185 protein-coding genes and 4 tRNA genes (2 of these 189 only partly in view) are annotated in these 230,686 nt (G+C 36.2%); 86 read left to right on the top strand and 103 right to left on the bottom strand.

The window, feature by feature from the left end; translation table 11 throughout:
* From A3EM_RS0140765 to A3EM_RS0140745, 5 genes are all read left to right on the top strand, one after another.
* A protein-coding gene (locus A3EM_RS0140765; RefSeq protein WP_020534011.1) for a thymidylate synthase crosses the window boundary here: on the top strand, positions 1–371 show its 3' portion. It extends 424 nt beyond the left edge of the window; 371 of the gene's 795 nt are visible here — the last part of the coding sequence; its start codon lies off the left edge, out of view; its stop codon occupies positions 369–371.
* A 20-nt stretch (positions 372–391) separates the two neighbouring features.
* Entirely contained in the window at positions 392–1,060 is a 669-nt protein-coding gene (locus A3EM_RS0140760) for a heme exporter protein CcmB (RefSeq protein WP_020534010.1), read from the top strand.
* 46 nt (positions 1,061–1,106) lie between these two features.
* Positions 1,107–1,790 (top strand): cytochrome c biogenesis protein CcsA, encoded by a 684-nt coding sequence (ccsA, locus tag A3EM_RS0140755; protein ID WP_020534009.1) that lies wholly within the window; start codon positions 1,107–1,109, stop codon positions 1,788–1,790.
* Positions 1,791–1,879: 89 nt separating this feature from the next.
* Complete coding sequence (locus A3EM_RS0140750) at positions 1,880–2,209, top strand: CcmD family protein (RefSeq protein WP_020534008.1); 330 nt, start codon at positions 1,880–1,882, stop codon at positions 2,207–2,209.
* A gap of 42 nt (positions 2,210–2,251) precedes the next feature.
* On the top strand, positions 2,252–2,680 hold the full coding sequence (locus A3EM_RS0140745) for a cytochrome c maturation protein CcmE domain-containing protein (protein ID WP_020534007.1): 429 nt from the start codon (positions 2,252–2,254) through the stop codon (positions 2,678–2,680).
* 48 nt (positions 2,681–2,728) lie between these two features.
* On the opposite strand, the gene A3EM_RS0140740 is transcribed toward A3EM_RS0140745, so the two are convergent.
* Positions 2,729–3,691, bottom strand: coding sequence for a tryptophan 2,3-dioxygenase family protein (locus tag A3EM_RS0140740; RefSeq protein ID WP_020534006.1), 963 nt, complete (start codon positions 3,689–3,691; stop codon positions 2,729–2,731).
* Between the two features lie 368 nt (positions 3,692–4,059).
* On the opposite strand from A3EM_RS0140740, the gene A3EM_RS0140730 reads away from it, so the two are divergent.
* A complete protein-coding gene (locus tag A3EM_RS0140730; RefSeq protein ID WP_020534004.1) occupies positions 4,060–5,376 on the top strand; it encodes a type IX secretion system plug protein in 1,317 nt (438 codons plus the stop codon).
* Between the two features lie 44 nt (positions 5,377–5,420).
* Here the strand turns inward: A3EM_RS0140730 and A3EM_RS0140725 are convergent, their stop codons facing one another.
* From A3EM_RS0140725 to A3EM_RS0140710, 4 genes are all read right to left on the bottom strand, one after another.
* The gene (locus A3EM_RS0140725) at positions 5,421–6,887 is read right to left on the bottom strand and encodes a sulfatase family protein (RefSeq protein WP_245576604.1); all 1,467 of its coding nucleotides are present in this window, start codon (positions 6,885–6,887) and stop codon (positions 5,421–5,423) included.
* Between the two features lie 37 nt (positions 6,888–6,924).
* Positions 6,925–8,484, bottom strand: a complete 1,560-nt coding sequence (locus A3EM_RS46830; RefSeq protein WP_020534002.1) for a sensor histidine kinase — start codon at positions 8,482–8,484, stop codon at positions 6,925–6,927.
* A gap of 74 nt (positions 8,485–8,558) precedes the next feature.
* On the bottom strand, positions 8,559–9,641 hold the full coding sequence (locus A3EM_RS0140715; RefSeq protein WP_020534001.1) for a BamA/TamA family outer membrane protein: 1,083 nt from the start codon (positions 9,639–9,641) through the stop codon (positions 8,559–8,561).
* Between the two features lie 38 nt (positions 9,642–9,679).
* A complete protein-coding gene (locus tag A3EM_RS0140710; RefSeq protein ID WP_020534000.1) occupies positions 9,680–10,690 on the bottom strand; it encodes an NADP-dependent oxidoreductase in 1,011 nt (336 codons plus the stop codon).
* A gap of 173 nt (positions 10,691–10,863) precedes the next feature.
* On the opposite strand from A3EM_RS0140710, the gene mgrA reads away from it, so the two are divergent.
* Positions 10,864–11,853 (top strand): L-glyceraldehyde 3-phosphate reductase, encoded by a 990-nt coding sequence (gene mgrA, locus A3EM_RS0140705; protein ID WP_020533999.1) that lies wholly within the window; start codon positions 10,864–10,866, stop codon positions 11,851–11,853.
* Positions 11,854–11,965: 112 nt separating this feature from the next.
* Here mgrA and A3EM_RS0140700 read toward each other — a convergent pair whose 3' ends face one another.
* Positions 11,966–12,778 carry a DUF3108 domain-containing protein gene (locus tag A3EM_RS0140700; protein WP_020533998.1) on the bottom strand — a complete coding sequence of 271 codons (813 nt, stop codon included), beginning with the start codon at positions 12,776–12,778 and terminating at the stop codon, positions 11,966–11,968.
* A 257-nt stretch (positions 12,779–13,035) separates the two neighbouring features.
* Here A3EM_RS0140700 and A3EM_RS0140695 point away from each other — a divergent pair, with 257 nt between their 5' ends.
* Positions 13,036–13,860 (top strand): hypothetical protein, encoded by an 825-nt coding sequence (locus A3EM_RS0140695; protein ID WP_020533997.1) that lies wholly within the window; start codon positions 13,036–13,038, stop codon positions 13,858–13,860.
* A 22-nt stretch (positions 13,861–13,882) separates the two neighbouring features.
* On the opposite strand, the gene A3EM_RS0140690 is transcribed toward A3EM_RS0140695, so the two are convergent.
* Positions 13,883–14,479 carry a hypothetical protein gene (locus tag A3EM_RS0140690; RefSeq protein WP_020533996.1) on the bottom strand — a complete coding sequence of 199 codons (597 nt, stop codon included), beginning with the start codon at positions 14,477–14,479 and terminating at the stop codon, positions 13,883–13,885.
* 428 nt (positions 14,480–14,907) lie between these two features.
* Here A3EM_RS0140690 and A3EM_RS0140685 point away from each other — a divergent pair, with 428 nt between their 5' ends.
* The 4 genes from A3EM_RS0140685 (at position 14,908) to A3EM_RS47940 (ending at position 19,036) form a co-directional block, all read left to right on the top strand.
* On the top strand, positions 14,908–16,836 hold the full coding sequence (locus A3EM_RS0140685) for an OmpA family protein (protein ID WP_020533995.1): 1,929 nt from the start codon (positions 14,908–14,910) through the stop codon (positions 16,834–16,836).
* Positions 16,836–17,315, top strand: a complete 480-nt coding sequence (locus A3EM_RS0140680) for a regulatory protein RecX (protein ID WP_020533994.1) — start codon at positions 16,836–16,838, stop codon at positions 17,313–17,315. The genes A3EM_RS0140685 and A3EM_RS0140680 overlap by 1 nt, the downstream gene beginning before the upstream one ends.
* Before the next feature lie 269 nt (positions 17,316–17,584).
* On the top strand, positions 17,585–18,688 hold the full coding sequence (locus A3EM_RS0140670) for a tetratricopeptide repeat protein (RefSeq protein WP_211212049.1): 1,104 nt from the start codon (positions 17,585–17,587) through the stop codon (positions 18,686–18,688).
* Between the two features lie 198 nt (positions 18,689–18,886).
* Positions 18,887–19,036 (top strand): hypothetical protein, encoded by a 150-nt coding sequence (locus A3EM_RS47940; protein ID WP_020533991.1) that lies wholly within the window; start codon positions 18,887–18,889, stop codon positions 19,034–19,036.
* A 258-nt stretch (positions 19,037–19,294) separates the two neighbouring features.
* Here the strand turns inward: A3EM_RS47940 and A3EM_RS45265 are convergent, their stop codons facing one another.
* A complete protein-coding gene (locus A3EM_RS45265) occupies positions 19,295–20,599 on the bottom strand; it encodes a DEAD/DEAH box helicase (RefSeq protein WP_020533989.1) in 1,305 nt (434 codons plus the stop codon).
* Positions 20,600–20,762: 163 nt separating this feature from the next.
* Entirely contained in the window at positions 20,763–23,888 is a 3,126-nt protein-coding gene (locus A3EM_RS0140650; protein ID WP_020533988.1) for an ATP-binding protein, read from the bottom strand.
* A gap of 384 nt (positions 23,889–24,272) precedes the next feature.
* Here A3EM_RS0140650 and A3EM_RS0140645 point away from each other — a divergent pair, with 384 nt between their 5' ends.
* Positions 24,273–25,262: a carbohydrate-binding domain-containing protein gene (locus A3EM_RS0140645; protein WP_020533987.1), complete on the top strand. Its 990-nt coding sequence runs from the start codon at positions 24,273–24,275 to the stop codon at positions 25,260–25,262.
* Between the two features lie 53 nt (positions 25,263–25,315).
* On the top strand, positions 25,316–26,854 hold the full coding sequence (locus tag A3EM_RS45260; protein ID WP_020533986.1) for an amidohydrolase family protein: 1,539 nt from the start codon (positions 25,316–25,318) through the stop codon (positions 26,852–26,854).
* 155 nt (positions 26,855–27,009) lie between these two features.
* Here A3EM_RS45260 and A3EM_RS0140630 read toward each other — a convergent pair whose 3' ends face one another.
* Together A3EM_RS0140630 and A3EM_RS45255 are read right to left on the bottom strand one after the other, a co-directional pair.
* The gene (locus tag A3EM_RS0140630) at positions 27,010–27,426 is read right to left on the bottom strand and encodes a transporter substrate-binding domain-containing protein (RefSeq protein ID WP_157638320.1); all 417 of its coding nucleotides are present in this window, start codon (positions 27,424–27,426) and stop codon (positions 27,010–27,012) included.
* 245 nt (positions 27,427–27,671) lie between these two features.
* Positions 27,672–28,997 (bottom strand): serine hydrolase domain-containing protein, encoded by a 1,326-nt coding sequence (locus A3EM_RS45255; RefSeq protein WP_157638319.1) that lies wholly within the window; start codon positions 28,995–28,997, stop codon positions 27,672–27,674.
* Between the two features lie 683 nt (positions 28,998–29,680).
* Between A3EM_RS45255 and A3EM_RS47935 the strand changes: the two genes are divergently transcribed.
* Positions 29,681–29,824, top strand: coding sequence for a hypothetical protein (locus tag A3EM_RS47935; RefSeq protein ID WP_020533982.1), 144 nt, complete (start codon positions 29,681–29,683; stop codon positions 29,822–29,824).
* Positions 29,825–29,977: 153 nt separating this feature from the next.
* On the opposite strand, the gene A3EM_RS0140615 is transcribed toward A3EM_RS47935, so the two are convergent.
* The gene (locus A3EM_RS0140615) at positions 29,978–30,256 is read right to left on the bottom strand and encodes a hypothetical protein (RefSeq protein WP_020533981.1); all 279 of its coding nucleotides are present in this window, start codon (positions 30,254–30,256) and stop codon (positions 29,978–29,980) included.
* Between the two features lie 317 nt (positions 30,257–30,573).
* On the opposite strand from A3EM_RS0140615, the gene mog reads away from it, so the two are divergent.
* The 4 genes from mog to A3EM_RS0140590 all read left to right on the top strand — a co-directional run bounded on the left by mog (position 30,574) and on the right by A3EM_RS0140590 (position 35,025).
* Positions 30,574–31,104 carry a molybdopterin adenylyltransferase gene (mog, locus tag A3EM_RS0140610; RefSeq protein ID WP_020533980.1) on the top strand — a complete coding sequence of 177 codons (531 nt, stop codon included), beginning with the start codon at positions 30,574–30,576 and terminating at the stop codon, positions 31,102–31,104.
* Positions 31,105–31,249: 145 nt separating this feature from the next.
* Positions 31,250–31,867 carry a GTP cyclohydrolase II gene (ribA, locus tag A3EM_RS45250; RefSeq protein ID WP_020533979.1) on the top strand — a complete coding sequence of 206 codons (618 nt, stop codon included), beginning with the start codon at positions 31,250–31,252 and terminating at the stop codon, positions 31,865–31,867.
* Positions 31,868–32,229: 362 nt separating this feature from the next.
* The gene (locus tag A3EM_RS0140600) at positions 32,230–32,859 is read left to right on the top strand and encodes a 2OG-Fe(II) oxygenase (RefSeq protein ID WP_020533978.1); all 630 of its coding nucleotides are present in this window, start codon (positions 32,230–32,232) and stop codon (positions 32,857–32,859) included.
* Between the two features lie 345 nt (positions 32,860–33,204).
* Complete coding sequence (locus tag A3EM_RS0140590; protein WP_020533976.1) at positions 33,205–35,025, top strand: hypothetical protein; 1,821 nt, start codon at positions 33,205–33,207, stop codon at positions 35,023–35,025.
* Between the two features lie 116 nt (positions 35,026–35,141).
* Here the strand turns inward: A3EM_RS0140590 and A3EM_RS0140585 are convergent, their stop codons facing one another.
* Positions 35,142–37,088, bottom strand: a complete 1,947-nt coding sequence (locus A3EM_RS0140585; protein WP_157638318.1) for a BamA/TamA family outer membrane protein — start codon at positions 37,086–37,088, stop codon at positions 35,142–35,144.
* A gap of 136 nt (positions 37,089–37,224) precedes the next feature.
* On the opposite strand from A3EM_RS0140585, the gene A3EM_RS0140575 reads away from it, so the two are divergent.
* Positions 37,225–37,884 carry a class I SAM-dependent methyltransferase gene (locus A3EM_RS0140575; protein WP_020533974.1) on the top strand — a complete coding sequence of 220 codons (660 nt, stop codon included), beginning with the start codon at positions 37,225–37,227 and terminating at the stop codon, positions 37,882–37,884.
* A 54-nt stretch (positions 37,885–37,938) separates the two neighbouring features.
* Here the strand turns inward: A3EM_RS0140575 and A3EM_RS0140570 are convergent, their stop codons facing one another.
* From A3EM_RS0140570 to A3EM_RS0140470, 19 genes are all read right to left on the bottom strand, one after another.
* A complete protein-coding gene (locus A3EM_RS0140570) occupies positions 37,939–38,367 on the bottom strand; it encodes an SRPBCC family protein (protein WP_026210902.1) in 429 nt (142 codons plus the stop codon).
* A gap of 129 nt (positions 38,368–38,496) precedes the next feature.
* Entirely contained in the window at positions 38,497–39,477 is a 981-nt protein-coding gene (locus tag A3EM_RS45245; RefSeq protein ID WP_020533972.1) for a helix-turn-helix domain-containing protein, read from the bottom strand.
* A gap of 39 nt (positions 39,478–39,516) precedes the next feature.
* Entirely contained in the window at positions 39,517–40,773 is a 1,257-nt protein-coding gene (locus A3EM_RS0140560; protein ID WP_020533971.1) for a hypothetical protein, read from the bottom strand.
* 63 nt (positions 40,774–40,836) lie between these two features.
* A complete protein-coding gene (locus tag A3EM_RS0140555; protein ID WP_020533970.1) occupies positions 40,837–42,192 on the bottom strand; it encodes a T9SS type A sorting domain-containing protein in 1,356 nt (451 codons plus the stop codon).
* 277 nt (positions 42,193–42,469) lie between these two features.
* Positions 42,470–45,562, bottom strand: coding sequence for an efflux RND transporter permease subunit (locus A3EM_RS0140550; protein WP_020533969.1), 3,093 nt, complete (start codon positions 45,560–45,562; stop codon positions 42,470–42,472).
* A gap of 192 nt (positions 45,563–45,754) precedes the next feature.
* Positions 45,755–46,846, bottom strand: coding sequence for an efflux RND transporter periplasmic adaptor subunit (locus tag A3EM_RS45240; RefSeq protein ID WP_020533967.1), 1,092 nt, complete (start codon positions 46,844–46,846; stop codon positions 45,755–45,757).
* A 56-nt stretch (positions 46,847–46,902) separates the two neighbouring features.
* Entirely contained in the window at positions 46,903–48,261 is a 1,359-nt protein-coding gene (locus A3EM_RS0140535) for a TolC family protein (protein ID WP_020533966.1), read from the bottom strand.
* Between the two features lie 116 nt (positions 48,262–48,377).
* Entirely contained in the window at positions 48,378–49,013 is a 636-nt protein-coding gene (locus A3EM_RS45235) for a TetR/AcrR family transcriptional regulator (RefSeq protein ID WP_020533965.1), read from the bottom strand.
* Between the two features lie 384 nt (positions 49,014–49,397).
* Complete coding sequence (locus A3EM_RS0140525) at positions 49,398–50,300, bottom strand: DUF1295 domain-containing protein (protein WP_020533964.1); 903 nt, start codon at positions 50,298–50,300, stop codon at positions 49,398–49,400.
* 10 nt (positions 50,301–50,310) lie between these two features.
* Positions 50,311–50,934: a DUF1684 domain-containing protein gene (locus A3EM_RS0140520; protein ID WP_020533963.1), complete on the bottom strand. Its 624-nt coding sequence runs from the start codon at positions 50,932–50,934 to the stop codon at positions 50,311–50,313.
* Between the two features lie 131 nt (positions 50,935–51,065).
* Positions 51,066–51,305, bottom strand: coding sequence for a hypothetical protein (locus A3EM_RS45230; protein WP_020533962.1), 240 nt, complete (start codon positions 51,303–51,305; stop codon positions 51,066–51,068).
* Positions 51,306–51,360: 55 nt separating this feature from the next.
* Positions 51,361–51,813 (bottom strand): Hsp20/alpha crystallin family protein, encoded by a 453-nt coding sequence (locus A3EM_RS0140510; RefSeq protein WP_026210900.1) that lies wholly within the window; start codon positions 51,811–51,813, stop codon positions 51,361–51,363.
* 399 nt (positions 51,814–52,212) lie between these two features.
* On the bottom strand, positions 52,213–53,319 hold the full coding sequence (locus A3EM_RS0140500; protein ID WP_020533959.1) for a Gfo/Idh/MocA family protein: 1,107 nt from the start codon (positions 53,317–53,319) through the stop codon (positions 52,213–52,215).
* Positions 53,320–53,364: 45 nt separating this feature from the next.
* Positions 53,365–54,327 carry a Smr/MutS family protein gene (locus tag A3EM_RS0140495; protein WP_020533958.1) on the bottom strand — a complete coding sequence of 321 codons (963 nt, stop codon included), beginning with the start codon at positions 54,325–54,327 and terminating at the stop codon, positions 53,365–53,367.
* Positions 54,328–54,553: 226 nt separating this feature from the next.
* Entirely contained in the window at positions 54,554–55,447 is an 894-nt protein-coding gene (locus A3EM_RS0140490) for a patatin-like phospholipase family protein (protein ID WP_020533957.1), read from the bottom strand.
* The gene (locus A3EM_RS0140485; protein ID WP_020533956.1) at positions 55,444–56,049 is read right to left on the bottom strand and encodes a ribonuclease HII; all 606 of its coding nucleotides are present in this window, start codon (positions 56,047–56,049) and stop codon (positions 55,444–55,446) included. Before A3EM_RS0140485 ends, A3EM_RS0140490 begins: the two co-directional genes overlap by 4 nt.
* A 368-nt stretch (positions 56,050–56,417) precedes the next feature.
* Positions 56,418–56,918, bottom strand: coding sequence for an acyl-CoA carboxylase biotin carboxyl carrier protein subunit (locus A3EM_RS0140480; protein WP_020533955.1), 501 nt, complete (start codon positions 56,916–56,918; stop codon positions 56,418–56,420).
* Positions 56,893–58,140: a glycosyltransferase family 4 protein gene (locus tag A3EM_RS0140475; RefSeq protein ID WP_020533954.1), complete on the bottom strand. Its 1,248-nt coding sequence runs from the start codon at positions 58,138–58,140 to the stop codon at positions 56,893–56,895. The genes A3EM_RS0140480 and A3EM_RS0140475 overlap by 26 nt, the downstream gene beginning before the upstream one ends.
* 156 nt (positions 58,141–58,296) lie before the next feature.
* Positions 58,297–59,514 carry an NADH-quinone oxidoreductase subunit D gene (locus A3EM_RS0140470; protein WP_020533953.1) on the bottom strand — a complete coding sequence of 406 codons (1,218 nt, stop codon included), beginning with the start codon at positions 59,512–59,514 and terminating at the stop codon, positions 58,297–58,299.
* A 352-nt stretch (positions 59,515–59,866) separates the two neighbouring features.
* Between A3EM_RS0140470 and A3EM_RS0140465 the strand changes: the two genes are divergently transcribed.
* From A3EM_RS0140465 to A3EM_RS46825, 4 genes are all read left to right on the top strand, one after another.
* Entirely contained in the window at positions 59,867–60,388 is a 522-nt protein-coding gene (locus A3EM_RS0140465) for a DUF7935 family protein (protein ID WP_020533952.1), read from the top strand.
* A 53-nt stretch (positions 60,389–60,441) separates the two neighbouring features.
* Positions 60,442–61,170, top strand: coding sequence for an acyl-[acyl-carrier-protein] thioesterase (locus A3EM_RS0140460; protein WP_020533951.1), 729 nt, complete (start codon positions 60,442–60,444; stop codon positions 61,168–61,170).
* 126 nt (positions 61,171–61,296) lie between these two features.
* Positions 61,297–62,217: a bile acid:sodium symporter family protein gene (locus A3EM_RS0140455; RefSeq protein WP_026210898.1), complete on the top strand. Its 921-nt coding sequence runs from the start codon at positions 61,297–61,299 to the stop codon at positions 62,215–62,217.
* A 28-nt stretch (positions 62,218–62,245) separates the two neighbouring features.
* Positions 62,246–63,355 carry a 1-acyl-sn-glycerol-3-phosphate acyltransferase gene (locus A3EM_RS46825; protein WP_020533949.1) on the top strand — a complete coding sequence of 370 codons (1,110 nt, stop codon included), beginning with the start codon at positions 62,246–62,248 and terminating at the stop codon, positions 63,353–63,355.
* A 382-nt stretch (positions 63,356–63,737) separates the two neighbouring features.
* On the opposite strand, the gene A3EM_RS0140445 is transcribed toward A3EM_RS46825, so the two are convergent.
* The 7 genes from A3EM_RS0140445 to A3EM_RS0140415 all read right to left on the bottom strand — a co-directional run bounded on the left by A3EM_RS0140445 (position 63,738) and on the right by A3EM_RS0140415 (position 72,303).
* Positions 63,738–64,445 carry a DNA alkylation repair protein gene (locus A3EM_RS0140445; protein ID WP_020533948.1) on the bottom strand — a complete coding sequence of 236 codons (708 nt, stop codon included), beginning with the start codon at positions 64,443–64,445 and terminating at the stop codon, positions 63,738–63,740.
* Positions 64,446–64,558: 113 nt separating this feature from the next.
* Positions 64,559–65,695: a hypothetical protein gene (locus A3EM_RS0140440; RefSeq protein ID WP_020533947.1), complete on the bottom strand. Its 1,137-nt coding sequence runs from the start codon at positions 65,693–65,695 to the stop codon at positions 64,559–64,561.
* 130 nt (positions 65,696–65,825) lie between these two features.
* Complete coding sequence (locus tag A3EM_RS0140435) at positions 65,826–67,880, bottom strand: carboxy terminal-processing peptidase (RefSeq protein WP_020533946.1); 2,055 nt, start codon at positions 67,878–67,880, stop codon at positions 65,826–65,828.
* A gap of 249 nt (positions 67,881–68,129) precedes the next feature.
* A complete protein-coding gene (locus A3EM_RS0140430; protein ID WP_020533945.1) occupies positions 68,130–68,552 on the bottom strand; it encodes a hypothetical protein in 423 nt (140 codons plus the stop codon).
* A gap of 37 nt (positions 68,553–68,589) precedes the next feature.
* Positions 68,590–70,329: a SulP family inorganic anion transporter gene (locus A3EM_RS0140425; protein WP_020533944.1), complete on the bottom strand. Its 1,740-nt coding sequence runs from the start codon at positions 70,327–70,329 to the stop codon at positions 68,590–68,592.
* 170 nt (positions 70,330–70,499) lie between these two features.
* Entirely contained in the window at positions 70,500–71,036 is a 537-nt protein-coding gene (locus A3EM_RS0140420; protein ID WP_020533943.1) for a GNAT family N-acetyltransferase, read from the bottom strand.
* A gap of 58 nt (positions 71,037–71,094) precedes the next feature.
* Entirely contained in the window at positions 71,095–72,303 is a 1,209-nt protein-coding gene (locus tag A3EM_RS0140415) for a GAF domain-containing sensor histidine kinase (RefSeq protein ID WP_020533942.1), read from the bottom strand.
* A gap of 249 nt (positions 72,304–72,552) precedes the next feature.
* On the opposite strand from A3EM_RS0140415, the gene A3EM_RS0140410 reads away from it, so the two are divergent.
* The 7 genes from A3EM_RS0140410 (at position 72,553) to A3EM_RS0140380 (ending at position 86,306) form a co-directional block, all read left to right on the top strand.
* The gene (locus tag A3EM_RS0140410; protein WP_020533941.1) at positions 72,553–74,934 is read left to right on the top strand and encodes an ABC transporter permease; all 2,382 of its coding nucleotides are present in this window, start codon (positions 72,553–72,555) and stop codon (positions 74,932–74,934) included.
* A gap of 40 nt (positions 74,935–74,974) precedes the next feature.
* Positions 74,975–77,482 (top strand): ABC transporter permease, encoded by a 2,508-nt coding sequence (locus A3EM_RS0140405; protein WP_020533940.1) that lies wholly within the window; start codon positions 74,975–74,977, stop codon positions 77,480–77,482.
* A 122-nt stretch (positions 77,483–77,604) separates the two neighbouring features.
* Positions 77,605–80,031 (top strand): ABC transporter permease, encoded by a 2,427-nt coding sequence (locus A3EM_RS0140400; RefSeq protein WP_020533939.1) that lies wholly within the window; start codon positions 77,605–77,607, stop codon positions 80,029–80,031.
* Positions 80,032–80,067: 36 nt separating this feature from the next.
* Positions 80,068–82,485, top strand: coding sequence for an ABC transporter permease (locus A3EM_RS0140395; protein ID WP_020533938.1), 2,418 nt, complete (start codon positions 80,068–80,070; stop codon positions 82,483–82,485).
* A 37-nt stretch (positions 82,486–82,522) separates the two neighbouring features.
* A complete protein-coding gene (locus A3EM_RS0140390) occupies positions 82,523–84,952 on the top strand; it encodes an ABC transporter permease (RefSeq protein WP_020533937.1) in 2,430 nt (809 codons plus the stop codon).
* Between the two features lie 187 nt (positions 84,953–85,139).
* A complete protein-coding gene (locus A3EM_RS0140385) occupies positions 85,140–85,715 on the top strand; it encodes a hypothetical protein (RefSeq protein ID WP_157638317.1) in 576 nt (191 codons plus the stop codon).
* Positions 85,716–85,820: 105 nt separating this feature from the next.
* On the top strand, positions 85,821–86,306 hold the full coding sequence (locus tag A3EM_RS0140380) for a hypothetical protein (protein WP_020533935.1): 486 nt from the start codon (positions 85,821–85,823) through the stop codon (positions 86,304–86,306).
* A gap of 222 nt (positions 86,307–86,528) precedes the next feature.
* Here A3EM_RS0140380 and A3EM_RS0140375 read toward each other — a convergent pair whose 3' ends face one another.
* The 4 genes from A3EM_RS0140375 to nirB form a co-directional block, all read right to left on the bottom strand.
* Entirely contained in the window at positions 86,529–87,218 is a 690-nt protein-coding gene (locus A3EM_RS0140375; protein WP_020533934.1) for a response regulator transcription factor, read from the bottom strand.
* Between the two features lie 11 nt (positions 87,219–87,229).
* Complete coding sequence (locus tag A3EM_RS0140370) at positions 87,230–89,035, bottom strand: sensor histidine kinase (protein WP_020533933.1); 1,806 nt, start codon at positions 89,033–89,035, stop codon at positions 87,230–87,232.
* 168 nt (positions 89,036–89,203) lie between these two features.
* Positions 89,204–89,578: a nitrite reductase small subunit NirD gene (gene nirD / locus A3EM_RS0140360; protein WP_020533931.1), complete on the bottom strand. Its 375-nt coding sequence runs from the start codon at positions 89,576–89,578 to the stop codon at positions 89,204–89,206.
* Between the two features lie 46 nt (positions 89,579–89,624).
* Positions 89,625–92,123 (bottom strand): nitrite reductase large subunit NirB, encoded by a 2,499-nt coding sequence (nirB, locus tag A3EM_RS0140355; protein ID WP_020533930.1) that lies wholly within the window; start codon positions 92,121–92,123, stop codon positions 89,625–89,627.
* A gap of 194 nt (positions 92,124–92,317) precedes the next feature.
* Here nirB and cobA point away from each other — a divergent pair, with 194 nt between their 5' ends.
* Positions 92,318–93,076 carry a uroporphyrinogen-III C-methyltransferase gene (gene cobA, locus A3EM_RS0140350; protein ID WP_020533929.1) on the top strand — a complete coding sequence of 253 codons (759 nt, stop codon included), beginning with the start codon at positions 92,318–92,320 and terminating at the stop codon, positions 93,074–93,076.
* A gap of 18 nt (positions 93,077–93,094) precedes the next feature.
* On the opposite strand, the gene A3EM_RS0140345 is transcribed toward cobA, so the two are convergent.
* Positions 93,095–93,991, bottom strand: coding sequence for a lysophospholipid acyltransferase family protein (locus tag A3EM_RS0140345; protein ID WP_020533928.1), 897 nt, complete (start codon positions 93,989–93,991; stop codon positions 93,095–93,097).
* Positions 93,992–94,090: 99 nt separating this feature from the next.
* A complete protein-coding gene (locus tag A3EM_RS0140340) occupies positions 94,091–94,666 on the bottom strand; it encodes an HPP family protein (RefSeq protein WP_020533927.1) in 576 nt (191 codons plus the stop codon).
* Positions 94,667–94,808: 142 nt separating this feature from the next.
* Between A3EM_RS0140340 and A3EM_RS0140335 the strand changes: the two genes are divergently transcribed.
* Positions 94,809–95,714 carry a LysR family transcriptional regulator gene (locus A3EM_RS0140335; RefSeq protein ID WP_020533926.1) on the top strand — a complete coding sequence of 302 codons (906 nt, stop codon included), beginning with the start codon at positions 94,809–94,811 and terminating at the stop codon, positions 95,712–95,714.
* Between the two features lie 153 nt (positions 95,715–95,867).
* A complete protein-coding gene (yiaK, locus tag A3EM_RS0140330; RefSeq protein WP_020533925.1) occupies positions 95,868–96,866 on the top strand; it encodes a 3-dehydro-L-gulonate 2-dehydrogenase in 999 nt (332 codons plus the stop codon).
* Between the two features lie 25 nt (positions 96,867–96,891).
* Here yiaK and A3EM_RS0140325 read toward each other — a convergent pair whose 3' ends face one another.
* A complete protein-coding gene (locus tag A3EM_RS0140325) occupies positions 96,892–99,117 on the bottom strand; it encodes a RelA/SpoT family protein (RefSeq protein ID WP_020533924.1) in 2,226 nt (741 codons plus the stop codon).
* 353 nt (positions 99,118–99,470) lie between these two features.
* Here A3EM_RS0140325 and A3EM_RS0140315 point away from each other — a divergent pair.
* Both A3EM_RS0140315 and tig read left to right on the top strand, forming a co-directional pair.
* Positions 99,471–99,552, top strand: a tRNA-Leu gene (locus tag A3EM_RS0140315).
* Positions 99,553–99,635: 83 nt separating this feature from the next.
* On the top strand, positions 99,636–100,979 hold the full coding sequence (gene tig, locus A3EM_RS0140310) for a trigger factor (RefSeq protein WP_020533922.1): 1,344 nt from the start codon (positions 99,636–99,638) through the stop codon (positions 100,977–100,979).
* Positions 100,980–101,090: 111 nt separating this feature from the next.
* Here the strand turns inward: tig and A3EM_RS0140305 are convergent, their stop codons facing one another.
* Positions 101,091–101,552: a hemerythrin domain-containing protein gene (locus tag A3EM_RS0140305; RefSeq protein ID WP_020533921.1), complete on the bottom strand. Its 462-nt coding sequence runs from the start codon at positions 101,550–101,552 to the stop codon at positions 101,091–101,093.
* A gap of 494 nt (positions 101,553–102,046) precedes the next feature.
* On the opposite strand from A3EM_RS0140305, the gene A3EM_RS0140295 reads away from it, so the two are divergent.
* The 6 genes from A3EM_RS0140295 to A3EM_RS0140265 all read left to right on the top strand — a co-directional run bounded on the left by A3EM_RS0140295 (position 102,047) and on the right by A3EM_RS0140265 (position 109,230).
* A complete protein-coding gene (locus tag A3EM_RS0140295; RefSeq protein WP_020533919.1) occupies positions 102,047–102,970 on the top strand; it encodes a DM13 domain-containing protein in 924 nt (307 codons plus the stop codon).
* Between the two features lie 52 nt (positions 102,971–103,022).
* Positions 103,023–103,874: a hypothetical protein gene (locus tag A3EM_RS0140290; RefSeq protein ID WP_020533918.1), complete on the top strand. Its 852-nt coding sequence runs from the start codon at positions 103,023–103,025 to the stop codon at positions 103,872–103,874.
* 101 nt (positions 103,875–103,975) lie between these two features.
* Positions 103,976–104,548 carry a DUF4136 domain-containing protein gene (locus tag A3EM_RS0140285; protein ID WP_020533917.1) on the top strand — a complete coding sequence of 191 codons (573 nt, stop codon included), beginning with the start codon at positions 103,976–103,978 and terminating at the stop codon, positions 104,546–104,548.
* A 220-nt stretch (positions 104,549–104,768) separates the two neighbouring features.
* The gene (locus tag A3EM_RS0140280) at positions 104,769–106,154 is read left to right on the top strand and encodes a sugar porter family MFS transporter (protein ID WP_020533916.1); all 1,386 of its coding nucleotides are present in this window, start codon (positions 104,769–104,771) and stop codon (positions 106,152–106,154) included.
* 99 nt (positions 106,155–106,253) lie between these two features.
* Positions 106,254–106,997, top strand: coding sequence for a YebC/PmpR family DNA-binding transcriptional regulator (locus A3EM_RS0140270; RefSeq protein WP_020533915.1), 744 nt, complete (start codon positions 106,254–106,256; stop codon positions 106,995–106,997).
* 142 nt (positions 106,998–107,139) lie between these two features.
* The gene (locus A3EM_RS0140265; RefSeq protein WP_020533914.1) at positions 107,140–109,230 is read left to right on the top strand and encodes a thioredoxin domain-containing protein; all 2,091 of its coding nucleotides are present in this window, start codon (positions 107,140–107,142) and stop codon (positions 109,228–109,230) included.
* A 284-nt stretch (positions 109,231–109,514) separates the two neighbouring features.
* Here A3EM_RS0140265 and A3EM_RS0140260 read toward each other — a convergent pair whose 3' ends face one another.
* The 5 genes from A3EM_RS0140260 to A3EM_RS46820 form a co-directional block, all read right to left on the bottom strand.
* The gene (locus A3EM_RS0140260; protein WP_020533913.1) at positions 109,515–109,850 is read right to left on the bottom strand and encodes a LytTR family transcriptional regulator DNA-binding domain-containing protein; all 336 of its coding nucleotides are present in this window, start codon (positions 109,848–109,850) and stop codon (positions 109,515–109,517) included.
* 159 nt (positions 109,851–110,009) lie between these two features.
* A complete protein-coding gene (locus A3EM_RS0140255) occupies positions 110,010–110,378 on the bottom strand; it encodes a carboxypeptidase-like regulatory domain-containing protein (RefSeq protein ID WP_020533912.1) in 369 nt (122 codons plus the stop codon).
* A gap of 464 nt (positions 110,379–110,842) precedes the next feature.
* Complete coding sequence (locus tag A3EM_RS0140250) at positions 110,843–111,607, bottom strand: LytR/AlgR family response regulator transcription factor (RefSeq protein WP_157638316.1); 765 nt, start codon at positions 111,605–111,607, stop codon at positions 110,843–110,845.
* Between the two features lie 86 nt (positions 111,608–111,693).
* Complete coding sequence (locus A3EM_RS0140245; protein WP_169513479.1) at positions 111,694–113,949, bottom strand: tetratricopeptide repeat protein; 2,256 nt, start codon at positions 113,947–113,949, stop codon at positions 111,694–111,696.
* Positions 113,950–114,074: 125 nt separating this feature from the next.
* Complete coding sequence (locus A3EM_RS46820) at positions 114,075–116,405, bottom strand: sensor histidine kinase (RefSeq protein WP_020533909.1); 2,331 nt, start codon at positions 116,403–116,405, stop codon at positions 114,075–114,077.
* 193 nt (positions 116,406–116,598) lie between these two features.
* On the opposite strand from A3EM_RS46820, the gene A3EM_RS45215 reads away from it, so the two are divergent.
* Positions 116,599–117,270, top strand: coding sequence for a hypothetical protein (locus A3EM_RS45215; RefSeq protein ID WP_020533908.1), 672 nt, complete (start codon positions 116,599–116,601; stop codon positions 117,268–117,270).
* On the opposite strand, the gene bshC is transcribed toward A3EM_RS45215, so the two are convergent.
* On the bottom strand, positions 117,265–118,824 hold the full coding sequence (gene bshC, locus A3EM_RS0140230) for a bacillithiol biosynthesis cysteine-adding enzyme BshC (RefSeq protein ID WP_020533907.1): 1,560 nt from the start codon (positions 118,822–118,824) through the stop codon (positions 117,265–117,267). The two genes, A3EM_RS45215 and bshC, sit on opposite strands and share 6 nt — an antisense overlap.
* Positions 118,825–118,969: 145 nt before the next feature.
* On the opposite strand from bshC, the gene A3EM_RS0140225 reads away from it, so the two are divergent.
* The gene (locus A3EM_RS0140225; RefSeq protein WP_157638315.1) at positions 118,970–119,452 is read left to right on the top strand and encodes a hypothetical protein; all 483 of its coding nucleotides are present in this window, start codon (positions 118,970–118,972) and stop codon (positions 119,450–119,452) included.
* Positions 119,453–119,501: 49 nt separating this feature from the next.
* Here A3EM_RS0140225 and A3EM_RS0140220 read toward each other — a convergent pair whose 3' ends face one another.
* The 4 genes from A3EM_RS0140220 to serA form a co-directional block, all read right to left on the bottom strand.
* Positions 119,502–120,050, bottom strand: coding sequence for a TOL_0243 family YfiR-like periplasmic protein (locus tag A3EM_RS0140220; RefSeq protein ID WP_020533905.1), 549 nt, complete (start codon positions 120,048–120,050; stop codon positions 119,502–119,504).
* A gap of 540 nt (positions 120,051–120,590) precedes the next feature.
* Complete coding sequence (locus A3EM_RS46815; RefSeq protein ID WP_020533903.1) at positions 120,591–125,537, bottom strand: fibronectin type III domain-containing protein; 4,947 nt, start codon at positions 125,535–125,537, stop codon at positions 120,591–120,593.
* Positions 125,538–126,136: 599 nt separating this feature from the next.
* A complete protein-coding gene (locus tag A3EM_RS0140200; protein WP_020533901.1) occupies positions 126,137–126,748 on the bottom strand; it encodes a pseudouridine synthase in 612 nt (203 codons plus the stop codon).
* Between the two features lie 185 nt (positions 126,749–126,933).
* Positions 126,934–128,826, bottom strand: a complete 1,893-nt coding sequence (serA, locus tag A3EM_RS0140195; RefSeq protein WP_020533900.1) for a phosphoglycerate dehydrogenase — start codon at positions 128,824–128,826, stop codon at positions 126,934–126,936.
* A gap of 314 nt (positions 128,827–129,140) precedes the next feature.
* Between serA and A3EM_RS0140190 the strand changes: the two genes are divergently transcribed.
* Positions 129,141–129,389 (top strand): hypothetical protein, encoded by a 249-nt coding sequence (locus tag A3EM_RS0140190; protein WP_157638314.1) that lies wholly within the window; start codon positions 129,141–129,143, stop codon positions 129,387–129,389.
* A gap of 183 nt (positions 129,390–129,572) precedes the next feature.
* Here A3EM_RS0140190 and A3EM_RS0140185 read toward each other — a convergent pair whose 3' ends face one another.
* The 4 genes from A3EM_RS0140185 to pdxH form a co-directional block, all read right to left on the bottom strand.
* Entirely contained in the window at positions 129,573–131,318 is a 1,746-nt protein-coding gene (locus tag A3EM_RS0140185; RefSeq protein ID WP_020533898.1) for a hypothetical protein, read from the bottom strand.
* Positions 131,319–131,549: 231 nt separating this feature from the next.
* Positions 131,550–131,623 (bottom strand) — tRNA-Pro (locus A3EM_RS0140180).
* Between the two features lie 105 nt (positions 131,624–131,728).
* A complete protein-coding gene (locus tag A3EM_RS0140175; protein ID WP_020533897.1) occupies positions 131,729–132,979 on the bottom strand; it encodes a dipeptidase in 1,251 nt (416 codons plus the stop codon).
* Between the two features lie 220 nt (positions 132,980–133,199).
* The gene (pdxH, locus tag A3EM_RS0140170) at positions 133,200–133,838 is read right to left on the bottom strand and encodes a pyridoxamine 5'-phosphate oxidase (protein ID WP_020533896.1); all 639 of its coding nucleotides are present in this window, start codon (positions 133,836–133,838) and stop codon (positions 133,200–133,202) included.
* Between the two features lie 357 nt (positions 133,839–134,195).
* Here pdxH and A3EM_RS0140165 point away from each other — a divergent pair, with 357 nt between their 5' ends.
* From A3EM_RS0140165 to A3EM_RS0140155, 3 genes are all read left to right on the top strand, one after another.
* Positions 134,196–137,477, top strand: a complete 3,282-nt coding sequence (locus A3EM_RS0140165) for a two-component regulator propeller domain-containing protein (RefSeq protein WP_020533895.1) — start codon at positions 134,196–134,198, stop codon at positions 137,475–137,477.
* A 332-nt stretch (positions 137,478–137,809) separates the two neighbouring features.
* On the top strand, positions 137,810–138,463 hold the full coding sequence (locus tag A3EM_RS0140160; RefSeq protein WP_026210893.1) for an ABC transporter ATP-binding protein: 654 nt from the start codon (positions 137,810–137,812) through the stop codon (positions 138,461–138,463).
* 35 nt (positions 138,464–138,498) lie between these two features.
* Positions 138,499–139,410, top strand: coding sequence for a lysylphosphatidylglycerol synthase domain-containing protein (locus tag A3EM_RS0140155; RefSeq protein ID WP_157638313.1), 912 nt, complete (start codon positions 138,499–138,501; stop codon positions 139,408–139,410).
* Positions 139,411–139,489: 79 nt separating this feature from the next.
* Here A3EM_RS0140155 and A3EM_RS0140150 read toward each other — a convergent pair whose 3' ends face one another.
* Entirely contained in the window at positions 139,490–141,064 is a 1,575-nt protein-coding gene (locus A3EM_RS0140150; protein WP_026210892.1) for an ArnT family glycosyltransferase, read from the bottom strand.
* A 242-nt stretch (positions 141,065–141,306) separates the two neighbouring features.
* Between A3EM_RS0140150 and A3EM_RS0140145 the strand changes: the two genes are divergently transcribed.
* A complete protein-coding gene (locus tag A3EM_RS0140145) occupies positions 141,307–142,269 on the top strand; it encodes a glycosyltransferase family 2 protein (RefSeq protein ID WP_020533891.1) in 963 nt (320 codons plus the stop codon).
* A gap of 63 nt (positions 142,270–142,332) precedes the next feature.
* Here A3EM_RS0140145 and lolA1 read toward each other — a convergent pair whose 3' ends face one another.
* The 3 genes from lolA1 to A3EM_RS0140125 all read right to left on the bottom strand — a co-directional run bounded on the left by lolA1 (position 142,333) and on the right by A3EM_RS0140125 (position 147,476).
* Positions 142,333–142,983, bottom strand: a complete 651-nt coding sequence (gene lolA1, locus A3EM_RS0140140; RefSeq protein ID WP_020533890.1) for an outer membrane lipoprotein periplasmic chaperone LolA1 — start codon at positions 142,981–142,983, stop codon at positions 142,333–142,335.
* Positions 142,984–143,045: 62 nt separating this feature from the next.
* Complete coding sequence (locus A3EM_RS0140135; protein ID WP_020533889.1) at positions 143,046–145,505, bottom strand: FtsK/SpoIIIE family DNA translocase; 2,460 nt, start codon at positions 145,503–145,505, stop codon at positions 143,046–143,048.
* Positions 145,506–146,003: 498 nt separating this feature from the next.
* Entirely contained in the window at positions 146,004–147,476 is a 1,473-nt protein-coding gene (locus tag A3EM_RS0140125; protein WP_020533887.1) for a nicotinate phosphoribosyltransferase, read from the bottom strand.
* Between the two features lie 416 nt (positions 147,477–147,892).
* Between A3EM_RS0140125 and A3EM_RS0140120 the strand changes: the two genes are divergently transcribed.
* Positions 147,893–148,357, top strand: coding sequence for a hypothetical protein (locus tag A3EM_RS0140120; protein ID WP_020533886.1), 465 nt, complete (start codon positions 147,893–147,895; stop codon positions 148,355–148,357).
* An 8-nt stretch (positions 148,358–148,365) separates the two neighbouring features.
* Here A3EM_RS0140120 and A3EM_RS0140115 read toward each other — a convergent pair whose 3' ends face one another.
* The 3 genes from A3EM_RS0140115 to A3EM_RS0140100 form a co-directional block, all read right to left on the bottom strand.
* Complete coding sequence (locus tag A3EM_RS0140115; protein ID WP_020533885.1) at positions 148,366–149,400, bottom strand: LacI family DNA-binding transcriptional regulator; 1,035 nt, start codon at positions 149,398–149,400, stop codon at positions 148,366–148,368.
* 75 nt (positions 149,401–149,475) lie between these two features.
* Complete coding sequence (locus A3EM_RS0140110) at positions 149,476–150,657, bottom strand: MFS transporter (RefSeq protein ID WP_020533884.1); 1,182 nt, start codon at positions 150,655–150,657, stop codon at positions 149,476–149,478.
* Between the two features lie 229 nt (positions 150,658–150,886).
* On the bottom strand, positions 150,887–151,234 hold the full coding sequence (locus tag A3EM_RS0140100) for a 4Fe-4S dicluster domain-containing protein (protein ID WP_026210891.1): 348 nt from the start codon (positions 151,232–151,234) through the stop codon (positions 150,887–150,889).
* Between the two features lie 104 nt (positions 151,235–151,338).
* On the opposite strand from A3EM_RS0140100, the gene A3EM_RS0140095 reads away from it, so the two are divergent.
* The 4 genes from A3EM_RS0140095 (at position 151,339) to A3EM_RS0140080 (ending at position 154,765) form a co-directional block, all read left to right on the top strand.
* Positions 151,339–152,355 (top strand): acyl-CoA reductase, encoded by a 1,017-nt coding sequence (locus A3EM_RS0140095; RefSeq protein ID WP_020533880.1) that lies wholly within the window; start codon positions 151,339–151,341, stop codon positions 152,353–152,355.
* 76 nt (positions 152,356–152,431) lie between these two features.
* The gene (locus tag A3EM_RS0140090) at positions 152,432–152,668 is read left to right on the top strand and encodes a CDGSH iron-sulfur domain-containing protein (RefSeq protein ID WP_026210890.1); all 237 of its coding nucleotides are present in this window, start codon (positions 152,432–152,434) and stop codon (positions 152,666–152,668) included.
* A gap of 132 nt (positions 152,669–152,800) precedes the next feature.
* Complete coding sequence (locus tag A3EM_RS0140085; RefSeq protein WP_020533878.1) at positions 152,801–154,363, top strand: ExbD/TolR family protein; 1,563 nt, start codon at positions 152,801–152,803, stop codon at positions 154,361–154,363.
* Between the two features lie 81 nt (positions 154,364–154,444).
* A complete protein-coding gene (locus tag A3EM_RS0140080; RefSeq protein WP_020533877.1) occupies positions 154,445–154,765 on the top strand; it encodes a DUF3467 domain-containing protein in 321 nt (106 codons plus the stop codon).
* Positions 154,766–154,821: 56 nt separating this feature from the next.
* On the opposite strand, the gene A3EM_RS0140075 is transcribed toward A3EM_RS0140080, so the two are convergent.
* The 6 genes from A3EM_RS0140075 to A3EM_RS0140050 all read right to left on the bottom strand — a co-directional run bounded on the left by A3EM_RS0140075 (position 154,822) and on the right by A3EM_RS0140050 (position 158,568).
* Entirely contained in the window at positions 154,822–155,286 is a 465-nt protein-coding gene (locus A3EM_RS0140075; RefSeq protein WP_020533876.1) for an ExbD/TolR family protein, read from the bottom strand.
* 27 nt (positions 155,287–155,313) lie between these two features.
* Positions 155,314–155,871 carry an ExbD/TolR family protein gene (locus tag A3EM_RS0140070; protein WP_020533875.1) on the bottom strand — a complete coding sequence of 186 codons (558 nt, stop codon included), beginning with the start codon at positions 155,869–155,871 and terminating at the stop codon, positions 155,314–155,316.
* 11 nt (positions 155,872–155,882) lie between these two features.
* Entirely contained in the window at positions 155,883–156,212 is a 330-nt protein-coding gene (locus A3EM_RS0140065) for a hypothetical protein (RefSeq protein WP_020533874.1), read from the bottom strand.
* Between the two features lie 53 nt (positions 156,213–156,265).
* Positions 156,266–157,096 carry a MotA/TolQ/ExbB proton channel family protein gene (locus tag A3EM_RS0140060; RefSeq protein WP_020533873.1) on the bottom strand — a complete coding sequence of 277 codons (831 nt, stop codon included), beginning with the start codon at positions 157,094–157,096 and terminating at the stop codon, positions 156,266–156,268.
* An 84-nt stretch (positions 157,097–157,180) separates the two neighbouring features.
* Positions 157,181–157,270, bottom strand: a tRNA-Ser gene (locus A3EM_RS0140055).
* 230 nt (positions 157,271–157,500) lie between these two features.
* Complete coding sequence (locus A3EM_RS0140050) at positions 157,501–158,568, bottom strand: asparaginase (protein WP_020533872.1); 1,068 nt, start codon at positions 158,566–158,568, stop codon at positions 157,501–157,503.
* A gap of 311 nt (positions 158,569–158,879) precedes the next feature.
* On the opposite strand from A3EM_RS0140050, the gene A3EM_RS0140035 reads away from it, so the two are divergent.
* Together A3EM_RS0140035 and A3EM_RS0140030 are read left to right on the top strand one after the other, a co-directional pair.
* Positions 158,880–160,049 carry an SGNH/GDSL hydrolase family protein gene (locus A3EM_RS0140035; protein ID WP_020533869.1) on the top strand — a complete coding sequence of 390 codons (1,170 nt, stop codon included), beginning with the start codon at positions 158,880–158,882 and terminating at the stop codon, positions 160,047–160,049.
* A 119-nt stretch (positions 160,050–160,168) separates the two neighbouring features.
* Positions 160,169–161,014: a zinc-dependent peptidase gene (locus tag A3EM_RS0140030; RefSeq protein ID WP_020533868.1), complete on the top strand. Its 846-nt coding sequence runs from the start codon at positions 160,169–160,171 to the stop codon at positions 161,012–161,014.
* 12 nt (positions 161,015–161,026) lie between these two features.
* Here the strand turns inward: A3EM_RS0140030 and A3EM_RS0140025 are convergent, their stop codons facing one another.
* Both A3EM_RS0140025 and lptB read right to left on the bottom strand, forming a co-directional pair.
* Positions 161,027–162,550 (bottom strand): GH3 auxin-responsive promoter family protein, encoded by a 1,524-nt coding sequence (locus A3EM_RS0140025; RefSeq protein WP_026210889.1) that lies wholly within the window; start codon positions 162,548–162,550, stop codon positions 161,027–161,029.
* A 134-nt stretch (positions 162,551–162,684) separates the two neighbouring features.
* Positions 162,685–163,425: an LPS export ABC transporter ATP-binding protein gene (gene lptB, locus A3EM_RS0140020; protein WP_020533866.1), complete on the bottom strand. Its 741-nt coding sequence runs from the start codon at positions 163,423–163,425 to the stop codon at positions 162,685–162,687.
* 743 nt (positions 163,426–164,168) lie between these two features.
* Between lptB and A3EM_RS45205 the strand changes: the two genes are divergently transcribed.
* A complete protein-coding gene (locus A3EM_RS45205; protein WP_020533865.1) occupies positions 164,169–167,621 on the top strand; it encodes a two-component regulator propeller domain-containing protein in 3,453 nt (1,150 codons plus the stop codon).
* A 20-nt stretch (positions 167,622–167,641) separates the two neighbouring features.
* On the opposite strand, the gene A3EM_RS0140010 is transcribed toward A3EM_RS45205, so the two are convergent.
* Together A3EM_RS0140010 and sppA are read right to left on the bottom strand one after the other, a co-directional pair.
* Positions 167,642–170,593, bottom strand: a complete 2,952-nt coding sequence (locus A3EM_RS0140010; RefSeq protein ID WP_020533864.1) for a tetratricopeptide repeat protein — start codon at positions 170,591–170,593, stop codon at positions 167,642–167,644.
* Between the two features lie 182 nt (positions 170,594–170,775).
* Complete coding sequence (sppA, locus tag A3EM_RS0140005; RefSeq protein ID WP_020533863.1) at positions 170,776–172,548, bottom strand: signal peptide peptidase SppA; 1,773 nt, start codon at positions 172,546–172,548, stop codon at positions 170,776–170,778.
* 582 nt (positions 172,549–173,130) lie between these two features.
* Between sppA and A3EM_RS0139995 the strand changes: the two genes are divergently transcribed.
* The 7 genes from A3EM_RS0139995 to A3EM_RS0139965 all read left to right on the top strand — a co-directional run bounded on the left by A3EM_RS0139995 (position 173,131) and on the right by A3EM_RS0139965 (position 182,531).
* Positions 173,131–174,732, top strand: coding sequence for a DUF4384 domain-containing protein (locus A3EM_RS0139995; protein ID WP_020533861.1), 1,602 nt, complete (start codon positions 173,131–173,133; stop codon positions 174,730–174,732).
* A gap of 111 nt (positions 174,733–174,843) precedes the next feature.
* Complete coding sequence (locus tag A3EM_RS0139990; RefSeq protein WP_083925388.1) at positions 174,844–176,175, top strand: CsgG/HfaB family protein; 1,332 nt, start codon at positions 174,844–174,846, stop codon at positions 176,173–176,175.
* Between the two features lie 73 nt (positions 176,176–176,248).
* The gene (locus A3EM_RS0139985) at positions 176,249–178,048 is read left to right on the top strand and encodes a hypothetical protein (protein WP_020533859.1); all 1,800 of its coding nucleotides are present in this window, start codon (positions 176,249–176,251) and stop codon (positions 178,046–178,048) included.
* A 264-nt stretch (positions 178,049–178,312) separates the two neighbouring features.
* Positions 178,313–178,954: a hypothetical protein gene (locus A3EM_RS0139980; RefSeq protein ID WP_020533858.1), complete on the top strand. Its 642-nt coding sequence runs from the start codon at positions 178,313–178,315 to the stop codon at positions 178,952–178,954.
* 151 nt (positions 178,955–179,105) lie between these two features.
* Positions 179,106–180,041: a hypothetical protein gene (locus A3EM_RS0139975; RefSeq protein ID WP_157638312.1), complete on the top strand. Its 936-nt coding sequence runs from the start codon at positions 179,106–179,108 to the stop codon at positions 180,039–180,041.
* Positions 180,042–180,354: 313 nt separating this feature from the next.
* Positions 180,355–181,044, top strand: a complete 690-nt coding sequence (locus A3EM_RS0139970; RefSeq protein WP_020533856.1) for an NUDIX hydrolase — start codon at positions 180,355–180,357, stop codon at positions 181,042–181,044.
* A gap of 41 nt (positions 181,045–181,085) precedes the next feature.
* The gene (locus A3EM_RS0139965) at positions 181,086–182,531 is read left to right on the top strand and encodes an arginine deiminase family protein (protein ID WP_020533855.1); all 1,446 of its coding nucleotides are present in this window, start codon (positions 181,086–181,088) and stop codon (positions 182,529–182,531) included.
* A 74-nt stretch (positions 182,532–182,605) separates the two neighbouring features.
* Here A3EM_RS0139965 and trpA read toward each other — a convergent pair whose 3' ends face one another.
* The 3 genes from trpA to A3EM_RS0139950 all read right to left on the bottom strand — a co-directional run bounded on the left by trpA (position 182,606) and on the right by A3EM_RS0139950 (position 185,550).
* A complete protein-coding gene (gene trpA, locus A3EM_RS0139960; protein WP_026210888.1) occupies positions 182,606–183,376 on the bottom strand; it encodes a tryptophan synthase subunit alpha in 771 nt (256 codons plus the stop codon).
* Between the two features lie 174 nt (positions 183,377–183,550).
* A complete protein-coding gene (locus A3EM_RS0139955) occupies positions 183,551–184,825 on the bottom strand; it encodes an aspartate aminotransferase type Ic (RefSeq protein ID WP_020533853.1) in 1,275 nt (424 codons plus the stop codon).
* A gap of 83 nt (positions 184,826–184,908) precedes the next feature.
* Positions 184,909–185,550 carry a c-type cytochrome gene (locus A3EM_RS0139950; RefSeq protein WP_020533852.1) on the bottom strand — a complete coding sequence of 214 codons (642 nt, stop codon included), beginning with the start codon at positions 185,548–185,550 and terminating at the stop codon, positions 184,909–184,911.
* 412 nt (positions 185,551–185,962) lie between these two features.
* On the opposite strand from A3EM_RS0139950, the gene A3EM_RS0139945 reads away from it, so the two are divergent.
* A complete protein-coding gene (locus A3EM_RS0139945) occupies positions 185,963–186,511 on the top strand; it encodes a DUF2911 domain-containing protein (protein WP_020533851.1) in 549 nt (182 codons plus the stop codon).
* Positions 186,512–186,552: 41 nt separating this feature from the next.
* Here the strand turns inward: A3EM_RS0139945 and A3EM_RS0139940 are convergent, their stop codons facing one another.
* A complete protein-coding gene (locus A3EM_RS0139940) occupies positions 186,553–186,993 on the bottom strand; it encodes a CBS domain-containing protein (protein WP_020533850.1) in 441 nt (146 codons plus the stop codon).
* A gap of 272 nt (positions 186,994–187,265) precedes the next feature.
* Here A3EM_RS0139940 and A3EM_RS0139935 point away from each other — a divergent pair, with 272 nt between their 5' ends.
* Together A3EM_RS0139935 and A3EM_RS0139925 are read left to right on the top strand one after the other, a co-directional pair.
* Positions 187,266–188,807 (top strand): bifunctional 3-(3-hydroxy-phenyl)propionate/3-hydroxycinnamic acid hydroxylase, encoded by a 1,542-nt coding sequence (locus A3EM_RS0139935; RefSeq protein WP_020533849.1) that lies wholly within the window; start codon positions 187,266–187,268, stop codon positions 188,805–188,807.
* 525 nt (positions 188,808–189,332) lie between these two features.
* A complete protein-coding gene (locus tag A3EM_RS0139925; protein ID WP_020533847.1) occupies positions 189,333–189,842 on the top strand; it encodes a hypothetical protein in 510 nt (169 codons plus the stop codon).
* Positions 189,843–189,909: 67 nt separating this feature from the next.
* On the opposite strand, the gene A3EM_RS0139920 is transcribed toward A3EM_RS0139925, so the two are convergent.
* The 4 genes from A3EM_RS0139920 to A3EM_RS0139900 all read right to left on the bottom strand — a co-directional run bounded on the left by A3EM_RS0139920 (position 189,910) and on the right by A3EM_RS0139900 (position 192,811).
* Positions 189,910–189,985: transfer RNA gene (locus A3EM_RS0139920), tRNA-Phe, on the bottom strand.
* A 162-nt stretch (positions 189,986–190,147) separates the two neighbouring features.
* On the bottom strand, positions 190,148–191,224 hold the full coding sequence (gene lpxK, locus A3EM_RS0139910; RefSeq protein ID WP_020533845.1) for a tetraacyldisaccharide 4'-kinase: 1,077 nt from the start codon (positions 191,222–191,224) through the stop codon (positions 190,148–190,150).
* A gap of 97 nt (positions 191,225–191,321) precedes the next feature.
* The gene (locus A3EM_RS0139905) at positions 191,322–191,600 is read right to left on the bottom strand and encodes a hypothetical protein (protein ID WP_020533844.1); all 279 of its coding nucleotides are present in this window, start codon (positions 191,598–191,600) and stop codon (positions 191,322–191,324) included.
* 140 nt (positions 191,601–191,740) lie between these two features.
* On the bottom strand, positions 191,741–192,811 hold the full coding sequence (locus A3EM_RS0139900; protein ID WP_020533843.1) for a substrate-binding domain-containing protein: 1,071 nt from the start codon (positions 192,809–192,811) through the stop codon (positions 191,741–191,743).
* A gap of 233 nt (positions 192,812–193,044) precedes the next feature.
* On the opposite strand from A3EM_RS0139900, the gene nagB reads away from it, so the two are divergent.
* Positions 193,045–195,045, top strand: a complete 2,001-nt coding sequence (nagB, locus tag A3EM_RS0139895) for a glucosamine-6-phosphate deaminase (protein WP_020533842.1) — start codon at positions 193,045–193,047, stop codon at positions 195,043–195,045.
* Positions 195,046–195,176: 131 nt separating this feature from the next.
* Here the strand turns inward: nagB and lgt are convergent, their stop codons facing one another.
* Complete coding sequence (gene lgt / locus A3EM_RS0139890; RefSeq protein WP_020533841.1) at positions 195,177–196,046, bottom strand: prolipoprotein diacylglyceryl transferase; 870 nt, start codon at positions 196,044–196,046, stop codon at positions 195,177–195,179.
* A 722-nt stretch (positions 196,047–196,768) separates the two neighbouring features.
* Here lgt and A3EM_RS0139880 point away from each other — a divergent pair.
* On the top strand, positions 196,769–197,983 hold the full coding sequence (locus A3EM_RS0139880; protein ID WP_020533839.1) for an acyl-CoA dehydrogenase family protein: 1,215 nt from the start codon (positions 196,769–196,771) through the stop codon (positions 197,981–197,983).
* 118 nt (positions 197,984–198,101) lie between these two features.
* Here the strand turns inward: A3EM_RS0139880 and A3EM_RS0139875 are convergent, their stop codons facing one another.
* The 4 genes from A3EM_RS0139875 to A3EM_RS0139855 all read right to left on the bottom strand — a co-directional run bounded on the left by A3EM_RS0139875 (position 198,102) and on the right by A3EM_RS0139855 (position 201,389).
* Complete coding sequence (locus A3EM_RS0139875) at positions 198,102–199,439, bottom strand: GntP family permease (RefSeq protein WP_020533838.1); 1,338 nt, start codon at positions 199,437–199,439, stop codon at positions 198,102–198,104.
* 131 nt (positions 199,440–199,570) lie between these two features.
* Complete coding sequence (locus A3EM_RS0139870) at positions 199,571–200,137, bottom strand: anthranilate synthase component II (RefSeq protein ID WP_020533837.1); 567 nt, start codon at positions 200,135–200,137, stop codon at positions 199,571–199,573.
* Positions 200,134–200,727, bottom strand: coding sequence for a CvpA family protein (locus A3EM_RS0139865; RefSeq protein ID WP_020533836.1), 594 nt, complete (start codon positions 200,725–200,727; stop codon positions 200,134–200,136). The genes A3EM_RS0139870 and A3EM_RS0139865 overlap by 4 nt, the downstream gene beginning before the upstream one ends.
* Before the next feature lie 203 nt (positions 200,728–200,930).
* On the bottom strand, positions 200,931–201,389 hold the full coding sequence (locus A3EM_RS0139855) for a GatB/YqeY domain-containing protein (RefSeq protein WP_020533835.1): 459 nt from the start codon (positions 201,387–201,389) through the stop codon (positions 200,931–200,933).
* A 216-nt stretch (positions 201,390–201,605) separates the two neighbouring features.
* Between A3EM_RS0139855 and A3EM_RS0139840 the strand changes: the two genes are divergently transcribed.
* Positions 201,606–202,319, top strand: coding sequence for a pyridoxine 5'-phosphate synthase (locus A3EM_RS0139840; RefSeq protein WP_020533832.1), 714 nt, complete (start codon positions 201,606–201,608; stop codon positions 202,317–202,319).
* Positions 202,320–202,481: 162 nt separating this feature from the next.
* On the opposite strand, the gene A3EM_RS0139835 is transcribed toward A3EM_RS0139840, so the two are convergent.
* Entirely contained in the window at positions 202,482–203,297 is an 816-nt protein-coding gene (locus A3EM_RS0139835; protein ID WP_020533831.1) for an enoyl-ACP reductase FabI, read from the bottom strand.
* A 333-nt stretch (positions 203,298–203,630) separates the two neighbouring features.
* On the opposite strand from A3EM_RS0139835, the gene A3EM_RS0139825 reads away from it, so the two are divergent.
* From A3EM_RS0139825 to A3EM_RS0139815, 3 genes are read left to right on the top strand one after another with little or no spacing between them, the layout of a single operon-like run.
* A complete protein-coding gene (locus A3EM_RS0139825; RefSeq protein ID WP_020533829.1) occupies positions 203,631–204,563 on the top strand; it encodes a nucleoside hydrolase in 933 nt (310 codons plus the stop codon).
* A gap of 33 nt (positions 204,564–204,596) precedes the next feature.
* Entirely contained in the window at positions 204,597–205,499 is a 903-nt protein-coding gene (gene rbsK, locus A3EM_RS0139820) for a ribokinase (protein ID WP_020533828.1), read from the top strand.
* Between the two features lie 51 nt (positions 205,500–205,550).
* Entirely contained in the window at positions 205,551–206,555 is a 1,005-nt protein-coding gene (locus tag A3EM_RS0139815) for a hypothetical protein (RefSeq protein WP_020533827.1), read from the top strand.
* 56 nt (positions 206,556–206,611) lie between these two features.
* On the opposite strand, the gene A3EM_RS0139810 is transcribed toward A3EM_RS0139815, so the two are convergent.
* Positions 206,612–208,165, bottom strand: a complete 1,554-nt coding sequence (locus tag A3EM_RS0139810; RefSeq protein ID WP_020533826.1) for an N-acyl-D-amino-acid deacylase family protein — start codon at positions 208,163–208,165, stop codon at positions 206,612–206,614.
* Positions 208,166–208,331: 166 nt separating this feature from the next.
* On the opposite strand from A3EM_RS0139810, the gene A3EM_RS0139805 reads away from it, so the two are divergent.
* From A3EM_RS0139805 to A3EM_RS0139790, 3 genes are all read left to right on the top strand, one after another.
* Positions 208,332–210,563, top strand: a complete 2,232-nt coding sequence (locus tag A3EM_RS0139805) for an APC family permease (protein ID WP_020533825.1) — start codon at positions 208,332–208,334, stop codon at positions 210,561–210,563.
* A 105-nt stretch (positions 210,564–210,668) separates the two neighbouring features.
* On the top strand, positions 210,669–211,886 hold the full coding sequence (locus A3EM_RS0139800; RefSeq protein WP_020533824.1) for a sterol desaturase family protein: 1,218 nt from the start codon (positions 210,669–210,671) through the stop codon (positions 211,884–211,886).
* A 240-nt stretch (positions 211,887–212,126) separates the two neighbouring features.
* Entirely contained in the window at positions 212,127–212,579 is a 453-nt protein-coding gene (locus A3EM_RS0139790; protein WP_020533823.1) for a Fur family transcriptional regulator, read from the top strand.
* 52 nt (positions 212,580–212,631) lie between these two features.
* On the opposite strand, the gene A3EM_RS0139785 is transcribed toward A3EM_RS0139790, so the two are convergent.
* Positions 212,632–213,597, bottom strand: coding sequence for a sugar phosphate isomerase/epimerase family protein (locus tag A3EM_RS0139785; RefSeq protein WP_020533822.1), 966 nt, complete (start codon positions 213,595–213,597; stop codon positions 212,632–212,634).
* Between the two features lie 127 nt (positions 213,598–213,724).
* Between A3EM_RS0139785 and A3EM_RS0139780 the strand changes: the two genes are divergently transcribed.
* The gene (locus A3EM_RS0139780; protein WP_020533821.1) at positions 213,725–214,906 is read left to right on the top strand and encodes a PQQ-dependent sugar dehydrogenase; all 1,182 of its coding nucleotides are present in this window, start codon (positions 213,725–213,727) and stop codon (positions 214,904–214,906) included.
* A gap of 28 nt (positions 214,907–214,934) precedes the next feature.
* Here the strand turns inward: A3EM_RS0139780 and A3EM_RS0139775 are convergent, their stop codons facing one another.
* A complete protein-coding gene (locus tag A3EM_RS0139775) occupies positions 214,935–215,735 on the bottom strand; it encodes a metallophosphoesterase family protein (RefSeq protein ID WP_020533820.1) in 801 nt (266 codons plus the stop codon).
* Positions 215,736–216,027: 292 nt separating this feature from the next.
* Here A3EM_RS0139775 and A3EM_RS0139770 point away from each other — a divergent pair, with 292 nt between their 5' ends.
* From A3EM_RS0139770 to A3EM_RS0139755, 4 genes are all read left to right on the top strand, one after another.
* Entirely contained in the window at positions 216,028–217,311 is a 1,284-nt protein-coding gene (locus A3EM_RS0139770) for a DUF5690 family protein (RefSeq protein ID WP_026210886.1), read from the top strand.
* A gap of 25 nt (positions 217,312–217,336) precedes the next feature.
* Positions 217,337–218,497, top strand: coding sequence for a TIGR03364 family FAD-dependent oxidoreductase (locus tag A3EM_RS0139765; RefSeq protein WP_020533818.1), 1,161 nt, complete (start codon positions 217,337–217,339; stop codon positions 218,495–218,497).
* Entirely contained in the window at positions 218,494–219,168 is a 675-nt protein-coding gene (locus A3EM_RS0139760; RefSeq protein ID WP_020533817.1) for an HAD-IA family hydrolase, read from the top strand. The genes A3EM_RS0139765 and A3EM_RS0139760 overlap by 4 nt, the downstream gene beginning before the upstream one ends.
* 157 nt (positions 219,169–219,325) lie before the next feature.
* Positions 219,326–219,937, top strand: coding sequence for a thioredoxin family protein (locus A3EM_RS0139755; protein ID WP_020533816.1), 612 nt, complete (start codon positions 219,326–219,328; stop codon positions 219,935–219,937).
* Between the two features lie 57 nt (positions 219,938–219,994).
* Here A3EM_RS0139755 and A3EM_RS0139750 read toward each other — a convergent pair whose 3' ends face one another.
* From A3EM_RS0139750 to bla, 3 genes are all read right to left on the bottom strand, one after another.
* Positions 219,995–220,702 (bottom strand): YebC/PmpR family DNA-binding transcriptional regulator, encoded by a 708-nt coding sequence (locus tag A3EM_RS0139750; RefSeq protein ID WP_020533815.1) that lies wholly within the window; start codon positions 220,700–220,702, stop codon positions 219,995–219,997.
* A gap of 121 nt (positions 220,703–220,823) precedes the next feature.
* Positions 220,824–221,081, bottom strand: a complete 258-nt coding sequence (locus A3EM_RS0139745; protein WP_020533814.1) for a hypothetical protein — start codon at positions 221,079–221,081, stop codon at positions 220,824–220,826.
* Between the two features lie 130 nt (positions 221,082–221,211).
* The gene (gene bla / locus A3EM_RS0139735; protein ID WP_020533813.1) at positions 221,212–221,949 is read right to left on the bottom strand and encodes a subclass B1 metallo-beta-lactamase; all 738 of its coding nucleotides are present in this window, start codon (positions 221,947–221,949) and stop codon (positions 221,212–221,214) included.
* A gap of 103 nt (positions 221,950–222,052) precedes the next feature.
* Here bla and A3EM_RS0139730 point away from each other — a divergent pair, with 103 nt between their 5' ends.
* Positions 222,053–222,769 (top strand): hypothetical protein, encoded by a 717-nt coding sequence (locus tag A3EM_RS0139730; protein ID WP_020533812.1) that lies wholly within the window; start codon positions 222,053–222,055, stop codon positions 222,767–222,769.
* Positions 222,770–222,909: 140 nt separating this feature from the next.
* Here A3EM_RS0139730 and A3EM_RS45200 read toward each other — a convergent pair whose 3' ends face one another.
* Positions 222,910–223,845 (bottom strand): alkaline phosphatase family protein, encoded by a 936-nt coding sequence (locus A3EM_RS45200; protein WP_020533811.1) that lies wholly within the window; start codon positions 223,843–223,845, stop codon positions 222,910–222,912.
* 289 nt (positions 223,846–224,134) lie between these two features.
* On the opposite strand from A3EM_RS45200, the gene A3EM_RS0139720 reads away from it, so the two are divergent.
* Complete coding sequence (locus A3EM_RS0139720) at positions 224,135–224,374, top strand: hypothetical protein (protein WP_020533810.1); 240 nt, start codon at positions 224,135–224,137, stop codon at positions 224,372–224,374.
* Here A3EM_RS0139720 and A3EM_RS45195 read toward each other — a convergent pair whose 3' ends face one another.
* Both A3EM_RS45195 and bamJ read right to left on the bottom strand, forming a co-directional pair.
* Positions 224,375–224,872 (bottom strand): GNAT family N-acetyltransferase, encoded by a 498-nt coding sequence (locus tag A3EM_RS45195; protein WP_020533809.1) that lies wholly within the window; start codon positions 224,870–224,872, stop codon positions 224,375–224,377.
* 91 nt (positions 224,873–224,963) lie between these two features.
* Positions 224,964–225,743 (bottom strand): BamJ family beta-barrel-assembly machinery protein, encoded by a 780-nt coding sequence (gene bamJ, locus A3EM_RS0139710; RefSeq protein WP_020533808.1) that lies wholly within the window; start codon positions 225,741–225,743, stop codon positions 224,964–224,966.
* 432 nt (positions 225,744–226,175) lie between these two features.
* Between bamJ and A3EM_RS46810 the strand changes: the two genes are divergently transcribed.
* From A3EM_RS46810 to A3EM_RS46805, 3 genes are all read left to right on the top strand, one after another.
* Positions 226,176–227,930 carry a sensor histidine kinase gene (locus A3EM_RS46810; protein ID WP_020533807.1) on the top strand — a complete coding sequence of 585 codons (1,755 nt, stop codon included), beginning with the start codon at positions 226,176–226,178 and terminating at the stop codon, positions 227,928–227,930.
* A 1-nt stretch (position 227,931) separates the two neighbouring features.
* A complete protein-coding gene (locus A3EM_RS0139700) occupies positions 227,932–228,564 on the top strand; it encodes a response regulator (protein WP_020533806.1) in 633 nt (210 codons plus the stop codon).
* 152 nt (positions 228,565–228,716) lie between these two features.
* Positions 228,717–229,166 carry a hypothetical protein gene (locus A3EM_RS46805; RefSeq protein WP_157638311.1) on the top strand — a complete coding sequence of 150 codons (450 nt, stop codon included), beginning with the start codon at positions 228,717–228,719 and terminating at the stop codon, positions 229,164–229,166.
* Positions 229,167–229,235: 69 nt separating this feature from the next.
* Here A3EM_RS46805 and A3EM_RS46800 read toward each other — a convergent pair whose 3' ends face one another.
* The gene (locus A3EM_RS46800; RefSeq protein WP_020533804.1) at positions 229,236–229,874 is read right to left on the bottom strand and encodes a hypothetical protein; all 639 of its coding nucleotides are present in this window, start codon (positions 229,872–229,874) and stop codon (positions 229,236–229,238) included.
* A 276-nt stretch (positions 229,875–230,150) separates the two neighbouring features.
* On the bottom strand, positions 230,151–230,686 hold the 3' portion of the coding sequence (locus A3EM_RS0139685) for a LytR/AlgR family response regulator transcription factor (RefSeq protein ID WP_020533803.1). 160 nt of this gene lie beyond the right edge of the window; only the last 536 of its 696 coding nucleotides appear in the window; its start codon lies beyond the right edge, outside the window — the gene reads right to left on this strand; it ends in the stop codon at positions 230,151–230,153.

Here is a 230,686-nt window from a genome sequence, read left to right as displayed (position 1 = left end):
CACTTCCACCCTGCCATGCTCTTTTTCAGTTTTATGTAGCTAATGGTAAACTTTCCTGCCAGTTGTACCAGCGAAGTGCGGATGTATTCCTGGGGGTTCCTTTCAATATTGCCTCCTATGCCCTGCTTACGATGATGGTGGCTCAGGTGTGTGAATTAAAACCGGGAGAATTTATCCATACCTTTGGAGATGCACACTTGTATAACAATCACTTTGAACAGGCTGAATTGCAACTTACCAGAGATTTCCGACCGTTGCCTAAAATGGAAATAAATCCTGACATAAAGGATATATTTAGCTTTAAATATGAAGATTTTAAACTAGTTGGATACGATCCTCATCCGCATATCAAAGCTGAAGTTTCTGTTTGATCATAAGGGAAAAAGAAATAATGTCGAGTTTTTTTTCGGAGGTAACTACACTGGTAAGAAAAGAGTTTGTACTGGAATGGCGGCAAAAATATGCCATTAACGGAATCATCCTATATGTGGTCAGTACAGTATTCGTCTGCTATCTGAGTTTTAATTTAAGAATTCCTGATGGAATTACCTGGAATGCCCTTTTCTGGATTATTCTCCTTTTTGGAGCACTCAATGCTGTTTCTAAAAGTTTTCAACAGGAAAGGGATGGAAGGCATTTTTTTTATTACCAACTGGTAAGCCCAGAAGCCATTATTGTTTCCAAAATTATTTACAACAGCCTTTTAATGTTGTTCATTTCTTTTGCAGGTTTATTTGTTTTCTCTCTGGTTTTGGGTAATCCGGTTCAGGATCATTTTTTATTTATAGTCAATTTGTTTTTAGGGGCTTTAGGATTTTCCTCTACCTTCACTATGATATCGGGAATTGCCTCAAAATCCACCAACAGTTCCACATTGATGTCAGTACTTGGGCTGCCTGTAATTATTCCAATGCTGTTGATGCTGATAAAGGTGTCAAAAAATGCCATGGACGGCCTGCAAAGAAATGTGAGCTATGATGAAATCATTACAATTTTTGCCATAAATACTATTATCCTGACAGTTTCAATAATATTATTTCCTTACCTTTGGAGGAGTTAATAGATTATCAAAAAGGCAGATAAGAGGGCTAAAAAAATAAAGAAGAATGAAACAGATAAAAGGGTTTTACTGGAAGCTAATTACGGTAATTTTACTGCTTTTCACCGTTATTGGAGGCTTGTTATTCGAGGTTCCCCGATTGAATATCCTGAATGAAACGGTTAGAAATCTTTATTTCCATGTTCCAATGTGGTTTGGAATGACCGTAATTCTTGGCGCTTCAGTTTTTTACTCTGTAAAATACCTTCAAAATCCACTTTCCAAATATGACATTCTTGCTGTAGAGTGTGCCAATGTAGGTATTTTATTTGGCATATTAGGTATGATTTCGGGCATGGTTTGGGCGCAATTTACCTGGGGTTCATACTGGAGTGGAGACCCTAAACAGAATGCAGCCGCTGTAGGGTTATTAATATACTTTGCCTATTCCATACTAAGAGGGCTTTTTCAGGATGAATCCCAACGCAACAGAATAAGCGCAATTTACAATATTTTTGCCTATGCTACTTTTATTCCCTTAATTTTCATTCTTCCAAGGCTTACAGATTCTTTACATCCGGGGAATGGAGGAAATCCGGGTTTTAATGCTTACGATTTGGATTCTAAATTAAGACTAGTCTTTTATCCTGCAGTTATTGCCTGGATTATGCTGGGTGGCTGGATTGTAAATGTTAGAGCCAGATTAAGGATGGCACAGCAGAAACTGGAAGACTTAGATATTTATCTATAATTGGAACTTTTAAGTAATTAGACAAAATTAAATATATTCAAATGTGCCACGACAAATTAATACTGAGATAAATTTACTCAATATTGAAAATGGCCTGGTACTTACCTCATAATTTAAGTGAAATGTTTATAAAAAAGTTATTAACCATTATACTGATAGGGATTTCGATTTCCCTGACTAATTCATTTGATGTTGTAGCCCAGGAAAAATATAAAGTATCAGAAAAGGATTATGCCAACAGTGATGTGGATATGGCTGATGAAATGAGAGCCAATGGGAAAATTTATATTGTAGTAGCAACCATAGTTTCTATTATTTCAGGAATTTTGGTGTACCTGATTATGTTAGATAAAAAGGTAAAAAAGCTGGAGGACCTAACCGAATCAATTGCAAAAGAAAAAGAATTACAAAAAAGCTGATTTTTGGGCAATCAGTTTAATTCAAAAAAAGAATAAAACAACATGAAGAAAATACACCTATTCGGAATTGGAGTTATTGCCATTGCAATCGCCATTATAATATCTACCGCTGGTGATGCCAGCCAGTATGTCAATTTTGAACAAGCCAGAGAAATGGCAGAATCCGGGAATTCCAATAAAATCCATGTGATTGGAGAACTAAAGAAAGATCAAAACCAAAATGTAATTGGGGTAAATTACCAGCCTCAGATTGATGCAAATTATTTATCTTTTTTATTAATTGATGATAATAATGAGGAACAGGAAGTGGTTTGCTATCAGCCTCCTGCGTCCATGAAAGACTTTGAAAAATCTGAAAAAGTAGTAGTGATTGGCCGTTATCTGGATGGAAAGTTTGTGGCCAGTGAAATTCTGATGAAATGCCCATCCAAGTATGAAGAAAATACTATACAGGTGAGTGAAGTAAAATAATTTTTGCCCTCTAAAAAAAAATAAAAAAGCCGCTCAATGCGGCTTTTTTCAATTTAGATCCTCCATAACTACAAATTTTTTTCCCCAATTTTTCAATTCTTCCTTGGACCACAATTCAGGGTAAAAAATCCTCAACTGAAATCTTGGCGGCAGGTATTTTTGCCAATTAGTTCCACCAGTAGCCGAAATTACCTCAGGATCTTTCTGTAAATACCTGACTGCCGACTTGAAGTGAGAAAGTGGCCAGTTTACATTCACCAGAATATCGAATTTTCTCAATTCTTTAATTATTTCTTCTTTCCGGTCGGAATGAAAAAAATGGTTTTTGTAGATGGCCCATAAATTACATCCCCTGTATTTAGCTGCTAATTCAATTAATTCCTTAGAATATTTCTCCTCAAACTTTTTAAGTGTAAGCGTTTTCTTTCCTGTAGCTAATTCAGTAGCTCCCTGTTTCCAGTAAATGTTTTTGTACATTTCTTCCACTGGAGTGGCCGGAGTTAGTTCATCTCTAAATTCTTTTGAAACCAGATTTTTAAAATCGGTAGCACAAATTTCGATCATTCTGTATTGAGCGGACTGAAAACCACTTGAGGGCAATAGAGACATCCGAAATTTCAAAAACTGATCTTTATCCATCCCATCCACCATGATATCAAATGAATTAGTCAGCATTTGGAAATATCTGTTGACTCTTTGCAACCTTGCCACAAAAAATTCTTCCTTAATCTGAGGTTTATTGGCAATTTGCTCCATTTCCAGAAGTACCAGCTTAAAATTAAGCTCCGTCATCTGATGATAAATAATGAAAATATTTTCATCGGGAAAATCTGTTTTGGGATTTTGCAAGCTCAAAAGTGTATCCAGATGAATGTAATCCCAATAATTTAAATAATTGGCATAAAGCAATCCATCCAGATAGGACGAAAGATCCTGCCCCATCACATCATACTTCTGCCTAAGCTTTTCTAATTGATCCAGAATTTTTGGATCGATCTCCGACTTGTCCATTTTTGCTGTTATTGATTAAGTTGTTTATTTTTCGAGTTAAGTACAGGTATAATTCAGTATTCTCCAATGAACCATAAAAACCACTTTTTCTCAGCAAGATCTTCAGTAGAAACCTTGGATAAATCGCGATTCAGGGTTGCAAAAATGAAGCTCCTGTTGGAACAGCTTTTTTATCATATTGGGAATTACTGGGTATAATTGAATTTTGAGGAATATCATCTCATTCCCAATTAGTTGTGTCAAATTTGAATATATTTATTTTTTTTCAAATCATTGAATAAATTTCATTAAGTTTCCAATTAAATATTCAAAACACTATAAACATCATTCCCTTAATAATAAATGGTGTTTTTGCTAAAAACAAATTAATGATTCTTCGCTTTAATCTTCTGCTGTTTACTTTATTTATTACAATACAATTTTCACAAGGTCAGGATTTATATGATGTATTGGAAAAACCAGTTGAAAAAACGCTGATTTATGATGACTTTGTTTATGAGAATTACATCAGGTCGGTTGTTTTATATCCCAGAATTGCCCTGTCGGGAGACAAATTGATTCCGGCCATTGTACCCATAAGTAATATTTCTTCATTGGTTTTGGAATTTGATGATATTACAGATGATACTGATGATTATAAAGTAAAACTCATCCATTGTAATTTCGACTGGTCGCCCTCTCAGTACAATTCAGCTGAATATTTATTTCAATATAATGAGTTCAATATCTTAAATTTTGAGTATTCCTTAAATACCAAATTACCTTATGTCCACTATATGTTTCAGTTACCACAGGTAAAAAAATCCGGAAATTATTTGCTGGTCGTTTACCGGGGAACAGATGATAAAGACCTCATTCTTTCCAAAAGGTTTATTGTATATGAAGATTTTGTGGGTGTAGGAATTACTGTAGAAGAGTACGTAGGAGGAGCCGAAGCCAGACGGTTTCAGCAGGTAAAATTTAATGTAAGTTATGGAAATTTCCCATTGGAAATGCCGCAGGAAAATGTAAAGGTAGTACTTAGACAAAACTATCGTTGGGACAATGCCATTACCGATTTAAAACCCCTGTTTGTGAAAGAATTTCAAAAAGTACTTGATTATCAATATTTTAATGAAGAAAATACTTTTGAAGGTTTAAATGAATTCAGGTTTTTCGATTTTAGTTTTAACTTTTCAGGTTTTGGGGTAAAAACTGTTTTGAGAAACCCACAAATAAATAAAGTCCAGTTATATCCGGAAAAAACCAGAAAAGGATTTGTATACAATTCACAAAATGTGAATCCGGACTATAACGGACGTTTTTTTACCATTAACAGAGAAACTGGCCGTGGAGGAACTGAAGGGGATTATGCTTTTGTCAATTTCACCATGCTGTCGGATGAAGTACCCGGCAAACAGGTTTATGTAATTGGTGGATTTAACAACTACCAACTCACTGATGAAAACAGGCTGGAATATTCAAGAGGGCTGGGAGGATATACCGGAAACATACTGCTTAAACAGGGAAGGTATGATTATATGTACACCTTACTGGACCCTAAAAGTAAGGCAAGAAATGAGGTTTATTTTGAAGGAAGCCATTCCCAAACGGAAAATGAATATGATGTAATTGTTTATTACAGAGGATATGGCAGCCGTGGCGACAGGGTAGTTGGTTACCATTCTTATAATTTTATGAGATAATAAAAAAACGGGTGTTAAATCATTCAACACCCATTTTCAAAATCTTAAAACCCCGGTTTGGCATTAGACTCCAATCCTCCTGATTTTACCCCGGGCATTTCCCCCCTGGGCACTTCATTAAATTTAGGAACATTTTCGAGCAATCGTCCAGTTTCCCTGTCAAACCCATCTTTGGTTAATTCCCCGGGAGTATTGTCTTTTGTCAACACCCTCCATTCATTGAGAATAAACCTGTAATCTTTCAGCACTTCCTGATATTCTTCCAATGAGGCAATATTATTGAATTGGTTCGGGTCCCGGTTTACATCAAATAATTCTTCAAATGGCCTAGGTGTAATAAAAACATCAGCCTGAGCCGGGGACAATAATCCTTTGTCCCTCAAGTCATTTAATGCATGTTGGGCAGGACTGGATTTAGAATCTGCAGGTCCTCCATTGGGAAATTGAGGTCGGGAATTTAAAACATATAAAAAATCCTTCGATCTTACCATCCTTTCATGGGATTCGTAATCGTGCCAATTGTGTTCAGAGAAAACAAATCGCCTGAATTCTTTATCAGGTTTTTTAAGAACTTCTGCAAAACTTTTTCCCTGAAATGAATCGGGAGATTTCAATCCAGCAAGTTCTACAAATGTCGGAGCAATATCAATTACACTTATTAAGGAATTGGATTTTACACCTTTAGGGCTAATTCCCTTGGGCCAGAAAACCACAAATGGCGTTTTCATTCCACTGTCGTAAACCCTGGTTTTACTTCTTGGAAATGGCATGCCATTATCGGCCATTACAATTATTATGGTGTTGTCTAATACACCCTGTTTTTCCAATTCCTTTTTCACTTCCCCTACATAGAAATCCATCCTGGAAACTTCATTGTAATAAGAGGCCAAATCCTGGCGGGTTTCAGGAGTATCAGCAAGGTATCCCGGAACAATGACATTTTCAGGTTTGTGAGGTTCTCCCCAATCATCGGCATGCCATATTCTATGCGCATCCAAAGATGCCAGCCACATAAAAAATGGTTTATCTTTTGGTCTTTCCTGTAAAACCGGCAACCAGGTGCCTTCTCCTCCAGAATTCCCTGGGCCTTCAATTCTGTCGAAATCAGGTTTAATATTTTCTCCCATATGCCATTTTCCGGCAGCAGCCGTATAATATCCACCTTTTTTCAATTCTCCGGCAATTGTAGGCATACCTTCAGGTAAAGGTGTATGTAATTCTGCCGCTCCGGTATTATGGGGGTATCGCCCTGACATGATACTGCATCTACTGGGACTACATGAACTTGCTGTAAGAAAGGTATTGGTGAAGGCAATTCCACCACTTGCCAGTTGATCAACTTCGGGGGTTCTTATTGCAGTATTTCCGTAACATCCGTAATCATTCCAGCTAATGTCATCTCCAATGATGATTACAAAGTTAGGCTGCTGTGCAAAAGTAAGTGAGGGGAAAAAAAAACAAAAAATAAGGTAAAAAATTGGGAAGCCCATTTTCCGTGGGGAGATCATCATTTTCATTTATCAATTTAGTAAAAATAAGTAGTACACTTTAAGTCTTTGGAATTGACTCTTCCCCAAAGTAAATAAAAAATTTAGTACCTTCCTCCACTTTACTTTCAACTTTTATTTCTCCGCCAAAAGATTCAATTTGATTTCTGGTAATGAATAACCCCACCCCTCTCGCATCTTTATTCCCATGGAAAGTTTTATGAAGCTGGAAAATTTTATCCCCGTATTTCTCCAGGTCAATTCCTAACCCATTATCCTGGCAAGTAAGCATAACGCCTTTAGAAGTAGCTTTGGTGGTTAATTTAATTACAGGGTTTCTATCATTTGGCCGGTATTTTATAGCATTAGTAATTAAATTCTGAAGGATACTTTCCAAATAAGCTTTGGGATAATAAATAGATGAACATTTGCTAAAATCAGCTATAATTTCTGCATTACTTTCTTTCAACTGTACCGAAAGTAAATCTCTTAAATTGAGTAAGACATGTTCAAAATTATTGACTTCCTTCTTTACATCCTGTTCCAGATTAATTTTAATAATTTCTGTAAGATCAGATACAGTTTGAGATAATTTGGCAATGAGCTCCTCTGATTTTTGTTGATAGAGTTTTTGCTCTTCCTCTGAGGTGGAAATTTTCCTTAATTCAGCAATTGCTTCAAGGGTGGCCAAAGGAGACCTCAGGTTATGAGAAACGATATAAGCAAAACTTTCCAGCCGATTTTTTTTGTTTTCTATGTTCCTTGAAAGCACCTCCAACTGACTTATTTTTTCTTTCAGTTGAAATTCGGCAATTTTCAGAGGGGTAATATTTCTGGCCACAGTAAGAACATCTTTCACCTCCTGTTCTCCATTAATAATAGGAACAATCGAAATCTTAAAGTATTCTCTTCCCTGATCAGGAGACCAGTCTTCGGATTCATAAGTTTCAATGGATTTATTCCTGATGGCCATTTCCACTACATTGCTATAATTTACCTTCATTTTCGTGGGATATTCCAAATCCATCAACGATTTTCCAATATAGTGCTTGGAATCTTTCCCAGATATTTTTTTTACCGAATCATTAATAAACTTTAGTTTAAGATCACTTCCCAAATGCCCAATGATATCAGGATTATTATTGACAAGCGCCTTAAACTGTCTTTCTCTTTCTTCCAGCTTTTTGTATGCTTCCTTTAATTCTTCAGTTTTCTCAAGCACTACCCTTTCCAGCTCCGTTGGAGTTTTAAGGGCAAAGGCTTTAGGCATCACTTTATACAGGTAAAAGGCAGTGGCCCATGAAACAATTGCCGTACCCGACAAAAACAGTGCATTAAAACGGTAAACAGGCACCCAAAAAATTAAGGCATCGATAAAATGAGTAGTTCCACAAAAGAGGATAAAGGCAACAAACAGTAAGAATATTTTTCGAAAAGGCAAATCCTTTCGCTGAGCGATCACTTTTACCATCAGCAAGGGTATGGCAAAATATGAAGCCCAAATTGCCAGGTTACTGCCTATATAAAGCCATCCATGAAAATCACTCCATTTTCCACAATGCCACCTTGCAGGAAAATCAGAGGTATCAAAAAGTTTTTGAAAAAACTCTGTTACTTCCATTTATAGTTAAAAAAAACTTGGTTCTGAAATTCAAAAAAACTGGTATAACACACACAACTAACAGAAAAAAAACATTAAAAAGCTTCTCCAACTCTAAAATAAAACCCCCAATCATCCTTTCCTTTTGCAATATCAATCCCGGCATTCATTTTATTTTTTGGAAAGACAAGGTATCTCAGTCCGCAACCAAATCCGGGTAAAATTGTTTCATTATCCACTTCATTTATTCCATCAAAAACACTTGCCAACCCGAAAAAGCCTACAGCACCAAGTTTTTCATGAAAATTAAATCTGTATTCTCCTTGTAAAGCTATCATGCCATTTCCTCTAAATTTACCCTGGGAATATCCTCTAATATCTTCTCTGCCCACTATAAATTGTTGCTCAAATACCAAATCCCCAATACCAAACCCTGTATAAAACCGAGCCGCCAGTACATCCCTCCTATCCTTTATTTTCCAATATTGATTATGAGAAATTTCTACTTTATTAGCATGAGAATCGTTACTTAAAAAGCTGGGATAAGAATTCCAGTCTATTTCTGAAATCATTCCGGAGGTGGGGTAATAAACATCATTTCTTTTATCAAACGAAAACTTGAAACCCACCCCATTTTGAGTAGTCTTTTTGGAGCCTTCTGGCCCCTCCTTCAAAGCAGAATTAAATTTGGTGTAAACATAATGGACTCCCCCATATAATTTCCCTTTAATTTTTCTTTGAACCTCCAGGAAAACAAAGTCTGCCTGAGTATTGTAATCGATATAACCTCCAATGGGTGCGTCAAGGAAAAACTGAAAATTAATTGATCCTAAACCTCCGGCTGCGGTTACCCTCCATGTATCCTCTTTAAGGTAAAACCGATTGAAACCCATTAAAAACCAGGAATCATTTGTGGTATACATACCAATTAAACCAGATATTGAGGAGGGTGAAATGGTATCCTTTTTACTGAGATTGTACATAGCCATAGGGATGGCTCCCATAGAAAACCCCACAGACCGACTATAATTGATATATGGAATAGGAACAAAACTAAAATCCCTATCTGATTTTACTCCTCCACTTCCGGAAGGTAAGCCCTGTGCATTTGTAAAATGTTGAAATCCGAATACAAAAAACAACAAAAAAAGCAGGATGGGACTCCTGAATTTTAACATTTGAAGTAGCATTAATAACTGATTGTAAAAGGTAATTTTTATTTAATTTTCACGAGTTGTTTTCCAATATTTTCACCCTTGAATAATCCCAGAAATGCATCAGGAGTTTGCTCAATTCCCTCCACAATATTTTCCTTATTTTTTAATTTCCCTTCCTTCAGCCAGGCAGCCAATTGCTTTATGCCTTCCCCATATTTATCGGAAAACTGACCGACTAAAAATCCCTGTAAAAGCGCCATTCTGGTTAACAAGTAACTTTGCCACCTGGGTCCTACAGGCATTTCCGTTGAATTATAATCCGCAATCTGCCCACATAAAGGAATTCGCGCATGATTGTTAATCAGTGTAATAACCGCATCAGATATTTCTCCACCTACATTTTCAAAATAAACATCAACTCCATTGGGACATGCTGCCTTAAGGTCAGCTCTTAGGTTCTGAGAAGTTTTGTAATTGATTCCTTCATCGAATCCAAGTTCATTTTTCAGGTAATCAATTTTTTCATCAGATCCGGCTATTCCTACTACCCTGCAACCTTTAATTTTGGCAATCTGGCCTACAATAGTCCCTACCGCTCCAGCAGCACCGGAAACAACCACCGTTTCCTTTTCCTTAGGTTTTCCAATTTCTAAAAGTCCAAAATATGCGGTAAGGCCGGGCATTCCCAAAATCCCCAAAGAAGTGCTTATTGGAGCAAGGTCAGGGTTTACTTTGGTTAAACCTTTAGCAGCAACCGCAGCAAAGTTTTCCCATCCCATCATTCCCATTACATAATCTCCTTCCTTCAATGCCTGGTCTTTTGATGCAACGATTTTTCCTACTGCACCACCTGTTAAAACCTCTCCTACCTGAAATGGGGCTATATAAGATTTACGATCATTCATCCTTCCCCTCATATATGGATCAACCGATAAATAATGGACTTCAACTAAAACCTGTCCTTCCAAAAGTTCGGGAATGTCTGTTTCTTCAATTCTAAAACAATCTTTATCCGGCACACCGACTGGTCGCTTATTGAAAATAATTTGAGTGTTCTTTTTTGATGTCATGGTTAAGTATATTTAATTCACCCAAATATAAGAATCCAATTGAATCGAAAGGTATAATAGCTGATTTATTCTATGAACAGTTTATTAAGAATTATTCATCCACACTAAATTTTGTATTATCATTGCTGATGCATTAAATTGAACATTCATTTTTCACTCACAAAAAACTATTGATGAATTACAAAGCAGCCTCCTCCAGATATGATAAAATGGAATATAAAAGATGTGGGAAAAGTGGTTTATTATTACCTGGTGTTTCCCTCGGTCTTTGGCATAACTTCGGAGGAGTAGATACTTATGAAAATGGAAGATCCATAATAACCAGAGCTTTCGATCTGGGCGTTACACATTTTGATTTGGCCAATAATTACGGTCCACCTCCGGGTTCTGCAGAAGAAAACTTTGGAAAAATGCTAAAACAAGACCTGCACCCATACCGAGATGAACTAATTATTTCGAGTAAAGCCGGCTACAGAATGTGGGATGGACCTTATGGAGAATGGGGATCTAAAAAATATCTGATTTCCAGCCTTGACCAAAGCCTGAAAAGGATGGGACTTGATTATGTAGACATTTTTTATTCCCACCGGCCAGATCCAAATACTCCTTTGGAAGAAACTATGGGAGCCCTTGATCAGATTGTAAGACAGGGAAAAGCACTTTATGTAGGTCTTTCCAATTATACTGCTGAACAAACCCAAAAGGCCATTGACATATTAAACGACCTTGGTACAAGTTGTTTAATTCATCAGCCAAGATACAATATGATGGACAGGTGGGTGGAAGACGGTTTACTTGATGTATTGGAAAAGAATGGAGTAGGTTGTATTCCCTTTTCTCCGCTGGAACAAGGCTTACTCACGAACCGATACCTTAAAGGAATTCCGGAGGGATCAAGAGCCACAAGATCAGTATTTTTACAAGAAAATGACATTACCGAGGAAAAAATCCAGGCGGTTTCCAAACTTAATGATATAGCCCAAAACAGAGGACAGTCTATGGCTCAAATGGCTTTAAGCTGGATTTTGAAAGACAAAAGAATTACCACAGTTTTAATTGGGGCAAGTTCTGTAAGTCAATTAGAAAACAGTCTTGCATGTCTGGAAAATACTTCATTCACAAGCGATGAGCTTTCAAAAATAGAGAAAATTCTTGCTTCCTGATGATTTCAGGTAAAACCTCAATTAAGAGTTAAAGAGGTTGTTCAAAAATTAGTAGTTAACATTGAGCCACAAGTAATTGAAAAAATTTTGTGGCTCATTTTTTTTACCAGAATTATTTCTTTTGGTTTAAATCTCCATTTAATCCCCGGAAATTATCTAAAGTGAGTGTAACTTCGCCAACAATCAAATCTGCCTCAGCTTTCACTAACACATGATTGATATCATTTGAAATCCATGCTTTAATTGGATTATTACCCTCGAATAGCGGATTTGATGGAATAACCGGGGAAATAATATAAGTCTTTACTTTTCCAAATTTAGTTTCTATGGTTTCCTTTCCCAGGAATTGAATTTTTACCGGGTAAACCTTATCCTTCACAAAAATATTCTGATCGAAGGTGGAATTCTTTTTCAACTTTCCAAAGTCGATACTTCTGATCTGGTAAAAGCTGCTTATGATATCCTGAATATTTCCCGGAATCTCATAATTCTCCACGGCATATTTATTTTCACCTTCTTTTGTAGAAACAGCTACTTCAAGCGTCTCATAATTAAACTCTGAGACTTCATCTTTTCTGTAACTATTTTCCTGAATATTTCTAACAAACTTTTTAGGTTTTAATTCAAGGGTATCCATATAGGAAATCCAGGAATTGTTAATGGTCGTGATAAAAGCTGAGGCTCCTGTAGTCTGAGCCTTAATACTCACCTTAAAACAAGGTTCTTCATGAACACTTGAAACATTTTTCTCAAAATCCAGCACAGCCACACCGGCATCAAAAAAGCCATATCTTGCTTTATAAACTAATTTTTCCCCTTGTTTGTAATAGGAAAAGGGTTTGCTGGAATTTACTGGTGAAAAGTGCTGACTTCCGGATAAAAATAATGCGATGAAAATAAAAAAAACAGCTCCTCTAAAGTGCATAAATTAAATGATTTGAAAACTTATACCAATACGAATACAAGATGAATTTAGGTACATCTACATTCAGATTTTTATATCTGATTTATTTCAGCAAAGTTATTCTTTGATAATATTTTGAGTACTCAAAAACTTCCATTAATTTCATCAAGAAAACCAACAAAATTGGGTCCAGGGACGATTCAATTTACTTACAATCATTCGATTGTGGTGAAATCTGGAGAATAATTTCCACCCAACTTTAATAAAATAAACCAGACATGGACGATTCATTTGCTGAACTAATTTCTTCATACTTGTGGGACAAAGCTAAATTGGCTGTTCTATTTTCTCTGCTAAGTTTAATAATAGCCCTTCTCACTTTCATTTACATACTCATTCTAAAAAAGAAAATTAAAAAGCTGCCTTCCAGGGTGGATTTTGAGCAAATAAATGGAGGAATGGAAGGTATAAAACTGAACTTCACAAAACAGTTGGATAAATTTAAATCCGAACTTGTGGAGGAGACTAATGCCTCCAAAAAAGACCACATCAGGGAAATGCAGGATTTAAAAGCCCACCTTTCCAACTATAATAAAAACCTGTTCACCAGGAATACCTTTATTCTGGATGGTTTGCTGGAATTGAATACTTCCTATTCGAAATGGATAAATTACCTGAAAAACATCTACCTGCCTTCTATTTCTGCTGAAGGCAAGTATTTTGAGGAAATCAAAAAAAATTGCAACAAATACAGATCTGATTTTAATGCCACTCTTGACAACCTAAGTGTGGTAATCCTGGATAAAGAATTAATTGAAACAGGAAAATTACTTAGGAAAGAAACCCAGGTGATGGAAAGACTGACCATGTATAAATTGCTAAAGCTGGAAAACCTTAAAACTAAATATGCACTTTTAAACGATACCGACAAACAATCAGGGGTTTTAAGAGAGGAAGAACGGAAAAGGTTATTATTGGAAGAGGCAGAGGTACGAAAAGAAAAAAAGGAAGAAATAGTAAACCAGTACAAAACTGTTTACCATGTTTACACACAATTCAGCTCCATGCTTGGCCAACAGGTAAACAAAAGTATTCAGTCCTGATTTACCTTTTCAAAATTGAATCTTAGCGTATTTTATGAAACTTTTTCCCCGAGCCTTTCCAACATTCTACTTTATGGTGCCGGGCAAATTGAAGGGCATCTTTATCGTATCCTAAATAGGAGACAAAGACCAATCGGTAACTTTTTTTTATGCCTTTTTTATGAACAATGTCTTTTACATTATTGATAAACTTGTTCATATGGTCGCGTTTTACTTTGGTACTCAGGTTTTTGGACTCTATAAAAATTAAAGTTGGATAATATTTTCTGAGCAGAAAAGGAATTAATGAAATGATCACCAGGCAAAGAATTGTCCCGGTGAAAGAAATTTCGGGAATAACTTTAGAAAAGATTACTCCGGCCGAACCAAAAAGGTCAATAAAACTGAGAGAATGCAATAGAAGCAAAATAGCCAAAAGGGAAAGATAAATAACATAAAACCGCTTAATTTTAAAAAGGTAATTTTCTGCTACAATGTCAATTTCATAATTTCTTTTGGCAATCGTACCTTTAAAAAACTGCCTTCTTCCCAAAACTTTATAACCTGGAAGCGCATTCATAAATCTGGCAAAATCTTTTTCTAATTGTTCTCCTTTTATCTGCTTTGCATTATCTTTCATAGGTCGTTTTATATTGGCAATTGTTAGAATGTTTATATTCAAAAAACACTATATCAGCTAGTTATATTCATTAAAACAGAAAACTATAGCATGTATTTATGTAGTTAACTATCTCATTTCTTTATAATTTTATAAGTGGGAATTGATTTTATACTTTTTCAAATTTAAGTAACAGTACTATTTTAATATTGAGTAACTTCACTTCAATATCAATTTTTAGAAAGCAACATCGGGTGGCAAATTAAAAGGAAATTATTTTCTCGTACCACTTAAAAAGAAAGGATACTTACTTAATTATAGCTTTATTTTTGCGTTAATTCCCTTAAACAGTTATTAAAATGACCCTGAGATTATTCATCTCATTGTCAATTAGTTGCGACTGGGTTTCCATTTTTTTCCAGTCTCTTTCACAAGTTCCTAACATATAAATGATGATTAAAAGATTTATTTTTTTTGCACTACTGATAAATTTCACATTCCAATCACAGGTATTTGCCCAAACTACTAAATCAAAAAAAGCCCTTAAACTTTACAAAAGCTCTCAGGAACTAAAGAAGTCCAGGGATTTTGAAAAATCTATTTCTGCCTTAAAAAAAGCTGTAGAAATAGATCCAAAGTTTGCTGAAGCCCATCTGGATCTTGGATACAATTACTTTATCTTAAGAGACTTGAGAAATGCCAGGGTCCATCTTCAAAAAGCTGCTGAACTTAAACCTGATGACCAAAAATTTAAATACTCTTATATAAGGGTAGCCGAATTTGAATTAAGAGAAGGGAATTATAAAGTGGCAGTGGACTATGCAAAAAAATACCTCACTTATAATTCCAGTGCCAGATACCAAAGAGATGTGGATGAAGCCAACAGGATTATAGAAATAGGGGAATTTGCCATTGAAGGCATGAAAAATCCACACGATTTTAAACCGGTTTCTCTGGGGGATGTAGTCAATAAATTCCCATATCAATATTTCCCTGTACTTACCGCAGATAATTCCTCGATGGTTTTCATTGGAAGACAAAACAAAATCGAAAACTTATACATCAGCACCAATGAAAATGGAAAATGGGGTGAACCTAAACCCATTAAAGAAATCAACACCAACGCCCAGGAAGGAACCTGTACCATTTCCGGAGATGGGAAAACACTGATTTTCACCGCATGTGGAGAAACAAAAGAGAGAAAAGTATATGGTTTATGCGATCTTTTTATAAGTCATAAATCCGGAGATGAGTGGTCTACCCCCAAAAATATGGGTGGAAAAATAAATAGAAGATCTTGGGAATCTCAACCTGCTCTTTCTGCAGATGGCAGAACCCTCTATTTCGTATCAGACAGGCCAGGTGGAATAGGAGGAAATGATATTTGGATGACTAAATTGAATGAAAAAAATGAATGGACTGAACCTGAAAACCTGGGTCCCACTGTAAATACCAAAAGAGATGAAATAGCTCCCTTTATTCATGCCAATGGCAAAACACTTTTCTTTTCTTCTGAAGGCTATTTGGGCTATGGAGGATATGATTTCTACAAAACCGAACTCAAAAATGAAAAAGAATGGGAAACACCTGAAAACCTGGGCTACCCGATAAATGATTTCAGAGATCAGGTGGGATTATTTATCACTGCGGATGGTACCAAAGCTTTTTATAGCAATGAAGACTATGAAAGTGGTGTGATTATTTCCAGTGTTTTAACGTCCTTTGATTTTCCGGAGGAAATCAGACCTTCCAAAATCAGTGATGTTGTGGCAGGAAAAGTATTTGATGCCGTAACTAAAAAGCCACTAAACGCACAAATTAAACTCACAAATGTTGATTCTGACCACCTCATTTCCGCAGTAGAATCCGATGAAAAATATGGCAACTACCTTATTGCACTTACTGAAGGATCAAAATATGCACTTCACGTAGACCGATCAGGATATTTATACAAAAGTTTATCCTTTGATTATAAAAAAGGTTCAGAAAGTAAAGTCATTGAATTAGACATTTATCTTGACCCTATTGATGAAGGCTCAATTGTTACCCTAAATAATATCTTCTTTGAATCCGGTTCATATGCTTTATTACCCGAATCCAAAACCGAGCTGGATAAATTAGTGAAATTCATGAGTGACAATGATGAACTGAAAATTGAAATAGGCGGACATACCGACAATGTAGGTTCAGATGATAAAAACAAAACCCTTTCTCTAAACCGAGCCAATTCTGTAAAGGAATACCTGACTAAAGCCGGTATTTCTGATGAAAGAATAGCCACAGAAGGTTATGGGGAATCGAAGCCTGTGGAAGAAAATACATCTGAAACTAACAAGGCAAAAAATAGAAGGATTGAATTTAAAGTAGTGAAAAATTAATGAAAAAAAGTACTGAATTATCTTTTGCCGAAGCTTTCCAGAAAGCCGCCTCTTTTTGTGCTTATCAGGAGAGGTGTAAAGCTGAGGTAAGACAAAAACTAAACAAGTTCGTACTGCAGGATGATTTTACTGAATCCATAATCAGCAAATTGGAGGAGGAAAACTATTTAAATGAAGAAAGGTTTTGTAAAGAATTTGTGAGGGGAAAATTATACGGCAAAAGTTGGGGAAAAATAAAAATAAAAGCAGCTTTACAACAAAAACAAGTTTCGCAGTATCTGATTAGTACTGTTTTAGAAGAAATTGATGAAGAAGAATATCATAGAATTCTTCTTCAGGTAATTGAAAAAAAACGGAAATCGCTTGAGCCTATAGATTCTCCAGCAAAAAAAAGTAAGTTAATTCATTTTGCAGTTTCAAGAGGTTTTGAATACGGAATTATTTTAGATAATATCAAAGATGACTATAATGTTTATTGATTCATAAAATTTCAGCCATTCAAACTCAATCAGAAGAACATTTTTTTATTTTTTTAGGTTGGTATGTGGAATCAGTTTTTTTAATCATAATTTAAAGTTTATTTTTTCGTCTTTCAGGTAAAAATTTACCGATGGTTTTACAAGTGGGTTGATAATCAGTTTTATTAATGAAAATAAAAGTAGTATTTTTTCTTCTTATTCTTTTTTCATACCAAGCTCATGCTCAGCGATTACCAAGTCTGGATAGTGTCAAAATTCTATTAACCAATATGACGATCCAGATAGAATGTACTTCTGGTGTAAATGATCTTTATAATTTCAAGTTTGACAGAGCTGCAAGTCAGTTTAACTGGCTGAGGAAACACTATCCCCGGCACCCACTCCCCTACTTTCTTCTTGGCCTTATAGAATGGTGGAAAATCCAGCCAAATACCAGCAATACCCAGTATGATGATAAATTTCTGGCCTATATGGACACCGCTATTTACTTTGCCGAGGAAATTTTTGAGAAGGATGAAAACAACCCTGAAGCACCTTTTTTCCTTGCCGGAGCTTACGGATTTAAAGGCCGGCTCTACTCCGACAGAAAATCCTGGACGAAAGCAGCTTTTGCAGGAAAAAAATCGCTCAACTACCTGGAGTATAGTAAACAGCATTCCGATCTTAGCCCGGAAATATTATTTGGTGATGGAATTTTCAACTATTATTCTGTATGGATAAGGGACAATTATCCCATGCTAAAACCCATCCTGTTGTTTTTTGACAAAGGGGATAAGGAGCTAGGACTGGAACAACTTGAAACGGTGGTAAAAGAAGCATTCTACACCAAAGTGGAGGCACAAAACTTCCTGATGCGCATTTATTCCTTTGAAGAAAATCAACCACATAAGGGATTCAGAATAGCGGAATACCTGCATACATCTTTTCCCGACAACCCCTACTTCCATCGATATTATGCCCGGATGTTATATTCTATGGGAAGGTACAATGATTTGCAGGTAGTTTCTGAAGACATTCTAAATAAGATAGAAAAAAAAATGGTGGGTTATGAAGAGAAAAGTGGCAGATATGCCTCCTATTATCTGGGCCATATTTATCGGGTAAAATATAAAGATGAGGATAAAGCTGCAGTATTTTTTGAAAAAGCGGTTGCCTATTCGGAAACCATAGGAGAAGAAGAATCGGGTTATTATTTATACTCTTTAGGCCATTTAGGAAAAATAGCATATGCCAATGAAAAAATGGATCTTGCCATGGGATATTATGATAAAATCCTGGATAATGCAGATAAAAAACATCCTACCTATAAAGAAGCTAAGAGTTTTAAAAAGACCTACCGAAAATACCTTAAATCTGAAAACAGAAAATCCTAGAATACCCCTATTTCAATCTTAGGGGCTATTAAAACATGTCCGAAAATGTACAATAGTGTGTCATACCGTACAATTTTTCATTTCAACAAAAAGCAAATCACCGCTGTAAACAACTGAAAAACAACAACTTGTGTCCATTGGTATATGGTTTGGTAAAATCAAATCAAACATTTGATCAATACATTTAAACTACGTATCATGAACTTTTTAAGAAATAAATTAAATACTATAGTTAAAGCTGCTTTTGTACTTATTTTGTTATCCTTTTTAGGATTAAAAAGCAAAGCTATGACAAATGATCAACTGGTGGAAACTACTGCTCATCATACTGAAATAGTTAAAAAATAAAAAGGAGTTTTAATTCAGTTTTTCTAATTGAAAAATTGGCCGGAAAACAGTTTTTAATTAAGCATGCGAATGCTGCTATGCGCTTCAAAACGCATCTTCTTGGGCAAAAAAAAGGCGTGTAGAAGCGGATATTATTTTTTCAGCTTTAAAACAAATAATGCTGAGGAATAATTTGCTGAGAATAATTGCTGGCAAGTTGCCAATCCATCAAATACTTCTGGAGTGATACTCTGTTTGTATTTAGAATAGTAAGAAAAATCATCCTTGATGTTCTCTTAAAAAAGTGGCGAGAATTTTCTCCAGCAATTCATCTTTGGATAAATGTCTCAGTTCGTTTTTAAAGTCCTCACGGCTCAAATCGTCCAACCTGTCACTGGCTACAGGCTTATTTTTAGCAATTTTTCGTGCCCACAAAATAGCTTTGTTTATTAACTGATCTTTTGGACTGGGTACAGGAACTTTCTTTACCATCAGCTTAAGGTTACTCTTGATCTTTTCCCAATTTTCCCTTTCTTCGGGGAATACGAAAGTGAGACTGATTCCGGTTTTTCCGGCTCTCGATGTCCGTCCACTTCTGTGGGTATAAGCATCAACTGTATCCGGCAGATGATACTGAATCACAAAACCTATATCCTGCACATCCATACCCCTAGAAGCCACATCAGTAGCCAACAGTAAAGGAATCTGGTCATTTTTATATTGCTCCATTACCTTATTTCTCAGGCCCTGGGGCAAATCCCCATGAATGGCACCACAGGTAAATTTATTAGCGGATAATTGTTTGTATAATTTCTGCACACCAGATTTGGTCCGGCAAAAAATAATTCCCTTTTGATTTCCAAACCTTGTTAAAAAATGGAGAAGAACATTTAATTTCTCTTCGGCTGCAAGTTCAATTACCCAATGGTCAATTCCCGCATTTGTTTCTTTTGATTTCCCTATACCAACCTTTACCAACTCCTTCTTCAGGTATTTATTTACAATTCCATTTATTTCATCCGGCATAGTAGCAGAAAACAACCAGCTGGAATACGAGCGATTGGCACTCGATAGGATTTTATCAATATCAGTTTGGAAGCCTTTCAAAAGCATTTCATCTGCTTCATCAAAAACTATGAATTTTACGGTAGACAAATAGACCACTTTTCTTTGAATGAGATCCATTAATCGTCCTGGAGTAGCCACTACAATATGTACTCCATTACTTAATTCCTGAATTTGCGTTTTGAGCGACATCCCTCCATAAATTCCTTCTATTTTTAAACCTGGAATATATTTCCCTAAAGCAATGAGTTCATTTCCTACTTGCTCACAAAGTTCTCTGGTTGGTACCAAAACAACTGCCTGTATTTTTCCTGAAGCCGTATCCATTCTGGATAAAAGAGGAATCCCAAAAGCAAAAGTTTTTCCGGTTCCCGTGGCGGACCTGCCTACAAAATCTCCCTTATGTGCTAACAACACGGGAATTGTTTTAGATTGAATGGCCGTAGGGTTTGAAATTCCCTTTTCTTCTAATGCCTTTAAAATTCCTTGATGAATATTTGTTGAAGAAAAGCTTTTCATTGATGTTCGAAAATTGGCTATTTATTGGTAAAAACTGCAAACTGGTACAAAACTAGAATCTTTATATTAAAATCTTATGAGTATTTGGATTGTATCTATCAATCACAAAAAAAAGACTAACCATTATAGGTTAGCCTTAACTATTGCGCTTTTTTTGAAAAACCTAAAATTCGTAAACCTCCGCCTTCGACTTATTGAATTCAACTACGAATTCAGCTCCTGCACCAAGATTACTTTCACACCACACATTTCCATTCATCAGTTCCACATACTTTTTAACTATGGATAGGCCCAGCCCAGTGGACATCTCCCCCCCTGTGGGTTTGGCAGAAAGTTTTTGATATTTCCCAAAAAGCTTTTTTCTGTCCTCTTTATTAATTCCCGGTCCCTCATCAATGATGGATACCCTTAATTTATCCCTTACATCATAAACTCTTATCACTATCTTTTTACCAAAAGGCGAGAACTTAATTGCGTTCGATATTAGATTTTCAAAAATTTGGGTGATGTAATTATGGTCAACCTCAGAATAGGGATCATCCGTCTGTATATTAAAAGAAAGCTCAATTTGTTTTTTACTTAAAGCTTCCTCAAATGTACTATTGACATGATTAATGACATCCAGGACATTAACTCTCTGCAATTGAATATTTATCTTCTTGGACTCAATTGATTTGAGATCAAGAATTTTTGTAATCATATCAAACATTCGGTTCAGAGACTTACTGGTAATTTTTATTCCTTCCAATTGTTCTTTTTTCAAATTACCGGTATTGTGTTGTAAGAAATTGGTAAGACTAATGGCAATGGCCAGCGGATTTCTTAAGTCGTGGGCTACAATCCCAATAAGATGATTCTTTTCCTTATTGAGTTCCACAAGCTCCTTATTCTTGTTTTCAATTAATCTCTTTTGCTCATTAATATTCTGATACGCAATTTGAAGCGTTTTTTTCTGATCGCCAATTTTCTTATAGGCATTGGCATTTTCAAGAGCAATTTTAGCATATAAGGCTATATTCCTTAAAATATTGATATGGTAATCGGAATAGGCATTTTTCTTAAAACTTTGCACTGTAAGCACACCTATAGACTTTGACTGCACTACCAGGGGAACGTAAATTAAAGAGCTGGCATGGTGAATCCCCGCTTTTTCTGTGAAATACCCTCCTGAAATATAATTAGAAGCTTCCCTTTCAAAGTCTTTCAGAATCACCTCCTGCTGATGATTAAAACAATAAACTGCCAGATTATCCTCTTCTGTTAATTTAAATTTAACCTCCTTCTGAGTGACACCATTCTCAAAAATAGCAGGGAAATCCAGCGTGCTTCTTTCCGGATTATAGATTCCTACACCAAAAACCGAAACATCCATTAAAGTGTTTACATTTTCATAAATCAATTCAATGATATTTTCAATCGATAAGGAAGCTGTTATACTTTGACCCATTTCGCTAAGCAACTCAAGGTTCTTATAGGCTTCCTCCAAATAATTTGATTGGGTTTCAATTTGCTTATTTTTGAGGGAAAGTTTCGAATTGGCCTTTCGGGTTTGTAAATAAGTAAAGAAAATCAAACAGAGAATGACGGTAATCAGAACGATTCCCGTAATGGTATATCGGTTAATGGATTCCTGTTTACTCAATTCCAGTTCCTTCAGCTCTTTGTCCTTTTCCAGCATGGCAAAAGCAGCCTTCCTTTCCTGCTTTTCCATTTCCTGCTGTTTCAGTGCATAGGCTTGTATTTCCCTGTTTTTCTCTAATAGGGCAATTTGTTTTTCCTGCTTTTCCGTTTGATATTGCCTTTTCAATAATAAAATATCCTGCTTGGCTTTTTCATTTTTTAAATGTTCATTTTTTAACTCAAACTCCTTCAATTCCTTATCAATTAAAAGCAATGCCAACTCCTGATCCCTTTTTTCTGCCTGAAGTTGGAGTTTTTTCACCTCCAGGGTATCCAGTTCCTGCCCCACAATCATCTGCTCACGTTTATTGATAATGAATTGCTTTCTATTTTCGGCTTCTTCCTTTTCCAACAATTTCTTCTGTTCATCCAGCTTATCTAACAATAAGCTATCTTTGATTTGGGAATATAGCTGATGATAAGCCAGTGATTTTTTGTACTTTTTCTTGAAGGTATAGGCATTATACAAATAGTAATAGCTATGGTATAAAATTTCCTTGTTTTCCAATTCCTTAGCTATTTCCTGAGCCTTATTGGCATATTCAATTGCCGCTGTAAAATTATCGAGTTTAATATAAATCAGGGCAATTTGGTTATATGTTCGGGCAATCCCTTCCTGATCTTCAACTTCCTGACTGATTCTAAGTTTTTTATCATAAGAATTGAGGGCATGTTTATAATTAGTGGGACCTCCTCCTTCATCACCCAGGTATTGGTAAATCTGGCCAATGGTTAACAGAGTTTCGGTATATTCTGGAAAATGCGCATTATCCATATCAAGATCTTTACAAACAATTCTGAAATCCATAAAGGCTCCTAAAGATTTGTTGTAATTTTTTAAATCCTTATATACATAACCTATATCATGAAGTGAATGGGCGATTCCTACAGAATCTTTAATGGTTTTGTTGATATTCAGAATTTTCAGATTGTAATTCAGAGAAGCATTGTAATCCTGAATTTTGTTGCTGCTGTTGGCCAGTTTTTCAAGGGTTCTTAAAATTTTGGTGGTATCTTTTCTGGCAGAGTACAATCCCATTAAATGGCTATAATTAACTATGGCTTTTTCATAGCTTCCCATCTCGCAATAGATTTTCCCTGTATTTTCCAGAATGTTAATCTGGCCTAAGTCATCCCCTAACTTTTCTTTATGACTTTCTGCTACAAGAAAATATTCCAAAGCCTTATTAGGGGATTCCCATTTTTTATAGAGATAGGCCAATTCCAGATAAACATCAGACAAACCTTTATCATCCGATAATCTTTCATATTCTTTAGAGGCCCTCAAAAAGTATTTTAAAGCAGAGCCCGTTTGATCTTTTTTCAAATAACTTCTGGCAATGGTTAATAAATTACGGGCATTGAACTCAGAGGGGTCAGGGCCTTCGTTCATCAATAGAGCCTCTTCAGCAAATTGAATGGCATTTTCAGAAAATCCCCTTTCAAGAAAATCCTCAGCTTCCCGGGTGAGTTTTTCCACATTGGCTGAGGTAATTACTCGTTTTTTATCCAGGGAGAAAGAAACTTCCGTTTTCACCTGGGCATGTATTTTTGCGGAAATAATACTTAAACAAGCAATTACTAAGTATAATTTTTTAGTAATTTTCACCTTTTGGGTAATTTAATGTGTAATTGTTTTCCTTATATTATATGGTTATTGGTTATTTATTTGGTAATTATTTTTCCCGATCTCATCAAAAACTTGTGTTATTCCTTTAGACACAACTAATTGATAATGAGATGGAATGCTTTTTTAACAATTAATTAATGTAATATAATTCAATTTAAAATAGCAATTTACAAAAAGCAGATAATTATGGCTAATTTTTTATTATAGATGGCAGATTTTATTTTTGAACAACAAAAAGTAAATATAGTGTCATATTTATATTTACCCGGCCTGAAATGTATCCCTAAAGTATTTCACTTCACCAATAAATAAACATTAGTAATCAATTAACAATCTGAATTAAACTCTAACTCACTAAAATTAATGAGCCTAATTAAAAAAAAAAGAGTCTGGTTATCGAGTGTCATAATCCTATTACTTGGACTTTACATTTCTACCATTCATGGCTTTCTCTCTGTTTCAAATCCTATTAAAGCCAAAATTCTGGTAGTGGAAGGTTGGCTGCCCAATTATGCCCTTGAAGAAGCAGCCAAAGAATTTACAGAAAATGATTATGATTTTATTATTACCACAGGAATGCCTCTCGATCCGGAATACAGGATGGTCACCAATGGCAATTTAATATTTGTCCCCCCAAAAGCAGATACATTCCCTTACCCTGGCAATATGGATCAACCAGAATTAATTATCGGGGCAAAAAGTACACCTTTGCTGGGCGGATATGCAAAATTCAAATTATTTGTCAACAGCAAAGAAATCGATGATATAAAAACTACAGGGGAATTTAAAAACTACAACTTTAATCTCAATATGCCATTATCCGCTATCGACACCATCCGCATCCGATACTATAACGATGCTTTTAAAAATGGAGAAGACAGAGATTTGTTTGTGGATTCAGTGAAACTGGCCGGAAAATCTTTTTCTGCCCGAACAGACTACTTTATTTATGACAGAGGTACTTATGGTGGAACCGACATTTTCAAAACTAATTCTATAGCGGAGTACTCAGCTAATTACCTTAAGTACCTTGAAATTGAAGAAGATAAAATATTAGCAATAGCTGCAGAGGAAAAGGAACTCAACAGAACAAAATCCAGCGTGATGGCAGTAAAAAAATGGCTTGAAGAAAACACCAATGAAACTACTTCTATAAATGTGATTACATTGGGAACACATTCCAGAAGAAGCTGGATGATTTATGAAAAACAATTAAGTGAACTGGCCAATGTAGGAATAATTACTCTGGACGATATTCAATATGACAAAAATAGTTGGTATCTTTCTCCAAAAGGCTGGTTTGTAGTTTTGAAAGAATCAGCAAAATATATTTACACCATGATATTCTTGTGATAATACTGAATTCTACCAACCTAATTTAACCTGAAAAACTACTGTAAACCATCATGAGAATTCCCCTTACAATTATTTCATGTTCTCTGTTTTTCCATGCACTTTCTGCCAATGGACAGATGAAAAAAAACCAAAGCCTGGACAAGAAAAAAGCAACTTATCTGAATGCCAGGAAAGCCTTAGAACAACAAGATAGTCTAATGGCTTTTGATGCCTCTATTGTGCTTACTCAGGAAGAGCAAAATGCAGAAGAAAAATTAGGCCGACTCAGGAATAAAATGCTTAAAGATTACCGGGAGAATCACTATTTCCCTCCTGCAAGTTATTTTTACAGATGGGAAAAACACATGGAGGAAAGTCAGCTTTTTGATTTGCTCAAAAAAATGCCCAAAGGGGGAATTCATCATTTGCATCCTGTAACCATGCAGGATTATGATTGGATTGTGGAAAGAGCTGCAAGGGAAGAAAACTGTTATGTGTATTGGGAGGTAGATAATAATAGTTTCGTAAAAGGGCAATTGGGCTTTTTCAAACATGGACAACAACCCACAGGTTTTTACCCCACCAAAGAATTAGCCACTAAAAATCCTCAGTTTAAAACCGAATTATTAGACCTGCTTACTTTTGATAATAGTATTAGCAATGATTCTACAGACATCTGGATGGAATTTGAGAAAACCTTTCAGCGTACTGGAAAATTCTATAAATACCAGCCTATTTTTAAAGAATATTTTAGAGTGGCCATCAAAAATATGATAAAAGATGGTCTTCAGCACCTGGAATTAAGGGAAGGGTTGTCTTTCACACTTTATGACCTAGAACACCCTGAAGGATATTACACTCCGGATACCACTATACAATACTGGAAAGATCTGGAAAACGAATTCAAACAAGAAATCCCGGAGTTTTCTATTAAAATCATCCATACATTTCTGCGATTTTTTGAAAAAGAAAAAGTATGGCAAGATATGGAACTGGCCTTTCAACTAAGGAAGAAATACCCCGAAATGATAAAGGGTTACGATCTTGTAGCCGAGGAAGATGCCGGAAATACCTCCATTTATTTCCTAGACAACTGGCTGAAAATGGATTCATTACAGATGGTTTATGGTGTAGATCTTCCACTTTACCTCCACGATGGAGAAAGCAATTGGATATCAAATGATAACCTCTACGATGCAGTTTTACTGAACAGTAAAAGAATAGGCCACGGTTTCAATTTATTCAGGTATCCCGCTCTTATCCAGAAAGTGAAAGAAAATAACATTTGTGTAGAAGTAAACCCTTTGAGTAATCAGATATTAGGTTATATCTCGGACCTGAGAATGCACCCGGCCACTTATTTTATGAATCAGGGCGTGCAAATTAGTATCAGCCCGGATGATCCGGGGGTTTTTAGTTACACTGGAGTTACTCCCGACTATTGGGCTATTTACCTGGCCTGGGAACTCGATTTCCAGGCACTGAAAAAACTAGTTTGGAACTCAATAATTTACAGCAGCCTCAATGAAAAGGAAAAGGAAATGTCTTTAAAAGCACTGGAAAAAAAATGGGCAGAATGGATTGATTATGTCAATTCTGAATTGAATTAAGTTTCCATTTTTTCACAAAAAAAAGACCTGCAAAAAAATTAGCAGGTCTTTTTTTGAAGTAAAGTTGTCCAAATGGAATTACCATGACCAAAATCTACTCCTTCTTGTCTTGAAATCCCTTACTTTAGACTACTTCAGGAATTAAAAATTTTCCATTAACTTCCAATCCATTTATTTTTCAATTTTTCCAATTCCCCCTTATTTTCCATTTCAGAAATGAAAGCATTCAAATAATCCAGAAAATCCTTTTCAAATGAGGGAAGAAGAATCGCAATTTCCTCCTTATCATCATACACATAACCTCTTGACATCCCGCTAATTAAAGTATGAGATATAGTTCTTTTTATCCCAGACATCGCAATATTAAACTCCCCAGTGGCCACCCCACTTATCAGGGCCCTTTCTCTCACCTTTACAAAGTTTATTTTCACCCCGATTTTTTCCCCTAATAAATGAGCCAGATCAATATCAAAACCTTCCCATTTTTCATTAATCGCATCATAATGGGTAAAGGGTAAATTTTCCCCTGTCGATCCAATCGTGAGTACTCCTTTATCCAGTACATATTCCATTAATGAGGAATATTTATTTTTAGATTGTGCCTTTACTTCAGAAAAATTTATCAAAAAAATCAATCCTATAAAAAAAATTAGTAGTGATTTAGTGTTTACCACACTCCGTCTCATAGCTGTTTAAATTTGTTCAAAAAAGTTTAATTCATGATAGTTTAGGTAGAATATAAGGTGCCACTGGTGTTAAAAAAGCGATATCAGTTTAGTATTGACAATCAGTGTATTATCTCACTGAATTTCCTCACTTATTTCGTGTTGTTCGCACCGCGTAGATGAATCAAAATGTCTTCAACCATTTCACCAAAATTCCATCTTTCGTAGTCAAAAGTTAGCCCTAGTCTTACAATAACGGTTTTTTTGGAAGGAATTATAATTATGTTTTGGCCCTGGTATCCCGAAGCATAAAAAAGATCATTAGGAAGGTTGGGCCAATGTCTGGTTTTTCCAGGAACTGGCATTTTGGCATTTTTCCAAAAGTGTGCCCCATACTGCCCATATTTGTCCAATTGAGAAGGCGATCTGGAATATTCTACCCAGCCCTCTGGCAATATCTGTTCGCCATTCCATTTTCCATCATTTAAATACAATAAACCAAATTTTGCATAATCCATCGGAGAAGCATATACAAAGGAAGAGCCTACAAAATTTCCACCAGGATCTACTTCAAGGTACGTATTATCCATCCCCAACTTACGAAAAAGCATTTGATAGGGAAATGCCAGATAGTCTTCCAAAGAGGAGAAATAACTCTTTATAACCCCTGATAAAATATTGGAGTGAACACTTGAATATCTCCAGGAAAAATTTTCTAATGGTTTTTGAATTAATTTTTGTCCAAATTCAAATACATCAGGCTGATTGAATAGCATTTCGGCCAATTTTAATTTATCGTGAAAATCGGCAAATTGAAGCCCGGTTTCCATTCGGAGCAACTGGTGAATTGAATACCGGTGCTGTTTATTTAATAGTTTCTCTTTTGGAATTTCCTCATAAATATTTATTGCTTTTTCCTTCACCAGAATTCCTGTGACCGCATTGGTAATACTTTTGGCTAAAGACCAGCCAGCCTGAGGAATATCCCTTCCATATCCCGCAGCATAATTTTCAGCAATAATTTTATCCTGATGAATCACCATTATTGCCCTCGTATTCAGCGGATTTTTTATATCCTTTTCCACAAATGCTTTCCTTACTATTTTCTGGATATCTGAATCATATTCTGCTTGAAGGTCGTCACATGGTTTGACACTAACATGAGGAAAGGAAAAGCCATCTGAATTTTCCCCAAGGTGGCATCCTGTTGCAGGATGATACCAGCATTTTTTCGAAAAAAAACCTAAAACAGAGGCTTTTACATAACCCTGTTTTTCATTTATCCTCAGTTTTACAAACCAGGCCTTTTTAAGTTCATTTTTCTTTACATCAACAGGTTCACGAAGGCCTATAAAAAAAGCAGAAGCCATCAATTTTGCTGCAAATCCTGTAGCAATTGGTAGAAACCTTTGGCATAATAAATATAAGGACAGGGCAATAAGAGAAAATGCAATGACTATTAAAAAAAATTCCAACATTTCAATCATTCAAACTCACGACTATTATAAGCCTTCATCATTTATTTTTTCAGAAAACTAATAGATTTCAATGAGAAAAAGGAAATTTAATAATCAGGCTATGTATTTTTTTATTTTTTTTCTACTTTAGCTGAAATACAAAAACACCACACTACATTTTATCCAGGATATTTAAAAAAATGCTTTATTTTTTTAAATGATACTTTTCCAATAAGCAAAACTCAACCAAAAACTAATTTTTCTGTCTGTATGGGAGATTTACTGGAAAAATATGATCTTCGGCAGTTTTTTTCCGTATACTAAATAACCAATCGTTTATTCTCTGAATGTTCATTTTACAGAGAGTAACTTCTTTAAAAATAAAATTCAGGGGATTAAAATAATTTAGGATTAGACAATAATCAGTCAAAAATTATCTTCTTAAATTAAAATGATGCTGTAAAAATACTTACAAACTACACTAATGCATCTTCAGATCCTGATCAACCACTATTTATCAATTGCCTATTCAGGTATATAATTTTACCGGCAATAATTATTTGGTAAAATTTGGTTTACTATTTCCAAAAAACACCGACACTAATAACTAAAAAACTTAAGGGGAATTCATTTTTAAATCAGGAATATTTTCCCTGAAAGTATTCACTTATTTTATTTTTTCATCCAATCAATCTCTTAATAACATGGTACAACAATATGATGAACTTGAAAAAGAGAAAAAACCATCATTAGTATTGGTGGGCTTTCTCATCGTGGCTATCTGTTCTGGTATTTCCGGATTTATTATCGGCTTCTTTTTGGAGCAAATCCTGAGTTTTTTCAAATAGGAAACCCTTAGCCCTCAATTATGTGGGAAATCACCCATGAATACGTCATAATTGATGGATAACTCAAAAAACTAATGAAAACTCCTAGCTTTCCTTTTGGGGAAATTCCTGACTGTTTTCCATTCTAAAACTGAAGAAAAACCTTTAATAGTGTCAGGCTAAAGATTCAAGCTTTTTTTCCTTCTTTTGAAAAGTTATGGGGATAAATTCTTCAGTAGGCATTCCGATATGAGCTAAGGCCCACTCTTCATCATATCGGGTCACCATTTGCTTTATACATTCTACTCTGTTTTCTCTCGGCTCTTCGCAATCCTCCCATCTAAAAATTTCCACTTTATAATAATAGCTTGTTTTCTTTCCATTAATCTTCACATCCACTTCAATTTCGTGTTCCCCTGCAATGTTGGGTAATTCTATGGCAATTGATTTCATATCTAATTTTTAAAAGTTAAGGGTAAAATTTTAGTTCAAAATACATTTATTGGATTTATAATTAATTGAAATTGATTGATGCACTTCTAAATTAGTCAATAAAAAAGGGAAAACAAATCCAATACCATACAATAATTCATTGAAAATCAATAAATTAAAAGGCACGCAAAAAATCAAAAGCAAAAATTATGTTCGCTCACGGGCATAATTGTTCGTAGGAGAACATTAAAGTCTTTATTCGGAAAGTGAATTTCAAAGCAAAAATCAATTGTTTTATTTAGATTTACCTTCAGAAAAAGCACTAAATTCAATTTGTTTTGAAAGTAAAAATAGGTATCATAAACGTTTCAGACAGGGCCAGTAAAGGCATTTATGAAGATATTCCGGGAAAAGCAATAGTTTCCACCTTAGAAGAATATTTAACCACAAGTTTTGAAAAAGTCTATAAGGTAATTCCCGATGAACAGGATCAGATTTCAGCGGCTATGGTAAAAATGGCTGATGAGGAAGGGTGTTGCCTGATTGTTACTTCAGGAGGTACAGGACCTGCCAAAAGAGATGTAACTCCTGAAGCCACTGAGGCTGTCTGTCAAAAAATGTTGCCTGGTTTCGGTGAACTTATGCGTCAGGAAAGTCTGAAGTATGTCCCCACTGCAATTCTATCCAGGCAAACTGCAGGAATTCGCAACCATACCCTAATTATTAACCTTCCTGGAAAACCCAAAGCTATAAGGCAATGCCTGGATGCTGTATTTCCAGCAGTACCCTACTGCATAGATCTTATTGAAGGCCCTTATCTGGAATGTGATGAAAAGGTAATAAAACCATTCAGACCCAAACAATCTTAAGCGCTTCACTGGCAAAAAATTGAATTATATTCAGGCATAAGTGTTTAAGACTTTGAGGATTGGAAATTGGGTTTCACGTATAATTTAATTCTTTACAAATCTAATTTATTATTTTTGCTTAAATTCGAGTGCTTAGATATAAAAAATGATTAAAAGACAGGCAGAAGCAAATATCCCAAACAGATGGGGAAACTTTAGGATGATCGGATATGCAGAAAATGAAAACGATTATGCACCTCATTTTGCTATGGTTCATGAAAAAACTGATTTTTCAAAACCTGTGACCGTAAGAGTTCATTCTGAATGTATTACAGGAGATTTATTCGGGTCGTTCAGATGTGATTGTGGAGAACAACTTGAAGAATCCAGCAGGATTATCAGTAAAAATGGTGGCATTATTCTGTATTTGCGTCAGGAAGGAAGAGGTATTGGTATTTTGAATAAATTGAGGGCTTACGTTCTGCAGGACAAGCATAAATTAGATACCGTAGAAGCCAACGAGAAATTGGGGTTGCATGTAGATTTGAGGGATTATTCAATTGCCATTCTGATGTTGGAGGATTTAGGAATAAAAGAAATAAATTTACTTACCAACAATCCCGATAAGATTGCCTCATTTGATGGTTCCTCTATAAAGGTGGTAAGCAGGCTTCCCATTATTATTCCACACCACGATATAAATCTCAAATACCTCAAAACTAAACAGGAAGTTTTAGGTCATATGTTCAAGTATCCATCTGAAAACGGGAATTCCGAACACTAAAAAAAACCGAATTTTCTAAAAATTAAAAGCAGACCGTAAATAGTTTACGGTCTGCTTTTTCATTTTTGGTGTATCAGTGATGGACTACTGATTGGTTTAATTGTTAAACGTTAAAGCTCGATTGTTTTTCAGTCGGGCTTTTTTATTTTACTTAATATAGGAAAAAAATGTTAAAGTGTCTAGCAATCACAATTTTATCAGCTGAATCATTTCCAAAAAATCAATTCTATCTTCACTAAAAATCCCCTTTAAAAATATGGAATTATCCCGACTATTTTTTAGCTTCGCAGGCTTTTTTTAAGAGTTGGGGAACTCCTCCCCATCTCTATTGAAAATTTCGGAATTAAGCCATCCGAAAAAAAATGGAAACGGCATTACAAGACGATTGGGTTAACCGGGTTGACCGATTGTCAAATGATAATTACCTCATTGTAGATGATTTTCTTAGTGAGGAAAACCTTTGGGGAATTAAATCTTACTTCAAAGGTATGAGGGAGGAAAATGAACTCCAAAAGGCAGGCATTGGTACCCTTTCAGCGCACCAGTTTAACAGTGAAATTCGTGGAGATTCTATTTTCTGGCTATCAAAAGGGGAAAATCCTTTTATTGATTACTTCCTTCAGCGGATGGATGAACTTAAAGAAAACCTTAACCAGTTATGTTTTTTAAGCTTATCTGGCTATGAATTCCACCTAGCTTTATATCCCAGAGGTTCTTTCTACCTAAAACACCTTGACCAGTTCAAGGGAAGAAACAACCGCCTTGTTTCGGTTATTCTTTATCTTAATGAAAACTGGATGAAGGGTGACGGAGGAGAATTAAAAATGTATTTAGAAGATGGTGAAAAGCTAATTGAACCTATTGCCAATAGATTAGTTATTTTCAAAAGCGATTTGGTAGAACATGAAGTGCTTCCCACCTTAAAAGAACGCTATAGCCTCACCGGCTGGATGTTATACCAACCCCCGGGATTAGGCTTTTTACTAGGTTGAACCGGATTTGGATTTCCGGTTCAATTCCTTATTATTCCAAGGAATTAATCTTAAAATTAGGAAATAAATCTGGTTTTTATTTCCTTTAAACAACTAAAAACAGGTATTGGAAGGATAGGCCTTGCCAACCTTAAATTCACCATAAATTAATTCACCTTAACTTTTCTTCTAAAACCTTATTTAAATGGAGAAAACTGGCAATTCTCCTAACTGTAAATGACAATTGTTCAAACTATGCGAAGTGGTTGAACAAAAATTACAACATTTAAATATTGCCACATCTAATTGATATTGAGGTGAAGTGGCTCAATATTAATATAGTACTGGTACTTACTTCAAAATTCTATGAAGATTAATTTAGTTGTTTCTGAAATTTTTCTGCTGCTGTTTATTTCTTTAAATGTTTGGGCACAGGAAACTAATCTAACCCCCGATTTCATCACTAAGGAAGAGCCTTTTGCTTCCTTTGATTTCCGCTGGAACAATAGGAACAATCTGGATATTTTAATTGCCCTTAATGTACAAAACGATCCCGCAATCTATGACGAAATGATCTACCACGATCCGGAAAAGTTGGTGGTAGAAGAAATCCAGGGTGAATTTTATTGGCTAAACAGCAGTGGTACTGAGCGTTCAGCAACAATTAAAGCAGAAAATATTTTTAAAGATTCTACGGGCTACGTTTGGGTCGGGCATTTTAGAAACCGACCTTATGGTCTGGGGAATACCCTCAAAGGTAGCGACCGGTGGACCAGAGGTTATTTTAATATCCACTATTCCATCGATAGTATTTTTTATACCACCCCAAAAATTCCAGTTTATTACGATAAAACAAAAATTTCTAACCCTGAAGAATCTTCAGTTTCCATGGGAATCATTTCCCTTACTAAAAATAAAACAGAGGATGAGGCTACTTTAAACTTATTTGCCAGTGAGGAAAAAACGAAAATTAAAAAAGCTTTCATTCTGAATATAGCAGATAGTACAGTAATAGGAGAAAGTATAGACTGGCCGCAGCAGATGATGACTGGAAACAATCCTAAGATAAGGATAAAGCTAAAAGAAAATGTATGGCCGGAATTAAATTACATTGTAAAGCTGGATTATGAAGTAGATACCATGAGGAATTTGCCCTATTGGCAAAGGCTCATGCAATTTGATGTGATTCCTACATTTGAGGTAACCAAAATTGAACTGGTAGAAACAGGAGAAGAAATTATCAGAAACAGGGTAAATCTCAACTATAATAAAAACCTTAAATTAAGAATTTACACCAATGCTTCCGCAGAACAGGGTTATATAACCAATAGCATGGAGGTAAAGTTTAAGATTCTGGAAGAAACCCGAAACCTGCTGGGCTATCAGGAACCTATCCCTGTAGCTTTTGATAAGCGGGGAATTGGAATTTTGGATATTAACCTAACCGATGCGCAGGATGGAGCTTATACACTGGTAGTAGATGAAGGGAATGTGAAAAGCAAAACCAGTCTTTCCAGTGAAGAAATTATTGATCTAAGCCCGTTAGACCCTATTCTAATTGTAAGAGACACCAGAAATATGATTAAATCTTTAAGGTTTGATTATACTGAAAAAAACTATGAAATTAGTTTTGGTTTGGTAAAACCCATTTCCGCCAATCAGGTATTTGCCATTTCCAATACAAATGTAAAAAAGGAGGCCATTTTTGATGAGAATAGTCAACGATATCAAATAGAATATAAACTGGAGGAATTTCCCAAAAATGCATTGTCCAATTTCATTTTAAATGTTTCCGGTCATGAGCTTCTGGAATACGAATTTTACATTATGGATAAAACCCAAATTTCTCAGGGAATTCAAAATGAAATTGATATAATGGTAGGTTCTATTCCCAATAAAAAAAGACCATCCCATTTAAGAGATGATAATAACACCACAATTTTAAAAGAAGCTTTTCAAAAGGTAATTAATGAAAAATTTGCTTCGATTCTGGAAAAGTCAACTCCTAAAGAAATAGCCGATTTTAATGACAATCTGAATGATATTTTGAGCTTTTATGTGGAATACCTGGCTAATATTCCCAAAGACAGGGCTGATGATCCGGCTTTCTGGAATTCTTCAGGAGATAAACTGGTAGATACAATTGGTGGGGTTGCCTTGCGGTATTTGGGAGTAGTATTAGGCTAGTGCGACTAGCAGAAAGTCTGTCCTAACGAAATCTGTAAGGTTTATCAATGGATCAACAAGTTGGCTATTCATTCCCAAACTCCAGATACTTTTTTAATGCCTGTGGCACTAGCCAGCTATTTCACTTCAATTAGAGCAGGTTTATCCGAAACATTATTCCCAAATAGTTTTGGGTCAGAAAAGGAAAAATCGTAAAAAAACTTTCCGTTTCCGGAAAAAGTTTTGGGGACATATCCCAGTTTTAATTGGATAGTTTGAAAAACCAAGCCTTCATTTCTTATCCTTGCCCCAATCCCAAATGAACTATAGAGACCCTCAAATAGTGATTTGGAATCAAAACCAATTAATCCAACATCGACAAAATTGAAAAGGGCTACACGAAAACCATAAAAGTAAATTGGAGTAAAAAATACACTTTCATAATTAAGGATTAATTTCCGGTCACCATCCGGTTTTAAACCTGAATACCCATTCAGGTTTTCGCTTAAATTCAGGTTTTGGATTTTTGTCAGTCTGTTTTTAGAAAGGGCAAATTGAAAATCCACAAAATGTCTTACTTTCCAAATACCCAGATTTTTTAAGTTACTGAACATTCCCCCCTGAATTAAGAATGTAAGATCTTCGAATCCATTGTTTCGGTAAAAACTCCCGATTTTATTGGAGGCCGAAAAATAACCGAATGGATCAATTTTAATCCCATAGGTAATTTCTAATCCGCCATAAGGCCGTTTTAAAAATTCTCCATAATCATATCCGAATGTCACCCCGGCTTTAAACCCTACCGGCACGTTTTCAGTCCGATTAAAACCCAAAAGCATTCTTGTATTTAAATAATCCCTTCTGGAATAACTAATACTACCGATATATCCGCTTCTGTCATGAAAAAAAAAGTTACTGTCCTGACTGACTTCCGGTCTCGCCAGAAAATCCGTCTTATATACCCTGTTAGCCACAATCAACCGTTTCCTTTCATCAGAATTAGAAACTTTAAAAGAACGTCCGAGCCAGACATCATAAACATTGGTTTTAAAAGGCACCCTAATGATAGAATCGGAAGGCTCTGATTCTATCCTGAAGTCTTCCACCTGATTTACTGCTAACCCTCCCCCATATTTCAGGTTTGGATATAAAAACTCCCTCTGAAAATCAATTCCCGTTTTTGAATATTCAAAATCCCGGATATATTCGAATGTTCCGGTAATTAAAGTCCCTGCCAGGTTGGGATTGGTAAGACGACCCCGGTAGGCAAAAGTTGGGTTTTCATTGGCTTTATAAAAAAAGGAATTATTAAACTCAATCCCCATTCCCAAAAAATTCCTGTCATAAAGATCGATTCTAAAATCTGTAGGGCTACTTCCCGACCCTCCCAGTCCAATCGAAAATACATCTTTCACAATAATAACCAATTCTACTTCTTCCGGGTTATTTTCCTGAATCACAGGTAAAATCCTGACATCCTCAATAAAACTCAAATCACGAATAATCCGCTCATTATCTGCCAAAAGATAAGGATTTACAGTCTCTCCCTCTTTTACAATCAGGTAATCAAACAAAACGTGTTCCCTGGTATAGAAATGACCATCATCAAGAAGTTCCGTTAACCTGTTCCTGTGCGTGGCGGTTGTATCGTAAACCGATCCATCCAGTATTTCCACATGCTTAATTCTGATGGAAGAAATGGTCTTTCCTTCAAACTCCCTGAATTTTTCTTCACTCCGAATAAAATCGGTGGTATCCAATGGGTTTATGTATGCAGAAAAATTAATTAAAACATCATAGAGTTCTTTAGTAGTTTTCCTTTTATAGGCAAGAAGTTTCAGCTTTTCATAAAATCTTGTGGTTTTTGTTTTATCCTGAATAACATACTCTTTGTTACTGGGAATAATGACAACAGTATCTTTGGGAATATCAAAAATACTATCCTCATAAAACAGAAAATTATTGGCTTTTATAGATATAGTATCGAAAGAAACGATTTTATCCCCTCTCTTTTGCCCCTTGGCAGAAAGTCCACAAAACATTGCGGGAATGAAAAAGAAAAGAATAATTCTTAACCTGATCACTAATGAATTTTTGATATCTTTAAAGCAAAAGTTTCCGGACAAATTTATCTTAAAATTCCCTGAATTTTACAGTCCGCGATGGAATCCTTAAATCTAAAATAAATTAAATTTTTACACCAATTAAACCTGTAAAATAATGGACGAAAAAACCCTGAAAGCAATAGCCCAACAACTCAGAAAACCGGAAGGTGAATACGCTACAGCTGTTGGAAATAAAATGAATGAAGGGAATAAAATCATAAACCTTCAATCCATCGAAGCCATGGATATTCAGGATAATGACGAGATTCTGGAAATAGGAATGGGCAATGGTTTTTTCGTAAAAGAATTATTCAATATAAATAAGACTATAACCTATTCTGGCTGCGATTATTCAGAGGAAATGGTAGCTGAGGCAGCAAAACTTAATGATAACCTGATAAAGCAAAATAAAGCTGAATTTATACTCGCTAATGGGAAAGAACTACCTTTTAATGATCATCTTTTTGACAAAATATTAACCATAAATACTTTATATTTTTGGGAAGACCCGGAAAATTATTTCAATGAAATAAAACGGGTCTTAAAAAAAGATGGGAAATTAACTATAGGGATTCGCCCCAGATCTGTCATGAAGAGTTATCCTTTCGTAAAATATGGCTTCAACATGTTCTCCAAAGAAGAATTAATTACCCTCCTGACCCAAAATAAATTTGAAATAGAAAAAGTGGAAGAAAACATGGAACCCGATCAGGAAAATGAAGGCATTAAATTTAAGGTAGAAAATCTAATTGCGGTGGCAAAGATCATCAATTAGCAGAGATTCAGGTTTGGCTTTTCATCTTCTACCAAACCTGAATTATTTCCTTTTTTATCCTTCTACCATTTCCTTTATTTTTTTAAAAACAGCATCCCAATTAGCATCTGAATGTTCGTATTGCATTTTGGTAACCGAGTTTTCCTGGGTAAAAATTAACTGACAACCATTACCCTTTTCCTCCAATCTGAAGGTAAGAATGATATAATTTTCCGGTACATCCGGCAATCCGGAAAAGTTACTCCAATAGTCATACTGAAAGACTTTTTCTGGTTCAAATTTTAATATAGTTCCTTTATCCCTGTAATCCTTTCCTTCCCAGCTTCCAGTGAAAACAATGGAACTTCCAGCCTTCCATTCGGAGATAACAGTTGTACCAAAAAGGTATTCTTTAATTTTTTCGGGTTGGGTCAATGCTTCCCAAACTTTTGATTTTGAAACATTAAAAGTTATTTCTTTTTTAATTACAGGTAAGTTTTCCATGGTCATTTTTTTATACCAAAAGTAGAAAAGGGCATAAGGAACCACTTACAAAAAAAGGAGCAAAACTTATAAATTATGGAAACCATAGTAAAGATAAAATAATAACATCCGTTTTCAACTTTACTAAATTTACTTTTTCGCCTGACTTGGAGGCACACCAAATTTCTTTTTAAAAGCCGCACTAAAGTGCTGGGGAGAAGCATAACCCAATTGATAAGCTATTTCAGAAATAGTTTTTTGGGTATCCAGAAGGGATTTTAAAGCCAATTCCAAACGAAAATTTGAAAGAAAACCAAAAGCAGTTGTTTGAAACATTTCCTTAAACCCTCTTTTCAATTTGTATTCATTCATGCCTACATGCCTGGCTAGTTCCGACAAACCCGGAGGATTTTCCACATTAGCCATTAAAAAATCCCGGGCTTCCAGCAATCTTTCCTGATCTGCTTTTCTTTTGCAATAAACATTTTTATCTCTTTCCGCCTGATCAAATGCTTCAGCCTGCAAAACCAAAATCTCAAGACTTTTGGAAAGTAAATACATTTTGCGCAGCCCACCCCTGTATTTACAATTTAAAAGATCATTTATCGCCTTATTCAAATCTGGTGAAAGCATTAAAGAATTCGGAGCTAAAACGACCGGACCTCCTTTTAGCATGTTTTCGGCAAACCTGTTTAAAATGTCATTTCCATCTTCAATCATCCTCAGAAAGACTTCCGGCCTGAACTGAATGGCAAGACTTTCAGCCACCAATGCTCCATTCTGAAAAGTATTCTTAAAGCCCGGTGAATAAACAATATTGTGTTTTCTACCTTTCACATTATATTCCCTGCCCTGCTGATGAATGACATAAGTGCCCTGCAGGTTAAATTCCAGGTTTACTACATCAAGTGGATTTTCCTTTTCAAAATAATAATGATCCTTATATCGATGCCTGGACCAGGCAATTCGGATGCCATCAAACCACCAATGTTTAACCTCTGTAGTCCCATAAGTCCTTTCCTCCAGAATCGCCTCTTCCTTCAATTGATCAGTAAGCAAATCAGCAACGGTGATGCTGGGCTGGAAAAAATTTTTAACTAGGGAGAGCGATTTTGATTTCAGGGATTTCATGAATTAAAATTAAGCAGGACTGCTCATTCCTGCAAGAACTCAGGAATCCGGAGTTTTGGAAAAGTGAAGATATTTATAAAATTTTGGTGCCAGTTTTTCATTTTCATAAATGTAAATATTTTGTTCCGTACTCAGTGCATTTAGTTTAAAATCCCGAATCAAAAAATCATGTGTTAGTCCTGTTTTTTTATAATCAAATTTTTTGGACACACCCTGAGGGAAAATATTCATATTCACTGTTTTACCAGAACGGTTTAATTTCCAACCACCTTCCTGAATGACTTCGCCTCCTCTTTTTACCTGAAAAGAACTGTCTTCATTAAATTCATAAGTAATCAATTTATTTTTCCAATCCTCCTCCTTTATTACAAACTCCATCAATTCCTCATCAATACCAACCTCCTCAAACGCAATAATCATTGAATCGGGAATTACTTCCCTATCAATAGAATCCACTTTGAATTCAGGTATTTCCACCGATTCTAGAAGCCATTTCCCAATTAATTCATTTCGCTTTCTTTCTAATTCAATTTTGTCAATAAGTGGGCTGGAAATCAATAACACTTCATATTTATCTCCCCTTTTCCAGGCATTTGCCCAAATCGTATCATTTTGAATTTTTGTAATAAAAAATTCAGACGGATAAAATGACCTGAAAGCTTTATCTAAAAGTAATACAGGTTGCCCCTTTACCTCTCCAAGCATCCAAAAATACATTTCATTTTTAGCTGTATTCATGAAAAAATTGTCTCCGAAGTGTTCTACCACACATTTTTTGGCATTTGGGAAATCCCTATTTTCATCCAGGAAAACCACCCCTAAGGTTTGGTTCCCAAAAGGATCATGTTCAGCTTTAAGAGTCCAATAGTGATTCTTAAGCATTTCAGCAACTTCTTTAATACTTTCAGAAATAGGGGCCGGTTGGAAGGACAAGAGTTTTATGATAGACTTTTCACTATCACTTTTAAAGTTTTTATGAAAAGTTGAATCGAATTCTAATATTAGTGTATCCTTTATGAACTGAAAAGGAATATCTGGTAAACTATTAGTCTGGATAATTCCACCTTTAGCGGATTTGATAAAATGACTCTCGTTTTCCCAGCCTCCATAATCGATAATCAGGCTATCATCTTTAAAAGAATAAATGGTAGCATAAGCTCCACAATAATCCATAGGACGGTCTACATCTACCGCAAACCAACTTCCCTGTAACTTATCAGTTTGGCAACTGGTTATGGTTAAAAGGAATAAAAAATAGTTAAATATCTGAAGGAGGAAATTATTTTTAATGACCATTGTAGTTCTAACTGATTTTATGGTTAGTAACCCCAATGGTCAAATTTATTACAAATCTAAAAATCAATATCGCACAAACCTTTTGATTGCAGAATGATTACCGATATCAAATTTTAAAATATATGCACCTTCGGAAATATCTAAATGATCAAGGCGATAGGTAGATATAATATCTTCTTTTTCCAACTTGACATTTTGCAACATCCTACCCTGCATATCGAATACAGAAATGAGCAAATCTCCAGTTAAAGGATTTTCCATGGCTATATTCAATTCTTCTCTGGCAGGGTTGGGGTAAACGGTGATTGATTCTTCCAAATTTGTCAACTCCCCCCAATTGTAGAAATAATACTTCTTTTCTTTAATTACCCAGTCATTTTGATCATTATCCCAGTCAAAGTTTTCCTCTATCAATTTATAACCACCAGGGCCGTATTTAAACAATTTTCTATTTCCATACTTTTCCTGATTATAATTTGTACTTAGCCTTTCAAAACGCACATTTTTCCCTGCCTCGTTCAACTCAGTAATGGTTACGGAATTATTTTTCCAGGAATTATTTTCACTTTCCCATAAAAATTCCTGTTCTATACTTTCAAATTCTTTTTTTTGAGTCTCCCTTTTTCTAAAAGGTTGCCATGATAAACTTGTAGTATCCCAGTCATAAAAAATAAAATTCGGTCTGTCCTCGCTTAAGTTAACATCATAATCTTCCTTGTACCGTCTGTGTTGGATTTCTCCATCTGGCAGTTGATGCCACTGATCCATTATCATAGAATCCAGTTCCTGATTTTGATGATAATGATAACTTGCATTTGACCGCAAATTCCATGAATTCTGCCCTGAATCAAACCTGAAATTTTTAAGAGATTCTATTTTGCCATTTGGGGTATAGGTAAATTCAGCCTTTCGCATATAATTAAGTTCTCCATTTTCATAAGAGTAACTATTAAAATTAGAAAGTACTAACTTTTCATCCTTATTGAATTGCTGTTTAGCTTTTGAAACTAAAATCCATTTTCCAGTTTCCTCATTGAAAGTATAATCTTCATAAATTTGTGTCTTTTCTTTTTCAAGGTAAGTTCCAGTGTACTTTTCCGTTTCAATCCAATCATTATTCTTCCAGATATATCCTATGATTGAATTATTTCCATAATAGGTATTAATAATATCAAATTCCCCAATATTTCTACTTTCTAACTTCCCTGAATCTTTATTCCACTTAATTCCCTCATAATTGGTAATTTCTCCGGATTTCTCAAATTTGTAATACTCCTTTACAAGCAAGCTAGAATCGGTTTCCGAGATAAAGTGATAAGTCATAACAGAATCTAACCTTAATCTTCCAGAATCCACAAAAACCTCTGGATATGGATATTGCTGAAAGTTTTTCATTGCCCAAACATTAATTTGGCTCATGGAAAAAACAAATATTAAGACTAGCAAAGTTCTCATTATATTATTCCGGGATTATACAAATAAAAAATCTATTTATAATTATAATCTAATAATATCATAATTATTAATCCAAAACCAAAATTTAACCTATTTTTAATCTAATGTTTAAAAAATGTTATTTCATAAATAGAAAAACCAGCACTAAAAGCACTGGTTTTTATCTACTATCACAACATATAATTAAATTATTATACTCATTTTCATAACCTGCTTTATGAAAATCCACCAAGTTATTACACTATATGGCAGGATTTAATTGCACCGAATCGTTTATTTCTTCGATGTCCCCATCTTCAAGTTTTTCCCTTGAAAATAACTTATAGAGTACCGGAACTACCAAAAGGGTCAGAAAAGTAGAAGATACCATTCCCCCGATAATTGTCCAGCCAAGTGGCGGCCATAAATCCCCTTTCGATAAAGTCAATGGCAGTAACCCGAAAATGGTGGTACAAGTAGTAAGCACAATCGGTAAAAACCTGGTTTCACAAGCTTTGATAATGGCTTCTGTTTTGTCCATCCCTCCTATTCTCAATTGGTTGGTATAATCAATTAATATAATGGAGGTATTAATCACTATTCCCACCAAACTGGTAAATCCTACGAAGGCAAAGAAAGAGAAAGTCCACCCGGTGATGAATAGGGCTACTATCGATCCGGTAAAAGCCAAAGGAATGGCAGAAAAAACAATCAGTGGTTGTCTGAACGATTTGAATTGCAAAACAAGAACTGCAAAAATGGCGATGAGTGCCATAATTAGTTTTTGCCCCAAATCCCCAAATGATTCCTGTTGCTTTTCATATTCCCCGGCAAAATGGAATTTATAACCTTCAGGCAACTCGTAATTTTCTAACTTGGCAATAATAGCTTCGGTTACCTTAATGACATTATGGTCATCCAGCACTGAAGCGGTGATCGTAGCGGTCCTTTCCAGGTTATAATGATCTATTTGCGAGGCACTTTTGGCAAATTCTATATTGGCGGTCTGGCTCAATGGCACAGATTTACCCGACATGGTAGTAGTATAAATTCTATTGAAATCATCGAGTGTAGGCTTGTCTCCGAAAGGCATTCTCACCACAATATCAAAGTTTTCCCCATTGTCCATGGTCATTTCATCCACTTTAATTCCGGTTAAACCAGCCCGAACCGCCAAATCAATATTTTGCAAGGGCAAACCAATTAATCCGGCTTTGTCCTTATTGATATTCACTTTGATATCCACTTTGTCAATAGCCAAAGGATTGTAAGTATTGATGACACCTTCAGTTTCTTCCACTGTTGATTCTATATCATAGGCAATTGCCTTGAGCTTATTTAAATCATCCCCATATACTTTCACGACAATTGGCGCATCCACTGGAACACCCTGTTTCAGTTCGGAAAGGGTAATCCTGGCTCCGGGATAATTTTCAAAATCCTTTCTTAATTGTTTGATGGTTGGATAGAAAGTATCTTCTTCCCATTCGGTAAGATTCACCAGCACCTGAGCATAATTCTTTTTAATACTTTTAGGAAATCGGTTATAATATATTCTCGGATTTCCATGGCCTACATTCATGCCATAATCGGTTACCATTGGCATGGTGTCCAGCACACTTTCCACAAATTGAGCAGCCTTATCTGTATTGTCAAGACTGGAACCTTCGGGAGTTTCAATATCAATTAATAAAAGTGGTTTATCTGCCACTGGGAATAAACTTACGCCAACTAAAGGGAACAATGCTATTCCACCCAAGAAAGTCAGCACAGCCAATACCAATACAATTGCTGGCCTTTTTAGGCCAAACTTGAGTGTGCTTCGGTAAAATTTTTCGATCACAAAGTTCAACCCTTTTTGTACCGTTTTTTCCTTTTTCTGCGGTTTGAGTTTAATAAATTTTCCAGCCAGAATTGGAGTAAATGTAAGTGCCAAAATCAGGGAAAGTACTAGGCAATAAACCACAATTAACGGCATAGACCGGATAAATTCTCCCACATCATTATTGATTAAAGCCAGTGGTAAAAAAGAAAGTACTGTAGTGGCTGTAGAACCGATTAATGCCCATCCCACTTCATTTGTTCCTTTAATGGCTGCCTGAATCAAAGTATGCCCTTCATTCAGGTATCTGGTGATATTTTCCACTACCACAATCGCATTATCCACCAAAAGGCCCAATGCGATTACCAAACCGATAATTGAGATTTGATGTAATCCATAATCACTCATATCCAGCATACTGATGGCAATAAATATGGTTGCAGGAATAACCGTCATCACCACTAATGCCGATCTGAAACCCAGAAATACAATTACAATAATCCCGATTAATATAATACCCTGCCCAAGATTCACCATAAACCCATCAATCCGCTGAGCAACTGCAGGGGCCTGTTCAAAAACTTTTGCCACCTCAATATCTCCCTTCAGGCTTTGTTGAAAAGTGGTAATTTCTTTATTCAGATTCTCTGAGATGCTCAGGATATTGTCATTTTCCTTTTGGGTAACCGTAAGAAAAACAGCTTTTTTCTGATTAAAACGCCCCTTGTAAGTCACATCTTCATATTCATAATGGATATGGGCAATATCTTTTAGATATACAATTTTTTCTCCATTGGCAGCAATCACAGTATTATTCAGTTCCTCAATGGTTTTGTAGCTTCCGCTGGTTTTGACGGTAAAGGATTTATTCCCGGAATCAATGGAACCACCAGGTAAATTTCTGTTGTTGCTACTCAGAATATTGATCACCTGATTAAGGGCCACATGCTGTTGTGACATTTTCTGGAAATCCAGGGCAATCCTTACTTCTTCTTCGGGAAATGCATCAATTTCCACAGTTCTCACTCCGGCTACCTTTTCCAGGGCATCTTCTAAATCCTCTGCTTTTTCTTTGAGTTTATGGTAAGAAGCATCATCAGAAGTAATGGCCAATTGCAAAATTTTCACCTCAGCCGGATGCAAATGTTTGACTTCAATTTTGTAAATATCTTCCGGCAAATCTCCCCGAATCGCGCTTACTTCCGATTTTATTTCATCCAGTTTGTCTTCCGTATCTATCCCGAAAGTCCCTTCAATTCTCATAACCACCAGACCTTCCTGCACTGTAGTTTTTATTTCCACAATATCCTCCAGCTCATTGATGGCTTCTTCAATGGGGTCCACTACCAACTCCTCCATATCTTTAGGACTCGTTCCGGGATAAATGGCTGTAATGGAATAATACGCCCCTTTTACCATAGGGTCTTCCGACCTTTTCATGTTCAGGTAGGAAAGTACCCCAGAAAAAATGGCCAGTAAAACAGCCACAATCACAAACTGAAAATTATTGAGTGAAAACTTAGGTAATTGCATTTTTTGATTCCTTTAAAATTTGGGAATAATGTTTTAATCCAAAGAATTTTATCCTTAGCAAAAAACCTCCCCCTAGCCCCCTCTAGAGGGGGAAATTTGATTTTTCCCCTCTGGAGAAGTTAGGTATTCCGAGAATTAAGGGGAAGTTTTGAACTTTTCGGAAATAAGCTAAGGTTAACTAAAGAGTAAAATCTAATTAACGGCCAGGTTTTCGCCCTTTTTTTCAGCCACCTTTATTCTCATTCCATCTTTTAGGTAAGCTGCCCCAGCAGTCACTACATAATCCAGGTCCACATTTTCTTTTTGGGAAACCAGAATGTATTGGTCACTGATGAATAAAGGTTTCACAAAAACTTCATTAGCCTTTTGTTTGTTGACATCTGGTTGGAAAATCAGAGCCGCCTTGTTATCGGCTTCTACAATGGCATCAATAGGAATTTTCAGGAAAGAAGCCTCCTGTGAAGGGAAAATTTTCACTTTCCCAATAAACCCATTTCTAAGGGCTTTGCCTTTATTTAATACCACTAATTCTACCTCAAAAACTCCCGTTTGCGGGTCGGCAGCTTCTGCAATTTCTGCCACCTTGGCTTCAAAAGTTTTTTCAGGATAGGCATCAAATGTAACTTCCGCTTTATCATTCAATTCCAACTGAACCACCTGTCGGTCAGCCACCCCAATCCTGATGATCTGATCTGTTTTCGTGGAGGCAAAATGAATCACAGGAATTCCTACTCCTGTTAATTCATTGGTTTCAGCATATTTCCTCAGAATTTTTCCATTTTCAGGAGCATAAATTTGAGAATGCTTTTCATTAAATACCGCCACATTCCAGTCAGACTTGGCCAGATCGTAAGCAGTTTCAGCATCTTGTAAATTTTCTAAAGTCACCACACTGTCTGCATAAAGATTTTTGATTCTAAGCAGGTCTCTTTCAGCCTTTTCCAGAGCAGCTTTGGCTTTTGAAACTGTAGATTTTATTTCCAATTGATTCAGGCTTGCAAGCAACTGTCCCTTTCTTACCGTTTGCCCTTCTTTTACTCCGATAAACTCAATTATTCCTGGCGTTTTAAAAGACAAATCAATTTCCGCATTGGAAGCTAAAATCCCGGTCGATTCAATGGGAAGTGGTTCATTGGAAGTTTCTACTTTTTCGATTTCAACCGCTACTTCTTTTTCCTTCACCACTTCTTTTTGGACCTTTTCTGTCTCTTCATTTTGGCAGGAAGCAAACCCGATTCCTGTAATTAAGAATATACCAATATACCGTTTCATTTGATTTTTCATGAGGTAAAATATTGAAGTTTTTTAGGCTGTTTTTTTAAATTGATCAATAAATTTTTTCACAGTTCTCCGGCAATGTTTCTCTCCAAAATGGCTTTTTTGGTGAGGTAGTTATATTTGGCCAGACTTACATTAATTTGTGCATTGGTAAATCTATATTGGGAATCCTGATACTCCAGTAAACTCACCAATTGCTGGTCGTACTTTTTCCTGATTATTCTGAAAGATTGAGAAGCACTTTCCAACCCGGATTCATTGGCTTTTACATAGGCTAAAGCAGCTCTCAAATCGTTGTACGCATTTAGGGTTTCCAGTTTTATCTGGTTTTGTACTTCTTCTTTTTGCTTACCCAGAATATCATGCTGAATTTTTGCTTTTTGCACCCTGGCTTTATTTAAATTTCCACTGAATAAATTCCAGGTAAGTCCGGCCTGGAGTAAGGCAAAGTCCTGATCACTGCCAAAATCATAACCAAAACCCTGGTAACCCACATCTGCTATCACACCCAATTTTGGTAAATTCCCGGCCTGATTAAGCTTCACCCTTTGCTCGGTGGCCCTTAAACCACTTTCAATTTTTTGCAATTCCTTTCTGTTTTGTAAAGCCTGATCTTCCAAAGCTTCATAAGATAATTCTTCCCAACTGACCTTCGCAATGGCAGAATCCACTGCTATTTCTTCAGCCAGATTCCTGTTTAAAAGGAAATTGAAATAAGCTTTGGAAGCAGCCAGATTTTTCATGGACTGTACTATGTTATTTTCCAGTAAATCCAATTCATGCTGAGAATTGTAAATGACATCCCTGGTAGCTTTGTTATTTGCTACAAGTTTTTCATTCACCCTTAAATTCTCCTCAAGAATATTTTTAGAGCTTTCATAAACCCTTAATACATCGAGTGATTGCAGGTAATTAAAATAAGCTATCTTGATTTCCCCTGTCAGAAAATTTTCATAGGCCTGCTTTTGAGCCAACTGACCATTATACTGTTCCTCCTGAATTTTTAAATTGTAATATATTTGGGGATCAAGGATTGGCTGAGTTACCCGGAATTTCGTTTCCTGAAAGTTATTGGGCAAGAAGCTTTCATTTACATTTTCCAAATTAGCTGGGTAGCTGTCTGAACCTTTTAGTACGTTCAAATCCTGATAAATTGGATTAAGCATATCTCCTATGGGTAATCCAATAGATCGTCCTCCTCTCGCAACCGTGTAGTTGGCCATAAAATCTACTTTAGGGAAAAACATTCCCTTGGCTTCTTTTATACCTTCCACTTGTTGCTGAAGAGAAAAGTTTTCCCTGTTCATAGCCGGATTATTTTCCAGGCCTTCATTTATATAAGCAGATAGAATTTCTTGTCCGAAGCTATTGGTGCCAATAAAGGCAATAATTAAAAAGACAACTAGATTTTTTTGATTCATGGTAAATTTACTTTGCGCTAATATAAATTATGACTAACAGTCAGTTTTTCACAAAAAAATATATTACTCAAATTCATTTACTGACTACCAGTCAATAAACCTTAAAAAAAAACCAATTATGGTTTTAATGATTTTTCAAGCATGCCCAGGTAATCTTCATACATCTCATCCACATCAATTTCAAAAACCTCACATAACTGGTCGGTCTTAAATGAAATAACCTGCACCATTCCAAAAGAGTTACCCCACATAATAAAAGCCATTTTTTTACTGTCTAAATCACGCCTTATACTTCCATCATGCTGGCCTTTTTCAATCAATTTCATCAATAAGGAAAGTGACGTATTCTGGTCATTTGCCCTTAAATTATCATAGAAATCTCTAAATTTCTGATTCAAATCTTTTGATTCTCTATAATGCAAAGCTTCAAAATAGTTCGGGTGATCTTTGTAAAATTTATAATAAGATCTCCCGATAGTCAATAATCCACTTAAGCCATTTTCCATTCCCTCAAGTGCTCCAAGGATGATTTTTCCAAGAATCTCCTCCGCTTTCATCCCAATGGCCAGGTACAATTCCTCCTTAGTTTTGTAGTAAAGATACAATGTCCCTTTACTCAATTCTGCCTCTTTTGCCACATCATCCATAGTGGCTATGGCATACCCTTTTGAAAAAAAAACTTTTTCTGCTGCGTTTAAAATGTCATTGGCCCGTTTGGCTTTTTCCCGCTGTTTCCTTTCTGAAATCCCCATAGCTAATTTGTTGTAGTAATTCAATGACCATCAGTCATTTTATTAATGCAAGTATAATTTTTATTCTTACGTCTGTCAATAATTTGATGAAAAATTTTTCTTAAATGTAATAAAATTAGATTAAAGAGTAGAAAAATGTGGTAATTATAGGGTTTCCGCACCAAAAAGTAAAAGCTTAATTTTGGAAGTTTTAGTCCCTTTTTTAGATTTTATAACTGGCCTTTCACTAAAAACCTTAATAATAAAATATTAGCAAAGCAAGATGAATGAGCTTTTGTCTATTTTTCCAGTCGATGAAAAATAGACGGCAGCGGCCGACCATGAAAAAATCTTTACCCTTTTTGGGATTACATTAGCAAATTTTGGCGTGGAAACCCTAGGAAATTATCTGTGCTTTTTAGGTTCAGGTTTGGGAAACCATGGAAAAAGGACTGCCACCCTTTTTGAATAGGACAAGTAATCCTGTCTTCTGGTCATCATTCGTTTTTCAATCATGGGAATACTGATAAATTGAAAAAGGAAAGTGATGGAAACCGCACCCACAATTGGCCACCATTGGGGGTTTGCGGCAAATGAAAAGGCAAACAAACCCCACCAGAAAAGAATTTCCCCAAAATAGTTAGGGTGCCTGGAATAGGCCCAAATACCAGATTGCAATGTCTTGCCTTTCACCTGATTGGTTTTCTTAAACCTTGTTAACTGTTCATCAGCCACTGTTTCAACAATAATGGCGATTGTGGTTAATACCAGAGCAAGGAAATCTACCAGGTTAAAGGGACGGGCCTCCTCTCCAAAAATAAAATAAAAACTCAGGCAGCCCAAAAAGACCAATATGGTAGGAAAAAGATGGATACCCAGGAAGCTGACCAACCAGTAAAACCTGCCTGTTTTGGCTTGTAAATCATCATATCGCCAGTCCTGGTGTGCAATATTTTTAAAAGTTCTGAGGAAATTAAAGGTCAAACGAACAGCCCAAAACATCACAAGTGAAAACACAATGATTTGCCTTAAGGAAAGGGCATCCCCAGTATTAAAGGCAAAAAAACCAACGGCTATAAATGGTGGTGCAACACTCCAATAAGGATCATAGAAACTGGAATTATTAAATATTCTGCTAAAAATGAATATAACCACAGTGCCCACCACATCAGCAATGGCCATAGCCGTAATGGCTCCCATAGGTTTTAAAAGATTGAAAACAGGCAAAACGATTATTAGGCCTATCACATAAGCTAGGGTCATCCATAACACTCCATTTTTAAAAGTGGGCTTTTGTACATTATTCATGTTTATCCTATCAGAATTTTTTGAATGCTTTTACCCCCGCTTCCACCGTTATATCTAGAAAATTTTCGCTCGGAGGAATGGGGCAGGAATATTTTGGATTATAGGCACAATAGGGGTTATAAGCATGATTGAAATCCAGGATAATTTCATCTGTTTCGGGAATTTCCAGATCAATGTAGCGTCCTCCCCCATAGCTTCCATCACCAGAAGTTAAATCGGTAAAGGGTATAAACAGGTATTTTTTATAGGCGGCCATTTTTCTTAAATCATGACTTTGATACACATTCAGTTTGTAGGCATTGCCTTCAATTTCAAAATGCACTTCTGCATATTTTTCGTAAACAGGTCTTCTGGAGGTGGTTGTTTTCATTTGAAAGGGTTTTTCATTTTCAGTTCTTACAAACCTGGCCTTTACATTAAATTTTTCATTGGCAGGATAAAACTCAAGTTTTTTAAATTGCTCCAAATCTTCCTTGGTTAAAGGAGAACTCTCCTTATCGGCATATTCGGCATTGAGTTCTTTTTGAAAGGCCAGCACTCCTTTTAGAAAATCTGCATGGTTTTCCTGAGCCACTACACTTGAAACAAAAATTAAACTGAGTAGAAGCTGGACGGAGAAAATTTTAATTTGCATAGACAAAATACTGTTGGGTGGATTGTCCAAAAATATGGTTTAAAAAGCTAATACTGAAAAAATAAAGCAGACATTACGAATTTTCCTATAATGTCTGCTTCTTTAAATTTATGAAAAAAAACTCCTAATCATTACATCACGCCCTGCGCAATATCATTATGTTTTTTATAATTGAAATCAGGAATTTTATTTCTTAAAAATACATTTTCTATTGTTCTTTGGTAAGGATTTCTGAATTTGGTTAAACACCATTTTTCAAGGTTAGCATTTTCATTTGGAGATAGCATTTTTACCGCCTTATTCAACTCCTTTTCAAATAGTTCTTTGTTAAAACTAACTTTAGTTAATATTAATTTATAATACTCCAACATAGGGCAAAACAGGGTTAGTTAGGCCCCGGCAAAAAGCACCGGGGACAAAAAAATATTATTGAATTTTGATAGTTCTGGCTGGTTTTACTTTCGCTTCTTCTCTTAGCGGGATAGTGATCACCAACACTCCATTATTGTAGGAAGCCTTAATTTTATCTCCATCTACCAGGTTTTCTGCCAGGGTAAATGACCGTTCAAAAGCCTGATAACTGAACTCTCTTTTCACATACATACTTTCTTCGTTTTCTTTCATTTGATTTTCCCTTTCCGAAGAAATTGTCAACCGATTTCCATTCAGTTCAATTTTAAAATCTTTCTTTTCCATTCCCGGAGCAGCCATTTCCACTTCGTAATAATCATTGGTTTTCTTAATATTAACTGCAGGAATGGTGGTGCCAGTGGCCGAAGAATTATTATGGCCCCAATCGTAGAATTCGTTTTTCAAAAAATCGTCAAAAAATCTTGAAAAGGTTGGAGAAAGGGTGTTCTCCTTTTTCATTAGTGTCATAATTACCTCCTTTGTTTAAGTTAAAAAATAATTACCTAACAAAAATTGGTTTTTGAGGATGTTAGTCATGTGCCGAGAAGCCTTACAATACACAAAACTAAAACTCCATATAAACCAATCTTGGTCCTTTAATTGAACCCTGGTTGTAAAAAGAACAATGTTGAAGAGCACTTTGAAGAGTACTTTCTCAGGAAAAATATAGGGAAAAGCTTGTCCGTTGACCATTATTAAATTAAAAGCTCTTCCTATTTGAAACAGCCCGATTTCCTAAGAGAAGAAATCTAAAAATGCTCAAAAACAATAAGACGTAATCAAGTGTTATACCAATATTTTCTTTGGGAAAAATTGTCACTTTTTTGCCAAATTGACTTTGAAAAAATGGCAGAAAATCATCCTCAACTACTCCAAATCCACTCTTTTCCCTTCTTTAGCAGAAATTTTAGCAGCTTCCAAAATCTCCATCACTATCAAATTGGTTTTCAGGGAAGATAAGTCATTTTCAGGTGAAATAGTTTTGCGAACAACACTGGCAAAATAAGCAAAGGGATCATTGGCATTTTCGGGAAGCTTATTCACTTCTAAAACTTCTTCCTTTGTTTTTTCATTGGCTCTATAAAGAATTTCATCTTTCTTATCAGTATAAAGAAATCCGGTTTTCCCATAAATCTCCATATCCTTACGGCTATAAGGCCAGTTCCAGGAAGCCTGAATAATTGCCTGTGCAGTAGGGTAAGTGATTACAATGGTAGCTTCATCGTCCACATTTGGATACATTTCCGGTTTGATTTGCTGGGTAACAGCCATCACCGAGGTGGGTCGTTGTCCTTTCATTAACCAGGTCATTAAATCGGCTCCATAGCAACCAAAATCGGTAAGTGCCCCAGCCCCATTTAGTTTTGGGTCTAACAACCAGTTTAAAAATTCCTGGTTGCATCCAATCTCGATTGGTCCCTGATGACCGTCATGGATTACTACCTTTCTGATTTCACCAATAGCATTTTCATCATGAATCATTTCGTATGCCTTATAATTACTGGCATACCAGGTAGTTTCATAATTGGTCAGTAAATGGATTTTGTGTTTTTTGGCCAATGCTGCCATTTTTTCGGCATGTTCAAGGCTTACAGCCAAAGGTTTTTCCACCATCACATGGATGCCTTTTGGGGCACAAAATTCTACCGTTTCCAGATGTTCGTATATACTATTAAAAGCACAAACAGCCTCAGGTTTTGTTTGGGCTACCATTTCTTCCATGGTAGGATACCATAATGACATGGGCAGATTATGTTGCTTCAAAAACCTGGTAGCCAACTCTTTATTTGGTTCAGCAATTCCTACCAACTCCACATCTCCTTTATCCGGCCGACCTAAAATCCAGTGCACATGAGCATGAGTCAAACCTACTACTCCGAGTTTTAATCTGGCAGTAGAATTTTCCTGAGCGAATCCAGTTAAAGCGTAAATAAAAAAAAGGATAAAGCACAAAATCTGTCTGTAATTGGTCATTGGTTTGGATTCAAATAAAAATGAGACAAAAAATAAAAGTACAATCTATTTAATTTTTACCAGAGTTGCTCCATAACCAAACTTCTCTTTTTTGGCATCTTTAAAATAAGCCACATGCTGATGTTTACTTAATCTTTTCTGGATTTCTGTTCTAAGTGTACCAGCACCTACTCCATGAATAAATGTAATTTCATCCATGCCATTATAAATTGCATCGTCCAGACGGGCTTCAAATTCTTCCAACTGTACTTCCAGAATATTTTCAGGTGCAATTCCATGTTTGCCTTTACCCAGTTTTTCCCAATGCAAATCCACTTCCTTATGCACCACCCCCCGGGCCTGTGATTTTTCCTTTTCTGAAGTTTCCGAAGGTTGATTAAAAAAACTTGATTTCAGTTCTTCGGGCACAATCTCCTTATAATTTTCATCCACCTGAAACAAAAAAGCCTCTTTATTTAAAACGGGAGCAGCTTTCTTACTTTTAAAAAATGTAGCTGCCTTAAATTTCATTTTCTTAACCAAAGGGGCTTTAAAGGAAAATTTACCTTTCTTGAAAAACATGGCCTGAACATGGAAATACGGCCACCTTTCAAACTTATCAAGATTTACTTCATTTACTTTCTTATAAGATTTAGGAGATAATCCACCTGCAGTAATTCCAGTATAGTTTCCTTCATTTTCCTCACCAAAAATGAATGGAATATGGAGGTCGGTATTATTCACTAAATTCACCTCCAGCAACTTATCATTGAAATGGGTAAAAGCAAGATACAATCCTTTCTCCGCAATGATTTCAGTGGCCATTCCTGGTCTTTTTTCCATCACTGGTGCAGGTTTATCTCCAAAAACTTTTGTTTCCTGTGTGGAAACTAATACCAAATCCGTACGGGAGAAGGGAATTCTGAAACCGTCTTCAATCTCCACTTCCACATTATTTCCGGGTAAAAATGCAGTAATCACCCCTTCTTCAATTCCATCAATGCTTCTCACCTTATCGCCTATATTCATTGCTTTATCCTTTCTAATTCAAAATCAAAAAAGCAAAGTTAGAACAAACGGGAAAAACAGAGGAGGTTTGGGGAAAGATTTGTAGAAAATTAAATCAGAAATGGGAATTCAGTAGTAATTCAAAATTAACCCTGTATTATTTTTCCATTAAAGACTGATAGAGAGATTACTGTTTCTCGGAAATAATAGTGCCCGGTATGGAGTACCCGGTGTGGAGCACGGGTGCTTAATGTTTCTTTATGATTCGGTTGGCAAAAGCTTCTTTACCAATTTCTATCAGTTCTTTGGTCCTATAAAACTCAAAAGACCCGGAAGATTCTCTGGAAATATTAATTAAAATATCGGGTTGATGTTTTTCAATAATTAAGTCGGAAAGTTTGTCCTGGGTAAGATCGAAAGAACGCATTAAAAGATCAAAATAGCCCATTTTTTTGTCTTTAGCCTTTCCATTCCCATTGCTGCCAAACCAGCCATTTCTTTCATTTTTAACTATTTTTTTCATAATGGGTTTAGGCAAAGGTCCATTGTGATTTACATTTACCACTACCAGTAAATCTCCCGGAGTTCTGTGTACCAAATCCATGGGTAAGGGATTTAGAATTCCCCCGTCAACCAATTCCTTTCCATCTACAATATTGGGCGTAAAAACAGTGGGAATTGCCATGGAGGAACGAATGGCCTCATAAAGGTCCCCTTTTCTAAAGATTACTTCTTCCTGTTCTTTAATATCCGTGGCAACCGTAACATAAGGAATATCTAAATCTTCAATATGAATATGCCCCACCATTTTTTTAATTTCATTAAGCACTCTGTCTCCCCGAATAAAGCCTTGTGAACTAAAGGTAAAATCCACAAGCCTCAGCAACTTCACTTTATCCACAGAGGATGCCCATTCTTTAAATTCCTGCAATTTTCCGGCAGCATAAATTCCCCCAATTACTGCACCCATGGAAGTCCCGGCAATGGAGGTTATCTGATAGTTATTTCTTAATAATTCTTCAATTACACCAATATGGGCTAAACCTCTGGCGCCACCACTGGAAAGGACAAGGGCTATTGACCTCGATTTGTTTAATCTGGATTTAATGAAAGAAGGAAGGCGATCTAACAGGTTAATCATTTAGTGAATTTTAATTCGAGTTGTTCTGGTAACAACTTGAACGACTTTCTGTGCAAAGGAGTTTCCCCAAGGGCCCTGATTGCCTCTCTGTGAGCTTTTGTGGGATAGCCTACATTTGTTTCCCAGCCATATCCGGGATATGTTTTGGCCATTTCTTCCATTAGCTCATCCCTGTAGGTTTTGGCCAAAATTGAAGCAGCCGCAATGGAAGCGTATTTGCCATCCCCTTTTATAATACATTCGAAGGGAATATCCTTGTACGGATTAAAGCGATTGCCATCCACCAATAACAAATCATAGGGAATTTTGATCTGATCCAAAGCCAGATGCATGGCCAGAAAAGACGCATTCAGGATATTGATTTTGTCAATTTCAGTATGGGAAACCTCAGCTACATGGTAAGCTAAAGCCTTTTCCTGAATTTCCAATCTGAGTAAATCTCTATTCGACCTGGTTACTTTTTTGGAATCATCCAGAATATCACTTTTAAAATCTTTGGGAAGAATAACAGCTGCCGCTACAACAGGCCCGGCGAGGCAACCACGCCCCACTTCATCCAATCCAACTTCCACTTTCTCTTTGTCAAAATAAGGTGCTAACATATTAAATTACTGAGCTTTATTACGAAATTTGATTTTAAAAAAATTGTAAAGTAAAAATGCCATCAAAAATAGTGTGGGAAAATGTTGTCGATACTTAATTTAAAGTTTACAAGCTTACTTGGGCCTTGCTCAAATAGCGTGAAGCATTTCTGGAAATGAAGCGTTAAGAAATCTTCCCTGTTTGAGATCAGCTTTGTAAAAGTTGATTGAGTTTGGAAGATTTTAGCACAATGGACTGAAATGTAGCTATTTGAGCACAGCCTTGAATTTTTGGTTCTTTTGTTTCAAGACAAAAGAACAATGAACTATCTGTCAAGCACTTAACTAATCATTATCCCACTATTTTTTCGTATAAAGAAAAAGTTGCATTACTCAAACTTTACCAAAACCTGATTTTTCTCCACATTCTCTCCCACTTTCACTTCAATGGATTTCAACACACCATCTCCGGGAGATTTCAGCATATTCTCCATTTTCATGGCTTCCAAAATCAGAATTTTGTCTCCCTTTGCCACTGAGTTTCCGGGCTTCACTAAAATATCCAGAATTAATCCGGGCATTGGGGCTTTTATTTCATTTACTTTCTGCTCCGAACCATTGTTCATTCCCAATTTTTCCAGAAGCAGATCCAACTGATTTTTGGCTTTTAATTCATAAATATTCCCATTTACCTTGATGGTAAAATTCTTAGATTTAAAGTCCGAAGCAATGATTTCAACATTAAAAGATTGATGATCTTTAATGATATGGTAGCGGTTTTCAGCTACTTTTTGCACATCAGCAGGGAATAATTCTCCATCAATTTTCAGGAGATCATTTTCTTTTTCTAATTCAAAAGAGGATTCATTCTTGTAAAAAACCTTCAACATATTGATCAGGATCTGTTAATTCTCCTTTCAAGTCTAAGGTATTTAAGGCTTTTATCAAACTTTCAATTTGCTTTTTTCGATCAAATTCCTCTTCAGCAGTTTTCCTGCCCCGGTTTCCCATTGCCGAAAGACTGGCAGGTTTTGCGGCAATCATCTTTTTAAGGTTGGAGATAAGCTCTTCCGGCCTTACCGGATTGGAAATAAGCCCGGCTCCGGCTGCTTCCACAATTTTGCCGCCTTCTCCACCTCCATTAAATAGAATGGGCAAACCCACAGAAAGCGCTTCATAAACTTTGGATGGAACTGTTCCATGAATCCTTTTTTTCTGTGAGATCAAAGCAGCATCATATTCCTGCATAATTTCAGCAAGCTTTTTTTGCGGAACTGCTTTAAACAATTTGATTCCTTTCTCGGGAAATTTTTTCAGGTAGGTTTTTACTTTTTCGAACTCAAAACCATCTCCATAAATATGCAATTCGGCTCCATACCATTTAAAATTCACGTCCTTGCATAATTGCAAAATACCATGTGCTACCCCCATTACCCCGGCATAAATCACCTTAAATTTTTTCCCTTGAACCTCATAGTTTTCTTTTTGTTGAAAAAGTCTGGTATCTACTCCGGTTCTGAAAAGTAAAACAGGTTTGGAAGATTTAGTTTGAATATGCGCTTTGATCTCATTGGACTGTACCAACGCAAAATCGCATTTATTGTAAAGTAGCTTTTCTAATTTTTCAAGGCTTTTATACAACTTCCCCTTTTTGATCAGGTCCAGTTCATGGATGGCAATAGGCCATAAATCGGAAACATTAAGTATGAGCTTTGCTCTGGTAATGGCTGCTATAAAAAGGGCAAAAATAGGTACCATTACAGGAGGATATTGTACAATGATATAATCAGGTCTTTTTCTTAGCAAATGAGGAAGTGAAAGCAACATGGAAAAAGCCAGGGAAGTCATATTTAAAAACCGACTGATGTACTTATCACTATGGGAAGCATACATCCAATGTCTTCTAACAGCCACCCCCCCTATACTTTCCTTACAAAATATCTTTCCCTGATAAGCCTTGTAAACACTTGGTGTAGGATAATTTGGCATCCCGGTAAGCACTTCCACTTCATAACCAGCCTCCTTTAAACCCTTAGCCATATCGAAGATTCTCGATGGGGCAGCCCCAAGTTCTGGAGGAAATGTATTGGTAATGATGCTGATTCTGGCCAAGTTCTTTTAATTAGTGTTGATATTTAAGCTGGGATAATGCAGAAATTAAAGTCTAAAAAATCATCCTGTTTATAACCTTAACTTAAAGCCTTTTTATTTATTCTTAAAGTTGCCGGAAAGCCTTTCACTTTTCTTATTTTTCTGGTAGATAAATTATTACCGATCTACCTCTCCCATTACAAAATCGAAGGAACCAATTATGGCCACTAAATCGGCAAACATAGTTCCCTTCGCTATTTCAGGAAGTATGGAAAGGTTTACAAAACAACAGGAACGCACTTTTACCCGGTATGGGATCTCCTTATTGGCCTGTGTTCTGAAATAATATCCCAGTTCTCCTTTAGGGCTTTCCCCTCTGAAATATAAATCCATTTGCTTGGGCCGCACTTTCCTTGGAACAGCAGCCTGGGGATCAAAATCTCTGGTTCGTTTCAAATCGGTTGTCAGTCTTTCTATACACTGTTCGATAATTTTTGCCGATTCCCAACATTCCTGCATTCTCACATAGGTTCTATCCCAGCAATCTCCTGTAGTACCCATTTCTCCTTTACCTATAGGAACATCAAATTCGAGTTCGGGATAAACCGAATAAGCATCCACTTTCCGCAAATCATATTTTAATCCACTTCCCCTCAACATTGGCCCTGAAATACCATAATTAATGGCCAGGTTTAAGGGCAGCACACCCACATTTGCAGTTCTTTCCACAAATATTTTGTTTTCTACGATCAGGTCCTGAAGTTCCCTCAATTTTGGTTTCAGGTAATCAATAAATTCTTTGCACCGCTCTTCAAAACCGACTGGCAAATCGTAATATAATCCCCCCACCCAAATGTAATTATACAACATTCTTGAGCCACTCACCCATTCTAACAATCTGAGAATGTGTTCTCTGTCCCGCATCATCCATAGAAATGGTGTAAAGGCCCCAATATCAATGGCATAAGTTCCGATGGCTACAAAATGAGAGGCGAGTCGATTAAGCTCTGCCACCAGGACTCTGATATACTCAACCCTTTTGGGAATATCATCGGTAATCCCCAGCATTTTTTCCACACCCATGGCATAAATATGCTCGGAATTCATAGCCGCCACATAATCCATTCTGTCCACATAAGGAATAGTCTGGTTATAGGCCATTGATTCGGCATGTTTCTCAAAACAGCGGTGAAGGTAACCCAAATGCGGAACCACATCTACTATGATTTCCCCATCCGTGACAACTTCCAACCTCAGAACTCCGTGGGTGGAAGGATGCTGCGGACCAATATTGATCAACATTTCCTGGGTTTTTAAGTCACTTTCTTTGTAAACATTTGCCTCGGATTTGGCAAGGTTATCTTCCTTATATATGTATTGAACACTTTTACTCATCTCACAGAAAAAAAATTCTACGGTAAATTTAGGGATTTAAATTTAAGAGCCTGTTTAAAATTTTTCTTTTCGGCTGAAAATGACCATTTCCAGAACCGAATAACAACAATTCATCCCAACCAAACTCTAATTACTACCCCTTAATCCCCAACTACTATTCATTAATTCTCCAAATAAGTAAAAAGAAAGTTTTTTAACTGGAAACCAATAGTGGTTCTCCATAAAATAATTATAATTGTAAAGCAGTTGATTATACTAGTGCGACTGGTCCGAAATTAGTATAATTTTAAAATACCAGATCCGTCATTAATTCAGGACATTTTTTTAACAATTAAATATTTTTTAAGCTTTTATGGAAAGCATCATCGACATTGCCAAAGCAACAATCCCTTCATTAATCGTTATTTATGGCGCTTATCTTATCGTTAAGTCATTTTTGGATAAATCTATAGAGGAGAACAAAATCAGCAAATCTGTAGAACAAACAAAGGAAATTTTACCACTTCGTTTGCAGGCCTATGAGCGAATTGTAATTTTCCTGGAAAGACTGGCCCCTAACAACCTCATTATCAGACTTAATGACAGCTCTTATTCCGCAGTGCAATTCCAGAATATACTGGTACATGAGATCAGAGAGGAGTTCAATCATAACCTGTCCCAGCAGATCTATATGAGTGATCAGTCCTGGGGATTGGTAAAAAAATGTATGGAAGAGGTGATTGCTTTAATCAATAATTCTGGCCAAGAACTGAAACCGGATGCGACTTCCCTGGATTTAGCTAAAAAAATATTTGAGAACCTATTGGCTGAAGATTCCGATATTATCGGACAGGCCCAATCCATCATAAAAAATGAAATAAGGGCAATTTTTTAGATTTTAAAACCTACAGGAAATTAAAGAAAGATCTCCTCATAATACTTTAAAAAATGCTGGTTACTACAGAAACATTTAAAGTAAAAACCAATGAAATTGGGGTAAACCAAAAAGTCACTATACCTGCACTTGCTAATTTTATGCAGGAAGCGGCCAGAACCAATGTAATGGAAATGGGCATTCCTACATCCAGGCTGGCAGAAAAAGGTCTCGCCTGGGTACTTTCCAGATTGCAATTGGAAGTTTTCGATTACGTAGGTCAGGGAGAAAAACTAAAAATCAAAACCTGGCCTTCTGGAAGTGACAAATACTATTTCTACAGAGACTTTAGGATTTATAATGCCAATGAGGAATTAATCGGAAGGGCCTCCAGCAACTGGATTGCCATAGATTTGGTAAAAAGGCAATTGGTAAAAGTACCGGAATTCCTAAAAGACCTGACCGTGAATGCCGGAGAAGAGCCCTTACCCAGAATTTCGGGGAAAATAAAACCACTTTCAGAAATCCATGGAGAGCATGCCATAAAGGTAAAATGGCATTACCTGGACGAAGCCCGACACACCAACAATAGCTATTATTTCCTATGGATTTTGGATGCACTTCCTAGAGAAATGCTGGATAATCAATTGCCAAAAAAACTGGATATGATGTTTAAAGCTGAAAGTGTTTATGACGATCAGCTCCTTTCCAAATATCAAAAAAAGGCTGAATTGGAAACCCTCCATTCTATCGAAAATTCAGAGGGAAAAGAGCTAATTAGGGCTTCTGTGGAGTGGGTATAAATTCTAGGTTTCAAAAATTAATACATTAATAAGCTTTCAACAAATTTCTAACTAGAAATCAATTCCCCGATTTTACCTATTTTTGCCGAAACTTATCCCTGGAGGATATCACTAACAAACAAGCAAATGCACAGTCCATTACAAGACATTCACCTAAACTTCAATGCCGGAAGTCTTACTCTTTTGAACCTTTGCCTGGCCTTTATCATGTTTGGCATTGCACTTTCCCTAAAAGTGGAGAATTTCAGGGAAGTAGCCCAAAACCTTAAATCCACCATTACTGGAATTACCTCTCAATTTGTTTTACTTCCCTTGCTCACTTTTTTGTTGGTTTGGTTTGCCAATCCATTGCCCGGTCTGGCTGCCGGGATGATTTTGGTAGCGGCCTGTCCCGGAGGAAACATTTCCAACTTTTTCACTATGCTCAGTAAAGGCAATCTGGCATTGTCCATTAGTCTTTCAGCAATTTCTACCATTCTGTCTACTTTTATGACCCCAATGAACTTTGGGTTTTGGTCAGGATTGTTACCCTTTACCGATCAGTTTCTGGCTGCCATCAATCTTGATTTGGGGGAGATGATAAAAATAGTTTTTCTGATTATGGGTTTTCCACTTTTGGTAGGAATTGCTGTAGCCAAATGGCTGCCAAAATTTGCCAAAATAATTAGCCAACCCATAAAAATCCTCTCTGTGATCATTCTTTTCGGATTTATCATTATCGCCTTTTACAACAATTTTGATTTGTTCCTCCAATATTTTGATTATGTAATTTACCTGGTATTAATCCACAATGCTTTGGCGCTTTCAGGTGGGTATTTGTTTGGAAAACTCATGAAGCTGCCCGAAAATGATATTAAAACAATATCCATTGAAACAGGTATACAAAACTCCGGGTTGGGTTTGGTAATTATCTTCAATTTTTTTGAGGGAAATGGGGGAATGGCTATAATTACTGCATGGTGGGGTATCTGGCATATAGTTTCCGGATTTGCCATTTCCCAATTCTACTCCTACAAAAATGCCCGACTTGCCAGAGAACATGCTTAAATTATTGCAACTGATGATTCCTTAGTCAATGATAAAATTGCTTATATATGAATCCTTAAAAAGGTATGTCCGGCTGGCTTTAAGATTTTATTTCAAAAAGATTGAAGTTAATTTTGAAATGCCTTTACCCCACAACCGGCCCATTATTTTTGCGGTAAATCACCAAAATGCCTTTCTTGATGCCATTATTGTGGCTGTTTCCTCTCATCGTTCCCCCCATTTCCTTACCAGAGCCAGCGTATTCAATTCCAGTGTAGCCAGGTTTTTTCTGGACATTTTAAAAATGATGCCCATTTACCGGTTCAGGGACGGAATTGGAAATGTAAAAAAGAATGATCAAATCATTGAGAATTGTGTAAAGCTGTTGAATAAGAACCAGTCCGTTTTAATTTTCCCGGAAGGCAACCACGATTTAAAATGGGGATTACGCCCTCTTCAAAAAGGAGCTGCAAGAATTGCATTTGAAGCAGAAAAAAAAGCAGGTTATAAACTTTCCGGATTAATCGTTCCGGTAGGCTTACAATACAGTCATCATACCCGGTCGAGGGGAAATGTTTTGGTCAATTTTGGAAGTCCCATTGAGGTAAAAGACTTTGTACCTGCGTTTCAGGAAGACACAAAAAAAGGCATTCTTCAACTAACCAGGGCTATTTCAAAAGGACTGACGAAATTAATTGTAAATATTCAGCCGCTCAGTCATTATGAAGAGATCAAAGAGAAATGGCTAAAAAGCCGGTCTCAACAGGGCAATTTAAAAAACCAGCTTTTACACGATCAGGAACTTGTGAAGGCATTATCTGGAAAGGCACAAAAAGGAGAAAATGGAAATAGCTCCATCACCCTAAATAAAGAAAATCGCAATAGAAATTGGTATTTGTGGCCTATTGCCATTTACGGTTGGATCAACCATTTAATCCCCAACTTTTTCATGCGGTTAATTATAAAAAAATTTGTCAAAGACCCGCATTTCCATGGCTCTATCAAACTGGCAGGAGGGATATTTATGTATCCTGTCTTCTACCTGATACAAGCAGCTTTTTTTTGGTATTTTACAGGAAACTGGCTTTGGGGAATAATTTACCTTTTTTCCCTACCCATCACCGGGGCAATCAGTTTGGACTTTTTTCAGCGGAAATAGCTTAAATAAGCGAATCTAAAATTAGGATTTATCACTTGCCTTCCTTTCCAATCTTTTGAGCTACCAGGAAAATAATCGGATTTCAAATTTTACGATAAACATTCAGGATTTGAAATCCTGAATAGCGGTTGTTCCTTTCTATTCTATAGACTAAATCTCTCTTTTTCAAGACCTTTCAATATCTGATTGAGATTTCGCAGCTGTTCGTTTTTTATCAAGAAAAAATGAACATTTCCCTACCATCCATGTATTAGTAGAAAATTCAATTTATTGCAAAATCTCGAAATAAAATTTTCAAACATACTCTCATAGGATTTTTATTCCGGTTACACTTACTTCCTGTTTAACCAACTTTCCCTACATATTTTTTCAAGATAACTTTTCAACACCTTGCCATTTTTTTCTTTTTACCAACTCTGCCTTTATCGATCACTTTTTGAATGTAATCGGATGCCAACGGCACTTTGCAGGCTGTCCCTCCCATTTCTACATTCACCTTGCCTATTTTCTTTGCAATTGCCTTCGATTTATCTGTCAATTCCGAAATGTAAGATCCAATGGCTATCACAAAACCATTCATGGCATAACGGACTCTGTTCTGTGCCTGATGGACTTCTTCCCCTACCCTGTCCAGTAATTCACTGTAAGCCTCAATATCCAAATCCTTATCTTCATTCACTGCCGCATAATTAGCCAAGGTAGCCCATCCTGCAGCAGCAATGGTTTCCCTTTCCGATTCAATCCATTGTTGGCCTAAACCAAAACCAAAAGGAGTTTCTGCAGCTACCCAGGGGACTGTATATTCACTTAAATAATACCAATATGCCTTCTCCACCCAATCCTCCAGTTGCGCTTTTGTGATTTGTTTTTCATCTGCCATTAATCCTGCAAGATACATGGCATCCGAATTTCCGGTATCATACAGGGCTAGGGACAACTCATGATTCTTTTTTGTCTTCTTTAATATCTTCTTCAAGTCAGCCACTTTCACTCCAAAAAAAGGTTCTTTGGCACCATGCTTTAGCAAAGTGTTTTTGGTATTCTCATCGGCATAACTTTCCAGTTCTGAAAGAACTTCCTGTGTGGTCATGGTTTTATAGTTTGTAAATTTTCAAAATCAAATACTTACTTAAGTTACCACTTTTCCCTAATTTCTGGCAAATTTGACCTTCAATAAATAATTCATTTGAAGCCATTTTATTTTCAACCTTCCCTTCCTGCTAAATCACTGGCAATATTCATAAAGTTAATATAAGCATCAAATGGGGATGGATAGGGATTCGGAAGGATACTTATTTTGGGACTTCCGGTTTCGAAATAGGTAAAATGATTTTTGGACAGCAGCTTTCTCCAGATTTCCTTTACATCAGGATTTGTTTTTCCAATACTTTTGAGCTTGTATATGGTTGATATTGCATCCCGCTGCATGTTGTTTAATTCTGGTTCATAAAAGGAATTAATAGGAAATGATTCCACTATTTTTACAAGGCCCTCCTTCACTTTTCTTTCCAACAATTCAGCGATGGTGGCAAATTCAATCCTTTTTCCTTCCAAATCTTCCCAAAGCATTTTTTGAAATAAATCTGAAATTCCATTGAGTTTGGCCTTTTCATTCCCAAATATTTCAAAGGGCGCATGCTCCAAAACCGCATTTTTAGGAGAGGCAATCTGTAAAAAATGAGCTAAAGTTTCCTTCCCTATTACTTCCTGGGGCTTATCCGAAAAAAGAAGATCATCCACTAATAAATCTTTTTTCTTACCCCCTGCTACCAAAAATGAAACTGGCGATTCGGAAAATTGATGAACAAGTTCTGTTTTAAAATCTTCTTCAATAAAATTTTGGAGAAAGACAACCTGTTCTATTTTGGTATCTGAAAAAGCCTTTTGGTATTTTTCAAGGTTGATGCCTTCATAAACCAAAAGTGTATTTCCCGGAGTAATGCCAAAATCCAGCATTTTCTTTTTTTGTAATACCACCTGAGCTTTCAACTCTTTTTTTGAGATGCGATCTGTCAGGCAATCGTAGAAGGGTTGCAGTGGCCATTCCACCACTCCCGATTTCAAAATGTCTTCAAGCGGTGAAATGAGTTCCGGAGCATATTTTTCCCATAATTCAACCACATATCCCGGCAAGGCAAAACTACATTTAAAACTTCCCTGAGATTTTTCAATTAAATCCAGAATTAAGGCAAGTCCGGGTTTATAACAACTTAGTGCCTGTTTTTTCACAAATTCCTCCTGCTTTTCTTCATCAAAATAAGGATTGGACTTTCCTATTTCAAGAAAGTGGTAATTCCTGAGTATGATAGGAAGGTGAAAAGAAAAAAGTAAATTGACCATTAAATATACTTTTGTTTTGGTTAGTCACAATGGTAGTAAATATAGCCTCCCGGACTTAAAAAAATATCCTGAAACTTTAAGTGAAACGTACTCAAAACTTCAGGATACTATTTTTTAATTTTTGCAAAAATCAACCTACTCCTGAAATTAACTCGGCAATTAAATAAATACTTTGTTTTAGGTAAACATCATTAATTTCATCTGGTTTTTCAGGTTCGGGAATTTCTTCACTTTCGATTTCGGCTGATAGATCTGAACTACTTCCTTCTTCTCCTACGCCCTCCATTTCTTTTCTTCTTTCTTCCTCATTCAATGAAATACTGTTTACCTCCCGCTCATTTTTGATTTCCTCAATATTCTTGATCAATTCTACCAAACCCTCATCAGTTTCTGTCCTTTTTTGGTAAGATTTATTTAAGGCATTTATCTGATTTTCAGAAACATAATTTGAGGCAATATAATCCGTGGGTGCGATCTGGTCCCATGGCAAAGCATTTGGCTGGGAGCTTTCTCCATACTCTTCGGCACTAAAAGGAGATGGCATTTGAATATCGGGTGAAACTCCCAGGTGCTGAGTACTGCTGCCGTTTACCCGGTAGAATTTGGCAAGGGTAAGCTTCAACTGGCCTAACTTGGCTTTCTCTTCAGGTAAAAAGCGCTTAAGATCAATCAAACTCTGTACAGTACCTTTTCCATAAGTTTGTTCACCCACTACAATTCCCCTTTTATAATCCTGAATAGCTGCAGCAAAAATTTCAGAAGCAGAAGCACTGAATCGATTGATCACCACAGCTAATGGACCATCGTATCGAATATCGGAATCCGGGTCTGTTAAAATTTCCACAGAATTGTCAGCATTTCTTACCTGAACTACAGGGCCTTCAGGAATAAACAACCCGGTTAATTCAACTGCTTCCTGCAATGATCCTCCTCCATTTCTTCTTAAGTCTACAATTACACCATCTACCCCGGCAACATTGAAATCCTCCAATATTTTAAGCACATCTTTTTTAGTACTTTTAAAATCTTCTTCTCCATTCCTTACCGCCTCAAAATTCCGGTAAAATGAAGGAATGGTAATGACGCCTATTTTGTAGTTTTTATTTTTAAACTCAAAAGGGATGATTTCCTGAGAAGCCGCCTGATCTTCCAGTTTAATTTTATCCCTCACCATTTTTACCTCAATTGGTTTGGAAGTAAGACTAGCCTCTGCCGGCAATACCTGAAGCCTCACAGTAGTGCCTTTAGCACCTCTTATCAGTTGTACTGCATCATCCGTTCTCCATCCCACAATATTCACAAAAGTAGTGTCATTTTCCTGAGCCACCGCTACTATTCTATCCCCGGCATTTAATTTTTTACTTTTAAAAGCCGGTCCTCCCGGAAGAATTTCGGAGAATGTGACATAATCATTTTGAGAAAATAACCTGGCTCCAATCCCCTCCAGAGAAAGACTCATTCCAATTTCAAAGTTCTCCGCACTAATAGGGGAAAAATAACTGGTGTGCGGATCGAATGAAGAGGCCAGTGAATTCATATAAAGCTGAAAAATATCCTCGCTTTTATATTGGGAAATCACCTTCTTATATCTTTCATACCGTTTTTCCACTGTTTCAATAATGGAAGCGGAATCCTTTCCTGCTAATTTTAAATTTAAAGCCTGGCTTTTTAATAATAACCTCCACTCTTCTTCTATTTCCTCCTCCGTAGCCAGCCATTTATCTGGCGGAGATAAATCCATGATTTCTTTTTTCCCAAAATCAAAACCAACTGCCAGCATGGGGTTTATCCTCTCCATACGCTCCATAAACCGGCTTCTGAAGACCTTATACACTTCATAAGCAAAATCTACATTTCCCTCTTTTAGGTGATCATCCAGCTGATAGCGGTAGCCCTCAAAGGAATTAATATCTGACTCAAGAAAATAAATATGGAAATTATCAAAGGAGTTGATGAAATTATCGAATATTTCTGCCGAAAGAGAATCATCCAGTTTTATTTTACTATAGTGATGTTGATTTAAAATAGCAGAAACCAGGGCTGCTTCACTATAATGTTCCGGGGAAGGCGCAAGGATTTTCGTTGTATCTCCAGCCGACAACATACTCCCAAGAGTAGAAGGTTTTACCGCCACAAATCCCAAAACCACTAAAACCGGCAATACTAATAAAATAATTTTCTTCATTCTTCCTGATTATGTATTATAATTTTCACTGAATAAGCATGATTTAAACCTTAATCACGCACTTCATAAGTGGACTGAAAAGTTTAAATCTCAGTACCTAAACCAACATTTTCTGATGATATAACTGTTCCAATTTAAGTGATGCAATTTAATCATTATAATATAAATTTATGAAGGCAATTACATATATTGATTAGTTTCCTGATTAAAAGGTGATTATCAATGATTAAAATTATATTTCCGCAGGATTTAGTTGTATTTTTCCGAATAAAGCTTTGCCCCGATGATATAACAAGCCCCAATAAGTAGTGCTATCAGAGAATAAGAGGCTGCCAAATAGAATGGGATGGTTTCTAACTTCATAAATAAAAAACCACCAATTCCCCTTCCCAAATAAATAATTCCAATTATCCAAAGTGCCAGTTTTATTAAGGGCAGTTTTTTAAATTGGTTGATGGCAGAAAAAGCATAACAGCCGAAAAGCGTAAAAAATACCGCCACAACCACCGTGATAAAATAGGGATAAAGCGGATGAATCATTTCCGCAGCCCTGTCCATTTCTGGTTTTATGCCAGTTACTTCAAACATTTTATCTGCCCAAAACAGTCCCAATATATGTAAAAAGGCAATGATAAAGTTAGCCGTTCCTCCGATTCTTAAAGTAGTTTTCATTTTAAAAGTTTATGGTGTTAGTATTAAATATTTTAGTTTAAATATCCTTTCCATTCCCCACATTGGTCTGGATGGCATTTTCATCAATTGTGTTTTGCTCTTTGGCCTTGTGTTTTTCAAAAAACTTTACCGCTTCCTCTACATCCATAAAAAACTTTTCCCGACCAAATTCATCAATCAGGTTATTTTGGAAAAAGGTATCGCGAACCGGGCCAATTACTCCCGAAAAGTAAAAATCTATTCCCGCTTTTTGGTAATTGATTACCATCTGGTGCAATTCCTGAAAGGCTGTAGTATCTATAGAATTGATGGCATCTGCATTTAAGATTATCACTTTTAGTTTATCCCCTTTTTCTTTTACCAGTTCTTCTATTTTATCTTTAAAATAATTGATATTGGCAAAATAAAGCTGGGCATCAAACCTGATAATGAGCATTTCTTCCGGCTGTCTGGCTTTGGGAAACCTTTGAACATTTCTATAAAAATTTGTGCCTTCAATTTTCCCCAGGGAGGCCATGTGCGGATAAACACTGTGGTAAATCACCAATCCCAGAGATAAAAAGATTCCCAAAACAATTCCCTCCTGTATGCCAAATCCCAAAGTGGAAATGAAAGTAATAAGCATTAAAATAAAATCCCTTTTGTCTGTTCGCCATAAGTTTTTGATATAACCTACATCAATCAACCCCACTACAGCGACCATGATAATTGCGGCCAAAATGGCTTTGGGCAGATAATAAAAATAGGGTGTTAACACAAAAAGGGTAAGTGCAATTAAGGAGGCACTAAATAATGCGGCCACACTGGTTTTGGCTCCAGCCTGAATATTTACAGCTGTTCTGGCAAATCCCGAAGACACCGGAAAACTCTGAAATAAAGACCCAATAAAATTCGCTGAGCCCAAAGCGATTAATTCCTGGTTGGCCCGGACCTTATTTTTGTTGGTAGCCATAGCTTTTCCAATGGCCGTGGCCTCCATAAATCCAATTAGAGCCAGTCCGAATGCAGTGGGCAATAATTCGGTTACGTTATGAAAGCTAAAATTCGGGAAGGAAAAATCGGGAAGGCCTTTGGGAATAGAACCCACTATTTGAACGCCCTGCTGATCAAAATCGAAAAAGCTTACCACCAAAATGCTTAAAATCACCACCATCAGAGAAGCTGGAATGTCCTTATTCCACCAGCCTAAGATTTTGATGAGTAAAATAGCCGAAATGCCCAGCAACAAAGTTGGAAAATGAATGAGCTGAATGGATAGGTAAAAATCAATTAAGATGTGATGTAAATAAGAATCCCTGGCCAGTTTAATCCCCGTGATATTTCCCAGTTGGTTTAGCCCAATGATAAAAGCCGCAGCAAAAGTAAATCCACTAATCACTGGTTTAGAAAGGAAATTCACCAAAAAGCCCAGTCTAAATACTCCAAAAAGAAACTGGATTAAACCAATTAATCCGGCAAGCAAAATAGCCAGCTCGATATATTCAGCTGTTCCGGCTACCGCAAAAGCTGAAACTCCGGCAGCCACCAAAAGAGAATCCATGGCTACCGCCCCTATGGCCAGTTGACCGGAAGTACCTAAAATGGCATAAATGAGTTGGGGAAACAATGCCGCATATAAGCCATAAACCGGAGGTAATCCGGCCACTATGGCGTAAGCCATTCCCTGTGGGATTAGCATCACCCCAACCGTTAAACCAGCTGAAATATCACCGGGCAAATCTTGTTTTTTATACCCCGGAAGCCACTCTAAAATGGGAATATATTTTTTGATTCTCATCCTTCCCAAATTTACCGGAGATATTGAAAAAAGGAAGTAATTTTCAGATTAAAATAAGGAAAAATTACAGGATGAATACAGCCCTTACTCATTGCTCTTTACTTATCGATATTTTTTTTCTGGATCTCCAAAAAGTGTTATAATTCTAAAATTTTATCTTTTGAAAAGTCTTATTTATGGAAACTTTTTTTCATCATCCAATCGATCTGGTCCTCATCCCCAATTCGGAAAATATGTTCCCCAAATTTTTTAAATCCCATTTTTTCATAAAACCTAATTGCTTTAGGATTCTTCTCCCAAACTCCCAACCAAAGAAAATCGAAATTATTTGTTATTCCGAACTCCAAAATAAAATCAATCATTTTCTGACCGAATCCTTTTCCTTGATGGTTTTTTAATACATATATCCGCTCCAACTCCAGGGCATTTCCGGAAAGAGACTCCGTCTGTGCATCGCCCCAGTTTAATTTAAAATATCCTACCTTTTTATCTCCTTCCTTTAAAAAGAAAAAGACTGATGACGGATTCTCCAGTTCCCTGCTCAATTGCGTTTCATTAAATTGACGCTCCAGATAATTGCGGAAATTCCCGGGCTCATTGAGATGGGCATAGGTGGCTTTAAATGTTTCTAATGCGATTTCCTGAAGTTGGGGGAGTTGGGGAATTTTTACCTGTAAAATCTGGTATTTGGTAGTTTTGAATTCCATTGGCTGAAAAAAGAAATTTGATACTAATTTTTAGGAGAAGAAGATAAAATTAAAAAAATCACCTGCCAATTGAAAACTCAAACCTGGAACCCTCACCTACTGTGGATGAAACCGAAATCTGCCCGTTTTGTCTTTCCACCAGTTTTTTTACGGTAGATAGGCCAACCCCTGTGCCCAGATTTCCAAACCGGTCTTTTTTCGAAAGGTGTTTAAATAACTCAAAAATTTCTTCCTGATCCTCCTTACTAATGCCCATACCATTATCTGCCACCGAAAAATAATAAAACTTTTCATCCTGCCTGAAGGCTAATTTTATCTGAATATTTTCCTTTTCATTATACTTAATGCCATTCCCAATCAGGTTCATTAAGATTTGTTCTAAAGCCGTTTTATTAATTTTCAGCTGATGCTTTTCAGGAGTAAACTCAAACTGACAGGATTCACCATTTTCATTTTTAAAAAACTCAATAATTTCCATGAAAAAATCAGGTAATTCAATATCATCTTTGTGGTCTATTAAAATTTTATCTCCACTATAATAATTTAAAATACCATCTACCAGCGCTTTTAGTTTGAGAGAAGATCGGTTAATCAAATCAATAACCTGGTTTCCTTTTGCATCCAATATTTTACCATAATCCATCTTGGCAACATTGGTAAGTCCTATAATCTGGGAAAGCGGAGACTTAATGTCATGGGAAACCACGTAGGCAAAATCCAACAAGTTATTATTCCTTTGTTCAAGTTCCTTTTTAGTTGTTTCAAGTGCCAGATTAGATTTTCTCAGTTCCAGCAAATTCACTACCTGATCAGCCAAAGCCTTCAAAGCTTCCAGCTGATCCTGGTTCACTTCCCTGGGATTATTATCAATAATACAAAGGGTACCTAATGGAAATCCCTCTGGGGTAATTAAAGGGACTCCGGCATAAAATATCACATGGGGTTCTCCGGTTACAAGCGGGTTTTCCGCAAATCTTTTATCCTTTCTGGAATCCGGGACAACTAAAATTTCATCGGGTTTGAGGATGGCATGGGCGCAAAAAGCCTGTTCTCTGGGAGTTTCAGAAGCCCCCAACCCATGATGAGACTTAAACCATTGACGCTTAGGGTCAATAAAACTAACCAGGGAAATAGGAGTCTGGCAGATATAAGAGGCCAGTTTTGTAATATCATCAAATTCCTTCTCAGGTAAAGTATCCAGAATATTGTATTTGTTTAAAGCCTTTAGTCTTTCTTCCTCATTCCTGGGTTTTGCTGGTTTTTTCATTAGACTGGATATTCGATTTAAAAAATCAGGATTGTTGGTTTTTTATTAAAATTAATACTTTATTTCTGTAATTCTATTTGGCCTTGTCTATTTCCAATTAAATTGTGTATCATATCCAAACAAATGACTGTATCATTTTCGATACACTTTTTGGTATTTAAAACCATTAAAGCACTCGCAAAATACTGATTTACAAAAAGTTATAATTCTGGTATTCTAATTGAAAACTATTTTTGAAAAATCATTGATATGCTAAAAAATTTATTAAAAATAGCTTTACGGAATATCTTGCGAAATAAAAGCCATACGGCCATAAATCTGGCCGGTCTGGCACTTGGAATTACCGCCTGTATTATAATTTTTTTATTAACCAGTTTTTTATTGAGCTACAACACTCACCACGAAAATTATGACAGAATTTATCGGGTGCTGAACGAATCCAAAAAAGGAGGTAACCCTGATTATACCCCCGGAGTTCCCCTCCCTCTTCCGGCTGCCATGGAATTGGAATTTCCCGAAATCGAGGAAGTTAATTTTATTTCCTACAAGAGATCTGGAAAAATTAGTATCATAGAAGACGGAGAGGAAAAGTTAATAGAGGAAAGAGGAAGAATGGCCTATACCCTACCCAATTACTTTAAAGTTTTTACCAGAAAAATTCTTTATGGAAACACTGAAAACTTACTAGGAGAACCTAATTCTATCGTACTTTCTAAAAAAAGTGCATTGAAATATTTTGGGAAGGAAAATGCTGTTGGGGAAATCTTAAAATTGGATAAAAAATATGATTTGAAAGTTACAGGAGTAATGGAAGACTTCCCGAATAACAGTGATTTTCCATTCGATTTGTTGATTTCCTTTTCCACTGTGAGGCAGGATAGAGAGATGGAAGAATGGGGAAGTGTATGGAGTGGTGACCAATGCTATATTTTATTGCCAGAAAATTATGATCCGGTAAACATCAACAACCGATTTCCGCAGTTCGTAAAAAAGTATTATAAAGATCACCAGTATAAGGAGGAAACTCATTACCTGCAACCTTTGAGCGAATTGCATTTTAATGAAAATTTTTCAAATTTCAATTATAATACAGTCAGTAAGGGTAGCATTTATGGCCTTATTATCATAGGCCTTTTCCTGCTGATTACCTCTTCCATCAACTTTATCAACCTAAATACCGCACTTGCCGCAAGGCGATCTAAAGAAGTTGGGGTAAGGAAAGTATTGGGAAGTTCCCGATTGTTATTGCGTTTTCAATTTTTAGCTGAAACAGGGATTATCACTTTCATCGCCCTGGTATTTTCCATGGGTTTTGCCGAATTGTTATTAATTCAGCTCAATGATTTTCTGGGACTTTCACTTTCCATAAGTACCGCCTTCAGTTTTGAATTGTTCTTCTTTTTAACCCTGCTCTGGTTGGGAATTACTTTGCTTTCTGGTTTATATCCTGCTCAGATCATTTCCGGCTTCAATCCTTCTGCAGCCCTGAAAAATGGCATTACTTCTACCCAGATCGGAGGACTTTCTGTAAGGCAATCTCTGGTAATTTTCCAATTCATTATTTCCCAGTTTTTTATCATGGGAACACTGATTGTAAGGGAGCAAATGCAACTGCTCAAGGAAACTCATATTGGTTTTGATCAAGAAGCGCTTGTAAAGGTTAGTCTCCCTGAAAAAGATATTGAAAAAGCTAAAATTCTGAAAAGTAATCTCTTGCAATATCAGGATATTCAGAAAGCTACACTTGCTTATACCCAACCCGCTTCAGGCACTCAATCTGCCAATAGCTTCGAATTTAAAGAAAACCAGATTAAGGGAATGGTAGAAGCAAAATTTGGTGATATCGATTACCTGGCCACCTATAATATTCCTCTTATAGCCGGTGAAAATTTACTTCCCAGCGATACCGTTTCCAGTTGTCTGGTAAATGAAAAATTTGTCAGGCTGATTGGATTAAAAAGCCCTGAAGAAGCTATTGGTAAATTTGTAGATTTTGGAGGAGAAATACCCATTAGAGGTGTAGTGAAAGATTTCCATACCACTTCCCTTCTGGAAGCCAAGGAGCCTCTTCTCATTACTTCAGAGGGTTCACAATACCAAATGATTGGCATAAAACTGAAAAGCAGGGATATGCTGGGGACAATGGAATCCATAGAAAAAGAATGGAAAAAGCTATATCCCGGGGAAACTTTTCACTATTCATTTCTGGATGATGATATTGCCGGATTTTATGAAGGAGAGGAAAAGATGATGGCGATTTTAAATGTGGTTGCTTTTATTGCCATTTTTATTGGAATGCTGGGACTTTTTGGGTTGATATCCTACCTTACCGAACTAAAAACTAAGGAGATAGGCATTCGGAAAGTTTTAGGAGCATCCCTGATGGGAATTCTTATTTTACTCACAAAGGGCTATTCTAAACTGATAATAATTGCCTTTTGTATTTCCATACCGCTGGCTTACTTCGGATTTTCCAAATGGCTGGACAATTATCCATACAAAATTGATTTGAGTATTGGTATTTTTCTCCTCGGGGGTTTAATTACTTTTCTGATTGCAGGTTTAACTTCAGGTTTTAAAACCATAAAAGCTGCAATTGTCAATCCAGTAGATTCCCTCAGATCTGAGTAATGCATTCTATTAAAATATTGACTAAAAAACTAGAAATAATATGCTGAAAAATCTTTGGAAAATTGCCATTAGAAATATCATTAAGCAAAAGTTTTATTCCATAATCAACATTGTGGGACTGGCCATAGGAATAGCCTGCACCTTAATTGTAATGATTTATGTAAGTGATGAATTAAGTTATGACCGATTTCATCAGGATGCAGAACGCATTTACCGAATAGATCAAACCAATATTTGGGGAAATAATGAGGATCATCTAGGCTCTACCGGACCGGCAGTGGCCGAAGGATTAATTGCCGAAATCCCGGAATTTGAGGAAGTCACCAGAATTTATACTCCTTTCAATGCTCTGGTTGTCAGCTACACGGATGGGGAAGATCACACAAAATCTTTTAATGAAGCTTATTTACTGGGAGGGGATCCAAATTTTTTCAATGTATTTTCTTTTGAATTTATGGAAGGTAACCCGGCCACAGCACTACAGGAACAAAACACGGTAGTACTTACCAAAGAAGCCGCTGAAAAATATTTTGGCAAGGCCACTTCCCCAATGGGCAGGGTACTTCAGGTCAATTCCGGTAGTGAGAAAATAAACCTGAAAGTCACCGGAGTAATTGAAAATATTCCCAAAACTTCCCATTTTAAGTTTAATTTACTGGCTTCCAGCTATTCATTCCCCCATTTTCGGGAAATGGAATGGAGCTGGATCTGGACACAGGTAGTGACTTACGTGAAAGTTAAGCCAAATACCAATATTGCTGCCATTGAAGCCAAACTTCCAGAGGTTCCGAGAAAGTATGCAGGAGGAACTATGGAACGGGTTTACGGCTATTCTTATGAAGATTATGAAAAGAAAGGCAAGAAATGGGAATTATTCCTGCTTCCAATTACAGATATTCATCTATTTTCCAATGGGGTCTATAATCGCTTAGGCCCCATAAGCGATATCAAATATGTCTATGTTTTTTCTTCCATCGGGATATTTATTTTGATGCTGGCCTCTATAAACTTCATGAATTTATCTACAGCCAAATCTTCAGGAAGGGCTAAGGAAGTAGGTGTAAGGAAAGTTTTAGGATCTGGAAAAAAATTATTGATTTATCAGTTTTTAATTGAATCCACTTTGCTTTGTTTGCTTTCCTTGATCCTTGCCCTTGGACTGGCAGAAATATTCAGGCTTCCTTTTAATCAGGTTACCGGAAAGCAAATTGACCTGGAAATTATTTTTAATCCAGTATGGCTGATTGGGATTTTCATTTTTACGATTATTCTGGGAATCATTTCCGGAAGTTATCCGGCATTTTTCCTTACCAGATTTAAGCCGGTAGAAGTAATGAAAAATAAAATCGGGAAAGAGCCAAAAAATTCTTTTGGCGGACTAAGAAACCTGTTGGTAATATTTCAATTTTCCATTTCCATTACCCTGATTATCTGCACCTTGTTTGTGTACAACCAATTGGAATACACCCGAAATAAGGATTTGGGATTTAATAAGGAAAACCTTCTCATTATTTCCAACCTGGACAAACTTGGCGCAAATCAGGAATATTATAAACAAGCCATTCTAAAACAATCAAGAGTTGAAAACTGCGCTTTTTCCAATGCTACTCCCCCATTTATTTACTTTGAAGATCACTACAAAGCATACGGAGTAGAAATGGCCGAAATTCCAATCAACGGGCTTCTAACCGATGAGGATTATATTTCCACACTTGGGCTGGAATTACTTGCGGGCAATACTTTTGGGAATGGAAATGAGAGCGATTTTGGCAAGGTAATTCTAAACGAAACTGCAGTGAAGGAACTGGGCTGGAGCATTGATCCTGACAGTCCTGACTTTGCAATTGGTCAGATTTTACATTATCCGGGAGGAGAAAATTCAACTTATGAAGTCTGTGGTATCCTGAAAAATTTCAACTTTCAATCCCTGCATAATAATGTGAGTGCCCTGGTTGTATTTCACAAGAACAACCCACATTGGAACCAGTATAATTTCGGAGGCTATTTATCTATCCGTTTGGATGACACCGAAATTACCACCAATGATATTGCTGAAACCATTGCTTATGCCAAATCAGAATGGAATAAATTGAGCCCGGGAATGCCTTTTGAATACCGTTTTCTGGATGATGCCTTTGATACCACCTTCAAATCGGAAGAGCAATTGGGAAAAGGATTTGGCCTGCTCACCTTTCTGGCTATTTTTATTGCCTGTCTTGGTTTGTTTGGACTGGCAGCATTCACCGCAGAACAAAGGACAAAGGAAATTGGCATCCGAAAAGTATTAGGAGCATCCGTTCCCAATCTGGTTTTTCTAATTTCCAATGAATTTACCAAACTCATCGGAATCGCTTTATTCATAGCCATTCCCGTTTCGTGGTGGATGGTAGATGGCTGGTTGGGAAACTTTGCCTATAGAATTGCCATATCATGGGAAGTATTTTTGGTTTCCGGTATTATTTCAATATTAGTTGCCTGGTTCACTGTAAGTTACCAATCCATAAAAGCCGCCATCATGAACCCGACAAAATCTTTAAGATCGGAATAAAAATTTAAATTCAATATTTGGACAAAATCAAATTCATTCAATTGTACTATAACTAATTGACAATCAGATGATATTTCTAATTAAAAATTATTACTGATACTCACTTTCAAAAAGAAGATAAAATGCTAAGCTATTTCTTTAAAATTTCGGTAAGAAACATTTTACGTAACAAGGTACATTCTATAATCAACATTCTGGGATTAGCATTGGGAATTACCTGTTCACTTGTCATATTTTTGGTTGTCAATCATGAATTTAGTTATGATCAGTTTCACACCAAAAAAGACCGAATTTTCAGGGTAACTACCCTCCCGGTTTTTGGGGAAGAAACATTCTATAATCCCGGGACTCCCTTTCCTGTAACAGAAGCTTTAAGAAACAATTTCCCGGAAATTGAGCAGATAAGTCCCGTAGTGATGGGCAGAGAGGAAATCAGAATTAAGCAAATCGATAAAATTAGCGGAGTAGAGGATGAAGAAATTTTCTATAGGGATAATGATATTCTTGGGGTTGATTCAACTTTTTTCAAAATATTCGACTGGAAATGGATTTCCGGATCACCCGGAACTGCATTTAAGAATAAGCATGCAATAGTTTTATCCGAAAAACTGGCAGACAAGTTTTTTAGAGGAGATGCTTTGGGCAAGACCCTCACACTAAACGGTACAGACCTTTCTGTGGTAGGAATTGTTGAAAATCCTCATCCACATACAAGTGTAAGTGCACTGGCTTTTGTTCCTTCAGAAATTTATAGTTTTGACGTTTCCAAGAATCCCGACTGGGGTAGCGTATCCAGTGGTTATCAAAATTTTATACTCCTTAAAGAAAGCAGCCTCTCAGAACAATCAATTGCTAAAATTGAAAAGCAGCTTACCGGTTTACTCAAAGCAAATACGGATAAAGACTATATTGACAATTGGTCTTTGGAATTACAATCCCTAACCAGTTTTCATTTTGATAAAAATTATTTCCCAATTAATAGCAATAAGGGAGATTTGAATACCCTTTGGGCTTTATTTTTTGTAGGTATTTTTATCTTGCTTATCGCCAGCATAAATTATATTAACCTATCCACTGCTTTGGTAGTGAACAGATCAAAAGAAGTGGGAGTAAGGAAAGTTTTAGGCAGCTCCAGAAAAAAGCTTATTTTATTTTTTCTAATGGAAACCTCCATAATTGTCAGTTTTTCCCTGCTCTTTGCCCTTGGACTTACTGAACTTTCATTGATCAAATTAAAAGATTTTATAAATATTGATTTTGAAGGCAGTTTATTAAGAGAAGCCATTACGGGTGATTGGAGATTGTATCTGTTTATTTTTGGAATCTTAGGAACGACCACCTTACTATCAGGATTTTACCCGGCTTTTGTACTATCCGGCTACGCTCCGGTTATGGCATTAAAAAACAAGTTTTCCAATAATACTTCCGGCCTGAAACTAAGACGCTCCTTAGTCATTTTCCAGTTCCTGATTACCCAGGTTTTAATTATAGCCACTTTAGTGGTAATGGAACAATTATCATTTTTCAAATCCAAAGATTTAGGATTTAATACGAATGCTATCATTACTTTCAGACAACCCTTTGGAGAGGAACTTAAAAGTGAGGCTATTCAGCAGGAAATGCTAAAAATTCCAGGAATCAAAAAAGTTGGTTTTTCAGCCTCCCCTCCTATTTCCGGCTCTAGGTCAACCAGAGATATCAGTTATGGAAATGACAGTTTAAAAGCTGAAAATATGATCGACATCAAATATGTGGATAAAGATTATTTTGAGGTCTTTCATTTCAATCTTTTGGGGGGAAAGTTCCCGGAACGGAATGATACAACCAAAGCTGTTGTCAATGAAAGTTTTATAAAAAAATACGGATTTACCTCTTCCATTGATATCATTGGGGAATCTTTTAATTATAGTGATGAACAAGCTGTCCAAATTGTTGGAGTGATTGAAAATTTTCACATGCAATCCTTCCATACCCAGATCAATCCTTTAATGATGGTGTTTGATCCGGAAATTCGGTATACCGTAAATGCTCAGGTGGAGATGGCGGGGATAGAAAAAACCTTAGCAGAAATAGAAAAAATCTTTAGAGATACTTATCCCGGCAAGGAATTTAAATACAGTTTCCTTGATGAAGACATCAGGAATTTTTATAACAATGAAGAACGCGTACTAAGGTTACTCAACCTCTTTGCCGGCATTGCCATTTTCATTGGCTGTCTTGGGCTTTATGGACTGGTTTCTTTTATGGCTATCCAGAAAACCAAGGAAGTGGGCATTCGAAAAGTGCTGGGCGCTTCCATTTCAGGAATTGTATTGCTTTTCTCCAAAGAATTTGTGCGGCTGGTTTTAATTGCCACTATCCTTGCTGCACCAATCGGCTATTTTATGATGAATGAATGGCTGGCTACTTTTAATTATAAAATTGAATTAGGTCCGAAGATTTTCCTCCTTTCAGGACTAATGGCGGTGGTTATCGCCCTTATTACCATTAGCTACCAGGCGATAAAAACTGCTGTGCGTAATCCGGTGAATTCTTTAAGATCGGAATAGGAAAATTGAAAATTAATTTTTAAAAAGTTAATTAAAATGTTACGCTATTTAATTAAAATTTCCATCAGAAATCTATTGCGCAATAAGGTGCATGCTATCATTAATATTCTTGGTTTAGCGCTGGGAATCACCTGTGCTTTGCTCATTTTCCTGGTAATCAACCATGAGTTTAGTTACGATCAGTTTCATACTCATAAAGACCGAATCTTCCGGGTAACTACTATTCATGAGGATTCCTATAATTCTGGGACTCCATTTCCTGTAACAGAAGCTTTAAAGACAAACTTTTCTGAAATTGAAAAGATCAGTCCGGTAATAGAGTGTCCGGGTGAAATCACTATAAATAAAACAGACAAGGCAACCGGAGCCACCAATATAAAAAGATTCCATAGGGATAATAATATACTCTGCGTGGAGCCTTCATTTTTCGAAATTATTGATTGGGAATGGGTTTCAGGGTCACCATTACAGTCTCTAAAAAACAAAAACTCCATAGTACTATCCGAAAAGCTTGCTGCTAAATTCTTCGAAGGGGAAGCTTTGGGTAAGGAACTTACATTGGATAAAAGAGATGTCCTTACGGTTACAGGAATTGTAAAAGACCCTCCACAGCGTTCCAGCATCAAAGCCTTGGCTTTTGTACCTGTAGCATTGAAATTGAAAAATTATGAAGGAAATGGAGAATGGAACCATGTAACCAGTTTTTACCAAAATTTCATTTTAATTAATAAAAACAACCGCTCGGAAAAGACAATTGCCAAAATCGAGAAACAGCTAACAAACTCACTCATTGAAAATACAAAGGATGAGGAAGCAAAAAAATGGAGGTTTGAATTGCAATCAATTAACGATTTCCATCTGGGGGACCATTATTATCCTTTATTCAGCAGAAAAGGTGAAAGGAAAACCCTTTATTCCATATTATGCATCGGCATTTTTATCCTTTTGATTGCCTGCATTAACTACATTAATCTTTCTACCGCTTTGGTGGTGAAGCGTTCAAGAGAGGTAGGAATAAGAAAAGTTTTAGGAAGTTCAAGACAAAAATTAATTGGATTTTTCTTAATTGAAACTGCCATACTGGTAGGAAGTGCTTTTGTTGTAGCCCTTGGCCTTACTGAACTCGCACTAATCAAAATAAATGATTTCATTTACCTTGAGTTTGAAGGGAGTTTATTAAGAGAGGCATTAAAAAATGATCATTTAATTTATACCTTTATTATTGGAGTCTTAAGCATCATAACCCTTTTATCAGGACTTTATCCCTCTTTGGTGTTATCCGGGTATTCTCCGGTTTTAGCACTAAAAAACAAGTTTACAAACAATGATTCTGGCCTAAAGTTAAGAAGAGCACTGGTAGTTTTTCAATTCCTCATTACGCAGGTGCTTATCATAGGAACACTTGTGGTAATGGAACAACTCTCCTTCTTCAAAGAAAAGGAACTGGGATTTAATCGAGAGGCTATATTTACCTTCACTCAACCCTATGGTGAAGATTTCAAAAATGATTATCTCAAAGAAAAAATCGGGCAAATGCCAGAGGTAGCTCAGATCAGTTTTTCTTCAGCCCCTCCATTATCTGGAATACTAATAAGCGATAAAATCAACTTAGCGATTGACGACCAAATCATTGACAAGGAAGTGGTAAAAATTTTTGCCAATGGAGACTATTTCCAAACCTACGATTTCAAGGTTTTGGCAGGAAAAGTTTATCAGGGGAATGACACCACAAAAGCAGTAGTTAATGAGACTTTTATCAGGGAGTTAGGAATAGAAAACCCCAATGAAATAATTGGTAAGACCTTCAATTACAGAAAGAAAAAAAACATAGAAATTTGTGGAGTTTTAGCCGATTTTCATCACCTTTCTTTCTATTCTAAAATTAATCCCGTGATAGTAATGCCGGATCAAAATCGACAACGGGTTTTTAATTCAAAAATAGCCTTCGCAGATATTGAACAAAATATCGCTACCATTGAAAAAATTTTTAATGAAACCTATCCGGGAAAAGAGTTCAGGTATGGTTTTCTGGATGAAAATATCCAAATGTTTTACCGCTCGGAAGAACGCCTTTTCCGACTTTTCAACTTGTTCGCAGGTATTGCCATTTTCATTGGCTGTCTTGGGCTTTATGGACTGGTTTCTTTTATGGCTATCCAGAAAACCAAGGAAGTGGGCATTCGAAAAGTGCTGGGCGCTTCCATTTCAGGAATTGTATTGCTTTTCTCCAAAGAATTTGTGCGGCTGGTTTTAATTGCCACTATTCTTGCCGCTCCAATTGGCTATTTTATGATGAAGGAATGGCTGGCTACTTTTAATTATAAAATTGAATTAGGTCCGAAGATTTTCCTCCTTTCAGGACTAATGGCGGTGGTTATCGCCCTTATTACCATTAGCTACCAGGCGATAAAAGCTGCTGTGCGTAATCCGGTGAATTCTTTAAGATCGGAATAGGGGAAAACATTTTCATTAATCCAATAAACCTCATAAAATGTTCAGATATTTTTTTAGATCGGCCATAAGAAACTTAGTAAAAAACAAAGCCACCTCAATTATTAATTGCCTTGGATTGAGCCTTGGCATCGCATGTTGCCTGATCATTTTTTTGGTGATAAAAAATGAAAGCAATTTCGATAAATTCCATTCTGACAGTGAAAGAATTTACAGGATAACCCGGGTGACCACAAATGTAAATCAAAGTCCTGAACCAGAATACAGAACAGGAATTTCCTTCCCTTTTCCCAATATTTTGGAAAAAGAATTACCACAGGCGGAAAAAGTTACGGCACTTTATAACAGAGGTGAGATACTTTTAAAATCTTTCCCTGAAGAAAGTGAACCCAGATTATTTAAGCAAAATGGGTTTACTTTTCTTGAACCAGATTTTTTTGAAGTGCTGGATTTTGCCCATCCTGATTTTAGGTGGTTAAGTGGAAATCCTAAGTTGGCCCTTGCTGAGCCAAATTCGGTAATCATTACCCAATCCCTGGCTGAGAAAACCTATTCTTCTATTGATGTGTTAGGGAAATCCATTCTCATCAATAACGACTGGCAATGTAAAATCACAGGAGTTATTTCAGACTTTCCAGCCAATTCAGATTTCCAGTTTCATATTATGGCTTCACTTTCCACATTAAGAGATGGGAAAAATAGCTGGATGGATGAATGGTATGCATTAAGCGGAAATTACCAGTGCTTTTTAAAACTTCATGAAGAAGCTGATGTACAGACCACCGAAGAGAAAATCAAACAAATTCATTCCAGATTTGTGTCTAAAAAAATAGCTGAAGAAAGAATATATCATTTGCAACCCTTATCAGAAATGCACCATGATACCAGATTTAGCAATTTCAATAAAGTAGTGAGTAAAGAAACGCTTATGGGATTAAGCCTTATTGGTTTATTATTACTCATTACTTCAGGAATAAATTTCAGCAACCTTTCCACAGCCCAATCACTTATTCGTTCGAAGGAAATTGGCATCAGAAAAGTATTGGGAAGTTCCCGGATAAACTTAATTCTGCAATTTCTGGGTGAAACTTATATGCTCACCATCATTGCAGCAATAATTGGAGTAGGTTTGGCCGAACTATCCCTGCTCAAATTTCATGATTTGTTATCCATCAACAACTCTGCTATTTTCCCCTTAAACCTTGAATTGGCTTCATTTCTTTTGGTGCTTTGCCTAAGCATTGGGCTAATTGCCGGAATTTACCCCGCTTTTGTAATTTCCGGATTTCATCCCATTAATGCCATAAAGCAAAAACTGGCAAGTGGAAATACCGGAAAAATCCGTTTCAGCAAAGGCCTGGTTTTATTACAATTTGTAATTACCCAGCTCATGATTATTGGTACTATTGTCATTTTTTCACAATTACAATACCTGCAAACCAAGGATTTAGGATTTCAGAAAGAGGCCATCATTACAGTGGGTATCCCGGAAACGGAAGCCAGACTCAGAAATGATTTTTTGGGTAAAATATCCAATCTTGCCCCTATAGAAAAAATCACATTTAGCTCTCACAATCCCATGTCCGGAAGAAATAATTGGATTGATATTATTGATCCGCTCAGCGAAAAAGAATCAATTGTAACGCTTGACAAAAGTGTAGATGAAAATTATTTTGAAACATTTGATCTGGAAATCATCAGGGGAAGGTCATTCAACGCTACAGATTCTTCCTTTTATATTATTTTAAATGAGGAATTGGTCAAAAAATTAGCGTTGGATATAGATGAAGCCATCGGAAAGGAAATGGAAATTGCCGGGAACAAAAAAATTATTATTGGTGTCGTCAGAGACTTCAATACTTTTCCCCTCCACGAAAACCTTGATCCGGTTGTTTTTTCCAAAAGACCAGCAGATTATAACATCGTAAATTTAAAAATTAACCCCGGTTTATTTTCTGATAAAAATGGAATTTCCCATACCATGGAAAAGGTTGAAAAGGCCTGGAAGGAAAACTATCCCGATTATTTTTTCGAGTATAAATTTTATGATGATGCCATTGCCCAATTCTATGAGGAAGAGAAAAGAATCAGTACCCTTTTTAATCTTTTCTCCTTTATTACCGTTTTTATTTCCTGCCTTGGTTTGTATGGATTAACCATTTTTATTTCTATTCAGAGAACAAAAGAAGTTGGAATAAGAAAAGTATTGGGCGCCTCTATTTCTGACTTGATCCTGTTGCTGTCAAAAAACTTCACCTTATTAGTAGTGATGGCTTTTTTAATAGCCGCACCAATAGGCTGGTTTTTCTCAGAAAGATGGCTGGAAAACTTTGCCTATAGCATTAACCTGAATTTATGGATTTTCATGGTGGCCATTTCAGCAGCACTTTTCATTGCCTGTTCCACAGTAGCTTACCAGGCCATCAAAACAGCCCTAATCAATCCGGTTAATTCTTTGCGCTCTGAGTGAGAAATGAGTTTTGGTATAATGACGGATTGTATTTAACCTAGGCTATTCACCATTTGCAATGGCGAACTACTATCGTAGGATTTTTAATCCATCAAAAACGTTAAATCCTTTTGGCTTAAGTTTGCAGGTCAAACCTAAGAATTATCCCCGTTTATTAAACTGGGATTGAACCAAATGGATATTTAAAGTGACACGATTTCTGACCATTGTCATTCTTGTTTTTACCTTTTTCCCCAGGGAATCCATCGCCCAAAACACTAAAGATTGCGTAATAAGTTTACCTTCTGAGTCTACAGAAATGCAAGCTAAAAATTACCTTAGGAGCCGATACCAATTAATTAGCTTAAGGCTTTATGTGGACTACTCTTATATGGAAAATGAAATTTACCGGAAATGGGTGGAAAACGACTCTCTGGCTAACCATGAGAAAACCTTAATCCAAACGATAGATAGCATCATTGTCAGGTTGAGCAATGGACTTACATGGAATATCATGGAAGGCCCACCAGAAAAACCCACAGGGTTTATTTTCAAATTATTTACCAAGAAAGGTAAAGCCGACCAAAAGTTTATTGATTATAGAAAATACCTGGAATTTTGCAGTCGATGGGAAGAAACCAAAAAACCTTGCGAAATAATTGCCGAATACACGGCCTATACAAGTATTCATTTCGATGAGGAAAGGATTTTTAGAGCAAAGTATGATGTCGTTTATCATCCAAGGTCTGAAGCAATTTGCAGAGAAGTCATATTAGTTGACTAAACTAATGAGCAGGATTTCCCACATCGGTGTTTTATTTTCTTAAAAACACTATTGCTTGAAAAAATCATTGGCTTTTTCTAACTTGAGTGCAATTAAAAAGTCATAATGAGATTTAAAACATTCTTTCATTACCTCAGCTATTTGCAGTATCCACTTTTACTGATTGGGTTATATTTTGTCCTGCGCCCTTACTTTTCAGGGTTTGAGTATTTAAGAGAAAATCCTAAACTGCTTTTTCAAAGCCTAAATTCAGTTTTAATTTTTATGGGGCTTGCCATCAGTTTTTCTTCCCTACAGGACACCACTAAAACACAAAATAAGTTCTCAAGGAAAATCTGGGAAGATCCGGTAAAGGGAAAGGTTGCCCTGATTCTGATGTGTTTTTTGATTTTGTTCACCCTCCTTTTTGGACTAACCGGGTATTACATTACCCCTGAAGGAATCATTAAAGAATTATCCATTGGTACCATTGTTTTTAGTCTGGGAATGTTTGGACTTTTAAAAGCAGCCCTGGAAATGTTTGAAAATCACCGAAAAGACAAAAATCCTGAAGCTTTTTCAAAAGCAGATTTCCCTTTGGAAAAAAAATAAGAGATAATCCAATCAATTTTGATTTTTGATCTCTTAAAGTATTCAGCTGGAACCTGCTATTTTTTTATATGGTTTAAAGGAAAAAGATTTATTCATTATTTTACTGTTCGCCATTTGTAATGGCAAACCATTATCGTAGGATTTTTAATCCGTTTATTTATAAGACAAAAAAAGGATTCAGTTTGGTAACTGAATCCAGCATTATTTTTCTGCCAATCAGAATTAAATTACCATTGCATCAATTTCATCTTTTAATGGTTTTTCTTCATCCACTTTTCTCAGCAACTCTACCACATTATTCACTTTCAGCTTTTTCATCATATTGAAGCGATGAGTTTCTATGGTCCGCACACTTTTATTAAAATGATCGGCTATGTCTTTATTGTTTGCCCCATCATAAAGCAATTTTAAAATCTGCTTTTCTCTTTTGGTAAGATCATATTGTTGGGCAGGGGCAGTTGATGTACCTGAATCTGACTGTTTTTTCACATTCAGGTAGCTATTAATCAAAATATTGGAAATATCCCCACTAAAATATTTTTGACCGGAATGTACAGCTTTCACCGCCTTTATAAATTCACTTTTATTGGTATCCTTCAGCAAATACCCGGAAGCGCCACATTCTATGGATTTGGTAATATATTCCTCATCATCATGCATGGAGAGCACCAGTGCCTTGGTATGGGAAGAATATTTACCGAGCTGAGCCGTAGTTTCGATCCCATTCAAAATTGGCATTCTGATATCTACAATCAAAATATCGGGATTAAGTTCTTTTACCAGTTCTAATGCTTCCTGACCGTTAGAAGCCTCTCCAATTACTTTGATTTCCCCTTCTCTTTCCAACAATACCTTTATACCGTTCCTTACAATTTCGTGATCGTCAGCTAATATTACCTTAATTTGCTCCATTAATTTATTCTTTAGTTTATTGGTACATCTATTTTAATAACAGTTCCTTTCCCCACCTGGGTTTCCACATCGAATTGCGCATTAATAAATCCTGCTCTTTCTCTCATGTTGAAAATCCCGTGTCCGGAAGCTGAAAAATGTCCTTTTTGAGTAAGTTTTTCAATATCAAAACCTTTCCCATTGTCTCTCACCTCAATATGCAGGTTTTGAGCATTGTGGGCAAAAGTTACGGAAATTTTTTTAGATCCAGAATATTTAATAGCATTATTCACCGCTTCCTGAATGATTCTGTAAAGGTGTGTTTCCACATTTTTACCCAATCGATTTATAAAACGGGTCATGTTAATAAACTCGACCTCAATGCCCATTAAAGTACTTACTTCACTACAATATTTTTTAATAGCCGACACAATTCCAAAATCACTCAGGCTGGTTGGGGTAAGATTGAAGGAAACCCTCCTTACTTCCCTGATGATATTTTTTAAAATGTCCCTTGCCTCCTGCAAACGCTCTTTCGTATGTCGGGAACTGGAAGGGGTGGTAGCTTCAAGGTTCAGCTTTAAAGCATAAAGCATTTGCCCTACCCCATCGTGCATATCCCGGGAAATCCGCTTGCGCTCTTCCTCCTGGCCTTCCAGAATCAAAACTGAACGGAACTGTTGTTCTTTTACCTTTTCCTCAATTCGCTGTTTGTTGATTTCCCGCGACCTTTCTCTGGCTTCCTTATTTTCAGTGACATCCACCCCAATAACCATCACCTCTTTCAGGCTTCCATCCTTATCTTTTACCGGGACAATATTGGTTTCTATCCATATAAAATCCCCTGCTGCTGAGGTTACTTTTAACTCGCCAAGCCAGCAATTTCCACCTTTCACAAAATCCAATACACCTTCCAAAAAGTCACTTTTATATCCATTTTGTTTAAGCCAGGTAAAAATATTTTCAGGAAGGTCTTCTTTATCTTCAAACTCCATCAACTGGATGAACCTTTCCGTTAAAAAACTGACATTACCCAAAATATCACATTTGGCAAATAAAACAGCTTGTTCCTTTTCCAAATCCACATCGGCTAATTCCTGATAAGACACTTCCAGCGTACTATACAAAGCCCCAATTTCCCTGGCCATCTTTTGAGCCATTTTTTCTGATGCCACCAATTCGGAAAAAGTTTTCCTTATATTTTTTGTTGTCGGGCGAAAAATAAAAAACACCTCAAAAATGATAATTAAAAGGGAAATGCCAAACAAAATAATTTCTGTATCCTTTAGCAATAACACCTTTTTTTTAGCCTCCTCATCGTATTGAAAAACAATTACATCCATGCCTTCCAAAAACAGGGGTTCATTTTCTAAAACCTGTTTTAAATTTTCTCCAATTTTAAAACTGGAAGCTGAATCCATACTATGGGCTTGGTCAATAATATTCTGGGCGGCAGCTACAATAGCTTCAAAGTGTGGTTCAATATCCTCGAACATGGAAAGAATAGTAGCAGAACTTTCCCTTGAAAGCCCTAAGGTTTCATCTCCATTTATTAATCCATTATGGGACTGAATCCATAAATCTACGGTCTTTTGAAGCTCCGCAACCTTTTCTTCATCTATTCCATTTTCAGCGTTATTAGCTATTTGCAATACTATTTTACTTATTTTCTGGCTCAGCATCCGCTGCCTCCCTGCCACATTGATGGTACGGGAATCATCCTGTTGTTTGCTAATAAAATTCTGGATTAACAACTGACTGGCTAAAATGGCAATGGCAATTCCCGACAGCGCCAACAAGTACAATCTCCCCAATCTTTCAAATCTTTGTTTTGGCATTATTAAATCCTGGATGTAAACATTTTTTTTAAAAGGTTAAAATTAAAAAGTTTAAATAAAAAAAGAGCAGCCGGGGCTACTCTTTCATTCATTTGTAAATTTATCATGCTTCGCAGCAAAATAAAAATGGAAAAATTAATTTCGGAATTTTTCCCAAAACAAGATACCTTAATCTTCAAGCCCTACATACACAAAGTCATTTTCAACCTTTACAGGATAAGTCGCTATATCGCATTCATCACCATTCAGGTTTTTCCCGGTTTTTAGGGAAAATGTTTTCTTGTGGAATGGACAGGCTACCTTGGGTTCTCCAGATTCCGAACCAATCATTCCCCTTGACAAAATCATCTGCATTTTATGAGGACACAAATTTTGCACTGCATACCATTCGTTTCTTCTTGAAAAGTTAAACACAGCTATTTGTAAACTCTCAATCTTCACGCATCCACCCCCATTTTCCTGAAAAGCTGAAACCGGAGCAGCTTTAAACCAGGTTTTTACATTCTCTAATGTAACTGATCTATATTTTTCTAATTCTATCATTTTAGTCTAAATTTTTAATGCCAATCAATTCAATCAGGAATGTCAATCAACCCCACGATGTTGGAAATTTCTGTCCTCTCATTTCTTTAAAACTTAAGTTTGGATCAACATCTTCAACATTTACAAAATGTTTGAACCTTGCCCTCATTTCAGGATTGTTCACCACTTCTTTCCACTCGCACTTATAGGCATCAATTAATAGTTGCATTTCCGATTCCAACTGCTCACCAATTCCCAGGCAATCATTAATGATCACATCTTTAAGGTAATCCAGGCCACCTTCCAGTTTATTCAGCCATGGGGCTGTTCTGGTAAGCGGTTCAGCAGTTTTGATGTAAAACATTAAGAATCTGTCAATGTATTTAATCACACTTTCCTTATCAATATCAGCAGCCAGTAATAAAGCATGCTGAGGCTTTGCTCCTCCATTTCCACCCACGTATAAATTCCAGCCATTCTCGGTAGCAATAATTCCAAAATCTTTACTTTGGGCTTCAGCGCATTCCCTGATACATCCTGAAACCGCACTTTTCAATTTATGGGGTGATCTTAAACCACGATATCTTTCCTCCACCTCAATGGCAAATGATACAGAATCCTGCTGACCGTATCTACACCAGGTAGAACCCACACAGCTTTTTACAGTTCTCAGGGATTTACCATAAGCATGACCACTTTCAAAACCAGCATTCACCAGTTCTTCCCAGATATCCGGCAATTGATCCAGTCTTGCTCCGAATAAGTCAATTCTTTGCCCTCCGGTGATTTTAGTGTACAAATTGTATTTTTTGGCTACCTGTCCAATTACAATTAATTTATCAGGCGTGATTTCCCCACCGGGTATTCTTGGAACTACAGAATAAGTTCCTCCTTTCTGAATGTTTGCAAGATATTTATCATTAGTATCCTGAATAGTCATAGACTTTTCCAGAATCATTTCATTCCAGGCACTTGCTAAAATTGACGCCACCGCAGGCTTACACACCTCACAACCATCTCCCTCACCATACTTGTCCAGCAACTCATCATAAGTTTTGATGTCATTAATTTTCACCAAATCAAACAATTCTTGACGGGTATAATCAAAATGCTCACAAATAGTTTTCCTTACCCTTCTTCCCATTGATTTTAAAGTCTCGGTAATGAGATCATTAATCAAAGGCACGCAACCTCCACAACCAGTTCCTGCTTTAGTACATTTTTTTATGTCGGCTATATTTTCAAATCCATCTTCAGTAATGGCCTTGCAAATATCTCCCTTGCTGATATTTTCACATGAACAAATCTGGGCAGTATCGGGCAAAGCCTCTACCCCATTACCCACAGCTTCTTCGCCACCTCTGGCACCCAAAATAAGATCTTCCGGGTTGGGCGGTAATGCCATTCCGTTTTGGGCAATCTGCAGCAACATATTATAAGCTTCAGCATCCCCAACCAACATTCCCCCTAACAACCTTTTTCCGTCTTCGGAAATATTGATTCTTTTGTAAACCCCACTAACCTTATCTTCAAAAACAATCGCTTTGAAAGGCTCTTTCTCCCCAAAAGCATCCCCAAAACTGGCTACATCAGTACCAATCAGTTTGAGTTTGGTAGACATATCAAAATCAGTGAATGCTTTTTCATCTCCTTTTATCAACTGATTCACTACTACATCTGCCATTTCATAACCAGGAGCAACTAATCCGTAAATCATGCCTTTATGAAGCGCAGCCTCTCCAATGGCAAAAATATCAGGATCAGTAGTTTTTAAGTGATCATCCACTAAAATTCCCCCTCTTGGGCCCACTTCCAGTTCGTGTTGTCTGGCAAGTTCATCCCTTGGCCGGATGCCTGCAGAAATGACCAACATCTCCACATTCAACTCAGTACCATCATTAAATGAAAGACCGTCTAACTTGCCATTCCCTTTAATTTCCTGCGTATTTTTACCTAGATGAATATTAATTCCCAAATCTTCCAACTGGCATTGTAAAACCGAGGACCCCTGATCATCCAATTGCCGGGGCATTAATCTAGGAGCAAATTCCACCACATGTGTTTCCAATCCCATATCCAATACCGCCTTGGCGGCTTCCAGGCCTAAAAGTCCTCCTCCCATTACTGCCGCACTTTTCACCTTTTTGCCATAAGCCATCATGGCATCCAGATCTTCTATCGTTCTATATACAAATACCCCCTGCTTTTCTACACCTTTAATAGGTGGTACAAAGGCACTCGATCCGGTAGCCAGAATTAATTTGTCGTAGGATAAAACTGTACCTTTATGGCTTTTCACAGTTTTATTTTCCCTGTCAATTTCAGTTACCAGTTCTCCGGTTAATAATTCAATTTCATTCTCCTCATACCATTCTCTTGGAGCCATGGTTAGTTCTTCCACAGTAGTTCCTGTAAAATAGGCACTTAAATGTACCCTGTCATAAGCGGGTCTGGGTTCCTCTCCAAAAACCGTAATTTCAAAATCACTTTTTCCAGCTTTGGCCCTCAGTTTTTCACAAAACTTATAACCAACCATACCATTGCCTATTACTATTATTCTCTCCATTTTTGTAATAGATTTAGTTCTTTAATTTTTAATCCGTTTTTGTTCCACGTTTGCGCTAATGTACTTTCAGCGTTTTTAAGTAAATTTTACGTAAAATTACGTAATAAATTAATTAAAACAAGAACTTTTACGTAAATTTTTATATTTTTGAATTCATTTACTGGAGAAATTACGTACTAAATAAATTTTCACTAATGATTTTACCTAAATTAACCCTCGTAGGAGCAGGTCCTGGTGATCCGGAATTAATTACCCTGAAAGGAATAAAAGCGATTAAAAATGCTGATGTTATTTTATATGATGCTTTAGCCAATAAGGAATTACTGGAGTATGCCCATCAGGATTGTATTAAAATATTTGTGGGGAAAAGAGCCGGCAAACATACTTTTCAGCAATTAAAAATAAATAAGCTAATTGTAGAAAACGCCCTAAAATATGGCCATGTGGTCAGGCTAAAAGGAGGAGATCCTTTTGTTTTTGGAAGAGGGCATGAAGAACTGGAATATGCCATGAAGTTTGGCATCAGTACTGAAATTGTTCCCGGAATTAGTAGTTCTGTTTCAGTGCCCTCTATGCAACAAATTCCGCTTACCAAAAGAGGGGTAAATGAAAGTTTCTGGGTAGTTACGGGTACCACCAGAAATGGTGAACTTTCTGGGGATTTAAAGCTGGCAGCTCAATCTTCAGCCACGGTGGTTATTCTGATGGGAATGAAAAAACTGGCAAAAATCAGAAATTTATTCTCAAAATACCGCTCACAAGATGAGCCCATTGCCATCATTCAAAATGGCACTTGTTATAATGAAAAAGCGGGAATTGGGAATTTGGCGAATATTCAGGCAATTGTGGAGGAAAAAGAATTAAGTTCTCCTGCCATAATTGTTATTGGCCAGGTGGTAAATGAGAGACCCGAACTGCTTTTAGCTAAATTGAATAAGGAGGTAATTATTTAGGATTCCGTAAGAAGAAAATCAGGTTTTATTCAAAGAAAAGACCTGATGATATAGAAAATTTAATAAGTCATTTTTTTTTGTTTGGGAATTCATTTCCTTAAATGTGATTGGATTCCCAATTTCTATTTTTAGGGTTTTGTGCATTTTATTGCGAACTTCAAAAAGCAATAAGGCCAGTCGCAAATCCTGACTGAACTGACTTACCATCTGAAATAGCCTACTATTTTGCCCATGGAAGTAAATCGGAATTACGGTTGCTTCTGCCTTATGGATTAGTTTAACCACAAACCTTTTCCATTCTAGATCTTCTGCTTTTTTCCAACAGGAAGGCGCAGTAGCCACTCCGCCAGCAGGAAAAATGACAATGGGCTCACCAGATTTAATTTTTTCAATTGCCAAAGTCCTGGTTTGGATATTAGTTTGTAAAGCCTTCTTATTACTTCCAAAATCGATAGGGAGGAAAAAGTTATTCAACAGCTCATCGGTACATAATACACCATTAACCAATAATTTAAATTTTGGGAATTTTTGGGCTGCTAAGAAAGCCATAACCATCCCATCCACCACTCCAAATGGATGATTGGCTATAAAAATAACCGGCTCATTTACCGGGATTTTAGCTAACTGCTTTGGGTCATAATTCAATTTCAACCCGCAAGCTTCAACCAATTCCTGCCAAATCAGGCTAGGAGTTTTATTCGAGTTTAAGACCTGATTAAACTTTCTTTCCAGAGGAAATCGGCCTGTTAAAAACTCTACCAACTGAATTAAAAAAGAACTAATCCAGGGGTCCTCCGGAGTACTATAGGTAAGTTTTGTAAACTTTTCTACCGTAACATCACCATCCAATAATGAATCGGGTTGGGTTTTCTTTCGTAAAAAATTTAATGATAATCTGGAAGTGTGTCCGGACATAGCAGATATTTTCAGGGTTCAATTTACCCAATCTACTTTAATGTAATCACACTTTCAAATTAATTAAGAGCATGTTTAAATTTAATTCTATACATCTACTTATCTTTTAATAAATCGGTGAAATCTTTTTGAATTTGGATATTGTCTTTTTTTAGTCAGGTTATTCGTCAATAAGGCAAAAAGAAAAAGGATAAGTGTACCAGATAACACCGGAAAAACTAAAAACCAATAGCCAAGACCTTTTATGCTTTCCGAACCTATAACTGCGATTAGTGCAGTTGCCCCTCCCGGAGGATGAAGGGTTTTGGTAAACTGCATGGTAACTATGGACAAAGACACCGCCAATGGTGCGGATATAAAAATCGGATCGGGAATGAGAAAATAAATAGAAACCCCTATAAATGCGGAAATCAGGTGACCTCCAATTAAATTGCGGGGCTGAGCCAGTGGAGAAGCCACCGCCCCAAACACCAAAACACTGGAGGCCCCGAAAGAACCTATGAGAAAGATGTTATCAGCCTCTTCCAGAAAAATAGCCTGGAGATAAGCGATAAAACCAATACCCACAAAAGAACCAATAAACGACCATGTTTTGTCTTTAAAATCAAGCTGGGTTTCCTTATAAAGGATGTATCGTATTATTCTTAAATTTCTTTTTCTTCTCTTTTCTGACATACTCATTTTTTTAAAGCGGCAAAACTAGTTCTGGCCTTCATAATCTTTTCCAGGTTTAATTGAACATTTTTAAACTTCGGCTTTAATTTTTTTCATATAACATCTAGGTATTTTGCTCCTTTAAATTTTATATATTTCCGGCATGGAATTAAAACATTTAAGGTTGTTGAAAACCATAGCAGACGAAGGAAACATTGCCAATTCATCTGAAAAGCTATTTTTAACGCAATCTGCTTTAAGTCATCAGTTAAGGGAAATTGAAGAAAGGCTGGGTTTTAAAATATTTTTAAGGAAAAGAAATGAATGGAAACTTACTGAAGAAGGAGTTGAACTCTATCAATTGGCGACCAATGTACTGACTTCCATTGATGAAAAGCTTCGACACATTCAAAATATTAACCGGGATCATGGAGGTAAAATTAGAGTAAGTGGTGAATGCTATTCCTTCTATTCCCTTTTCCCCCGTTTTTTACAGGAAATGTCTTTGTTGTATCCCAACATTGATGTAGAATTTGTGTTTGAGGCTACACATCAGCCTATTCCCAAATTGTTATCATTCGAACTGGATTTAGCCATAGTTTCCTCTCCATCTTTAAATGAATCATTATCAAGTGTGGAGGTGTTTAAAGATGAATTGTTTGTATTGATGCATAGGGAAAATAAGCTGAGCGACAAACCTTTTGTGGAAGCAGCAGACTTCTCTAATTTGCATTTACTCATTCACTCCTATCCTTTGGAAACCGTCTCTGTTTATGAACATTTCCTGAAACCCAATAATATTATCCCTCAAAAAATTTCGGCAATTCCATTAACGGAAGTAGCCCTGGAAATGGTAAATGCCAATATGGGTGTCATGTGTTTACCGAAGTGGGCACTTCAAGCTTTCAAAAATCAAAATGACCTTCAGCTTAAACCAATAGGCATCAATGGATTACCAAGATCGCTTTATCTCGTGATTCGAAGTGCGGACAAAACCAAAAAACATATCAAGGATTTCATTGCCACCTTTGAAGAAAATATTCAGTCAGATGTTGCGGTCAATAATTAATTTTACCTCTTCAGTTTAAGGAAAATATTTATAGGAAGAACCTTTACTTCTAAAACCGGATAAAAAAGGTTTTTTCCTTACCATTTCATTTTTTACTTCATTTTTATAATTATTCAGGTAGTTTGGTGTCCATAAAATAAAAGATCAGAATAAATGCGAATTCAATACAGGGAAGCCGAACAAATCCTTTCCGAAAAACTCATTAAAACCGGATACCAAAAAGACAGGGCAGCTTTATGTGCCCAATTATTTGTAGATGCTAGCCGAGACGGGGTTTATTCCCATGGCCTCAATCGTTTTGTCAGTTTCATCCAGTTAAATCAGGAAGGATATGTAAAACCAGATGCCCAACCAAAGGTAACTGATCGTTTTGGAGCCATAGAAAGATGGGATGGGCAAATGGGGGCAGGCATGCTCAATGCCTATTCGGCCATGGAAAGTGCCATTCAACTGGCTCAAACAAATGGAATAGGCTGTATTGCCATGAAAAATACCAATCACTGGATGCGGGGAGGGAATTTTGGCTGGCAGGCCGCTGAGGCCGGTTGTATAGGAATATGCTTTACCAATACCAAACCGAATATGCCACCCTGGGGAGCCAAAGAACCAAGAACAGGAAACAATCCACTGGTAATTGCCATTCCAAGAAGTTCCGGACATATTGTGTTGGATATGTCTATGTCTCAATTCTCCTTTGGGAAAATGATAGAAACAGCCAAAAAAGGAGAAAAACTTCCCTTTCATGGCGGATTTGATCATGAAGGAAAACTGACAAAAGATCCTGAAACTGTAATTGAAAATGAACTTTCCCTGCCCATTGGTTATTGGAAAGGTTCCGGACTATCCATCATGCTCGATATGTTGGTAACGGTTTTATCCGGAGGGAGATCCACGGGAAAAATTGGGGAAGATGAAGTGGAGTTTGGCATTTCCCAGGTTTTTATTTGTATTAAACCAGACTTGTTTGGCACTGAAGCTGAAAATGAAGTTTTACTCAATGGCATTATCAATTACCTCCATCAATCCGAATTATTGAAGGAAAATGAAAATGTGTATTATCCTGGAGAAAGAACACTTAAAACAAGGAAGGAAAACATGGAAAAAGGCATTCCGGTTGATGAAAAAATTTGGGAGGAAATCCTGAATTTGTAAAAGACTTCCTCCCTTTTTGAGTGTGTTATACTAATTCTTCGATTCGGGTAACTTTTACCACTCCATCAATTTTTTCCAGGTTCACAATAAGTTTTTCAAACTCTACCTTATTCTGAACGGATAAGTCAATATTTCCTTTGAAAATATCATTTTCAGTACCAATGGATATGGATTTAATATTGACCTGCATCTGGTTGGAAATCACTCTGGTGACATCGTTTACCAACCCTACCCTGTCTGTTCCTTCAATGCTAATGGAAACGCTAAATCCTTCATCATGTACTTTTCTCTCACTTGCCCATCTTGCTCGAATAATTCTATAGCCATAATTTGCCATTAGGGAAATGGCATTGGGGCAGGTTTTTCTATGAATTTTAATTCCCTTATTAATGGTAATAAACCCAAAAATCTCATCTCCGGGTATTGGGCTACAACAAGAAGCCATGCTATAGCTCAGATCAGTCATTTCTCCAATCACCAGTTCCTTTTCCTTCACCAGTTTTTGGATTACGGCTTCATCATCCTGCTTTTCTTTGCCATTCTCCCTTGATTTTTGATTTTTCTCTTCGGGAACATGGTTAATAAATTTCTTGATCTCAGTATGGTCAATCAGGCCTTTTCCAACCATATAAAACAGGTCACTTTCCGATTTTAAGCTAAAATACTGGGCCAGTTTCCTGATATTCTGCTCGTCATAGGAAATCTTCAACTGCTTAAACTTCCGCTTAACAATTTCCTTCCCTTCTCTGGCAAAAGTTTTCTTTTCGTCCTTGAGGTAATCTTTAATCTTGGATTTGGCCTTGGAAGTTCTCACCACCTTTAGCCAATCCTCATTAACCTTTTGTTTATTTGATGTGAGAATTTCAATCTGGTCTCCATTCTGGATTTCATAATTAAAAGCTACCAGTTTCCCATTGGCCTTGGCAGCCAGACATTTTGCTCCAATTTCCGAATGGATATCGAAGGCAAAATCCAGAATAGTGGCTCCCTTGGGATAAATTTTCATTTCTCCCTTAGGCGTAAAAACAAAAACTTCCTTTACAAACAGGTTGGACTTAAAATCATTGACAAATTCAACTCCATGCGACTTGGTTGTTTCCAGCATATCCCGAATTTCCTGTAACCACAAGTCAATTCCCTGCTCTCCTTTCACTACCTTGCCATTAGGTCCATGTTTGTATTTCCAATGGGCAGCATAACCTTTTTCTGCAATATCATCCATTCGTTTTGTCCTGATTTGCACTTCAACCCACTGCCCGGAATTACTCATCACGGTAGTATGCAAGGATTCATAACCGTTGGATTTAGGCATACTGATCCAATCCCTGAGTCGGTTTACATTAGGCGTATAATAGTCCGTAACAATGGAATATACCTTCCAGCAAACCGCTTTTTCCTCTGCTTCATCTGCTTCCACAATTATTCGAATAGCAAAAAGATCGAAAACCTGTTCGAATGGAATATTCTGTTTCCGCATTTTTTTATAAATGGAGTAAACAGATTTAATTCTGGTCTTTATTTGGAATTTATAGCCATCCCGCTTCATGGCCAGCTCCAGGGGACGAATAAAACGTTTCGAAAACCGGGTTCGGGCAGCTCTGGAATCCTCTATACCTCTTAATATACTGAAGTAAGCATCCTTATCTGAAAATTTCAGGCATAAATCTTCTAATTCTGATTTAATGGTATACAAACCAAGTCGGTGAGCCAGAGGGGCATAAATATATTCTGTTTCAGATTTTATTTTCAGCTTTTTATGATCAGGCATGCTATCTAAAGTACGCATATTGTGCAACCTGTCAGCAATTTTGATCAGCACTACTCTGGTATCTTCAGAAATAGTCAATAACAATCTTTGGAAATTTTCTGCCTGAATGGATTTCCCTTTAGTCGCCTTGGTGGAAATTTTGGTTAAGCCATCAACAATTTTGGCTACCCGGCCACCAAACCTTTCCTGAATATCCTGAATATCGTAGGCCGTATCCTCTACTACATCATGCAGCAAAGCGGCCACAATTGATGTAGTACCCAACCCTATTTCTTCTACAGCAATTTCTGCCACCTCAATTGGATGATAAATATAGGGTTCACCCGATTTCCTTCGCATCTCTTTATGTGCATCCTGGGCAAACAGAAAGGCACGTTTAATAATCTTGGCATCGTCATCCTTTAGAAAAGGCTTTGCTTTCCTCAATAACCTGCGGTACATCCGCAAAATGGTCTGTTTCTCCTTTTCGTGATCTATCTCCATATTATATTTATTCCCGCAATTATACGCTTACAAAATTTAATGATTAAGTTACGTTTTTTTTACCTTTTCCTGAAGGAACTACTTATATCTTTTTTAGGAATTACAGCAGACTATTCTCCCGGAGGAGCTTTACAAGCTTTCAAATGTTTTATCTGCTGAAAATATTATCCCGGAATTTCATTTTCAAAAATTACATTTCCACTCAAAAAGTTTTTAATATAAATAAGGGCTAAAATTAACCCAACAGACCGATAAAGATGGTCTCTGAAAAAAAAATCATTTTTTTTAAAGAAAATCAATTTAAAAGTATTGCAATATTAAATATAGTTTTTAGATTTGCACCTCAATTTTAAGCGGATGTGGCGAAATTGGTAGACGCACTAGACTTAGGATCTAGCGCCTCACGGCATGGGGGTTCGAGTCCCTCCATCCGCACTTAATATGAAGCAAAATTTAAATTCTCAACTGGTTAAAAGGTTGAGTTTTTTTGTTTTTTCACCATTTAAATTTTTACACTCTTGGAAATCGCAGTTGATAAAAAAGAAAAAGCTTACGGTTTAATTAATTTAAAGCTGGAGGAAAGTGATTACCTTCCCGAGTTTAATAAAAAAATTAAAGAATATAGCCAGAAAGCTAACATTAAGGGGTTCAGACCGGGAAAAGTGCCTGCAGGGATGATTAAGAAAATGTATGGCAAGGGTTTGAAGGTGGAAATTATCAACCAACAGGTTTATCAAAAACTCAACGAATATATTAAAGAGGAGGAATTACCTATTCTTTTTTCTCCACTTTTAAAAGGCGAAGCTTTATCTGAAGAAGAAATCACAAGTGGAAATTCTTTTGACTTTGAATTTGAGGTATTCCTTGAGCCTGAAATTGAGTTGCCAATTGACGAGAGTTTCAAAGTAAAATCGTACTCAGTAGAAGTTTCTGATGAGGATCTGAAAGAAACACTGGATAACCTGAAGAATTCATACCCAGAAGTTTCTCAGGTAGAAGAAATTGCTGAAGGTGATTTTGTGAAAGCAACCTTTAAGGCTGTTGAAGGAGAATTCGAAAAAGAAACAGTTCTTCCATTAAAACAGGTAGAAGAAGAAGTAAGAAAGACTTTTATTGGTAAGAAAAAAGAGGAGGACGTTAAGTTTGATCTGAAAAAGGCTTTCCCTGAAGCCAATACCGTAAAACTTCTTTTTGGAATTGATGAAAAAGAAGCCGAAGAGTTATCAGGAGAGTTTTCAATGACCATTCTTGAAATTACAAGGAATGCAGATCCTGAAATGAATGAAGAATTTTTCAAAAAAATTCTTGGAGAAGAGGAAGCAAAAGACATTACTACCGAAGCGGAATTTGAGGATGCCCTTAAAGAAAAACTGGCAGAGGTAAACAAACCTGCTGCAGAGTCTTTAACTTCCAAATTAATCAGAGATGGCTTAACTGAAAAAGTTTCAGTAGATATGCCAGAGGAATTTTTGAAGAAAACTTTCAAAATGACCAATGAGGAAGGGCTTACTGACGAGCAGGTGGAAGAGAAATTCCCAGAATTCAAAGAGGCTGTAAAGTGGAGAGTAATTGGAAATAAGGTGTTTAAAGATGCAGACCTTAAGGTAGAGCCTGAAGAAATCAAAGCACAGGCAGCCATCAATATCAAACAACAATTCATGGGATACAATATTCCTTTGGAAGAAGGCCAGATGGATGAGTTTGTGAATAATTACCTGAGCTACGAGAATGGCCGAAATTACGATCAGGTGTTCGAGCAGGTATTTCAGGAAAAAGTGCTTGACCAGATTAAATCCAAAATCAGTTTCGAAGAAGAAACAGTTACCATTAAAAAATTAAACGAACTTCTTCAGGAAAAATAAAATAAAAATAAAATAGTATTTAGGATGATTGATGCTATTAGCAATTATCCAGACATTACTTATAAAAAAGAGAAAGCCCGAAATTATCGGGCTTTCTCTTTTTTATGCCATTTATAACCAGAATTCATCTTCTGTATTTTCCTTAAATTTTTTTTCTTCAAATTTCTCTTCAAGCTCATCCCATTTTTCCTTATTCATTCTATCCTGTAAATCAGTAAACAAAATCCTTTCTTCAAACCGGATATGAGCCTCCAGCTCTTCTTCAATTCTGCTAAGTGATTTAACCAGGTCTTCTTTCATTTTAAAAAGTCTGGTTAGCCTGCGGTGATCTGCCAGTGCTTTTTTGGCCAATTCACTACCCTTGGGCAGAAGGGGGAAAATATATTTCTCTTCTAATTGGAAATGAGGATGAATATAGTTTCCAAAAATCCAGTCTGCATATTTTTTAATTCTTGCAATGTCAACTTTTTTTCTAAAACCAGCACGTATCTTCCAGCAAAGTAAAAGATGGTAGTGGTGTTCTCTACTTATTGGTTGTAAGACTTTGTGTCTTTTTAAAGGTTTGTTACCCATTACTTTAATAGTGTTAATTATTGGTCCACAATATAGTGATTTTAAAAAAGCTTCATCTGCTGAGGAAGAAGCTAAAAAAGTAAATTCTTACATTAAAAAAACACGTCTCAACCACAATTGTTTACAGCCCCTCCCCCATTTCTTTTTCGGCCCCATTCCCCTTTGAAAACAAAAAAGACACTACCCAGGAGATAGCGCCTTAAAGAATTATTCTTTGCAATATACTGAACTGATTTTCCTGCAAGTTAGCTTTCAGATATGAAATGCATATGAACTGATTGTAAAGCTTAAGTATTATCGAATATATTTCCTGCAATCATAAATTTCTGAAACCATATTCCTATCTCACCGGTTCCCTTTTTACATATTCATCTCAATGATATATTCACCAAAACATACAAAAATTTCATTTTTGTGATATTGTTGTGATATTTCGATACCATCTTTACAATAATATTTTATGATCACATTTCAACCTTCAAACATATAGCATTATGCCCAGGTTAACTTTACAGTTTTTGTTATTACTTTCAGTTTTCACCTCCTGTATTGGAATTGATTATCTGGATGATCCCATAGATGAGCGATTGAGAAAGCTGGAAGTTACTCCAGAAACAGCTGCAATTATGTCGGGAGAAACTTTTTCCTTTTCGGCTGTATATTATAATAACAGAGGAATTGAAACCGATACTATTTTAAACTGGACCAGCTCTAACCCTGCAATTGCTACTGTGGATAACAATGGAAAAGCCACTGCTATTTCACAAGGCCAGGTAACTATTACCGCTTTTGCCGGAGATTTTGAAAGTAACAAAGCCTTGCTCACCGTGGTAGGAAATAGTAATGAAATCGCCACAATTGAAATTTCCAGTCCATCCACAACTGTAGCCATAAATTCTACCCTACAATTTTCAGCTGAGGCTAAAAACATCAATGATCAGGAAATCACCGGAAAAAGTTTTGTGTGGACCAGTTCGGATGAAAGCATTGCTACCATTGATGCTAATGGATTGCTTACAGGGAAAGATAATGGAGATGTAAACATTTCGGCTATGGCTGATGGGGTAAGCAGTAATGTGATTAAGGTTTCTATAGGAAGCACAGGAAGCCGGTCAGGCAATTTTAAAGGTCTTACAGGCCATACGGTATCAGGAAAAGTGACCCTGAAAAGAAGTGGAGATAATTTACTGCTGGACTTCGCAGAGGATTTTGAAAGCCAGTCAGGCCCGGGACTGTTCATTTATCTAAGTAATTCGGAAAGTAGTGTTTCAGGTGGAATAGAAATCAAGTCCCTTGAGGCTAATAAAGGTCCTTTCACTTTGGAAGTTCCTTCGAGTGTGGAATTATCTCAATATGACTATGTCATTGTTCATTGTAAGCCATTCAATATTCCATTCGGAGCGGCCAAATTAGAATAAAAACTGATATTTCTAAAAGTAAAATCCTCAGAAAATCTCAAAAAGTAATCTTATGAAAAACATCATAATATATATATCCTTTTCAGTTTTATTCCTTTTTTCTATTCAGGCCAATGCAGGTGGCGGATGGCTCCCGGGAAAAGGCAAAGGCTATTTTAAATTTGGGCAATCTGCCTTACGCGCTCAGTATTATTACAGTCTTGATGGTACCTTAACAGACATCACCACTACTAGTGTTTATATTTCCAGTTTTTATGGAGAATATGGGTTTTCCGAGAGAATTGCTGCCATTGCCTATGTCCCATTTTTTTTCCGAACCACTATTAATGAATTAAGATTTAGGCAAAGTGGTAATGTAATTCCCGGAGATGAATTGAATTCTGTTGGGGATATGGAATTCACACTGAAATACGGAATCATTCAAAACAAACCGTTTGTGTTAAGTGGCAGCCTGACTTTAGGTATTCCTACCGGAAAAACCATGGGGGGAGAAACCCAAACTTTACAAACCGGAGATGGCGAATTTAATCAACTGCTCAAACTTGAGGGAAGTTACAGTATTCCGGGGACTTCCGCCTATCTCACCGCAACAGTAGGATTTAACAACAGAACAAAAGGCTTTTCTGATGAATTTCATATAGGAATTGAAGGAGGATATAGTTTTGGAAAAAAATTCACCGGAATCGTGAAAGTTTATAACTTATCCTCCTTTAAAAACGGGACGCTTCCACCAACTTCAAACTCCCTTTTCTCCAATAATATGGAATATTTATCCATTACCCCTGAGCTTGTTTATCAGGCAAATGATAAATATGGGATAAATGCCAAAGCCAGTTTTGCCCCGGCAGGAAAAAACGTTTTAGCAGCTCCTTTTTATGAATTAGGACTTTACCTCAAAATTTAACTGAAAATACCTGGGCATCTGAAAATTTATTCTTTCAATTCTAAAAAAATGGTTAGGTTTAACCATAAATTGAATTTATAGATAAATTTTCTGATAAAATTATGAAAAACCTTTTATTAGCCGCTGTTGTGGCAATTCTTTCAGCTGGCTGTTCAAGCCTCACGGTAACTTCTGATTACGATAAAACAACAGACTTTTCGAAATATAAAACATTGAGCTATTATGGTTGGGCTGAGGAAAGTGATAAAATATTAACCAGATTCGACAAGGAACGAATCGAAAAGGCCTTTGGAGAAGAATTCAAAAAAAGAGGATATACAATTGTGGAAAAAGGTGGTGATGTTATAGTTTCATTATTTATTGTGGTAGATGAAAAAACAAGTACCACAGCTTACACCAACCATTACGGAGCAGGAGGGCCCTACGGATATTACGGATATGGCTATGGCGCCTGGGGATGGGGAGGAGGTCCTTCTACCACCACCTATACTGAAAGCGATTACAAAGTAGGAACTTTGGTTTGTGATGTTTTTGATTCCCAGGAAAAAAAGCTTGTCTGGCAGGGAGTTGGACAGGGAACTGTAAATGAAAACCCCGAAAGAAGAGATAAATCAATCCCTAATGCAGTTGCCCAAATCATGGCAAAATATCCGGTTAAACCTACAGGAAAATAAAAATTCTTAAAATCTTATAATGGAGGGAGATTTATTTAATATAAATCTCCCTTTTTTTTGGATTAAATTTATTGAAGCCCTTTATCTTTCCTTCCTGAGGAATTTCTATTAAATTTGAGAGAACGGGGTAATTTTTGGAGGCGCTTTTTCAATGCACTTTCCTCTATATTTCACCCTGTAACTTCATAAACATGTAAATTGAAAATAAACTAACAAAACAATGGAAAAACAAACTCAAACAAACCACCTTTACATTACCGGAATTACTCTGGTAGCCACTCTGGGTGGTTTTTTATTTGGTTACGATACAGGAGTAATTGCAGGAAGTGGTCCTTACTTTCGATCCTTATTCGATTTATCTCCGGCTGTGTTCGGATTTGTGGTAGCCAGCGCATTAATCGGGTGCATGGTTGGCTCAATTGCATCAGGATATACCAGTAAAACTTATGGAAGAAAAAATTCTTTGCTTATTGCCGGTATATTGTTTTTCATTTCTGCATTAGGTTCTGCTATTGCCGGTTCAGCTACAGAACTTGTTATTTACAGACTCATTGGAGGAGTTGGGGTTGGACTTGCGTCCGCTGTTGCTCCGGTTTATATCGCTGAACTTGCACCAGCCACCATGCGAGGAAAACTGGTATCCATCAACCAATTGGCTATTGTACTGGGGTTTGTAGTAGTCTTTTTTGTAAATTATTTTATCCAGGATCCTGTAGATGTTTCCTGGAATGAACAAACGGGTTGGAGATGGATGTTTGGAAGTGAATGTCTGCCAGCCGCTTTGTTTTTTTTATTGGCGCTGTTTGTCCCCAGAAGTCCCAGGTGGCTTATGCTAAAAGGCAAGGAGGCTGAAGCCAGAAAAATTGTAAACAGGATTGATCCTCTTAATGTTGATATTGAGTTAGAGGAAATAAAAAATTCTTTAAAAAATGTGCAAAAGGGTTTTAACCTTCAATATCCAAAAATTGGATTAATCTTAACTATTGGAATTGGTTTGTCCGTATTTCAACAGGTAACCGGTATAAATGCGATCCTGTATTATGGAAATGCTATTTTTGAAAGTATGGGTGCCGGTGCAGAAGCAGCCATGATCAATCAGATTGTGGTTGGTCTTGCCATGATGGTATTCACTATTGTAGCCATTTTTACAGTTGAAAAGTTTGGCAGAAAACCATTGATTTTAATTGGGACTGCCGGAATGGGGATAATGATTTTCATCTTTGGTCAACTAATGTATATGGAGATTTTAAGTGTAGCCAATCTTACTGTCCTGGTCTTATACATTGCCTTCTTTTCTTTTTCCCAGGGTCCGATTGTATGGGTGTACTTATCTGAAATTTTCCCCAATAAAGTGAGGGGAATTGCAATGTCCATTGCCGTTTTTGCGCAATGGCTGGCCAATTATGCAGTTTCACAAACCTTTCCAATCATGGCCGATGAGGAAGGATATTTATTTCAGGAATTTAATGGGGCTTTCCCATTTTGGATGTATGGAGGCTTTTGCATTCTCGCAGTTATTTTTATCTGGAAATTATTACCTGAAACAAAGGGAAAATCATTGGAACAACTGGAATCAATTTGGCACGATAAAAAAGAATTAGCTTAGTTCAGCCAACTCATTTCCCATTTCTTTCTTTTTGAGAAGAAACCTATTTGTTTTTATTTTTGTAAGATAATTAACCATTAATTCATATTTACTAACAAAATGGCAGGACACAGTAAATGGGCCAATATTAAGCACAGAAAAGGTGCCCAGGATGCAAAAAGAGGAAAAATTTTCACCAAGCTTATAAAGGAAATTACCGTGGCTTCCAAAGAAGGAGGACCTGAACTGGAAAATAATCCCAGGCTGAGGCTGGCTGTTCAAAACGCAAAGGGTAAAAACATGCCCAAGGACACCATTGAGCGAGCCATAAATAAAGGTCAGGGTAGTGAAGCAGCCTCCTATGAGGAACTTACCTACGAGGGCTATGCACCAAATGGCGTGGCTGTTTTTGTAGAATGCTCCACAGACAACCTCAATAGAACAGTATCGAATGTCAGGGCAATTTTCAATAAAAATGGAGGCAGCTTGAGTAAAAATGGTTCTGTTGAATTCCTGTTTGAGAGAAAAGGGACCTTTGTTTTTGACCTTCCCGAAGGTATGGACGAGGAAGACCTGGAACTGGCTTTAATTGAGGGAGGAGCTGAGGATATGTCCATCGAAGATGGAAAGGTAAATGTAACCTCTTCCATGGAAGACTTTGGAAATGTGCAATCCAAACTGGATGAATTGGGAATTGCTCCGGAAAACGCTGAATTAGAGCGGATTCCTACTACTACAGTTACCCTTGATAATGAAAGTTTCCAAAGTGTAATGAAACTAATTGATAAACTGGAAGATGATGACGATGTCCAAAAAGTTTTCCATAATCTGGAGGTTACGGATGAACAAATGGAACTAATATAATTGAATTAAAAGTTCTCGGTTGGAGAACTTTTTTTGTTATTGCCAGGGCCTTATTCATACGATAAGAGAAATTTAGTCACATTTATAATTGAAACACCCCGGGAAATTCAAATCCCCGGATTTTTGTATAAAAATTCACCTTATGAGGATAAAACCAATCTTAGTTATACTTACTTTTTTTCTTGCAGGATTAGTGCTTAATAGTTGTCTAAAAGCTCAAAAGCAGGAATCGGAACAACAGGATGGAACACATGAGCATTCCAACAAGCTCATCAATGAGACAAGTCCTTACCTTTTGCAGCACGCGCACAATCCTGTCAATTGGTATCCCTGGGGAGAAGAAGCTATAGAAAAAGCAAAAAAAGAAGACAAATTACTCATTATCAGTATAGGATATGCAGCCTGCCACTGGTGCCATGTGATGGAGAGGGAATCTTTTGAAGATGAAGAAGTCGCTAAATTCATGAATGAGAATTTTGTAGCCATAAAAGTAGATAGAGAAGAAAGACCAGATGTGGACCAGATTTATATGGATGCCAGTTACCTGATTAATCAAAGCGGTGGCTGGCCTTTAAATGCCATTGCCCTACCAGATGGAAAACCTGTTTTTGCAGGGACTTATTTTCCCAAAGACAAGTGGATGAAAGTATTGGAAGTTTTCTCCAAAGGCTATATAGAAAAAAGGGATGAACTGGTAAAGCAGGCAGAAAATATTACTGCAGGGGTTCAGGAATATGCTTACATCAATGTAAAATCAGAAGAACATAAGGCTACTCAGGAAGACCTTGAACAATTGTTTTTCTGGTGGAAAGGAAATATAGATTTTAAATATGGTGGAAAAACCGGTGCTCCCAAATTTCCTATGCCCAACAACTATAATTTCTTGTTGAATTATTATAAAATTATGGGGGAGGAAAAAGCACTTCAGGCGGTAAAAGCGACTCTCGATAATATGGCTTATGGTGGAATTTATGACCAATTAGGCGGTGGATTTGCCCGTTATTCAACGGACACCAGATGGAAAGTGCCCCACTTTGAAAAAATGCTTTATGACAACGGACAACTGGTGAGTTTATATGCCAAAGCCTACCAGCTCACCAAAGATCCTAAATATAAAAAAGTAGTTTTTGAAACGCTTGATTTTGTGGAAAGAGAATTAACTTCCCCGGAAAATGGCTTTTATTCTTCTCTGGATGCGGATACAGAAGGCGAAGAAGGTAAGTTTTATGTTTGGAAAAAGTCCGAAATTGATGCCCTTTTAGGTAAATCGGCAGCAGAATTTAATGAGTATTATAATATCGCAGAGGAGGGAAACTGGGAAGATGGGAAAAATATTTTGTTGATCTCCCCTGATAAAGCAGAAAACCCTGAACCAGAAAGCATAAAGCAATCGAAGGAAATCCTGTTTAAGGAAAGAAGTAAAAGAACAAAGCCGGGACTTGATGACAAGATATTGACTTCCTGGAATGCGCTAATGCTCAAAGGATATGTTGATGCTTATAAAATTTTTGGGGAAAAGGCTTTTTTAGAAAAGGCGATAAAGAATGCTGAATTTATACTAAAAAACATGAAGGACGGGAATCGTCTGGACCGAAATTATAAAAATGGCGAATCCTCTATTAATGGCTTCCTGGATGATTACAGCCTTACAATCGAGGCACTTATCGCATTGTATCAGGCCACTTTTAATGAAAAATGGCTGGATTTGGCAAAGTCATTTAATGATTATGCCTTGGAACATTTTTATGACGAAAAGTCGGGAATGTTTTTTTATACATCAGACTTGGACCCAGGTCTGATCGCGAGAAAAATGGAAATTGCAGACAATGTAATTGTTTCGTCTAACTCTTCTATGGCTAACAATTTATTTGTATTAGGCACTTATTTTGATATCCAGGATTACAAGAACAAGTCTTCCCAAATGCTCAATAATGTTTTCACGGATTTAGTAGATAATGGTATGCACTATGCCAATTGGGGCGTTTTGTTGCTTAACAACTACAAAGAACCATACGAAGTAGCCATAGTGGGAGAAGATTTTGAGGCTAAAAGGAAAGAAATTGAGCAGTATTATTTTCCTAACATTCTGCTAATGGGTGGTAAAACGGAAGGCAAATTACCACTTTTGGAAAATAAACTCATGGAAGATCAAACTACAATTTATGTATGTAAACAGAAGGTTTGTAAACTGCCGGTAATTGATGTGGAAAAGGCAATTAAGCTTATAAAATAGCCCAAAATAAAACGACTCTGAAAATTTCAGGGCCGTTTCGTAAATTTACACGTTAAGCGTTAGATTTAATTAAAAAAAAGGGAGACGCTTCTCAAAAAGAAACAACTCCCATTACTTTGTTCACCTATTTATTTTTGAAGCAAACATTTTGGTGGGCATTTTGCTTCAACTGCCAATCTTTGTTATAAATATGGCTCAAAACAGTCAACTTTCAAAAAATTGTTCGCGAACTGGTCGATTTAGTTCGTGAACTGATTTTTTTATACAAAAACTTAGTTTTTATCTTAAAAAACTACCAGGTTCAGTTTTTCTTCCAGCATCCTTTTCACCTTTTGTTCAATAGGAAAATATTTTCCTTTTACCTGAATTTTATTATTCTCAATTAAATCTGCATGATCCAGGTTGATCAGGAATGATGGATGAACTTTAAATATTTCGGGAAAATCCAAAAAAGCACTAGCAAACACTTTTTTTAGTTTCCTTTCAACCTTAATAAGTGCCTCTTTTGAAGCTAACTTAACCAGCATTTCATCATTCTGAATTTCTATCCAATAAACCTCGGATATTTTAATTCGTTCATGCTTGCCTCTTGAAGTGGTTAACCAAAGTGAATCTTTCATTGATTAAAAAATTTAAATATTTATTTGATGACCTTTTTTCATAAACTCTTTATTAATCTAAAATGAAATTAGTAACCCAATGATAAAAGGAAGAAATTTTTGTAGGAAATGTTTTTCCTTCCACCCACAATCAAAGCAAACTTTAAAGTAAATTCAATCCTATTTCACCAGTTCTAATTCACGAAATCTGTTATTCAGGTTTATCGATATAATTCTATCTTTATTTATCTCATAATTCATTTTAAACCCGTCAATTTCTACCTCATAACTTCCCTGAGGCACTTGTTCAAATACATAAGTACCATCCACATTAATGGTTGTAATGAAGGATTTAATCTCACTTCCCTTTTTTGTAAGGGATATTTCCTGACCATACAAGTTAGACGACAAACCAATTACTTCCCCATTTACTGAAGCACAAGGACAACCGTTTGGGTCTGGAGATTCTCCTCCTCCTCCAAAGTAAGCTTCACTGCAACTGGCTAAAATTAATAATATACCACAAAAAATAAATGTTGACTTTTTCATTTCAAATACGATTAAAGAATTAGTGGATATGAATAATAGCAGGTTGTTAGTAGGGGTCCGGGGCAAATCACTATCGAAGGAGTGTTTTACTTCAATAGCCTGCCATGATAATTGAATAAGCGCTTAGAATGGTAGTAATTGGACTTTTGGTCCTAAGTGTATTTAGTATACTATTTCGATTTCTTTCCTTGAGTAGCTGATCGGGAAAAAATTCAAGGATTTGAATGCCTGCAGGTTGTTAACTATGATAAAGATGCCAGAAATTATTTGAATTCTAAAATGGAGTTCGCAAGATGAGTCAGAAAGTTCGTGAACAATAGCGAACTAGTCGTAAACCAAATTAAGGACTTACTCTTTCAGGGTTTATTTTATCAAAAAAATCAATAAAAAAAGGTTGAGTGTTTATATCACCCAACCTTCTGTTTTCGATAAAATTTTCGACTTTTCCTACCTGCCAACCTCCATTATCTTATGCCCAGAATTTTAAATACTTTGCTTCTAAAGGTTTGACCAATAGGTATCAGTTTATCTCCAATCTTTATTTTATTATCCACAATAGCATCCACATACTTTTTATTAATTACATAAGAGCGCTGGGTTTGAACAAAATATGGTGAGTTGGCCAGATAATCTTCATAAAAAGTACTAAACTTCGATTTATAAGTAAGTGGATATTTTCTATTGAGTAATTGGACCATTATATAATGGTCGAATGCCTTTACCCATAGAATATCCGCTAACACAATTTTCTCATATTTGTTATTTTCGGTTTTCAGCCAGATGTCATCTTCTTCATCAGGCTTAAAAACCAATGGATTTTGTTCTTGATTTTGAACAATAGGATACATTTGCTTTTCATGCCAGAGGGTTGCCAATTCCATTACTCTTTGCAGGCTTGCTTCGTCATATGGTTTCTTCAAAAAGCCAAAAGGAAGTGTATGTTTGGCTTTTACAAAGCCCACTTCATCGGGCAGTCCGGTAATATAAATAAAAGGAATTTTATAATCTGCATTTATCTTTTTGGCAATATTTATCCCTCCTTCATTATCGTTTTCAAGCTCGATATCCAAAAGTGCCAAATCCGGTTTTTCCCTTTCAATTTCAGCAATGGCTTTATCTACTGATGTAGCCATTCCTGTTACATTAAAATTATTAAATGAAAATCTTTCTATACGTTTGGCCAGCATATCAGCCATTAAAACATCATCCTCTACAATTAATATTTTCATTTTTTTCTGGGTAAAATCCTGCTTTTTATTCCATTTCAATTATCCCGGAATGCCATAGAAGGAATAAAACTTCTACGGCATTCCACTTAAGAGAATCCAAGTTCTTTTCTATCAAATGCGAGACGGTACTTTGTACCTTTGTCACTGACTAATTCCAGATTTCCTTTTAGTTCTTTCACAAAAGAACTGATCAAACGCAAACCAACAGAATCCATATTGGCTTCTTTATTTTCTAAATCTATTCCCTTGCCATTGTCCTCCACCAATAGTTCAATAATCCGGCCTTCACATTCCACTAAAGATACTTTCAGTTCGTGATTTCCATCCCCTACAAAAGCATGTTTAAATGAATTGGTAATTAATTCACTAATAATCAAGGCCAGGGGAATTGCAATATCAATATGCAAAATTATTTGTTGGACCTCCAAATTAAATTTTACGGGATTTTCTGTCTGGATGAAAATCTTCATCAGTTTCTTCTTGAGTTTTTCAAGGAACTGGGGCATATTCACTTCATTCACGTTTTGACTTCCATATAGGAACTCCTGAAGAGAAGATAAAGCAGTGACCATACTTTGGCCTTCTCTAACCCCCAAAGCCGCTTTTTCATCTTCTATTTGGCTGGAAACTGCATACAAAATATCACATACCCTTTGCAGACCATTTTTCGTTTGATGTCGGATATCAATTTGTTGCTTTTGAATAATTTCCCGCTGGTGCTTTAGTAAGGTATTTTTTCTTTTGAGGTTTCTGAGGCCAACCACCACCGCAATGGCAATAAGTAGAAATAGAATAGCAAGTGCCCCAATAAAATAGAGTAATAATTTTTGACGCTCATTTTTCGCCTCTTTCAACTCATTTTCACTCTTTAAATATTTATTTTCTTCCTCCTTTTTTTCAGTTTCGTATTTTGTTTTTATTTCTGAAATCGACTTTGCTTTTTCAGCATTGTAAATTTCAGTTTTTAGGGAATCGTAATATGAATAAAGTTTTACAACTTTTCTATAATCACTTTTCTGCTGGTATAACTGTATTTGAAGCTTGCAATTAGCCAATAACTCTTCGCTATAATCCATCTTTTTAGCCAAAGCTTCAGATTCTAAAAGATATTTTTCCGCTAGTATTAAATTTTCCATCCTGAGATTTAAGTTCCCCAAATGATTTAAACTGATAACCAATTCATACTGTAGGCCTAAATCTGAGCTAATTTTCAATGCATGGTGAAGAGTCTGATGGGCTTTTTCCCAATCTTTTTGGAGGATATATAAAGAGCCGATTTCATTTAGGGAATAGGCAAGCCCATATTCCTCATCTTCTTGTTCTTTGAGTTCTATGGCACTTTTATAATAATAAAGTGCCGAATCTAATTGGTTTTGTTCTTTATAAACCCAGCCAATATTGGCCAACTCCAATGCAGCATGTTTTCCATCATTTAACTCGGTATGAATATTTAAGGCCTGGCGGTAATATTCTAAAGCTCTTTCCCAATCTCCATTATTATTGTAAACATTCGCTATGGAATTGAAACATTTGCCCAGTGCGGAATAATAATTATTTTGGACACACAGTTTTTCTAGTTCAAATAAATATTTTAAAGTTTTTTCATACAATCCTTGTTCCTTGAGGGCAATAGCCAAATTGGTTAATATGCTTTTTTCATGGAAACTTTCATTGTTCAAACGCGCTAACTTTAATCCCTCAATCAAAAAGGATTCAGCCCTGTTAAACTCCCCTTTCCAGATATAAACATATCCGAGCTGTTTATAAGTATTCAGCTTAAATTGTACATCCTCGGTTTTTTCAAGAATATCATATGCTTTTAAAATGTAATATTCTGCCGAGTCAAGCTTTTTCTTAAAACCAAAAATGCTACTCAGGTTATTATAAGCTATGATCTGTCCTAAATAATCCTGATTCTTTTGATTGATAAATAGGGCACTATCCTGATAAATTAAAGCCGTATCGAAACTCTTTAAAAAGGTGTAGGTATTTGCAATTTTTCTATACCCAAATGCCTTCCTTTTCCAATCATCCTTTTCCATGGCCATTTTATAGGCTTTTTGAAAATATGACCTGGAAACTATATATTCTCCTACTCTTGTATAAGCCTCTCCTGCAGCAACTGTAGTCTTATAAATTGCTTCTTCCTTTCCGCTTTCTTTTGCTAAATTCAATGCTTCAATGGCATAATCCACACCTTCATGGCCATTTACTTCTCCTGAAAGTTTTAGCAAAATATCAATTTTTTCGGGAAGGCTGCTTCGGTTTAAAAGCTGCTTCAGGCTATCAATATTGGATTGGGGAAAAGCAGAAAAGGACAGGAAGATTAAAAAGATTAACATCCCTATAAATTGAATACATATGAGATATAAACCACTTCCAGCTTTCATCAATTGCCTTTTCTTTAATTTATAGAAGCAAAAATGAGGCTATTTCCACTCCCTCACTTTTTGCAAAGTATACAAATTTAAGTATTCTGTTGGAGAGGAAGCATAATACTTATTTCAGTTCCCTGATTTTTTTTACTGTTTACCGTTATTTTACCACTATGTTGCTCAATTATTCCATAAGATATGGATAATCCCAATCCAGTACCTTCCCCAATGGGCTTGGTAGTGTAAAAAGGTTCAAATATTTTAGAAACAATTTCCTTTTCCATTCCGGCTCCAGTGTCTTTTATCAGAATTTCAACAAATTCTCCTTTCTTTCGGGTTGCAATGGAAATACTAGGGTTTTCACAAGATTTATGAGCATTTATGGCCTGAATGGCATTTACGATAATATTCATAAAAACCTGATTCAGTTTTCCCGGAAAGCACTCCACAAGGGGTAAATCCGGGTCATAGTCTTTAATCAGGGTAATTTTGTCTTTTAACTTGCTATTTAATAACAAAAGCGTGTTTTCAAGTCCTTCATGAATATCTGCCAGTTTCCAGTTACTTTCATCCAGTCGGGAAAAATTTCTCAGTCCTTTTATGATTTGAGTGGTCCGGCTTGCACCAATTTCTATTCCGTTCAGCAACTGGTCAATTTCTTCAATCAAATACCAAACATCAATATCCTGCTTGTAGGAATTCAATTCCTTCACCCCTGAGCTCAAGCCTCCATTGCTATCCAGTTCATCCAGTTTTTTTATCAGTCCTTTAATCTCCAAAAAATCCATTTTTAAAGGCCTGATATTGGCAGATACAAAATTTATGGGATTATTAATTTCATGGGCAATACCAGCCGTAAGCTGGCCCAGGGAAGCCATTTTTTCTGATTCTACCAAATTGGACTGAGTCCTTTTTAACTGTTCATAAGTTTTGTTAAGCTCGGCAAATGCTTTTTCAATTTTTTCTTTCTGCTGTGTAATCTGTCCATTGGCTTCTTTTAAATGTTCAGACTGGGCTCTGATTTCCTCTGTTTGTTGGGCAATTTCAGCAGTACGTTCCTTTACTTTCTTTTCTAATTCCTTATTGACCTTATTCTGCAGTTTTTCATTAACTTTTAACTGATAAATCAACCATTCCTGAGTTTCCCTTTTTTCATTTTCTATCAACCTGATTCTATATCCAAGCCCCACGGAGAAAACAAATAACTCCCCTACTACACCCAACTGCAGAAAATAGGCTGACTGTAGCCCGATGATTCCGTATTCCACCAATAAATTTTCCCATCCAAATACAGAAAGCAATAAGCCAAAATAAAGACAGAATGACCCTCCAATAAAGTATTTTGCCAATCGGTTTCCTGTTAAAAATAGCACCACCAGTACCAGAAAATTAAAAACGATTTCAATTAAGAAAAAGAAATTAAAAAGGGTATCGGTAAAAAAGGTCATATTACTTCCTGCATAAGAAATCAGTCCAAACAGCAAAAAACCACCTCTGATAGCCACCCAAATTAATAAAGCAAGATCCCATTTTGGCAACAACTCCTTTATTTGAAGAAACCTCCTCATAAAAAGAATATAGAATATGGTAATGAGATTGGAAAATCCAAAGCTGGCATATGGCGCAACCCGGGGAAATTCTCCAAAAAGAAATTCTGAATTAAATTCGTAATAAAAAAAGAAAAATATGGAAAGGCTAATCATGTAGAAAGCATAGAATAAATATGTTCTATCCCTCACTGAAAGAAAAATGGAAAAATTGTACAAAATCATGATCCACAGAATTCCCTGAAAAATACCCTGAACCAGATTTCGGTCATAAATAAATTTATTCCAAACATCAGGACTTTTGAGGGCCACATTAAAATAGGGCTCGAATACAAATTCTGTTTCCATCCTGATGAAAATCTCTAATTCCCTGCTTTCTTCCGGAATCATAAACTTTACTTTATTGCTTCGCTCCTGCTTCACGCTCCTTTCCGAAGTGGGCAATAACATCCCGGTTTTCTCTATTTGAAAACTGCCATCTTGTTGTGGAATAAAAACTTTTGCATAGGAACAGGAACCCACAAATAGATACCAGTCTGAATCTCTTTCCAATTGGTTTCGGATTTTCAACCTTGCCCAATACGTTGAGTTTTTGTTAAGAGGCCGGTGGAAAGATGTGTTTTTTTCAATAATCTGATAGGATTCAAATTCTTCCTTTTTAGCAATCACTTCCTCAATACCGTACTGTTGGTTTTTATCCTCCAGAATAAACAAATAGTCAGTAATATATATAGAACCTGAAAGTACATTCAGGTTAAAGGGTTCTCCGGGCACCACATCCTTTTCTTCATAATAGACCTGTGCCATACTAAGTGAGGATAGCATTTGGGAAAGGACAATTACCAGAACAAAAAAATATCTTCTAAAAAATGACATATATCCTTTTCAAAGCAAAACAAGATTCCAGGAAACTTAATGGTGGTCTGGATTGTTTTTTTATTATTTTAAATTAAAAATAATTGAAATTAATCATCTGAACTAAGAATGTTCGGAAATAATTTAACTCACTTTTTTCAGTATTACCTTCTGCTGAAAATATTTTTTAAAATATAATTTTTTCAATAGCTTAATGTATTTTCACAAAGGTATTATTGGACAAGCTGTTTGGTTTATTTTAAAAACCTTATTTTTCTTTTTTCTCCCTTTCATCTTTTTAATTAGAGGAGCGGTTTTTTCTTATACCTATTTTCATCTCAACACCTGGATTTGCTTATTCATCAGTATGGGAATTACCCTGCTGCTCATTGTGGCATACCTGGCTTTTTTCCTGAAAAAAATTAAATATAAAGGCAGGATCACCACCCGAAAAGTTAAAGCATTATTTTCTGTATTAGGCATTTGCCTTATTTTATTTTGTGGTTATAATATATTATATCTATCGCCTAAAAATGCCCAAAGTTCGGCTGTAAAAGAAGAATTTACCAGTCTTCACCCATTTTTAAGGTTGGGAGTAAGTACCATTCTGTTTCTCGATCATGATTTGCTCATCAGCGATATGTCCAGAACCAAAAATGATTATGTAAAAATGGGCCTTAAAGTCAATCATCATTCCCTCCATTACATCCAGGCAGATGGCTATGCACATGCCATGGATATCAGAACCAGCCAGAGACATACAATCCGGAATTTCCTGGTAAAACAATATTTTAATTTAATGGGTTTCACCACATTGAGGCATGGGGGAACAGGAGACCATTTACATATTTCCCTTCCAACCTACTCCAGACCTCATGCTTTATGAATCCTGTAATATCAAGAATTCGAAGTGAAGGGGATCGAAGGCATCTTTCAATTTTTCAATAAACTGCGGATCATTCAGGTAAAAATTCATGAAATTGTCTGTCCGTTCCTGAAGGCTGTTATCTGGAAAAAGCTTGGACTTTAAATTAAGCAATTGGTTTACAGCCGTACTTTGATTATTCTCTTCCGACTTTTTAAGCCTTTTTCCAATATTCTCCACCTGCTTAATTGCCTTTTTAGATTCTGCACCAATAAAACCCTGAAGGGACTTATCTACTAAAGCTGCTTTTTTTGCAATATCCTCAAACACTTGTTCCAAGGCTGAAATATTTTCGCTCAAATCAATTTCTCCCTCAGCATTTCTTTTCAAAAAATTATCTTTTAGTTGGTTTTCCTCCAGGAATAGCTCACTACAGTCAACAGACAATTTATCTATTTTTTTACAATTGGATTTGTTTAGATATAGCGCAAAATTTCGTGGCACCAACATTGGAAATTCTACTCCGTAATGATCAAATACCCCCTTTAGCTGGAGCCAGTAACTCAATTCTCCGGGGCCTCCAATATAAGCCAGGTTAGGTAAAATGATTTCCTGATATAAAGGCCTTAAAACAACATTAGGACTATACCTTTCAGGAAATTCCTCAATTTCCTTTTCAATTTCTTCTTGGGAAAATTTTATTTCGGAATTTAATACCTGAAAATATTCCCCTTCCTTTTCAATTCTTTCTCTTATTCCATCCTTGTGATAAAAGAAATTGATTTTTCGTGGAAAAACCTGAGTTTTATAGCCTGCAGCTTCCAGTTTTTCATTCGTTTTCTCAACAGCACTATTTGCATGATGGTGCAATAAATCATCATAAATAACATTCCTAAATTCGGACTTTAACCGGCTGTCATCCGCATCAAGGATAAGCAAACCCTCCTCTCCAAAAAGTTCATTCACATAATACCTGGTGGCATCTGTTAAATTTTCAAAGCGTGTATACGCAGTTTTAAAGAAATCTGGTAATTCCGAAATTTCATTTAATATATGGTCTATCCCATTCAGGTTTAATTTCCCTACAGCCCCAGTTGGATTCGGATGTTCCCAGGTATATTTTTTACCGAAAAGGTTAAAATAGCTAATCTCTTCAAAGTCGTGGTCCTCTGTCGCCATCCAATAGATTGGAATAAAATTAAATTCAGGATATTGATGTTTTAATTGCTTTGCAAGATTGATGGTAGAAACAATTTTATAAATAAAATAAAGTGGGCCGGAAAAAATATTTAGCTGATGACCTGTGACTACCGTAAATGTTTGTTCATCTTTTAATAATTCAATTTGACTTGTTGGAACATCAGATGAAATTTTTTGATATTGATTTTGTAAAACCTGTGCCAAAATTTCCCTTTTGACTTTCGAAAAACTTTTTCTCTCTATCTGCCGGGCGAAGTTTTCTATTTTCGGAAACTCATCATAGAAGGGTTTAACTTCCTTATTTTCAGATATATAATCAATAAAGATTGGATTAAACTGGTTTGTTTGTTCGAAAGGTAAATTGGTTTTTCTCATCGAATTCCTTTAGTATCTGTTCAAAATTTTGATTGACAAATGTACAAGGCAAAAATCTTTAAAATTGTTTCATTTTCAGAAAAAAAATAGATTTGATTGAATATTTTAGAAAAATACCTGATCATCAGGGCAAAAATGAAATGGAATGTTTTATAGAATAATTGCTTGTATTAGCTTTTTTGTTTTGTTTTTATTTAATATCGGTTTCTTTTTTCTTAAAAACTTTCAGGTTATCGAGAGTCAAAAGCAAAGAAATCACTATAAACTAGGCCAATTCATCAAAAAAAACATTCCTGAAAACAGTAAGGTAATTGGTGATCCTTTATTCTTTTATGCAGTAATTGGAGCAGGTTCAGATTATCAGTATTTTGATTTATTCAGTACGCTGGAGGAAAGAGAATTGAATCACAGGGAAAATTACGATTATGATTACCTGATTATTTCCGAACAAACCAAATTGAGAAATATTGGGATTGCGAATTACTATTTAAAAAAAGCCGAATTTGATACCGTGGCTACCTTAAATCTACCACAAACTGAATTAAGCCAGTCTATTAATAATTCAGGGTTGGTTTCTGAAATGGAAAAAAATGGATATTCTTGTGTAATTCTAAAAAGGTTGAAATAAAAAAACCCAGGCAAAACCCGGGTTCTTATCATAGCTGGTTGTTTGTTTGTTAAATTAAAATGGCTACTTGCTTAAGTTGTCCTGAAACTTTAAGACTTGCTTTTTCCAAGGCTTCAAGATTTAGCTCAAATCTTAATTTATTTCCAACTTCGTGGAAATTAATAGTACTTCCTTTTTCACCTAAACCATTTTTGTCTGTGATTAACAAGGTGTTTTTACCCTCAAACTGGTCAATTAATGACTCAAGATTTTTACTTTGGTATTTGGGTAAAAATAAAATACTGCAGTTTTCTACTTCACTTGTAGACTTAAACTTTACGACTTTAATTGGCCTGTTTTTTCTTTTTCTTCCCTCAAAAGATTGATTAAGGGTAGCATACATTTTATCATCATTAAGTACGCCAATCACAAAATCCTCTGTTGAATTGTCGTCCGGCCATTCGATGTACCTGGTGAAATGATAAATAAACATTCTACGTACCTGATAACCGTCTTTAAATTCACCCTTAGTTTGTGAAAATGATGTGCCAAACAAGGAAAGAGCACAAATTGCAGCGAGAAGAACAGTCTTGATAAATTGATTGGAAAAATTTTTCATCTTTAATTATTAAGTTGCGTTAGTTTTTTAATTAAATTGCTTTTAAATTATTTATAAATCATTAAGAAAAATTTAAGCCACGGTTTTCAACTGTTAACTTAAAGATTTTTAAGAGAAAAATTTCATGTAACTTTCCCTCCAGAATTGTAAGAATTATTTTGCAAATCAGAATTCCTTTAAAGGTTATTATTTAACTCCGATAACCTTTTTATTAAACATTTTTTACTTTTTAATCCTGAAATAAAAAGTGGACTATTCTTCAGGATGCATAAAAAATTCCTTTATCCTTTAATTAACCAATGAATATTTTTACTGTGAGGGGTTGTGAGAGTTAAATGTTGGGGATGAATTTCAAAAAGAATTTAGTGCAATAGCACTAAAGATCACTTAAGTAACTTTTTTTTAATTCCATGAAATGAAAACACAGGTGAAGTGGCAAAAACATCCTGTATTTTTTTCATTTTGAGAAGCATTTTTTAATTATTAAAAAATAAGGAAGAACTTATCCTAAAAAAAACAAACTAAACCCAATTCTATAGTTTAATTCTTTATTATTTTTTTCACTAATTTGATGTTTTCAGAAAATATTTGAAGGATATAAATTCCTTTAGGGAGTGGGGAAAAGTCAAACTGGAAAGATAGATCCTGAGGGTGTAATTCTGTACTTTTGATATTTCTTCCTAAATTATCCAGAATGTTAATCCGCTTACTTTCATTAATTCCATTCGGAAACTTAATATAAATCATTTCTGAAACCGGATTTGGAAATATATCAATATGAAGGAACAAATTTTCCTCTGATATACTGGTGATTAAAGTTTTAAAACTTAATACATTAGAATATCCGGATTCCCCAAATTCGTTCGTGCACTTTACCCGGTAATGGTAGGTGGTGTTTGGTGCCAAAGAGGAGTCCAGGTAAGTTAATACTGTATTAGGCAGAGATTTTATTTTCTCAAAATTCAGATTCTGATCTTTACTTCTTTCCAGGATAAATTCTCCTACTTTGGTTTCTGTACTCTCCCAACTTAGATAGACCCGATTATCAAAAAGACTATCTGCTTTTAATCCAAATGGAGTGGATGGAATTGGAGCCCCAACCTTAATAGAAACTTCGTTCGACCACCTGGATTTCCCTTCATTATACACAGCAATCACACGATATATGAAAAAATCACCTTCCATTAATCCCAAATCGGAGTAGGAAGTAACATTTTCCTTAGTAAAATAAAGGGAATCAAACTGATTTTCATTATCAGTTGCTCTTTCAATAATGAAACCTAATTCATCTTCCCCATTATCCTGCCATTCCAACAAAACTGATGTAGGAGATAAATTAGAGACCCTCAGGTTAGTAGGCCGTTTAAATTTTTCAGGTAAAGTTTGAATCTCCAAAACCGGTGAAGGCTCAGAGTTTCCCCCACGGTTAAATGCCTTTATCCTGTAAAAGTAATTTAATTCAGGAAAGAGATTTTCGTCCAGATAAAAGGTTGAATTAGCAGGAAGAGTATCAATAATAATAAAATTGTTTGTATTCAATTTCGACCTCTCCACAATAAAACCATCTTCATTGTCAGATAAATCCTTCCATAAAATATTCGCTGAGAAATCATTTTGAAAATTACTAGATAGTCCTTCCGGAGCAGTTGGAATAGTAGGAAGGGAAACCGCATAGGCTACATTGGAAGCAGGAGAAATGCCTGCAGGATTTATTGCCCTTACTATATAATAATAAGACTGCTCTGGTTCAATATTACCCGAATCAATAAAAAACTCTACGCCTGCCTGTAATGTTGCGATTGGTTCAAACTTGAGGCTGTCACCAACTGAGCGATCAATAATAAAACCAGATTCATTTTCAGATTGATCCTTCCAGGAAAGCATCATTTTACCAAAGACCACAGGCGCTACTTCTAAATCTTTGGGGGAATTAGGTACTTTTTCCAGGGTTTTTACCGATAAAACCCCGGATGAGGATTCCCCACCTAAATTCACCGCATTTACTTTAAAAAGATAGGCACTGTTTGGTTCAAGGTTTTTGATTTCAGTGGAAGTTTGGTTTTTCTCTACCGTGTCGATGGCATAAAATTCACCGCCAGGAAAAGAGGCTATTTCAATAACAAAAGAGTCTTCATTATCAGAATTATCCTTCCAGGAAAGCAGAAGGGTATTTTGGGTAATATTTGAGGCCTGCAGGCTATCCGGGCTATCCGGAAGTTTTGGAAAGGTAGTGTTGTTTAATTCACCGGAATAACTAAACCCGTTCTCTCCTATCACAGCCTTTATTCTATAATAATAAACCGCTAAAGTATCCAGATTCTCATCTACATAGCTATTTACATCACTCTCCAAAAAGGCAATTTCCTCAAAATTCTCATTATTTCCTTTCGATCTTTCCAGAATATAACCAGATTCTATGTCAAAAATATCATCCCAGTTTAGGTCTATCTGGGATTGAGACAACACCTTACTGGAAAAATTAAAATTCAATGGGATTGTACAAATTTCCATTGACCATGAATCCAACTGACCTCCGTCTGCATTTTCCTTGTCAAGGATAGCCAATTTCCATATTCCCCCTGAAAGTTTTCCATTTAATGCAGAAAGCTTCTCAATTGGAATATAAATTTCACCTTTGTCAAGCGGACAAATTATTTCTCTCACAGAACTATTATCATCAAACCCAATTGAAAAATCCTTGTTGTTATCACAACTTCCTGAAAGAAGTTTAACCTGCTGTCCATCGGGGTGAATGATTATAAATTCCAAATCACCTACATAAGCATGGGTTCCTTTAATGGAAGAAATCCGAATGGCCTGAATCTGACTATAGTTTTGGACATCTAAATTAGAGTAAACCACACCTGAAATATTTTCAGGAATAACCACGGGTACATTACTACTAACCAGCTCTTCACAAGTAGTTTTTACTGTTTGAAACTGGTGAACACTGGAATATTTACCCGGACCACAAATATTTTCTCCCCTTACCCGCCAATAGTATTTGGAGTTGCTTTCCAGAAATCCGGGAAAAGTAAAACTTGTGGTATCAATTTGATTAAATAAATATTCTATGGAGGTAAACCCGGAATCTCTTGTAATTTCCAACTGATAGTCATTTTTGCCGTCAAGTGGTTTCCAGGAAAAGGCGGGTTGGGTACTGACCTCAATTCTTGGATTTACCGGGTGCACCAGGCTAACTATTCCCGGATTATTACTGCTTAAATTTAGGGATATCTTTTTTTCCTGAGTTTCAAAAGCAGATGAAGCCAACAATTTAAAGATATACTCACCTGAAAGTAAAGCGCTTCCAGTATCTGAAACAATTAGTTGAAGATTAGCAGGAGGGGTAATCTTAACGTCAGTAAAATTGCTGGTTAATCCCTCCGGAAGGGAGTCCACCTTAACTTTTACAGAATCCTTAAAATTTAGAACAGGATTTAAATCGAGGTTAAATACAGCTGTTCCAGGAATACAAATGTAATTGGTATCCGGGATTACGGTAAAGGAAAATGTAGGTGGAGTAATGGCAAAATCCTCATCGGATATGTCAAAGAAAATATGATCTGCAGCTTCAATTTTAATCCTGGCATTTTTGGTAATTTTAAATGGAATGTTTACGGATTCCAAACCATCGTTGACAGTATTTAAAGCAAGTGTATCTTCAAAAGTAAATCCTCCATCAACTGACAATAAAATATTTACTTTTTGACAATTTACAGGCCCATTATTTGTGCCTGCAGGATCCCAGCTTATACTAAAATCCGTTCCTGCTTCAATTGAAATAGCTTCATTCGGGCTGGTAACTACAAAGGGTCCGGCATTGTCAGTAGCTTTTAGTTTAATGGCCTTATAGGAAATTCCGCCTTTTCCATCTCTTACCGATAATCTAAAATTTAAATCTCTGGTATATGTGGGTAAAATTTCTCCAATAGCCACTTCATTCTCAATTATACTTTCAATTTTAGGAAATGATCGGTAACCCGATTTTTTAGGGGAAAAAGATCTGAAAATTGGCGCACTTCCTGAAGGCTGGTCCCATTCTCCTGAAGGGCCAAGGTCAAACTGTTCCCAGCAATAAGTTAAGGGATCATTTTCCACATCAGTAGCAGTGCCATTTAATTGAAAAGGTGTGAAGGCAGGGATTACTAAATCCTTGTAGAAATCAAGTGATTGTATTTCGGGAACCGAATTGGGAATACTTATTACCTCACCACAATCTTTACCGGCTCCTTCGGTAATAAACTGGTGAATTTCTTCAAAACTAATGCTATGAAAATAGGGATCACTATTCATCTGAAGATTTGGAGGACAAATACCGGCATATCCCATAATGGTTGAGCCACTGGCAGGTTCATAAGCAGTGTCCTCGTTTCTAAGACAAGAACTATTCTGGGTATGATGGGCCCCAAACTGGTGCCCCAGCTCATGAGCAAAAAAATCTACATAGAAAGCATCTCCAATTGGATTTTCTGTACCTGAAGCCCCCGCAGCTTTCTGGTTAGTACAAACAGAACCAATATAGGCATCACCAATTTTTCCCTTACCAAACACATGGCCAACGTCATAATTATCAAATCCGATAAGATTATCAATAGTTGTCTGGTTTTGACTCACCATAAAAGAACCTTTACCATTAGAATATGGATCAGTGGCGGGATCAAGAAAAATTAATTTATCATTATCGGCCACTAATATCAATCTGATTCCCAATTCTTTTTCAAATATCCCATTCACCCGGTTTACCGCTGTTACAATGGCAGCTAATACACTTGAGGTTGTGCCTCCATGAAAATCGGAATACTCCCCTGTAGCGGCTACTGCCAGGCGGTACACTTTCAGCTCTTTGCCAGTACTAAATTCACTAGCGGATAATAGTTGAGAAGGATGGTGCCTGGCAAGCTCTCCATATAAGCCTTCTTCCCAACCTTCATGGTGATTTAGAAGGGAAAATCCAGATTTTTTATACGATTTATAAATATTCTCCTCCCCACTGTCTTCGGCAGGGTTAATAAAAACAGTTTCCTGATCTTGCTGAATCGTAGCATGAAGACCATTGGGAGAAACAACCATTCTGATTTCAATTCCTGGATTACTTTTTCCTTTTCCCTTAAAAGTCTGGATTTCCGGAAACTTTTCCCTCAAGCCAGACTCCATCATTATTGATTCTTCCAGAATAAATGGTTCAAATTTCCCATCGGGCATAGGGAAAGAAAGTTCTTTTTGATAATCAGACCTTCCTGAAAGCAAAAATTGTAATTGGAATGGCTGAAGTTTAAAAGTAGCTGCATCTGCAAATTCCTTATTAAAGGAGGGCGATTGAACCTGAGTTTTTACTGAAGTGGATGGTGAAGCTATTAGAGTCCACGGGTTATTTGTTTGCCCATTAACCTGAGGTGTACAAAAGGCAATAAAAACAATAGCAGATATAAAAAATCTTCTATTTAAATATTTCAAGAATGGAGCACTATAAGAACATGCCTTCATTAGCCAGTGAATTTCAAGAATCAGACTAGTTCATATTTATTGAACCATCCATTTCTTTTAATACAGATTTATCCAGGAAATCCCTAAAAAATCCAATGAAGCGTTTTAAACTTTTACTAATAGGTGAAAAATATCAGTTAATAAATTTTCAGAATGGAAAAAAAACTGGACTGAGCCACCTCATGCTTGAGGATCTATCCCTAATTTTTCTGCAAACTGAACTTCCTGAACCTGACAAAACGCACTAAGGATAGGCGGTTTGCTGCTATTTTCAGCCTAAGGAAATAAGTTTTAATCACTTCAAAAGAAAAATCAAAAATCTTATTTGTCAGTTAGAAATTATTTGGTGTTGGTTAAACCGCAAAAAGGAAGATAGTAAATAGCTATGTTAGAATGAACATAGCGCTTAAGAAGACTTGGGTAGTATTTTTAATAATTATTTGTGAAAATAAACATATAGAATGAAATCACAAAATTTAGTAAGTACCAGAGTTCCTTTCCGGGTATTTTATTGTTGAATAACCACCTCTCATTATCAATCAGTTGAGGCATTTATAATGATGGTTATTTCTGTCCAACCACTTACTTATAGCCGAAAATTAATTATGTCTGGGCAAAAACTTTTGGTAGGCCATTCTTCTGGGAATTTCCAGGACATCACCCGGCTGCATACTTCCCAGCTCAAATTTACCAATTGCCACCCTTATTAGTCTTAGAGTAGGGAATCCAACTTTTGCAGTCATTTTCCTCACTTGCCTGTTTTTGCCCTCTGTTAATTCCAGGGAAAGCCAGGAAGTCGGGATATTTTTTCTAAACCTGACAGGAGGGTTTCTTTCGGGCAGTTTTTCAGGAGTCTCTATGGCCATAGCCGAAGCAGGTAAAGTTCTATATTGGGATTTATTCACCTTTATTTCCACCCCATTGGCAAGCTGTTCCACCGCCTGTTTGGTAATTGCACCATCTACCTGTACCCAGTATTTTCGCTTATGTTTAAAAACCGGATTGAGTAATTTGTGATTAAGGTTTTTATCATTGGTAAGGATAAGCAAACCTTCGCTATCCTGATCGAGCCGGCCTACGGGATAGACATCTTTTGGGAAGGAAAAAAGCTCTCCCAATGTAGCCCGACCATTGTCATCGCTAAACTGAGAGAGCATTCCATAAGGCTTATAAATGACAAAATACTGGTGTTGTGCTGAAAAATCTGCCATTTATCTTTTTAATTCTGGTAATGATAAAAATAATAATTTCTACTTTCTACTTGTTCTTTTTACTCAATACTTGACTAGCCGTCCACTTTTTTTTCATTGCGTAGCGCTGCTATGCGCCTCAAAAACGCATCATCTTAAGCAAAAACAACTGTGTATAAATGTAGATTTAATTTTTTCAACCTTACTTAGTATAAAACTCTGAATTTAATGGTATTTTCAATTGCCTTCAAATCCTTAATTAATGCCTTATCATATTCCTTATCAATATCAGTAATTACATAACCAATTTTCTCATTGGTTTTAAGATATTGTCCCACAATATTGGTATTATGCTTAGCCAATACATTGTTGATTTTGGCCAAAATACCAGAAACATTATGGTGGATATGCAATAATCGGTGGGCATTTTCCAATATTGGCAACTGTAAATTCGGAAAGTTGACACTATTAAATGTATTTCCAGTATTTACATATTCTATAATTTTTCCTGGAACAAATTCTGCGATATTATGCTGAGCCTCCAAAGTACTTCCACCAATGTGTGGTGTTAAAATTAGATTAGATAAGCCCACTAATTCGGAAATAAATGGTTCGGAATTATTTTTAGGTTCTTCCGGGAATACATCTACACCAGCCCCTCTTAATTTACCACTTTTCAGGTTTTCAGACAATGCTTTTATATCCACAATTGAACCTCTTGAAAGGTTAAGCAAAATTGCTCCTTCTTTCATTTCCTTAAACTCTTCTTCTCCAATTATGCCCTTATTGGAAGCCCTTCCATCCACATGCAAACTGATGATATCAGACACATTGAGCAATTCTTTCAAGGTACTGCACTTTTTGGCATTACCTAAAGCCAGTTTTTCAACCAGATCGTAATAATAAACTTCAAGTCCCATACTTTCAGCCAGTACAGAAAGCTGGGCGCCAATACTACCATAACCAATAATCCCCAGTTTCTTGCCTCTAATCTCGAAGGAATTCGTGGCCGATTTGTCCCATTTTCCGGCATACATGGCTCTGATTTTATCCGGAAGATTCCTCATTAACATGATAATTTCCCCAATCGCCAATTCCACTACACTTCTCGTGTTGCTATAAGGAGCATTAAAAACCACCACACCTTTTTCCATACAGGCATCCAGATCGATTTGGTTTGTACCTATACAAAAAGCTCCAATAGCCATTAATTTATTGGCATTTTCCAGCACCTTTTTAGTGACATTGGTTTTCGACCGAATTCCCAGGATTGAAACATCCTTAATTTTTTCTGCCAATTCATTTTCATCCAATGCACTACTCACTACCTCTACCTGGTACCCTTCAGTAGAATAAATGCCTTGTGCCTGTGGATGAATATTTTCTAATAATAAAACTGTAATCCTGTTTTTGGGGTAAGAAATCGCCATGGGTAATTTATTTACATACAACACTTCATCAAAACTTGGAGCCACATGATCCGCCTTTGCAGAAATATGATCCCTACTTACATTTTCAGTAAATGCATAAAAACGATCTGCCAGACCAGCTTCCCGAATTTGGTAATCTGTATAACCGTCACCTATTACATATACATCACCATTAAGGTTCAATCCTTTCATCACTTTTACCTTGCCATTGTCACCGGCTAAAGGATTATTTTCATCGAATCCGGAAATATTTCCTTCCTCATCGAAGGTAAAGGTATTGGCATAAATATTCTCTTCCTTCACTCCAAACTGCGTAACAATTGGAGCAATAAAATCCTTAAACCCGTTTGAAATAATTAAAACATGGTCAGGATTTTTCTCAAAAAACACAGCATTTCTAAGGATGGAATCCGAAACTTTTTCTTTTAATCTGGTTACTAATTCGGATAAATGATCTTTATTAGCTTTTATTAAGTCAACTCTTTTCGACAGCGCTTCTTTGAAGGAAAGCGTACCGGACATCGCCTCTTCAGTAATTTCTTTTACCTTATTGGAAATCTCTTCCTGAGCCGAACTGCCCTGATAAACGATTTCACATAGCTCGTCCAGTGCTTCTACTTTGGTAAAAGTACTGTCAAAATCAATAATAAAATACTTGTTCTTATCCATTACAATTTAAAATTAAAACACTGATAACCAGATTTTTGAGAGTTAGTTATTAGAAATGGTTAAGGTTTTAAGGAATTAAGCAGGGCTTAATTTGGAAGTGCAAAGCTAAAAAGGTTTTTCCTAATTAGTAGTATTTACTTATATAAATACACATTAGATTACCCAGAATACGATGAAAGGGATTTTTAGGAAATTTTTGTAAAAAGAAAAAGACGAATCCTCAAAAAATATCACTTCACTCTTAAATAATTGTGAAGCATTAAGCAGTGAATTCAATCTTGCCGTTAATACCCTACAAACTTAAAACTAACAAAATGAACCCGAGAGAATTCGAAAAACTTCCATTAAATAAAAAAGGTGAAATTGTATTTCCAAACGGGGAATATATCAATGCGATAAAGCACGATAAATTTGATGTAATGCTATACAGGGTGGCTACCAATTTCTACGAAGTCTGGTATAATCCCAAGAGCCAGCTTGTACACGATATCGCTCCTGCTAACCATGAACGATTACATTTATACTCGAAAGTAGATTTAACCGGCTTACTCAAAGCCACATGACAGGTTTAGTTTTAATAATAGCAAAAGGCACTTCCGATTTTCGGGAGTGCCTTTTTTTTAAAAATTCAAAAAACTTTTAATGAAAAAAATAACGGCTTAGAATTGAAAGTTTAGTATATTCATGACGGGAATATTTTAAATACTATTAATAAAATTAGCTTTAATTTTCTAACTAATTTTATTTTATCTATTCTTTTTTTTCCATAAGACCGATTTATTAGATATTGGGAAATTAAATTTTAATCCTATTTCTCCGGTAGTTACTTTTTGAAAAGTTTTATCATTTGCTTGAATCTCTAAAATTTTCACTTTGCTAAATTTTTTATTTTTTTCCACAAAAATTTCATCACCAATTTTTAATTCTAAATTTGAAATATTCACTATACAAACTTCTCCATTTTTAAGAATTTCTTTAGGTTCATCTATAAAAATTAAATTCTCAGGTTTAAATTCAATATATCCAAAACTTAATAAACTATTTCTTGCCTCTTCCTTCGTAAGAATCTTATTTTCAATATCTTCAAAAAGATTAAAAAGTTGCCATGTAGATAGTAATCCTCGTTCATCGTTTTCAGCATCTACCATCTGATCTTTTGAAAAAGGAGGATTTTGTCTTTTTAAAGGAGGCAAATATCTTTGGTGATTAACAATGTAAAGCGCGTAAACATCAAATTTATTACGGTCCCTACATCTTCGATGCTTCACTTTGGAAATTTGACTACAATCGGAATCAGTTGATGTACCACCAATACCTTTACACTCAATTATTAACAATCCTTCCCCATTTTCTAATTCAATTTGGATATCCTCCTCTAATGGATTTGACATTTTATTCTCCTCATCAAAATTAATAACATTTCTAAAACCTAACCATTTAAAAAATTTAATTAATGCATCAACTAATTTATCACCTGTTCCTGTTAACAATTCATGGAGATATAAATATTTATTTTTATTCTGGGCTATTTTATTTTCAATGGTCTTTATTTTAATATTATGTTCATTTTCTAATTTTTTCTTTTCCTTTAGAAATTCTCCATGGTTAGGAAGCCAATATTTTTCATTTTCTCTCCATAAAAAAGTTGTAGAGAAAGGAAATAAAGATGGATAAATATCTGGGGCTATTTTAGAAAAAAACTCTTTTAAAAACTCTCCTTTATTCTTTATTGGTGGAAGATATAATATATCCCTATTTTCCTCTAAATCAATAAATGAAACAATATCATTGTCTAAATTTTTCAATAAAGGTTTAAAATTGGGATCAGGAAATATTGAATTATCTTTTCTAATCGTAGGTTGGAAAAAAGTTTGATTATAATAACAAGATATTATATGTTTTTCCAAAAGAATTTTCATATCATATTTAATATTTTCCACTATAAACTCTTTACCACTTAAAGGTTGGTCTAGTGGAACGTAATCTGCAAAAGAATAAATATTATGCTTTTTTTCGCCAATTCTTTTAGCACCGTCCCTTGATATCACAATATGTTCATATTCAACTTCATAGTTTTCATCTGTAAATACAATTATTAAATGCTTTCGGCTTTTTATTTTATTAAAAATTTTTCTTAAATTAAAACTACCAAGAGGCTTTGGATTAAATATTTTTTCAGGAAAATAGCTTAGTAATTTATATTCAAATTTTCCATAATGGTTTTCCCTTATATGATCCTTTTCATTATATTCAATAATTTCGTTATCCTCTAAGTTTATTATAAAAATGTCATATTCATGTGCATTAACAGGAAATTCATAATTTGGCAAAATATAATGTTCATCATATTTTGATTCATTTGGCACTTTTATTCTTTTTCCAAGAGATCCAGAATATATATTAAGACCAGAATCTGAAAGGAGCTTTTCAACCTCAGGTTCTAAATCTATACAACAAACTCTTGGTCGTTCTTTTATTTTTACATTTTTCATCCCAATTTTCTCTTCTTGATTTTTTGTCGACTTTAAACCCTCTTTAATATTTCTCTAATCTAAGATTACAAAGAAATCAATAAAATATTCATTTTTTATCTCAATATAAACCCAATCCAGTAGAAAATTTTTAAATTCTCATAAAAAATAAAAGTGTAAGCTATGGTGTAAGCTGGAAGGCAACAAAAAACCGTAAGCAATTAAAGATCAATCACTTACGGTTTATATATGTCGGGGCGACAGGATTTGAACCTGCGACCACACGCCCCCCAGACGTGTACTCTACCGGGCTGAGCTACGCCCCGAAAATTTTGGTTTGCAATACTAATTCAAAAAATTAGTTTCGTCAAGTGCTTTTGAAAAAATCCCGAAACTTAATTCGGGATTTTCTTTACTTCAAGTTAATATTTTTAGCTTGCTGCTGCAACATTTTGTACTTCTTTCCACACCCTGAATACATTTTTGTAGCAGATTTTTTCAATATCCTCAGGGGAATATCCTCTTTTTAATAATTCGAAAATCAAATTTGGATATTGGGAAACATCTTTTAATCCCACTGGAAGGGAATCCCCTACCCCATCAAAATCGGAACCGAAGCCTACATGATCTACCCCAACCAGACTCACTACATGGTCAATATGGTCCGCCACTTTCTGCACGGTAGAATAAGGAGGATTCTCACTGTTCACTTCAGCTATAAAGGCCGTCACTAAAGAATCTCCGTACTCCAGGTTATTTTCCTTCATATAAGCCCTCACCTTGGCTCTATTGGCTTTTGATTTTGCCTGCAATTCTCCATCAATAAAAGTTGATCCAAAATTAATCTGGATTACGCCTCCGTTTTCACCCATCACTTTAATCATTTCATCATTCATATTTCGCTGAAAACCAGGCGTATACTTTCTGCAGGAAGAATGAGAAGCAATCACCGGAGCTTTGGTAATTTTCATCACATCATAAAAGGCACTATCTGAAATATGGGAAACATCTACCATAATCCCTACATTGTTCATTTCTGCCACTACTTCTTCCCCAAAAGGACTCAGGCCATTCCATTTATATGTAGAATCATAGGAGGAATCACAAATCTGGTTATCCTTGCTATGGGTAAGCGTGATATAACGAATACCCCTTTCATAGAAATAACCCACATTGGCGATATCGTCCATGATAGGCGCACCATTTTCCATCCCCATCGGCATGGAAATAATTCCTTTTTTAAAATTTTCCTCCACTTCCTCTGGGGTTTTGGCCAGGGCAAATTTATCCGGATGTTTTGTGGTAATATCCTCAATAATGTTAATTAAGGAATCGGCCAGCGATTTGGCGGTGCCATTCAGTTGCCTGGAGGAAGGAATATAGATAGACATAAATGGTGCATCAAGTCCGCCTTCTTTGGCCCTTACATAATCAAAATTTCCTTTTTCTGTTCTTTGGGAAACATCTTCCAGGATTTTTTTAAACCGAAACATTTGAGTCACCAGTCGAAATGGCAAATCCACATGGCCATCTACAATGATAAATTTTTTGGCCAGACTATCGGCCAACTCCATAGATGGCTCTAAAGCCGTTTCTTCCTCCACAACGGATTGTTTCTGCTGAGAACAGGAAAAGATGAACAACCCGATAAAACATAAAATTACAGTGTTTAGCTTATGCATGATGTTTTTAATAATTGTTGTAAAATAATTAATTGATAGTTGTACGGAAAAGGCTTTTCTGTATTGGTTGAGTGTGCAGTGGTGGCTAAAAATTTCAATTAGCCGGGGTTTTTAGATAGTAACTGGCAGGCAAGTTATAAAAATCCAATTATAAAAAAAAGGCAGAAAATTTATAAAAATAAATTCTCTGCCGCTTTTAAAACCTTCAAATATGCCATTTTTAGGGAGCCAACCTGCTGATTTCCCACTCTCCATTTGGAGATAGTTCAAATAGAATTCTATCATGTAACCTGCTTGGTCTTCCCTGCCAAAACTCTATTCTATCCGGATTTACCCGAAAACCACCCCAATGTTCCGGCCTGGTTACTTCCTTATTTTTAAATTCTTCGGTTTTTGTTTTCACCATATCTTCCAAAAACAGCCTGTCAGGAATTTTCTGGGATTGCGGGGAAACATGCGCTCCAATTCGGCTGCCAATCGGCCTGGAATTAAAGTATTCATCAGAAACAGAAGCAGAAACTTTTTCCACCTTTCCCTCAATCCGTACCTGTCTTTCCAGCTCTGCCCAGAAAAAATTCAGGGAAACAAAGGCATTTTCCTTTATAGCATTCCCTTTTCTACTGTTGTAATTCGTATAAAACACAAAACTTTTTTCCTCCACCCCTTTCAGCAACATCACTCTTGAGGAAGGCCTGCCTTCTGATGAAACTGTAGACAATACCATAGCAGTTGGTTCCAGACACTCAGAACCAATAGCCTCCTTCATCCAGTTATTAAATTGTACAATCGGATCCTTATCTACATGTAGAATATCCAACTCCCGGAGTGAATAATCTTTCCTGATATCAGCAACATTCATTTTATACTAAATAAGCTTTAAATCGTTAATACTTGTGTTTTTGGCCTTGTGGCCATCAGCATACTAAAGTGAAATTGTAATAGATTTTTTGATTTTAGATTTTTTCTCTTGTTACAAAATTTATAGTCCTTAAAAAAATCTTTTAAAGATAGTTTCACCTGATTATTTATACCAATGATTTTTGTCAATCCTATTTATCAAGACAAGGTTTATAGGATTATTGTTTAAATTTTTATTGACTAAAACTCCCTGATGCATTGACAGTAAAAAGGGTTCAACTAAGCACAATTGCTATTATTTCTGAGAAAAAGTAATCTCTCTATCAGTCTTTTATGGCAAAATAATACACGATTAATTTTGAATTACTACTTAATAGCTTTATTCATCTCATTTATCACCTGTTCTCATCTTCAGGGTCAGCACTATAATATTCGAAAATTTTCGAGTAAGGATGGATTAGCCCAAAATCATTGTCTCACTGTGGCAATTGATTCTAATGAAAATCTGTGGGTAGGGACCTACGAAGGGGGAATTAGCAAATTTAACGGGCATACCTTCCAAAGTTATAACCAGAGAGATGGCCTTTCCAGCAGTTTTATATTCGACATCAATCAACAAAATCCTGAGGAAATCTGGTTTGCCACAGCCAATGGAATTTCCAATTTCAATGGACAAAGATTTGAAAATTACCTCACCAGTGATTTCAATTCTGTAAAAATCAGGTCTCTGGTTTTTTCGAAAGATAAAAAACTATGGTTCTATCATGAAGACGATGGATTGGGATATATTGAAAATCAGGGTGTGGTTTACCTCAACAATGAAAATCTGTATGACCTGACCGTATCTGAGTTATTTATAGACAAATCCGGGAAAATTTGGATCGGGACCTATGCACAGGGACTATATATTCTGGATGGAAAAGATTTATGGCATTATTCCTACCACAAAGGCTTAAAAAGCAATACGGTTTATAGCATTTATCAGGAAGATAATGGGAATGTAATGGTGGGTACCAACCTGGGAATAAGTTATTTCAATGAATATTTAGAAGAAAAAGCTACTCCTTTCCCCCAATTAGATCAGGAAAAAATCCATACCATTTTTAAAGATTCCAAAGGAAAAATGTGGTTCGGTACAGAGTCAGGCGCATTTGTATTTGACCATCAGGAATTGAAAGTAATTAATGAAAACAATGGATTAGCCGATTTAATTCTGGACATAACTGAAGACCATGACGGAGGCTTATGGTTTTGCTCGAACCGGGGACTATTCAGGCTTAATAACTTTGCCTTCACCACTTACAATACCACCAACGGACTGAATGATAATTTAATATGGTCTTTGGCCTTTTCCAAAGATGGAACCTTATGGTCCTGTTCAGAAAAAGGCGTAAATATACTACAGGGAAATACTTTCAAAGATGTCCCCAATTTGCCTCGTGCATTGGAAAGCTCCCCCAGCCCTGTGATAAGTGATAAAAATGGAAATATTGTCATTGGAGCAGTTTCGGCTATTTATGTATTTACTGAAAACCGATTTAAAAAAGTACTAAATAAAACTACAGAAGAAAATGAGTTTTACACCACTGCTTTTGAAAGGAAAAACGGAGACTTGTTATTTGGAGGCACTAATGGAGTAAGTGTGTATAATGGAGAAGAATTTAAGACACTTATCCACAGAGATTCCCTCAATGGCAGACACGTAAATGCTATAGAAGAAGATCATTTGGGGAGACTCTGGCTGGCCACTGAAGGAGATGGAATTTATATCTATGAAAAAAATGGTAACCTCAAAAATTTAAACCGAATTCATGGAAATATCCCCAACAATGTAGTCAATTCCATTCTGATTGATAGTAGAAAAAACATTTGGTTTGGAACCTCCGGAAATGGCATTTGGAAAATTCCAGATGCGGATGAAAATAGCACACCCATAGGATTTGAAGACCTTAGTTTAAATTCCAGTAATATTTATTCCATTATAGAGGATGACAGTGGTAATATCTGGATTGGCACAGACAGAGGATTAAATGAATTATTGATTCTTCAAAATGACTATGTTAAGGTGAAATCTTTTGGAATAGCAGAAGGCTTTCTTCCACTCGAAGTCTGTAATAATTCCGTAGCCAAGGATTCTTTAGGTAACATTTGGTTTGGTACTGTAGAAGGAATTGTAAAATTAAATCCCAAGGCTACCATATTAAGCGAGCGGCCTGTTCATACTACTTTTACCGGGATCAAATTATTTTTTAAGGAAATGAATTGGGGGGAATTTGCTGAAAATATTAATACCTGGAATAATCTTCCCAAAAACCAGACGCTGGAATTGTCATATGAAGAAAACCATCTGCAGTTCGATTTTATAGCCACTGGATATTGCATTCCTGAAAAGATAAAATATCAGTGGAAACTGCAGGGATTTGATAAGGACTGGTCACCTGCCACCAGAACAAATAAGGCTATTTACCCAAATTTAGAACCGGGAAAATACACCCTTCAGGTGAGGGCTTCCAATGCTGCTGGAATTTTCAACGAAAATCCTAATGAGTTTTCTTTCCTGATCACCAAGCCATTTTACCATACAGGGATATTCTGGACTTTACTTATCCTGATTTCCATCTCTGTGTTGCTTTTTTATTACAAATTGAGGGTAAATAAACTCAAGGAGAATCAACAAAAACTGCAGCGGAAAGTTAGCCAGAGAACTCAGGAAATTGAAGAACAGAAAACGGAAATTCACGCACAAAGTAAGAAACTAAAAAAGGCATTCGAAGAGATAGACAGGAAAAATCAGGATCTGGTGAAAGTAAACCAAAATGTGCAAAATAGTATTAATTATGCACGAAAAATCCAGGAAGCCATCATGTTTTCCGATGAAAAAGTGAACAGATGTATCCCCGATTCATTTATTTTTTTCAAGCCCAAAGAAGTGGTAAGCAGCGATTTTTACTGGGTAAAAGAATATGAGAATTATATCTTTATTATTCTGGTCGATTGTACCGGGAATGGAGTTCCCGGAGCATTTATGTCTCTTATCGGCTATGAATACCTTACCCAGATAATTGATTTAAAACAAGTGAACGACCCTGCGGAAATCCTGAATGAATTAAACAAAAAAGTAATTAAGGAACTTCGTCATGGTGGGGAAAACAGCCTTGTAGATGCCCTTGATGTAGCCATTTGCAGAATAAACAAACAAAATAATGAGCTGAAATTTTCAGGAGCCAGAAGGCCTTTAGTTTACATTGAAGATGGCAAAATTAATCAGATAAAAGGAAGTTTTTCGAGTGCAGGGATCAATATGAATCATGCGCAGGTCTCCTTCACCAACTCCACCATAAAACTCAGCCCTGAAACCTGTGTATATCTTTTTTCTGATGGATACCCCAACCAATTTAGCAAACATGGGGAAAAATTTAAAATCGGGAATTTTAAAAAGCTCCTGCTGGACATCCATCAACTTAAGTTTGAAACTCAAAAAGAAAGGCTGCAACAAAGGCTTGAAGAATGGTCTGGAAATACCGGACAATTAGATGACATCCTTATTTTAGGTTTTAAGTTCTACAACACGAATATGGAGCCCCAATTGAGCAACCTTAAAATCAAAACCCTAAACATCATCAAAGGTTCAAAGAAATAACCTTGTAAAGTTGAAAAAACTAATCCAGCTTTTCCCCATTTATTTTTGTACAAGACGATTCCTTTTTAAAGCACATGGCAATGTTACCCAACAAATAAGCAAAGACAAAGTGAGCAAAAAGAACAATTAGAAAACGGATGCTATTATTATTTTATCTTTACTAAATGCCATTAGGGAAGAAATATCAGCTATAAATCTTAAGCTAAATTTTGTCCTGTCAGATTTGGTTTTCATATTTGCCGGGAACTGTGACTAACAGCAAACCTGCTTTGGGTCAGCAGCTTTTATTTGATTTAGGTATTGACAAAAAACATAAATTATCTTTCCCGGGCATGTTAAAAGCAGAAAATATTAAAAAGGATTATGGGAGCCTTCAGGTTTTAAAAGGAATAGATTTAGAAGTAAAAGAAGCTGAAGTAATATCAATTGTGGGGGCCTCTGGAGCAGGAAAAAGTACACTTCTACATATTCTGGGGACACTCGATAAGCCAGATTCAGGAAAGCTTAGTATCAACAACTCTGAAATCTCTTCCCTGAATGGTGATGATCTGGCAAAATTCAGAAATCAACATATCGGTTTTATTTTCCAATTCCATAATTTGCTTCCGGAATTTACCGCCTTTGAGAATGTTTGCATGCCTGGCCTAATTGGCGGTAAAGAAAAAGATAAAACAGAGGAATATGCACTGCATCTGATGGACTTGCTTAACATTTCTAAAAGAAAGGCCCACAAGCCATCTGCCATGTCGGGAGGAGAACAGCAAAGAGCTGCCGTAGCAAGATCTTTAATCAACAAGCCTTCTATCGTTTTTGCCGATGAACCCAGTGGAAACCTCGATTCAAAAAATGCGGAAGAATTACACCATTTATTTTTCAAATTAAGGGACGATATGAAACAAACCTTTGTGATAGTAACCCATAACCCCGATTTTGCAAAAATGGCAGATCGCACAATCGAAATAGCAGATGGAAAAATCCTGGGTTAAAAATCTTCCTTTCAACCTGCATAAAGTCTGAGATTTTGATAAGATTTTTGAAAAAGCCCTGGGTTAAATTTACTCTAAAAGCCCTTTTCTCATTAGCAGCACTTTTACTGGTTTTTCGAAAGCTTGATTTTAGGGAAATGACTGAAACTATTTTTCAGGCACATATCGGCTTTTTTTTCATCGCCCTGATAGGTTATCATTTTTCCAAAATTGTTTCTGCCTTTAGGCTAGCCCGGTTTTATGAAATTGCCGGATTTTTCCCAACTACCATGTTTAACCTCAAATTATATTATGTGGGAATGTTTTACAATCTCTTCCTTCCCGGAGGAATTGGAGGCGATGGTTACAAGATTTTCCTGATTAATAAAAAACAAAAAACACCTGTAAAACCACTTTTGAGTGCCGCATTTCTCGACCGGCTTAGTGGTCTTTTTGCACTAATTTTTATTGGTGCCGGATTTTATCTGCTAAAACCTTTTGAAGATTTACCTGAATTTATTTTATACCTTGCAATGGCCGGAATAATTATGGGGATTCCGGCCTTTTATTTTTTATTTAAAATGATTTTTAAATCATTTTTGGAGGCATTTACCCCGACCCTTTTACTTTCGTTTGGAGTTCAGGGCATCCAGGTGGTTGCTGCTACTTGCCTGATGCTCGCCCTGGAAATTAATGAGAACTACATTCCGGTTATTTGTCTTTTTCTGATTTCATCAGCTGTATCGGTTTTACCCATTTCTGTGGGAGGAGCCGGAGCCAGAGAATTAGTTTTTTTCGGAGGTGCTGCACTTGTTGGAATAGACCAATCTTTAGCGGTTGCCTTTTCTCTGCTTTTTTTCTTCATTACCGCCCTTGCTTCCCTCAAGGGTTTCTTTTTCACTTTTAATCTGGAAAAATCCTGGGAAATCAAACAGTTTGAAGAATCAAAATCAATAAAGGTCCCATAATTACAACGGAAACTTACAGTACTGAAATTCAAACCTTTAGCATATTTAAAAACTCTTTTTCACGATTAGAGGGAAATAATTAGTGTTTGTTAGGATCGAAATGCAGGATAACCGTGTACGGCAATTCAAATAAATCCTTTTGCTCAAAAATCTTATCTAATTCATTTATTTTCTCAATGTCATGGATATCGTTTTTTCTTGAGATTAGAAAGAATTCTTCTCCTTCATCAATTCTTTTCTGCACATCCTGTGGAGAACCTAATTTTTCAATTTCCTTATGGATATAAAATGAAAAGGCAGGATTATAACTTCTGTAATGTAAAATTGCCTTTGATTGGTCCATTTTTGCCAATCCATTCCTAATTGGACTCAGGTTATCAAGTTTAGGAAAAATTGCATAAAACAATATTAAACCACTTATTACAAACCCTCCGGAAACTGAGAAAAAAGCTTGCTGGGTTTTCCCCCGGTTGAATAATACTATTCCCCAAACAGTTCCAATGGGAATTCCTATCAACAAAGCTGAAAGTGGCTGAAAAGGCCTTAAATCTGCCTCCTCTCCCCATGCGATATAAACTGCTACAGGGAGCAAAAATGCAATAACTCCCAATACGATCAGACTAGCTTTAGCTTTGTATTTTTTGATAAATTCCGGGATATCCAGCTTTGCCATAAAATTTCCAAGCAGGATTGCCAAAAAAGGGAAACTTGGCTCAGGATAGCTTGGAAGCTTGGTTTTTGATATAGAAAAGAAAATAATCACTACTCCGGCACCAATGATAGAAAACAGAATTAAGTCATTATTTCTATCTTTCCAGGCAAGATGTAAGGCCTGAAAAATAAAAACTGAAAAAGGCAAAAGTCCGGCAATTACAAATACTGTTGGCAGGAAAAATGGCCCTCCATGCCCTTCCATTTTCCCCGTAAACCGACCAATATTATGTACCAGAAAGAATTCTCTGGGCCATTCCCAATCGGTTGCTTCCCCTACTGCCCAATACCAGGGAATTACCACCAGAAAGAAAATTAAAAGACCTGGAAATAATTGAATCCGAAGGATAGATTTGAAATTGAAATCTTTTTTTAAAATCAGGAAGAAAAAAATTATCCCTCCAGGTAAAACAATAGCCATTGGACCTTTTGTAAGCACAGCAAGTCCCATTAAAGCATAAAATAAGAAAAAATGACTTTTAGAATTTTTGGTATAAGCCAGTAAAAACACAAATAAACTCGACACAAAAAGACATATTAAGTAAGGATCGGGAACCGCTAAATGAAATTGTACTGCCAGCTGTAGTGATGAAACTAAAACCAAAGCCGCATAGAAAGCCTTTTTTTCCCCAAGAAAAATTCGCGAAATCCAAAAAGTCATAAAAACGGCCAGTACTCCGGCTAGCGAAGAAAAAATTCGGGCACCCATTTCATTTTTGCCAAAAATGCTATAGCCTGCCATCATAAAATAATAGTGCAGTGGAGGTTTATCTGTGCGCAATTCATAATTGAAAGTTGGTACAATTGGACTACCCGATTCCATCATTTCCCTGGCGCAGGCAGCATTTTTAGATTCATCGAGAATGTAAACCGATACATCCCAAATATTTGCCGTAAATAACAATAGGCAAACCCCAAAAAGAATTAAAACTTTCCTATTCATGCAATTGCTTTCATTATCCTTTTCACCAATAAACCAACCCTTTTTACATCTTGTCATTCAAAATTCCGCTTTGCAGAAATTTTGGCAAATATTGTTTAAATTAGTATTACACGGGGAGATTTAAAGGTTAATTTTATGTAAACCAAATGCTATTTTTTTGACAAAAAATTAACTCAATTCCTTGTACATACTTCACCATCACACATTTTCTTTGACTTTTTAAACTTCCAAAAAGTTTTGCTATGGTGATTTCAGTTGTGGTTACCCTTCTCAATGAAGAAGATAATGTCGTTCCATTGATTAAGAAAATTCAGGTTTCACTACAGAATATTGAACATGAAATTATTCTGGTGGATGATGGTTCAACCGATGAAACGGTGGAACGAATAAAAGCCTTCCCAAATCCCAATATCCGACTGCTCGTTTTAAACCGTAACTATGGACAAACCACGGCCATGTCTGCCGGAATTGCACATGCCAGGGGGAAATATATTGTCACCATGGATGGGGATTTACAAAATGATCCTGATGACATTCCTAAAATGCTTTCTACGCTGAAAAGTGGGAACTGGGATGTAGTTGCAGGCCGTAGAGCCAATAGAAAGGATGGAATGTTGCTTAGGAAAATACCCAGCAAAATTGCTAATGCATTTATCCGAACTTTGACTAATGTTCACCTGCACGATTATGGATGTACCTTAAAAATATTTAAAAGAAAAATTGCTCAAAACCTTGGGCTCTATGGAGAATTACACCGATTTATACCTGTTTTAGCACAATTGCAGGGGGCAAAAATGATGGAAATGGATGTCAAACACCATCCAAGAATTTACGGTCAATCCAAATATGGATTAGGGAGAACCATGAAAGTAATAAGTGATTTAATGCTCATTGTTTTTTTCCAAAAATATTTCCAGCGGCCTATTCACCTTTTTGGCCCAATTGGACTAGGCGCACTTGGTATAGGTTCCCTTATCAATTTGTACTTCTTTGTATTAAAACTAATGGGACAGGACATTTGGGGAAGACCACTTTTAATATTAGGAATTACCCTGGTTTTGGGAGGAATTCAATTTATTACCTTCGGAATAATTATAGAAGTAGTCATGCGGGTTTATTACGAATCTCAAAGCAAGAATACTTACAACATTAGGGAAACCTATTCCGGAACAAAAAATGGAGAGTTAATCCTTGAGGGAGAATAAAAAAGCAAAAAAAAGGTCCTGAATTCAGAAATTCAGGACCTTTTCTTAAATTGATATCAAATTTTATCTCAAATCCACCACTTCTACATTTGGGTGTCTTTCTGTTTGAAACACAAATAAATTATCACTCAAATTAGTTTGTGGAGCGAAGTCCTTAATCATATACTCTGTGGTTCTGTTATCTTTATAAAATACTTTCCAGCTTCTCAGGGTTTTATCTTCCTTTTCAATAGTAAGCAGTATTTTAAAATAACTTAAATCTGTATCTTCAGGTTGCAGTTCCACTACCTCACAAGGAATTTTATCCACTTTTGTTTCTTTGACAAACCTGTATTTGTATCCTTCTTTATAAAGGTCAGGCATGTCTGTAGGAGAAATATCCTCAGGGTCTTTTTCATACTCGGTAATGGTTACTTCATTGTCATCTACCAAATAGGTCCAGACGTTTTTTTCATTATTAAAGATTTCCTGGCTTCCCAGGGTGAGGTGATACTTATTTTGTTTCACAAGGATTTCCCCTTCATATTTATCAGATATGTTTTCGCCAGGACTGCTTAATTCATAAACGAATTTGGCTTTGAAAGCAGGAGTTTGTTTATACTTTTCACTCATCTTGTACAAAATCTCCTCTGCTTCAATTTCATGCTGGGCAAATAATGGAAGGGCCATTACCATCCCTAAAAAAATACTTAAACTTATCTTTAAAATCTTCATCACTGTAGTTAAATTTTTATTTGAATCTCTTATACGTAGCTAAATTGAATCTGTTCGGAAAATTAGGGCATATTTCTCAGAATTTCCTCTAAATGTTCCGTATCCATAATCAAAACCTGCCTGGCCTTACTTCCTTCAAAAGGCCCGACAATACCAGCCGCTTCCAGTTGATCAATAATTCTACCAGCTCTGTTATATCCTAAACTTAATTTTCTTTGAACCAAAGAAGTACTTCCCTGCTGGTGGGTCACAATAAGCCTTGCCGCTTCTTCAAACATGGCATCCCTAGATTTCAAATCCAGAGCTTTGGACTCTGCACTTTCATCCTCCGCCTCTGGCAATAAGTAAGCAGTATCATAACCCTGTTGATCACCAATAAATGCGCAAACTTTTTCAACCTCATCTGTATCTACAAAAGCACACTGCAAACGAATAATTTCCGACCCATTGGACAGGAGCATATCCCCCATCCCAATAAGCTGATCTGCACCTCCTGTATCCAAAATGGTTCTGGAATCTATTTTGGAACTTACCTTAAAAGATAACCTAGCCGGGAAATTAGCTTTGATAATACCTGTGATCACATCCACAGAAGGCCTTTGAGTAGCGATTATTAAATGTATTCCAATAGCCCTGGCTAATTGAGCCAATCTGGCAATAGGCATTTCCACTTCTTTTCCCGCCACCATCATCAGGTCGGCAAGCTCATCTATTACCAAAACAATATACGGTAAAAATCTGTGCCCTTTTTCCGGATTTAATTTCCGGTTCACAAATTTCCTGTTATACTCTTTTAAATTTCTGCAACCTGCTTCTTTCAGCAGATTATAACGTACATCCATCTCAATACAAAGGGAATTCAGCACATTTACCACCTTTCTGGTATCTGTTACTATTGCATCCTCCGCATCCGGTAAACTGGCCAGAAAGTGTCTTTCTATCTTATTAAAAAGATTAAGTTCCACCTTTTTGGGGTCCACCAAAACGAACTTCAACTGGGAAGGATGTTTTTTATACAGCAATGAAGTAAGAATCACATTCAACCCAACCGATTTACCCTGACCAGTGGCACCTGCCATTAATAGGTGAGGCATTTTGGTAAGATCCGTAATAAATACTTCATTGGAGATGGTTTTCCCTAAGGCTATGGGCAACTCCTTACCGGAATTCATGAACCTGCCAGTCGCTAATACAGACTTGATAGATACAGTCTCCCGGTTTTTATTTGGTACTTCAATACCTATGGTCCCTTTTCCGGGAATAGGTGCAATAATTCTGATACCCAATGCAGCCAGACTTAAGGCAATATCATCTTCCAGGTTTTTAATTCTGGAAATTTTCACACCTGCCTCAGGAACAATTTCATAAAGAGTTACGGTGGGCCCAATGGTCGCTTTTATAGAAGAAATATTGATCTTAAAATTACTTAGCGTCTCTACAATTTTCTCCTTATTGGACTGTAATTCCTCCGTGGTTACTTTCACTTTTCCAGTTCCGCCATCACTAAGTAGTTCAATACTTGGGTATTGGTAACGGCTTAAATCCAATTTTGGATCGTATTGATCCATGTCTTCAATTACCAATTGCTCACCTTCATTTTTATTGGTTTTCTCAATTTCCAATGAAGGTCCCAATTCCTTACTTTCCACCACCAAATCCTCACTTTGTGTTTTATCTTCTACACTAAAATCAGGCTCTGTGTTCTGTTTTTTCATTTGAGATGGCAATGTAGGAGGCTTAATGGTAAGGGCCATTTCCTGGCCAGCCTCAATCCCATTATCTTCTTCCACCTTATCCTCCTGATCAACTTCGTCATCGGCCATTTCCGCTTCTGTTTTTTCCTCAGGCTTAGTCCTTCTTTTACCCTGTATAGATTCCTGAAAGTCGGCCAAAATTTCTTTTCTGATAAAGTATATGGAAAATACACCCATAGAAAATACCAAAAAGAAAAGTGTTCCCCAGCCTACAAGGCTGTCAAAAATTTCAGCTGCCCCCAATCCAATACCACCACAAAGAAAGTGAAGCGCACCTGGTTCTTCAGAAATCTGAACAATGTATCCAAATAATAAGCTAATCCAGAACATTAGGAAAAGGATCACTTTTGAGGACTTTACCAGAGGAATAATTTCTTTGTTGAATACAATTTTATACCCCATAGCAAATACCAGAGGAACTAATAATACTGAGGCAATCCCAAACCATTGGTATATAAATAAATGAGCAAGACCAGCACCTGCTAATCCCAGCCAATTCTGCACTTCCTTTCCCGAAACGATTAATGCTCCAAACCCAGTTGATTCCACCACACTCTGGTCGGCTTTTCCCGTGAATATATAGGACAAAAGAGATAGGAATAAAAAGAGAGAAAAAAACAGTAACAATAATCCCAAACTCACTTTAAATCGTCTGTCACCCAAAAATTCAAGGTCAAATTTTATATTTTTCCCTGGGGAAGAAACTTTCGATTTTTCTGTCCTCTTTTTCTTGTAGGAATTTCTGTAAGTATTTTTTTTAGCTGCCATTAAAAATCAAAAAAGAATAACTATTGCCAAAATATTAAACAATCTGAAATTAAAAAATTAACCAAACAATTCTTCCGGAATCCCACTGGTTATTATAGAACCTCAAGGCATTGAACCAGAATTTTGGCAAAAATCTTTCACATAACTATAATATGAATATAGTCCTAAAAACTACCTTTTCTAACAAATTCTCAAAAATTAATCAGCAAAAGTAAGATTTTATGCTATTAAAGTTCAAAAAATAATGGGCAATTTACAACTCCTTTTTTTAAAAAAAGAATTGTTTAAATCTCCATATGAAATGATCATTTTTTCCTCTGGCAGAAAAACATCTATAGGATAATCTACTTTGACTCCTTTTGAAATAGCCATGAAAACTGTCTTTTCCTTAAAAACAAAAAAATCCCTTTCTGGAAATAGAAAAGGATTTTGAAGTTGGCTAAAGTATAACCTTTATGAAATAGCTATGGCTTAATTTCCGGAAAATGGAGCATTTGCCTATTCTACTTTCCTCAATTGTAAAGTCAGATTTGTTTTTAGCTTAAATAGATTTTCTTCAAGGCCAACAGGATATTGGTGTGGGTTGGCAAATCGCTTAATACTTTTGTGCAAAGTACCCAATTCTTCCTGTACATGGTTTTTAATCTCCTTAATTCCAGGTCTTTCATACACTAATTTGCCCTTTCTAAAAACAGGCTGTAATAAATCTTTGTATTCCAGGGACTTGTTTATCTTTTTTCTTCTGGTGTTGTCCATCGGGTCCATAATTACAGGGGCCTGTGGAATTTCATCTACTTCATTGAATATCATGTCTGCCACACTTTCTCCATTCCTGAAATACCTCCTTACCTGTTGAATCCCTGGATTAGAAGTTTTGATCGCCTGCTCTGAAAGCTTTATTTTATAATCCCATTCCCCTTTGGCATTTTTTATGGCAGATATTTTATATACCCCTCCCAGTGCGGGTTGGTCGAATGCTGTAGCCAGCTTGGTTCCCACTCCCCAAACATTAATTTGAGCATCCTGCTGGGACTTTAAACTTGTGATTATATTTTCATCCAAATCATTGCTAGCCACAATTTTAGCATTTTCGAACCCGGCTTCATCCAGTAGCTTTCTGGCTTCAATACTCAGGTAAGCCAAATCCCCTGAATCCAGTCTTATGCCCACCATTTCATAGCCCCTTTCCCGAAGTTTTACCCCTTCTACTATAGCTTTTTTCACTCCTTCAATAGTATCAAAGGTATCTACCAGAAAAATACAATTATTGGGCATGGCCTGAGCATAAGCCTCAAATGCTTCTTCTTCAGAATCGAATGACATGACCCAGCTATGTGCATGGGTTCCCTTTACGGGAATATCAAATAGTTTACCCGCCAGCACATTGGAAGTAGCGGAGCAACCCCCTATGTAGGCAGCCCGGCTGGCAGCCAAAGCACCATCAATTCCCTGAGCCCTTCTCATTCCGAATTCCAGAATAGGTTCACCAAGCGCAGCAATGCTTAATCTGGCCGCCTTGGTAGCCACCAGGGTTTGGAAATTAATAATATTTAATAATGCTGTTTCCAGAATCTGACACTGAAAAAGAGGGCCTTTTACACGTACAAGCGGTTCATTTGGAAAAACTACACTTCCTTCCGGAATGGCATCAATATCACAATTAAATTCCATTTCAGATAAATATTTAAGAAAACCTTTTTCAAAAAGAGGTTTACCATCATTTCCGGTCAACTTCCCCAAATATTCTAAATCAGATTCATCAAGGGAAAAATCCTGTAAATAGTCAATCGCATAATCCAAACCACAACATATGGCATATCCTCCGTTAAATGGATTTTTTCTATAATATAAGTTGAATACAGCCTCTTTTTCAGTTGTCCCGGACTTCCAATACCCATAGGCCATCGTAATCTGGTAGAGGTCTGTAAATAATCCTAATGAAGATTTATATAGATCTTGTGTTAATTTCATCTTTTGTGTTTAGCTAAAAGAAAATTCCCTGCAGGGAATCCGGAAAGTTAGAAAAATCATTTTATACCCTTGCATTTTAATAATCGATTTTTTACAAATAATAGTTGATCATTCCGAAATTTAAAATGTAGATTCTCAAAAAGTATTTGCCTTTACAGTCATGAAATTCCTGAAACGCATCTTTCAAGCGAATGATTAAAATTTTGAATATTGAAGAATACTCAGAAATATTATTTATAAAAATTATACAAACGGTAAGCATTGCGCTCCGGATTACTTTCAATCCTTGATTTTTTTACTAAATTTGTAACAAACTAGCAAATTTCTACTACTAATTATTCTAAAATCAGATGAAATGGGCCCTGAGTGCTTTTTATCTGGTTGAAGGATAAGTTCAATCCAAAACATTTTATGCTATGAAAGGCCTACTTTTCCTAATTTCTGCTCTTTTTATTTCTATTTCATTTTCCTCCTGTGAGGATGATAAGGAATTCATTATAGACCCCATTATTGGTACTAAAAAACTAACTTCTCAGGAAGTAAGAGTTTTTCTAAATGGGGAATTGCTCTCCGATAAGATAATTGAAGGTTCCGGCCTGGATTTTTCCGATCTTAGCATCCCCAAAAATACAACCTTTAAATTTAATGAAAGCGGAGCTTTTACAGCTCTGGTTCCGGGTGAACCTGTCCAACTCGGATATTGGGAGTTAAATAATTCCAGAACCCAGTTAATTTTGAATTCCGAAAAGGAGGACCAGGTTTTTCAAATACATGCCTTAACTTCCAAAACACTTTCTTTGGCGATTGTTGAAAAACAAATTATTTATTTAAATGGCTATCCGGCAGATCTAAGTGTAGAAGTGATCATGAATATGCATTAATTCGCCTACTATTTCCTGATTAGATTAATATCCTTTACAGAAGCTCTTTCTATTAAGCGGGTAGGAATTAATTTCTTTTCATTCAGGTATTCCTGACTGCTCAAATTTTCTAATAAAGAATTTACCGCTTCTTTCCCAAGGCTTTCTTTATCCTGGGCTACGGTAGTCATTGGTGTAGAAAGAAATGCAGAATAAGGTTGTTCATCAAAAGAAATCAAAGAAATATCTTCAGGAATTTTCAGCCCTGCTTCAGCAATAGCCTTTATCACCCCTAAAGAAATCATATTACCCAGTGCAAAAATTGCGGAAGGAACTGAAGTCCTTTTCAATAATTTTTTAGTTTGAGTATATCCGTTCTCCACACCAAAATCGGTTCCGGTAATCATTTCATTCCTAAAGGGAATTCCTGCTTTTTCCAGGGCCTCCTTAAAGCCCTGTACCCTTTGTATATTGGAAATAGCCTGTGGGAGTCCCTGTATACAGGCAATAGCCTTATGCCCTTTTTCAATTAAATAGTTTGTGGCTTCAAAGGCACCTCTGCTATTATCTGAAGCAATAAATGGCAAATCTATTTCCGGGAAATAACGATCTATTAAAACCAGGGGAAAATGTTGCTGTTTCAATTTTAAAAGGTGTGTTCCGGAAATACCTACAGGGGATACAATTAAACCATCTACTTTTTTACTCATTAAAAGCGCGATGGATTCCTTCTCCAAACCAGTATCTTCCCGAGAATCGAACAGGAATAAAAAATAGCCTTTTTTTCTACTTTCAATTTCAATGCTTCTGGCAATGCCAGCAAAAAAAGGATTGGAAATATCCGGAATGATTAACCCTATTGTATTCGTTTTTTGCAACCTCAATCCTCTGGCAATTTGGTTGGGAACAAAACCTTGTTGATGTGCATATTCCTGAATTGTTTCCGCTGTTTTTTTACTAATTCTATACTGATCGGCCTGACCATTCAAAACCCTGGAAACAGTGGAGGGAGATACCTTTAGTTCTTCTGCTATTGCCTTTATGGTAATTGGGATTTTTTTCAATGTAATTAGTAGGGATGGTTTGTATTTGGCAAATTCTGACTCTCTGTGGATTACTGAAAAACAAAGTTATATATTTCAGTTCTTTTTGCCCGAAAACTTTAAGGCAATTAAACCCAAAACCGGTCCGGGCAACAAAGCTAAAAATATAAATTGCACTTCAATATGCAAGTAAAGATAATTGAGTAACTGAATACTGAAAATGGTTATAAAAAAGCCTACGGAATTGACAATGGTAAGGGCTGTACCCGTAAAGTTTTGTGGAGTAGATCCTGCTACAAGGGTGCTAAACTGGGGTGAATCAGAAACGACCGTAAGCCCCCAGAAAATTAAAAAAATAACAAAGGGCATTGATGTCCAGGCAAAAATTAAAGGAGAGATCAAACAACAAATTCCTGAAAGCAAAAGCGAATAAAACGCTACTGGTTTACTCCCTGTCTTATTGGAAATATAGCCTCCAACCGCACAGGAAATCCCTCCTGCCCCTATAATGATAAATGACCAAAACGGAACCGGAAAATTTATTTGCACATGCATTGACTGGTAATTGACCAGAATAACTGGCACAAATGCCCAGAACGCATATAACTCCCACATATGACCAAAATAACCAAATGCGGCTGCCCTAAACCTTCCATTTTGAAAAACTTTTAGAATAGCCTTAAAATCAAAACCCGAACTTTTTTTCCTGAATGGTCCATCCGGGACAAATAAAAGAATTAGCAATCCTCCAAAAGCCGCAATTGCAGAAGTTCCCATAATTACTGACTCCCACGAAAATAAACCGGTGAAATTTTTCAATAAATGAGGAAAAGCTGTTCCAATTACCAAAGCGCCCACCAAAAATCCCAGAGTTTTTCCCAGGCCTTTATCGTGATAATCCGATGCGATTTTCATTCCTACCGGATAAATACCAGCCAGAAAAAAACCTGTTATCGCCCGAAAAATCATAATTGATAACATTCCGGTAGAAATCAATATTGCCAGGTTGGCCAATGCTCCACAAATAGCACAGATAAAAAACACCCGGGAAGGGGAAAACCGATCAGATATAGTGAAAATAGCAAAAAGGAAAGTACCCAAAATAAACCCCAACTGAACCGCTGAAGTAAGGTGACCTAATGCACTCTCAGGGAGATTAAATGCTAAAGAGATATCTGAAATAACTGCATTCCCGGCAAACCAGAGTGAGGTCCCGGTAAATTGGGAAAATACGATAAAGGGAACAATTATTTTATTTATCGATTGACTAGAATTCAATTGCTTAATTTGATTAAGGATGAATAAATTTTAAGTATTTTTTGATTGAATCATTTTCCCTTCCAATAAATTCCATAGTTGTGTATAAATGATTTCCAGCAGGCTCCAATATCTCCATGTGCTCCAGTATTTTAAATATTTGGCATTGGTAACCCATAATTTAATTATTAAATCATAAAAAAAGGGTATTGAACAAGCCAATACCCTTTTCTATTGTATAAGAGTAGAATTATTCATCGTGCATCCACGATTTTTTACCTAATAATTCTTCTTCAGTTTCTCTATAGTCAGGATCATCCACACAACAATCCACGGGACAAACTGCAGCGCACTGAGGTTCTTCATGGAAACCAGTACACTCAGTACATTTATCTGATACAATATAATAAAACTCATCCGAAATGGGCTCCATTGGCTGGTCACCACTAATTTTAGTGCCATCCTCCATCTCCACTTCCTTTAAACTGGTTCCCCCACCCCAGGTCCATTCTACTCCACCTTCATAAATGGCAGTATTTGGGCATTCCGGCTCGCATGCACCACAATTGATGCATTCGTCTGTAATCATGATAGCCATAGATTCACGCTTTAAATTTCAATTAGTTAATTTTGTCTGTCTAATTTTCAACAAATTTATAACCCTAATGTTTCTGGGACAAATTCAAAAGATAAAAACTGCATATGAATATTGAAGAAAGATTAAAAGCTTTTGAAGAATTACGCAAAAAAATTAAAAATATAGATGCGAATACCAAGCAGGAAATCTGTCAAAAAGCACATACCTTTAACAACTGGTTTGTACCAGAAAATGTAGCATTATCATTTAAAGGTTTAGAAACCTTACTCGCTCCTGAAAAGTTCCGGAATTGGGCTAAATCCTACCAGTTTTCGGCAAGTTTCACACCAAAGAAAGTAGGTGTAATCATGGCTGGTAATATCCCTATGGTAGGAATTCATGATTTCATTTCCGTTTTAGTCAGTGGGCATATCCTTTATGCCAAGTTAAGTTCGCAAGACCCTTATTTGCTTAAAGTAATCGCTGAAATGCTGATTGAAATTGAGCCTCGTTTTGCCGATAAAATTGTATTTGCAGAACAGCTAAAAGGAATTGATGCACTCATTGCAACCGGCAGTAATAATAGCGCAAGATATTTTGAATATTATTTTAAAGATAAACCAAAAATAATTCGAAAAAACAGGGTTTCCTGTGCAGTACTTAACGGAAAAGAGAACGAAGAGGCCATAAAACTCCTGGGAACAGATGTATTGACCTACTATGGTTTAGGCTGCAGAAATGTTTCAAAAGTTTTTCTTCCCAATGATTTTGACCTGACCAGGATAATGTCGGCTATGGAAGACCTGGGAAAAGAAATGCTTCAAAATCACAAATATGCCAATAATTACGATTACAATAAGTCTATTTACTTAATTAAGCAGATTCCCCATTTGGATAATGGTGGATTAATGCTGAAAGAAAGTGAGGAATCGGCCTCTCCAATTGCCGTACTTTTTTATGAATTTTATAAATCCACAGAGGAATTAAGTAAACGGCTGGAAAATGAAAAAGATCAATTACAATGCATTGTTGCTGATGGAGGATGGTATGCTGATTCGGTTCCATTTGGAAAAGCACAATACCCTGAAATTGACGATTATGCAGATGGAGTTGATACTTTAAGTTTCCTGTTAAAATTGTAGAATCCAATATTATAAATGTATATCCGTCTGGATTTTTGTATTTTTAGGATAGTTCCACATTAAAATCTCAATGATTATGAATCAACCTAAAATTGCACAGAAGGTACCTTATGTAATGGATATAGAACCAGGCACTTATTTCTGGTGCGCCTGTGGGGAAAGCAAGAAACAACCCTACTGTGATGGATCACACAAGGGCACAGATTTCCGTCCGGTAAAGGAAACTGTAGAAAAGAAGAAAAGAGTGGCATGGTGCGGTTGTAAGCATTCTCAAAAGGCTCCATTTTGCGATGGTTCACATAGCAAATTGTAAAGAATATTTCATAGGGGATTTAGAATCTATTTCCCCTATCCCTCAAAAAATCCCACTTACTTGTTTATGCATTATATTAAAGTTTTGAAAAAATAGTAATAAAATCCTTTTTAGGCCTACTTACCTTGAAATATGAGCTTATACAAAGGATATTTACGAAAAAAAATAAACTTCAAGGAACTGGGCAACCGGACCATTTATGCAGGACTATTTTTAGGATTGTCCTCTGCTTTTGCCTTATATCTTTTCAGTACTTTCCTTCAACAAATACTACGGCTTTCCTCCATTGTTTTTAGTATCAATTTATGGGAACTTACAATTGAAGAGTACAATTTCTACAATTATTTCTTTGCGGTATTTGCTGGAATTTATGGTTTAAACCAGACTTTTAATTTTTGGCTAAAAAGCTCCAAAAGTGATATTTTCTTTAAGTATAAATATCAAAAAGTAAATATACTGACTGATATAAATGCTCTATTCTGGGTCTTCATTCTGGTTTTTAGCAGATTTGCCCTCTTTTACGGTCAATACTTCAACTGGAATCGCCAGTTTTATGTCATTAATTTATATCCCAATTACAACTATCTTTTTATCCTTATTTTAGTTGTCTTATTCCTTCAACTTTGGACTTCATTCCTAAAAATATATGGCAGGAAAACCTATAAATTAATGGTATTTTCTCTTCTTTCCATTGGGTTGTTTTCCATGGTAATAACCAAAATTCAATTCATTGACTTCTTTAAAATAGACCAGCACTTTTTAGCTTCACGATTTGAAAGCCAATATAGATTTAACCTACCTACTTTGCCTGTTTCTGATGATAGTTATTGGATAACAAAAATTAAAGTTGAAGTAAGGATGGCTTTTCCCAAAGCAGAATTGCAGGAGAATGAAATGCCCCACATTTATCTAAATCAAGAAAAAAGCAGTTTCACCAACATTGGTAAAGCCCTAAAGCAGGAAATCACTAAAGATTATATGTTTTTTCCAGAAAGAGAAATTACAATTGGAATTTCTGTGGATAAAAATATGCCTGTAAAATATGTAAAACTATTAATCAATAATTTGAGGAAATATGGTTATTCTAAGATTGCTTTCTTTGGATATCCTGACAAAGGTGAGTTTGACCCCAGGTTTTATTTATATAAAGTGGCTTATTATAATTATTATCCCTTTTATTGTCCCTTGCTTTCAAAGGTGGAACCTGCCCATTTCAATGATATTTTAATAGAAGGAAACCATTCACCCTTCTGTTTATTTAATGAAAGTATAAGGTTTGGAGAAAACCATTGGAATGGAATGAAATTGATGTTTTTAAAACTATCAAAAAATGGAGATTTATGGTTGAATGACAAAAATACTAGTCCTCAACTATTCAAAAAGCAATTCACCTGGTTTATCCAAAAATTTCCTGAAAAAGGTATTATCATTTTTGAACCAGAAGCTGATTGTACTTTTGAGCAATACCTAAATACAAAGGCATTGTTTTCAGAACAGATTGATAATTTGAGAAATCAAAAGGCAAAGGAATTAACAGGCAAAAATTGGGAGGAATTAAAGGAATTTCGGGATACTGAAGAATTTAGTGCTCATTATTCTGATATAAAAAATGACATTTCCAATCCCATTCTAGAACTTTCCTCTGAAGAAAAAAGACTATTTCTCCAAATTCTAAAGAAGCAGGGAGCCCAATAAATACAATACTTATTTTTCAATCAGTCGTTTTGTTTCTTAAATTCGCTGAATAAGTCTGTAAACTATTTAAATCAAAATAAAATGAGTAAAGAAGAAAAGGAGAATCCTAACCAGATAAATATTGAATTATCAGAAGAAGTAGCAGAGGGTGTTTATTCCAATTTGGTAATGATTGCACACTCCAACAGTGAGTTTGTGGTAGATTTTATCAGGTTAATGCCAGGCGTGCCTAAAGCAAAGGTAAAATCAAGAATTGTAATCACTCCTGAACATGCCAAAAGATTACTGGATGCCCTAAAAGATAATATTGATAAATATGAAAATAATTTTGGGCCAATAAAGCAGACACAGGAAGCGCCCAAGTTCCCAATGAATTTTGGAGGAACCATTGGAGAAGCATAAAAAAAAGGCCTCTGAATTAAATCAGGGGCCTTTTTTTTGGTCAGCTTGTAAATTTATTACAAGGCATCTGCACTTAGGATACTTGAATAATTCACCTTCAATGCGTTAGCTTCTCTTAATTGCTGCTTAACGTCATTAATAATACCCATTTTTGCATCTCTATCCACTTTAAGAGACATTGTAATTTTATCTCTTTCCACTTCATCCAATTTGTCTTTTTCCTCAAAAACAAACTTTGGAATCTCTTTTGGCATGATTAATACGTCATTTACCTGAATTCTTGGCTCATCACCATACTTATCAGTATCCTTAGGCTTTCCTACATAAATGTAGCTTACTAAAGATTTTTGCTCCAATTTTGTCAGCTGTGTAGCATTTGGCAACTTATTCTCTACCAACAAATCTGTTTCCCTTAATACCGTAGTTACCATAAAGAAGAATAGTAACATAAAGATAATATCAGGAAGAGCTGAAGTTGGAATATCCTGGCTTGTGTTTGTTTTCTTTTTAAACTTTGCCATAATTTTTCAGAGTTAAGTTCCTAATTTTTAATTTGCTATATTAATGTCAGTAGGTTCAGCATCCGACACCTGGTATGGAAAAGCTTGTCGTGCTCTGTCATACATTTCTTCCCCCTCATCAGTTTTCCTATCAAGCTCATTGAACTCTTCCAGGGTAATCCCTAAATATTCAGCCCTCAATTCATTATACGCTTGTTTTAATTCATCTACCACAAGAATATACTGTTCATAACTTGTTCCCCTGTCAGTTTTAAGAGAAACAACCGCTTTCTGAGGGCTTTCCGATGATTTTGGATCTTTACCATTATTGGTAATAAATTCCTTTACCGTTTCCTTTAATTCAGATAATTCCAGAGGTTCTTCCTCCACCAACATTTTATCTTGAGAGTTAATCAGGATATTAAAGATGTTTCTTTGTTTCAATTTAATTTCCTGCTGCTCTTCTTTTTTTGGGGGAAGTTGAACATAAATACCCTTATCTGAGGCAATAGTTGTTGTTACCAAAAAGAAAATTAGGAGAAGGAATGCGATATCGGCCATTGAACCTGCATTAACCTCTGTACTTTGTCTTTTGGATCTGCCCATAATTTTTTTGTTTATTTAAATAGCTTTGATACTTCGGTATAAATAATACCCAAGAATGCTACTACTAGCATAATATAAAACATAGTCAAGGCACCACCTATCAACTTAGACATGCCTGAGTCTACATCAAACTCCATGTATTTTGGCGTTACTTCATCGCCAGCAAGGGCATATCCGATGAAGTAAACAACCACTAACACGGCAATTCCTACAAGGCTACCAATAATACTTTTTGGATCCTGAACCGATTTAATTATAGGCATTACAACAGCAACTATAGCGGCAAGGATAACAAGTATATAAGCAGCTCTTAATCCATAATCTGCAATTACTAAATCCATGTATCTAATTATTTATAATTCTTAAAATATTAAAAGCTAATATGAATTAATAATTAGCTATTAGAGATCTTGTGCTTAACTAGAACATCTACCAAAGAGATAGAAGCATCTTCCATGTCATTTACAATAGAATCAACTTTAGATACACAGTAGTTATAGAATAACTGAAGGATAATCGCTACGATAAGACCAGCAACTGTAGTTAAAAGTGCTACTTTAATACCACCAGCAACCAACGATGGAGAAATATCACCAGCAGCTTCGATAGAGTCAAATGCACCGATCATACCAATTACAGTACCCATGAAACCAAGCATAGGAGCAAGAGAGATGAAAAGAGAAATCCATACTAATCCTTTTTCTAATCTACCCATTTCAACAGAACCGTAAGCAATGATAGATTTTTCAACCATATCAATTCCTTCAGACATTCTCATTAATCCCTGAGTAAAAATAGAAGCAACAGGACCTTTAGTGGCTTTAGTTACATTAGTTGCGGCATCAATCCCGCCTTCTTCTATGGCTTGTTCTACTCTTTCAACTAATTTCTTAGTATTAGTAGTAGCAAGGTTTAGAGAAATAATTCTCTCCAAGGCGATAGCCAAACCTAAAATTAAACAAAGCAATACAGGGCTCATAAATCTCCAGTCCCCTTCAATAAATTTTTCTTTGATGATTTGATGAAATGATTGTGGCTCTTCAACTTCTTCGGGCTCAGGTGTTGATGGCATAACCGGTGCCGGTGCTTCAACTGCAGCAGAATCTTCTTCTACCATTGATGTAGTGTCTCCTTCTGTTCCTTCTTCATTTTGCGCGAAAGTGGCTGAAGTTAGTCCGAAAGTTATTGCACAAATAAAGAACAATAATGTGAATAATTTTTTCATAACCTATTTTTTAATGTTCAATTTTAAGTTTACAATTTTTCCTGTATGAATGTTTAATTTATTCCAAATGTTAAATAATTGGAGCGGAGAGAAAGGGATTCGAACCCTTGGTACCCTTTCTCAGAGCACACCCGCTTTCCAGGCGAGCACCTTCAGCCACTCGGTCACCTCTCCAGTTCTTGTAATGTATAATCCAAAACTACAAAAAAGATACATCACTGTGAAAAACTTTTTTGAAAACAAGCTATTTTCCTTTCAAGGGGTATTTTCACATTGCGCAAATAAATCAATAAAAATAACTTAATGCAAATTTTCTAAATATTAATTTTCTAAATATTAATTGGACTATATCCGGAACTATTTCCCTCAAAATGACTCCATATTCATGTAAGGTTTTGCGTGTTTTAGCTGATTTCTCCAGCCACTGAAGCTTCAAGGATTTCCCTTATTTCTTTAGGGTTTTCTTTGGTGGCGAGTACAAACATCAATTTAGTAATGGCAGCTTCTGTAGTCATATCACCCCCTCCAATTACCCCAATTTCAGCTAAATGTTTGCTGGTTAGGTATTTTCCCTGGGTTACACTTCCTCCATTACACTGCGATACATTTAAAATAATAATTCCCCTCTGAATGGCCTGATTGATAATTTTGAGAAATTTTTCATCGGTAGGTGCATTTCCCGAACCAAATGTTTCCAGCACAATTCCTTTTAGTTTTGGATTACTGAAAAAACTTTCCATAAACTCCCAGGATAAGCCCGGAAATATTTTTAAAATGGCCACCTTTTCTTCCATTTTCTGGTGGATTTTCAAGGGCTTTCCTTCTGGCTTTTTGGTGGCCGGCAGGTTATAATCTATGTGTATTCCGGCAACAGCCAGTGCAGGATAATTGGCAGACTCGAAAGCCGTAAAATTGAAATTTTGTACCTTTTTAGCCCTGTTTCCCCTAAGCAACAAATGATCGAAATAAATACAAACTTCGGGCACAAGGGACTGACCATTTTTCTTATTGGCCGCAATTTCCAGGGCGGCAATTAAATTATCCCGAGCATCGGTTCTGCTGGCACCAATGGGCAATTGTGCACCAGTAAAAATCACCGGTTTGCCTAAATTTTCCAATAAAAAACTAAGGGCTGAAGCACTAAATGCCATAGTATCTGTACCATGGAGAATTACGAAACCGTCATAATCGTCATAAAAGTCCCCGATTATTCTAGTTAATTCCATCCAGTGGCTGATCCCAATATCTGAGGAATCGAGTAATTTACTAAAAGACAGAACTGTAAGTTGGAACTCAAACCTTTTTAATTCAGGAACTTTTTCAATAATTTTTTCAAAATCGAAAGGAATCAGACTCCCAGTGGCTTCATCATAATCCATCCCAATGGTACCACCGGTATAAATGATCAACACTGATCCGTAAAGGCTTCTTTGAATTGAGGTATTTATATTTACGGTTTTATAGTATTTCATTAAATTTAAAATTTCCCGGGTGGGTTCCTCCTAAACTGTCCCTTCCTGCTTTGTGATAAAATTGATTTATATGAAACCCAAAATTATAAATCTTCAATATTATATGGAAATAAAATAAATTATTTAAGAAATTTTCAAATAAAACACTTTTTTATTTCCATACTTATAAAAAAAATACTATTATTCATTTTTCAACCTCTCCTAAATCCTGATTTTTTGAATAAGATAAAAAATTTCTATTTGGAAAATAATGGGAGGATACTATTAGGTTTATATTTTTGTTTCCGGTGTTTAGGGGAAACACACGATTAATGGAGTTCAAACAAAACCTGATGCATTATAAATACAGCTGTTTTCAAAAAATCTTTATTGCTATTGCGATAAGTTTACCAATATTTTTGTGGTCTTGTGGAGAAAGAAAACCTGATTACCATTCTGTTCTTCCTGGGCACACTCATTTTCAGTATACAGGAAGATTCGACTTTTCGCAAAATAACAAAGCCCGCTTTGCCTGGACAGGCTCCAGCATTTCTTTCGCTTTTAAAGGTGCTAATTGCACTGCTATTTTTAAAAACTTATCGGATATCAAAGATGGTTATGGCAAACTTCAAAGCAATTTTTTTGATGTCACACTTGATGGGAAACACACCTTTTTACTGGAAACGACAAATGACAGCCTGGTTTATCCGCTGGTTTCCAACCTGAAGGATACCGTTCACACGATTCAGATTTTCAAACGCACGGAAGCAGCATGTGGTACGGTGGAATTTCATGGATTGCGACTGGATACTGGCGATTATCTGATTCCTATCCGGAAACCTTATAGCCGTAAAATAGAATTTATTGGCAATTCCATTACATGTGGGTATGGAAATGAGGGGGATAGTGCCCGTTGTAAATTCACCCCCAAAACAGAGAATGGAAACAAAACTTTTAGTGCCATTACAGCCCGAAATTTAAAGGCAGAGTATGTGGCCATAGCCATGTCGGGTAAAGGTATGGTACAAAATTACAACAGAGAGAATTTGGAAACTATGCCCAGACTATATGAGAGAATTCTGCCTGGAGATAGTCTCAGCCAGTGGAATTTTTCCAGCTGGATTCCCGATGCTGTAGTGATAAACCTGGGAACCAATGACTTTGCCCATGAAAATCCGGACAGAGTCTTTTTTGTTTCGGCTTACAAAAATTTCCTTAAAAGAATCCGGAAAAATTACCCGGACAAACCAATTTTTTGTCTTACCAGTCCAATGGTTTCGGATGCTTATCCAAAGCCAAGAAAAGTCCGGACTACTCTTTCTAATTATATAAAAAATATTATTGTGGATCTTGAAAAAGAGGGTTACTCCAAAATATACTGGCATACCCTTTCGGAACAGGGAAAACTGGGTTTGGGCTGCGATTTTCATCCCAACCTCAGGCAACATAAAGCCAATGCAGATGAATTGACTTCATTCATCAGGAAAAAACTGGGGTGGTAAATTCCATTATCTGGAATTTAATCTCCTTATCATATGGCAATATATAAATCATCTAAAATTGTAATATTTCTTGGTGATTTAGGTACTAACAGTTTGCAGACATCTTCAATAATCAGTTTATGATCAATACTAACATCGCTACAATACTTTCAAAAGCTCCAGAGGCGGCTTATTCCTTCTCAGGACTTTATTTTTTGGTAATAATGGGAGGAGTAATTTTATATGCAATTTCAGCATATAGAAATGGTAAGCCTTACACCAATGCCATTCCAAAATCTTTTAGAAATATTAATCCGGCTTACCTAAAGCCACTCACAAAATATTTCGCTTATTACCAAAAGCTTTCACCTGCAAACAAAAAGATTTTCGAAAAAAGAGTACAATATTTCATCGATTCCAAACAATTTATTTCCAGAGGAAGTGGAAAAATCACCCCTGAAATGAAGGCTTTGATTGCAGCATCGGCCATTCAGCTTACTTTTGGGTTGAAAGATATTTACCTTGCCAATTTCAAAAGGATTTTGGTTTACCCGGATGATTATTATTCTACCATTTACAGAAGGTACCACAAGGGAGAAGTTAATCCTAAAGCGAAGCTCATTGTTCTTTCATGGAGAAGTTTTTTGGAAGGCTATATCGATCCATCTGATTCGATTAATTTGGGGCTTCATGAAATGGCTCATGCTTTACACCTGGAAAATAAAATTCAGAATGAGGAATATGGTTTTTTGGATAAAAAGCAACTTAGGGAATTTGAGAAATTGACCAAAAGGGAAACTTCCAAAATAAAAAATGGAGAGGAAAGTATTTTCAGGGATTATGTGGGTGGAAATAATTACGAGTTTTTTGCCGGATGTGTGGAAGTGTTTTTTGAAAATCCTTATTTATTTAAAAAGGAAGTTCCTGATTTATACTTCATTTTTACGAAACTTTTAAATCAGGACCCTACAGTAATATTAAGCTAGAAGTTGGTGACATTAATTGGCTCCAACTTCCAAAAGTTTTAAAATATCATCTACAAACTCTCGGTTATTGGAAAGTCTGGGCACTTTATTTTGCCCACCAAGTTTCCCCCGGTTTTTCATCCATTGATAAAAAGTACCCGAAGGAGCTGCATGTACTTTTGGCCTCACGAGTGCCATATCCTTATACCTTTTGGCATCATAATCCGAATTGACTTCTCGAAGTGTTTCATCAAGCAGGTTGGTAAACTTATCGAGATCATCAGGATCATTTTCAAATTCTATGATCCATTCATGCCCACCTTTTTTCCCGGCTTCCAGATAAATGGGCGCAGCGGTAAAATTCACAATTCTGGCATTTGTTTTTTTACAGGCTTTGGAAATGGCGGTTTCTGCATTTTCTATAATCACCTCTTCTCCAAATGCATTGATGAAATGCTTAGTCCGTCCTGAAATTTTTATTCTGTAAGGATAAGTAGAGGTAAATTTTACAGTATCACCTATTTTATATCGCCACAAGCCACCATTTGTACTGATCAACATGGCATAATTTTTCCCAATTTCCACATCCCCCAATGTCACTACTTTTGGATTTTCTTTATCGGATTCCTCCATAGGAATAAATTCATAAAAAACGCCATAATCCAACATCAGCAGCATTTCATTAGGTTTGCTGGTATCCTGCATTCCAAAAAAGCCTTCAGAGGCATTGTATAATTCCAGATATAGCAAATCATCGTTGGGTATTAGCTTTTTGAAAGTTTCCCGATAAGGATCAAAAGCCACTGCTCCATGGGAAAAAACATCCAGGTTTGGCCATACTTCCAGAATATTTTTGGCACCAGTCAGTTCGAGTATTCTCTCCAATAACACAATGGTCCAGGTAGGTACACCGGAAATATTAGTTACATTTTCTCTGGAAGTAATCTCTGCCATCAATCTGATTTTATCCTCCCACTTATCCATAAGTGCTATATCCAAGCCTGGTGTCCGCATATACTCCGCCCAAATGGGTAAGTTTTTCATGATGATCGCAGACACATCACCCACAAATGTGTTTGGGTTATCCTCAAATTTTGCATAGCTCCCTCCTATCCCAACAGTTTTTCCGCCAAAGAGTCTTGTTTCCGGCTTTCGGTTTATCATCACCGTAATAATGTCCTTACCTCCTTTATAATGGCAATCTTCCAGGGATTCTTTGGTTATGGGAATGTATTTGCTTCTGGCATTGGTAGTACCTGATGATTTAGCAAACCAATTCACTTTTGAGGGCCAAAGGATGTTATTTTCCCCCATCATCATCCGGTGAATGTAGGGGAATAAATCTTCGTAGGTGGAAACAGGCACCTGTTTTTGAAAGGCACCAAGAGCATTTATCTCAGAATAATGATACTTTTTTCCCCACTCAGTGTGCCTGGCTGAACTGATTAAGTTTTGAAAAATTTTTTCCTGGGCTTCAAGAGGTTTTTCCATAAAAAACTCTATCTGTCCCATCCGTTTACTCATCACCCAGTTAAAAAATGAATTAAGCAATTCCATCTGCAAAAACTTAAACGGTTTATGTTATATCTTTTTGGCAAAGATATTTTATTGTCAATTGGTTGTTAATTTAATTATAAGGAATTTTTCCAAACTTCCTGAACAGGAAGGGTGGTAATCGTAGAAAAGTTCAGTTAATCATCAAAAACTTTTCTTTTAAATTCATATTTTTCTCCCAGGTAGGCTTTTCTTACAATAGGATCCGCCACAAGTTCTTCTGGAACTCCATCTCTCAAAATACTTCCCTGTGAAAGAATATAGGCTCTGCTGGTAATTGAAAGTGTTTCAGTTACATTATGGTCGGTAATCAGGATTCCGATATTCTTGTCTTTAAGCTTAAAAACAATTCTTTGAATTTCTTCCACCGCAATAGGGTCAACACCAGCAAATGGTTCATCCAGAAGCACAAACTTTGGATCAACGGATAAGGCCCGTGCAATTTCCGTCCGTCTCCTCTCTCCCCCAGAAAGTACCATCCCCAGGTTTTTTCTCACATGTCCAAGACTAAACTCTTCAATTAATTCCTCCACCTTATCCATCTGTTCCTTTTTACTCATCTTTGTCATTTGCAAAGGTGTAAGGATATTCTCTTCTACAGTCAGGGTACGAAAAACAGAAGGCTCCTGAGCCAGATACCCTACCCCTAGTTTTGCCCGCTGGAACATTGGCAATCCGGTTATATTATCCTGGTCGAGATATATTTTTCCCTGGTTTGGTTTAATCAGGCCAACTATCATATAGAAGGATGTCGTTTTTCCTGCTCCGTTTGGCCCCAGCAAACCAACAATTTCTCCCTGACTTACCTCCACAGAAACATCATTTACCACAGTTCTGCCTTTGTATTTTTTTATTAGATTATCTGCCTTTAATACCATTTTACAATCACAAATTGAGTACTTCCTATTTTTAAGGTTGAGCGTATGGATAAATTTTACAAAAAACTGAATTCCACAAAAGTCAAATAAATTGAGTTTTTGGATTAGTGATTCATGTGGATGAAAATTCAGCTTAAAAAATCAAAAATAAGGGAAAATTCGGCATCCTGAAAGATATTAGCAATATGCCCAAAATGATATATATTAAAACAAGCCTAACAATCTTATAATCAAATCTTTATATTGAATTAAAAAAAGTTAAAGTTCAGAACAATTCCTTTTATACCCTTTGCTTTCTGATTATTTAATTTTGGAACTTATCTTCATTATCCAGGTTTTCGGATAGCCATTATTTTTTGAAATGTCACTCGATTTTATTATAAGCATCAATGTTATTCCACAATTTTTTTTAACAAATACAATTATTAAAATATCGGAAAGTATTTTTAATCTCTCATATCGACTGTAACCAGTATACTTTCTTCCAAAAAACTGTGAATCTTTCCTACAATATTTTCTTGAAAAAGTACCAAAATTGATTTTTTCTAAAAAAGCCTAATATACTTTTTTTAAACAGAACCTAGGCAAAAGGTGGAATTGGTCAAAAAAAGTCCTCCTTTCATCTTTCATAAAGATTATTTTTAATTAAATTAGTTAACCGCTACCTAAATACCATCATTATCAAAATAACAATAGAATATATTAAAAAAAACATAAAAAACTTCTACAAAAGAATCCTTTTGTTGTGGTGTTTTTTAAGTTTTACCTCCATTCTATTCGCTCAAACTTACCAAAATATAAAATTCAAGCATTTTACTATATTAGATGGCCTTTCTCAAAATAATGTAATTGCCCTCCTTCAGGATAATGAAGGATTTATCTGGATAGGTACGGAAGATGGGGTTAATAAATTTGATGGAAAAACATTCACCATTTACCGTCATAATCCTGACGATTCAGGGTCAATCAACCATAATAACATAAGGACCATTTTTGAAGACTCCCAGAAAAGACTTTGGATAGGTTCTCACAAGGGATTGAACATTTATAACAGGAAGAAAGACAATTTTATTGAAGTACTTAAAGCAGCAAATATTACCAGTATTTTCGAAGATTCAGATGGCAATATCTGGTTTGGGAGCTGGAACGAAGGAATAAGTGTACTACCAGCTGGAAAAAGCTTTCGCAACATATCAAATTTTATACAAATAGAAGAAAGCCTTACCCATCCCAGGATCATGTCCATAATGCAAAAAGAAAAGAGTGAATTATGGCTGGGCACACTTGGCGGAGGCATAAATATTTTAAAAGTAAACCCTGAAGCGTTTGAAAGCTCAAAAGTAAGGAGAATTCCTCCTTTATCGTCTCAGGGTACAGGCCTTAATACTGAATTGATTAATGACATTATAAAAACAAAGAATGGGGATATTTATGTAGGATCAAAAGATAATGGCCTGTTTAAACTTCAGGATCCAGAAGAAAAAAACAATTATAAATTTGAACTCATAAAACTCCGGGATAACACTTCAAACAGAGAACAATCAAAAAGTATTACCTACATAAATGAAGATAAATATGGGGCCATTTGGGTTTCTTCAGAAAATGGTTTGTTTATTCTGGATAGAAAAAACAACAAAGAGTACCATTATAGGGCAAACCCAAGAAGTGAAGCTTCAATAATTGCCAATAACACCAGAAGTATCATCAATGATAATCAGGGAAGGGTATGGATTGGCTCCAGGCTGGGAGGTATTGATTTATATGATCCAATTGAAATAAAATTTTTCACCCTAACCTTTACCAATGATAATAAGGGAGTGAGCCATCCCAATATTTCCTCAATTGCTGAAGATGAAAATGAAAACCTGTGGTTAGCCACTGACGGTGGAGGTTTAAACTTTTACGATAAACAAAAGAAAACATTCACCTATTTTCAATATGATCCCAACAACCCACACTCTATTTCAAGTAATAAAGCCTTGTCCCTTTGTTTGGATACGGACGGAATCTGGGTAGGGACCTGGATGGGAGGTTTAAATTTTTACAGTTTTAAGGATAAGAAATTTTACAGATTTAAAAATGATCCTAAAGATCCTACCAGTATCTCAGATAATCGCATTTTTTACATTTTAAAAGACAGCAAAGGTAATATTTGGGTATGTACTTATGGTGGTGGCCTAAACCTTTTCGATAGAGAAACCAAATCTTTCAAAAAATTCACCCGGAAAAATAATGGACTTATCAATGACAACCTGATTACCATGTATGAAGATTCCAACAACCATTTTTGGATTGGAACTTTATTGGGCGGATTAGATCGATTTGACCCGGAGACCTTTGAGGTAACCAACTATAGCTATTCGGAGGAAGATTCATCCAGTTTAAGTCATGACTTCATTTTATCAATTTTAGAGGACCAAACAGGCAATCTCCTGGTGGGAACTGATGGAGGAGGCTTGAATATTATGAATCCTCAAACAGGTTCCTTCCGTCATTTCAGAATGAAACACGGACTGCCAAACGATGTGATTTTTGGAATTTTGTTATCAGATAATGGTAATTTTTGGCTAAGCACCAATAAGGGATTGTCCAGGTTTAACCCTAATACCCAAACATTTTTAAATTTCGATAGAAATGATGGTCTGCAAAGTAATCAATTTAACCGGTGGGCATACCATAAGGGGAAATCGGGTTTGTTTTATTTTGGAGGTATAAAGGGACTAAATTATTTTTATCCAGATAGTATAAAATTAAATGAATACCCTCCCGAAGTTAAGTTGACCAACTTTTATTTATTCAATAAAAAAATTGATGTAAGTAAAGATTCTTCAGTTCTAAAAAACCATATCGGATATACCAAGGAAGTTAAGCTGGAGCATGATCAAAGTGTTTTTAGTATCGAATTTGCCGCCCTGAATTATACGGCACCTTCCAAAAATCAATTTGCTTATATGCTGGAAGGTTTTGATGAGGAATGGAGATATATTGGAACAGAAAATAAAGCTACCTACACCAATCTTGACCCTGGGGAATATATTTTTAAGGTAAAAGCCTCCAACAACGATGGAGTTTGGAATGAAAAAGGGACTTCAATTAAAATTACCATTATTCCTCCATGGTGGCAAACATTATGGTTCAGAGGACTAGCGAGTTTAGGGACAATTTTCCTTTTATTATTAATCTACTTTTACAGAATAGGTCAGGTAAAAAAACAAAGAGATTACCTGGAAGAACAGGTTAAGTTAAGGACATCGGAATTAAACGTAAAAAATGAAGAAATTTCTTCTCAGAATGAAGAGTTGATGGCGCAACAGAAAGAACTGGAACACCAATATGAAGAATCTCTAACTACACTCAGGAGGTTACAGGAGGCCCAAAGCCAGTTGATTCAGTCTGAAAAAATGGCCTCTCTGGGTTTATTAACAGCGGGAATAGCCCATGAACTCAATAATCCAATCAATTATATAAAATCGGGAATTATAGGTCTGGAGAAATCTATAGCACGAATTTCCATTATCCTCAAAGAATATGAACTCATCGATAAAAGCAATATCAATTTAAAACTGGAAAAAATTGCCCGGCTTAAAAAAGAAGCACAATTTGATGAAATGGTTTATTTGACATTAACGGTTACCAAAAACATTGTGATGGGTGCTGAAAGGTCAGCTGAAATCATTAAAGGGCTCAAATCTTTTTCCAGGGATGAAGACAATGAATTTATCCTTTATGATATTCATCAGGGGCTGGATTCTACTTTACTCCTGCTCAATCACCTGATCAAAAATGAATTTGAAATTAAAAAGGATTATGATAAGGTACCTCGGATTTATTGTCTCCCAGGTAAACTCAATCAGGTGTTCATGAATATTCTCACCAATAGTATTCAGGCATTGGAAAATGAAAAATTGATAAAAAACAAGAAAATAAATATAACCACAACTCTCGAAAAAAATGAGGAAGGAAAGGAACAGGTAAAAATAATTTTCACGGACAATGGACCTGGAATTCCTTCAGAAATCAAGAACCAGATTTTCGAACCTTTTTTTACCACTAAAGAAGTTGGAGAAGGTACCGGTCTTGGCCTGTACATCAGTCTGAACATTATTCAAAAACACCAAGGTAAAATGATTGTGCAACCTAATCCTGAAACTAACACAGGAACGCAAACCATCATTTCCATCCCGATAGCTCACTGATATTCAAGGTAATCTATAGTTTATTCATTCATCAAATCTTTAGCTTTTTCCTGGAAAGAAGGGCCTGGTGCCAATGGCATTTTCTTCATTTTTTTCAGCATTTTTTTAACCTTCTTTTTCCCTTTTTTTCCCTCCGATGCAAGTACTTCCACCATTTTCATTCTGGCTTTCAAATGATAAGGATTAGATTTTAAGGCTAATTCCAGGCTTGTTAACAAACCAGATTTATCTCCCTCTTTTTCAGCTAATAAAGCTTGAGCAAATAACCATTCAGCATGAGCTTTTGGAAGTTTTGAATAACCTTTTCTGCTGATTATTTCCTTTGCTTCTACAGTTTTACCATTCTCCAGGTATATTCTAGCCACTTTCAATGACAAGTCATCAGACAAACTATTGAGGTCCGAAATTTCATTTACTAAATTCAGGGCTTTATCCGGAGCACCCAATTGCGCCTGAATTTCTGCCATTCTTATTAAGAGCTGTGGGTTTACTTCACCAGCTGCTTTGCCCAGTAAATAACTTTCACCCAGCAAATCAAATCCTTCCTGGGCTTTCCCATTTGTAGCTAAAACTTCGCTTAGCATAAACCGATAATTCAATTGCTGAGGATTTGATTTTACCAGCCTCTCCAAATCTCTTTCAGTATTCCCCGGATACCCTAAGATGCCCTTTTGGTAAGCCACAAAAGCAAGTGCCAAATCCCTTTTATCCCGCAGATAAGTAGAAATTGTAGGAGCAACGGTGAGGTAAGAATGAGTGATCTCAATAGCCTCTTTTACTTTTCCAAAATTCACATACATTTCCCTCAACTCCCGATTCAGAGTAGTCCATTCATTCAAATCTTTCTCCAGTGACAAGGCATTGGCATAATTGAGTTGTACCTGCATAAAAGCTTTGTTTAAGTCCAGGTCACCATTTTCAAAACTGGCCTGATAGAAATGGGCTTTGGCTTTATAAACCTGTGGATTATTGGGGTCCTTGCCTAAAGCAGTTTGCAACCAGGCCTCACTTTCCGGGAGCTGTTTGGTTTCATTTTTAAGTTGAGAGTAGCTCAGGTAAGTGGGAATATAATCCCTATCCAGCTGTAAGGCAGAATCCAGGTAGGAAGAAGCCAGTGAAACCCATGCCGGATTATCTTTTGCAGTGCTAACATCCTCTGATAAATTGATATAAACCTGGGCAAGATTCCTGTTTAGGACTTCTGATTTTCCTTCCAAAGCCATGTTTTGCTGTTTCACCAGGGAATCTATAAAAGCATATGTTTCTGGATCCTTGTTTTTTAAGTCCCAAACTGTATTCATAGATTTATGGTTAAGAGGATGAACTTTTTGAGTAGCAAAATAAGCTGTGTAGGTCTGAGCCAAAAATTCGTGTTCATTATTTGCGGCATAATAATCAAGCGTCAACCCTTTTTTCATGGCATTGTAATACAACGCTCTTACCCTTCTTTTTTGATTATCCGTAAAAACCCTGGAATGGAATAAATGCACATATTCATGTAATACTACATTTCTTTCCAAATGAGCTCCTCTTTCCACATATTCAATGCCAGCAGCACCTGAACCTACTCCCCTGATATCCATCCACTGTCTATTATCAAAAGTAGTGGATTCTTTAAAATACTTATTGTTCATGGCAGTTGCCAAATCTCTGTGTAAGGGAGGAATTACAAATTTTAGTTTTTGCTTTTGTAGCAGAGGGATATAGGCACTACTGGAAAACAAAGCACTCCATACCATTTTTTGTACCCGGTCCCCTGCATAATAATTTACATCAGGGAAAACTTTTGCAAATCCCTTTTTATTGGAAATTTCTGTTTTGGAAATGGCATTTTCCAGCGAGTCAAACTCCTTCAGATAAGCCATTCTTTTTTGCTTCACCACAGCAGCTAACCCGTTGTGAGCCGGACCATAATTTTGCTTTGTGTGGAGGATTTCCCCAAAAGTCCGTTGTGCTGAATCGAGCCTCGAGTCTCCCAATTGATAATGCATATAAAAAGCCGAACCCCGCATCATTGCCGGAAGGACCGATTTTGGAAATTTTTTCTCTATAGCATAGGTAAATTCGATGGCAGCATCCACTTGATTTTGGGCAATTAATTCGTCCCCCTTTTTCAATTCCTTAAAAACCATATCATCCTTAGGGGAAAAATAATCCTTATAAGTAAGCTGGGTGTGCCCATTTCCCCAATGCCAGTTAGTTTTATAATGTAATGGATTTAATTCCAGAGCCAAAGCCCACTGTTCCGCCATTTTATCCAGCAATTCCACCTCTCCTTTCCTCCAAATCGCATAACCATAATTAAATCTTGCATCTACCAGATAGGGATTTAATTCCAGGGATTTTTTTAGTGGCTCAATTGATTTTTCCGGTTGTTGTTGCCAGAAGTATACATCTGATTCCAGTAAATAAGCCTCAGCACTGTTCGCATTCAATGCCTGAGCCTCCTTCGCCAACTTTAATGCCTCATCATATTGCTTTTGTAAAAGTTTAATCTCCCCGAGCATTACCAAGGCCTTATCATCAAATTTTACATCTGCCAGTCTTTGGTTACAAATTTTCACTGCCTCTTCCAATTCCCAGGCCTGGATATGAAGTGAAGCACTTAGCAACATTCCTTCTCTGTTCATTGGGGCAACGTCCAAAAGCTGTTTCACAAACTTTTCAGCTTGAAAATAATCATTGGTTTTAAAATAATACTGAGCTTTTGCCAGCAACACATCCTCAGTTTGAAGCTGATTGGCTTCAATAATCTTTCTGGCTTCCTCAAACAAGCCATATTTCAAAAGCAAAATTACCTTTTGTCCTGGTTTCAGGGCTGGGTGTTTTTTCACCAGGTTTCTTTCTGATGTAATCAAGGCCAAAACCTTTTCCGTTTCATCCGGACCAATGGACTGGGAAAAACTAAAGTGAACGGAAAAAAGAAGATATAATAATGTTAATCCTTTTATAAAGTGGTGCTGAACTTTCATCGCAAAAAAATCAATGCTAAAAAAATTGGATTGCAGCAAGCTGCATTTAAAAAGAGGTTTTAGTTTTCAAATGAAATAAAACCACCTCAATAATACTGTAAAGAAAAGAAAATGGATTTAGTATAAAAACAAAAGCCTGAAAGTCATTTTCAGGCTTTTGAAAAAAATCGATTATAATGATGTTACTTCAATTTAAAATCATAGGGCAATAAAGCCTGAACTTCTCCTTCCATTTGCTTAAGTTCCTTCACTTTTTTGATGATTGGGTAAACCTCTCCCAATTCCTTTTTCATAAAATAATTGGAAAAATAAATCTGGGAATTTTCCATAAAGGCAGTCCAGAAATCCTTTTTCTGTGGATAATATCTAACCTGGTAGTCGCCTTCCTCCAAGTTGGCCATGCCTGCAGCAATTTCTATCGATTTATCCAGCCCGCCTATTACATCCACCAATCCATTCTGATTGGCCTGGGCACCTGCCCAAACTCTCCCTGAGGCTACTTTTTTTACCTCATCAGGCTGCATTCCTCTTCCATCAGCTACTTTATTAATAAAAATTTCATACCCTCTTTCTACCGATCTTTGGAAAATTGCTTTTTCCTCTTCAGTCATTTCCTCCGTGGGATTTCCTAAATCTGCGAATTTTCCAGTTTTCACTTCATCGAAAGAAAGTCCAATTTTATCGGTAAGTAATTCTTCGGTGTTTAGTAATACAGAAAAAATACCAATAGATCCTGTAATGGTGTTTTCCCTTGCCACAATAGTATCACAAGCCATCGAAATATAATATCCTCCTGAGGCAGCTAAATCCGACATGGACGCAATAATTGGCTTAGCTTCTCTGGCCAGTTCCACTTCCCTCCAGATCACATCAGAAGCGACCATGCTTCCCCCCGGGGAATTTACCCTTAAAACTATGGCTTTAATGTTATCATTTGTTCTGGCTTTCCTAATCTCAGCCGCAATTTTATCAGAACCTATATAACCTTCAGCTCCTTCCCCACTCACAATGGTTCCTTCGGCTACAATCACCGCCACTTTCTTCTCATTGTACTTAACCCCGGTATTTTTGGTCGCTCTCTGGTATTTTCTTAGGGAAATAAAGTTAATTTTATCGTCTTCGTCTAAGCCAAGCTTTTCCCTAAGTATTCCCCCAACTTCATCGAAATAAGCAGCTTTATCCACCAGCCCAAATTTCACCGCATCAGATGTGGTTTCAATCAGATAATCATTAGTTACCTTTTTCAGTACATCCATTTCAATTTTTCTGGACTCGCTTATGTTTCTCAGAAAGATTTCGTGAAGTGTATTCAGATAAACTTCCATCTGTAATCGATTTTCCTCACTCATGTCCTTTCGGAAAAATGGCTCCACTGCACTTTTAAAATCTCCCACTTTAAAGATTTCCGCCTTAATCCCCAATTTTTCGAACATACCGGTAAAAAACATCACCTGAGAACTAAAGCCATTAAATTCCATAAAACCGATGGGATTTACATAAACTTCATCAGCTACGGATGCAATATAATATGCACCTTCACTTAAAAACTCTCCATAAGCTACAATAAATTTTCCTGAGGATTTGAAATCCTGAAGGGATTCCCTGATTTCCTGAAGAGTGGAAAATCCGGCTGAGGTAGAGCTCATATCCAGGTATATTCCCTGAATATTGTCATCATTTTTGGCATCTGCAATGGCCTTTTTCAATTCGATCAGGCCAATGGGAAAATCTGCATTGGGCATTAGAAAACCAAATTCCTCAAAGGGGTTTTCCTGTTCTATCCTTTCCTGAATGGATTGATTGAGTTGTAACCGTAAAACTGAATTATCTGCTACGGTCACTTTCTGTTCGCTTAAGCTCCCTACCATTCCTACAAATATGAAAAAGGCAAAAAGAAGAAAGACAAAAACGAACAACCCTATTACAGTTGAAAATACATTTCCTAAGAATCTCATAATTTCGCTTTATAGTTTTGAGAATTGCTCAAAGGAATCATTAAATAAAACCCCAAAAACAAAACCCGTTATTAAATTTAAGTTTGATTTACCGGCAATTTGCAAGTAACCTAAAGTTTTGATTTCAAATCACAAACTCACTGCATATCAGTATTTTATTTGAAAATTTATTAATTGTAAGATTTTGCGGACAATATCTTTACTCCATCAATTGTTTTTTAATTATCAATATTTTTTTAATTTCCACCCTCAAAGCTATAAATATCTTTTTTGATGTTTTGACTTTTGGGACTAAGAATTAACTTTTGCCGTACTACAAGTCCCTGATTTTTTTTAGCCGGGCAAATTTCAAGCAGATTTTTCATCCAAATTACACTCACTATCAGCTATTTAAACAGGTTTTAAATTAATTTTAGCATCAACAGTAATTCCATAATTTCATTTTTTCAAATTAATAGCACTTAATATTTGCGTTGGTACATTTTTAACACAAAATATTACCAAATTGAGGCAAAAAAATATTTTAAATAATCCAAAACAGATTTTTCCCGTATAAGCTGAATTGAACTAATCCCCTAGAAAATGTTTTCAAAGATTTTTTCATCACTTTCATTACTACTTTTAATCGTATTACAACACCCTCAACATCTTTCTGCCCAGGCTCCTGGATGGACGGATTATGTGGAAAGAACCAATCAGTTTCCCAAAGACAGCTACATTGTTGGGTTCAACTCAGAGAGAAATGTAAGTTCGTCACAAGCCGATGAGGTTCTGGAAAATTTATTAGACTATGCAAAAATACAACTCATAGAATCTATAAGTGTCACCATTAAAAGTATAGGAACACTCAATATCACCAATATCAATTCCCAAACCCATGAATACTTTAAAAAGACAAGTGCATCTTATTCTAAGGTAAATGTAACTGGCCTGAATACTGATATTTATTACGATAAAAGAAAAAAAGAAGCCTTTGCCATAGCCTATGCAAGCAGAAGCGAATTGATAGATACTTATCGAGACAAAATAAAGAAAGGTTCGGAGGTCATTAAAAGGAAAATTGAGGCTGCAAATACCTTCAAAATTAATGGTGATAACCAGAGCGCCATGAAAAATTATTTTGAAACCCTTCCGGTTTTTAGAGAGGTGGAAGAAGCCTATACCATAATTGTAGCCCTGAACACCGGCCTCATTCAGGAGATTGAGCCTGCAATTCAGGAAATTAATAATCAGAAATTTATGGTTAACCAGGCAGTTGCCGAACTTCAAAAAGGAGATGATTTAAGTCTGGATGATGTCGCTTATTTTATGGCCAAAGGATTTCAAATTCAGACTAATAAACCCAAAAGACCAATACAGTTAGCCAATTTTACTTACCAGGATTCTAAAATGGGAAGTCCCTTTTCTAAAAGATGGGGATCTGTATTTGAGAAAAAGCTGGTAGACGCAGCAGATTATCCTATAGTTAAATTTCAGGCAGATAATTTTTATTCCGGAAGTAATGTATTCAAAACTGAAGAGGATAATGAGCGCAAAGAATCCCTGTACAGGATTACCGGTACTTATTGGGAAGAAGGAGATGATATAAAAATAATTGCCATTTTAAGGGAAATTGAATCTGGAAAAGCACTGGCCAGTATGGAAGGCTCGCTTGATGTCTCCTGGTTGCTTGCCAATAATGTCCAATACCGCCCTGAAAACTTTGAGGTAGCTTACGAGAACCAAAAAGTGTTTAGTAAAGATGAGGATGAAGTCGTTGGAGGAGAATTGATGGTAGATGTCTGGACGAACCGGGGAGATGAAAATTTGATTTTTACAGAGGGAGAAACCATGAAAGTATTTGTGCGTGTAAATAAGCCTTCTTACTTAAGGTTTATCTATCACCTGGCAGATGGCACCAAAGTGATGCTACTTGATAATTATTTTATTGATCAGGAAAATGTAAATAAGGTTTATGAAATTCCTGAAGAATTCGAGTGCTCCGCACCTTTTGGAGTTGAAACCATGCAGATTAATGCCCAATCAAAGCGGTTTGAACCATTAAATTACAATTATCAGGATGGCTACCAAATTATCACTGATGACCTGGAAGAAGTGGTGAGTAAAACCAGAGGCTTCAAAACCAAGAAAAAAACAAGTAATGCTGAAAAAAGGGTAATTATCACTACCATTGCTGCAAATTAATTGTGCCATTTTTTTAATTCACTATGCTAAACCTGTTTTTTAATTGTTAATCTCTAAATAAAGAAACCTAATACATATTTCAATAATATATTTTTAACCTTTAAAGTAAGTATGTTATCTAATTATTCACGTTACCCAGTTACTATCATCACTTTTGGCTTCATGTTAATGCTTTTTTCCCTCCAAAGCTGTGTGGGACAGCACCGGAAATTCAGGAAAATGGCTGAAGATGCATTTGAATCCAGAAGATATGATGAAGCTGTAAAGCAAGCCGTAAACTCTCTATTTGAAAAACCCGAAAAAAACACGAAAGCTCAGGAAGTATTGGAATTGGCTTACCCGAGATTTATTAACGATTATGAGGATAAAATTAAAAGACTGCAGGCTCAATCTTCAACTTTTAATGATGATAAAACTGTAAAAGAAAGACGGGAAATTGTAAGCAGGTATGAGACTTTAATTAATTATACCAACGATATAAAAAACCTCCCTCCTGCTGCATTTGAGATGAAAAGAAGAAGTATTTCCTTCCAGTATAATGATTATTATAACCAGTTGGCAGAGGCCAAAAATGACCTTGAAAGAGGTATAGAAGATGCAGCGGAACTTCATTATCAAAAAGGACTAAGCCTAATGGCAGCAGGGGGAATTCCCAATAATAAGGAGGGTGCCAAAGAATTTAAAAGAGCATTGGGATATGTACCAAATTACCGGGATGCCGCTGATAAATATGAAGAAGCCAGAAAGGCTGGTACAACCAGGATAGCCATTATTCCTTTTGACAACAAAAGTGGCAGAACCCACTATGGAGCCATTGGGGAAATGATTACTGATAAAGTTGTTTCTATCATGTTCGAAGATCAATCTGCCATGGAGTTTTTGGAAATTGTAGACAGGGAACAGCTGGAGGTAGTAATGAAAGAACAAAAATTGTCACTTTCAGGTGCTGTAGATGACAATACGCTTGTGGAAGTAGGTAAAATTTTAGGTGTTCAGGAAATGATTACGGGAAGGATTACCCAGATTATTTCCGATAAAGAGGATATCAATAGCGAAAGTAAGCCAATTAAAAGAACCATTAAAGTAAAAACCGGAGAAAAAACTAACTCAGAAGGAAAAAAAGAGGCTGTTTACGGAGACAAAGAAGTGAGTGCAGTAATTACCCAATACACCAAGACTGCCGGAGCAAAAATGAGTGGTTCCTATAAAATTCTTGAAGTAAAAACCGCCAGACTTCTGGAAACCAAATCTTTTGAGGAATCGTATAGCTTTTATCATGAATGGGCGACATTCAGAGGAGATGAAAGAGCATTGAACTCTTCTGAAAAAAGGCTGGTAAGTGTAAAAGAGAAAAATGCACTTTCAGATGGGGAAAGAGTAAATGCAGTGGGTAATAAACTTGCCAATTCCCTTGCCAATAAAATTAAAGAATACACCCGATAAGAATATAAAAAGCCAATAGTAACCCTATTGGCTAATTAATTTCAAAAAAACGAAAACCAAGAAACCTAAACCCATGAAAAAGATAATACTTTTACTGGTTTCCTTTTTATTTATGCATCAATTGGCACAGGCTCAGGCCCCCCAATGGACTGACTATTATAAAAGGAAAAGTGCGTATCCGGAAAATTTATTTTTAACGGGTTTTTCTTCCCAGGGTAATGTAGCCGATGGCAATAAAGAACTATTTGATGTTTTAAGTGAGGTCGCCCGAAAACAACTGATTGAATCCATACAGGTTTCCATCAAAAGTGTGGCTGAAATTAATATTCAAAATATTAACAGTAAAACCCTGGAACAGTTTAAGCAATCAAGTGTTTCACTGGCACAGGCCAATATTGTTGGGCTTAAATACGAAACCTACTACGATAAAAAAAATAAAGAAGCCTATGCTTTTACCTATGCCCGTATCAGTGAAGTAATTGATTATTATAAAAATACCATTTCCAGTAACATTGACAAGATTAATCAAAAAGTTACTGCTGCAGAACAGGCTATAGCTGGTGATGATAAACAAGCTGCCCTAAAAGCATATTTCGAATGTAATCCATTATTCCTTGAAATTGAAGAAGCACAATTTATTTTATTGGCACTCAAGGAAACTTCAGAAAATGCTATCCAGTCGAATCGGGTAAATGAATTAGACTTAAAAGTAAAAGAAGGGAAATCCAAATTGCTCAACAGTAAGCAACTTACTTTGGATGATGTGGGCTACTTCATGGCTTATGGATTATTCCTTCAAACAGATAAACTTGATGGAGCAATAGTTTTAAATCCAATCACCTATCAGGATACAGAGCTGGAAAGTGAACTCTCAGGCGTATTTGATAAAGTGTTTGAGCAAAACCTTGTGAATGTTTCCAAATACCAGATTATCAGTCCTGGAGGAGCTGGGGCTGTTTATAGCATTTCAGGTACTTATTGGGAACAGGCTGATTATATTCAGGTAATTTCCAATCTTAAAGAAGTGAAATCGGGAAAAACCATAGCCAGTGCTGAAGGCATTTTGCCATTTTCCTGGGTAGAAACCAATAAAGTAGATTATATTCCCTCAAGCATTAAAAAGGCCGAATTTATTGATTATCTGGAATTAAAAGCCCAGGAAACCAAAATGGAGGGAAAAGTCAATCAGGATTTAAAATCTCCTATTGTGATCAATGCCATATTTTCTGGAACTTCTGCGACAAACCAGTTAGCTAACCTTCCCATCAAATTTTCCTTTTTGGGAGAAGGAGATAAAGAAATAGGCATCACTAAAACTGATAGAAATGGTGTAGGTCGGTTTTTCGCAGGAAAAATAACTTCCGATAAGAAAATGCAAATCATTCAGGCAGAGCTTGATGTAGCCACCTATTTGGGCATTGACATTACCTCCAGATATTACCAGAAAGTCGTACAGGAACACCGAATTCCTTCCACCAAAATATTCCTGAATGTTTCAGGATTATTAATGTACATTACTTCTAATGAAACAAATGGCGGTCGAAAATTGACTATACCTTATTTGGAGCCTTCCCTTAAACAGGTGCTTTCAGACAATGGGTTTGCCTTTACAGACGATATGTCCAAAGCTGATTATGCAATTGACATTCAGGCCAATGCCAGAAATGGATCTTCATATGATGGAATCTATTTTTCTTTCGCTGATGCCACAGTATCGGTAACCGACTTAACCACTGGAAATGAGGAATATAAAGGATCTTTCAAAGATGTGAAAGGAGGTGGAGCAAACTATGACAGGGCGGGAATTGCGGCCTTAAAAAAGATCTCGGATCAGATCAGCAAGGACATGTTAAATGAGTTAAAAAAGTCTTAATCAGCTTTTTTTTATAACCTTATTGGAATGCCCTCGTATAACGTTCTAAAATAAAAAAAGCTTTGTTAAAAATCTATTTTAATAATATTCTCAGAAAAAACTTTAAAGTAAAGCTTTCCGTTATAAGACTAAATTTCATTATTGAAATTTATTTTTTAACTTGATAAGGAAATTACTACTTTTCACAAACCAAATTAGAATCACCCCATTTTATTTAATTTTTAAATTTTACTAGATACCATTTATCAATCAAATTAATTAGAGATGAAAAAACAATTCATTTTATTATTTGCTTTAGTAATAGCTGTTTCTGCGGTCAATATTTCTTTTGCACAATCTGACTTAAAGAAAAAAGATTTAAAAGCAATAAAATCTGCCAAGAAACAGGCAAAAAAGATGAAGAAAGAAGGGTGGGCTGTGGCTCCTGGTTCACTTCCAATGGAAAAAGCATTGGAGAGATCCTGGTCAATGCTACTGGCGACCAACGAACAAGGCAATAAAAAATTTATTGATGCTGACGGAAATGCTGTGGCAGAATCAAAGTCTGCTGCTGATTTACAAGCATTAGAATTGGCAAAATTAAATATTGCTGGTCAGTTAGAAACTCAGGTAGCTGCCCTTATTGAAGCATCGGTTGCTAACCAGCAGTTATCAAGAGAAGAAGCTGCTTCTGTAACCAAGGTTGTTGCCGGTTCTAAAAACATGATTAAAAATACAATTGGTAACATTGATCCTGTATACAAAGTGTACAGAGATGTAGGAAGCAAAAATGTAGAAGTTCAATTAAAAATCTTCTACAATTATGATCAGGCTATGACCGGTGCCAAAAAGGTAATCAGAAATAAGCTTGAAGAGGAAACTAATATTATCCACGAAAAATTAGATAATATCCTTGATTTAAAATAATCTTTTAGAGTAAGGAATTCGTTAAAGAGGTTGGGAAATTCAAAAGTCCTAACCTCTTTTTGTTTAAATTTGGATGAGCAATTTCATTCATAACATGTATCATTTTTACCCATTACGCTGCAAATACACATTTCAGGAACCTACTTTAAAAATGAAAACAACTTTAATCATTATCTTCATATTATCAGCTGTTTCAATAGTAAATGCCCAAAAAAAGCCGAAAACTGAAAAAGTAGCTGGTAAGGCTGAAATCAGAGTGGAGGATTCATACTGCATCGGTGAAATTAAACAGAGAGTGATCGATCTTGCAAAAATAGATGCACTTGAAAAAACTTTCGGAAAAGTAATCGTACAAGGGACTAATACCTATATTGAAAATGTGAATACCGGAGAACGTTCCTCTACGAATACCCAAATGAATGTAATCGCCAATTCAATGGTAAGAGGAGAGTTTGTAGAAGAAAATGTAACTAAATTGGAGTGGTTTTTAAGAGATCGGCAAAACCCAACAGGAATGAAACAGGAATTATGGATACTCTGTGAAATTGAAGGGAAAGCCAGGGAAATGAAGGAGGCAGATGTTGCCTATGAAGTTGCAACCATGAATTGTACTAATCCCGGAGCATGTAATACCGAAGTTTACCAAAACAATGAAAGGGTATATCTCAATTTCCAGACTCCTGTGCAGGGCTATCTGAGTGTATATATGCAAGATAATGAAGATGATATTATTTACAGGTTATTTCCCTACAGCAAAATGAGCGGTGAATATGAAAGTGCTGTTCCTGTAAAAGCTGATTTGAATTATGTTCTTTTTTCTGAACAACATCATAAGGCTTTATTTCCGGATGTAAGCAGAAGTATTTTGGATCCTATCTCCGCTTACACTACAAAAGAACAATTGTTTAACAGGATTTTTGTAGTCTTTTCCCCAGAACCATATAACAAACCTGTTTTGGAAATTAATCAGGCCGCTGGGGGAATCAAAACAATAGCACCTGAAAAATTCCATCAATGGCTTAATAAAAACAAAGCCAGAAGTACAAATTTCCAAACCAGTAATATCGACATCATCATTAAAAAATAATTCTTTCATCTGACAGAAAATTCAATTCCGGAAAATTTCCCTGAATTATTGGCCTTCCTTGGTAAAAACCTGATATTTGAAGCTTAGAGCCTGTTTAAAATTTAGGCTTTCAGGCGAAAATGATCATTTTTGGGTTCTCACGAATTAAGATTTTTTTCAATAGCAGTACTATTCGGAAATTTTATTTTGAAGTGAGGTTCTATAATTGGACGTTTGAAGCGAAATAGTTAAAATTTAAACATGCTCTCAGGAAGTTGTAGCACACACTTTCTTAAATGATCTTTTAATTACTATCATTTTTTGCCAGTTGCTAATGGTTGCTTATTATCGAAAGAAGGACAGATTTCTTATTGCAGTTGACTGTATCATTTTTGGGTTTGAAAACGGTGAATTAAAACTTCTTTTAATTAAAAGAAATTTTGAGCCAGCCAAAGGCAAATGGTCATTAATGGGTGGATTTTTAAGCGAAAAAGAGACCCTGGATAACGCTGCGAAAAGGATTCTTGATAATCTAACCGGTTTATCAAAAATATATATGGAGCAGGTTTATGGATTTAGCCAGCCAGATCGTGATCCGGGTGAAAGAGTAATCTCAGTGGCCTATTATGCTTTAATTAGAATAAATGAATTTGATAATAAGCTTATTGAAGAACATGGAGCTAAATGGATTTCTGTAAATGAAATTCCAAATTTAATTTTCGATCATAACAAAATGGTGGAAAATGCTTTTAAAAAGCTACAGTGGAGCACCAGGTACAAACCAATAGGCTTTGAATTGCTCCCGGAAAAATTCACCATTCCCGAACTCCAGGCTTTATATGAGGCCATCCAGCAAAAAAACTACGATAGAAGAAACTTTTCTAAAAAAATTCTCTCAATGGGGTTTATCGACCGACTGGATGAAAAGCAAAAAGGATTCTCCAAAAAAGGGGCTTATTACTATAAATTCAACAAGCAAAAATATGATGAGCTGAGTGAACAGGGTTTTGATTTTAAATTATGAGATGAATTTATAAAATAAACAACCAATAAAAATAACTACACATGTCAACACCGAACAATATCCATGTAAGTTCTGAAGTCGGAACTTTAAGGAAATTGCTTATCCATAGTCCGGATGCAGGAATTGGAAAAGTAATTCCAAGTAAGGCTCAGGATTGGCTTTTTGAAGATATTATCCATTTGGATACCATGAGAAGCAAGGAGTATGATCTTTACACCAAAATTTTGCTTTATTTCCTTGACCCGGAAAAGGTAAAAGGAAAAATTAAAGATATTGATCATCCTGACCAAAACCGGGATTTCTACAAACCCGACAAAACCAATTATTTCAAATCGGACAAAGTAATAGATCCTCAATCTTTATTAGCTGAAATACTTGAAAATATTGAGGTTAAAAATAAACTTGTGGCCTCCATCTGTTCATTTGAAGGCACCTCCTACTCTACTCAGGAAAGTTTATTTCATCTCAGCAATCATGATTTAGCCAGAACTTTAATATCCGGAATTCTTCCTACCCAAAAAATGATTTTCCCACCTATCCCGAATTTTATTTTCACAAGGGATATAGCTGTTGTGGTGAATGATCATATTATGCTTACCAGACCTGCTACCCAGGCCCGGTCAAGAGAAGCTATTCTGACGGCATACATCATGTTCAACCATAAAATGTTTGAAAACTATAGGGATAAGATTATTGAAATCACCAATAAGGAAGATTATTTCCTTTATGATGATAATGAAAAAAAATACAAGAACGTAACAATAGAGGGTGGTGATGTCATGACAGTGGCTCCAAATCATTTGCTTATAGGTTGCAGTGAAAGAACCTCTCTTCATGCGGCAAGTGTAGTAATTCAAAAATTATTCTCCAGAAATGTGGTGGATAAAGTGTCTGTTGTACAAATTCCCAACAAAAGGGCTTTTATGCATATCGATACCACATTTACCCAGGTAAAAAGAAACTTGTGGGTTATCCATGCCCCTTTTTCCAAACAAGGTACCGATTATGATACTAAGGATTTAATTCCCGAACTGGGCGAACCTACCGAAAAATTCACTCTGAATATTACCCAGTTTCAAAAAGGGAAAGTAGACCAGCCTGTTAAGTTTGATTATCTGGAAGACTTATTAGATGACATCAGCCGGAAAGATTTGAAAAGTGAAGAACCAACCGAATTTATTTACTCCGGAGATGGTGTTTTTCCTTTTGGCCAAAGAGAACAGTGGACAGATTCCTGTAATGTTTTGGCACTTAAGGAAGGCGTAGTAATTGCCTACGATAGAAATGATAAAACGGCAGAGGGTTTTAAACGAAAGGGGTTTAATGTTGTACATGCCAACGAATTGTTAAATCAATTTGAAAAAAATGAAACAAATCCTGAAGAAATCAGGAATACCCTTATTTTGCTTCCCTCAGGAGAGCTTTCCCGAGCCAGAGGTGGTTCACATTGCCTGAGCATGCCGTTACTCAGGGACCCAATTGTTTAACATATGAAAACAAAAAGCCTGTGACATAAAATTTTCACAGGCTTTTTTCAGATGTACCTCCAGAATTTAATGTTTTAACCTTTCACAGATTTCACAAATTCAGCAATATCCTTATCTAAATTATCCGATTGAGATAACAATTTAATAAATGCACTTCCTATTATAGCTCCTTCCGCATAAGCACAGGCATTTGTAAAAGTTTCATTATTGGAAATCCCAAAACCAATTAATTTTTTATTTCTTAGATTATAAGATTTCACCCGCTCATAATATTCTACTTGCCCCTCCTGGATTTTATCTTTTGCTCCTGTAATACTATTGCTGGAAACCATGTAAATAAAACCGTTTGAAGCTTCGTCTATTTGCTTAATCCGCTCCTCAGAAGTTTGAGGCGAAATAAGGAATATATTATACAAACCAGCTTTATCGAATAATGCTTTATATTCCCGCTTAAAGTCTGGTAAAGGCAAATCAGGCAAAATTGTCCCATCAATGCCAATAGCCTTACATTTTTCTACAAACCGCTCTACTCCATATTGAATGACCGGATTGATGTACCCCATCAGGATGATTGGAATATTGGTATGATCTCTAATACCTTCTAATTGTTCAAACAATTTGGTGATTGTCATGCCATTTTCCAAAGCCTCCATATTACTTTCCTGAATGGTGGGTCCATCAGCCACGGGGTCGGAATAAGGCATTCCAATTTCTATTAAATCAGCCCCTCCCTTTTCCAGCGCCTTAATTATTTTCACGGTATCACCTAATTTGGGATAGCCTGCAGTAAAATAAATATTAAGTATATTCTTCTTTTCCTGAAAAACCTGATCTATTCTATTCACTTTATTCAAATATTTAAAATGCCCTAAAAAACTATTTTATCCAGCCGACTGGGCTTAAAAGTAAAAGCGTATCAGGACCAAACAATAGCCATTGATACGCTAATTTTACTTTCTGCAAGTTAGCAGTTTTTTAGAAAAATCGCTCAAAAATTATTGAGGGCAATTATAAAACAACTAACTTAAATACTTCTTCACACTGGCAATTTTTACACAAACTGCTACTACCTCCATAGCTTTTTTAATTTCTTCCAAAGAAGGAAGACTTGGTGCCAGTCTTATATTTTTGTTATCAGGGTCTTTTTTGTAGGGAAAAGTCGCTCCGGCTCCTGTTAGTTTTACTCCAACTTCTCCGGCCATAGCCACTACATCTTTAGCACAATCATCAAGTGTATCCATGCTTATGAAATAACCTCCATTCGGATTACTCCAGGTGGCTATCCCCAAACCTCCTAATTCACTTTCAAGAATTTCTTTAACCAGTGAAAACTTTGGTTTTAATAAAGCAGCATGCTTTTTCATATGCGCCTTTAATCCATCAAAATTTTCAAAAAACCTGATATGTCTGAGCTGATTAATTTTATCCGGACCAATGGTTTGCATAGAAAGGTTTTTTCTCACCCAGGCCATATTGGCTTCACTGCCTCCCATTAATCCTACACCTGCTCCGGCAAAAGTAATTTTCGATGTTGATCCAAAAATAAACACTCTATCTGCGTTTTCAGCCGCTTTACAAGCTTCCAATATATTTTTTAATTGATCTTCCTGATCACTTAAATGATGAACCGTATAAGCATTGTCCCAGAAAATTCGGAAATCATTTGCGGCTGTTTTCATCCCTGCGAGTCTATCTACCACCTCATCACTGTAAGTTACCCCTGTAGGATTTCCATATTTTGGCACACACCAAATTCCTTTAATGGAATCATCAGCAGCCACTAATTTTTCAACTTCATCCATATCCGGACCATCAGGACCGTTGGCAACGGTGATCATTTCAATTCCATGGTGCTCACACACCGAAAAGTGACGGTCATACCCGGGGGAAGGACACAAAAATTTCACATTTTGCTGAATCCAGGGCTTTTCGCTTCCTACCACACCATGAAGCAGAGCATTCACCACTGTATCATGCATTAAAGTTAAACTTGCATTGCCTCCAATGATTATTTCATTTTCACCCACTTCCAGGAACTCGGCAAATAATGCTTTTGCTTCTGTCAAACCATCTACCCCACCATAATTTCTGCAATCTGTTCCATTAGCCGATTTATAGTCATCTTCCGTTAAAATGGTTAACATCTTTTGACTTAAATCCAGTTGTTCTGGTGAGGGTTTACCCCTTGTCATATCCAACTTTAGGTTCTGTGCTTTAATTTCCTCAAACCTACCTTCCAGTTTTTTTAATTCTGCCTGAAGTTTCTCCTTGCTATAATCTTTCAATGCCGTCATAATGAATCCTCCGTTCTGTTGAAAAAAATTTATTCGGCTGCAAATATATTTAATGAATCCTTAAAAAATCTCATTGAACGATATCATTTTCTCAAAGAAAATACATATTTCACCAATGCCTGAACCTCATCTTCTGAAAGTATTTTTTTGTAAGGAGGCATGGCATTTTTTCCATTCATAATTATTTCTGAAACCTCAGCCTCTGAAGATTGTGCCTCCTGTAAGTTTTTTGCTCCCACATTTTGTAAATCCCCATTTTCTCCATGACAGGCCACACAATTTGCCATAAATAACGCCTTTCCATGAACAACTGCATCATACCCCTCTGCATTAGCATCAGAAACGATTTCTCCTGAGATTGGCTTTTTCTCAATTCTTCGCTTGTTAATTTCAGCCAAACCATAGGCGCCAACCAATAGCAAAAAAGATAATGCGGCAAGGCCCTTGTTCATTTTCTTAAAACCTATTATGGCTAATGGAATACTGGCAAATACCAGAATTACCTTTATGATTAAAAGTGTCCGAATTTCCGGGATTTGGAAAATCATAAATAAGCCTGTACCCAAAAACAAAAAGCTGATGATCATTTCAGGAACTTTGACCTTTTTGGTAAAACCTTGTAATGCCTCTTTTTTTCCACTTAAAAGTAAAAAAGTCTTAACTAAATAAATGAGAAGAAATAAAACCACTACCAATTTATGCGTATGAAGTATTCCGGTATACATTTTAAATTTTTGTTAAATGAACATTTATATTGAATATATTTAATAAGCCACGATCAAAAAACCTCATTACAAACTCATTATCAACAAGTTGTAAACCAAAGACTTTTTATAACCGTTTGAATTTCTTCATTTTATCCAATTTAAAAAAAATGGATCAATCGAAAATTTAGGCCAAAATAAGCCCTCAAAAAATAGATGCCAAAATAAATTTGATGATTTAATTTTCCCGGCTACAGATTAGAAATTATAAAGTTTTGATCTTGCCTTTATTTGTTTAAATTGGCAGGCAGTGAGTTGTTTTTACCCTTAAAAATCGGAATAGAAATTATTAAGAAAAGGTATTTGTTCTTTTTAAAGAGGGTGAGGAATTATATACTAAAAAAAGCTATCAAACTAAAAAGAATAAATTGAAATGAGGAAACTATTATTTAAAGGGCTGGGTATATTAATATTCGCCATCATATTTTACATTGTTTATACAGTAGCCACTACCAAAAACCATAGTCCCCAGGATACAGCTACTTACACTGAAGATGGTTTTAATATTGAAGTGATTTATTGCAGACCTTACAAAAAAGATAGGGTTATTTTTGGTTCTGAGGATGAGGAAGCTCTCCAACCTTATGGTACCTATTGGAGAACGGGAGCTAATGATGCCACAGAAATTACTTTCAAAAATGATGTAAAAGTTGCAGGAAAAGACTTAAAGGCAGGAAGATACAGGTTTTACACTGTTCCTGGAAAAGAGCAATGGACCATAGCCTTCAATACGGAATTAGGACAATGGGGATATATGGAACCCAATTACGATTTAGATGTGCTGAAAGCGACAGTTCCCGTAAATTACAGAGACACCCCATTAGAACAATTTACCATTCTTCTACAAAATGACGGTGCAGATAAGGCGAAAATGATTCTTAGTTGGGATACCTCCGAAGTGGTTATTCCAATAGAGAAATAAGCTATGTTGCCATAATTTTTTTAAGATTAATTCTAAAGGCTCTAGACAAGCTGATCAGAATAATCTGCCAGTTTCATATATTTTATCAGGTCGAAAGTGGTGACAATCCCTACCAGTTTTTCCCTTTCCACAATTGGAATGGCGTGAAACTTATTGGTTTCAAATAATGAAATGGCATCCGAAATGGTTTGGTTACTTTTTAAAGTAAAAACATTTTTAGTCATGATTTCACTAACTGTAATGGTATGATAAATCAGGCTGTTTATTTCTTCTTCAGTTGCTTTCACTAGTGAAGCACCATAACTCACATGTAAAAAATCCTTATAACTTACGATTCCAATTAATCTGTTATCATGGGTCACAGGAATATGCTGATAAAAATTCTGATCAAAAACTTCTTTAATTACTTTTATTTTATCCTCAGCATTTACAGTCCTGACTGTAGCAGTCATAATTTCTGACAAGGGAAGACTCAGGTTCATAATAAGATTATTTTTAATGTAAAAAAATGGAAAACGCTTTTGCGCTTTGTGAGTCTGAAGTGTTAAAAAATTGGCAAGGAGGCTTTTTATAATAATCTAAAATTAACTTTAGCCTTTGTTATAAAACATGACAATAATCACCGAAAACGACTGATTATTCTGTACCATAAACCTTCATCTATTGATTTAGAACCTTAACACCTATCCATAAAAAAATCAACCTTCTAAATCCGATTCACCAGTGAAAAATTTTACGATTTGTACAAGAAATTATGACTTTAAATTATGATGTAATCATTGTAGGGTACGGGCCAGTAGGCATGGTAGCAGCCAATATTTTCGGAATGTATGGGCTAAAAACCCTTGTAATTGAAAAAAACACTACGCTCTATAATATTCCCAGAGCTATTCATTTTGATGATGAAATCATGCGGATTTTTCAATACATAGATCTGGAGAAGGAAATATTAGAAATTTCCAAACCGGTTCCAGGACTCCAGCTTATTGACAAAAATCAAAAAGTTTTATTCCAAATCACAAAAGGGGTTTCTTCCGGGTGGGAATCCAGCTATTTATTCTACCAACCAGAGTTAGAAAGTTGTTTACATCAGGGAGTACAAAGATTTGAGAATGTGGATGTAAAAATGGGAGTAAAATTCACCACACTTTCCCAATCCACAAATGAAATAAGCCTCTCTTTGGTAGATAATGGAAACCCACTTTCAGTAAAGGGTAAATACCTGATAGGTTGTGATGGTGCAAATAGTACAGTGAGGAAATTCCTGAAATTACCCCTGAGAAATCTGGGATTTACCAGTGCTAATTTAAAAATTGACCTGACTACTAAAACCGGAAATTATCCTCAATTCAGTAGCTGGATTCAAAAGCTTTGCGAACCAAAACTTGGTTCCTTTGTATTTTTAAATGGCAGAGCAAATCATTTAAGATGGGAATTTTCACTACACAAAAAAATCCCTAAATCCCTGGCCGAATCCCCAGAATTTGTGGAAAAAAATCTTTCAAAAGTCATTGATCCAAAAGAGATTGAAATTAGGCATATAGCTTTTTATCAGTTTCGGTCAGTAATTGCAAAGAAATGGAGGGTAAACAAGGTTTTTCTGACAGGAGATGCTGCCCATCAAATGCCTCCTTATATCGGCCAGGGAATGGCTGCAGGAATAAGAGATGTTTCAAATTTAAGCTGGAAACTCTTTTTAAAAATTCAGGAAAATGCAGGAGATAAATTGTTGGAAAGTTATCAGAAAGAAAGGTTTTCGCATGTCTTCAAAGTAATAATACTTACCATCCTTGTGGGCAAATTATTCATTTCAAAGTTATCTTCTTTATTAAAAGCAGCGGCCTGGGTTTTACCCAACCATCTGAGAAAGATTAAAATCAGCGAAATCCCCTTAAGCAATGGATACTTTGGCAGAAATAAAAAAACCAAAGGAAAGCTCTTTATTCAACCAGAAGTCCATATTAAAGGGGAAGCCACTTCTATAAAACTGGATAAGGTCTTAGGAAAAGGATTTGTTATCCTTAGTTTGTATCAATCTCCCATCCCGGTACTTAGCCAACAAAACCAGGATTTCCTCAAAAGAATCAATTTCAAAGTTCTAATGATTAAAAATACCTCAGATGAACTCAAAATGGATGAGGAAGTTTGTGATTCCGACAATGAATTGAAGAAATGGTTCTCAAGGCACAGAGTTGAAGTCGTAGTTCTAAGACCAGACCGGTATATATTTGACACTTCTCACATCCATAATCTAAACAAAACGATAGATTATATGAGAGAAAAATTAAGTCTTTAATAAATCCCAAAAAACATTTGAATCTTTCCCGAATTTAATTATATTGATTTCAGGCAGCAAACTCAAAAAATCTTTCAAAAACCAGCTCTGGTTAAACTAAAACTAGCATTTACCTTGAGTTTCCAAATTAGCCTAATCAGCAATTTCTGACCTAACGATAATACCAGTTACTTGCATTATTAAAATCTTCATACTCCCACAAACAAACCTTCAGAATTCAAAACAAACAAATCTTTCAAAACCAGGAATATTAAATTTTCACAGGAATGATTTGTGTGAAGGCTTGGCATCAGGGCCAAAGTTTTAAAGCGTCTTTTTGAATAATCATTCTAAACCTTGTGATTCGGCTGAAAATATTGCTAAGTCTGACTTTTACCTTAGTTTGCCCCATATAGATTCATTACAAGCCTGATTTTCCTCATTTCTTGGTGGGATAATCAGTCTTTCGATCACAAAGGGCTGGCTAACTCTTATAGATAAATTTTAAATATTTCTAACAACACTCTAAAACCTTAACAATTAATTATGAAAAAGCTTATAGCCACTATTTCCCTATTGGTTTTCATATATTTTCTGAATGGTTGCAATCCACAAGGAAAATCTGGAGATGAGAACGTACAGGTAGCCGCAATGTCTGAAGAAAAAGACCTTCAACATGTAGCTGGAACCTGGAAACTGCGAAAATACAAATATGGAACGGACAGTATTTATTCCGAATGGCCGGATGATTTAATGACAAAAATTAAATTAATCACTGATTCCCACTTTACATGGGTTTCCTATGATGAAAAAAATGTAATTGGTTCGGGTGGAGGAACTTATGCCTTTGATGGCGCAAATTACATTGAACATATTCATTTCTTTGAAGATGAAGAAGTAGACCTTACCGGAACTTCAGCGCATTTCCAGGTCAGATTTGACGGGAAAACACTTTACCAATCCGGATACACCAAGGAATATGAAATTGATCCTGAAACTCTGGAGTATGTCCTAAAAGATTCCACCTGGCTGGAAGAAATTTGGGAAAGGATCTAAAATAGTCTCCATTTATTTTTATCCAAAATCAAAAAACCCGCAAGAAAATTCCTGCGGGTTTTTACTTTGGTGGTGATAGGTGGATTCGAACCACCGACTCACGGATTTTCAGTCCGATGCTCTACCAACTGAGCTATATCACCCCGTTTTCATTTTGGTGGTGCAAACATAAATAATTTATTTATCTCGCAAAATTTTTTCTAAAAATTTTTCAAAAAAACTTATCGGAAACACAACTTGATTACACATAAACATTTGATTATCAATAAGAAATTGCATAAATATTTTTTTGGAAAAAAATTCAGTTATTTATTATTTCTATTGGCCTCCCTAATTTTATTTTTAACTATTGCTAAAAAATCACTTTCTCCATTCTGAAAACTTACTTCAATGGGCAAATAATAAAAGGGAATATTACGGAACAATTCCTGGAATTCCGGAGACCTGAACTTTACCGCATCTTTTTCAGTAGTCAAAATATACTTTTCCCTGCCACTCAGTTTTTGAAACGCTGCAATAATCTTTTCAGCATCACTTAAGGCATATTCATGGTGATCAGGAAATTCCTTATGGCCCAGCACTACAGCTTCTTTTTCAAGCTCACTGGTTAGATATTGCGAGTTGGCAATTCCTGTCACCAGAAAAAGATTTGCCTTTTGCAGACTGGCCTCAGAGCTTGAATTATTATCAAATACAGCTTTGGGAACACCATAACTGATTTTTGTAAAGAAGACTGGAGTTTCTGGCTTTGTATAATGAATTATTTCTTCTTCTATTTGATTCTTTTCCCTCTCTTCCAAATCTTCCGGACATTTTGATACAATAACACAATCAGCCCGCTTTGCACCATATCTGCTTTCCCTTAGTCTGCCAAATGGCAAAACAAAGTCTTTGGTAAATAACCTTTTATAGTCGGTAAGCAAAATATTGAGTTGAGGCTTAACTTTCCTATGTTGAAAGGCATCATCCAGCAAAACAACCTCTGTTTCAGGCGCTTCAGATAAAATGGCAGGAATTCCTATAATCCTTTCCTCACATACAGCCACAGTTATTTCATCACCAAATTTGGAATAAAATTGAAATGGCTCATCACCAATTTTTTTGGCATTAGCCTCATGATCTGCGATCACCAAACCTTTGGTTTTTCTCCCATACCCCCGGCTTAGTGTCCCTAGTTTGAAATCAGATTTTAAATTCCTGATTAAATATTCAATATGAGGTGTTTTTCCGGTCCCCCCTACTGTGATATTTCCCACATTAACCACCGGAACGTCAAACCTGACGGAAGGTTTATTCCCAATATCATAGAGATGATTTCTAAATCGGGTGATGAAATCGTAAAGAATGGAAAAAGGAAACAACAAAAGCTTAAACAAGTGCATAAAAAAACGTTTGGCCAGAATTGAGAAGCGAATAAAATCAATTCCCTAATTCCAACCAAACGTTTTGATAACTATGGGTAGGCTAATTTACAATTACCTAACTTTTCACAGCACAATTTTCTTTCATGAAATCCACCATTCTTTGAAGGTCTTCCGCCTTAAATTTGACAGTGGCAACGATATTTCTTTCTTTCTGCTTCCCTTTTAGAGATTGCTTGGCTCTCAACTGGAAATTAAAAATTTCCGGATCATTACTGGGATAAATCCTGATACAATTCATGTTATCAAAGCCTATCTCCTCAAAGTGAACAATCTCCTCGTTTTTTCCAGTAAGAGAGGTTACATATAAATTATTTTCTACTTCCTTAAAATCCATCAGACAAATAGGTTTTTCTTTTTAATTAAAAAGCATTTCAGTATAAATTATTATACAGAAATCAGAAGATTTTTATATGATTTACATCAATTGAAAAAACGCAGAAATAATCTTAAAAAAAACTTCATTATTTCGCCCGATTACTTTTCAGAATCAATATAATACTGAAGGTTTTCTTTGGAAATGATATCCAGTGGCAAATATTTAAGCTGGTCAACCTTTTTCTTAAAAATTAGGTAATCATTTAAAACAGATACCCCTAAATAACCCTGTCCTTTGGCATTTTGGTTAATTAAAAAATCAATTACTCCTTTTTCCAAATAATTGATATTAGGCTCTAATAGATCATATCCAATTAACTTTATATCCTCCCTTCCAATCACTTCAAGATAACCAGCTATTTCAAAGGCCTTAGAGGTAGTAACAAAAATGCCAGCAATATCCGGATTAATATTCATGATGGCATCCATTTGATCGAGTAAGGGCACCTGAAAGGGAATCTTCAAATAATGACTCACAATTTCAAACTGATCGTCCAACTCTTCCTGTTGTTCAAAATAATGTCTAAAACCCTTTTCCTTTTTTATAAGGTGAGTAGAACTTTCCAAATCCTCCGCCAAATGGGCAATTAGCAATTTTCCGCCCCCATTTATCCCATAATGAAGCATTTTTGCGGCCAGCAATCCACTTTGATAAGAATCCTGGCCAATATAACTCAAAGGTTTTTGGGCTCTGTCATCTGTATTGATTAATACAAAGGGAATATTTCTTTCTTTACAATTTCCTAAAAATTCCTGGGAAACATTAAAAAATATGGGAGCAACCAAAATTGCGTCAGGTTTATTTTCCAAAACCTGGTTTGCACTTTCAATAAAAGTATCAGGATTATATTGGTTGTAGGTATATTTTTTAATTCTTATGCCATATTGAAAAAATTCCTTTTCAGCTTTTTCGATACCGTTAAAAGGTTCCCTCCAATATAAATCCAGGTCCGGATCCGGCACTAAAGCGGCAATATTAAAAACCTTATTGGTACCCAAAGTTCGGGCAATCAGATTGGGCTCATAGTTCAGTTCTTTAATGATGGCCAGCACCTTTTTTTTGGCTTTCTCGGATACATTCCCTCTATTGTGTAATACCCTGTCTACGGTCCCAACAGAAACATTTGCTTTTTCAGCAATATCTTTAATCCTAATACTTCCCTTTTCCAAAATTGAATTGTGTTTAATTTCAAAATTACAATAAAAGGAATTTTAAAGCAAAATCAAACTTTAATCAATATTAAAATAATTATAATAATATCGAAAAAGTAAAAAAATGGTTCATCTATTCATTATTTAGAGCAGTGCCTAATTTGTGTTCGGACACACGTAAACAATCATTAACTGTGTGCGCACACAAAAATTGACTCAAAAATGTTTTTTTTAACAGAAATAATATATATTTGAATCAATTAAATTCAAAAATTATAAAAAAAATACAATTTCTTAACAGAGTAAGCAACCAAAAAAAGTCAAATCTTTATCAAAAAATGGAAGTATTAAATTATTCAGAAAGAACCTTAGAAAAATTACCGGTTAACATTTTTAATGAAGCCAAGCAGGGAGCGATAAGTGTAGCACAGGAAATTGCCAAATTAATCAAGGAAAAAGAAGCCCTTGGAGAAAAGACAGTTTTAGGATTAGCTACCGGATCATCTCCAATTAATGTATATAAAGAATTAGTAAGGTTACACAAAGATGAAAACCTTAGCTTTCAAAATGTAATTACTTTTAACCTGGATGAATACTTCCCCATGCAGCCGGATGCATTGCAGAGTTATGTGTATTTTATGCATGAGCATTTATTCAACCATATCGATATTAAACCAGAAAATATCCATATTCCCAATGGCACACTGGAAATTCAGGACATAAAAGGATATTGCCAAAAGTATGACCAAAAGATCAAAGAATTGGGCGGAATTGATCTGCAGCTTCTGGGAATCGGGCGTACTGGTCATATTGGTTTTAATGAGCCCGGATCAAAACTGGACTCCCCCACCCGACTGGTTAAATTGGATCCTATTACCATCACTGATGCAACCAAGGATTTTATCAAGGAGGAATATGTACCTTCCAGAGCGATAACCATGGGTGTAGGAACCATTATGAATGCCAAAAGGATTGTCCTTTTAGCCTGGGGAGATGGCAAAGCCAAAGTAGTAAAAGAGATGGTAGAAGGGAAAATATCCGATGAAGTACCGGCTTCCTTTTTACAATACCATAAAAATGTGAATGTAGTAATTGACCAGTGGGCAGCCCTGGAATTGAGCAGGGTAAAAACACCATGGTTGGTGGGTATCTGTAATTGGGAGGATCAACTAATTAAAAGGGCTGTAGTTTGGCTAAGTCAGAAAACAGGAAAGCCAATCCTTAAATTAACAGATGATGATTATAAAAACTGGGAATTAAGAGACCTTCTTGTGGAAAAAGGTCATGCATATAATATTAATATTGAGGTCTTTAAAGCAATTCAAAATACCATTACAGGTTGGCCTGGTGGAAAACCTAACTCCGATGACAAATTCAGACCGGAAAGAGCAGAGCCTGCCTTGAAAAGATCTATTATTTTCAGTCCCCACCCCGATGATGATGTAATTTCAATGGGAGGAACCTTAATCAGGTTAGCCGATCAGGGACATGATGTACATGTAGCTTATCAAACTTCAGGAAATATTGCTGTATTCGATGATGATGCGAGAAGATATGCTGATTTTGCATTGGACCTTGCTAAAAATCTTGGGATTGGAGAATTAGAAATGAGTAAAATCCACGAGGAATTATCCTCTTTCCTGAAAACCAAGAAGTTAGGAGAAGAAGATACGGCTGTAGTAAGAACCATTAAAGGTTTGATCAGGAAAGGTGAAGCAGCTGCAGGTTGTAGATTCTGTGGCGTTCCTGAAGAAAATATGCACTTTTTAAATCTTCCATTTTATGAAACAGGCCAGGTAAAGAAAAAGCCTGTGGGCAAGGAAGATATCCAAATTATTGCTGATTTGCTGGAGGAAATAAAACCTCATCAAATATTTGCCGCAGGTGACCTGAGAGACCCTCACGGTACGCATAAAGTTTGTCTTGAAGCTATTTTTGGAGCAATTGAATTGCTAAAAGATAAGGAATGGATGAAAGACTGCTATGTGTGGCTTTACAGAGGAGCATGGCAGGAATGGGACCTGGAAGAAATTGAGATGGCAGTTCCAATTAGCCCTGAGGAATTAATTCGAAAGAGAAAAGCAATTTTCAAACACCAGTCTCAAAAAGATACTCCTGTATTCCCCGGAAATGATTTGAGAGAGTTCTGGCAGAGAGCAGAGGATAGAAACCGTGAAACCGCCAGAATTTATGATGAGTTAGGTTTAACAGAATATGAAGCTATTGAAGCTTTTGTGAGATATAAATTTTAGCTATTAAGTCCCTATTTCTAAACATTAGAAATAGTTTCATTTTCATATTTTTTGATAAATTATTATTGGAAAACGAAAAAACCTGCTTTTTTAAGGCAGGTTTTTTTATGACTTATACATCATGAAAGTTTTTAGGCTTTTACTTTTTGTTTGGTACTACGGAAAATAACATAGAAGCCTGCCAACACTAATGGAATACTTAATATTTGTCCCATTTTTAAAGGCAAATCATTTTCAAAGCTTTCCTGTACCTCTTTAAGAAACTCATAAAAGAACCGAAGCCCGAAACAATAGACCAGGAAAATACCAAAAAGTAATCCTTCAGGAGTGTTTGACTTCCATTTATTCCAAAGAGCAAAAAGGATAAAAAATAAAAAAAGGCATGAAATAGATTCATAAAGTTGGGCAGGATGCCTTGGCTGAGGGTCATTTAACCTTTCAAAAACAAAAGCCCATGGCACATCTGTGGGAATACCTATAATTTCCGAATTCATTAAGTTTCCAAATCGGATAAAACAGCCTGCAAGTGCGACAATAATTACAATTCTATCCAGAATCCACAAATAGCTCTGTCCCGGTCTTTTTTGTTTTTTTACTGTAATTGAAGTAGGAACTATTCCAAATAACAATTTTGATTTTACAGAGTAATTCACATAAATGAATAGAGCAGTTAAAATACCAATTGTTGCTCCATGGCTTGCGAGTCCACCTTTCCAAACCATTAAAATTTCAAGAGGATTGGACAGGTAATAAACCGGGTCATAAAATAAGCAATGGCCTATTCTGGCACCGAGTATTGTGGCCAAAACCATATAAATAGTGAGGGTTTCTACATCTTCCTCTGGTTTTCCTTCGGCTTTAAATATCCTTAAAAATATAAATTGGCCTATTAGAAACCCCATCGCAAATAATAACCCGTACCATCTTACGGTAATCGGGCCAACAGTAAATATTTCAGGGTCAGGATTCCATTTTATTACAGCCAAAAGGTCTAAAAACATAATTCTATATCAGGCTAAAGTTTTTAAATTTTTAAAAGCGTAAATATAAAGATATGGGAATTAATATGGAGGGTAAGGACCAGTACTTTTTTAATATTGAGTAATTTCATCTCAATATCAATCAAATGGAACAAATTAAAAGGTAGTTTTTCTTTCCATCTAAGAATTGCTACAATTATAAAAAATATGGGCATAAAAAAAATGGACATTTTCGCAATTGAAACATCCATTTTTAAAACTTTACTTAATCTAAGAATAGTAAATAGTAATTGGTAATTTTGCTACATAGACAACTTGTTAATTAGTAAAGATTCATTTTCATATTTAGAAGACTAAGGATAAAGCAACGTTGAATAGTCAAATAAATTCATAGGATTAATTTTTAACGTTTCCCAAATATAAAAATAAAAAAACAAATTACAACCAATTAATTTAAAATTATTTTAATATAAAATTGAATTTAATTCATTATTGTTAATAATATCATAATAATCCGGCCTGTTTTTACACTTTTTTAATTCTTACCTTATTTGCAAATTTTTCAAAAAAACACTTAACTTTTTGATAAATTCATACCAAACACAGGGATTAATTATGCATAACACTGTAAATAACACTATTCTTTAAAACAAACCCGCTACCGAAAAGCCAAAATTATTTATCGTCTCTATTATTAAATTACAATATTTCTAAATTTGTAAAAACCACTGAACATTACACATATGAATACACAAGAAGAAAAAAATTTCATCAGAAAACCGCAAAATGAGCCCCTTCCTCAAACCGATTTTTACGGTATTTCAGATTTACTGACAGAAGAACACCTATTAATCCAGGAATCCATAAAACAATTTGTGGTGAAGGAAATCAACCCCATCATAGATGACTGCTATGAAAAAGCGTATTTCCCCAGGCATTTGGTAAAACAATTTGGTGAAATCGGAGCTTTTGGAGCCACCATTCCACAGGAATATGGTGGAGGTGGATTTGATGAAATTACCTATGGCCTGATCATGCAGGAAATAGAAAAAGGAGACTCTGGGATGAGATCAACTGTTTCTGTACAGAGTTCTCTGGTCATGTATCCCATATTTGCTTTTGGCTCCGAAGAACAAAAAAGAAAATACCTCCCCAAATTAGCCACCGGAGAATTTTTGGGTTGTTTTGGCTTAACTGAACCCAACCACGGCTCAAACCCTGGAGGAATGACCACCAATATTAAGGATATGGGTGATCATTATATCCTGAACGGATCAAAAATGTGGATTTCCAACTCCCCAATTGCCGATATTGCGGTGGTTTGGGCCAAAAATGAGGAGGGAAGAATTCATGGAGTGATTGTGGAAAAAGGTATGGAAGGATTTTCTGCACCTGAAATTCATGGAAAATGGTCATTAAGAGCAAGTATTACCGGTGAATTGGTTTTCGATAACGTAAAGATTCCGAAAGAAAACTTACTTCCTGGAAAATCAGGGCTGGGAGCACCTCTTAAATGCCTTGATTCTGCCAGATATGGAATTTCCTGGGGTGCAATTGGTGCCGCAATGGATTGTTATGAAACAGCCAGAAAATACGCATTGGAAAGGATTCAGTTTGATAAGCCAATTGCCAGTTTCCAGTTAATCCAAAAGAAGCTTTCTGAGATGCTCACAGAAATCACCAAAGCACAACTTTTAAGTTTGAGGCTTGGTCAACTTAAAAATGAAGGGAAAGCTACCACCGCACAAATCTCAATGGCAAAAAGGAATAATGTGGAAATGGCCATCAATATAGCCAGAGAAGCCCGGCAAATATTAGGAGGCATGGGCATTACCCAGGATTATTCAATTATGCGTCACATGATGAACCTGGAATCTGTGATTACTTATGAAGGTACACATGATATTCATCTATTGATTTTAGGACATGAAATAACAGGTATTCAGGCCTTTAAATAATTACAAAAGTTCTACTCGGGAAGACAAATTGAAAGGTTATTATTTTTGTCCTACTGGTTACCAGGCAAGGAAAAGAGGAGGGCCGTTTATTCCCCGGACAGCCTCTTTTCTTTCAAAATCACATCATCACCAAACTGGTAATCCAGATAAGAATAGCAGCCGTAATTCCCAAAACTCCTGTTCCAGCTGAATGTAATTTGTATCCCTGTTTCACATCCATTCCTGTCATTTGTGTGACCACCCAGAAAAAACTATCATTTACATGAGATACCACTGCTGAGCCCGCTCCTATAGCCAAAACCAGAAGTGCTTTATCCATTGGGGTATCAAAACCAAGCGCACCAGTTAATGGGGCCACAATGGAAGCAGCCGTAATTAAGGCAACTGTAGAAGAACCCTGGGAAGATTTTAATGCGGCAGCAATTACGAAGGGCAGCCAAATTCCTAAGTTGGCACTTGCCAGGGAATCTCCCAGCAACCCAGCTATTCCGGAATTTTGCAAAACCTTTCCAAATGCCCCACCAGCCCCGGTAATCATGATGATAATGGCGGCATCCATTAATCCCTTTCCCACCCATCCGGAAGTAGAAAGCAATTGTTTGTCAAATTTTTTAGGTAAGGAAAATGATAATAAAACTCCAATCAAAAGAGCTATGACAGGATTACCCACAAAATTCATGATTTCAAACAAGGACTCTTCCCCAAAAGGTTTGCTGGGCAGGTCACTTACAGACTTTAAAATGATCAGTACAATGGGTAAAAGAATTGGAATGAAAGCTTTAAAGGGAGAGGGGGCATTTTTCAGTTTTTCAAAAATGGCTTCTTCAGAGAGTTCTGGATTAGGATCGATATAAGTTTTGGAAGCAATTTTCTTGGCAAACAACCAGCCCACAGCAACGGATAATATACTAATGGGGATCCCAAACATGATCACCATTCCCAGGTCGGCTTCAATAATCCCAGCCGCTGCAATTGGTCCGGGGGTTGGAGGAACCATGGTATGTGAAGCAGTGAGCCCAACAGCAAGGGCCACAGTGGAACCCGCAAGGGAAATCCCGGCCCTTTTGGACAAAGCTTTATTTAATGGAGATAAAATTACAAAACCGGAATCGGCAAATACCGGAATAGATACAATATAACCGATGATCGCCATGGTAAGCGGCACCATTTTTTGCCCTATAATTTTAAGCATTTTTTCTGCCATGGCATAAGCTCCACCTGAATTTTCCAGAAATGTACCGATGATAGTACCCAAAATGATTACAATCCCGATAAACCCAAGTGTTTTGCCAAAACCATCATTAATAGATTGTACAATCTCACTCAGTGGCATTCCGGAAAATAATCCAAAGCCAATGGCAGCGAAAAGTAAGGCTAAAAAAGGGTGTAATTGAAATTTTGTGGTGGAGAGAATAATAAATAATACACTCAGTATTAAAAGGATAATGATTAACACGGGCGAAGTAGTTTGTTTCAGTTTTAGTAAGGTAAAAATATTTCCCAGTTTACTGTTTTTTCCTCAACTTTCCAACTTACCAGTTTGTTGAAATGAAATAATTATCCCTTTAAATTGGAGATAGGAAAAAACTAAACAATATGAAATCGATTAACCCAGTTTTCCAGTAAATTCAACCCAAATTCGGTAAGTGCTGCTTCTGGATGATATTGTACGGCCCAAACGGGAAGGCTATGATGTTTCATAGCCATTACTTCATTTTCTATTGTTTGGGCTGTAATTTTAAGATCCTCCGGAAATTTATCCACCACAAGGGAATGATAGCGTACAATTTTTATTTCCTTCGGAATGTCTTTAAACATTTCATCATCATCACAGATAATATTCGAAACCTTTCCGTGCATTGGTTTGATGGCTTTATGTAAACTGCCCCCAAAAAACTCCCCAATGGCCTGATGACCAAGGCAAATACCCAACATTGGATGAGATTGATAATAATGATGGATTACTTTCAAAAGATTTCCCGAATGCCTTGGAATTCCAGGGCCGGGTGAAAGCACAATTCCGGAATATTGATGGCAGGTGATTTCTTCCAAGGGCAGGTCGTTGCGTAATACCCTACACTCCACTCCCAATTGGGCAAAGTAATCCACCAGATTATAGGTAAAGGAATCAAAATTATCCAGTAATAATATCACTTGAGCATTCTTAACATGTCTTCATGAATTGTACCTATGGTTGGAGCAATGGTAGCCCCAGCGCCTACCAGCCAATCCTGGTAGTCAATGAGCAATGGATAAAGGTGGGTGTCGGAAATGATTTCCTGTGAAAATTCAAACCCTACAGCTTTTAATAAGCCAAGGAGAATGCTCATGAAAGTTGCATATTTTAATCCTCCCAGAATCATGGCCATATAATTGTCGAAATCATCGAACACAGAATAATCTATTTTATTCTGTATAATTCTGCCGAAGGTTTTCAGCGCCAGGGAAATGATCACAAAAAAGAGGAAAAAAGTACCAAAGCGAATTCCCTTGGGTGTATTAAAAGTTGACTGGTCGGCCTTATTAAATAAAACAGTAATGGCGAAAAATATTCCATAAATGAGCAATAGAAAAGTGATCAGGCTGATAATCTCTACGATAAATCCCCTTCTAAATCCTTTGTAAGCTCCCCAAATAATAAAAAAAGCCAAAACCAAATCGATCACCCTGATGTAGGATGAAAAATATCCATCAACCCCTTTGGCAATTTGTAAAAAAATAGCAGAATGTATAGCCTCAATCATTATTGCTTTTACAGAAAATATCCTTTCCCTTAATATTTAGTTTCCTGATCCTCAATCAGAAATAATTTAAAAATATTGCCTTCTTCTAAAGTATTGGCATTTACTTTCTTAAACAAAATCAGTTGGTTTTTAATTTAATTTTGCCGAAAGAAATTGAAAATCAACTTATTAAAAAAACTCCGGGCCTTCACCCGGAGCAATAATTAGTTTCCACTCAATGCATTTTTCACAAACATTGAAATCTTTTTATTATCAGCTTTTCCGGCCAGTTTTTTTGAAGCCATTCCCATTACCTTACCCATTTCTTTCATCCCAGTGGCACCTGTTTCAGCAATAATAGCTTTCAATTCCGCTTCTAGTTCTTCATCCGACATTTGTTTGGGCAAATACTTCTCTATTACTGCCAATTCCGATAATTCAGTCTCCGCTAATTCAGTTCTTCCTTCTTTCGTATAAATTTCAGCTGAGTCCTTTCTTTGCTTAGCAGCCTTGCTTAATAATTTCATTTCAGCTTCTTCAGAAAGCCCGTCCTCACCCGAACCTTTTTCGGTTTCAGCCAATAGGATCAAAGACTTGATACTTCTTAATGCTCTTAAAGTATCTTTATCTTTTGCCTTCATGGCTGTTTTCATATCCGATTCTACCTTTTCCTTAAGACTCATTGTTTTTTGGATTTAAAAAATTTGATATTAAAAAATTCCAGTCAATTTTAATTAACTGGCAACTTAACAGAGTTTCCCTTAACATTCAACAAATTTGTGATTTAAGGCCATTTTTAATTTTAAACCAGCCTCTTTTCCATCCCATTTGTAGAATTGTTCAATTATTAATGGCATTCTCTCTATTATTGCAAATATATTCAATAAATCTAATTGGAAATGACCAGACTAAGTGTAAACATCAATAAAATAGCCACCATTAGAAATGCCAGAGGTGGAAATAATCCTGATTTAGTTAAAGTCGCCCTGGATTGTGAAAGATTTGGCGCCCAGGGAATCACGGTTCATCCCCGGCCAGATGAAAGACACATTAGATACAATGACGTTTTGCAACTAAAAGATAAGATTTCAACAGAATTTAACATAGAGGGAAATCCGCAGGACAGGTATCTGGAACTGGTTTTAAAAACAATTCCCGCTCAGGCTACATTAGTGCCAGATGCGGAAGATGCAATAACCTCCAATGCAGGCTGGGATACAATCAAACATAAAGATTTTTTAAAGGAGGTTATCTCTGAATTAAAAAGTAAGGGAATCAGAACTTCCATTTTTGTAGACCCCGATGTAAAAATGGTAGAAGGTGCTGCAGAAGTTGGCACGGACAGAATTGAACTTTACACAGAACCCTATGCAGCCAATTATCCTAAAGAAAAAGCAGCTGCCATAAAACCTTATAAAGAGGCTGCTGTTTTGGCCAAAAAACTGGGATTAGAAATTAATGCAGGGCATGACCTGAGTCTGGAAAACTTAAAATATTTTAACCAGGAAATTGACGGACTGGATGAAGTTTCTATAGGCCATGCCCTTATTTGTGATGCCTTATATTTCGGGTTGGAAAATACTATTCAACTGTATTTAAGACAGTTGCAATAACAATCACTTAGCATCTAATCCTTTAATAGCAGGATTTTATTTTTGGAAATCCTGCGTTTTTCCAGAACCTTGCATAAGGATTCTATATATCGAGTAAAACAAAAAAGCGCCAATGCTTAAATTTAGCCTTGGCGCTTTTAAAATTACGGATTTATCAAGTTCTTATTTCCCTGATAATTTCTCAACTAATTCGTCAGAAAAACCGGTGTTAGAGAAACCTCCATCATGGTAAAGGTTTTGCATAGTCACCTTTTTAGTCAGGTCGCTAAACAGAGTGATGGTGTAATCTGCACACTCATCAGCAGAAGCGTTTCCAAGTGGAGACATCATGTCTGCAAAACTTAAAAATTCAGCAAACCCTTTGATTCCTTTACCCGCAGTAGTTTCTGTAGGCGATTGGGAAATGGTATTTACCCTGATTTTTTGCGTTTTTCCTAATCGCTCACCATAGCTTCTGGCTATAGATTCCAACACGGCTTTTGCCTGGGCCATATCACTATAATGTGAAAAAGTTCTTTGTGCGGCAATATAAGTTAAAGCAACAATAGAAGCCTCGTCATTAAAAGCACCAATTTTCTCCCCTACCTGCATCATTTTATGGAATGACAAGGCAGAAATATCAATGGATTTCAGGAACCAGTCATAGTTCAAATCGCCATAAGTTTTCTTTTTCCTCACATTAGGGCTCATTCCAATAGAATGTAAAACAAAATCAATTTTACCTCCCATTTTTTCCATCCCTTCGGTGTATAACTTTTCTATATCTTCCACTGAAGTAGCATCCGCAGGAATTACCTCTGTTCCACACTTTTCTGCCAACTCATTAATTTTCCCCATTCTCAAGGCAATTGGCGCATTAGTCAATACAAATTGCGCACCTTCTTCATGAGCTTTCTCAGCCACTTTCCAGGCAATTGAGCTTTCATCCAAAGCCCCGGTAATAATTCCTCGCTTTCCTTTTAATAAATTATAAGCCATTATTCATCAGTTAAATGTATTTTCAAATTCTTAAACCGGCTGTAAAGTTAGATTTTTTATTGAATAAGTACCAGTACTTTTTTATTTTGAAATTCCCGGACCAGATTTCACCAGCCTTAATTCATTTTTCAAATTATTCGAAGCTTTTTTCTTCAGGGATTAAATTTCTTTTTTCAGCATTATTTTTTAAGCGAACCACATAAAAACCAGGAAAAAGTTTTGAAATAAATATTTTAATTATTTAGCTTGCACAATCGATTGTGCAACGCCTTTATAATTACTTTTACATTTTAAACAAAAAATTATTTCAACATCTTTATTTCCAATACTTCTATGAAAAAAATATTACCAATACTCATTCATGTTTTTTTATTCCTTTCATTTTCCCAGGCATTCGCCCAAAAGCAAAAAGTAATTTTTGATTGTGACCTGGGAGATGATGTAGACGATGCATACGCCCTGGCCATGCTCATGGCAAGTCCCGATCTGGAAGTTTTGGGAATAGTTATGGACTATGGCAATACCGAAAAAAGAGCCCAAATGGCTTGTAGGTTTTTATATGAAATTGGCAGAGAAGATGTTCCGGTAGTAATAGGAAGAAATACCAAAGAGCATTATTCTGGTCAGTTTCATTGGGGAGAAGGGTTCGATAAAGTGAAGCCAATCAAGCAAAACGCAGCAGATTTCATAATTGAAACCTTAAAAAAATACCCAAATGAAGTGGTGTTAATTACTGTGGGACCTGTTCCCAATATGGCCGATATCATCGAAAAAGACCCTAAAGCACTTGGATTGGCCAAAAAAGTTTATTCAATGTTCGGCTCTTTTTATGTAGGATATGGAGATAACCCTATCCCTACCAATGAATGGAATGTAAAAGCGGATGCTGAAGCTGCCAAAGTTTTTGCGGCATCAGGAGCAGATATTGTGTATGCCGGGCTGGATATCACCAATGTTAAACTCAGCCAGGAACTTCGGGAAAAGTTATTATTAAGACAATCCCCTCTAACAGATTTTCTGAGTGCCTGCTACACCCTTTGGGGAAATGAAACCCCTACCCTTTTCGATCCCGTAGCCATTGGCATGCTTATATGGCCAGACTTATTTGCCACCAGACCTGCCCATGTAAAAGTAATTGGAAACGGGTATACCGTAATTGATGAAAGCAAGGAACCTAATAGCCTGGTGGGCATGTCGATAAATAAAAAAGAATTTTTAAACCGGCTGATGAAATTGTATCTTGAACAAAACTTCAACAGGTTTTAGAAAAATATTTTTTATTGAAAAATTACCGGAAAAATGAAAAAGTCGAAAATTACTGTAATAGGAAGTAGCAATACCGATATGGTAGTCCAGTCGAGCAAGCTTCCTGCACCCGGTGAAACTGTACTAGGAGGAAAATTTATCATGAACCCGGGGGGAAAGGGGGCAAACCAGGCCGTAGCGGCTTCAAAACTTGGAGGTGAAGTTACATTCATTGCCAAATTAGGCAACGATATTTTTGGCAGAGAAGCCATTCACGGATTTGATAAGGAAGGCATACATACCAAATATATTTCCACCCATGAAGATCAACCTTCAGGAGTGGCTTTAATTATGGTAGATGATCATGGAGAAAATTCCATATCCGTTGCACTGGGTGCCAATGCCACACTTAATACCGAAGACATTGATAAAGGGTTGGAAGTCATCTCCAATTCAGACTATGTTTTGATGCAACTTGAAATTCCCATTAAAGCTGTGAATTATGCGGCAAAAAAAGCTTCAGAAAATGGAGTTAAAGTAGTTTTAAATCCTGCACCTGCTCAATCCCTTTCTGATGAATTATTGGGGAACCTTCATATAATCACTCCCAATGAAACCGAGGCCCAGTTATTAACAGGGGTCAAAGTTACAGACGTAAATTCAGCTCAAAAAGCGGCTGAAATATTGAAAAGCAAGGGAGTTGAAATGGTTATTATTACCCTGGGATCGAAAGGTGCTTATGTGTTTACCGATGAATTTAAAGGTTTAATCATTGCACCAAAAGTTACTCCGATTGATACCACTGCTGCGGGAGATACTTTTAATGGGGCTTTAGTAGTAGCTCTGGGCGAAGGAATGAATATTCAGGAGGCAGTGGAATTCTCCAATAAAGCGGCTGCCATTTCAGTCACCAGATTGGGGGCACAAGCTTCAACTCCATACAGAGAGGAACTTTAATACACAACCCAATTTACCATAATAAATTAATAAAAAACTAAACTAGTAAATATGTTTATACCAGAAAGTTACGGATTGGCAGTGGCCCTCTGCTTTGTAACGATGTTGTGTTGGGGATCATGGGCAAATACCCAAAAACTGGCTACTAAAAAATGGCCATTTCAGTTGTTTTACTGGGATTACAGCCTGGGCATCATTATTTTATCCTTAATTCTTGGGCTAACTATGGGAAGTTCGGGAGAAGAAGGGAGACCATTTTTGGAAGATTTATCACAAGGAGAAACCTCCTCATTCACTTCTGCATTTGTTGGCGGGATCGTATTCAATATTGCCAATTTATTGATTGTGGCTGCCATTGATATTGCCGGAATGGCTGTAGCCTTTCCCATAGGCATTGGCATAGCGCTGGTGCTGGGGGTAATTGTAAACTACATGGCTACTCCAGTTGGTGATCCATTGATGCTTTTTGCAGGAGTAGCATTGGTTACATTTGCCATTATCCTGGATGCATTGGCCTATAAAAAACTATCCTCCGGTCAGCAGACAACTCCTACAAAAGGAATTGTAATTTCTATTATCGGAGGAGTTTTAATGGGCTTTTTCTTCAGGTTTGTAGCCGCTTCCGTTTCCACCGATTTTGCCCAACCCACTGAGGGATTGTTCACTCCATACACCGCAGTTTTTATTTTCTCCCTGGGCATTTTTGCCTCAAATTTCCTTTGGAACACCTTTTTTATGTACAAGCCATTTAAAGGAGAACCGGTAAGTTATGGGGAATACTTTTCCAAAGGGAACATGCGCCTGCATTTCATAGGTATTTTAGGAGGCATTATCTGGTGCATAGGCATGTCATTAAGTATGATTGCCAGTGAAAAAGCCGGCTTTGCCATATCCTACGGGCTCGGACAGGGGGCTACCATGGTTGCTGCAGCCTGGGGAGTTTTCATCTGGAAAGAATTTGCCAATGCACCCAAAGGAACAAAACCACTCATTAACCTGATGTTCCTTAGTTTCATCATTGGTCTAAGCTTGATTATTTATGCGAGAGTGGGATAAATAGAAACAGGTGTTTTCTTCAAAAGGGTTATTTTTAACAACCCTTTTGAAGTTCATCATCTTTTCAATATCACACCATTTCTTTCCCCCACAAGCTGTCCGTTCTCCCGTTTTATATCTCCATTGATCAATACCCAATCAAAGCCTTCAGCCAATTGATAGGGATTTTCGTAAGTCGCTTTTGCTTGAACTTTTTCAGGTTCAAAAATCAATATATCAGCCTTTTTCCCCACTTCAATCCTGCCTCTATCCGTTAAACCCATAGATTCTGCAGAAAGTGAAGTCATTTTTCTAATGGCTTCTTCCAAGGAAAATAATTGTTTCTGGAAAACATATTCCTCAATCACTTTGGCAAAGGTTCCATGCCCTCTTGGATGATGGCCAGTCGGGCTTCCATCCGAGCAAATCATCACCAGGGAATCTTTTACAAAAGTTTCCTGTAATGTTTCATTCATTACAAAATAAGCCCCCGATGCCCCGCCAGGACCAATATCATCAATCAAAACCTCTTCGAATGGTTTACCAGATTCTTTGGCCACCTGAGCTAAAGTTTTCCCCGTCCATGGAGCCGTTCCCAACAAGGTAGCTTCCGGCCCATTTCTTTTGGTTACCCTTTGCCTTAAATAAGCAGCCAGTTCATCCTTTTTGGTAATTTTCACATTGGCATAATTATTTGGTCCTTTTGCCCAATCCGGAAAAACAATTCCAATTCCGGTATAGCTGGCATTATAAGGATAAACATCCGCAGTAACCTCGATTCCCTCCTTTCTGGCATTTTCCAAAATCCCCAAAATCTCATGTGCCCGCTCCTCTCCTTTTCCATAAACCACTTTCATATGGGAAACATGTACATGGCAGTATTTTCCCTGCTCCAACAGTTCACTAATGGAATTTTCCATGGCCTCATCATCTTCATTCCGCATGTGACTCATAATCATCTTGTCATGCTTGCCTACAATTTTTGCCAGATGGACTAATTCTTCCTTTTTTCCATAAGTACCAGGGGTATATTCTAAACCAGTAGTCATTCCAAGGCAACCGGCTTGCAAGGCTTTTTCCAGAATATTACCCATTTTTTCGAGCTCCTCTTCCGAAGGATCGGGATTAAAATTTATCCCGGATAACTGTCTTAAAGTACCATGTCCAATAAACATGGCCAGATTAGGCCGAATTCCTTTATCCTCAATTTTATTGAACCACTCTTCGATATTGGGATAGGAAGGACTAAATCCGTCCTGGCCCAAACTGATGGTCGTCACTCCCATTGCCAGAAAATTTTCAAAATCAGGCGTTTTTAAAGGATTTCCGTGGGCATGTGTATCGATAAAACCCGGAGAAACGGTTTTTCCCTTAGCATCAATGTATTTTGAGAATGTTATTTTTGCGGTATCAACCTGACCCACAAAAGCAATTGAATCCCCCTTGAGGAGAATATCTGCAGCAAAAGCAGTGGCTCCACTTCCATCGACTACCTGCCCCCGATGAATTAAAACATCAAAATCTGTTTGTTGGGAAATCAGAATTTCAAATGGAGTGGGCTTTTTTTCTTCTTTGCAGGAAAAAGCCAGTAGTAAAGTAAATAAAATTAGATTGAAAGAAATTATCTTCATTTGTTTGTCAATTAGGGGAACATGGTTTAAAATTAACAGATAATAAACAATTTCAAATAAGTAGATTGTATTACTTGCCAGGTCATTTCACTTACAACCAGCTAGATATCAATCACTTATACTTTAAAAAAGTTTTAATCATTCTAAAAAAAAGGGCAAGGCATTTATGGCCGGTAGTTTGGTAAAAAGGCAGGGATTCGGGACAGCACCCGTTTTTTTAACTTCAATTTGTACCATTTTAGGTGCAATTTTGTTTTTAAGATTTGGGTTTGCAGTAGGTAACTTAGGTTTGTGGCAAACCTTCATGATCATACTTCTGGGACATTTGGTTACTATTCCCACCGCTTTAGCGGTAGCGGAAATAGCAACCAACCAAAAAGTTCAGGGAGGCGGAGTTTACTTCATTATTTCCAGATCATTCGGGATTACCATTGGAGGAGCCATTGGGATTGGCCTTTATCTATCTCAGGCAGTAAGTACGGCCTTCTATATCATTGCATTTGCAGAATCTTTTTCCCCGATTTTCAATTACCTACTGGCTTCCGACTTTAATATTCTCATTTATAACTACCGGATTATAAGTATACCGGCCACCATTTTACTCATTCTGTTAGCCATTTACAAAGGCGCTGATCTGGGGATTAAAACCTTGTATCTGGTAGCATTTGTATTATTTTTCTCCCTACTATTTTTCTTTTTGGGCACAACAGAATATGCTCAAGACATGGAGGCCATTCCATGGGATGCTAAAATTCTGGATGGGAAAGGGTTTTTCTACTTTTTTGCGGTCTGTTTCCCTGCATTTACAGGCATGGCTGCTGGAGCTGGGCTTTCCGGAGATTTAAAAAATCCCAGTAAATCCATACCAAGAGGAACCATTTGGGCGACTATAGCCGGAATGCTTATTTATATGGCTACAGCTCTAAAATTAGCCATTTCCGCACCCCCGGAAGATTTAGCAGCCGATCAGTTAATCATGCAGGAAATTGCCCTTTGGGGACCTGCTATTCCTATTGGGCTTGCTGCAGCTTCCCTTTCTTCAGCTATTGGTTCTATTCTGGTGGCACCCAGAACTTTACAGGCCATAGGAGCAGATAAAATATTACCTAATGCTTTTGTTAACGACTGGGTTTCTCAGGTGAGGTTAAAAAGTAATGAACCTGTCAATGCCTCCATCATCACCTCAATCATTACCCTGATTTTTGTAATAATTGGCGATATTGACATCGTTGCTCAAATCATCACCATGTTTTTTATGGTAACATACGGTGCGATTTGCTCAATTTCATTTTTAGAGCATTTTACTGCAGACCCGGCTTATCGGCCAATTTTCAGGTCAAAATGGTATGTTTCTTTGCTTGGAGCATTGGCTTGTATTTTCCTGATGTTCCAGATCAGTGTTTTTTATTCCATTTTGGCTATAATAATTATGGCTATTATTTACCAGACTACCAGTTATTATAAAGAAGATAAAGAAGGTTTGGCCAATATTTTCCAGGGTGTAATTTTTCAGTTGAGCCGAAGACTGAAAGTTTTTTTACAAAAAGCTGACCCGGACACCAAAGAAGACCACTGGCGGCCTTCTGTAGTTTGTATTTCCTCTAATACATTCGAAAGATTTTCTGCCTTTAACATGCTGCGCTGGATTTCCCACAAATACGGTTTTGGAAACTACATTCACCTGATAGAAGGCTATCTATCCAGAGAAACTTACAAGGAAGCCAAAGAATGTGTGAACAGAATGGTGAAATTATCGGATTCCACCAAAAGTCGGGTTTACATGGATACCATTGTCAGTCCGTCCATTACTTCGGCAATTGCCCAGGTAATCCAGTTGCCCGGAGTATCCGGAAAGGATAACAACATGATCATGTTTGAATTCTCCAAGAAAAAACCAGAAGGGCTGGAAAATATAGTAGATAATTTCAAACTGGTAAAATCCACAGATTTCGACATTTGTGTGTTGGGTTCCTCAGAGAAAAACTTTGGGTTTAAACAAAATATTGATATCTGGATTACCTCAAAAGATTACGAAAATGCCAGTTTAATGATTTTGATGGGCTTTATCATTCTGGGGCATCCGGAATGGAAAAATGCCAGAATTAGGTTAATGGTATTATCCCCGGAAAAAGAGCTTGAAAAACAAAGGAAAAAAATCATAGAATTAATCAGCACAGGCCGCTTACCCATTTCCCTGAATAATGTGGAATTGAATGAACACAAGGATAATATAGAAGCCAAAAGTATCATCAATGAGAAATCTAAAGATGCCGATTTGGTGATTATCGGGGTAAGAACTGAGGCGATTAAACACGATAGTATTAATATTTTTACCGGATATGAGGGTGTAGGTGATATTCTATTCGTAAATACCAATAAAGAGAAGGAAATTAAGTAGAAAAGCAGATTTCCATTTTTTTGAAAAATTTGGTATTTTACATGAATATTTTTTACTAAACCCTGATTACCAACAACCTTTACCAAAAGCTTTTACCTTAACCGCATGGACCTTAGCCCTGTAATATTATCCATACCTGTATATTTTATTCTCATCAGTTTTGAGCTAATTTATACCTGGCTCAAAAGGCCCGATTATTATCGGTTTTCAGATTCAGTGACCAACATTAGTTGTGGGGTTGGAGATCAGTTAATTGGTGTTTTTGCCAAAGTTTTTACCATCGGAATTTACCAGTTTATTTATGAAAACTTTCGCTTTTTCGAAATTGAAAATACCATTTTTTCTTTTGTGGTAATATTCATTCTTGCTGATTTTTTATACTACTGGTCGCACCGGCTAAGTCATGAAGTCAACTTTCTTTGGGCGGGCCATGTAGTCCATCACCAGAGTGAAGAATATAACCTTTCTGTAGCCTTAAGACAAAGCTGGTTTCACAAGTTTTTCACTTTTGCTTTTTACTTACCCCTGGCTTTTATGGGTTTTGATACAATTGCCTTTATCTGGGCCAACGGATTGAATTTACTTTATCAATTCTGGATTCATACCGAAGTAGTGGGCAAAATGGGATTTTTGGAGCATTTTATGAATACGCCTTCCCATCACAGGGTACATCACGGAAGAAACCCCGAATATATTGACCGGAATCATGCAGGAGTTTTCATCATTTGGGACAAACTTTTTGGAACTTTTGAACCAGAAAAAGTGGCTCCGGTTTATGGCATAACTACACCTGTAAATTCTTGGAATCCGGTTTGGGTAAATGTAATGCCATGGACCAGAATTTCCCATGAAATCAAAATGATGAAAAGCTTTAAAGATAAACTGAAAGTAATTTATAAACCTCCCGGTTGGCGTCCCACTTCTCAGGGAGGAACCATGAAGGTGCCTGAAGTAAGTCGGGAAAACTATATCAAATTTAAAACAGTGGCTCCCCGAACTATAAACCTTTACATTTTTATTCAATATGCCATTGCCATTGGAGCAACTGCCTTTTTTCTTTTTCAACAGGCCACCTTTAATAACGAGCAAAGGATTCTGGGTGCTTCACTAATTATCCTTTCCATTATGAACCTGGGCATGATGCTGGAAAGAAAAAGATGGAGTTTTATTCTTGAATTTTTCAGAATAATATTTTCTCTGCTATTCGTAGCCTATACGGTTCATGGTTTGGAAATCTTTAAAACAGTCCTGCTAAGCGCCTCGGGAGTTGCATTTTTTTCCCTGTTCTGGCTGATCACTTTATCCAAATATTTTAAAAAATAATTTATTGGGAAAAATTTAGCTAGTATGGATAGAAAGAAGAGCCTTTATATGGACACATAGAATTTTTATTTGATTAACTTTGTTATCGAAAAGCATTTTTGAATTTGTAAAGTTGAAAAAAAATAAGCTTGAATTTACAGACAGTTATTTTTTTAATCTTTACATCTCAATTTCTTATATAACAATTGAAAAAACAGTCCTGATATTTTTTTCAGACTAACTAATATTTATATCAACCTGATGGATTACAAAAAAGAAAAATTTGAGGAAATAAAGGATAAATTCACCGATTACCTAAAAGAAAAAAATGCCCGAAAAACCCCAGAAAGATATGCCATTCTGGAAGAAATCTACCTCAATGATGGCCACTTTGATGTAGAATCCCTTTACATCAATATGAAAAATAAAAACTTTAGGGTGAGCAGGGCCACAGTTTATAATACCATTGAATTATTACTCGATTGTGATTTGGTAATTAAGCACCAGTTTGGTCGAAACCTTGCCCTTTATGAAAAATCATTTGGGTATAAGCAACACGACCATGCTATTTGTACCAAAACTAATCAGATATTTGAATTTTGTGATCCCAGAATTCAAACTATTCAGGAATTGGTAGAAAAAACTTTTGATTTTACAGTCACAAGCCACCGTTTGTATTTTTACGGGCATGTAAATAAAAAAAACGGGAAATAATTACTTAGTATCGGTCAATTAATACTTAGTCAAAACTTTTATTTGGCCGTTACTAAATCAATTCTGCTGATTTCATCATTTCTTTAAGTTTCGTCAGGTCTTTTTTCATTACTTCAATCGTCTTTTTCTTTTTCTCCTCTTTATTCAATGAATCATCCTCTTCTGGCATTTTATATTCGAAATGAACGGAAACAGGGACTTTGATTTCATACTTTTTTAATAACTTAAAATATTTTTTAAAATCAACCATTCCCTCCCCTATAGGTGTGTTGATAATCTTCCATTCTCCATTTTCTTCTCCCCATTTAAAATCCTTTATTACAATACTTTTAATGTGTGCTTTGAGTAAATTCAATCCAAGTGGCCATGACCTTCCACCCTCTACCACGGCATGCCTGATATCATATTGACATCCCAGCCATTTCGGGTCAGTTCCCTTTATTAATTCATATAAATCCCACAAAGGAGACCCTACGTATGTACCCGAATGATTTTGGTAAGCTCCATGGATTCCATACTTTTTGTTTAAAGCTGCCAGGGTCCATATATCAGGTTTAAGTTTTAGTAAGTTATCCTCAATGCTAATCTCTTTTTTATATTTCAAATACCCCATCCGATAATATTGAATCCCTAAATCAGAAGCAGTTTTTAAAATAATTTCCGTATTTAAATCATCCGGATTAGTGATCTTGGTGGTCATCATTTTCACATTCAAACCGACTGCTTTAATCGATTTTACAGCCTGAGGAAGTTCAACAGTTACCTTTTCCGGGTTAACGTGCCCCCCTGGCCTTACGGCAAGATCAGGGCCATCAAATCCTATTTCTTTTACCGTTTCTGCCATTTCGGCAACATCCAAAAATTGTAAGTGTTTGGAGAAAACATGAAAGGAGAATTCAGTTTCAGTATTATTTCCAGAATGCATCAAATGAGAAAAATTTGAATAAACAGGATACACGGAGGCCGCCAGACTGGCTTTTTTGATAAAATTTCTTCTGGAATTTAATAAAGGATGCATATTATTATATTTGGTATGATATTGTTTGAATTTAATGGAACTTATTCTTAAATGAAAAACCTTTTTCTTTAATAAGAATAATCCCTAACAACAAAAATAACTGATACTATAAAACTGACCCTATTTAATGAAACTTCCAGCCATTTCTAGTCGCATTCAATTTATTTTTTCATTAATTTTTACTTGTAGCTTTGTAGCCTGTTCTGAACCTACAGATCCGGTCAATATTCCGGAATCCCATCTTGAGGAAGCTTTTCCCAACCTCAAATTCAATCGTCCTGTTGATTTACAGGATCCCAGAGATGGTACAAACCGGCTTTTTATAGTAGAGCAACAAGGTATTATTTATGTCATAGAAAATGAACAAAACACCGAAGAAAAAAAGGTATTCCTGGATTTGCGGGATTTAGTAAATGACCGTGGAAATGAAGAAGGCTTGCTGGGATTAGCCTTTCATCCAAACTATGCAGACAATGGCTTCTTTTTTGTGAACTTCACCACTCAGGGAGCCGAAACTACTGAAATTTCCCGATTCTCCGTTTCCGCCAATGATCCGGATCAGGGAGATATTAATTCCAGAAAAGTATTATTGAGATTCAACCAGCCTTATAGCAACCACAATGGCGGCCAGGTACTTTTTGGCCCTGATGGTTATTTATACATTTCAACCGGAGATGGTGGTTCTGGAGGAGACCCCAAAGACAATGGACAAAACCCAAAAACACTCCTTGGAGCCATTTTGAGAATTGATGTGGATAATGTATCAGGCAATCAATCTTATTCCATCCCTCAGGACAATCCTTTTGCAGGAAATACCGATGGAATAAAAGAAGAAATTTATGCTTACGGCCTGAGAAACCCCTGGCGATTTAGTTTTGATGCGCAAACCGGCTGGCTTTGGACTGGTGATGTAGGTCAGAATAAATATGAAGAAATTGATATCATTGAAAAAGGAGGGAATTATGGATGGAATATAAAAGAAGGCTTCCACGATTATCAGAATAAGGGAAATGAAAATGGGCTTAAACCTCCAATATGGGAATATGATCGATCGAAAGGGGATGTATCTGTAACCGGTGGGTATGTTTATCGAGGAAGTATAGCTAAGGATTTGGTAGGCCTTTATATTTATGGTGACTATGCCTCAGGTAGAATCTGGAAGCTTGATTTTTCCGATCTGGATAATCCGGTTAATTCCGAAGTAGGAAAATATGACTTTTCCATTGCTGCCTTCGGTGTGGACAAAGACAACGAATTATACGTATGTGCCTTTGATGGCCGTATTTATAAGTTTAAGGTGAAAGAATAGAATTTATTTTCAATTAAGTTTTCTTTCCCTATAATTCTACATTTTCCTGACTGGTCAATTCCATGGTATCAAGATTGAGTGCCAGTAATGATCCAAATCGGTCATCGCTGCCATTTTCCAGACAATTGTTGTCCAAAGGAATGATTTTACTGCCATTCTCGATTTTATCACAGATAGCATAGTAATCAGAATTGCTATCTCCATGGATTATAGTTTTAGTCACTTTTTCGGAAGGAGTTTCAAAATTCCGCATCCATAACATATTCTGTGTATCAAAAAACGGTTTTTTGGCTTCAAAATTAAACCCGGCATGTACTAAAAGGAAATCATCCAGCTCTATAAAATAGGGCATTTCATGAATAAGTTCTAAATACCTTTTCCGAATATTACCATGTGGTCCCAATAAATCTGCAGTGCCATTTTTTTCCAATACCCAATTGAGATTCAGCTGGTTAAAATCATCCTGAGAAAGTAATGCCTGGTGATTTAACAAGAGTTCTTCATGATTCCCTCTGATGGGATAAACCTGAAAATCATTCTTTTGAAGAGCCAGTATGGTATTAAGGACCCCGCTGCTGTTTGGACCTTTATCAATGTAATCACCTAATAAAAATAACTGATCCTCTTTTTGGAGATCAATTTTGTGGAGTAATGCCTTAAACGTTTTATAACAACCATGAATATCAGCAATCACGAACCTTCTTCCAGCTCCATTTCTTGCTACATATTTCATGTATGGATTCGAACTATCAGTTTGCAAACCTGCCTCTATAAAATTGTTGGGATATCTGTTTAGGAATACACCAACGGATTTTTGTAAAAAATTCATACCGATGAGGTTAGATAAAAAAATGATTAGTTATTAGTCCGATTGGGTTCATTGTAAAATTCCAAATTATAGAAGTGAATAGAAAGTTTAAATCGTTAATAAGGTTTAAGTTTTCCTTAACAAAGTTTAATAAGTGAAATAATTAAAGAGATTCAACCACCTTCACTCAATATTCCATTCATCTTATCTGCCCTATCTTCATATATAGACAAAAAGAGGTTCATGTTTAGTTGACTTATGATTTTGAATTTTGCCTGATAGCAAACTGGGACTAATAAAGCATTTTGGCAAATTGAAATCAATTATTCAATCGAGAGTGGGTGGTGTGATATGGGCAGCAATTGCTGCATTTACTACCTATGCCTGCATGTACACTTACCGCAAGCCGCTCACAGCCGGGCTATTTGAGGAGTACGAACTTTGGGGAATTAATTATAAAATAATCATTATTATTACCCAGGTGCTTGGATATCTCACTTCCAAGTTCATTGGAATAAAAATCATCTCAGAGCTTTTCCCCAAAAACCGTAGAATACTGCTTTTATCCCTGGTGGGGGCTTCCTTATTTGCCCTATTCTTATTTGGTATAACCCCCTATCCCTACAATTTTATCTGGGTTTTCTTTAATGGATTACCTCTCGGACTGATCTGGGGGATTGTCTTTTCTTATATTGAAGGCAGAAGGGTAACCGATGTATTGGCCACCTTTTTAAGTATCAGTTTTATAATCAGTTCAGGAATTGTAAAATCTATTGGCAGGACACTTGTGGAATCCTGGCACATCAGCGAATTCTGGATGCCCTTTGTAGTAGGAAGTCTGTTTATCCCACTTATGCTTTTCAGTTCCTGGATGCTGGAGAAAATTCCCGAACCGGATACAGTGGATAAAGCCAGTAGAACAGAAAGAAAACCTCTCAATAAAACCCAAAGGAATGCTTTGTTTTCCCGGTACTGGCTGGGACTCACAGCCATTCTTACGGTAAACCTGGTAATGACAATTGGGAGAGATATTAAGGACAGTTTTTTAATCGATATCTGGCAAACACTTATGGCAGATGCTGATCCTTTGGTTTATTCCCAAATCGAAACAATCGTAGGAATAATTGTACTGGTAATGCTTGCTTTTATTACCCTGATTAAGAATAACAACTCTGCATTTTTTACTATTCATGGCATTATGTTTTTAGGACTGGCTAGTGTAGTAGCTTCTACTTTTTTATTTACCCAGGGATATTTAAGCCCATTTGTATGGATCATCATTCACGGAGTTGGATTATACCTGAGTTATATCGCCTTCCAAAGCTTGTATTTTGAGCGATTTATTGCCACCTTTCAGATTTCAGGAAATGTGGGATATTTCATTTATCTGTCTGATTTTCTGGGATATTTGGGAAGCTGCCTGATCCTGATCAATAAGGAATTATTCGATATTGCACTTAACTGGAAGGACTTTTTTATTGGCCTGAGCTATGGCATTTCATTAATAGGTATGGTGGCAGTTTTGATTGCACAGGTGTACTTTTTCAACAAATTAAAATCACCTGCAATAGAATTACAGCCTCAGCAAAATTTTTAAAAATTGATTTAAACAAAAACTTTAGATGCAAGCAAAGGAGTTTGATTTAATTGTAATTGGTAGTGGCGTATTAGGAACTTTTCACGCCTACCATGCATTAAACCGCGGGATGAAAGTCGCTTTGATTGAAAAAGACTCAAAACCCATAAGCGCGAGTGTGAGAAACTTTGGTCAAATTGTGCCTTCCGGAATGAATCCCAAATGGCAGAGATATGGCCGAAAAAGTCTTAAGTTTTATAAAAAAATTCAAACAGAGTTTGATATTTCCATTAGGCAAAATGGAAGTATTTATCTGGCTTCCAATGAAGAAGAATTGAATTTAATTCATGAACTCCATCATATCAACCAACTGAATGATTACCCATCTGAATTATTAAGCCAGGAGCAATGTATTTCAAAATATCCTTCTCTTCAAACAACCTATGTGAAAGGAGGGCTGTTTTTTCCCGAAGAAGTTTCAGTAAATCCAAGGGAAATGCTTTGCAAAATCCATCAGTTTTTAAAGTTTAATGGAAATTTTAGCTTTTTCCCCAATACTGCTATTCATGAAATAAATACCCTGTCAGACCAGACAGAAGCTGTAGATACCGCAGGAAATAGTTTTCTGGCGGATAAAGTTATTGTATGTTCCGGAGAAGAATTCAGTTTGCTATTTCCGGAGTTATTTAAAAAAAGCGACCTGGAAGTCGTAAAATTGCAAATGCTAAGATTAAAGGGGAATAAATCCATAAAAATCCCCGGAAATATACTTACAGGACTTTCCATTAGAAGATATGAAAGTTTCCAGGATTGCCCTTCTTATTCCAGTCTGTCAGATCAATATAATCATGACTATTTTGCCAGGAAGTGGGGTGTGCATATACTGTTTAAGCAGGAAACGGATGGCAGTATCATTCTGGGGGATTCACATGAATATGCAGATGCACCACATAAAAATGCGCTTAGTTTTGACAATCGTTCTGACATTAACCAATATTTTATTGCCGAAGGGAAAAAGATATTTGAGCTGGAAAGTTGGGAAATAGACACCCAATGGGCAGGATATTATACGCAGTGTAAAACAAAGGATATTCTTCAAAAAACTATAGATAAAAACATTCACATTGTGACGGGAATTGGTGGAAAAGGAATGACCGCCAGTGCCGGATTTGCTTACGAAAACATAAAAAAAATATTTGCGATATGATTAAAATGGTAGTTTTTGATATGGCTGGAACCACAGTCAACGAAGATAATGTAGTTTATAAAACACTTCAACAAGCCATAAACCAACATGGCTTTGATTTTTCTCTGACAGAAGTTTTGGCTGAAGGAGCAGGCAAAGAAAAATTACAGGCGGTAAAAGATATCCTTGCTTCAAAGGAAATTGACTTACCAGAAACTGAGATTCAGGAGATTTTCAGTAATTTCCTAAATCAGCTTAAAGAAGCCTATCTTAAATTAAATGTTAAACCTATTGAGGGAGCTGAAGAAATATTCTCTTTTTTAAAGAAAAATAAAATTCTTGTAGTACTGAATACCGGATATAATCAGGAAACAGCGGAATCACTGGTTAAAAAACTTGGCTGGGAAAAAGGGAAACATTTCGATGAACTGGTAACAGCAAGTCAGGTGGAAAAGAGCCGCCCCTACCCTGACATGATTCTCCTGGCAAAAGAAAAATTCGGCATAAATGATACTTCAAATATTGCTAAAGTGGGTGATTCAATTATCGACATTGTAGAAGGAAAAAATGCCGGTTGTGGGTTAAATATCGGTATCACCACTGGTGCGCATACCGAGCAACAATTACTGTCTGGAGAGCCAGATTATATCATCAACGATTTAAGGGAACTAGAGGAACTGACGGTACGCTAAGAAATACTTTTTGTAATTGTAGAGGTTAAAAAATATAAGTTTAAATTATTTTTTTGAGCGCTAATCCTGACATAATTTTGGCGTATGGAATCAAAATCCTTTAATAAGGGTTTACTGATAGAATATAAATTTTAACCAGACTGCAACAACAATAAAATTGGAAAAGATAATTGAAAAAAGCCTTGCTAAGGCTATTCCTTACACTGCTTACAGGGATTTGATGATAGGTTTGTCAGAAAATGGCAAAACCACCGGCCCAAACCAGACTGAAAGCCTGGTATTTTATACCAAATTGAATAACCAGCGAATGAAAAGGCTGGATAAATCACTGGAATTGAAGCCTGATTTTAATGAGGCCATTCGCAAAATTAACTGCGACCTTATTTGGCTTGTTCTTACCGAAAGCTGGTGCGGAGATGCGGCTCAGATTTTACCTGTTTTGAATAAAATTGCCGAAGCTTCTCCCAATATCGAACTTTTAACAGTGCTTAGAGATGAGAATCTTCCATTGATGGATAATTTTCTCACCAATGGTGGCAGATCCATTCCTAAAGTGATTATTTTGGATAAGGAAACCTTAGAAGTAAAAGGATCATGGGGGCCGAGACCAAAGCCTGCTCAGGATATGTTTACAGTTTATAAACTGAATAAAAAAAAGATCCTTTACCAGGATTTTCAGGCTGAATTGCAAAAATGGTATCTGAAAGACAAAGCCGAAACCATTCAGGATGAGCTCCTGCCTTTCCTGAAGGTATGTGAGAAAAAATAAGAAAACAAAAAAGCCTTTCAATTTAGTTTGAAAGGCTTTTTTTCTGTTTAGATTTTGTTATTCCATTGTATGATATACGTTTTGTACATCATCATCTTCTTCAATTTTTTCCAACAGTTTTTCCACATCCGCAATTTCTTCCTCATTTAGTTTTTTAGTAACGGTAGGAATCCGCTCAAAACCCGAGGAAATAATTTCCAAATTTCTGTTTTCCAATTCCTTTTGCAGGGAACCAAAACTTTTGAAGTCCCCATAAATCAAAATTCCGTCCTCTTCTTCAAAAACTTCCTCTGCACCAAAATCGATCAGTTCGAATTCCAGTTCTTCAGCATCCAGGCCTTCCTTATTGATTTTAAAGTTGCAGGTATGATCGAACATGAATTCCACCGAACCAGATGTTCCCAAACTTCCATTACATTTATTGAAATAACTTCTGATATTGGCTACAGTTCTGTTATTGTTATCAGTGGCCGTTTCTACCAATACCGCAATTCCGTGAGGGCCATATCCTTCAAATAAAACTTCCTTATACTCAGAGGTATCCTTTGATGAAGCCTTTTTGATGGCACGCTCAACATTTTCTTTAGGCATATTAGCGGCCTTGGCGTTTTGCATTACTGCCCTCAATTTGGAATTAGCCTCCGGATCAGGCCCTCCTTCTTTCACAGCAATTACAATATCCTTTCCCAACCGGGTAAAGGTTTTAGCCATTTGTGCCCATCTTTTGAACTTTCTGGCTTTTCGAAATTCAAACGCTCTTCCCATTTTATTTTTTAATTAATATTTTGAATTACAATATTATAAACCCAATTCTAAATTTCAAAGATAGGAAATTGACGGATTTTTCCAGTTAAAATCCTTCACTGGTTTTGCATACATACGGGTTTCAGTTTAAAACTGAAATCCTATTCACCAGAGATACCATCTTGATCTCTTTATAGTTTATCTTATGTTTTTCTCCATCAATGGAATAGTGCAATTTGTTGCCTTGGGAAATAATAACTCCTTCCTCAAATGTATCTATCTCTGCCTCTATTTTTTCACCTGATTTTGTTTCAATTATAGCATATTCAGGATCACTAGCTTTGGCATTTTGAATAAAAAGACATGGAAGAATAATAAGTATCAAATTTAGAAGTCTCATAAATTTTTAGAGTTGAAATTAATATCTTTAATAGCCCAGGCCTGCCTGGTATCAGTTTGTAACTGAAACCTTATCATAAATTCAAGTTAATAAACTTGAGATATCGCAAAGCTTAAGCAGATAATAGGACCTATTGCACTTTGAACATATCGATGGTAAAATCCAGTAAATCAGTTCCTCCCGATTTCCCATGCCCCGGAATCACAATTTTTGTTTCAGTGTATTTTGATTTCACCTTACTAACTGTATTAGACCATTCCTCCACCTTCGCATCTTCCAGGTTTCCTTTTCCCGCCCCGATTGATTTTACCAGACATCCGCCAAAAAGAGTTTTATCTTTAGGGAAATAACCAATGACATTATCCGCAGTATGGCCCTCACCAAAGTACTCACTGATAACTTTTTCATCACCAATTTTTAATTCAAGCAAACCATCAAAGCCATTTTGGGGAAGAGTTTTATCTCCGGTATTGGCCAGTTCAATGGTTTGATTATTGGCATAAGATGGAATATTTCTTTTATGAAACTCACTCAAACCTCCCAGACAATCGATATGGAAGTGGGTTACCACAATTCCTTTTACCTTACAGTTCATGTCATTTTCCACCCAGTTCAGCAATTCCACAGAAGTTTTTTCATCAGCAGGAGTATCGAAAATAATGGCTTCATCCTCATGAATCACCACCATACCATTGCAACCCACTTTCCCAAAATCCTGGGTATTTAAATAGGAAAGATGAATAAAAGAATGGGCTGAAACCTGTTCGATTTTTAAATCTTCAGTTTCATATCCCTCAAAATTATTATTGCCTGTACAACCAATGATTAGGTACAGAATTGATAAAAAAAGAAAGCCGTTGGATTTCATTTGCACAGGTGGTTTTGGTTGAAAAAATCAAATCTCTAAGCTAATCATTTTTCTATGATTATCTTTATAAATTTCCTGTTTCAAATTAATATTTGGGATGCTTATGAAAAGATTTCAATTAGTATTGATTTTACTATTGTTAACGGGATGTTTAAAAAATAATGAAAATGGGGAAACAGAGTCCTCTATATTAAAGGAAAGAACTGGTTTAGAAACAAATGCCCACAGAATAACAGGTATAGATAAGTCAAATAAATTTGATAAGGAAGAATACCTCAAAAGTCCTAAAGAGTTAGAAACCTTTTTTAAAAGAATAAAAAACCAGATAAAATCCACAAAAACCACCGAAAATGAATTTTACGGAGATTTTAATTGCACCCGGAATATTCCAGAAAGCCTGATAAAGCCTAAACACCTGCTATTTCATTATTTTGTGTTAAATGATAGTTTGCAAATTGGAGAAGAATTAGCCGTACTCAGTAATAGGGATAGTCTATATTTAGTAAACAAAGGTTGTGAATATTACTGGGTTGAATATTGGTATTCAACACTAAATCCATACTATACAAAAGATCATTATCTGGATAGCCTTTTTTTAGGTGTTCTAAACAAAATCAATAAAGTAGACGAAAGCCCAATTGATTTTAAAGAATGGATGGATTTTATCACTCATGAAATTGATAGTGGCCGTCATGTAAAATTAAGCCATGAATATTATCTGGACAATTCAGCAATTAGTAGGAATTTTGAAATCAGTAATATAACCCAGCATTTAGATAGGGTAATTATTCAATTTAGTTATAGAATAGGACCTTTGTAGATTACAAAAAAATTCTGCGTTTAAAGGTTCTTTTCTTCCCATGATTTCAATTTCAAACTGAAACCATCGCAATAAATTCAAGTTCACAAAGCTTAAGTAGCAGGAAAATTTACAACACAAAAAGATCTTAAAGCATTATTTTAATTTGATTGGATAGCAGACAAAACTGGCTTTCCTGTCCAGCATGAAGGTGCTTTTACCTGAAGCAAATGTGCAATTGTTACCGGGATGTCATAAATGTTTACAGCATCTTTAATTTCCAATCCCTGGTGAATTCCCGGACCATTGATGATAAAAGGGATAGTTCTTTCCTCCGGAGTATCCCCGCCATGCCCTTTCCCTTTCCCTCCGTGGTCAGAGGAAATCAGAATAATGGTTTTGCCTTTCATTGGAGAGTTTTCCACTGTTTCCACGAACCGACCGATTAGGGAATCAGCTTTTGCTACAGACTGATAGTATTCCCTTGTCCCATGACCATATTCATGCCCGGCATGGTCAACATGATCCAAATGAACAAAAGTGAAAAGTGGATGGTATTTTCCAATGTAATCAGTTGCTGCCTGAGTAGTTTTGAGTTCATCGTTTGTATGGGCCACAATAGAAGGCACATAATTTTCAATATATAGGGCTATATTATACCACTGATGGAAGCAAGCCAATTCCGCAGCATCATATTTTTCTCTTATAATTTTAAAAATGGAAGGAACGGTTTCCCCTTTTTTACCTTCACAATAAACGGAATCTTTTATCATCAATGGATCCCATGAATTATTCCAGATTCCATGCACTTCTGGCCCACAACCCAATAGCATGGAACCCCAGTTCGGCCCGCTGCTGCTGGGCATCACATCTTGTGCGGTGAAAGAATAAGCCCCGGATTCTACCAGTTTATCCATCACAGGAGTGTCTGCATTTTTTATTCCGTCAGGGCTCATGCCGTCCACCCCTATAAGTAAAACATGTACCGGATATTCTGTTTCCTTTTTGAAATCAGGCTTTTTGTTTTGATATGTAGGGTAAAAAAACCCCAGTCCGGCAATTGCCAATATGAATAATTTTTTCAATGTAGCTTTCATTAATTGTCAAAATACAAATTAAGTATTAATCCTAATTTTTTAAATTCAGAAGGCTATTTTAATAAAAATACTGGGGGAAAGTGTTAATTGAAGTTTAAGAAGCTGTGAAATTGTAAAATCAGTTGGGAGATTATGCTACAGTAAATGTAGAATAAAATCAACAGTTAATTTTCTACACAAGAGCATTCCATTACAACAACCTGAAAATCAAACTCATAACCAATCAAAACCAGTAACCAGGTTTTGGTAAGATGTTGGAAGGTATAATGTTGAATTAAAATCTTAACCCATGGAAATTACTGAAGAAAAAATATTGACAAAAAAGATAAATGAGCTTACCAATAAAATAATGGAGGAACATCCGGAATTGTACAAACATTTGATGGAAATGCCTCAAACCATACCCAACATGCAGGCCTTTCCCGATATTAAAAAAGAAGAGGTCAGTTTAAAAAACCTGACTCAGCATTATGAAAGCCTGAAAACGATGTTGGAGAAGCACGAAAAACAAATGGCAAATTCAAAATAATTAATCGTAGGTTCGCCTTCCGTAATAAAATTGGCCTACTTCCCTGCCATCAATTTCGGCAACCCTGGGCAGATAACCCCATTTTTCGAATGCAAATTTTTCCAATAACCTAATACTTCCTTTATTGGTTTCCAGCAGGATGGCAAAAAGGTTTTTGGCTTCAAAATCCCGGGCATGGTTAATCACATAGTCCATTAATGCAGAGCCAATACCTTTTTTCTGATGGGATTGATGAATAAAATAACTGACTTCTGAAGTATATTTGAGTGCTTCTCTCCCGGCCCTGTGAGGGCTTATGGATATCCATCCCACTACTTTCCCATCCAATTCAGCTACAAAAACAGGATATTTTTCAGGGTTGTGATTTGCCAGCCATTTTTCCGTTTCTACCAAAGGAATTGGAGTAAGATCGGCAGTTTGGTGTTTAGCAATTACCGCCTGATTATATATCAGGTTTATGGCATTTGCATCTGATGGGTTGGCTATCCTGATTTTCATAAGCAAAAAAAGGAGGAACTCAATTGCCCCTCCTTCATTATTATATTATTACCATTCACCACCTCCCTAATTGGGTTAGGCAGCAAACTTTTTACTTTTCAATTTTGATCAACTCTACTTCAAATACCAAGGTAGCATATGGTCCAATTGCACCACCAGCCCCTCTTTCTCCATAAGCCAAATCGTAAGGCAGGAATAATTTCCACTTCGAACCTTCTGGCATCAATAAAAGCGCTTCAGTCCATCCTTTAATTACCTGTCCCACACCAAAAGTAGCCGGCTGACCTCTTTCCACTGAACTATCGAATACAGTTCCATCAATTAAAGTACCGTGGTAATGCGTAGTCACTTTATCATTTGCAGTTGGTTTTGCACCATTTCCTTCCACCAAAACTTCATATTGCAAACCACTTGGCAATGTAACCACACCATCTCTTTTTGCATTTTCTTCCAGGAATTTTTTCCCTTCTTCAATGTTTTTCTCAAACTTTTTCTTTTGAGCACCTTCCATTAAAGTTTGTACAAACTGGCTGGCTTCCTGAGGAGGCATTTGTTGGTTGCCATTTTTCACATCCTCTAGTGCTGCTGTAAATACTTCAGCAGTGATAGAATCCAGCAATCCGTCTTTCTTTAGGTTCTCCCCTATCAAAATTCCTATTGCATAACTTAATTTTTGCATTTCGTCATTCATGTCCACTTTTTTTCTTGATTCAAACTCGTTTATTTGTGATTGCAATTTTTCGGAAGCTTTTCCCAAAGAATCGGCTTTTAATTTTAAGGTTTCGATTTCTCCTTTCAGCTCTTTTTTAGATTGGGCAAATGCGGTAGTTACAAACAATACCGCCAGAAAAATCAATAATCCGTTTTTCATTTTTATTGTTATTATTAATGATCCTCTTAAAGCAAAGGCGCAAAGGTAGGCATAATAATTTTTTTATCAGTTGATAAGGAAATGAATTTATGTTATACCTTATTTAAACAGCCATTTCAGTTTTAAAATAACACCTGGCAGAAAATTGACAATAGCAGATTGCAGGTGCAATTAGAAGGCAATCATAGAATTTTGACTGAAAACTCTACAAAGAAGGGGTATTTTTATACTTATTTTTGAAAAAATAAGCAAATCCTGCCTTATTCCAGTTTTACACTATCCCTATTTCTTTGATAATTTCATTGTCTTTTAGTATTATTGAATATTTACACCTTTTCACCAATTTATCAATACCAAAACCACCATTTTATGCTGGAGAACTAAACGGAAAAGCACTTGCCAATTTTCCTACAATCGAGAAAAACGCGGAACATGAAAATAAATGCGCTAAGCATCAAGTTTTGGATAAATTTCTACATTATATCTCTCATTTCCCTTACGGTAGCTTTCCTTACTATTTTCGATTACCGAGAATTTAAAAATACACTCGACCAAAGAGTTTTACTCCACCTAACTTCTATAAAAAGGCTCAAGAGAATCCAAATTGAAGAATACCTGGAACAAAAATGGATCGATTTTAAAATTGCTTCCCAAACGAATACCACTGCCGAAATTATTGAAGATTTCCCAATGGTCCTGAGCAATTCCTTTAAAACAGACCGACCGGATACACTGATTTACTTTAGGCAAAACAAGCACCTGGAAGAAGGCATTTACGATAAAACCGAGTTCTCAGAAAATGGGAAAATAAAACTGGCTTTTGTAAAAATCAACCCTGATAATCAATACATTATCCAGTTGTACCAAACTCCTTATATCCAACATATTTTAGTGGAAAGAACAGGAATGGGAGAAAGCGGAGAAACTTATTTGGTAGGAGAAGATTTCAACTTGCGATCTATCTCCCGGTTTATGCCCAAAAAACCTCCGTTTAGTATTCATGCTCAAACGGTGGGCTCTAAAGAAGCTATAAGCGGCAAAAATGGTAGTGGGATTTTTGAAGATTACCGGGGAGTGATGGTTTACAGCGCTTATCATACGCTTGAATTTCAGCACATTAAATGGGCCATTTTATCCGAAATTGATGTAGAGGAAGCGACTCAACCTTTGTGGGAAACCACCAAAAAGCTGATTTTCATTTCCGTGCTGGTGATTGGAATAGCCTTTTTTGTCTCGCTTGTGCTTACCAATATGCTTTCTCAGCCGGTTTTAAAGATGCGGAATTTGCTCAATACCATGGCAAAGGGGAATTATGAAATTACGGTAAATGAAAACTCCAGGGCAATTGAAATGAATGAGATGTTTTCCGCCCTGAAAGACCTGACCAATTCCATCAACGGGGCTATACAATTTTCAAAAGCTATTGGAGAAATGAAACTGGATGAGGACTACCAGCCTTCCGGTAAAAATGATATGTTGGGCGAATCCTTGTTAGTCATGAGACAAAAATTAAAGGACTTCAACCAAAAAGCAGAATTCAACAGAAAGCAAGCCAAAAAATCCTTAATTACAGGACAGGAAAAGGAAAGGAAAAGACTTGCCATGGAACTTCACGATGGGCTGGGGCCCTTGCTCACCAGTATGAAACTCTATGTACAAACCATCACCATTTCCGATCAGGAAAAGGAGAAACTCAAGAAAATGCTGGACGATACAATTCGTGAAATCAGGCAAATGTCCTATAACCTTATGCCACTTTCTTTAATTGATTTTGGTGTAGGAAAAGCGCTTAACCATTTGGTTGGTACTATTCGGGATTCTTCCGAAATAGATATTCAATATGATGACAATACCAAGGAAAAGGACTCCAGGATTGATACAGAAATTGGAATTACAATATTCAGAATCACCCAGGAACTCATTAACAATACTTTAAAACATGCAAAAGCCTCCATGATTCGAATCTCCCTTACAGAGTTTGATGACCAAGTCAGTTTGTTCTATGCTGATAATGGAAAAGGCTTTGAAACCCATAAAAAATCCTCGGGAGCCGGATTGAAAAACATTAGGGAAAGGGTCAACATATTTAATGGCTATTTGTCCATAGAATCTGGCAAAAATGGAACTACAGTGGAGGTGGAAATTGATCTATTGGAGCACCCGGAAAATTTAGAAAAAGGCAAGTAATATGAGTAAAATAAAATTAATAATAGCGGACGACCACAAATTATTCAGGGATGGAATTACTTCTCTTCTTTCAGCCGATGATCATTTTGATATAATTGCCAGCCTGAATGATGGCGAAGAATTAATTGCTTTTTTGAAAACCGGCACAGTACCCCATGTGATTTTACTGGACCTGAGTATGCCCAAAATGGATGGTTTTGAAGTCTTAAAAGTACTGAAAAAGGATTTTCCAAAAGTGAAAGCCATTGCCCTTTCCATGCACAATGATGGAAATTATATTGTAAAGTGTGTAAGAGATGGGGCTTTCGGGTACTTATTGAAGAATACAGATGAGGAAGAATTAAAAACCGCTATAAATTCTGTTGCAAACGGGAACAAGTATTTCAATAAGGAAATATCAGCAAAGATGATCAGCAACATGGCACTGGAAGGAAGTGAACCGAAAAAGTTATCTCCAAAAGAGACTGAAATTCTGGAGTTTATTTCTCAGGGCCTTACTACAAAAGAAATTGCGGACAAGTTATTTATCAGTACCCGAACCGTAGAAACTCATCGTGTAAATATGATGAAAAAGCTGGATGTAAAAAATTCTGCAGAGTTAATTAAAAAAGCCGCTAAACTGAGGCTGATTTAGCTAAAAATCATCCGTAAAAATACGGATGTTAATCCTACCAAAATACTACTACTCAAAATTACCAAATTTCTTAGAGTTACTTCCCTTCATTTGAGGCGTATAATTGTATAAGAATTAATTAAAACAGATAAAAGGTTTCTTAAACTTATACAATGATGAAAAGATTATTTTTAATATTTGCGTTAACTTTCTTAGGATTTTCGTTGGCTCAGGCTCAGGTAGGACCTAAAGCCAAAAATGCTAAACCATGGAAACATGACAACAGCAATTATTCTGCAGTTGTTGCCTCAAAAAATGCTGAAAACAGACTAATGGGGCCTCAGGCAAAAAATGCCAAGCCATGGGAAAATACAGATGTAGAGAAAATAGCAGTGGTATCTACTGAAAAAAATAACGAGACAATTTTAACAGGACCACAGGCTAAAAATCACAAATTGTGGAAAGATGACACTGAGGCTGCTGAATTAATCGTACTTTCAAAAACAAACAGAAAGCCATTGATGGGACCAAAAGCTAAAAATTATAAGCCTTGGAAAGATGAGGAAAAACCAACTAAAGTGAAGGAAGTTCCTCCTGTTTCATCTACAAGCGAGATAAAATAAAAATAAAAGATTAACAATAATTAGTTTAATCGCCTCCCCCTGGCCAGTGCTCTGTCAGGGGGATTTTTTTTAGAAACGCCAACCAGCTTTAAACTCCAGCAATACATCTGATCCTGAATAATAACTCTCAAATGAATTAATATAGGCCAGATGGCTAATACTTCCCACCACGTTTAATCCTTTCGTATTTATAAAATTCACTCCTAAAGGCAACTGTAAAAATTTAGAGTAACTATTTTCCCCAATCAAAACTCCGGTAAATGGGGTAAACTTTTTATTGGAATATTTTGAGTTAAGATGGAATTTACTTCCAAAAGAAATGCTGTTTTGATACTCAAATTCCATGGAAATATTACCTTCAATTGATACCTGAGGGATGATAAAATAATCCATACTTAAATTTATATAAGCTTCATCCAAATTTGAAGCAATACCCAAATGCACTCCAAAAGGCTTGTTCCACCGGGGGTTTTGATTCCCCACTAAATCCACAGTACCGTCCTGATATTTCACTTCCTTTACTCTACGAGTTTTAATGGTGATTAACGGTCCATCCTCATATCCCTCTTTTTTATATTTTATTTCCCTTTCAGATTGCTCAATGATTTTTACTTTTAATTCATCTTTATTTCTTGTAGTAATGATATCCTGGGCATGAACCGAACAGAAAAGAAATGGAAGAGATATTAATAAGAATAAAACTTTCATAGTTTTTAAAATATAATAGTAAAATAATATTCCTTTTTAATTTAAAAAAATTCTTAAGAACAGAGCAATTTCAAATTATTAATGTATTTACCACTCAAAAATATCATTAAAGAAATATAAAACAAGAAAAGCTATAATTTTCAACACCGCACAACTGTAAATCACAGAATTTTATATTAAAATCAATTTATTTGTCCTGCAAAAAAGACATAATATTCAAACCAAATGAAATAATTGAAATATTAAGAAAATGATTTCCGGGGACCCGGAGTTACTTTATGAATTGTTATTTATAAACTCAAGAAAACCTGTTCTATAAGTTTGGCCAATAGGAATGGAAGTGGTATTCAATTTTACCTTGTTGGCACTAATTATCTTAATTTTGCTCAGGGCAATGGCAAATGATTTATGTATTCGCACAATTTTTTCCGAGGGTAATTGAGCCAAAATATTTTGAAAAGTAGAATGAACCAACAGGGAAGAATTGCCATAAACCACTTTTACATAATCTCCAACCGCTTCTAGGTATTCTATCTCCGCAATTTTTACCTTATGAATTTTTTTATCGGCTTTCCAAAGAATAAAGGCTTCATTTTGATCCTTGTTATGTGCCATTTTCAGGAGGTTAGAAACCTTATTTACAGATTTCAAAAATCGCTCGAAAGAGAAGGGTTTTAAAAGGAAATCTATGGCTTCCACTTCAAAACCTTCCACGGCATATTCCGGATAAGCTGTGGTGAAAATTACTGTAGGAGGATTCACAAGAGATTTATAAAATTGCAGTCCGGAAAGTTTTGGCATATTTATATCCA

It is taken from the genome of Flexithrix dorotheae DSM 6795 (assembly GCF_000379765.1).
Taxonomy (GTDB): domain Bacteria; phylum Bacteroidota; class Bacteroidia; order Cytophagales; family Flammeovirgaceae; genus Flexithrix; species Flexithrix dorotheae.
The sequence above is the reverse complement of the archived record's forward strand: the minus strand, read 5'-3'. Positions and strand labels throughout refer to the sequence as shown.

Bases quoted from the DNA above. Each gene is read 5' to 3' on its own strand.
- ribA (WP_020533979.1), top strand. From the start codon at position 31,250: ATGATTAAAAGACAGGCAGAAGCAAATATCCCAAACAGATGGGGAAAC.
- A3EM_RS0140550 (WP_020533969.1), bottom strand. From the start codon at position 45,562: ATGCAATTACCTAAGTTTTCACTCAATAATTTTCAGTTTGTGATTGTG.
- A3EM_RS0139720 (WP_020533810.1), top strand. From the start codon at position 224,135: ATGGAAATTACTGAAGAAAAAATATTGACAAAAAAGATAAATGAGCTT.
- A3EM_RS0140645 (WP_020533987.1), top strand. From the start codon at position 24,273: ATGAGCCTAATTAAAAAAAAAAGAGTCTGGTTATCGAGTGTCATAATC.
- A3EM_RS0140250 (WP_157638316.1), bottom strand. From the start codon at position 111,607: ATGAAAATATTAATTGTAGAGGATGATGTTTTAATGGCTGATATGCTG.
- lgt (WP_020533841.1), bottom strand. From the start codon at position 196,046: ATGTTTTTAGACCTTTTGGCTGTAATAAAATGGAATCCTGACCCTGAA.
- lptB (WP_020533866.1), bottom strand. From the start codon at position 163,425: ATGGTATTAAAGGCAGATAATCTAATAAAAAAATACAAAGGCAGAACT.
- A3EM_RS0140490 (WP_020533957.1), bottom strand. From the start codon at position 55,447: ATGATTAACCTGTTAGATCGCCTTCCTTCTTTCATTAAATCCAGATTA.
- A3EM_RS0139800 (WP_020533824.1), top strand. From the start codon at position 210,669: ATGGACCTTAGCCCTGTAATATTATCCATACCTGTATATTTTATTCTC.
- A3EM_RS0140570 (WP_026210902.1), bottom strand. From the start codon at position 38,367: ATGGAAAACTTACCTGTAATTAAAAAAGAAATAACTTTTAATGTTTCA.
- A3EM_RS0140670 (WP_211212049.1), top strand. From the start codon at position 17,585: ATGACGATCCAGATAGAATGTACTTCTGGTGTAAATGATCTTTATAAT.
- nirD (WP_020533931.1), bottom strand. From the start codon at position 89,578: ATGATAGAATTAGAAAAATATAGATCAGTTACATTAGAGAATGTAAAA.
- nirB (WP_020533930.1), bottom strand. From the start codon at position 92,123: ATGGAGAGAATAATAGTAATAGGCAATGGTATGGTTGGTTATAAGTTT.
- A3EM_RS0139810 (WP_020533826.1), bottom strand. From the start codon at position 208,165: ATGAAGATAATTTCTTTCAATCTAATTTTATTTACTTTACTACTGGCT.
- A3EM_RS0140685 (WP_020533995.1), top strand. From the start codon at position 14,908: ATGATGATTAAAAGATTTATTTTTTTTGCACTACTGATAAATTTCACA.
- A3EM_RS0140710 (WP_020534000.1), bottom strand. From the start codon at position 10,690: ATGACATCAAAAAAGAACACTCAAATTATTTTCAATAAGCGACCAGTC.
- A3EM_RS0140270 (WP_020533915.1), top strand. From the start codon at position 106,254: ATGGCAGGACACAGTAAATGGGCCAATATTAAGCACAGAAAAGGTGCC.
- A3EM_RS0139835 (WP_020533831.1), bottom strand. From the start codon at position 203,297: ATGGCTTATAATTTATTAAAAGGAAAGCGAGGAATTATTACCGGGGCT.
- A3EM_RS45235 (WP_020533965.1), bottom strand. From the start codon at position 49,013: ATGGGGATTTCAGAAAGGAAACAGCGGGAAAAAGCCAAACGGGCCAAT.
- A3EM_RS46800 (WP_020533804.1), bottom strand. From the start codon at position 229,874: ATGAAAGTTTTATTCTTATTAATATCTCTTCCATTTCTTTTCTGTTCG.
- A3EM_RS0140345 (WP_020533928.1), bottom strand. From the start codon at position 93,991: ATGTCCGGACACACTTCCAGATTATCATTAAATTTTTTACGAAAGAAA.
- A3EM_RS0139840 (WP_020533832.1), top strand. From the start codon at position 201,606: ATGACCAGACTAAGTGTAAACATCAATAAAATAGCCACCATTAGAAAT.
- A3EM_RS0139730 (WP_020533812.1), top strand. From the start codon at position 222,053: ATGAAAAGATTTCAATTAGTATTGATTTTACTATTGTTAACGGGATGT.
- lpxK (WP_020533845.1), bottom strand. From the start codon at position 191,224: ATGCACTTGTTTAAGCTTTTGTTGTTTCCTTTTTCCATTCTTTACGAT.
- A3EM_RS0140455 (WP_026210898.1), top strand. From the start codon at position 61,297: ATGCACAGTCCATTACAAGACATTCACCTAAACTTCAATGCCGGAAGT.
- A3EM_RS0140060 (WP_020533873.1), bottom strand. From the start codon at position 157,096: ATGAAAAAATTATTCACATTATTGTTCTTTATTTGTGCAATAACTTTC.
- A3EM_RS0140375 (WP_020533934.1), bottom strand. From the start codon at position 87,218: ATGGAGCAAATTAAGGTAATATTAGCTGACGATCACGAAATTGTAAGG.
- A3EM_RS0140245 (WP_169513479.1), bottom strand. From the start codon at position 113,949: ATGTTAATCTTTTTAATCTTCCTGTCCTTTTCTGCTTTTCCCCAATCC.
- A3EM_RS0140415 (WP_020533942.1), bottom strand. From the start codon at position 72,303: ATGAAAAAACCAGCAAAACCCAGGAATGAGGAAGAAAGACTAAAGGCT.
- A3EM_RS0139880 (WP_020533839.1), top strand. From the start codon at position 196,769: ATGAATACACAAGAAGAAAAAAATTTCATCAGAAAACCGCAAAATGAG.
- A3EM_RS0140500 (WP_020533959.1), bottom strand. From the start codon at position 53,319: ATGACCAATTACAGACAGATTTTGTGCTTTATCCTTTTTTTTATTTAC.
- A3EM_RS0139855 (WP_020533835.1), bottom strand. From the start codon at position 201,389: ATGAGTCTTAAGGAAAAGGTAGAATCGGATATGAAAACAGCCATGAAG.
- A3EM_RS0140325 (WP_020533924.1), bottom strand. From the start codon at position 99,117: ATGGAGATAGATCACGAAAAGGAGAAACAGACCATTTTGCGGATGTAC.
- A3EM_RS0140420 (WP_020533943.1), bottom strand. From the start codon at position 71,036: ATGGAATTCAAAACTACCAAATACCAGATTTTACAGGTAAAAATTCCC.
- A3EM_RS0140390 (WP_020533937.1), top strand. From the start codon at position 82,523: ATGTTCAGATATTTTTTTAGATCGGCCATAAGAAACTTAGTAAAAAAC.
- A3EM_RS47940 (WP_020533991.1), top strand. From the start codon at position 18,887: ATGAACTTTTTAAGAAATAAATTAAATACTATAGTTAAAGCTGCTTTT.
- A3EM_RS0140750 (WP_020534008.1), top strand. From the start codon at position 1,880: ATGGCCTGGTACTTACCTCATAATTTAAGTGAAATGTTTATAAAAAAG.
- A3EM_RS0140380 (WP_020533935.1), top strand. From the start codon at position 85,821: ATGAGATTTAAAACATTCTTTCATTACCTCAGCTATTTGCAGTATCCA.
- A3EM_RS0140700 (WP_020533998.1), bottom strand. From the start codon at position 12,778: ATGCACTTTAGAGGAGCTGTTTTTTTTATTTTCATCGCATTATTTTTA.
- A3EM_RS0140135 (WP_020533889.1), bottom strand. From the start codon at position 145,505: ATGGCAGCTAAAAAAAATACTTACAGAAATTCCTACAAGAAAAAGAGG.
- A3EM_RS0139970 (WP_020533856.1), top strand. From the start codon at position 180,355: ATGGTTGCTTATTATCGAAAGAAGGACAGATTTCTTATTGCAGTTGAC.
- A3EM_RS46810 (WP_020533807.1), top strand. From the start codon at position 226,176: ATGAAAATAAATGCGCTAAGCATCAAGTTTTGGATAAATTTCTACATT.
- A3EM_RS0140090 (WP_026210890.1), top strand. From the start codon at position 152,432: ATGAATCAACCTAAAATTGCACAGAAGGTACCTTATGTAATGGATATA.
- A3EM_RS0139955 (WP_020533853.1), bottom strand. From the start codon at position 184,825: ATGACGGCATTGAAAGATTATAGCAAGGAGAAACTTCAGGCAGAATTA.
- A3EM_RS0140120 (WP_020533886.1), top strand. From the start codon at position 147,893: ATGAAAGGCCTACTTTTCCTAATTTCTGCTCTTTTTATTTCTATTTCA.
- A3EM_RS0140010 (WP_020533864.1), bottom strand. From the start codon at position 170,593: ATGAAAGTTCAGCACCACTTTATAAAAGGATTAACATTATTATATCTT.
- A3EM_RS0140065 (WP_020533874.1), bottom strand. From the start codon at position 156,212: ATGGATTTAGTAATTGCAGATTATGGATTAAGAGCTGCTTATATACTT.
- A3EM_RS0140725 (WP_245576604.1), bottom strand. From the start codon at position 6,887: ATGATGATCTCCCCACGGAAAATGGGCTTCCCAATTTTTTACCTTATT.
- A3EM_RS0139985 (WP_020533859.1), top strand. From the start codon at position 176,249: ATGAAAAAGATAATACTTTTACTGGTTTCCTTTTTATTTATGCATCAA.
- A3EM_RS45215 (WP_020533908.1), top strand. From the start codon at position 116,599: ATGTATTTTCACAAAGGTATTATTGGACAAGCTGTTTGGTTTATTTTA.
- A3EM_RS0140535 (WP_020533966.1), bottom strand. From the start codon at position 48,261: ATGAATCAAAAAAATCTAGTTGTCTTTTTAATTATTGCCTTTATTGGC.
- A3EM_RS0139760 (WP_020533817.1), top strand. From the start codon at position 218,494: ATGATTAAAATGGTAGTTTTTGATATGGCTGGAACCACAGTCAACGAA.
- A3EM_RS0140695 (WP_020533997.1), top strand. From the start codon at position 13,036: ATGGACGATTCATTTGCTGAACTAATTTCTTCATACTTGTGGGACAAA.
- A3EM_RS0140095 (WP_020533880.1), top strand. From the start codon at position 151,339: ATGAATATTGAAGAAAGATTAAAAGCTTTTGAAGAATTACGCAAAAAA.
- A3EM_RS0139905 (WP_020533844.1), bottom strand. From the start codon at position 191,600: ATGGATTTTAAGGAAGTAGAAAATAATTTATATGTAACCTCTCTTACT.
- A3EM_RS0140745 (WP_020534007.1), top strand. From the start codon at position 2,252: ATGAAGAAAATACACCTATTCGGAATTGGAGTTATTGCCATTGCAATC.
- A3EM_RS0140340 (WP_020533927.1), bottom strand. From the start codon at position 94,666: ATGTCAGAAAAGAGAAGAAAAAGAAATTTAAGAATAATACGATACATC.
- A3EM_RS0140280 (WP_020533916.1), top strand. From the start codon at position 104,769: ATGGAAAAACAAACTCAAACAAACCACCTTTACATTACCGGAATTACT.
- A3EM_RS0140150 (WP_026210892.1), bottom strand. From the start codon at position 141,064: ATGAATAGGAAAGTTTTAATTCTTTTTGGGGTTTGCCTATTGTTATTT.
- A3EM_RS0140080 (WP_020533877.1), top strand. From the start codon at position 154,445: ATGAGTAAAGAAGAAAAGGAGAATCCTAACCAGATAAATATTGAATTA.
- A3EM_RS0140085 (WP_020533878.1), top strand. From the start codon at position 152,801: ATGAGCTTATACAAAGGATATTTACGAAAAAAAATAAACTTCAAGGAA.
- A3EM_RS0139940 (WP_020533850.1), bottom strand. From the start codon at position 186,993: ATGAACCTGAGTCTTCCCTTGTCAGAAATTATGACTGCTACAGTCAGG.
- A3EM_RS0140125 (WP_020533887.1), bottom strand. From the start codon at position 147,476: ATGAAATTAACACAAGATCTATATAAATCTTCATTAGGATTATTTACA.
- A3EM_RS0139980 (WP_020533858.1), top strand. From the start codon at position 178,313: ATGAAAAAACAATTCATTTTATTATTTGCTTTAGTAATAGCTGTTTCT.
- A3EM_RS46805 (WP_157638311.1), top strand. From the start codon at position 228,717: ATGATGAAAAGATTATTTTTAATATTTGCGTTAACTTTCTTAGGATTT.
- A3EM_RS0140260 (WP_020533913.1), bottom strand. From the start codon at position 109,850: ATGAAAGATTCACTTTGGTTAACCACTTCAAGAGGCAAGCATGAACGA.
- A3EM_RS0140335 (WP_020533926.1), top strand. From the start codon at position 94,809: ATGGAATTAAAACATTTAAGGTTGTTGAAAACCATAGCAGACGAAGGA.
- A3EM_RS0139995 (WP_020533861.1), top strand. From the start codon at position 173,131: ATGTTTTCAAAGATTTTTTCATCACTTTCATTACTACTTTTAATCGTA.
- A3EM_RS0140175 (WP_020533897.1), bottom strand. From the start codon at position 132,979: ATGCATAAGCTAAACACTGTAATTTTATGTTTTATCGGGTTGTTCATC.
- A3EM_RS0140400 (WP_020533939.1), top strand. From the start codon at position 77,605: ATGCTAAGCTATTTCTTTAAAATTTCGGTAAGAAACATTTTACGTAAC.
- A3EM_RS0140510 (WP_026210900.1), bottom strand. From the start codon at position 51,813: ATGACACTAATGAAAAAGGAGAACACCCTTTCTCCAACCTTTTCAAGA.
- A3EM_RS0140185 (WP_020533898.1), bottom strand. From the start codon at position 131,318: ATGAAAAATGTAAAAATAAAAGAACGACCAAGAGTTTGTTGTATAGAT.
- A3EM_RS0140225 (WP_157638315.1), top strand. From the start codon at position 118,970: ATGTTTTATAGAATAATTGCTTGTATTAGCTTTTTTGTTTTGTTTTTA.
- yiaK (WP_020533925.1), top strand. From the start codon at position 95,868: ATGCGAATTCAATACAGGGAAGCCGAACAAATCCTTTCCGAAAAACTC.
- A3EM_RS0140025 (WP_026210889.1), bottom strand. From the start codon at position 162,550: ATGGAATTGCTTAATTCATTTTTTAACTGGGTGATGAGTAAACGGATG.
- A3EM_RS0140030 (WP_020533868.1), top strand. From the start codon at position 160,169: ATGATCAATACTAACATCGCTACAATACTTTCAAAAGCTCCAGAGGCG.
- A3EM_RS0140220 (WP_020533905.1), bottom strand. From the start codon at position 120,050: ATGAAAAATTTTTCCAATCAATTTATCAAGACTGTTCTTCTCGCTGCA.
- A3EM_RS0140305 (WP_020533921.1), bottom strand. From the start codon at position 101,552: ATGGGTAACAAACCTTTAAAAAGACACAAAGTCTTACAACCAATAAGT.
- A3EM_RS0139945 (WP_020533851.1), top strand. From the start codon at position 185,963: ATGAGGAAACTATTATTTAAAGGGCTGGGTATATTAATATTCGCCATC.
- A3EM_RS0140440 (WP_020533947.1), bottom strand. From the start codon at position 65,695: ATGGTCAATTTACTTTTTTCTTTTCACCTTCCTATCATACTCAGGAAT.
- mgrA (WP_020533999.1), top strand. From the start codon at position 10,864: ATGAATTACAAAGCAGCCTCCTCCAGATATGATAAAATGGAATATAAA.
- A3EM_RS0140520 (WP_020533963.1), bottom strand. From the start codon at position 50,934: ATGCAAATTAAAATTTTCTCCGTCCAGCTTCTACTCAGTTTAATTTTT.
- A3EM_RS46820 (WP_020533909.1), bottom strand. From the start codon at position 116,405: ATGTCATTTTTTAGAAGATATTTTTTTGTTCTGGTAATTGTCCTTTCC.
- A3EM_RS0140435 (WP_020533946.1), bottom strand. From the start codon at position 67,880: ATGAAGAAAATTATTTTATTAGTATTGCCGGTTTTAGTGGTTTTGGGA.
- A3EM_RS45195 (WP_020533809.1), bottom strand. From the start codon at position 224,872: ATGAAAATCAGGATAGCCAACCCATCAGATGCAAATGCCATAAACCTG.
- A3EM_RS0140190 (WP_157638314.1), top strand. From the start codon at position 129,141: ATGAACCCGAGAGAATTCGAAAAACTTCCATTAAATAAAAAAGGTGAA.
- A3EM_RS0140470 (WP_020533953.1), bottom strand. From the start codon at position 59,514: ATGAGTAAAAGTGTTCAATACATATATAAGGAAGATAACCTTGCCAAA.
- A3EM_RS45200 (WP_020533811.1), bottom strand. From the start codon at position 223,845: ATGAAAGCTACATTGAAAAAATTATTCATATTGGCAATTGCCGGACTG.
- A3EM_RS0140265 (WP_020533914.1), top strand. From the start codon at position 107,140: ATGAGGATAAAACCAATCTTAGTTATACTTACTTTTTTTCTTGCAGGA.
- A3EM_RS45245 (WP_020533972.1), bottom strand. From the start codon at position 39,477: ATGAAATCCCTGAAATCAAAATCGCTCTCCCTAGTTAAAAATTTTTTC.
- rbsK (WP_020533828.1), top strand. From the start codon at position 204,597: ATGAAAAAGTCGAAAATTACTGTAATAGGAAGTAGCAATACCGATATG.
- A3EM_RS0140630 (WP_157638320.1), bottom strand. From the start codon at position 27,426: ATGGAATATGTACTGGATAAAGGAGTACTCACGATTGGATCGACAGGG.
- A3EM_RS0140425 (WP_020533944.1), bottom strand. From the start codon at position 70,329: ATGAGAATCAAAAAATATATTCCCATTTTAGAGTGGCTTCCGGGGTAT.
- cobA (WP_020533929.1), top strand. From the start codon at position 92,318: ATGATTTTACCTAAATTAACCCTCGTAGGAGCAGGTCCTGGTGATCCG.
- A3EM_RS0140200 (WP_020533901.1), bottom strand. From the start codon at position 126,748: ATGGCAGATTTTTCAGCACAACACCAGTATTTTGTCATTTATAAGCCT.
- A3EM_RS0139815 (WP_020533827.1), top strand. From the start codon at position 205,551: ATGTTTATACCAGAAAGTTACGGATTGGCAGTGGCCCTCTGCTTTGTA.
- A3EM_RS0139745 (WP_020533814.1), bottom strand. From the start codon at position 221,081: ATGAGACTTCTAAATTTGATACTTATTATTCTTCCATGTCTTTTTATT.
- A3EM_RS0139950 (WP_020533852.1), bottom strand. From the start codon at position 185,550: ATGTATACCGGAATACTTCATACGCATAAATTGGTAGTGGTTTTATTT.
- A3EM_RS0139775 (WP_020533820.1), bottom strand. From the start codon at position 215,735: ATGAATTTTTTACAAAAATCCGTTGGTGTATTCCTAAACAGATATCCC.
- A3EM_RS0140430 (WP_020533945.1), bottom strand. From the start codon at position 68,552: ATGAAAACTACTTTAAGAATCGGAGGAACGGCTAACTTTATCATTGCC.
- A3EM_RS0140590 (WP_020533976.1), top strand. From the start codon at position 33,205: ATGAAGATTAATTTAGTTGTTTCTGAAATTTTTCTGCTGCTGTTTATT.
- A3EM_RS0139700 (WP_020533806.1), top strand. From the start codon at position 227,932: ATGAGTAAAATAAAATTAATAATAGCGGACGACCACAAATTATTCAGG.
- A3EM_RS0140460 (WP_020533951.1), top strand. From the start codon at position 60,442: ATGCTGGTTACTACAGAAACATTTAAAGTAAAAACCAATGAAATTGGG.
- A3EM_RS46825 (WP_020533949.1), top strand. From the start codon at position 62,246: ATGATAAAATTGCTTATATATGAATCCTTAAAAAGGTATGTCCGGCTG.
- lolA1 (WP_020533890.1), bottom strand. From the start codon at position 142,983: ATGAAGATTTTAAAGATAAGTTTAAGTATTTTTTTAGGGATGGTAATG.
- A3EM_RS0139935 (WP_020533849.1), top strand. From the start codon at position 187,266: ATGACTTTAAATTATGATGTAATCATTGTAGGGTACGGGCCAGTAGGC.
- bla (WP_020533813.1), bottom strand. From the start codon at position 221,949: ATGAAATCCAACGGCTTTCTTTTTTTATCAATTCTGTACCTAATCATT.
- A3EM_RS45230 (WP_020533962.1), bottom strand. From the start codon at position 51,305: ATGTTGGAGTATTATAAATTAATATTAACTAAAGTTAGTTTTAACAAA.
- A3EM_RS0140255 (WP_020533912.1), bottom strand. From the start codon at position 110,378: ATGAAAAAGTCAACATTTATTTTTTGTGGTATATTATTAATTTTAGCC.
- A3EM_RS0140100 (WP_026210891.1), bottom strand. From the start codon at position 151,234: ATGGCTATCATGATTACAGACGAATGCATCAATTGTGGTGCATGCGAG.
- A3EM_RS46815 (WP_020533903.1), bottom strand. From the start codon at position 125,537: ATGAAGGCATGTTCTTATAGTGCTCCATTCTTGAAATATTTAAATAGA.
- A3EM_RS0139975 (WP_157638312.1), top strand. From the start codon at position 179,106: ATGAAAACAACTTTAATCATTATCTTCATATTATCAGCTGTTTCAATA.
- A3EM_RS45265 (WP_020533989.1), bottom strand. From the start codon at position 20,599: ATGAAAAGCTTTTCTTCAACAAATATTCATCAAGGAATTTTAAAGGCA.
- A3EM_RS0139925 (WP_020533847.1), top strand. From the start codon at position 189,333: ATGAAAAAGCTTATAGCCACTATTTCCCTATTGGTTTTCATATATTTT.
- A3EM_RS0140495 (WP_020533958.1), bottom strand. From the start codon at position 54,327: ATGAATATAGGCGATAAGGTGAGAAGCATTGATGGAATTGAAGAAGGG.
- A3EM_RS0140160 (WP_026210893.1), top strand. From the start codon at position 137,810: ATGTTAAAAGCAGAAAATATTAAAAAGGATTATGGGAGCCTTCAGGTT.
- A3EM_RS0140410 (WP_020533941.1), top strand. From the start codon at position 72,553: ATGCTAAAAAATTTATTAAAAATAGCTTTACGGAATATCTTGCGAAAT.
- sppA (WP_020533863.1), bottom strand. From the start codon at position 172,548: ATGAGATTCTTAGGAAATGTATTTTCAACTGTAATAGGGTTGTTCGTT.
- A3EM_RS0140445 (WP_020533948.1), bottom strand. From the start codon at position 64,445: ATGACCACACAGGAAGTTCTTTCAGAACTGGAAAGTTATGCCGATGAG.
- A3EM_RS0140555 (WP_020533970.1), bottom strand. From the start codon at position 42,192: ATGAGCCAAATTAATGTTTGGGCAATGAAAAACTTTCAGCAATATCCA.
- A3EM_RS0140600 (WP_020533978.1), top strand. From the start codon at position 32,230: ATGGAAACGGCATTACAAGACGATTGGGTTAACCGGGTTGACCGATTG.
- A3EM_RS46830 (WP_020534002.1), bottom strand. From the start codon at position 8,484: ATGGAAGTAACAGAGTTTTTTCAAAAACTTTTTGATACCTCTGATTTT.
- serA (WP_020533900.1), bottom strand. From the start codon at position 128,826: ATGGATAAGAACAAGTATTTTATTATTGATTTTGACAGTACTTTTACC.
- A3EM_RS45260 (WP_020533986.1), top strand. From the start codon at position 25,316: ATGAGAATTCCCCTTACAATTATTTCATGTTCTCTGTTTTTCCATGCA.
- A3EM_RS0140395 (WP_020533938.1), top strand. From the start codon at position 80,068: ATGTTACGCTATTTAATTAAAATTTCCATCAGAAATCTATTGCGCAAT.
- A3EM_RS0140370 (WP_020533933.1), bottom strand. From the start codon at position 89,035: ATGCCAAAACAAAGATTTGAAAGATTGGGGAGATTGTACTTGTTGGCG.
- A3EM_RS0139805 (WP_020533825.1), top strand. From the start codon at position 208,332: ATGGCCGGTAGTTTGGTAAAAAGGCAGGGATTCGGGACAGCACCCGTT.
- bamJ (WP_020533808.1), bottom strand. From the start codon at position 225,743: ATGAAAAACGGATTATTGATTTTTCTGGCGGTATTGTTTGTAACTACC.
- A3EM_RS0140075 (WP_020533876.1), bottom strand. From the start codon at position 155,286: ATGGCAAAGTTTAAAAAGAAAACAAACACAAGCCAGGATATTCCAACT.
- A3EM_RS0140070 (WP_020533875.1), bottom strand. From the start codon at position 155,871: ATGGGCAGATCCAAAAGACAAAGTACAGAGGTTAATGCAGGTTCAATG.
- A3EM_RS45240 (WP_020533967.1), bottom strand. From the start codon at position 46,846: ATGAAAAATCAAATGAAACGGTATATTGGTATATTCTTAATTACAGGA.
- A3EM_RS0140680 (WP_020533994.1), top strand. From the start codon at position 16,836: ATGAAAAAAAGTACTGAATTATCTTTTGCCGAAGCTTTCCAGAAAGCC.
- A3EM_RS0139780 (WP_020533821.1), top strand. From the start codon at position 213,725: ATGAAACTTCCAGCCATTTCTAGTCGCATTCAATTTATTTTTTCATTA.
- A3EM_RS0140405 (WP_020533940.1), top strand. From the start codon at position 74,975: ATGCTGAAAAATCTTTGGAAAATTGCCATTAGAAATATCATTAAGCAA.
- A3EM_RS0140485 (WP_020533956.1), bottom strand. From the start codon at position 56,049: ATGTTAGCACCTTATTTTGACAAAGAGAAAGTGGAAGTTGGATTGGAT.
- A3EM_RS0139965 (WP_020533855.1), top strand. From the start codon at position 181,086: ATGTCAACACCGAACAATATCCATGTAAGTTCTGAAGTCGGAACTTTA.
- A3EM_RS45255 (WP_157638319.1), bottom strand. From the start codon at position 28,997: ATGTTGGAATTTTTTTTAATAGTCATTGCATTTTCTCTTATTGCCCTG.
- A3EM_RS0139765 (WP_020533818.1), top strand. From the start codon at position 217,337: ATGCAAGCAAAGGAGTTTGATTTAATTGTAATTGGTAGTGGCGTATTA.
- pdxH (WP_020533896.1), bottom strand. From the start codon at position 133,838: ATGAATGTTGCTGATATCAGGAAAGATTATTCACTCCGGGAGTTGGAT.
- A3EM_RS0140740 (WP_020534006.1), bottom strand. From the start codon at position 3,691: ATGGACAAGTCGGAGATCGATCCAAAAATTCTGGATCAATTAGAAAAG.
- A3EM_RS0139825 (WP_020533829.1), top strand. From the start codon at position 203,631: ATGAAAAAAATATTACCAATACTCATTCATGTTTTTTTATTCCTTTCA.
- A3EM_RS0140730 (WP_020534004.1), top strand. From the start codon at position 4,060: ATGATTCTTCGCTTTAATCTTCTGCTGTTTACTTTATTTATTACAATA.
- A3EM_RS0140575 (WP_020533974.1), top strand. From the start codon at position 37,225: ATGGACGAAAAAACCCTGAAAGCAATAGCCCAACAACTCAGAAAACCG.
- A3EM_RS0140145 (WP_020533891.1), top strand. From the start codon at position 141,307: ATGGTGATTTCAGTTGTGGTTACCCTTCTCAATGAAGAAGATAATGTC.
- A3EM_RS0139790 (WP_020533823.1), top strand. From the start codon at position 212,127: ATGGATTACAAAAAAGAAAAATTTGAGGAAATAAAGGATAAATTCACC.
- A3EM_RS0140480 (WP_020533955.1), bottom strand. From the start codon at position 56,918: ATGTTGAAGGTTTTTTACAAGAATGAATCCTCTTTTGAATTAGAAAAA.
- A3EM_RS0140465 (WP_020533952.1), top strand. From the start codon at position 59,867: ATGGAAAGCATCATCGACATTGCCAAAGCAACAATCCCTTCATTAATC.
- A3EM_RS0140285 (WP_020533917.1), top strand. From the start codon at position 103,976: ATGAAAAACCTTTTATTAGCCGCTGTTGTGGCAATTCTTTCAGCTGGC.
- A3EM_RS47935 (WP_020533982.1), top strand. From the start codon at position 29,681: ATGGTACAACAATATGATGAACTTGAAAAAGAGAAAAAACCATCATTA.
- A3EM_RS0140690 (WP_020533996.1), bottom strand. From the start codon at position 14,479: ATGAAAGATAATGCAAAGCAGATAAAAGGAGAACAATTAGAAAAAGAT.
- bshC (WP_020533907.1), bottom strand. From the start codon at position 118,824: ATGAGAAAAACCAATTTACCTTTCGAACAAACAAACCAGTTTAATCCA.
- A3EM_RS0139865 (WP_020533836.1), bottom strand. From the start codon at position 200,727: ATGATTGAGGCTATACATTCTGCTATTTTTTTACAAATTGCCAAAGGG.
- A3EM_RS0140525 (WP_020533964.1), bottom strand. From the start codon at position 50,300: ATGAATAATGTACAAAAGCCCACTTTTAAAAATGGAGTGTTATGGATG.
- A3EM_RS0140560 (WP_020533971.1), bottom strand. From the start codon at position 40,773: ATGGTCATTAAAAATAATTTCCTCCTTCAGATATTTAACTATTTTTTA.
- A3EM_RS0140050 (WP_020533872.1), bottom strand. From the start codon at position 158,568: ATGAAATACTATAAAACCGTAAATATAAATACCTCAATTCAAAGAAGC.
- A3EM_RS0140615 (WP_020533981.1), bottom strand. From the start codon at position 30,256: ATGAAATCAATTGCCATAGAATTACCCAACATTGCAGGGGAACACGAA.
- A3EM_RS0140035 (WP_020533869.1), top strand. From the start codon at position 158,880: ATGGAGTTCAAACAAAACCTGATGCATTATAAATACAGCTGTTTTCAA.
- A3EM_RS0140715 (WP_020534001.1), bottom strand. From the start codon at position 9,641: ATGTTAAAATTCAGGAGTCCCATCCTGCTTTTTTTGTTGTTTTTTGTA.
- A3EM_RS0140760 (WP_020534010.1), top strand. From the start codon at position 392: ATGTCGAGTTTTTTTTCGGAGGTAACTACACTGGTAAGAAAAGAGTTT.
- A3EM_RS0139990 (WP_083925388.1), top strand. From the start codon at position 174,844: ATGTTATCTAATTATTCACGTTACCCAGTTACTATCATCACTTTTGGC.
- A3EM_RS0139750 (WP_020533815.1), bottom strand. From the start codon at position 220,702: ATGGGAAGAGCGTTTGAATTTCGAAAAGCCAGAAAGTTCAAAAGATGG.
- ccsA (WP_020534009.1), top strand. From the start codon at position 1,107: ATGAAACAGATAAAAGGGTTTTACTGGAAGCTAATTACGGTAATTTTA.
- A3EM_RS0139785 (WP_020533822.1), bottom strand. From the start codon at position 213,597: ATGCATCCTTTATTAAATTCCAGAAGAAATTTTATCAAAAAAGCCAGT.
- A3EM_RS0140290 (WP_020533918.1), top strand. From the start codon at position 103,023: ATGAAAAACATCATAATATATATATCCTTTTCAGTTTTATTCCTTTTT.
- A3EM_RS0140295 (WP_020533919.1), top strand. From the start codon at position 102,047: ATGCCCAGGTTAACTTTACAGTTTTTGTTATTACTTTCAGTTTTCACC.